The sequence below is a fragment of the Cloacibacterium rupense genome, assembly GCF_014645495.1.
GTDB lineage: Bacteria > Bacteroidota > Bacteroidia > Flavobacteriales > Weeksellaceae > Cloacibacterium > Cloacibacterium rupense.
In genome coordinates this window covers 349,667-580,352 of record NZ_BMLV01000001.1, presented here as the reverse complement: position 1 = coordinate 580,352, position 230,686 = coordinate 349,667, and the positions used below count along the sequence as shown (strand labels likewise).

General features: G+C 32.5%; 188 protein-coding genes (1 of these 188 only partly in view). 112 read left to right on the top strand and 76 right to left on the bottom strand.

Going from position 1 to position 230,686, the window contains the following annotated elements:
* The 5 genes from kdpB to IEW40_RS02500 all read left to right on the top strand — a co-directional run.
* Nucleotides 1-1,631 carry the 3' portion of a potassium-transporting ATPase subunit KdpB gene (gene kdpB / locus IEW40_RS02520; RefSeq protein WP_188616506.1) on the top strand. 412 nt of this gene lie to the left of the window's left edge, so 1,631 of the gene's 2,043 nt are visible here — the last part of the coding sequence; the start codon falls outside the window, past its left edge; the stop codon is at nucleotides 1,629-1,631.
* 137 nt (nucleotides 1,632-1,768) lie between these two features.
* Nucleotides 1,769-2,329, top strand: a complete 561-nt coding sequence (locus tag IEW40_RS02515; protein ID WP_188616505.1) for a K(+)-transporting ATPase subunit C — start codon at nucleotides 1,769-1,771, stop codon at nucleotides 2,327-2,329.
* 29 nt (nucleotides 2,330-2,358) lie between these two features.
* Nucleotides 2,359-3,450 (top strand): porin, encoded by a 1,092-nt coding sequence (locus IEW40_RS02510; RefSeq protein WP_188616504.1) that lies wholly within the window; start codon nucleotides 2,359-2,361, stop codon nucleotides 3,448-3,450.
* Between the two features lie 98 nt (nucleotides 3,451-3,548).
* The gene (locus IEW40_RS02505) at nucleotides 3,549-4,661 is read left to right on the top strand and encodes a sensor protein KdpD (RefSeq protein ID WP_188616503.1); all 1,113 of its coding nucleotides are present in this window, start codon (nucleotides 3,549-3,551) and stop codon (nucleotides 4,659-4,661) included.
* Nucleotides 4,662-4,779: 118 nt separating this feature from the next.
* On the top strand, nucleotides 4,780-6,507 hold the full coding sequence (locus tag IEW40_RS02500) for a HAMP domain-containing sensor histidine kinase (protein ID WP_188616502.1): 1,728 nt from the start codon (nucleotides 4,780-4,782) through the stop codon (nucleotides 6,505-6,507).
* A gap of 119 nt (nucleotides 6,508-6,626) precedes the next feature.
* Here IEW40_RS02500 and IEW40_RS02495 read toward each other — a convergent pair whose 3' ends face one another.
* The 3 genes from IEW40_RS02495 to IEW40_RS02485 all read right to left on the bottom strand — a co-directional run bounded on the left by IEW40_RS02495 (nucleotide 6,627) and on the right by IEW40_RS02485 (nucleotide 9,611).
* Complete coding sequence (locus tag IEW40_RS02495) at nucleotides 6,627-7,256, bottom strand: hypothetical protein (RefSeq protein ID WP_188616501.1); 630 nt, start codon at nucleotides 7,254-7,256, stop codon at nucleotides 6,627-6,629.
* A gap of 168 nt (nucleotides 7,257-7,424) precedes the next feature.
* Nucleotides 7,425-9,173, bottom strand: a complete 1,749-nt coding sequence (locus IEW40_RS02490; RefSeq protein ID WP_188616500.1) for an amidohydrolase — start codon at nucleotides 9,171-9,173, stop codon at nucleotides 7,425-7,427.
* Between the two features lie 210 nt (nucleotides 9,174-9,383).
* The gene (locus IEW40_RS02485; protein WP_188616499.1) at nucleotides 9,384-9,611 is read right to left on the bottom strand and encodes a hypothetical protein; all 228 of its coding nucleotides are present in this window, start codon (nucleotides 9,609-9,611) and stop codon (nucleotides 9,384-9,386) included.
* Between the two features lie 613 nt (nucleotides 9,612-10,224).
* Between IEW40_RS02485 and IEW40_RS02480 the strand changes: the two genes are divergently transcribed.
* The 16 genes from IEW40_RS02480 to IEW40_RS02405 all read left to right on the top strand — a co-directional run bounded on the left by IEW40_RS02480 (nucleotide 10,225) and on the right by IEW40_RS02405 (nucleotide 32,153).
* A complete protein-coding gene (locus tag IEW40_RS02480; protein WP_188616498.1) occupies nucleotides 10,225-10,542 on the top strand; it encodes a GIY-YIG nuclease family protein in 318 nt (105 codons plus the stop codon).
* A 498-nt stretch (nucleotides 10,543-11,040) separates the two neighbouring features.
* Nucleotides 11,041-11,298, top strand: a complete 258-nt coding sequence (locus IEW40_RS02475; RefSeq protein ID WP_188616497.1) for a helix-turn-helix domain-containing protein — start codon at nucleotides 11,041-11,043, stop codon at nucleotides 11,296-11,298.
* Between the two features lie 689 nt (nucleotides 11,299-11,987).
* On the top strand, nucleotides 11,988-12,629 hold the full coding sequence (locus IEW40_RS02470) for a DUF6266 family protein (RefSeq protein ID WP_188616496.1): 642 nt from the start codon (nucleotides 11,988-11,990) through the stop codon (nucleotides 12,627-12,629).
* 364 nt (nucleotides 12,630-12,993) lie between these two features.
* Complete coding sequence (locus IEW40_RS02465) at nucleotides 12,994-13,299, top strand: GIY-YIG nuclease family protein (RefSeq protein WP_188616495.1); 306 nt, start codon at nucleotides 12,994-12,996, stop codon at nucleotides 13,297-13,299.
* Between the two features lie 281 nt (nucleotides 13,300-13,580).
* Nucleotides 13,581-16,724: a type III restriction-modification system endonuclease gene (locus tag IEW40_RS02460; protein ID WP_188616494.1), complete on the top strand. Its 3,144-nt coding sequence runs from the start codon at nucleotides 13,581-13,583 to the stop codon at nucleotides 16,722-16,724.
* Nucleotides 16,725-16,731: 7 nt separating this feature from the next.
* Nucleotides 16,732-18,690 (top strand): site-specific DNA-methyltransferase, encoded by a 1,959-nt coding sequence (locus IEW40_RS02455; RefSeq protein WP_188616493.1) that lies wholly within the window; start codon nucleotides 16,732-16,734, stop codon nucleotides 18,688-18,690.
* 19 nt (nucleotides 18,691-18,709) lie between these two features.
* Nucleotides 18,710-19,486, top strand: coding sequence for a hypothetical protein (locus tag IEW40_RS02450; protein ID WP_188616492.1), 777 nt, complete (start codon nucleotides 18,710-18,712; stop codon nucleotides 19,484-19,486).
* A gap of 11 nt (nucleotides 19,487-19,497) precedes the next feature.
* Nucleotides 19,498-20,697, top strand: coding sequence for a DGQHR domain-containing protein (locus IEW40_RS02445; protein WP_188616491.1), 1,200 nt, complete (start codon nucleotides 19,498-19,500; stop codon nucleotides 20,695-20,697).
* Nucleotides 20,698-20,809: 112 nt separating this feature from the next.
* The gene (locus IEW40_RS02440) at nucleotides 20,810-21,391 is read left to right on the top strand and encodes a GIY-YIG nuclease family protein (protein ID WP_188616490.1); all 582 of its coding nucleotides are present in this window, start codon (nucleotides 20,810-20,812) and stop codon (nucleotides 21,389-21,391) included.
* Nucleotides 21,392-21,404: 13 nt separating this feature from the next.
* Nucleotides 21,405-24,554 (top strand): sacsin N-terminal ATP-binding-like domain-containing protein, encoded by a 3,150-nt coding sequence (locus IEW40_RS02435; RefSeq protein WP_188616489.1) that lies wholly within the window; start codon nucleotides 21,405-21,407, stop codon nucleotides 24,552-24,554.
* Nucleotides 24,554-27,784 (top strand): helicase-related protein, encoded by a 3,231-nt coding sequence (locus IEW40_RS02430; RefSeq protein WP_188616488.1) that lies wholly within the window; start codon nucleotides 24,554-24,556, stop codon nucleotides 27,782-27,784. The genes IEW40_RS02435 and IEW40_RS02430 overlap by 1 nt, the downstream gene beginning before the upstream one ends.
* A gap of 11 nt (nucleotides 27,785-27,795) precedes the next feature.
* A complete protein-coding gene (locus IEW40_RS02425; RefSeq protein WP_188616487.1) occupies nucleotides 27,796-28,443 on the top strand; it encodes a DUF4391 domain-containing protein in 648 nt (215 codons plus the stop codon).
* 144 nt (nucleotides 28,444-28,587) lie between these two features.
* Nucleotides 28,588-30,333, top strand: a complete 1,746-nt coding sequence (locus IEW40_RS02420) for a GmrSD restriction endonuclease domain-containing protein (RefSeq protein ID WP_188616486.1) — start codon at nucleotides 28,588-28,590, stop codon at nucleotides 30,331-30,333.
* 111 nt (nucleotides 30,334-30,444) lie between these two features.
* Nucleotides 30,445-31,215, top strand: a complete 771-nt coding sequence (locus tag IEW40_RS02415) for a hypothetical protein (protein WP_188616485.1) — start codon at nucleotides 30,445-30,447, stop codon at nucleotides 31,213-31,215.
* A 44-nt stretch (nucleotides 31,216-31,259) separates the two neighbouring features.
* The gene (locus IEW40_RS02410; RefSeq protein ID WP_188616484.1) at nucleotides 31,260-31,469 is read left to right on the top strand and encodes a hypothetical protein; all 210 of its coding nucleotides are present in this window, start codon (nucleotides 31,260-31,262) and stop codon (nucleotides 31,467-31,469) included.
* Between the two features lie 48 nt (nucleotides 31,470-31,517).
* Complete coding sequence (locus tag IEW40_RS02405; protein WP_188616483.1) at nucleotides 31,518-32,153, top strand: transposase; 636 nt, start codon at nucleotides 31,518-31,520, stop codon at nucleotides 32,151-32,153.
* A gap of 158 nt (nucleotides 32,154-32,311) precedes the next feature.
* Here IEW40_RS02405 and IEW40_RS02400 read toward each other — a convergent pair whose 3' ends face one another.
* Nucleotides 32,312-33,364 (bottom strand): virginiamycin B lyase family protein, encoded by a 1,053-nt coding sequence (locus IEW40_RS02400; RefSeq protein ID WP_188616482.1) that lies wholly within the window; start codon nucleotides 33,362-33,364, stop codon nucleotides 32,312-32,314.
* A 592-nt stretch (nucleotides 33,365-33,956) separates the two neighbouring features.
* Here IEW40_RS02400 and IEW40_RS02395 point away from each other — a divergent pair.
* Both IEW40_RS02395 and IEW40_RS02390 read left to right on the top strand, forming a co-directional pair.
* Complete coding sequence (locus tag IEW40_RS02395) at nucleotides 33,957-36,137, top strand: alpha-N-acetylglucosaminidase (RefSeq protein ID WP_188616481.1); 2,181 nt, start codon at nucleotides 33,957-33,959, stop codon at nucleotides 36,135-36,137.
* 639 nt (nucleotides 36,138-36,776) lie between these two features.
* On the top strand, nucleotides 36,777-37,886 hold the full coding sequence (locus IEW40_RS02390; RefSeq protein WP_188616480.1) for an acyltransferase family protein: 1,110 nt from the start codon (nucleotides 36,777-36,779) through the stop codon (nucleotides 37,884-37,886).
* 293 nt (nucleotides 37,887-38,179) lie between these two features.
* Here the strand turns inward: IEW40_RS02390 and IEW40_RS02385 are convergent, their stop codons facing one another.
* The 3 genes from IEW40_RS02385 to IEW40_RS02375 are packed head-to-tail and all read right to left on the bottom strand — an operon-like array spanning nucleotide 38,180 to nucleotide 42,581.
* Entirely contained in the window at nucleotides 38,180-39,994 is a 1,815-nt protein-coding gene (locus IEW40_RS02385) for a cadherin-like domain-containing protein (protein ID WP_188616479.1), read from the bottom strand.
* 12 nt (nucleotides 39,995-40,006) lie between these two features.
* Complete coding sequence (locus tag IEW40_RS02380; RefSeq protein ID WP_188616478.1) at nucleotides 40,007-40,549, bottom strand: hypothetical protein; 543 nt, start codon at nucleotides 40,547-40,549, stop codon at nucleotides 40,007-40,009.
* Nucleotides 40,550-40,562: 13 nt separating this feature from the next.
* Entirely contained in the window at nucleotides 40,563-42,581 is a 2,019-nt protein-coding gene (locus IEW40_RS02375; protein ID WP_188616477.1) for an SdrD B-like domain-containing protein, read from the bottom strand.
* 147 nt (nucleotides 42,582-42,728) lie between these two features.
* Between IEW40_RS02375 and mnmE the strand changes: the two genes are divergently transcribed.
* Nucleotides 42,729-44,117 carry a tRNA uridine-5-carboxymethylaminomethyl(34) synthesis GTPase MnmE gene (gene mnmE, locus IEW40_RS02370; protein WP_188616476.1) on the top strand — a complete coding sequence of 463 codons (1,389 nt, stop codon included), beginning with the start codon at nucleotides 42,729-42,731 and terminating at the stop codon, nucleotides 44,115-44,117.
* An 89-nt stretch (nucleotides 44,118-44,206) separates the two neighbouring features.
* On the opposite strand, the gene IEW40_RS02365 is transcribed toward mnmE, so the two are convergent.
* Entirely contained in the window at nucleotides 44,207-45,538 is a 1,332-nt protein-coding gene (locus tag IEW40_RS02365) for a metal-dependent hydrolase family protein (RefSeq protein WP_188616475.1), read from the bottom strand.
* 590 nt (nucleotides 45,539-46,128) lie between these two features.
* On the opposite strand from IEW40_RS02365, the gene IEW40_RS02360 reads away from it, so the two are divergent.
* The 5 genes from IEW40_RS02360 to IEW40_RS02340 all read left to right on the top strand — a co-directional run bounded on the left by IEW40_RS02360 (nucleotide 46,129) and on the right by IEW40_RS02340 (nucleotide 55,667).
* On the top strand, nucleotides 46,129-49,257 hold the full coding sequence (locus tag IEW40_RS02360; RefSeq protein WP_188616474.1) for a glycoside hydrolase family 2 TIM barrel-domain containing protein: 3,129 nt from the start codon (nucleotides 46,129-46,131) through the stop codon (nucleotides 49,255-49,257).
* Between the two features lie 11 nt (nucleotides 49,258-49,268).
* Nucleotides 49,269-51,152 carry an immunoglobulin-like domain-containing protein gene (locus tag IEW40_RS02355; protein ID WP_188616473.1) on the top strand — a complete coding sequence of 628 codons (1,884 nt, stop codon included), beginning with the start codon at nucleotides 49,269-49,271 and terminating at the stop codon, nucleotides 51,150-51,152.
* Nucleotides 51,153-51,178: 26 nt separating this feature from the next.
* On the top strand, nucleotides 51,179-52,024 hold the full coding sequence (locus IEW40_RS02350; RefSeq protein WP_188616472.1) for a glycoside hydrolase family 16 protein: 846 nt from the start codon (nucleotides 51,179-51,181) through the stop codon (nucleotides 52,022-52,024).
* Nucleotides 52,025-52,053: 29 nt separating this feature from the next.
* Complete coding sequence (locus IEW40_RS02345) at nucleotides 52,054-52,890, top strand: T9SS type A sorting domain-containing protein (protein ID WP_188616471.1); 837 nt, start codon at nucleotides 52,054-52,056, stop codon at nucleotides 52,888-52,890.
* A gap of 83 nt (nucleotides 52,891-52,973) precedes the next feature.
* Nucleotides 52,974-55,667: a helix-turn-helix and ligand-binding sensor domain-containing protein gene (locus IEW40_RS02340; RefSeq protein WP_188616470.1), complete on the top strand. Its 2,694-nt coding sequence runs from the start codon at nucleotides 52,974-52,976 to the stop codon at nucleotides 55,665-55,667.
* Between the two features lie 54 nt (nucleotides 55,668-55,721).
* Here IEW40_RS02340 and bglX read toward each other — a convergent pair whose 3' ends face one another.
* From bglX to IEW40_RS02290, 10 genes are all read right to left on the bottom strand, one after another.
* On the bottom strand, nucleotides 55,722-57,992 hold the full coding sequence (gene bglX, locus IEW40_RS02335; RefSeq protein WP_188616469.1) for a beta-glucosidase BglX: 2,271 nt from the start codon (nucleotides 57,990-57,992) through the stop codon (nucleotides 55,722-55,724).
* 21 nt (nucleotides 57,993-58,013) lie between these two features.
* On the bottom strand, nucleotides 58,014-59,390 hold the full coding sequence (locus IEW40_RS02330) for a sialate O-acetylesterase (protein ID WP_188616468.1): 1,377 nt from the start codon (nucleotides 59,388-59,390) through the stop codon (nucleotides 58,014-58,016).
* 9 nt (nucleotides 59,391-59,399) lie between these two features.
* Entirely contained in the window at nucleotides 59,400-60,497 is a 1,098-nt protein-coding gene (locus tag IEW40_RS02325) for an SGNH/GDSL hydrolase family protein (protein WP_188616467.1), read from the bottom strand.
* Nucleotides 60,494-61,774, bottom strand: a complete 1,281-nt coding sequence (locus IEW40_RS02320) for a glycoside hydrolase 5 family protein (protein ID WP_188616466.1) — start codon at nucleotides 61,772-61,774, stop codon at nucleotides 60,494-60,496. The genes IEW40_RS02325 and IEW40_RS02320 overlap by 4 nt, the downstream gene beginning before the upstream one ends.
* A 9-nt stretch (nucleotides 61,775-61,783) precedes the next feature.
* On the bottom strand, nucleotides 61,784-62,995 hold the full coding sequence (locus IEW40_RS02315) for a glycoside hydrolase family 26 protein (RefSeq protein WP_188616465.1): 1,212 nt from the start codon (nucleotides 62,993-62,995) through the stop codon (nucleotides 61,784-61,786).
* A 3-nt stretch (nucleotides 62,996-62,998) separates the two neighbouring features.
* A complete protein-coding gene (locus IEW40_RS02310) occupies nucleotides 62,999-64,030 on the bottom strand; it encodes a carbohydrate binding domain-containing protein (protein WP_188616464.1) in 1,032 nt (343 codons plus the stop codon).
* A gap of 4 nt (nucleotides 64,031-64,034) precedes the next feature.
* Nucleotides 64,035-65,225 carry an AGE family epimerase/isomerase gene (locus IEW40_RS02305; protein WP_188616463.1) on the bottom strand — a complete coding sequence of 397 codons (1,191 nt, stop codon included), beginning with the start codon at nucleotides 65,223-65,225 and terminating at the stop codon, nucleotides 64,035-64,037.
* Between the two features lie 63 nt (nucleotides 65,226-65,288).
* A complete protein-coding gene (locus tag IEW40_RS02300; RefSeq protein WP_373283761.1) occupies nucleotides 65,289-66,476 on the bottom strand; it encodes a glycoside hydrolase family 130 protein in 1,188 nt (395 codons plus the stop codon).
* 27 nt (nucleotides 66,477-66,503) lie between these two features.
* Nucleotides 66,504-67,931, bottom strand: a complete 1,428-nt coding sequence (locus tag IEW40_RS02295; protein WP_188616461.1) for an MFS transporter — start codon at nucleotides 67,929-67,931, stop codon at nucleotides 66,504-66,506.
* Entirely contained in the window at nucleotides 67,931-69,076 is a 1,146-nt protein-coding gene (locus IEW40_RS02290; RefSeq protein WP_188616460.1) for a glycoside hydrolase family 26 protein, read from the bottom strand. Before IEW40_RS02290 ends, IEW40_RS02295 begins: the two co-directional genes overlap by 1 nt.
* A 210-nt stretch (nucleotides 69,077-69,286) precedes the next feature.
* Between IEW40_RS02290 and IEW40_RS02285 the strand changes: the two genes are divergently transcribed.
* The 6 genes from IEW40_RS02285 (at nucleotide 69,287) to IEW40_RS02260 (ending at nucleotide 78,267) form a co-directional block, all read left to right on the top strand.
* Nucleotides 69,287-70,165 (top strand): helix-turn-helix domain-containing protein, encoded by an 879-nt coding sequence (locus IEW40_RS02285; RefSeq protein ID WP_188616459.1) that lies wholly within the window; start codon nucleotides 69,287-69,289, stop codon nucleotides 70,163-70,165.
* 232 nt (nucleotides 70,166-70,397) lie between these two features.
* Nucleotides 70,398-73,361 (top strand): SusC/RagA family TonB-linked outer membrane protein, encoded by a 2,964-nt coding sequence (locus IEW40_RS02280; protein ID WP_188616458.1) that lies wholly within the window; start codon nucleotides 70,398-70,400, stop codon nucleotides 73,359-73,361.
* A 4-nt stretch (nucleotides 73,362-73,365) separates the two neighbouring features.
* Nucleotides 73,366-74,958 carry a RagB/SusD family nutrient uptake outer membrane protein gene (locus IEW40_RS02275; RefSeq protein WP_188616457.1) on the top strand — a complete coding sequence of 531 codons (1,593 nt, stop codon included), beginning with the start codon at nucleotides 73,366-73,368 and terminating at the stop codon, nucleotides 74,956-74,958.
* Between the two features lie 7 nt (nucleotides 74,959-74,965).
* Nucleotides 74,966-76,006, top strand: a complete 1,041-nt coding sequence (locus tag IEW40_RS02270) for an IPT/TIG domain-containing protein (RefSeq protein ID WP_188616456.1) — start codon at nucleotides 74,966-74,968, stop codon at nucleotides 76,004-76,006.
* Between the two features lie 84 nt (nucleotides 76,007-76,090).
* A complete protein-coding gene (locus IEW40_RS02265; RefSeq protein ID WP_188616455.1) occupies nucleotides 76,091-77,308 on the top strand; it encodes a glycoside hydrolase family 27 protein in 1,218 nt (405 codons plus the stop codon).
* Nucleotides 77,308-78,267: a glycoside hydrolase family 5 protein gene (locus IEW40_RS02260; RefSeq protein WP_188616454.1), complete on the top strand. Its 960-nt coding sequence runs from the start codon at nucleotides 77,308-77,310 to the stop codon at nucleotides 78,265-78,267. The genes IEW40_RS02265 and IEW40_RS02260 overlap by 1 nt, the downstream gene beginning before the upstream one ends.
* A gap of 34 nt (nucleotides 78,268-78,301) precedes the next feature.
* Here the strand turns inward: IEW40_RS02260 and IEW40_RS02255 are convergent, their stop codons facing one another.
* Nucleotides 78,302-78,646, bottom strand: coding sequence for a phosphomannose isomerase type II C-terminal cupin domain (locus IEW40_RS02255; RefSeq protein WP_188616453.1), 345 nt, complete (start codon nucleotides 78,644-78,646; stop codon nucleotides 78,302-78,304).
* Nucleotides 78,647-78,864: 218 nt separating this feature from the next.
* Between IEW40_RS02255 and IEW40_RS02250 the strand changes: the two genes are divergently transcribed.
* Nucleotides 78,865-80,355, top strand: a complete 1,491-nt coding sequence (locus tag IEW40_RS02250; protein ID WP_188616452.1) for a glycoside hydrolase family 28 protein — start codon at nucleotides 78,865-78,867, stop codon at nucleotides 80,353-80,355.
* Between the two features lie 74 nt (nucleotides 80,356-80,429).
* Here IEW40_RS02250 and IEW40_RS02245 read toward each other — a convergent pair whose 3' ends face one another.
* From IEW40_RS02245 to IEW40_RS02225, 5 genes are read right to left on the bottom strand one after another with little or no spacing between them, the layout of a single operon-like run.
* Complete coding sequence (locus IEW40_RS02245; protein WP_188616451.1) at nucleotides 80,430-81,203, bottom strand: rhamnogalacturonan acetylesterase; 774 nt, start codon at nucleotides 81,201-81,203, stop codon at nucleotides 80,430-80,432.
* On the bottom strand, nucleotides 81,190-82,149 hold the full coding sequence (locus IEW40_RS02240) for a pectinesterase family protein (RefSeq protein ID WP_188616450.1): 960 nt from the start codon (nucleotides 82,147-82,149) through the stop codon (nucleotides 81,190-81,192). The genes IEW40_RS02245 and IEW40_RS02240 overlap by 14 nt, the downstream gene beginning before the upstream one ends.
* Nucleotides 82,149-83,357 (bottom strand): glycoside hydrolase family 88/105 protein, encoded by a 1,209-nt coding sequence (locus IEW40_RS02235; protein WP_188616449.1) that lies wholly within the window; start codon nucleotides 83,355-83,357, stop codon nucleotides 82,149-82,151. Before IEW40_RS02235 ends, IEW40_RS02240 begins: the two co-directional genes overlap by 1 nt.
* Before the next feature lie 36 nt (nucleotides 83,358-83,393).
* Nucleotides 83,394-84,356: a DUF4861 family protein gene (locus IEW40_RS02230; protein ID WP_188616448.1), complete on the bottom strand. Its 963-nt coding sequence runs from the start codon at nucleotides 84,354-84,356 to the stop codon at nucleotides 83,394-83,396.
* Nucleotides 84,357-84,361: 5 nt separating this feature from the next.
* Complete coding sequence (locus IEW40_RS02225; protein ID WP_188616447.1) at nucleotides 84,362-85,258, bottom strand: alpha/beta hydrolase; 897 nt, start codon at nucleotides 85,256-85,258, stop codon at nucleotides 84,362-84,364.
* A gap of 306 nt (nucleotides 85,259-85,564) precedes the next feature.
* Here IEW40_RS02225 and IEW40_RS02220 point away from each other — a divergent pair, with 306 nt between their 5' ends.
* The gene (locus IEW40_RS02220) at nucleotides 85,565-88,051 is read left to right on the top strand and encodes a pectate lyase family protein (RefSeq protein ID WP_188616446.1); all 2,487 of its coding nucleotides are present in this window, start codon (nucleotides 85,565-85,567) and stop codon (nucleotides 88,049-88,051) included.
* A gap of 502 nt (nucleotides 88,052-88,553) precedes the next feature.
* Here the strand turns inward: IEW40_RS02220 and IEW40_RS02215 are convergent.
* From IEW40_RS02215 to IEW40_RS02180, 8 genes are all read right to left on the bottom strand, one after another.
* The gene (locus IEW40_RS02215; protein ID WP_188616445.1) at nucleotides 88,554-89,354 is read right to left on the bottom strand and encodes a T9SS type A sorting domain-containing protein; all 801 of its coding nucleotides are present in this window, start codon (nucleotides 89,352-89,354) and stop codon (nucleotides 88,554-88,556) included.
* A gap of 131 nt (nucleotides 89,355-89,485) precedes the next feature.
* On the bottom strand, nucleotides 89,486-90,811 hold the full coding sequence (locus IEW40_RS02210; protein ID WP_188616444.1) for a T9SS type A sorting domain-containing protein: 1,326 nt from the start codon (nucleotides 90,809-90,811) through the stop codon (nucleotides 89,486-89,488).
* Nucleotides 90,812-90,821: 10 nt separating this feature from the next.
* The gene (locus IEW40_RS02205) at nucleotides 90,822-94,049 is read right to left on the bottom strand and encodes a pectinesterase family protein (RefSeq protein ID WP_188616443.1); all 3,228 of its coding nucleotides are present in this window, start codon (nucleotides 94,047-94,049) and stop codon (nucleotides 90,822-90,824) included.
* 20 nt (nucleotides 94,050-94,069) lie between these two features.
* Nucleotides 94,070-95,155 carry a pectate lyase gene (pelA, locus tag IEW40_RS02200; RefSeq protein ID WP_188616442.1) on the bottom strand — a complete coding sequence of 362 codons (1,086 nt, stop codon included), beginning with the start codon at nucleotides 95,153-95,155 and terminating at the stop codon, nucleotides 94,070-94,072.
* A complete protein-coding gene (locus tag IEW40_RS02195) occupies nucleotides 95,152-96,768 on the bottom strand; it encodes a glycoside hydrolase family 43 protein (protein ID WP_188616441.1) in 1,617 nt (538 codons plus the stop codon). Before IEW40_RS02195 ends, pelA begins: the two co-directional genes overlap by 4 nt.
* Nucleotides 96,769-96,856: 88 nt before the next feature.
* The gene (locus tag IEW40_RS02190; RefSeq protein ID WP_188616440.1) at nucleotides 96,857-98,644 is read right to left on the bottom strand and encodes a RagB/SusD family nutrient uptake outer membrane protein; all 1,788 of its coding nucleotides are present in this window, start codon (nucleotides 98,642-98,644) and stop codon (nucleotides 96,857-96,859) included.
* 43 nt (nucleotides 98,645-98,687) lie between these two features.
* Entirely contained in the window at nucleotides 98,688-101,699 is a 3,012-nt protein-coding gene (locus IEW40_RS02185) for a SusC/RagA family TonB-linked outer membrane protein (protein ID WP_188616439.1), read from the bottom strand.
* A gap of 12 nt (nucleotides 101,700-101,711) precedes the next feature.
* Nucleotides 101,712-103,154, bottom strand: coding sequence for a glycoside hydrolase family 28 protein (locus IEW40_RS02180; RefSeq protein WP_188616438.1), 1,443 nt, complete (start codon nucleotides 103,152-103,154; stop codon nucleotides 101,712-101,714).
* A 563-nt stretch (nucleotides 103,155-103,717) separates the two neighbouring features.
* On the opposite strand from IEW40_RS02180, the gene IEW40_RS02175 reads away from it, so the two are divergent.
* The 12 genes from IEW40_RS02175 to IEW40_RS02120 all read left to right on the top strand — a co-directional run bounded on the left by IEW40_RS02175 (nucleotide 103,718) and on the right by IEW40_RS02120 (nucleotide 116,161).
* Nucleotides 103,718-104,737, top strand: a complete 1,020-nt coding sequence (locus IEW40_RS02175) for a LacI family DNA-binding transcriptional regulator (protein ID WP_188616437.1) — start codon at nucleotides 103,718-103,720, stop codon at nucleotides 104,735-104,737.
* A gap of 183 nt (nucleotides 104,738-104,920) precedes the next feature.
* The gene (kduI, locus tag IEW40_RS02170; protein ID WP_188616436.1) at nucleotides 104,921-105,757 is read left to right on the top strand and encodes a 5-dehydro-4-deoxy-D-glucuronate isomerase; all 837 of its coding nucleotides are present in this window, start codon (nucleotides 104,921-104,923) and stop codon (nucleotides 105,755-105,757) included.
* Between the two features lies 1 nt (nucleotide 105,758).
* Nucleotides 105,759-106,547: a gluconate 5-dehydrogenase gene (locus tag IEW40_RS02165; protein ID WP_188616435.1), complete on the top strand. Its 789-nt coding sequence runs from the start codon at nucleotides 105,759-105,761 to the stop codon at nucleotides 106,545-106,547.
* 3 nt (nucleotides 106,548-106,550) lie between these two features.
* Nucleotides 106,551-107,951, top strand: coding sequence for a glucuronate isomerase (gene uxaC, locus IEW40_RS02160; RefSeq protein WP_188616434.1), 1,401 nt, complete (start codon nucleotides 106,551-106,553; stop codon nucleotides 107,949-107,951).
* Between the two features lie 17 nt (nucleotides 107,952-107,968).
* Nucleotides 107,969-108,292 carry a cupin domain-containing protein gene (locus IEW40_RS02155; protein WP_188616433.1) on the top strand — a complete coding sequence of 108 codons (324 nt, stop codon included), beginning with the start codon at nucleotides 107,969-107,971 and terminating at the stop codon, nucleotides 108,290-108,292.
* 5 nt (nucleotides 108,293-108,297) lie between these two features.
* Nucleotides 108,298-109,302 carry a sugar kinase gene (locus IEW40_RS02150; protein WP_188616432.1) on the top strand — a complete coding sequence of 335 codons (1,005 nt, stop codon included), beginning with the start codon at nucleotides 108,298-108,300 and terminating at the stop codon, nucleotides 109,300-109,302.
* A gap of 51 nt (nucleotides 109,303-109,353) precedes the next feature.
* Nucleotides 109,354-110,397: a sugar kinase gene (locus IEW40_RS02145; RefSeq protein WP_188616431.1), complete on the top strand. Its 1,044-nt coding sequence runs from the start codon at nucleotides 109,354-109,356 to the stop codon at nucleotides 110,395-110,397.
* Nucleotides 110,398-110,406: 9 nt separating this feature from the next.
* A complete protein-coding gene (locus IEW40_RS02140) occupies nucleotides 110,407-110,856 on the top strand; it encodes a NanQ anomerase/TabA/YiaL family protein (protein ID WP_188616430.1) in 450 nt (149 codons plus the stop codon).
* 6 nt (nucleotides 110,857-110,862) lie between these two features.
* Complete coding sequence (locus IEW40_RS02135) at nucleotides 110,863-111,528, top strand: bifunctional 4-hydroxy-2-oxoglutarate aldolase/2-dehydro-3-deoxy-phosphogluconate aldolase (RefSeq protein ID WP_188616429.1); 666 nt, start codon at nucleotides 110,863-110,865, stop codon at nucleotides 111,526-111,528.
* Nucleotides 111,529-111,538: 10 nt separating this feature from the next.
* Entirely contained in the window at nucleotides 111,539-113,062 is a 1,524-nt protein-coding gene (locus IEW40_RS02130; RefSeq protein ID WP_188616428.1) for an MFS transporter, read from the top strand.
* An 8-nt stretch (nucleotides 113,063-113,070) separates the two neighbouring features.
* Nucleotides 113,071-114,534: a tagaturonate reductase gene (locus IEW40_RS02125; protein WP_188616427.1), complete on the top strand. Its 1,464-nt coding sequence runs from the start codon at nucleotides 113,071-113,073 to the stop codon at nucleotides 114,532-114,534.
* 13 nt (nucleotides 114,535-114,547) lie between these two features.
* Nucleotides 114,548-116,161, top strand: a complete 1,614-nt coding sequence (locus IEW40_RS02120; RefSeq protein ID WP_188616426.1) for a UxaA family hydrolase — start codon at nucleotides 114,548-114,550, stop codon at nucleotides 116,159-116,161.
* 92 nt (nucleotides 116,162-116,253) lie between these two features.
* On the opposite strand, the gene IEW40_RS02115 is transcribed toward IEW40_RS02120, so the two are convergent.
* The gene (locus IEW40_RS02115; protein WP_188616425.1) at nucleotides 116,254-117,435 is read right to left on the bottom strand and encodes an acetate/propionate family kinase; all 1,182 of its coding nucleotides are present in this window, start codon (nucleotides 117,433-117,435) and stop codon (nucleotides 116,254-116,256) included.
* A gap of 12 nt (nucleotides 117,436-117,447) precedes the next feature.
* Complete coding sequence (gene pta, locus IEW40_RS02110) at nucleotides 117,448-119,541, bottom strand: phosphate acetyltransferase (RefSeq protein ID WP_188616424.1); 2,094 nt, start codon at nucleotides 119,539-119,541, stop codon at nucleotides 117,448-117,450.
* 582 nt (nucleotides 119,542-120,123) lie between these two features.
* On the opposite strand from pta, the gene IEW40_RS02105 reads away from it, so the two are divergent.
* Nucleotides 120,124-120,591, top strand: coding sequence for a hypothetical protein (locus tag IEW40_RS02105; RefSeq protein ID WP_188616423.1), 468 nt, complete (start codon nucleotides 120,124-120,126; stop codon nucleotides 120,589-120,591).
* A 6-nt stretch (nucleotides 120,592-120,597) separates the two neighbouring features.
* Nucleotides 120,598-120,990: a hypothetical protein gene (locus IEW40_RS02100; RefSeq protein WP_188616422.1), complete on the top strand. Its 393-nt coding sequence runs from the start codon at nucleotides 120,598-120,600 to the stop codon at nucleotides 120,988-120,990.
* Here IEW40_RS02100 and IEW40_RS02095 read toward each other — a convergent pair.
* The gene (locus IEW40_RS02095; protein ID WP_188616421.1) at nucleotides 120,980-121,420 is read right to left on the bottom strand and encodes a methyltransferase family protein; all 441 of its coding nucleotides are present in this window, start codon (nucleotides 121,418-121,420) and stop codon (nucleotides 120,980-120,982) included. The two genes, IEW40_RS02100 and IEW40_RS02095, sit on opposite strands and share 11 nt — an antisense overlap.
* A 40-nt stretch (nucleotides 121,421-121,460) precedes the next feature.
* Between IEW40_RS02095 and IEW40_RS02090 the strand changes: the two genes are divergently transcribed.
* Nucleotides 121,461-121,808: a phage holin family protein gene (locus tag IEW40_RS02090; RefSeq protein ID WP_188616420.1), complete on the top strand. Its 348-nt coding sequence runs from the start codon at nucleotides 121,461-121,463 to the stop codon at nucleotides 121,806-121,808.
* Nucleotides 121,809-121,889: 81 nt separating this feature from the next.
* Here the strand turns inward: IEW40_RS02090 and IEW40_RS02085 are convergent, their stop codons facing one another.
* Together IEW40_RS02085 and IEW40_RS02080 are read right to left on the bottom strand one after the other, a co-directional pair.
* A complete protein-coding gene (locus tag IEW40_RS02085) occupies nucleotides 121,890-125,273 on the bottom strand; it encodes a starch-binding protein (protein ID WP_188616419.1) in 3,384 nt (1,127 codons plus the stop codon).
* Nucleotides 125,274-125,372: 99 nt separating this feature from the next.
* A complete protein-coding gene (locus tag IEW40_RS02080; RefSeq protein WP_188616418.1) occupies nucleotides 125,373-127,142 on the bottom strand; it encodes an AMP-dependent synthetase/ligase in 1,770 nt (589 codons plus the stop codon).
* Between the two features lie 123 nt (nucleotides 127,143-127,265).
* Here IEW40_RS02080 and IEW40_RS02075 point away from each other — a divergent pair, with 123 nt between their 5' ends.
* The 4 genes from IEW40_RS02075 to IEW40_RS02060 all read left to right on the top strand — a co-directional run bounded on the left by IEW40_RS02075 (nucleotide 127,266) and on the right by IEW40_RS02060 (nucleotide 131,196).
* Nucleotides 127,266-128,408, top strand: coding sequence for an acyl-CoA dehydrogenase (locus IEW40_RS02075; protein WP_188616417.1), 1,143 nt, complete (start codon nucleotides 127,266-127,268; stop codon nucleotides 128,406-128,408).
* Nucleotides 128,409-128,607: 199 nt separating this feature from the next.
* Entirely contained in the window at nucleotides 128,608-129,213 is a 606-nt protein-coding gene (gene pncA, locus IEW40_RS02070; RefSeq protein WP_188616416.1) for a bifunctional nicotinamidase/pyrazinamidase, read from the top strand.
* 84 nt (nucleotides 129,214-129,297) lie between these two features.
* Entirely contained in the window at nucleotides 129,298-130,362 is a 1,065-nt protein-coding gene (locus IEW40_RS02065; RefSeq protein WP_188616415.1) for a DUF2891 domain-containing protein, read from the top strand.
* Between the two features lie 147 nt (nucleotides 130,363-130,509).
* Nucleotides 130,510-131,196: an energy transducer TonB gene (locus IEW40_RS02060; RefSeq protein WP_188616414.1), complete on the top strand. Its 687-nt coding sequence runs from the start codon at nucleotides 130,510-130,512 to the stop codon at nucleotides 131,194-131,196.
* Between the two features lie 74 nt (nucleotides 131,197-131,270).
* Here the strand turns inward: IEW40_RS02060 and IEW40_RS02055 are convergent, their stop codons facing one another.
* From IEW40_RS02055 to IEW40_RS02040, 4 genes are all read right to left on the bottom strand, one after another.
* Nucleotides 131,271-132,449 carry a DUF4349 domain-containing protein gene (locus tag IEW40_RS02055; RefSeq protein WP_188616413.1) on the bottom strand — a complete coding sequence of 393 codons (1,179 nt, stop codon included), beginning with the start codon at nucleotides 132,447-132,449 and terminating at the stop codon, nucleotides 131,271-131,273.
* 175 nt (nucleotides 132,450-132,624) lie between these two features.
* Nucleotides 132,625-133,131, bottom strand: a complete 507-nt coding sequence (locus IEW40_RS02050) for a hypothetical protein (RefSeq protein ID WP_188616412.1) — start codon at nucleotides 133,129-133,131, stop codon at nucleotides 132,625-132,627.
* A gap of 71 nt (nucleotides 133,132-133,202) precedes the next feature.
* Nucleotides 133,203-134,090 carry a DUF4349 domain-containing protein gene (locus tag IEW40_RS02045; protein WP_188616411.1) on the bottom strand — a complete coding sequence of 296 codons (888 nt, stop codon included), beginning with the start codon at nucleotides 134,088-134,090 and terminating at the stop codon, nucleotides 133,203-133,205.
* 234 nt (nucleotides 134,091-134,324) lie between these two features.
* Complete coding sequence (locus IEW40_RS02040) at nucleotides 134,325-135,923, bottom strand: peptide chain release factor 3 (RefSeq protein ID WP_188616410.1); 1,599 nt, start codon at nucleotides 135,921-135,923, stop codon at nucleotides 134,325-134,327.
* Between the two features lie 262 nt (nucleotides 135,924-136,185).
* On the opposite strand from IEW40_RS02040, the gene IEW40_RS02035 reads away from it, so the two are divergent.
* From IEW40_RS02035 to IEW40_RS02020, 4 genes are all read left to right on the top strand, one after another.
* A complete protein-coding gene (locus tag IEW40_RS02035) occupies nucleotides 136,186-137,016 on the top strand; it encodes a CPBP family intramembrane glutamic endopeptidase (RefSeq protein ID WP_188616409.1) in 831 nt (276 codons plus the stop codon).
* Between the two features lie 240 nt (nucleotides 137,017-137,256).
* Complete coding sequence (gene rdgB, locus IEW40_RS02030) at nucleotides 137,257-137,826, top strand: RdgB/HAM1 family non-canonical purine NTP pyrophosphatase (protein ID WP_188616408.1); 570 nt, start codon at nucleotides 137,257-137,259, stop codon at nucleotides 137,824-137,826.
* Nucleotides 137,827-137,927: 101 nt separating this feature from the next.
* Nucleotides 137,928-138,842: a ribonuclease Z gene (locus tag IEW40_RS02025; protein ID WP_188616407.1), complete on the top strand. Its 915-nt coding sequence runs from the start codon at nucleotides 137,928-137,930 to the stop codon at nucleotides 138,840-138,842.
* A gap of 85 nt (nucleotides 138,843-138,927) precedes the next feature.
* Nucleotides 138,928-139,698, top strand: coding sequence for a TIGR02757 family protein (locus tag IEW40_RS02020; protein ID WP_188616406.1), 771 nt, complete (start codon nucleotides 138,928-138,930; stop codon nucleotides 139,696-139,698).
* A 107-nt stretch (nucleotides 139,699-139,805) separates the two neighbouring features.
* Here the strand turns inward: IEW40_RS02020 and IEW40_RS02015 are convergent, their stop codons facing one another.
* Complete coding sequence (locus IEW40_RS02015; protein ID WP_188616405.1) at nucleotides 139,806-140,735, bottom strand: magnesium transporter CorA family protein; 930 nt, start codon at nucleotides 140,733-140,735, stop codon at nucleotides 139,806-139,808.
* A gap of 219 nt (nucleotides 140,736-140,954) precedes the next feature.
* On the opposite strand from IEW40_RS02015, the gene IEW40_RS02010 reads away from it, so the two are divergent.
* Nucleotides 140,955-141,515: a DUF1003 domain-containing protein gene (locus IEW40_RS02010; RefSeq protein ID WP_188616404.1), complete on the top strand. Its 561-nt coding sequence runs from the start codon at nucleotides 140,955-140,957 to the stop codon at nucleotides 141,513-141,515.
* Here IEW40_RS02010 and rsmA read toward each other — a convergent pair.
* Nucleotides 141,512-142,282, bottom strand: coding sequence for a 16S rRNA (adenine(1518)-N(6)/adenine(1519)-N(6))-dimethyltransferase RsmA (gene rsmA, locus IEW40_RS02005; protein ID WP_188616403.1), 771 nt, complete (start codon nucleotides 142,280-142,282; stop codon nucleotides 141,512-141,514). The genes IEW40_RS02010 and rsmA overlap by 4 nt on opposite strands.
* Before the next feature lie 88 nt (nucleotides 142,283-142,370).
* On the opposite strand from rsmA, the gene IEW40_RS02000 reads away from it, so the two are divergent.
* The 6 genes from IEW40_RS02000 (at nucleotide 142,371) to rluF (ending at nucleotide 146,381) form a co-directional block, all read left to right on the top strand.
* Nucleotides 142,371-143,270 (top strand): cell division protein FtsX, encoded by a 900-nt coding sequence (locus tag IEW40_RS02000; RefSeq protein WP_188616402.1) that lies wholly within the window; start codon nucleotides 142,371-142,373, stop codon nucleotides 143,268-143,270.
* A gap of 11 nt (nucleotides 143,271-143,281) precedes the next feature.
* Nucleotides 143,282-143,560, top strand: a complete 279-nt coding sequence (locus IEW40_RS01995; protein ID WP_188616401.1) for a DUF3098 domain-containing protein — start codon at nucleotides 143,282-143,284, stop codon at nucleotides 143,558-143,560.
* Between the two features lie 129 nt (nucleotides 143,561-143,689).
* The gene (locus IEW40_RS01990) at nucleotides 143,690-144,502 is read left to right on the top strand and encodes an undecaprenyl-diphosphate phosphatase (RefSeq protein ID WP_188616400.1); all 813 of its coding nucleotides are present in this window, start codon (nucleotides 143,690-143,692) and stop codon (nucleotides 144,500-144,502) included.
* The gene (locus IEW40_RS01985) at nucleotides 144,503-144,937 is read left to right on the top strand and encodes a hypothetical protein (protein WP_188616399.1); all 435 of its coding nucleotides are present in this window, start codon (nucleotides 144,503-144,505) and stop codon (nucleotides 144,935-144,937) included.
* A gap of 3 nt (nucleotides 144,938-144,940) precedes the next feature.
* The gene (truB, locus tag IEW40_RS01980) at nucleotides 144,941-145,648 is read left to right on the top strand and encodes a tRNA pseudouridine(55) synthase TruB (RefSeq protein WP_188616398.1); all 708 of its coding nucleotides are present in this window, start codon (nucleotides 144,941-144,943) and stop codon (nucleotides 145,646-145,648) included.
* A 13-nt stretch (nucleotides 145,649-145,661) separates the two neighbouring features.
* The gene (gene rluF / locus IEW40_RS01975) at nucleotides 145,662-146,381 is read left to right on the top strand and encodes a 23S rRNA pseudouridine(2604) synthase RluF (RefSeq protein ID WP_188616397.1); all 720 of its coding nucleotides are present in this window, start codon (nucleotides 145,662-145,664) and stop codon (nucleotides 146,379-146,381) included.
* Here rluF and IEW40_RS01970 read toward each other — a convergent pair.
* From IEW40_RS01970 to IEW40_RS01945, 6 genes are all read right to left on the bottom strand, one after another.
* The gene (locus IEW40_RS01970) at nucleotides 146,362-146,871 is read right to left on the bottom strand and encodes a hypothetical protein (RefSeq protein ID WP_188616396.1); all 510 of its coding nucleotides are present in this window, start codon (nucleotides 146,869-146,871) and stop codon (nucleotides 146,362-146,364) included. The two genes, rluF and IEW40_RS01970, sit on opposite strands and share 20 nt — an antisense overlap.
* Nucleotide 146,872: 1 nt before the next feature.
* The gene (locus IEW40_RS01965; RefSeq protein WP_188616395.1) at nucleotides 146,873-148,936 is read right to left on the bottom strand and encodes a M48 family metallopeptidase; all 2,064 of its coding nucleotides are present in this window, start codon (nucleotides 148,934-148,936) and stop codon (nucleotides 146,873-146,875) included.
* A 6-nt stretch (nucleotides 148,937-148,942) separates the two neighbouring features.
* A complete protein-coding gene (locus IEW40_RS01960; RefSeq protein ID WP_188616394.1) occupies nucleotides 148,943-149,386 on the bottom strand; it encodes a phosphohydrolase in 444 nt (147 codons plus the stop codon).
* Nucleotides 149,379-149,666, bottom strand: a complete 288-nt coding sequence (locus IEW40_RS01955) for a hypothetical protein (protein WP_188616393.1) — start codon at nucleotides 149,664-149,666, stop codon at nucleotides 149,379-149,381. Before IEW40_RS01955 ends, IEW40_RS01960 begins: the two co-directional genes overlap by 8 nt.
* 1,542 nt (nucleotides 149,667-151,208) lie before the next feature.
* Nucleotides 151,209-151,583, bottom strand: coding sequence for a DUF779 domain-containing protein (locus IEW40_RS01950; RefSeq protein ID WP_188616392.1), 375 nt, complete (start codon nucleotides 151,581-151,583; stop codon nucleotides 151,209-151,211).
* A 77-nt stretch (nucleotides 151,584-151,660) separates the two neighbouring features.
* Entirely contained in the window at nucleotides 151,661-153,166 is a 1,506-nt protein-coding gene (locus IEW40_RS01945) for an aldehyde dehydrogenase family protein (RefSeq protein WP_188616391.1), read from the bottom strand.
* 200 nt (nucleotides 153,167-153,366) lie between these two features.
* Between IEW40_RS01945 and IEW40_RS01940 the strand changes: the two genes are divergently transcribed.
* Nucleotides 153,367-154,308: an AraC family transcriptional regulator gene (locus IEW40_RS01940; protein ID WP_188616390.1), complete on the top strand. Its 942-nt coding sequence runs from the start codon at nucleotides 153,367-153,369 to the stop codon at nucleotides 154,306-154,308.
* Between the two features lie 59 nt (nucleotides 154,309-154,367).
* On the opposite strand, the gene IEW40_RS01935 is transcribed toward IEW40_RS01940, so the two are convergent.
* The 7 genes from IEW40_RS01935 to IEW40_RS01905 form a co-directional block, all read right to left on the bottom strand.
* A complete protein-coding gene (locus tag IEW40_RS01935; protein WP_188616389.1) occupies nucleotides 154,368-156,143 on the bottom strand; it encodes an acyl-CoA dehydrogenase FadE in 1,776 nt (591 codons plus the stop codon).
* Between the two features lie 22 nt (nucleotides 156,144-156,165).
* Nucleotides 156,166-157,347: a thiolase family protein gene (locus IEW40_RS01930; protein WP_188616388.1), complete on the bottom strand. Its 1,182-nt coding sequence runs from the start codon at nucleotides 157,345-157,347 to the stop codon at nucleotides 156,166-156,168.
* A gap of 20 nt (nucleotides 157,348-157,367) precedes the next feature.
* A complete protein-coding gene (locus tag IEW40_RS01925; protein ID WP_188616387.1) occupies nucleotides 157,368-159,761 on the bottom strand; it encodes a 3-hydroxyacyl-CoA dehydrogenase/enoyl-CoA hydratase family protein in 2,394 nt (797 codons plus the stop codon).
* 14 nt (nucleotides 159,762-159,775) lie between these two features.
* Entirely contained in the window at nucleotides 159,776-160,228 is a 453-nt protein-coding gene (locus IEW40_RS01920) for a MarR family winged helix-turn-helix transcriptional regulator (protein ID WP_188616386.1), read from the bottom strand.
* A 163-nt stretch (nucleotides 160,229-160,391) separates the two neighbouring features.
* On the bottom strand, nucleotides 160,392-161,315 hold the full coding sequence (locus IEW40_RS01915; RefSeq protein WP_188616385.1) for an ABC transporter ATP-binding protein: 924 nt from the start codon (nucleotides 161,313-161,315) through the stop codon (nucleotides 160,392-160,394).
* A gap of 2 nt (nucleotides 161,316-161,317) precedes the next feature.
* Entirely contained in the window at nucleotides 161,318-162,289 is a 972-nt protein-coding gene (locus IEW40_RS01910; RefSeq protein ID WP_188616384.1) for a FecCD family ABC transporter permease, read from the bottom strand.
* Nucleotides 162,290-162,477: 188 nt separating this feature from the next.
* Entirely contained in the window at nucleotides 162,478-163,047 is a 570-nt protein-coding gene (locus IEW40_RS01905) for a TlpA family protein disulfide reductase (RefSeq protein ID WP_188616383.1), read from the bottom strand.
* Nucleotides 163,048-163,238: 191 nt separating this feature from the next.
* On the opposite strand from IEW40_RS01905, the gene IEW40_RS01900 reads away from it, so the two are divergent.
* The 20 genes from IEW40_RS01900 (at nucleotide 163,239) to IEW40_RS01805 (ending at nucleotide 182,966) form a co-directional block, all read left to right on the top strand.
* Nucleotides 163,239-163,793 carry a SanA/YdcF family protein gene (locus tag IEW40_RS01900; protein WP_188616789.1) on the top strand — a complete coding sequence of 185 codons (555 nt, stop codon included), beginning with the start codon at nucleotides 163,239-163,241 and terminating at the stop codon, nucleotides 163,791-163,793.
* Nucleotides 163,794-163,877: 84 nt separating this feature from the next.
* Nucleotides 163,878-164,495: a uridine kinase gene (gene udk, locus IEW40_RS01895; protein ID WP_188616382.1), complete on the top strand. Its 618-nt coding sequence runs from the start codon at nucleotides 163,878-163,880 to the stop codon at nucleotides 164,493-164,495.
* Nucleotides 164,495-164,854 carry an FtsB family cell division protein gene (locus IEW40_RS01890; protein WP_188616381.1) on the top strand — a complete coding sequence of 120 codons (360 nt, stop codon included), beginning with the start codon at nucleotides 164,495-164,497 and terminating at the stop codon, nucleotides 164,852-164,854. Before udk ends, IEW40_RS01890 begins: the two co-directional genes overlap by 1 nt.
* 36 nt (nucleotides 164,855-164,890) lie before the next feature.
* Nucleotides 164,891-166,048: a methylmalonyl-CoA mutase family protein gene (locus tag IEW40_RS01885; RefSeq protein WP_188616380.1), complete on the top strand. Its 1,158-nt coding sequence runs from the start codon at nucleotides 164,891-164,893 to the stop codon at nucleotides 166,046-166,048.
* A 141-nt stretch (nucleotides 166,049-166,189) separates the two neighbouring features.
* Nucleotides 166,190-166,630, top strand: a complete 441-nt coding sequence (locus IEW40_RS01880; RefSeq protein ID WP_188616379.1) for a hypothetical protein — start codon at nucleotides 166,190-166,192, stop codon at nucleotides 166,628-166,630.
* Between the two features lie 12 nt (nucleotides 166,631-166,642).
* A complete protein-coding gene (locus IEW40_RS01875; RefSeq protein ID WP_373283760.1) occupies nucleotides 166,643-167,779 on the top strand; it encodes a THUMP-like domain-containing protein in 1,137 nt (378 codons plus the stop codon).
* 103 nt (nucleotides 167,780-167,882) lie between these two features.
* Complete coding sequence (locus IEW40_RS01870) at nucleotides 167,883-168,101, top strand: hypothetical protein (protein ID WP_188616377.1); 219 nt, start codon at nucleotides 167,883-167,885, stop codon at nucleotides 168,099-168,101.
* 74 nt (nucleotides 168,102-168,175) lie between these two features.
* Entirely contained in the window at nucleotides 168,176-169,555 is a 1,380-nt protein-coding gene (locus IEW40_RS01865; protein WP_188616376.1) for a dipeptidase, read from the top strand.
* 293 nt (nucleotides 169,556-169,848) lie between these two features.
* Nucleotides 169,849-170,595: an electron transfer flavoprotein subunit beta/FixA family protein gene (locus tag IEW40_RS01860; protein ID WP_188616375.1), complete on the top strand. Its 747-nt coding sequence runs from the start codon at nucleotides 169,849-169,851 to the stop codon at nucleotides 170,593-170,595.
* 85 nt (nucleotides 170,596-170,680) lie between these two features.
* The gene (locus IEW40_RS01855) at nucleotides 170,681-171,628 is read left to right on the top strand and encodes an electron transfer flavoprotein subunit alpha/FixB family protein (protein WP_188616374.1); all 948 of its coding nucleotides are present in this window, start codon (nucleotides 170,681-170,683) and stop codon (nucleotides 171,626-171,628) included.
* Between the two features lie 213 nt (nucleotides 171,629-171,841).
* Nucleotides 171,842-172,444 (top strand): bifunctional nuclease family protein, encoded by a 603-nt coding sequence (locus tag IEW40_RS01850; RefSeq protein ID WP_188616373.1) that lies wholly within the window; start codon nucleotides 171,842-171,844, stop codon nucleotides 172,442-172,444.
* Between the two features lie 37 nt (nucleotides 172,445-172,481).
* Complete coding sequence (locus IEW40_RS01845) at nucleotides 172,482-173,858, top strand: nucleoside permease (protein ID WP_188616372.1); 1,377 nt, start codon at nucleotides 172,482-172,484, stop codon at nucleotides 173,856-173,858.
* 125 nt (nucleotides 173,859-173,983) lie between these two features.
* Nucleotides 173,984-175,162 (top strand): acetyl-CoA C-acyltransferase, encoded by a 1,179-nt coding sequence (locus IEW40_RS01840; protein WP_188616371.1) that lies wholly within the window; start codon nucleotides 173,984-173,986, stop codon nucleotides 175,160-175,162.
* A gap of 107 nt (nucleotides 175,163-175,269) precedes the next feature.
* Nucleotides 175,270-176,781, top strand: coding sequence for an MFS transporter (locus IEW40_RS01835; RefSeq protein ID WP_188616370.1), 1,512 nt, complete (start codon nucleotides 175,270-175,272; stop codon nucleotides 176,779-176,781).
* Between the two features lie 143 nt (nucleotides 176,782-176,924).
* Complete coding sequence (uvrA, locus tag IEW40_RS01830; protein WP_188616369.1) at nucleotides 176,925-179,756, top strand: excinuclease ABC subunit UvrA; 2,832 nt, start codon at nucleotides 176,925-176,927, stop codon at nucleotides 179,754-179,756.
* A 28-nt stretch (nucleotides 179,757-179,784) separates the two neighbouring features.
* Nucleotides 179,785-180,867 carry a rhomboid family intramembrane serine protease gene (locus IEW40_RS01825; protein ID WP_188616368.1) on the top strand — a complete coding sequence of 361 codons (1,083 nt, stop codon included), beginning with the start codon at nucleotides 179,785-179,787 and terminating at the stop codon, nucleotides 180,865-180,867.
* Nucleotides 180,868-180,872: 5 nt separating this feature from the next.
* The gene (locus IEW40_RS01820; RefSeq protein ID WP_188616367.1) at nucleotides 180,873-181,205 is read left to right on the top strand and encodes a gamma-glutamylcyclotransferase family protein; all 333 of its coding nucleotides are present in this window, start codon (nucleotides 180,873-180,875) and stop codon (nucleotides 181,203-181,205) included.
* 6 nt (nucleotides 181,206-181,211) lie between these two features.
* Nucleotides 181,212-181,724, top strand: coding sequence for a DUF421 domain-containing protein (locus IEW40_RS01815; RefSeq protein ID WP_188616366.1), 513 nt, complete (start codon nucleotides 181,212-181,214; stop codon nucleotides 181,722-181,724).
* A gap of 31 nt (nucleotides 181,725-181,755) precedes the next feature.
* Nucleotides 181,756-182,247, top strand: a complete 492-nt coding sequence (locus IEW40_RS01810) for a GNAT family N-acetyltransferase (RefSeq protein ID WP_188616365.1) — start codon at nucleotides 181,756-181,758, stop codon at nucleotides 182,245-182,247.
* A 56-nt stretch (nucleotides 182,248-182,303) separates the two neighbouring features.
* Nucleotides 182,304-182,966 carry an HAD family hydrolase gene (locus IEW40_RS01805; RefSeq protein ID WP_188616364.1) on the top strand — a complete coding sequence of 221 codons (663 nt, stop codon included), beginning with the start codon at nucleotides 182,304-182,306 and terminating at the stop codon, nucleotides 182,964-182,966.
* A gap of 27 nt (nucleotides 182,967-182,993) precedes the next feature.
* Here IEW40_RS01805 and IEW40_RS01800 read toward each other — a convergent pair whose 3' ends face one another.
* The 3 genes from IEW40_RS01800 to IEW40_RS01790 form a co-directional block, all read right to left on the bottom strand.
* Complete coding sequence (locus IEW40_RS01800; RefSeq protein ID WP_229663368.1) at nucleotides 182,994-183,374, bottom strand: methylglyoxal synthase; 381 nt, start codon at nucleotides 183,372-183,374, stop codon at nucleotides 182,994-182,996.
* A 151-nt stretch (nucleotides 183,375-183,525) separates the two neighbouring features.
* Complete coding sequence (locus IEW40_RS01795) at nucleotides 183,526-184,158, bottom strand: peroxiredoxin (protein ID WP_188616363.1); 633 nt, start codon at nucleotides 184,156-184,158, stop codon at nucleotides 183,526-183,528.
* A 145-nt stretch (nucleotides 184,159-184,303) separates the two neighbouring features.
* Nucleotides 184,304-185,497, bottom strand: coding sequence for a pyridoxal phosphate-dependent aminotransferase (locus tag IEW40_RS01790; RefSeq protein WP_188616362.1), 1,194 nt, complete (start codon nucleotides 185,495-185,497; stop codon nucleotides 184,304-184,306).
* Between the two features lie 94 nt (nucleotides 185,498-185,591).
* Between IEW40_RS01790 and rsmG the strand changes: the two genes are divergently transcribed.
* The 4 genes from rsmG to IEW40_RS01770 all read left to right on the top strand — a co-directional run bounded on the left by rsmG (nucleotide 185,592) and on the right by IEW40_RS01770 (nucleotide 189,924).
* The gene (gene rsmG, locus IEW40_RS01785) at nucleotides 185,592-186,227 is read left to right on the top strand and encodes a 16S rRNA (guanine(527)-N(7))-methyltransferase RsmG (RefSeq protein ID WP_188616361.1); all 636 of its coding nucleotides are present in this window, start codon (nucleotides 185,592-185,594) and stop codon (nucleotides 186,225-186,227) included.
* Between the two features lie 10 nt (nucleotides 186,228-186,237).
* Nucleotides 186,238-186,660, top strand: a complete 423-nt coding sequence (locus tag IEW40_RS01780) for a hypothetical protein (protein WP_188616360.1) — start codon at nucleotides 186,238-186,240, stop codon at nucleotides 186,658-186,660.
* 120 nt (nucleotides 186,661-186,780) lie between these two features.
* Complete coding sequence (locus IEW40_RS01775) at nucleotides 186,781-187,197, top strand: DUF922 domain-containing protein (RefSeq protein WP_188616359.1); 417 nt, start codon at nucleotides 186,781-186,783, stop codon at nucleotides 187,195-187,197.
* A 3-nt stretch (nucleotides 187,198-187,200) separates the two neighbouring features.
* A complete protein-coding gene (locus IEW40_RS01770) occupies nucleotides 187,201-189,924 on the top strand; it encodes a PD-(D/E)XK nuclease family protein (RefSeq protein WP_188616358.1) in 2,724 nt (907 codons plus the stop codon).
* 114 nt (nucleotides 189,925-190,038) lie between these two features.
* Here IEW40_RS01770 and IEW40_RS01765 read toward each other — a convergent pair whose 3' ends face one another.
* The 6 genes from IEW40_RS01765 to era form a co-directional block, all read right to left on the bottom strand.
* Nucleotides 190,039-191,220, bottom strand: a complete 1,182-nt coding sequence (locus IEW40_RS01765) for an acyl-CoA dehydrogenase family protein (RefSeq protein WP_188616357.1) — start codon at nucleotides 191,218-191,220, stop codon at nucleotides 190,039-190,041.
* A 154-nt stretch (nucleotides 191,221-191,374) separates the two neighbouring features.
* On the bottom strand, nucleotides 191,375-191,956 hold the full coding sequence (locus IEW40_RS01760) for an alpha-ketoglutarate-dependent dioxygenase AlkB family protein (RefSeq protein WP_188616356.1): 582 nt from the start codon (nucleotides 191,954-191,956) through the stop codon (nucleotides 191,375-191,377).
* 12 nt (nucleotides 191,957-191,968) lie between these two features.
* A complete protein-coding gene (locus tag IEW40_RS01755; protein ID WP_188616355.1) occupies nucleotides 191,969-193,075 on the bottom strand; it encodes a pyridoxal phosphate-dependent aminotransferase in 1,107 nt (368 codons plus the stop codon).
* Between the two features lie 124 nt (nucleotides 193,076-193,199).
* The gene (locus tag IEW40_RS01750; protein ID WP_188616354.1) at nucleotides 193,200-195,602 is read right to left on the bottom strand and encodes an alpha/beta hydrolase family protein; all 2,403 of its coding nucleotides are present in this window, start codon (nucleotides 195,600-195,602) and stop codon (nucleotides 193,200-193,202) included.
* A 255-nt stretch (nucleotides 195,603-195,857) separates the two neighbouring features.
* Nucleotides 195,858-196,268, bottom strand: coding sequence for a DoxX family protein (locus IEW40_RS01745; protein ID WP_188616353.1), 411 nt, complete (start codon nucleotides 196,266-196,268; stop codon nucleotides 195,858-195,860).
* Nucleotides 196,269-196,427: 159 nt separating this feature from the next.
* A complete protein-coding gene (gene era, locus IEW40_RS01740; RefSeq protein ID WP_188616352.1) occupies nucleotides 196,428-197,303 on the bottom strand; it encodes a GTPase Era in 876 nt (291 codons plus the stop codon).
* A 192-nt stretch (nucleotides 197,304-197,495) separates the two neighbouring features.
* Between era and IEW40_RS01735 the strand changes: the two genes are divergently transcribed.
* The 3 genes from IEW40_RS01735 to IEW40_RS01725 are packed head-to-tail and all read left to right on the top strand — an operon-like array spanning nucleotide 197,496 to nucleotide 200,399.
* Nucleotides 197,496-198,194: an SDR family NAD(P)-dependent oxidoreductase gene (locus tag IEW40_RS01735; protein WP_188616351.1), complete on the top strand. Its 699-nt coding sequence runs from the start codon at nucleotides 197,496-197,498 to the stop codon at nucleotides 198,192-198,194.
* Nucleotides 198,195-198,214: 20 nt separating this feature from the next.
* Complete coding sequence (locus IEW40_RS01730; RefSeq protein WP_188616350.1) at nucleotides 198,215-198,622, top strand: 6-pyruvoyl trahydropterin synthase family protein; 408 nt, start codon at nucleotides 198,215-198,217, stop codon at nucleotides 198,620-198,622.
* A gap of 16 nt (nucleotides 198,623-198,638) precedes the next feature.
* The gene (locus tag IEW40_RS01725) at nucleotides 198,639-200,399 is read left to right on the top strand and encodes an aromatic amino acid hydroxylase (RefSeq protein ID WP_188616349.1); all 1,761 of its coding nucleotides are present in this window, start codon (nucleotides 198,639-198,641) and stop codon (nucleotides 200,397-200,399) included.
* A gap of 29 nt (nucleotides 200,400-200,428) precedes the next feature.
* Here IEW40_RS01725 and IEW40_RS01720 read toward each other — a convergent pair whose 3' ends face one another.
* The 11 genes from IEW40_RS01720 to gpmI form a co-directional block, all read right to left on the bottom strand.
* Complete coding sequence (locus tag IEW40_RS01720) at nucleotides 200,429-201,193, bottom strand: class I SAM-dependent methyltransferase (protein WP_188616348.1); 765 nt, start codon at nucleotides 201,191-201,193, stop codon at nucleotides 200,429-200,431.
* 75 nt (nucleotides 201,194-201,268) lie between these two features.
* Complete coding sequence (gene map, locus IEW40_RS01715) at nucleotides 201,269-202,078, bottom strand: type I methionyl aminopeptidase (protein ID WP_188616347.1); 810 nt, start codon at nucleotides 202,076-202,078, stop codon at nucleotides 201,269-201,271.
* 90 nt (nucleotides 202,079-202,168) lie between these two features.
* The gene (locus IEW40_RS01710) at nucleotides 202,169-202,600 is read right to left on the bottom strand and encodes a BT0820 family HAD-type phosphatase (protein WP_188616346.1); all 432 of its coding nucleotides are present in this window, start codon (nucleotides 202,598-202,600) and stop codon (nucleotides 202,169-202,171) included.
* Between the two features lie 86 nt (nucleotides 202,601-202,686).
* On the bottom strand, nucleotides 202,687-203,169 hold the full coding sequence (locus IEW40_RS01705) for a YbjN domain-containing protein (RefSeq protein WP_188616345.1): 483 nt from the start codon (nucleotides 203,167-203,169) through the stop codon (nucleotides 202,687-202,689).
* Nucleotides 203,170-203,182: 13 nt separating this feature from the next.
* A complete protein-coding gene (locus tag IEW40_RS01700; protein WP_188616344.1) occupies nucleotides 203,183-203,338 on the bottom strand; it encodes a hypothetical protein in 156 nt (51 codons plus the stop codon).
* Nucleotides 203,339-203,349: 11 nt separating this feature from the next.
* Complete coding sequence (locus IEW40_RS01695; protein ID WP_188616343.1) at nucleotides 203,350-203,502, bottom strand: hypothetical protein; 153 nt, start codon at nucleotides 203,500-203,502, stop codon at nucleotides 203,350-203,352.
* Nucleotides 203,465-203,662 (bottom strand): hypothetical protein, encoded by a 198-nt coding sequence (locus IEW40_RS01690; protein WP_188616342.1) that lies wholly within the window; start codon nucleotides 203,660-203,662, stop codon nucleotides 203,465-203,467. The genes IEW40_RS01695 and IEW40_RS01690 overlap by 38 nt, the downstream gene beginning before the upstream one ends.
* Before the next feature lie 251 nt (nucleotides 203,663-203,913).
* A complete protein-coding gene (locus IEW40_RS01685) occupies nucleotides 203,914-205,518 on the bottom strand; it encodes a hypothetical protein (protein WP_188616341.1) in 1,605 nt (534 codons plus the stop codon).
* A gap of 120 nt (nucleotides 205,519-205,638) precedes the next feature.
* A complete protein-coding gene (locus IEW40_RS01680) occupies nucleotides 205,639-206,304 on the bottom strand; it encodes a response regulator transcription factor (protein ID WP_188616340.1) in 666 nt (221 codons plus the stop codon).
* A gap of 69 nt (nucleotides 206,305-206,373) precedes the next feature.
* Entirely contained in the window at nucleotides 206,374-209,058 is a 2,685-nt protein-coding gene (locus IEW40_RS01675) for a sensor histidine kinase (RefSeq protein WP_188616339.1), read from the bottom strand.
* A gap of 85 nt (nucleotides 209,059-209,143) precedes the next feature.
* A complete protein-coding gene (gene gpmI / locus IEW40_RS01670; RefSeq protein ID WP_188616338.1) occupies nucleotides 209,144-210,673 on the bottom strand; it encodes a 2,3-bisphosphoglycerate-independent phosphoglycerate mutase in 1,530 nt (509 codons plus the stop codon).
* Nucleotides 210,674-211,592: 919 nt separating this feature from the next.
* Between gpmI and IEW40_RS01665 the strand changes: the two genes are divergently transcribed.
* The 17 genes from IEW40_RS01665 to IEW40_RS01585 all read left to right on the top strand — a co-directional run bounded on the left by IEW40_RS01665 (nucleotide 211,593) and on the right by IEW40_RS01585 (nucleotide 230,653).
* On the top strand, nucleotides 211,593-212,987 hold the full coding sequence (locus tag IEW40_RS01665; RefSeq protein WP_188616337.1) for an undecaprenyl-phosphate glucose phosphotransferase: 1,395 nt from the start codon (nucleotides 211,593-211,595) through the stop codon (nucleotides 212,985-212,987).
* Nucleotides 212,988-212,991: 4 nt separating this feature from the next.
* Nucleotides 212,992-215,364: a GumC family protein gene (locus IEW40_RS01660; RefSeq protein ID WP_188616336.1), complete on the top strand. Its 2,373-nt coding sequence runs from the start codon at nucleotides 212,992-212,994 to the stop codon at nucleotides 215,362-215,364.
* A gap of 204 nt (nucleotides 215,365-215,568) precedes the next feature.
* Nucleotides 215,569-216,522: a GDP-L-fucose synthase family protein gene (locus tag IEW40_RS01655; protein ID WP_188616335.1), complete on the top strand. Its 954-nt coding sequence runs from the start codon at nucleotides 215,569-215,571 to the stop codon at nucleotides 216,520-216,522.
* A 362-nt stretch (nucleotides 216,523-216,884) separates the two neighbouring features.
* On the top strand, nucleotides 216,885-217,997 hold the full coding sequence (gene gmd, locus IEW40_RS01650; RefSeq protein ID WP_188616334.1) for a GDP-mannose 4,6-dehydratase: 1,113 nt from the start codon (nucleotides 216,885-216,887) through the stop codon (nucleotides 217,995-217,997).
* Between the two features lie 76 nt (nucleotides 217,998-218,073).
* A complete protein-coding gene (locus IEW40_RS01645) occupies nucleotides 218,074-219,615 on the top strand; it encodes a lipopolysaccharide biosynthesis protein (protein WP_229663350.1) in 1,542 nt (513 codons plus the stop codon).
* A complete protein-coding gene (locus IEW40_RS01640) occupies nucleotides 219,616-220,434 on the top strand; it encodes an alpha-1,2-fucosyltransferase (RefSeq protein WP_188616333.1) in 819 nt (272 codons plus the stop codon).
* A gap of 7 nt (nucleotides 220,435-220,441) precedes the next feature.
* Entirely contained in the window at nucleotides 220,442-221,683 is a 1,242-nt protein-coding gene (locus tag IEW40_RS01635) for a hypothetical protein (RefSeq protein ID WP_188616332.1), read from the top strand.
* Between the two features lie 4 nt (nucleotides 221,684-221,687).
* Nucleotides 221,688-222,920 carry a glycosyltransferase family 4 protein gene (locus tag IEW40_RS01630; RefSeq protein WP_188616331.1) on the top strand — a complete coding sequence of 411 codons (1,233 nt, stop codon included), beginning with the start codon at nucleotides 221,688-221,690 and terminating at the stop codon, nucleotides 222,918-222,920.
* Nucleotides 222,913-223,521 (top strand): acyltransferase, encoded by a 609-nt coding sequence (locus IEW40_RS01625; protein WP_188616330.1) that lies wholly within the window; start codon nucleotides 222,913-222,915, stop codon nucleotides 223,519-223,521. The genes IEW40_RS01630 and IEW40_RS01625 overlap by 8 nt, the downstream gene beginning before the upstream one ends.
* Nucleotides 223,522-224,349 carry a glycosyltransferase family 2 protein gene (locus IEW40_RS01620; protein WP_188616329.1) on the top strand — a complete coding sequence of 276 codons (828 nt, stop codon included), beginning with the start codon at nucleotides 223,522-223,524 and terminating at the stop codon, nucleotides 224,347-224,349.
* Nucleotides 224,350-224,352: 3 nt separating this feature from the next.
* On the top strand, nucleotides 224,353-225,252 hold the full coding sequence (locus IEW40_RS01615; RefSeq protein WP_188616328.1) for a glycosyltransferase family protein: 900 nt from the start codon (nucleotides 224,353-224,355) through the stop codon (nucleotides 225,250-225,252).
* Nucleotides 225,253-225,318: 66 nt separating this feature from the next.
* Nucleotides 225,319-226,353 carry a glycosyltransferase family 4 protein gene (locus tag IEW40_RS01610; protein ID WP_229663349.1) on the top strand — a complete coding sequence of 345 codons (1,035 nt, stop codon included), beginning with the start codon at nucleotides 225,319-225,321 and terminating at the stop codon, nucleotides 226,351-226,353.
* A gap of 21 nt (nucleotides 226,354-226,374) precedes the next feature.
* Nucleotides 226,375-227,529 carry a hypothetical protein gene (locus tag IEW40_RS01605; RefSeq protein WP_188616326.1) on the top strand — a complete coding sequence of 385 codons (1,155 nt, stop codon included), beginning with the start codon at nucleotides 226,375-226,377 and terminating at the stop codon, nucleotides 227,527-227,529.
* A 25-nt stretch (nucleotides 227,530-227,554) separates the two neighbouring features.
* The gene (locus IEW40_RS01600) at nucleotides 227,555-228,301 is read left to right on the top strand and encodes a WecB/TagA/CpsF family glycosyltransferase (RefSeq protein WP_188616325.1); all 747 of its coding nucleotides are present in this window, start codon (nucleotides 227,555-227,557) and stop codon (nucleotides 228,299-228,301) included.
* A gap of 144 nt (nucleotides 228,302-228,445) precedes the next feature.
* A complete protein-coding gene (locus IEW40_RS01595; protein WP_229663347.1) occupies nucleotides 228,446-229,162 on the top strand; it encodes a polysaccharide biosynthesis/export family protein in 717 nt (238 codons plus the stop codon).
* A 15-nt stretch (nucleotides 229,163-229,177) separates the two neighbouring features.
* The gene (locus tag IEW40_RS01590; RefSeq protein WP_188616323.1) at nucleotides 229,178-229,501 is read left to right on the top strand and encodes a translation initiation factor; all 324 of its coding nucleotides are present in this window, start codon (nucleotides 229,178-229,180) and stop codon (nucleotides 229,499-229,501) included.
* 297 nt (nucleotides 229,502-229,798) lie between these two features.
* Nucleotides 229,799-230,653: a nucleoside phosphorylase gene (locus IEW40_RS01585; RefSeq protein WP_188616322.1), complete on the top strand. Its 855-nt coding sequence runs from the start codon at nucleotides 229,799-229,801 to the stop codon at nucleotides 230,651-230,653.
* Nucleotides 230,654-230,686: the final 33 nt, after the last annotated feature.

Sequence of the window (230,686 nt, the reverse complement as noted above, 5' to 3'; positions counted from 1 at the left end):
GCGAACCAGGAGACATCATCCCAACAGACGGCGAAATTATAGAAGGTTTGGCAACTATTGACGAAAGTGCCATCACCGGAGAAAGTGCGCCTGTAATCCGTGAAGCTGGTGGAGATAAAAGCAGCGTAACTGGCGGAACCAAAGTCTTGTCAGATTTTATCAAAGTAAAAGTAACTACAGAACCTGGCGAAAGTTTCTTAGATAAAATGATTGCTTTGGTAGAAGGCGCTTCCAGACAAAAAACACCCAATGAAATTGCACTGACTATACTTTTGGCAGGATTTACCTTGGTATTTATCATTGTGACAATCACCCTGAAACCTTTCGGAGATTACGCTCAAACCCCCATTACCATTGCAGCATTTATTTCGCTTTTTGTTTGTTTGATTCCTACTACCATTGGTGGACTTTTATCTGCCATCGGAATTGCTGGTATGGATAGAGCTTTGCGCGCCAACGTGATTACCAAAAGTGGTAAAGCCGTAGAAACAGCTGGTGACGTAGATGTACTTTTACTAGACAAAACAGGTACCATTACCATCGGGAACAGAAAAGCAACCCATTTTCATTTGGCCAACGGAGTAGAAGAACGCCATTTTATAAAATCTGTGGTACTGAGCTCCATGGCTGACGAAACACCTGAAGGTAAATCTATTATAGAATTAGCAGCTGTAAATCCATTGAATTATGATGTCAATAATGCTGAATACATCAACTTCACCGCAGAAACCAGATGCTCTGGAATTAATGTAGATAATACCAGAATTAGAAAGGGAGCTTCAGATGCCATCAAAAAAATTGTTGAAAGAGCAGGGAATCATTTTCCTGTTGAAATAGATGATGTTGTAAAATCTATTTCTAGTAATGGTGGAACTCCTTTGGTGGTTTCAGAAAACGAAAAAGTTCTTGGAGTGGTAGAATTACAAGACATCATCAAAACAGGCATTCAGGAGCGTTTTGAACGTTTGAGAAAAATGGGAATTAAAACCGTGATGGTGACGGGTGATAATCCATTGACCGCAAAATATATTGCAGAAAAAGCCGGAGTAGATGATTTCATCGCAGAAGCCAAACCAGAAGATAAGATGAACTACATCAAAAAAGAACAATCTGAAGGCCGATTGGTAGCCATGATGGGTGACGGAACCAATGATGCACCTGCTTTGGCTCAGGCAGATGTAGGCGTAGCCATGAACAGCGGTACACAAGCGGCCAAAGAAGCGGGCAATATGGTGGACTTAGACAATGACCCAACCAAATTAATTGAAGTGGTGGAAATCGGTAAGCAATTGCTAATGACCAGAGGTACCTTAACCACATTCAGTATAGCCAATGACGTAGCGAAATATTTTGCCATTGTTCCAGCGCTTTTTATTACCTCTATTCCAGCGTTACAAGGTTTGAATATCATGAAATTACATTCGCCAGAAACTGCCATTCTTTCAGCGGTAATTTTTAATGCCATTATCATCCCTATGTTGATACCATTGGCCTTGAAAGGGGTAGCGTACAAACCTATTGGTGCCAGCGCTTTGCTCAGAAGAAACCTTTTAATTTACGGTTTAGGTGGTGTTTTAATTCCATTCATCGGTATCAAAATAATAGACTTAATCGTAGCCATTTTTATGTAGTGAAAAGATAGAAGATAGAAATCAGAAAGCAGAAATAAAAAGTAAAAGAAAAAATGTAAATGTTTTTTTTGCCTTCCAACTTCCAACTTCCATCTTCCATCTTCCATCTTCTAACCTTAACCTCAACCTCAAAAATTATGAAACAAAATATTTTACCCGCCATCAGACTCACAGCAGTCAGTGTGCTTATATTCTCTGGGTTTTATACCTTGATGATTTTCGGAATTGCACAATTTTCTCCTAATCATGGAAAAGGAGAAGTCATTACCGAAAACAACCATAAATACTATGAAAATATCGGTCAAAAATTTGACCAAGACCAATATTTCTGGTCAAGACCATCTGCAGTAGATTACAATTCAGCAGGTGCAGCTGGGAGCAACAAAGGTCCATCAAATCCAGATTATCTGAAAACAGTGGAAGAAAGAATCAATCATTTCTTAAAACACAATCCAGAAGTTAAAAAATCTGAAATTCCTTCAGATTTAGTTACCGCCAGCGGAAGCGGATTAGACCCTAATATATCAGTGAAAGCTGCCTCTATTCAAATAAAAAGAATTGCCAAAATCAGAAATATCAATGAGAGTAAAATTCAACAAATCATTGTTGAAAATACAGAAAAACCGCTTTTTGGATTTTTCGGAACTGAAAAAATCAATGTTTTGAAACTCAATCTTGCGCTTCAACAATTAAAATAATATATTTATCATATTTATCAATAAAATTAATGAAAACCTTAAAAAACAAATCATTACTAGCTCTTATTGCTTTAGGAACTGCACCCTTTTTTTTCTCACAAGAAAAAGAAAATAATCCTCTGAAAATATCAGGATATGCTGAGGTGTACTATCAATATGATTTCAATAACCCAGTAAATAATACAAGACCTGGATTGGTTTACAGTCACAACAGAAATAACGAGGTCAACCTTAATCTAGGACTCATCAAAGCCAATTACGAAACCGAAAGGCTAAGAGCTAATCTTGCTTTGGCAGCAGGCACGTACATGAATGCCAATTACGCAGCAGAACCTGGCGTATTAAAAAACATCTACGAAGCTAATGTAGGAGTCAAAATCTCTTCTTCTAAAAACCTTTGGGTAGATGCCGGAGTTTTACCCTCTCATATTGGTTTCGAAAGTGCCATCAGCAAAGATTGTTTTACCTTAACAAGAAGCATGCTGGCAGACAATTCTCCATATTATGAAGCTGGTGCTAAGATTTCTTACACCAGCGACAGCGGAAAATGGTTTGTGAGTGGACTGGTTCTTAACGGTTGGCAGAGAATACAAAGAGTAGAGGGCAATTCTACCCTAGGTTTTGGGCATCAATTAACTTATAAACCGAATGATAAAATTACCTTGAATAGCAGTTCTTTCATAGGAAATGATAAACCAGATGCACAAAAACAAATGAGGTATTTTCATAATTTGTATGGCGTTTTTCAGTTGAATCCTAAGTGGTCTTTGATAGCAGGTTTTGATATAGGGGCAGAACAAAAAGCCAAAGGTAGCGAACAATACAATGTGTGGTATTCACCTGTAGTTATCGCAAAATACAGCCCAATAGAAAAGTTGTCTTTTGCAGCAAGAGGAGAGTATTACCAAGACAAAAATGGGGTCATTGTAGCCACAGGTACTCCTAATGGTTTTCAAACTTTTGGTTATTCTCTGAATGCTGATTATCAGATTTTACCCAATCTGGTTTGGCGAACAGAAGTGAAAAACCTCAACAGCAAAGATGCCATTTTCTTGAATAGAGAGATGAATGCCCAACAAAACAATTTTTCGGCACTTACATCTTTAGCCGTTAGTTTTTAAGAAGTCGGAAGTCGGAAGTCGGACATAAAAATTAAACTTCCATCTTCCATCTTCCATCTTCCATCAATCATCAATCATCAATCATCAATCACCCACCTATGACAACCAGCCAAGACTTCTTACAATTGATTAAAAAATCAAGGCGCGGAAAATTTAAAATCTACATCGGAATGAGCGCAGGTGTAGGCAAAACCTACCGTATGTTGCAAGAGGCACATGCGCTTCTAGAAAGCGGCATAGATGTAAAAATAGGTTATATAGAAACGCACAATCGCAAAGAAACTCAGGCGTTGATAGAAGGTTTGCCTTTAATCCCTAGAAGAAAACTCTTTTATAAAGGCAAAGAATTAGAAGAATTAGATGTACAAGCGGTCATCAACCTTCGTCCAGAAGTGGTGATTGTAGATGAATTGGCACATACCAATATCGAAGGCAGCAAGAACCAAAAACGTTGGCAAGATGTGATAGATATTTTAGAGGCTGGCATTAATGTGATAAGTGCAGTAAACATTCAACATATCGAAAGTTTAAACGAAGAAGTAAAAGAAATTACCAATATCGAGGTTAAAGAGCGCATTCCAGATAGTGTATTGGCACAAGCTGATGAGGTGGTGAATATCGACCTTACCGCAGACGAACTCATCAAAAGATTAAAAGATGGTAAAATCTATGATGCAGCCAAAATAAATGCAGCGCTCAATAATTTCTTTAAAAATGATAATATTCTTCAACTCAGAGAGTTGGCGCTGAAAGAGGTAGCGTCTCAAGTGCAAAGAAAAGTAGAAACCGAAGTTTCGCAGATAAAAAACATCAGAAAAGAAAGGTTTTTAGCCTGCATCAGTTCCAATGAAGCGGTAGCCAGAAAAGTGATTAGAAAGACCGCACGTTTGGCCAATTATTACAGCAGTCAGTGGTATCTTTTGTATGTGCAACTCCCTAGGGAAAGTCCAGACAAAATTCCACTCGATAAACAGAGGCACCTTATCAATAATTTTAAATTGGCCACAGAATTGGGGGCAGAAATTATTAAAATAGAAGGAGATAATGTTACCAAAGCCATTATGGAGCAATGCGAAGAGCGAAAAATTAGCACCGTTTGCATCGGGAAACCTCATCTCAACCTTTGGAAAATTATTCTGGCTACAGATACCTTCAATTCACTGCTCAATAGATTGTCTAAAGAAAATATAGATTTGGTGATTTTAAGTTAGAGGGAAGTTAGAAGTGGGAAGTCAAATGTTTGCTGAAAAATAGTTAAATTTACTTTTTAGAATTCATCTCTTATTTATTAATTACCACTTCTTACTGCGTACTCCAAAATCCTTTGATATGAAAATAAAAACAAAACTTAATGCAGGAGTAGGATTGCTCTTTTTAATGATTATTCTCTTGTCTGTTCTAGGCGGTTGGTACATCAATAAACTAAAAAAAGATACCAATAATATTTTGGTGGCCAACTACAATACCCTAGAGTATTCTAGAAGTATGTTGCTCTCGCTAGAAGATGTTCCTTCGCAAGCTAACTCTTTTTTGGCTTTTGAAAAACACCTCCTCAATCAACAAAAAAATATCACAGAACCTGGCGAAAAAGAGATTACAGACAGCATCTCAGCCCATTTCAATAACTTAAAGGCTAATCCTACAGACCATCTTTTGCAATCCAAAATCAGAAAAGACATCACCGAATTGATGGAACTGAATATGAATGCCATAGAGCACAAAAGCAAGGTGGCCAACGCAACCGCAGACAATGCCATTGTCGTAATTTCTGCAGCGGGTATGTTGTGTTTTCTCATTGCATTTATTTTGTTGGTTAATCTGCCTTCTAACATTGCAGACCCCATCAAGATTTTAACAGACAGCATCAGACAAATTGCCAATCAGAATTACAAAGAAAGAGTGCATTTTGAAAGCCATAGCGAATTTGGTGACTTGGCGCAATCTTTTAACGTGATGGCAGAAAAACTACAAGAATATTCCGAAAGCAAACTCGATAAAATCTTACAAGGCAAAAAAAGAATAGAAACCTTGATTGATAAAATGAACAATCCCGTAGTAGGAATAGACGAAGAAAACAGAGTTCTTTTTGTAAATGATGAAGCCATTAAAATTATTGGAATAAAAAAAGAAATTCTCATTGGTAAGTTAATTCAAGACATCGCAGTAACCAATGATTTGGTAAGAGAAATCATCAGAGATATGATTCAGCCTGAACTCAAAAAAGAGCATTCTGAACCTATGAAAATCTATTCTGATGGCAAAGAATCTTATTTCGAAAAAGAAATTGTAGACATCAACATCATCCCAACGGGCGAGAGAAATCCTCAGTTCATTGGCAAGGTGATTATTCTTAAAAACATTACCCCTTTCAAAGAGTTAGACATCGCAAAAACCAATTTCATGGGTACCGTTTCTCATGAGTTCAAAACGCCTATTTCTTCCATCAAAATGGGCTTGCATTTGTTAGAAAATCCACAAATTGGAACATTAAATGACGAACAAAAGCATTTGATAGAAGGTATCAGAGAAGATGCCAATAGATTGCTCAATATTACAGGAGAACTACTTAATATGACCCAACTAGAAAGCGGAATTATGCAACTCCAAATAAAACCTGCGGATGTAGATGCCATCATTCACAATGCCATAGATGCCAATAAATCTGCGGCAGAACAAAAACAAATTACCATTAAAGTAAATAAAGATATAGCAGTGGATAAAGTATTGGCAGACAGTGAAAAAACAACTTGGGTACTTAATAATCTTTTGTCTAATGCCATTAGATATTCTTATGAAAATGCAGCAGTACACATCAGTGTAGAACAGGCAGAACAAGGCATTAAATTCTCTGTGCAAGATTTTGGGAAGGGTATAGAAGAACAATATCACGAAAAAATATTTGAACGCTATTTCAGAATTCCGGGCTCAAAAAAAGAAGGCACGGGCTTAGGTCTCAGCATCGGCAAAGAACTTATAGAAGCCCAAGGTGGTCTACTCACCATCGAGAGTGAATTGGGCAAGGGAAGTACCTTTTCTTTTGTTTTAAAAAAGGCATAAGCTTTTTTTAATATTCTATTTCAAGACCATTATGCTAAGAGATAAAAAACCAAAAAGGCACTTATGATTTTCATAAGCGCCTTTTGTATTAAATTGAAAATAGAATACCGATAACGGCCTTATTTTATCTTTTGTTGAGAAACCAAATAGTTGACCAAATTTTTGGCATAGCTTCTAGCGCCAGAGGCTACAGAGCTGGGGTTGGTTATTTCTGACTGACCTTTCCAGACCATTGCTTCTTCTGGGTTATTGCCTTCTTTTGCGTCAAATAGATTAGACTCTAGTACAAAGTTTTGGTTGGTAGAATAATACCCAGGGGTATTGATGACCTCATAACTTCTATACACATACCTTCCGTATCTGAAATATCTAGGGATGTAGGTGGGCTCGCTCATATTATATTCGCTAGACTCATAGTTGTTGATGATACAACTGGTTAATACCGCAGTAGGATGATATGATTTTACTTTTTCCTCTATCTGGGCTTCACTCATTTTTGATAAATCGATATTCGGTGGAAAGATGGTAAGTCCTGTTACATAACTTTTGTTAGGGAGTTTTTCCTTCAGTGCAGCCACTATTTCGTTTTCTAGTGATTGCCTTACCTGTAGATTGTTGCTGATGGCCATTACCAAAATCTTATCTTGTACAGGAGCGGTGTAATTGGGCTTATCCCAAGTGCTCATCATCTGTGGAGCGCAAGACACCATCAGAATGACAAAAATGCTGAGTTGTATGAGTCTTTTCATGACATATAATGGTTTGTATTTTTATTTTACTGCTTTTCTTATAGTTCTGGCCAGCATCATTTTGCTTTTGTTAATAGGTCTATGGGTACTTGGGCTATTTATATTTGGTTTTTAATCATTGATAAATATTAGATGCTGGTTTTATAGAATACAGTGGGTGGGTTATGTTTATAGTTTTCTATTGAAGACAGTCTTACCTTCTTTGATGGTTTGTAACACTAAAATGTCTTTCAAGGTCATAGGGTCTACTTTTAAAGGGTTTTTGTCTAGAATCACCAAGTCGCCTAGTTTGCCTACTTTCAATGAGCCTTTTTTGTTTTCTTCAAATAATTGATATGCTCCCCAAATGGTGATTGATTTTAATGCTTGATATGGGGTTAGTCTTTCCTCAGCACCAATTACAGCTCCGCTTCTTGATACTCGGTTCACGGTGGTATGCATTATCATCATCAGGTTAGGCAATGCTACTGGTGCATCGGTATGGCTGGTTACGTGTACGCCTTTGTCTATACAAGTTTTAATAGGGCTAATGTGCATCGCTGCTTCCTCACCAATGATTTTTTTGTACCAATCTCCCCAGTAGAAGGTATGCATTGGGAATAAAGAGGCAATGAGGTCGTATTTTTTCAAGCTATCTATCTGGTTCATTCTTATTAACTGACCATGAATTAGCACGTTACGTCTGTCTTTGTTGCCATATTTTTTTACAGCTGGGGCTAAGGCTTTCAGCCATTGGTCTAAAGCAGCATCTCCATTACAGTGTGCTTCCATTTGCCAATTATTTTTAAATGCCATATCTACTATTCTTGCAACCTCTTTATCATCAGGAATGGCAGGGTAGCCTCTATAATCTTTTGGCTGTCCATCTGGTGGTAGAATATAAGGTATGGTTCTCCATGCGGTTCTTCCTTGTGGTGAACCATCCAAGGTTAATTTAATACCAGCAATACGGTAATGGTTTTTGTAATCTTTGCTATACCATTCACTAGAAAAAAACTGAGGATACGTATAATCTATATAAGAATTGACATCTATTGGCATTTTACCACGTTTGGCATAGTCTGCCAGTTGCAAATGATTGTCCATGGCACGCCCTTCTTGTGCTGTAGTATAGCCATAGCTCGTTGCCAATTCAAAACCTTTTTCTAGGTAGTAATCTGCCATTTCTGTAGTACTAGGAGTAAGGGTTTTCAGCATGTAAGGTATACTTGCCAGTTCTTCTAATACTCCGTTAGGTTCTTGGCTGCCAGCCACTCTTCGGATTAAACCACCTTTAGGGTCTTTGGTGTCTTTGGTGATTTTTAGCAATTCAAGCCCCTTGGAGTTCACCACACTAAAATGCCCAGAAATATGCACTATCATCACTGGAACATCTTTAGAAACTTGGTCTAAGTCATCCTTGGTAGGAAAGCGGTTTTCTTTTAGCGCAGCATCATCAAAGCCCATTCCAACAATCCAACCATTGGTCTTATCAACTCCATTTTTGGTGTGCCAATCTTTTAATTCAGCAATTAACTCAGGAATAGAGTTGCATTTTCCGTCTGGCGAAGCCAATAAATTTCCGGTAACTGCTTGTGAACCAAAACTACTAAAATGGGCATGCCCATCTACAAAGCCTGGTACTAAGGTTTTGCCTTCTAGGTCAATTTTTGTGGCATCAGCAAACTGCTTCTCGGCGTCTGATTTTGCACCTACAAATGCTATTTTACCATCTTTTATCACCACGGCTTCTGCATAGCTTGGCTCATCGCCTTCTACGGTGATGATGTCGCCCCCATAATATAGCGTGGTAGATTTACCATCTGCTGTGGCTATAGGGGTGTTGCTTCCTTCAGTACTGCTTTTTGAGTTTTTGTTGCAACTTATGATACTTGCTGCAATAATCAATGTTGCAACAATTAATTTTAATTTTTTCATTAGTTCATTTGTTTATTTGTTTTTTTTTTCAGTAAAATTACAAAAGCTAATATAGGCAAACTATTGACAGCTATGCCTGCCCATCTCCAAAATTCATTGGGCCAATTGCTTGTATCTTTGGTTAAACCTCCATAAATGGCAATAACTCCTAATAAAACACACAGGATTATAAAAATGAGATATATTGTTTTGGGTATTTTATAGTAAAAACTAGCAATAATCAAAATTAAAACTAAAAGACGGAATGACCAGCCATTTGGTATTTCCATCTATTTTTCCTTCTGAGACATGCGTGTGTCCTAGTCCGAAGGTAAATCTAGTGCTGCCTTTCATGCCATGCATTTGCTCTGTAGCAGAAGCATCATGGGGTGATGGTTCTTGTTGCGAGTAGCCTAAAGAAAAAACCAAGGCCGTTAAGAGGATAAATGTTTTTTTCATAATCATATCTTGTAATTTGGCGTTTTCAACCAGAGATATAATTCTTCGATAGAAAAAACCTGTGTTTTTAGAATCAAGATAAAACTTTGTTGGTGATGTAATGTGTTGAAACAAAGTTAGTAATTTTTTATTATCGTTATTATTTTTTTATATTTATTTATATTTTTTTTCATATTTTTCAGCAATACGTCTTTTTGGTTGATTTTTTTACTTTCAAAACCTACCTTCATCTACGATTTACATTCTAGCTTGTAGCATATAGCATATAGCTTCTAGCATATAGCATATAGCTTCTACTTCTAGCTTCTAGCTTCTAGCTTATAGCCTATCATCCATCATCCATCGTCCATCATTCATCATCCATCAATCATCAATCATCCAGCATCAATCATCAATCATCCATCATCCATCGTCCAGCATCAATCATCCATCATCCATCATCCATCATTCATCATCCATCATCCATCTTCCATCTTCCAATTCCCCAACTCTCCAACACTCCAACTCTCCAACTCCCCAACTCTCCAACTCCCAACTCCCCAACTCCCAACTCTCCAACTCCCCAATCCCTATCTCCCCATTTTTCCCTATCTTCGTATCACAAATTCTAACAATGGAACTTCACAAAGGATACGTTTATCTATTGCAATGCGCAGATGGCACTTACTACACCAGCAGTACCATAGATTTGGCATTGAGCTTACAGAAGCACCAATCTGGTGAAGGCGCAGGATATACCCAAGGCAGACGCCCTGTACAACTCCTGTATTTCGAGGAATACCTGAATTTGGATATTGCCAAATACCGTGAACAAGAAATAAAAACTTGGAACAAAACCCAAAAACAAACCCTTGTCAGTTCTGCTTCAGAGCAAATAAAAAAAGCGGTGGAAAGCATCAATCAATGGGTGGTAGAGCAGGGTGAGGTTTAGTGTTTGTTTCATTTTTTTTCTAATTTAATTCTCTTATTTTCTTATTTATTGTTTTGCAGATTTTTACTATTTAGTCTAAGTCTGTAATATTCATTTTTCTGTTGTTTTCAAAAGACGAAGTATTGATTATTTTGCTGGAGCAGGAGGTTTGTCTATTCTGTATGTGCTTCATTAAAATTGTTGGTTTTTGTTGTGTTTTGTAATTGTGATAAATTAAATAAATAATTATTTACATTAAAAATAATGCAATTTGATTGTTTTTGTAACGTTTTGTAACGTTTTGTAACGTTTTTGTGATTTTTAATTTATTTGTTTTTATTTTATGTGCACGTATATGTATTAAAAATTTACTACAAATTAATATGGGTGTCAGGAGCATATGTGAGTTAAGTAGTCTTAAATCGAATAAAAAGTGGTTCTTTGTTGAAAAGTATTTTTGAATTGTTATTGTGTTAAAAAGATATTTTTTTTAATATTGTATAAAATTTATAAAAATTAATGGCCAAAAGGAATCATAGACCAAAAAAACAATCCGAAATCGTTCACGAGCTGGTCAGTCAGCAAGTGAAAGAGCAAGTGTACATCAACCCTGAAGAAAAGTTGTTTTATGACAATGCAGATTTGAAACACATGTTCAATGTCTCTGATAAAACATTGCAGAGATGGAGAAAAAGCAATCTTGTTCCCTATTTCACTCTTGGGGGGAAGATTTTTTATCCCGTTGCCCATTTCAAAGAAAAAGCCAAAGTCTTATAGCTCTGAGTTCCGAGTTTCGTGTTCGTTTTCCATCTTCCTCCTTCCATCTTCCTCCTTCCTCCTTCCATCTTCTATCTTCCATCTTCCAACTCCCATCTTCCATCTTCCATCTCCAAACTCCCATCTTCCATCTCCCAACTCCTTTTTCAGTGTATTTTTCAGAATATCTCTAGATATTCCTTTGAGAAACTCAAAAACATAAAGCCTCTCAAAAGAGCTCTCTGTGAGCTTTGTGTTTAAAACTTTTCCACAACGAGTTCCAAGCTCCGATAATAATTTTCCACCCTTCAGGGCTGGGGCAAAGAAAATTATTTACGATTTTTGATTTACATCAATCATCAATCATCAATCATCAATCATCTTCCACCTCCCCACTTTTCTCCCACTTTTCTTTTGGTCTTCTTCGGAAAAACGTCTCTTTTTCCGAAGGACACCCGAAGAAGTCTCGAAGAAGACTCGAAGGATTCTAAAAGAGGGGTGGACAAAACTGGACATTAGTGGACAATTGCGGACAAAGGTGGACAAAACTGGACAAAGGTGGACATTAGCGGACATTTCTGGACAAAACAGGACATTCTAAGACAAAGGTGGTCAAAAATGGTCAAATGTGGACACGTAAGTTATTGATTAGCAGTTATTTAAAATTTAGTATTTACCTTTGACCTGTATAACAAATAAATATTTTTATCATGGCAGAAATTAAGAAAGGAATCCTCGGCGGGTTCTCAGGAAAAGTGGGGCCAGTAGTTGGTGCCAATTGGCGCGGAAAAGACATTATCCGCAGTACCCCAAAATCGTCTTCGAAACCGAAGACAGACAAACAACTGATGCAACAGTTGAAGTTCAAAACCACCATTGCGTTTTTGAATCCTTTGCGAAACATTCAAAATCGTTTTTTTGGAACAGATGCTGGCGTAAAGTCTAGGGTGAACCTAGCGGCATCTTATTTCATTAACAATGCTTTGGAAATGGTAGATGGTTTGCCAACGGTGATTTACAACAAAGTGCTCATCACCAAAGGTGACCTCACCGGTTTTCAAAATGCAGAAGCCCAAGCGGCAACAGGTGGCGTAATTAACCTTACTTGGGAAGACAATGGCTTGCAAGGCAACGCCCTAGCAACCGACAAAGTGAGTGTGGTCTGCTATTTCGAGGCGCTCTCTACCTTTGAGATTTTCGAAGGTGTAGCGTTCCGCAGTGAGGCACAAACCAGCATCACCCTGCACAGTTCCTATGCAGGCATGGAAGCGCAGGTCTATGCTTTTATTGCCAATGAAACCGAAACGCAGGTCTGCAACAGTATGTACCTGGGGGCAATTACCCTAGTGTAATCAAAATCCACTCGAAAGGGTGGATTTTTTTATAAATGTCATTGTGGATAACGCTTGAATTGATAATTAGGTGACTTCGACTCCGCTCAGTCACCAATGAATAGCAAAGCTAACAACAAAAAAACTCGGTGGTTGAGCGGAGTCGAAACAACAGTAATGGTGATTTCTGCTCCGCTCAGTCACCAATGAATAGCAAAGCTAACAACAAAAAAACTCGGTGGTTGAGCGGAGTCGAAACAACAGTAATGGTGACTTCGACTCCGCTCAGTCACCAATGAATAGCAAAGCTAATAACAAAAAACTCGGTGGTTGAGCGGAGTCGAAACCACCTTTGCAAATATTTTGTTATTTTTAGAAAAAAAATATGAAAGGGTGGATGTATATTTTGGAATGTAGCGATGGTAGCTACTACACAGGAAGTACTAATAATCTTGAACTCCGTTTGCAACAACATCATAATGGAGAAGGTGCAAATCATACGAAGAAAAGATTGCCAATCAAACTTATTTATTTTGAAGAATTTAGTCGTATTGATGAGGCTTTTTATCGAGAAAAGCAAGTTCAAGGTTGGAGTCGAAAGAAAAAAGAGGCCTTAATCGACAATAGGACAGATGAACTGAAAAAACTTGCAGAATGTATAAATGAAACGCATTGCAAGAATAAAAGTTGATAATTAGGTGGTTGAGCGGAGTCGAAACAACAGTAATGGTGACTTCGACTCCGCTCAGTCACCAATGAATAGCAACGACAATAAAAAAAATTCGGTGGTTGAGCGGAGCCGAAACCACAACCAATTAAAAAAACATTCATTTTTTAACATAAAAAAGTAAATCCACTCGAAAGGGTGGATTTTTTTTGAATATTATGGGTTTTTATGGATATTTTCAGGGTTCCCGTATTGGTGTTAAGGAAGGTTTTTGTAAATTTAGCACTTTATTATCAAAATTAATAATGAGATTACAGTTTAAGGAACAAGATTTTCAGTTGCAAGCAGTGGATGCAGTTGTGAAATGTTTTGAAGGGCAAGCACTTAAAACCAATCGATTTACTTTAGAAAGAAGTAAAGACATTATTAAACGTGCTAAAGAAATTGAAGCGGTAAATGCTTATCAATCTTCTGTTTTTGATCATGATATTTTAGAAGATATAGGCTATAGGAATAGTGCTATTCAAATTACAGACCGTCAATTTTTAGAAAATCTCAAATCTGTTCAAAGAGAACAAAATCTTATCGAAAATCAGACTATAGATACCCTACTAGGTGTAAACATAGGGTATAATCTTACTATAGAGATGGAAACCGGTACAGGTAAAACCTATACCTACATTCGTACGATGTATGAATTGCATAAAAAATATGGATGGAGTAAATTTATTATCATTGTTCCTAGCATTGCGATAAGAGAAGGCGTTTACAAGACTTTTGAGATTACGCAAGAACATTTTCAGGAAATTTATGGGCACAAAATTAGCCCTTTCATCTATAATTCTTCACGTCCACAGGATATAGAAACCTTTGCTTCGGATAGTAGAATAAGTGTAATGATTATTAATACACAAGCTTTTGCAGCAAAAGGTGCAGATGCAAGAAGAATACACCAAGAACTTGATCAGTTTGGTTCTAGAAAGCCTATTGAGATATTGTCTCAAACCAATCCTATTCTAATCATTGACGAACCTCAATCTGTAGGGAAAAAAGGTTCTGTTACCTTGCAAAGTATGGAAGATTTTCGCCCACTTTTTACTTTGCGATATTCTGCAACACATGCCGAAGAGTATAATAAAGTTTATAGGTTAGATGCACTAGATGCTTACAATAAAAAGCTGGTAAAAAAAATTCAGGTAAAAGGAATTAATTTGAAAGGCTCTACAGGAACATCTGGCTATCTCTACCTAGAGCATATCGCTTTAAGTGTAAACAAACCGCCCATTGCAATTTTGGAGTATGAAAAAAGAAATGGCAACGGAGTAAAAAGAGTTCGTGAAAAATTAGAACAAGGCGTAGATTTATACGAAATTTCAGGTGGATTACCTGCTTATAAGAATTGCTTAATAACAGAGATTAATGGCTATCAAAATAAAATTGTAGTCAACGGGCAAGACATTTATCCTGGTGATGTACTGAATGATAAAGATGAATTAGCTTTCAGAAGAATACAAATTAGGGAAACAATACTTTCTCACCTACAAAAAGAAAAAGCATTATTTGATAAAGGAATTAAAGTACTGTCCTTATTTTTTATTGATTCTGTTGAAAAATACAGAGTCTATAATGAATTAGGAGAAGCAGAATTAGGAGAGTATGCCAAAATTTTTGAAGAAGAATATCAAAAGGTAGTCAATGAATTCATAGACTTATTCCAACAAGAATATACCGATTTTGTAGTAGAAACTGATGCCAGAAAAATACACAAAGCTTATGCACCAGGCAATTATTTGGAGTATCTGAAAAGAGATGATGCAGATAGAGTGCATAATGGTTATTTCTCTATTGATAAAAAAGGGAAACCCGTAGATCCTACCATTAAGAGAGGAAGCGAAGATTCTGATGATGTATCAGCTTACGATCTCATTATGAAGGACAAAGAAAAACTTTTAAGTTTTGAGGAACCTACGCGTTTTATTTTCTCGCATTCTGCGCTGAAGGAAGGTTGGGACAATCCGAATGTCTTCCAAATTTGTGCCCTCAAAAATATTGATAGTGGTAGCCAAACCAGAAGAAGACAAGAAGTTGGGCGAGGAATGAGGCTTTGTGTTGATCATCGTGGGACAAGACAAGATTTTGAATTGGTAGGAGAACAAGTACAGGAAATTAATAAATTAACGGTAATAGCCTCTGAAAGTTATGAAGCCTTTGCCAAAGGTTTGCAAACAGAAATTGCCAATTCTCTGAAAGATCGCCCAGTAAAAGCAGATGCTAAGTTTTTCCTTGGTAAATTATTAACCAATGAAAAAGATGAAACCATAAGACTTACCGATGAAGACGCTAAAAAGCTTAATAAATTTCTCTACAAACATGACATTCTGGATGAAGATGACAAAATAACGGCAGAAGGTAAAGAGCGTATTGAAAAAAACGAAGTTCCTTTACCCGAAAATTTATTGCCTTATGCAGCAGCCGTTCATAAGTTACTGCAATCTGTTTATAATGGCGAAGCGCCAAAACCAGTAGATGAAAGACAAACCATAACTTTACAAACCAATCAGAACTTTGCAAAAAAAGAGTTTCAGGAACTTTGGAAAAAAATAAGTCTGAAAACCATCTATGAAGTGAAATTTGATACGCTGAAACTCATTGAAGAAAGCAGAAACAGAATTAATGCAGATTTACACGTCTCTAGCAGAAGTTATGAAATAAAAACTGGCGAACTGCAAGAAGCCTCCAAAGAAGATTTGAAAGAAGGCACTGCCATTACTGTAACCAAAACAGAACAGCAGAAAATAAAAGCAGATTTATACGCCCAAGTCTCTTATGATATTGTAGGAGAAATAGAAGCTATTACCAATCTTAAAAGAAGCACATTGGTAGAAATTCTGAAATCTATAAAATCTGACAAGTTCTACATGCTCAGACAAAACCCCGAAGAATTTATTGCCAAAACCGCAAAACTAATTAACGAAGCCAAGGCAAGCCTTATCATTAACAATATTGCGTATCATAAAACCGAAGAATCTTATGATGCCAAAACAGTTTTTACCAATGATAAGAGTATTATAAGAACCAATGAGGTACTCCAAAAACATATTTATGATTTTCTAAATACAGATTCTAGCATAGAAAAACAATTTGCCGAAAACCTAGAGCAAGCTACAGAAGTAATAGTATATGCCAAATTGCCAAAAAGTTTTTACATTTCTACACCTGTTGCCCATTACAGCCCAGATTGGGCCATAGTGCTAGATAAAGAGAAAGTAAGGCACATCTATTTTGTAGCAGAAACCAAAGGCTCTGATGAGCTAAACCAACTGAGAGAAATAGAACAACTAAAAATACATTGCGCACAAGAACACTTCCGTACGATAAGCGGTAGCGAAGTAAAATTTGATGTAATTACCAATTACAGCAAATTATTAGATATTGCACAATTAAAATAAAATCAAAATGAACGATAAACTAGACCTAAAATCTACCGATATTACCAGCCTTAATATCGAAAAAATAGCGGCTCTTTTCCCGAACTGCGTTACCGAAACTGCAGAAGGAAAACGCATAGATTTTGATTTGCTAAAGCAAGAACTCTCTACCGAAATTGTAGAAGGCAACAAAGAACGCTACCGACTAGAATGGCCAGGGAAAAGAGAAGCCATTGTTACCGCCAATTTGCCTACCACCAAAACTTTGCGACCAGTGCGTGAAGATTCTGTTGACTTTGATACCACCGAAAACCTCTACATAGAAGGAGACAACCTAGAAGTGCTAAAAATTTTGCAAGAAAGTTATCTAGGCAAAATAAAAATGATTTACATAGACCCGCCTTACAACACGGGGAAAGATTTTGTGTATAAAGACAATTTTGCCAAAGCTGGAAACGAAGAACTCTTGGAAAGCGGACAAAAAGACGAGTACAACCAAAAGCTGGTAGTCAACCCAGAAACCAGCGGACGCTACCACAGCGATTGGCTAAGCATGATGTACCCAAGATTAAAACTGGCAAGAAATCTTTTAACGGAAGACGGTGTTATTTTTATTTCTATCGATGATAATGAAGTGCATAATCTGAGAAAGATTTGTGATGAGATTTTTGGAGAAGGGAATTTTGTTGCGAACATTGTTTGGCAAAAAAAGTATGGTCCTGCGAATGATGCTCAAGGAATGTCAGATACTCACGAACATATTATTTTGTATGCAAAAAACATAAGTTTCTGGAATCCAATTTTATTAAAGCGAGATGAAAAGCAATTAGCTGCATATAAAAATCCAGATAATGATCCAAGAGGAGTATGGAGAGCAAGTGATTTGTCGGTTCGAACTTTTTCTGAAAACTGTTATTTCCCAATTACAGGACCAAATGGTCAAATCCATTGGCCACCAGAATCAACATCTTGGAGGATATCAGAGACAAAATTTAATGAATTATTGAATGATAATAGGATTACTTTCGGAGTTGCAGGTACAGCAAGACCAATGCAGAAAAAATTCTTAACTGAAGTTAAAGATGGTATAACTCCGCAAACTTGGTGGCATCGAGAATTTGCTGCAGATACGAAAATTGCTAGATATGAAATGAAAGATTTGATTCCTGAAAATGTTTTTGATACTCCTAAACCGTCCTTGTTAATAAAAAGATGTATTGAGATTTCATCAAGAGAAGGTTTGATACTCGACTTCTTTTCTGGTTCTGCCACAACAGCACATGCCGTAATGCAACTCAATGCAGAAGATGGCGGCAATAGAAAATATATTATGGTACAAGTTCCCGAGTTAACAACTGAAAAAAGTCAAGCAAACAAGGTTGGTTACAAAAACATCTGCGAAATAGGCAAAGAAAGAATACGCCGTGCAGCACAAAAAATAAAAGAAAGTCTGAACCAGGATTCTCAGGATGGAAAAGGTCTGAACCAGGATTCTCAGGATTTATTTAATCTTGGTAATCAGGAAAATCAAGCAAATCCTGGTTCGGACAATGTTCAAGCAAATCCTGGTTCAAACATCGACTTAGGTTTCCGTGTCTATCGTTTAGATTCTAGCAATATGCAAGAGGTGTACTATAAACCGCAAGAATATAACCAAGCTACGCTAGATCTTTTTGCTGATAATGTAAAGCCAGATCGTACCGCAGAAGATTTGCTTACCCAGATTATGCTAGATTGGGGGTTGCCACTTTCTCTAAAAATAGAGCGTAAAACCATTGCCGGCAAAGAAGTATTTTCTGTAGCAGGAGATTCTCTCTACGCATGTTTTGATCATGAACTAGACGAAGCTTTTGCCAAAGAAATTGCCAAAGAAAAACCATTGCGTATTGTGTTTAGAGATAATGGTTTTAAAGATGATACCGCAAAAGAAAACGTAAGACAACTCCTAAAACAGCTTTCCCCACAAACAGAGATGAGGGTGGTGTAAAAACTAAAAATTAATAACTATGGATGATAAAGAAAAAAAGTCAATTTCACAATTAATAATTGGAGGTGAATGGACTGCCTTAATTGTTGTAGGATTAGCAGTTTGTTTGTTATTAATGTTGATCTTTAAATTAATAACTAAAGATCCTGAAAAATTAGCTTCTAAGCCTTTAGAAATAAAATATCAAATTACTATTTCTAACAATACCAATAAAAATTTTAAAGATTCTATTTCGATTGTTTCGATTGAGGAAAACAATAAGAAACTTCTTGAAGAAATTAATAATTCTGTGAAAACTCAACACGAAAGAATGGAATCTATTCTTTCTGTTCAAGAAGATAGAAGTAAATTGTTTACCTACGGAGCAGGTTTTCTTTCAATACTTGTTGCATTGGCTACTTTTTTTGGTTTTAAATCTATTAATGAAATAAAAAAAAGTACAGTTGAGACAGCAGAGTTTGAAGCAAAGAAAATTGCTGAAATTGAAGCTAAGGCTGAAGTTCAACAAAATTTAGAAGAAATTAAGAAGGATATTAGAAATCAAATTAATTTTGAATTTAAAGAAAAGTTTGAAAATAAAGAACTACAAGTAAGTGATGATTTTACTAATAAATTAAATGAAAGCATAAATACTAGAATTTCTAGTTTAGAAGAGCAAATTGAAAAATGCTGCGATAAAAGATCAATTGAAAGAAATTCTAAAGTTGAAGAGAAGAAAGCTGGTGATAATTTAGAGACTGAAACCACAAAAGAAAAAATTGGAGATTTATTTTCAGATGAATATTTATCTATTTAAAAATTAAGTATATGAAAGCCATTGAATTATATAAAAATAATGATCATATTATTTTAATCACATCTATTGAGTTTAGTAAACTTAATAATATTGTTAAATTTTCCAAGAGAGAAGCATCTAATTGGTCTATTGAAGAAAATTTTGATATTGAATCTGATAAATTTTATCAAAGATCAACTAATGAAAAAAGAGTAAAAGATATTAAAAAATATATTGAAGATAATCTAATCAATAATCTGGATAATTCAAATGTTCTTTTTCCTTCTTCATTAATTTTAAGTACTGATTTTGAATTTGAAAATCTAAAATTTGATAATGGAATAGTTGATTTTGAATTTCCAATTGAAAAAGAAAGCTGCCTAATCGTAGATGGTCAACATAGAATGAAGGCAATGGAAAGTCTTTATAATGATTACATGAATGCCAACAAATCTGTTGAAAAAATAAATAATTATAAATTTAATTGTACTTTATTAATTAATTATGATTTATGGGAACAAGCAAGGATTTTTGCAGATGTAAACTTCAACCAGAAACCTGTTGATAGATCATTATACTATGATATATTTGGTGAAATACCTAGAGAAAATAAAGATTATAAATTAAGTAATCTCTATGTGGCTCATGAATTGGGTAAATATCTCAATAAGTCAGAAAAATCTCCTTTAAAAGGTTTTGTTAAAGATTTTGATAGAAAAACAGGATTTGTTTCACAATCCTTTTTAATGCAAGCCATACTTCCTAACTTTAGCCCTAAAGGAACTTGGAATTACATTACTGATGATTTTAAAAAGGATGGTGATGCATATAAGAAACTTCCAAAAGTTTTTGTAGCTTATTTTGATGTAATTAAAGACATTTTTAAAGCCTATTGGCCAGTTACAGTTGATAAATCTAGTGCTACTATTTTAACAAAAACTAATGCTTTAGGCGCTTTGATAAAGTTATTAGGTTGGATAGATAAAAATTTAAAATTAGGATTATATAAAAAATCTGAAAAAGTTGAATTATTAGATTTAAGTCTAAATGATTTAGAAAAATTATTTAGAAAAATGTTTCTTGCTTTTGAAAATAATAATGAACTAATTGAAAAATATTTTGGTGCTAAAAGTAAATACTCTGGTAGTGGTTCAGCTGGATTACAAAATCAATTGTTTAAAGAATTAGCTGAAGAAATAGGGATTCCAACATCAAAGAAAAATGTTAATTAAGATATTAATTTATTATCTATTTTAAAAATGTTACCTCAATAGAAAACGTAAGACAATTCCTAAAACAACTTTCCCCACAAACAGAGATGAGGGTGATGTAATATTAACTAATATGTTAGATGAAATAGTACAATCTATAAAAGCCAATGCTAAAGGTTTCAATGAGCACATAACTTACCCGGATTGTCCTGGTATTTATGCTTTTTTTCTTAATGAAAGCTCATATTTAAAAGAATTTGGGAAACCCAATCAGACGCTTTATGTTGGAATTGCAAAGAATAGTTTGAAGGATAGAGATTTCGGAAATCACTTCAATAGTAAAAGTACGGGTAGCTCTACTTTACGTCGCTCTATTGGTGCTATTTTAAAAGAAGAATTTAGCTTAATAGCATTTTCTCGAAATGGAACAAATAGCAAAAGAGAATTACTTAATTACAAGTTCAATGAAGAAGGAGAAAGACTTTTGACAGATTGGATGACTGCAAATCTTATCATTGGTTATTGGGAAGATGAGAATTCAATTTCTTACTCTGAGTTGAGAGATTGGGAGAAGAAAGTGATAAAATTTTTGAAACCAACTTTAGATTTAGATAAAAGGACAAGGAACTATAATATTTTTGCAGATAAACTTGACGGATTGAGACAGATTTGTAGAGCAGAAGCTGAAAGCATATTAAAATTAAAAAATGACTAATAACTTGGAGAAAATGACAGAAGCTCAAAAAGAAAGAGAATTGCAGAGAAGCGAAAGTGAAGCAAGAGATATTATTCACGATATAGATAGGTTAAATACATTTCCGGAAAATAAAAAAACAAGATGGGTATGGGAATTATTACAAAACGCTAAAGATGTAGCTACAGAAGAAGGTGTTAACATTACTTATGAATTAAAAAATGATGAAATTATATTTTCACATAACGGTTCTGCTTTTGAAACCAAACATTTGCTTGCACTATTATACAAAACATCTACAAAATCATTAAGTGGAGTTGACGGAACAACTGGAAAATATGGGACAGGATTTATTACAACACATATTTTGAGTAGAAAACTTACCATTAATGGAATTCATCAAAGAAAAGAAGATGCAACTTTAAGAAAATTTATATTAGAAATAGATAGAACTGCAGCAACTTTGGAGGAAACAAAGGCCTTAGAACAAATGAAACAATCTTTATTAAATGCTTTTCAGCAAATTGATGAAATCGTTGATAATCCTGCAGAAAACATAGACGTTTTGCTTCATTCATTTACATATCCTTTGTCTGTTACTTCAAAAAAATACGCAATTAGTGGGTTGGAAGAATTGGAAAATAATATTCCATTTGTACTTCTAATAAATAAAAAAGAAAAAAAGCATATCAACTCTGTAACAATTATTAGAGATGGAGTAAAGAAATTTTTTCAAATTAATCCTGTTCCAAGCTCAATAGATGGGTTGGATTATATAGAAGTAGAAAATAATTCTGGAATCTTATATAAGGAAACAGAATCAATAATTTTTGGACTTCCAGTTATAAATAATGATGGAATTTATAGTATAGAAAGTATTGAGGGTAAATCAGTATTATATAAAGAATTTCCATTGATAGGTTCTGAAAATTTCCATTTACCCGTTTTTGTACAGCATAAAAACTTTAAGCCGACAGAGGAGCGGGATGGAATTAGAACAAAAAAAGAAGATGATAATATGCAAGATGCTACGGCTGATAATAATCGCTTTTATCTCAAAGAATTTATTGAAGAATATTTGAAGTTTATTTCTACGTTAATAGATTCCAATTGTGATAATTTACATCACTTAGCGCTTTCTGGTTTACCTGAATTTGTAGAGAAATATCATAATGAAGAATGGTATTTGGAGAATATACAAAAACCTATTAGAACCTTAATATCTGAGAAAGCTATTGTTAAAAATGCAAATGGAAATCTCAGTCTAATTAAGGAAGCCAGATTTCCAATAATTGACTTGGCGACTGACTTAGAATTTTTTGAATTATTAAAGGATTTAATACCCAATCAGGTTCCATCTTCTGAAAGCTTAAAAGACTGGAATAAAATTATCAATCAAGAATATCATAGTTGGAATACCGAAGTTACAATTTCTTTGGAACAATTACTGGCTGGCTTACCTAATTTTGTCGATTTTACAAAGCCGGAAACGTATCAAAAGCTAAAGAAAGTTTATGATTTTTTAGAAGTAAAAAATTCGAAGTTAGGAGAATCATATCCAATTTATCTCAATGAGAAAAATGAATTTAAAACTAGATTGGAAGTTTCTCAGTATCCTGACATTGATGATGAAATGAAATATGTTTCCAGAAAACTCGGAAGGGATTTAGATACTGAGTTTTTAAATAAATTCTTAGGCAAAGTCAATGATATTAAAGAATTTAATTTACATGAATTTTACAAATCACTCAATTCGGATCTTATAAGTCAACTTAAGATTGAAGAAGCAACAGATGAACAGATTAACTCAATTTTACACATAAACACATTGTTTAGAAGTGATAGAGCACCGAGGAGAGAACAATGGTTAGATATTATAAAGGAACTACTTCCTGAAAAAGTTAGTGAAAGAAAAATAATTTCAATAGATTATGAGAACTTTAGTTATCCTGCGGAATTGTGGACTGCAAAATATTTGTGTTGGTTAATTCAAAAAGAGCAAAATTTTAATTCATTTGCTCAAACTTATTTTGACAGTAATGAAGAGTCAGCGTACACTTGGTTAAGTTCATTTATTAATTATATAAATAGTTCGAGAGAAGATATTAAAGGTTTTATTGCCAAATACAAAGTAATACCAATGCAAAATGGGGATTTTGCTTATGATTCGGAATCTATATTTCAAGAAGAGGATACAAAATATTTCGATGAAAACTTGAAAGATATTGTTAAAGATTATTGTAAGTATAATGTAAGATCTTTTTTGGTATCAAATAAATTAAATATTTCAAATTTTAGAACAGCTTCTATACCAATAATCACAGAAAAAATTGATAATTTATTCCTTGATCCTAATATTCAGACTAAAGTTTCAAAAGATGGTGAACTCCATCAGGTTTTTTTAGAAATTAATAGTTGGTATGAAAAACATTCAGATGCTTCAGCATATCTAAAAACTTTTGCTTCAAAAAGAGATATGTTATATGTGATTTCTTTAGGAGATGGATTCAGTAAGCAAATAATGGCATTAAAGCAATCAGGCAAATCAATGGAAGATATTGCTGAATTAGCAAAAATCAAATTATCTACCGCTGAAATGAAGGAACTAGAGAGAGTTGCAAATGAATTAGGGACTGAAGAACTATTGGAAAAGGCTGATGAAATGATTAATCTTAGAGTACAAAGAGAAAAATGGAAACAAATTGGAAAAACAGCTGAAGATGCGTTCAAAAAAGTTTTTTCAAATCTCAATCTTCAAATTGAGATTAGAAATCCAGATGTAGGTAAAGATTTTGAACTGGTTCTTAAATCTGATAAATTTTCTGTTGAGATTAAAAATGTTATTGAAGATAAGCCAAATGTACGTATGTCGATTTTGCAAGGACGTACTGCCGTTAAAGAAAAAGATAATTATGCTTTATGTGTTGTAACAAGACCTGATGATATTACCGAAATCACTGAAGAATATTTTATCAAAAATGCGAAATTTGTAAAAGACATTGGTTATCAAATTGGAGACAAGATAATTAACTGGGATAATGGACTCGATAATCTTTCTAAAAGTGAGAATATTAATGTTGTTTTAGATAAAAAAATAGAATCTGTATATATAAATAAACCAATTTGGACTAATGGGAAAAATTTCTACGAATTTGTTGACTATTTAAAAACATTTGATTTGTAATGAAACTAATTGACAATATCAACACCCGCTTAATAGACGATTTAAAAGAAAGCATTGGTAAAAAAAGTAAACTATCTATTGCAGCTTCTTCGTTTTCTATCTATGCTTTTGAAGCATTGAGAAAAGAACTTAAAAATATAGAAGAACTGCGTTTTGTTTTTACATCGCCCACTTTTATTCAAGATAACCTTAAGAAAGAAGTTCCTAAATTCTTTATTCCACATCTCTACAAAGAAGCAGAACTCTGTGGTGGAGATTTTGAGTTGCGGTTAAGAAATCAGCTTAATCAGCGCGCAATAGCACAAGAATGCAGTAAATGGGTGAAAGAAAAAGTAACATTCAAATCTAATAAACAAACAGGTTTTCCAATTCCTGGAATTATCCATTCACAAAACTCAGAAAATGAAGAGTTTGCATGGAATAATTTGCAAAGTTTTACTACGTCAGATTTAGGCGTGACTCCTAAAAAGGGTTTTCCTACTTTAATTCAAAAAACAGATTATCCCAATAGTAAAGCTTATTTAGACTGGTTTAACCAGATATGGGAAAACGAAGAAGATTTAGAAGAAGTAACAGAACAAGTTCAGCAGTATTTTGAAAAAGCGTTTAAAGAAAACAGTCCAGAGTTTATTTATTTCATAACGATTTATAATATCTTCAATGATTTTTTAGATGACTTAAGTCTAGATCATTTACCAGATGATAGAGTAGGATTTAAAGATACTGTCATTTGGAATAAACTATTTAATTTTCAGAAAGATGCAGTAATAGGGGCTATTAATAAACTAGAAAAATATAAGGGTTGCATTTTGGCAGACAGTGTGGGTTTGGGTAAAACATTCTCGGCTTTAGGGATTATCAAATATTATGAAATGCGAAACAAAGATGTATTGGTTCTTTGTCCGAAAAAACTGGAAGCCAACTGGAATACTTATCGTCATAATGATAAAAACAATATTTTAGCTCAAGATAGATTGCGTTATGATGTGCTCTTCCATACCGATTTATCAAGAGAAAACGGGATGAGTAATGGTAGAAACTTAGCCAATGTAAACTGGGGGAATTATGGATTGGTAGTCATTGATGAATCTCATAATTTTAGAAACGCTGGTCTTACGTATTCCGAAAAAGAAAACCGTTATCAAAAATTATTGAGAAAAGTAATGCGCGATGGTATAGAGACCAAGGTTTTAATGCTTTCTGCTACCCCAGTAAATAATCGTTTTAGTGATCTTAAAAATCAATTAGCACTAGCTTACGAAGGTGATTCTACAATAATAGATGACAAATTAGATACACACAACGGCATTGATAAAATTTTTAAAAGAGCACAAACTGCTTTTAATGAATGGTCTAAAATGGATATTTCTGAAAGAACTACCGAAAAACTTTTAGAAATGCTTGATTTTGATTTTTTTGAAATTCTGGATTCGTTAACCATTGCCCGCTCTAGAAAACATATTACCACTTATTATGATACCGCAGATATTGGAAAATTTCCCAAAAGAAATAAACCTTTATCCTTAGAATGTTCTTTAACAGAAGATCATAGTTTGACCTATGTAGAAATTGCTGATTTTTTAAGTAGATTAAATCTTTCGGTATATTCTCCACTAAAATATATTCTGCCAAGCCAATTACCCAAATATGCAGATAAATATGATAAAAAAACGAAAGGTGGAAAACTTACTCAACTTGATAGAGAAAAGAGTTTGAAAATTCTAATGCGCATTAATCTTTTGAAGCGAATAGAAAGTTCTATAGACTCTTTTAGAATTACAACGAAAGGTATATTAATTCAAATAGAAAATACTTTAAAGGCATTGAATAAAGACGGTTTAGAATCGCTAACAAGTAGTCACTTCGATACTGAAAATGAAAATTTTGATTGGGATTCTAATTGGGGAGACGAGGAAAATTTATTTGGCAATAAAGTAAAAGTTCACTTAGCAGATATTGATCGCAGACAATGGAAGGAAGATCTAGAAGAAGATTTAGAAATTCTTAATGAATTAATGAAAAAAGTAAATAAAATTACCCCAAAATTTGATTATAAACTCCAAACACTTATCAAAAATATTGAAGCTAAAATCAATAATCCTTTTAACGGTAATAATAAAAAAGTAATCATCTTCACTGCATTTGCAGATACCGCAGACTACTTATATGAGAATGTTAGTCGGGTTTTTAAAGATAAATATCATATAAACAGTACTCTTATTTCAGGTTCTAGAAGAGTGGCCACAACTAAAAATATTCCTACAGAACTTAATGCTTTATTAAGCAGTTTTTCTCCGCTATCAAAAGACAAAGCTTTGGTTTACCCTAAAATTGATGAAGAAATAGATATTTTAATTGCCACAGATTGTATTTCAGAAGGACAGAATCTTCAGGACTGTGATTATTTGATTAATTATGATATTCATTGGAATCCAGTTCGAATCATTCAGAGATTTGGTAGAATAGACAGGATAGGTTCTAAAAATGAATCTATTACTCTGGTGAATTTTTGGCCAGATATTACTTTAGATAACTACATTAATTTGAAACAAAGGGTAGAAGATAGAATGCTTATTTCAGACTTATCTGGTACTGCTGATGATAATTTACTTAAAGAAAACCAAAAAGATTTAGAATACAGAAAAATCCAATTAAAAAAACTTCAAGAAGAAGTAACAGATTTAGAGGATTTAAGAGAAGGAATAGACATTACAGACTTGGGACTTAATGACTTTAGAATAGATTTATCAAACTTTATCAAAGAATATGGCGAAATGATTGATATACCAGAAGGCATTCATGCAGTAGTAGAATCTACAGATATTTTGAGACCAGGTGTTATTTTTGTTTTAAAAAACATCAATGAAAATATTAATATTAACAGACTCAATCGCCTTCATCCTTTTTATTTGGTTTATATAAGTAATGAAGGCAGATTAATTCTTAATCATATTGATTCTAAGAAAACATTAGATGCAATTAGAAAACTTTGCAAAGGAATAAAAGAGCCAATCATTTCTCTCTGTGAAAAGGTAAGTGAAGAAACAGATGAATATCATAATATGTCTCATTATTCTGAATTGCTTAAAAATGCTATAGGCTCCATCTTAGAAACGGAAGAGGAAAAAGAGATTCTAAGCTTATTTAGAGCGGGAGGAACTACAATAATGAAAGATAGGTTCAAAGGAATAGAGGATTTTAAATTAATTTCTTTTCTGATTGTAAAATAGTAACAGTATTAATGAAATTTGATATGTTTAATCTACCTACATCCACTGAAGTAAAAAAAGTAATTCCCAAAAATTCCTTTGATTCTTATATAACAAATAAACAAAAAAAGGACTTTTCTATTTATATTTCTAAAATCACTTGGGTAAATAAATTATCATTTGAGACCATTAATTTGCAAGGCAAGGAGATTGAAGAGATACAAATATTTACTATTGAATTAAAAGAAAAAAGTAATATTAAAAAATTATTGGAAGTAATTGACAAAACAATTCCATATACCATTATTTTCATAATTATTTTTAAGGATGAATTTTACGTTTCTACTTCTCCCAAACATAGCAATCCAAATAATCCAGATCATGCAGTTATAGATTATACTTTTACCACAGAATGGTCATTAAAATCAGACTTTAACTTGATAATTAACCTTAAAAACTCCTTAGATTGGTTGTATAAAGATTTTTGTGAACAATTCAAGCTAAACTTAGTTGATTCAAAAACTATTCAACATTTAGTAGAATCACAAAAAGAATTGGATATAATAAAGAGAGATATTAATAAGCTAAAACTCGCAATAACTAACAGTAAGCAATTCAATAAAAAAGTGGCGTTAAATTTAAAACTAAAAGAATTAGAAAAATTATTAAATGATAAATGACGAATTATTATTAATTGATAAAAATCTAAGATATTTGTTATTAAATAAAATACGCTATTTTGGAAAAGTTTACAAAAATGATTAAGGCAATATAATAAGACTAATTCATCACCCAAATTAAAAACAAAAAATTAAAGCAAAACCATGGCAACACTTTTTAAAGATGTAAAATACAATCTCAATTCACTCATTCAAAATATAGATTTAGGAACTATTGGCTTACCAGACATTCAAAGACCTTTTGTATGGAAAGATACCAAAGTGCGTGACCTTTTTGATAGTTTGTACAAAGGTTATCCTGTTGGTTATTTTCTTTTTTGGGAAAATGCCAATATAGATGGGGTAAAAGGAATTGGTACAGATATCAAACAAAAGTTTGCCAATCTTTTAATTGTAGATGGTCAGCAAAGATTAACATCATTGTATGCGGTGCTAAAAGGACAAGAAGTCATTCGAGAAAACTACGAAAAGACAAAAATTATAATTGCTTTCAATCCTTTAGAAAATAAATTTGAAGTTCCAGATGCCGCTATAAAAAGGAATCCTAGATATTATCAAAACATTTCAGATTTATGGCAACCCAACATCAATATTTTTAAAGTCATCATGGATTTTGTGGCTAACTTGAAAAATCATATTGTGGTTTCAGATGAATTAGAGATGAAAATTCAAGAAGCATTTATGCGACTGAAGAATTTAGAAAACTATCCATTTTCTGTTTTAGAACTTTCACAAGAAATAGACGAAGAACAAGTTGCAGATGTTTTTGTAAGAATCAATTCCGAAGGAAAAACCCTCAACCAAGCAGATTTCATTTTAACCTTAATGAGTGTATTTTGGGATGAAGGAAGAACCAATTTAGAAAACTTCTGTCGTGATGCTAGATTACCTTCTACTACTTACGCAACTCCATTTAATTACCTCATAGTGCCAAAACCAGAACAAATGTTAAGAGCAAGTGTTGGTTTGGCATTTAGAAGAGCGAGATTACAATACATTTACAGTATCTTGAGAGGAAAAGATCTAGAGACAGGATTGTTTAGTGAAGAAAGAAGAGAACAACAGTTTGAAAAATTGAAAGTAGCACAAGCGCACACTTTGGATATTCAGAATTGGCATGAGTTCATCAAAGCATTAAAACAAGCAGGGTATAATAACGAAAGTTTCATTTCTTCTAATAACAATATTTTATACTCTTATGTCTTCTTTTTGATTGGCAGAATAGATTATAAAGTAGATTTATATGAATTAAAAAAACTAATAGCCAAATGGTTTTTTATGTGTTCTATTACCGGAAGGTACACAGGGTCTCCTGAAACTGCTATGGAAATGGATTTAGCAAAATTCCGTTCTGTAGAAAATGCTGATGATTTTGTAAAAGAACTCAACTCAATTGTTGATTCTCAATTGACATCAGATTTTTGGGAGGTTACACTTCCTATGGATTTGGCAACTTCATCATTCCGTTCGCCATCTTTATTTGCTTATTATGCATCTTTAAACATACATAATGCACTTGGTCTTTTTTCAAAACTGCAAGTCAAAGAACTTTTGGAATCTGGTTTAAGAGCAAATAAATCTGCTTTAGAAAGACATCATTTATTTCCAAAAGCTTGGTTAATGCGAAACGGTGTTACCGAACAAAGAGATTACAATCAGATTGCCAATTTTGCATTAGTAGAATGGAGTGATAATATTGCTATAAGTGATAAAGAACCTAAGATATATTTACCATATTATAGAAGTAGATTTGATAATGATGTATGGCAAAGAATGTACTATTGGCATGCTTTACCAGAAAATTGGGAGGAAATGAACTATCAAGATTTTCTTTTGGAAAGAAGAAAAAGAATTGCAAAAGTTGTTCAAAAAGCTTTTGAAAAATTATAAATTAATTAATATTAATAATGGGATTTAGAGCATATAAATATAAGATTTTGAATAACTAGCTATTCTATTAGCCAAAATTATCATTATAATACCCATCAAAAACCAATAACCATGCGAACCTTATTCTCTCTCTTGTTGATTATTTTTGTCTCTTTTCAGGGCAAGGCACAGAATATATACACCACACTGCACATAAATGATGCCTATGAAATCGGTAAAAAGAAGCCTATAAAAAAAATAGAATCTAAAACCGTTTTTTATAATGTAAACAATACCGAAAAAAGAAAAGAAATCACCTATCTAAACGCTCATTTTAGATTAACCCAAGAAGAAAGGTATAATGAAGATGATGAATTAATCTTTAAAATGGTCAATGAATATGAAGCGGATACCTTAAAAGTTAAAAGTACCACCACGCGTAAGATTCCTCTTTTTGGAAATGAAATAACGTCTACACACTATATCTATGACGACCATCATTTTTTGATAAGATATGAAAAGTACAATGCCAAAAACCAATTGATAGAAGTGGTGAGTATAGAAAATGATGAAAGAGGAAATCCGGTCTTTCAGGTTATTAACAATGGAGAGTTGGGATACGAAAAAGCAACTTATGATTATGCGAATAATACGTATGCTGCGTATATCTACAAACCGAAAGATGAATTGGTAAGTTCTAGTTTGTACAACACTTTGAACTACGAAAAACCGACTGATGACAATGTATTTAATGAATATGGAGATTTGGTTTCTTCCCTCATGTTTTCTTTTGAGTATAAGTACGACCCCTACGGAAACTGGACAAAAGAAATCCGATACAAAAAAGCAGGGGACAAAAAAATACGCAATGCAGAGTTTACCCGAAAGATTTATTATGAATAATTTTTTTTGTACTTTTATAAAACCATCAAAAAAACAATAACCCAATGAAACCCATAAAAGTACTTCGCAAACCTATAAAATGTCAAAAGTGTGGCAAAAAGACCGTGGTGAAAATCCTCTACGGAATGCCATCACCAGAATCGTGGGAACGCTACGAAAACGGAAAGTTAATCATCGGCGGTTGTTGCATCACCCAAGACAGTCCAGAATGGGGGTGTACCCATTGCCAAACAGAATACAAAAAGAAGAAATAGTTAGATTAATAACCAATCAATAGAACCCTAAGGTTCAAAATAAAACTAATGTACCATTACCGTAAAGAAGGCTACCAGCGCCGTTCTATCCGACTGCAAGGTTATGATTACAGCCAAGAAGGATGGTATTTTATCACCATTTGTTGTCAAGACAGAGCCCATTTATTTGGGGAAATCATCAATGGTGAAATGATATTGAATGAAGCTGGCCAAATGATAGAATCAGAATGGTTGAAATTGAAAATACGTTTCCCCAATATTCATTGCCATGAATATGTAATTATGCCCGACCATTTCCATGCCATTTTAGAAATCATCGTCGGAACAACGACGATAAAAAATACAGAAAAATTGGATAACGAAACCGTAGGGTCGACCCTCGTGGTCGACCATATTGACGGGCAACCACAAGGGGTTGCCCCGACAACGACGACGACGACGACAACGACGAAAACGGTGACGGTTGGTGATATAATAGGCGCGTTCAAATCCATAACCACCGTAGAATACATTCGGGGCGTAAAATCATTGGGATGGCCACCGTTTAATAAGAGATTATGGCAACGCAATTATTATGAACATATCATAAGAAACGACCTCGCCTTTTGGAGAATAACAGAATACATTAAAAATAACCCAAAAAGTTGGGAGGAGCATCAGATTTCTAAAAAAAGAAAGAAATGAACCAAAGAGTATGGAGGTATGGTTATTTGTTATATAATTAAGCAATAGCTTCTAATTTTCATAGCTGAGTTTGTATAAGCTATTGCTTAAAAAATTAATATCAATTCGAGTATTTGCATTTCTAAAACTTAGGAATGCATATGTCATTAAATCATAAATTATTTAGAAATAATTAATTTTGAGGTTTGTTCATTGGCCTTCACCAAGTAAACTCCATTTTTAAAAGAAGACGTGTCTAGGGTGTAAGTATTGCCTTTCACTTGGGTATTATAAATTAGTTTTCCTGTGAGGTCATAAATTTTGATTTCAGTATTTTGATTGAGGCGAGTAAAGGTTACCTGGTCTTTGGCAGGGTTGGGTGAGAGGGTAAATAAAGGTTTTTCAAGATTGTTGGTTTTTAGGTTGTTGATTGTTATTTTTTTTAAGGTATTATCACCAATATTAGAAACATAGGTTACACCATTGGCATCTGTGTCTATTCCAAAAGGAAAGTTCATTCCTGTAGCTAAGGTGGTTATATTACCTCCGTTGATGTCCATTTTTTTAATTTCATTTGATTTTGCTTCTGTAAAATAGATATTGTTATTGTTATCTAAGTTAATTCCCACTGGACCATTAAGGTTAGTGGCTAAAACCGTTAAATTATTACCGTCTACATCTATTTTACTAATTTTGTCAGTTGTGAATTCTGTAAAATAGAGATGTCCATTATTATCTGTTACAATAGAAATAGGCTCTATGTTACCGCTTCCTAATATAGTTGCATTAGTGCCATCTAAATCCATTTTTATGATAGATTTATTTAGAGGGTCCGCCACATATAGCTTATTGTTAGAGTCTATACAAAGACCATAATTCTCTCCAATAATATCAGCTATTGTTTGTAGACCAGTACCATCAGCATTCAGTTTTTTTACATGCATCATATTATCACTAGGTTGGTTAACACAAGTAAAATACATATTATCATTGCTGTCAAGAGCTAACCCTACAGGTTTATAAGAATTATCGCTATAACTAGTAATTAATTGACCATTAGTATCTAATTTCAATATTCTTAGATTTTCAAAATCGGTAACAATAATGTTTTGATTGCTATCAACTAAAACATTATATGGAGATGCGAAGCCTGATCCAATATTAACAACAGACTGGGAAAATAAAGCATTACTCAATAGCAAAGCTGTAAAGAAGGTAAAGAATTTTTTCATAGTTCATTTAATTTTTAGAATAATTAATTTATAAATTTATAGATTATGTTAAATAAAATGTTTATAAAAAATATTAGAATTAACATAAAATGATAAAAATCATGACAGCTTTTATTTCGGAAAAGAAGATTGTATTATTTTGTGATATGATATAAAAGCCAACTGTTTATTTGATTAGTTTTTTGAATCGCTCTTATTTTTGAGCTTTATTAAATTAATTGCAATTCAGCTCAACACTAATAACTTAAACTCTAGTGCATTATATAAAAAATTAAACGCAAAGGGAGCAAAAAGTTTGTTATCAAATGATTTTTACTTAACAACAAATTCAATGAAAATTTTAATTGCGCTCTTTGTGTATTTTACTGTTAATGAACAATCTGAATGAATTATGATAATGCATTATGGGTAAATTATTTATGGATTTATACCAACGACCGGATATCATCTACCAAAAGACCTTTTAAAGTATCAAATTGAGACTATAATTTCTTATCTTTATCCCTCTAAAAATAGGAAATATGAAATCGCTACTGCAAAGAGAGGTACAAGAAGAGAAAGCGTTTCTATTTGACCTTTAAAAAATCGACAAATGAAAAAGTGGTTTTCTTCTTTATTGCTATTCATCGTCTTAGGACTTTTTGCGAAGAACAAAGATGTAGCTGCTGCAGAAGCATTGGTACAAAGAATAGCCCCCGCGTTTTCTTCGCGAGTGGTTTTCCATCAGGAATCTAACTCAGAACAAAAAGATAGGTATCAACTTCAATTCAAAGACGGTAAGTTGCATATCACCGCTAACTCTGCCAATGCTATGGCGGTAGGATTTCATTATTATCTTAAAAACTATTGTCATACTTCGGTGTCTTGGTTTGCTGACAATCAGATTGTCTTGCCTAAAGAAATGCCCACGTTTACAGAAACCATTAGCAATGAAGCTAGGGTGCAGCATCGTTTTTTCTTGAATTACTGCACTTTTGGCTACACCATGCCTTGGTGGAAATGGAGAGACTGGGAACGCTTCATCGATTGGATGGCACTCAACGGGGTGAACCTTCCTTTGGCAATTACCGGACAAGAAAAAGTATGGTTGAATGTATGGAAAAAATTTGGGTTAACAGACGAAGAAATCAGAGGGTTCTTTACAGGGCCAGCTTATCTGCCTTGGCATAGAATGGCGAATATAGACCATTGGGAAGGTCCTCTACCGATGTCTTGGATAGATGGACAAGCAGACCTTCAAAAGAAAATTCTAGAAAGGGCCAGAGCACTGAATATGAAGCCCGTATTGCCAGCGTTTGCTGGGCACGTGCCAAAAGCTCTTAAAAATAAATTTCCGAATGCTAAAATCACTTCGCTAGGAGAATGGGGCAATTTCAGTTCGCCATACCAGAGTTATTTTTTAGATTCTTTCGACCCTTTGTTCAATCAAATTCAAGAAGCATTTCTGAAAGAACAAACCAAAGAATTTGGTACCGACCATATCTACGGTACAGACCCTTTCAATGAGGTAACACCGCCAAGTTGGGAACCTCAGTATTTGGCAGATGTCTCTAAACATATTTATGAATCTCTAACTAAGGTAGATGCTAAGGCAGAATGGTTGCAGATGGGTTGGATTTTCTATTTTATGCAAGATAAATGGACGAATGAGCGCATAAAAGCTTATTTGCAAGCGGTACCGCAAGGAAAGATGATTTTACTGGATTATTTCTGTGACAATACAGAAGTCTGGAAACGTACCGAATCTTTCTTTGGTCAACCCTACATTTGGAGTTATCTAGGGAATTTTGGGGGTAATACTACATTGCATGGTAATCTGAAAGATGCAGATGAAAAAATAGAAAATACCTATCTAAACGGAGGTAAGAATTTTTGGGGATTGGGAGCTACCTTAGAAGGTTTTGGGAATAATCCCGTGATGTACGAATTTGTATTGGATAAGGCATGGACCAAAGGCAGCAGTATGAAACCTTTTGTAGAAACCTATGCCAAAACCAGATTAGGAAAATCTGACGAGAATGCTGCAGCAGCGTGGAAGTTGATTTCTGAAAAGATTTATGTAGACTATTCTGATGTAGGGAAGGGAGATTTAACGAATTCTAAACCATCATTGCGAGGATATTTCAACTGGACGGTAAATCCGGGTATTAAGTATAAAAATAGTGATTTGGCGAAAGCTTGGAGGTTACTCATCTTGGCCAAAGGAAACACAGATACCTACAATGACGACCTTACGGTAGTAGGTAAGCAAGTGCTAGGGAATATTTTCGTGAAATACAGAGATGAATTTACCCAAGCTTATGATGCCAAAGATGTGGTAAAAATGAAGGTTCAGGGTCAAAAAATGCTAGAACTGATTCATGATATTGATGAACTTCTAGGAAGTAATAAAAACTATTTGTTAGGCACGTGGATAGAAGAGGCCAAAGCCATGACCACCATTCCTTCGGAAAAGCACTATTACGAAAAAGACGCTCGAAAAATCATTACTGTTTGGGGAGAAAAAGGCAGAGATTTGAATGATTACGCCAATCGTTCCATTGCAGGACTGATGAAGGATTTCTATGGTGAACGTTGGAAGATATTCATCAATGATGCCATCAATGCCGTAGAACAAGGCAAGACCTTAGACGAAAAGGAAATGATTAATAAAGTCAATGAATTTGCATGGAGTTGGTCTGAAGCTCAGAATCCTTATCCTACAAAACCAAAAGGCAATACCCTAGAATTGAGTATGAAATTGTATGATAAGTATTTTGGGAAATGGCAGTAGAAGTAGGAAGTTAGAAGATGGAAGATGGGAGATGGAAGTTGGAAGATGGAAGTTGGAATTTATAAGTCAGAAGTCAGAAGTTAAATCGTAAATCAAAAATCGTAAATCGTAGATAGAGAGCTTTTAAACACAAAGTTCACAGAGCGTTTTTGATAGGCTTTATGTTTTTGAGTTTCTCAAAGGAATATCTAGAGATATTCTGAAAAGTACGCGGAGATGGGAGACGGGAGATGGAAGTTGGAAGATGGAGAGCTTTTAAACACAAAGTTCACAGAGAGTTTTTGATAGGCCTTATGTTTTTGAGTTTCTCAAAGGAATATCTAGAGATATTCTGAAAAGTACTCGGAGATGGGAGATGGAAGATGGAAGATGGAAGATGGAAGTTGGTGAGCTTTTAAACACAAAGTTCACAGAGAGTTTTTGATAGGCTTTATGTTTTTGAGTTTCTCAAAGGAATATCTAGAGATATTCTGAAAAGTACGCGGAGATGGGAGATGGATGCAAAAAGCTATTAGCCATAAGCCATAAGCTGGAGGATGATTGATGCATTTGATTAGCTAGTATTTCAAACAACCTCAAACAACCTCAAACAATTTCAAACCATATCAAACAATATTAAACTATAAACAAAAGATATATATGCAACTAAGTAATCGTTCATTAGCTTTAGATGTTTTCCGTGGGATGACGGTTTGTTTTATGATCATTGTGAATACTCCTGGGAGTTGGGGCACCACTTATGCACCGTTGTTGCACGCCCAATGGAATGGTTTTACGCCAACAGATTTGGTGTTTCCGGCTTTTCTTTTTGCGGTGGGCAATTCTATGAGTTTTGTAATGGATAAATGGAGAAAAATGCCCGCTTCTAAGGTATTGACCAAAATCTTTAAGAGAACATTTATCATCTTTCTTTTGGGATATTTAATGTATTGGTTTCCGTTTTTTAATGTAGATGAACAATTCAATATCAAATCATTTCCTTTTGAGCAGACCCGAGTTTTTGGGGTGTTACAAAGAATAGCCTTGTGTTATGGGATGGCTTCTTTGTTGCTGTATTATTTTAAGCCCAAAGTATCGCTATACATCAGTGCCTTTATTTTGGTAGTTTATGCGTTGATATACCATTTCTATGGGCCTTATGATATGAGAGTAAATCCTGTAATTGATTTGGATATGAAACTACTAAGCGAAGGGCATATCTATCATGGTGAGGGTTTTGCCTTTGACCCAGAAGGTTTTCTGAGTACTTTTCCTGCGTTGGTGAATGTAATAGCAGGGTATTTTGTGGGGAAACTGATTCAAGAAAAAGGGAAGACGTATGAAGGTTTGGCAAAAATCTTTATGCTCGGTTTTGTATTGATAGCTGTTGGTTTTTTGTGGGGTTATGGTTTTGAAATCAATAAAAAATTATGGACCAGTTCTTATGTTTTGCTTACCGTAGGTTTGTCTGCTTCAGTTTTGGGATTGGTGGTTTATTACAGTGATTTTTTACGTTTATCTCAAGGGGTATATTTCTTTGAGGTGTTTGGTAAAAATACTTTGGCCATTTATCTTTTATCAGAACTACTGGTTCCTATTATGTGGAGAATTCCTATTGCTGGCAAAGCCTCTTACCTTTGGATTTATGAGAACCTGTTTCAACCTTTTGGAGATTATCTGGGTTCGTTTTTATTCTCTATAGTTTTTATGTTGATTTGTTGGTTGGTAGGGTATGTTCTGGATAAGAAGAAGATTTATATTAAGATTTAGGTTGGAAGTTGGAAGATGGAAGATAGGAGATGGAAGATAGAAGATAGAAGATAGAAGATAGAAGATAGAAGATGGAGAGCTTTTAAACACAAAGTTCACAGAGAGTTTTTGATAGGCTTTATGTTTTTGAGTTTCTCAAAGGAATATCTAGAGATATTCTGAAAAGTACGCGGAGATGGGAGATGGAAGTTATAAGTTATAAGGTTATAGGGTAAGTAATTGGAAGTGTTCATTATCAATTATCAGTAATCAATTATCAATTATCAATTATCACTTATCACTTATCAATTATATTAATTCACTGTTGGGCAGGTTTGAGTACTGAAGCATTGCCATGAAGTGCCGTTATAGATGCTAAGGCATTTATTGGTGGTATCATAGACCATCATTCCTTTGACCCTGTTAGCGGCTGGAATGGCAGCAATCTGGGCGCTGCTTAATCTATTGATTACAAATCCTTTGGTTTTTGCTTCTAGGGCAGTCCAAGCACCTTTTCTTACCATAGGCCAATCATTGGCGGTATTGCCGTCACCATCATTGCCAGCTCTTCCTAAAGCGGTCATTCCTATTTCAGTAGGTAATCCTCCAGTAGTAGAAGGAGGAGTTTTAAAGCAATAAGGAAATACCGTAATATTGATATTGGCTGCATTACTGGTGAGTCCTGCATTGTCTTTTACGGTGTAAGTTATGGTAGTGGTATTTCCGCTGAAGCCAGTAGTAGGAGTAAAGGTAAGAATGCCAGAGGCATTGACTAACCAAGTGCCTTGAGCAGCAAGTGTAAACCCTTTTACATTACCAGTGCCGTCTGTTACTATTGCAGTAGCACCAGGAGGGGTACTAAGGTTAACAGATGATGCAATAATAGTTCCCGAATTAGGGTCAGCGTCATTGGATAAAATATTAAAATTAACAGGTGTATTGAATGTGGTGGTAATATTGTCATTATTGGTAACAGGAGGTTGGTTGATACCAAAATTACGAAGTGTAGCACCCGCAGTTAGTGATATATTGGCAGAGAGGGTATTGTTGGTATTTCCTTCTGCATTGCCAACCACAAAAAAACCACTGGGAACTACCAGCCTCACAGTATAATTACCAGGAGGAATGTTGGGGAAAACATAAGCTCCAATAGCATTGGTTACAGTAGTATCTACAATATTATTGCTAGCATCTAAAAGTTCAACAGTGGCATTTCCGTATCCGTTTCCATTAGGTACACCACCATCATTATCATTGAATACTGAGCCAGATATAGATTGATACACCGTCATAGAACTTTGGTTGTAGGCGGTAAAAGCAGAATCACTACCTCCAGAAAAGACTTGAATGAAACGGGCCACTTGGGTGTAGTTGGTAGCGTTTAATCCGAAATCACTCCAGTCAAATCCAAGAATTCTAAGTTCTCTTTCTCCAGTTAAGCTAGACACAAAAGTAGGAGGGGTGACATTGGCTTGATAGAACTTCCAGCTTTGTCTACCAACAACACTAACCGTATTAAAATTTACAGTAATAGGATTCCCCACAGGATTATTGTTGATATCGACCAATCTAAAAGTATCATTAGCCCCAGCGGGTTGGCCGGTTTGGGTAATGATAAAATCTGGAGCATCATCACCAATTCTAGCGGGATTGATACTGGTAATCACAAAGCTAATTTCGGATGAAGCAGGTAGATTAAAAACAGCAGTTCCTAGATTTAGACCATTAGTTCCGTCAACAAGGTATCTGCCTAAGTTATTGTTGACAGGAGGTACAGGAACGGTGGCATTACCTGGGCCTCCGAACTGAAAGCCCACCCCTATGTAGGTAGAGCTATTAGCAAGAGGGATGGTATTGACAGGCAAAGCATTAAATACTCTGGGAGTGAATGAAACCCCATTGCTGGTTAATATAGCGTCATTTACACCTGTAGAAACAATATTTCCTTTCCATTTAATCGCCAAAAGATTATGATTGTTATTGGGTCTAATTGGGCTATTGGCAGTGGTACTGCTGCTCCAAAATCCATTAAAATCGGTATAAACTTCTGTTACTTCATTCGCTGATTGCGAAAAAAGATAGCTTGGAATGATAAGCAATAGACTGATTAAAAGGAGAAGTTTTTTCATAGAGATGTGTGGTTATGGTTTCCAAAAGCTCCAAACCGTACCATTGAATAGACAGAGCATATCATTACTAAGGTCATAAACCATAAGTCCGGGAGAAGGATTGACTACTGAAGAGTATTTATCTACCAATGGCAAAATCATGGCTTTGTTGTTATCTTCTAAGACCAGAATACCGGGAGTAGAACTAGGAGTGCCTATCGATACTTTAGCTTCAGTTTTTTCGTCTAAGGCACTTTGTAGTGAGGTGTCTACCACCCCTGTAGTATCTACTGTAAGGTCAAACCAAATAGGAGTAGTATTGGTGTCTTTATAATATTTCACTTTCTTGTCATTGGTGTCAAATATAAGGGTTCCTGTTACTACACCAGCGGTTTGCACTGCATTGGCAGAGTTGACCCAAGGTAGGAGAATTCCTTTTTGTTTATTGGCATCACCGGCCACGTTTCCAAATTCTAGAGAAACGGAAGTATTGGTCACAGAATTTTTACCGATGGCCACTTGAGCAAATGAAAGAGAACAAAAAAGAGTAGTAGTTATCAAAAATGTTTTATTCATATTTCTTTTGTAATTAATTAACAACAGGGCAACTTTGTGAGGAGAAACATTTCCAGGTAGTTCCTGTATAGATTTTTAGACATTGGTTGGTAGTATCATAAATCATCATTCCTTTGACGGGGTTCGGAATGGATGGGACTTGGCCATCATCTAAGGGTGCTTCAAAATTGGCAGCCACTCTGTTGATTACAAAGCCTTTGGTCTTGGCCTCAAGAGCAGTCCATGCTGCTTTTCGTACCATAGGCCAGTCATTAGCAGTATTGCCATCGCCATCATTGCCTGCTCTAGATAATGCTGTAATTCCATTTTGGGTAGGTAATCCGCCAGAAGTAGTAGGTGACGTTTTGAAACATTTATCAAAATATAGTCCAAAATTAATAGCAGTTCTATTAGCACTGGTAATAGTTACTGCTGTAATGCCGTCTGTAGGAGTAGAATCTGTAGAAGATACATGTTGATAGCTAGGTGTTGTAGGCAATACTACTCTTATGCTGTAGTTGCCATTAGGTAATCCTGAAAAGATATAAGCTCCGTTGTAATTGGTAGTTGTAGTACTGATGACAGTACCCGTAGAATTAAGAAGTTGAACAGTAATATTGTCTATTGGAATACCATCTGGGACCCCGGAATTATTGTCTTGAAATACGGTACCCAAAATGCTGTATAAGTTGTTTACGATGTTAATGAAATGGTCTTCTACTTCACCATCAGGAGCAAAACCTGTAGGGCCTAAGTTGGCTCTACTGCTGTATCTTATTCTAGCATAATAATTAGTGCCAGTAGGAATAGATAGTGAAGTAATATCAAATATGGCAATTCCTGTTTTATTAGGAGGAATGGTATTGCTTACTTTTTCGTTAGCATCGAAAGTGCCATTTCTATTTTTATCAATCCATAAAGAAAGATATGAAGTGAGAGGGGATATATTAACATAATTAATACCAAAATAGCCATTCAAATTGGCAGTTGTAGCAGGGAGTGCATCTTCATCATCTTGGCCATTTAGGTCATCTACATTGGGGTTAGCACCAGCAGCAGGAAGAGTAGGTATGTCTTCTGAGTCTATATCTGCTCCCAATCTAAGGGTAGGGTCGCTTATTTTAGCCAATTGTCCTGTGGGAGAGATAAAGTCTGCAGAATTAGAAGCGATGTTAAGATTGGTGTTGCCATCACTAAAAAGCCCCCCTGAGAATTTATTTTCAAAAACGTGAAAAGCTCTACCATAAGAGGCAGGAGCATCTGAATAATCTAATTCTTCTAGAAAACCTAAGGCAATACTTTGTCCGCCACCACCTTTTAGTTCACAATCGATATAGGGTACATCTTCTGCAAATAAAATAACATCGCCTCTGCTATCTCCACCTAAATGGTTGGTTGCCTTTACGGTTTTTCCAGCATTAGAAACTTGTAATTGTACTGCGAAGTTGGCCCAAGCATCATTTCTAATATATTTATCAATCAATCTTATTCTGCCTGTCGGTGTAGAGATGGTATACCACTCATTGGTACCTGCTAGGGATTCTGAACCACCAATAACTAATCCGGTGGCATTGCCAGATACACCAAAAGGGTCTACAGCAGTTACTGTAAGCCTAAAGGTGACTCTGTTTCCATCTCCAGCTCCATTGGTTTCATTTTTTTGGTTGATGGCAATGATATCATCTGTAGGAAATCCTGCATATGCTGTTGGCATATTGTTACCACTCCAACTCGTAGTTTTGGAAGAATTGAGAACTCTATTGGTTCCTGAGGTAATTTCAGTTCCTGCGCTGTTGTATACTCTAACATTGGTAATTGAAATGCTGTAGGTAAATCCTGCAGGGGATACAAAAGTAGTGTTTACACCACCAGAATTAATGAGATTATCCCAAGACAATTTGTCATTATTCACATCCCAATTGATCCACCATATTTTATTTTTATGGAGCCCTACACCAGTAGTGGCTTTCATAGCTTGAGGAACACCAGTAGAAATTATTTGGCTGTATATGAATGACGTAAAAAATAAGGTGAAAAATAGTATTTTTCTCATGTATCAAATGTGTTTTCTTTGAAATTCAATTCATAACCCTTGCCAAAAGTAAATAAAAAAATATTAAGTATCAAACTATCAGTGTGTTTTGTTTCATCAATCATATAGATTTTAACAATTACGAGATGTTTTTTATACCTTTGCCCTATGAAACAAGATACCATTTGTGCATTAGCAACGGCTAATGGGATAGGAGCGATAGGAATTATTAGGATTTCTGGTGATGATGCATTGCCTATTGTTCAGCAATGTTTTAAAGGAAAAGATTTATCACATCAGAAATCTCATACCGTACATTATGGTTATTTTGTAGATGGAGATGAAGTAATAGACGAGATTATGTTGTCTATATTTCTAGCACCTAAATCATTCACCACTGAAAATTCTGTTGAAATCTCATTTCACGGTTCGCCACATATTGGGAAGAAAATTTTAGAAACTCTTATAAAAAACGGAGCTAGAATGGCCAAAGCAGGTGAATTTACCATGCGTGCTTTTATGAATGGTAGAATAGACCTGTCACAAGCTGAGGCGATTGCAGATATCATTGCTGCAGAAAATGAAGCCAGCCGAAAGGTGGCCATGTCACAGTTAAAAGGGGGGATTTCTAATGAGATTTCTATTCTTAGAAATGATTTGTTGAATTTTGTTTCGTTGGTAGAGTTAGAACTCGACTTTGCAGAAGAAGATGTAGAATTTGCCGATAGAACTGCGCTGACACAACTTTTGAATAAAATAGAATTTAAACTGAAATCATTAATTGATAGTTTCCAATACGGTAATGCCATAAAAAGCGGAGTAGCAGTAGCCATCATAGGGAAGCCCAATGCAGGGAAATCTACCTTGCTGAATGCTCTTTTAAAAGAAGAAAGAGCTATTGTTTCTGAAATTGCTGGAACTACTAGAGATACTATAGAAGAAATTTTGCATATTAAAGGAAATGCTTTTAGACTAATAGACACCGCAGGTTTACGCGAAACAGAAGACACCATAGAAGCTATTGGGGTGGTAAAAGCTAAAGAAAAAGTAGCGCAAGCAGATATTTTAGTGTATCTTATAGATGCCCATACAAATGACTTATCTGAGGATGTATCTATGCTGAATGAACTGATGAGAACTGATTTAAAGTCCATAATTTGTATTACAAAATCTGAGTTGACCCAAAATAATTCTATACTTAAAGAAGATATTTTAAAAAATTTTCAACAGTCAATTTCAGATATTCAGATTTTAGAAATATCTGCCAAAGAGAATATTCATCTTCAGGAATTAAAAGATGAACTTTCTCATTATGTAGAAAATCTAAAAACTACTGAAAGCAATGTGGTTATCACCAATCAACGCCACTATGAAGCATTGCAAAAATCTATAGAAGCCGTGTACAAGGTAAAAGAAGCCATTACTCATCAAATATCAACAGAATTGTTGGCTTATGAACTTAGAAATTCTCTAGAGCATCTCGGTGAAATATCTGGTGAGTTTACCAATGATGAAGTCCTTGGGAATATATTTTCTAAGTTCTGTATCGGGAAGTAAGTCCAACACAAAACGATCAAATAAAAATCGACTATAAAACCTATGAAAAGCCCTTTTTTAAGGGTTTTTTATTGATTTAAAGTTATAATTTATTTTGTGATATTTTTATAAATTTCGCCGTCTTTTACAATAACTAAGAAATTCTGAGCAGGATTAGCAACTAAAGATAAATTTTCTAATGGATTGCCATCTACTAACAAAATATCTGCCAAAGCACCTTCTTCTATTACCCCAATGTTACCAGTATAAGGACTTCTTAGTCCAGATAATTTTAATAGCTGTGCATTATCATGCGTCACCATTTTAAGAATTTCAGCATTAGTAAACCAATCTTGTAATTTTAAAATATAGCTATTTTGTTCTTTATTGGTATTGGGTTCAAAAAGAAAATCGGTTCCCCAAGCAAGTTTGACCCCTAGTTTTTTAGCTAAAGGCCATAATTTTTTTTGTCCCTCTATCACGTCTTTTCTTTTTTCTTTTCTAAGTTCAGTCATTTCAGGTGATGATTCTAGCAGGTTCTGAGTACTAAGCCAAGTTCCATTTGCTGCCATAAGTTTAAGCGTTTCTTCATCTAATAATTGCCCATGTTCAATGCATTTTACGCCAGCTTCCATGGCTCTTTTAATAGCTCTTGGAGTATATGCATGTACCATAACATAAGTTCCCCAATCTTCTGCAGCGTCTACAGCCGCTTTCATTTCTTCTAGTGTATATTGAGTAACATCTATCGGGTCGTAAGCAGATGATGTACCTCCACCTGCCATTAGCTTAATCTGGCTTGCTCCAAATCTAAGATTTTCTCTTGTGGCTGTTAATACTTCGTCTCTGCCATCTGCAATAAAAGTTGCACCAAACTCTTCAGCTCTAGACGGTTTACCAAAAAATCTTCTTGATTTTTCATCAGGCGTTCTGAAATCACCATGACCGGATGTTTGGCTAATCACTGCTCCAGAAGGCCAAACTCTTGGCCCCTTGATTTGTTTTTTATCTATCGCTGATTTTATAGGAAAAATAGGACCTCCTGCATCTCTAATACTTGTGAAGCCTCTCAATAAAGTTTCTTCTGCTGATTTACCTACTTTCGCCATTGCATTATTGAAATTAAAATCTTTTGACATCATTTCCTCCATGGTTAATGCTCCAAAGGTTAGGTGAACATGTACGTCTATTAATCCTGGCATTAAGGTTTTTCCTTTTCCATTTATCTTAACCACATCTCCTTTTATATCGATAGGCTGTGCATCAATTTTTTCAATTTTATTTGATTTGATGTAAACGTTTAAAGGTTTAGAAAGTTGACTTGACTTACCATCAAATATTCTTACATTATAAAAAATAATTTGTTTTTCTTGGTTTGTCTGAGCTTTCAAAAACTGAATGCAAAATATTAGTCCAATGCTTAATAGAGAATAAAATTTCATAATGTAAAATTTAAACACAAACAAATATAAACTTTTTTTATACTTATAATTTGTAAAAATGATTACAGTTGAAGATAACTTACATTGATGTTATTAATAACATTTCTTAGTTTAGATTTTTTAATGATATTGAATTTTTCCCTAAAATGAATGAAGATTTATAGTCTCTATTTTGCCACTCATAAATTAACGGTGATATTTTTTCAATAAAAATTATTTTAATGATAAAACATTTATATCAATTAAAAATGATTAAAAGAATAATTAAAATGAAAAAGCAATCTCTCTATTTCTACGTTAAGGGTGATAAATTGTGATTTTTTTTGTGATTTTTTATTGATATTAACCTCTCTTTTTTGAATTGATTATTAAGGTTTTAGCGATATACAGATAAGCTTTTTTTCCTTGATTTGTTCCATGAATATTGCTTTTAAATACTGTAAATCAAATAGTTGTGTATATTTTTATGTTTGTATATCAAATGTATATATAAAATATATTAATAGGTGTGCATTATAAGATTAAATTTATGAAGCTAAATCTACTCTAGATTTTATTTGTAAAAATTATTTTATGATAACCTATTTACTATGAAAAAATATGCAATAATTTTTATTTGTTTAATTACCAATTTATTTTTTGCACAGACAGAAAACGTAAGAATTGAAAACAATTCGAGCGGACAAAAACTTTTGGTTGATGGTAAGCCATTTATCATTAACGGAATGAATTGGGATTATTATCCTATTGGTACCAATTATAATTACTCTTTATGGAATCAAAAAGATGATTTCATAAAATCTGCATTAGACAGTCAGATGTCATTGCTCAAAAATATGGGCGTAAATGCCATAAGGGTTTACACAGGTATTCCGGCTAAATGGATAACTTACATTTATCAGAATTATGGTATATACACCATGCTCAATCATTCTTTTGGTAGATATGGTTTAACCATTAAAGGAACTTGGATTCCTAATACAGATTATGCCAATGCAGATACCAGAGCACACCTCTTAAACGAAGTAAAGCAACTTACACAGCAATACAAAAATACCCCAGGATTATTAATGTATCTTCTAGGTAATGAGAATAACTATGGATTGTTTTGGGATGGAGCAGAGACTGAAAATATACCCGTAGAAGAAAGAAAATCTACGCATAGAGCTGAGGCCATGTACCAATTATTCAATGAGGCTGCACTAGAGATGAAATCTATAGATCAAAACCATCCTATTGCCATGTGTAATGGAGATTTATTGTTTCTAGACATCATTGCCAAAGAATGTAAAGATATAGACATCTATGGAACCAATATGTACAGAGGAGTATCCTTTGGTGATGCTTTTTTGCGTGTGAAAAATGAATATGGAAAACCGTTGATGTTTACAGAATTTGGTGCTGATGCTTTCAATGAAATTACAGGCAAAGAAGACCAAGATGCACAAACCTATTACTTACTCGGAAATTGGCAAGAAATCTATGAAAATGCAGCAGGAATGGGTAAAGCCAATAATTCTATCGGTGGATTTACCTTCCAGTTTAGTGATGGCTGGTGGAAGTACAAACAAAACGAAAATCTAGACGTGCATGATGCAAATGCTTCTTGGAGCAACGGAGGCTACATTAAAGATTATGAAAAAGGAGAGAATAACATGAACGAAGAATGGTTTGGGATTTGTGCTAAAGGCGCGCCTGATGCCAATGGTTTGTATCAAGAATACCCACGATCTGCTTACTATGCTTTGAAACAAGTTCACCAATTCAATCCTTATGATTCTTCTAAATTAATTACGCCTAATACTGTTAAAAACTATTTTAATGATATCAATGTTGCAGATGCACAACTGAGAGCTAGAGGAGATAAAGCTGCTCTAAAAGGAGAAAGCAACGATAAATTAAAAATTAGCAATCTAAGGGCAGAATTCTATACTTTCAATACAGGAGGCAGCCTTATTACCACTCCAAAAGATAAAACAGATGGGTATACTTCTTACCCTACCAAACAAGGTTTTGACCATACTCAGTCTTATTACATTGGTGTAGAAGCCAATCCTACTTCTAATATGAGAGCCAATGTCAATGTAAACATTTTAGGAAATGTGGCAGAAAATCCTATAGACCAAATTTTCTATGAAAACAGAGGAAGACCAATAGAGGTAATGAATGCAGACGGTACAACTACCAAATTGCAAGACATCAATAGAGTTCAAATTTACAGTGCGAGCTACCAGTGGAATGAAAAGTGGTTTGATTTGAATGGATTCTACAGAACTGGCCATTACCATTGGGGATATGAAGGAGATATTTTCGGATTGTATCCAGAAGCCAATTATGGACCAAACATCGACATTTATAATGGTGAAGCGCCTTTTGGTTTTGAATTCGCTGGTAAGAAAGCCATCAATGGACTAAAAGTAGCATTCGGACCAGAACTATGGTGGGGAGCTAACCCAGCAGTATTGGTTAAGTATTCTAAAAAAGTAGGGAAATTCGATGTTACAGGAGTTTATCACGAAGACTTAGACCAAAGAGGAACTACCCAAAGTTCATTTGCTATCCCTCAACCACAAACCCGAAGAGTAACTTTAGCCATACAGAGAAAACTAGGCAAATTTGCATTTGATTTAGGTGGAATTTGGGCTGGTCAGCCACTCAACGGAAGAGATTTCCAACTGTACAGAGATGGCAATGTATATCAAGACCAAATTAATAATAAAGACAATTGGGGAGGTAAAGTGAAATTTACCTACGCAGGCGGAAAATTCAATTGGTATGCACAAGGTGCTGCTATGGGATTGGTGGCCAACGGTGGCGCAGATAATACCCAGACTTTTACAGGATGGAGACTAAAAGACAGCGGAAGTGGCAACCAGTATAATTTCTTGACAGGTTTCACCTACAACATCGGCAATTTACAAATTGCACCTAATTTCTTATGGCAAAAACCTATTGAAGGGCCAGTTCCTTTTGGAGCACCGGCACCAGGAAGACCTAGAAATATTTTAGAAGACCCATTTGTAGTAAGAGCTAATAGAGAACAAACCGCCGGGGAAATATTATTTACTTATGACCCAACACCCGCTACATGGATGTACAGTTGGGACAGTGATAAAACCGAAGATGCCAAATTTGCCATCAGTGCAGGATTTGTGTACAGACATTTGCCTACTACGCAAGATGCAGCCATAGGTATTTTGCCAGATGGTAGAACTACTTTTGCTTTCCCTGGAGCTGCACCTGCAAAAGACCTATGGGAAGTAAATACCAGAATTGTTTCTAAAATAAGTAATGATTTCGGAGTGATTGCCAATATGTATGGTGGTACTGCGCAAGCGAACGGTAGTGATGCCAGAACGATAGAAAGATTCGGTCTAGATGTAAGAACCATCTATAAAAAAATGAAATTTATTTCGAGTATTAAATTTAATGATTGGGGGCCATATGATTATCATAGAGATTACAATTTGACTTTCCCAATGCAATTGATAGGGGATTTATCTTTCGAAATAGGGAAACCAGAATGGTGGATTTTGCCAGGAACAAGAATAGGAATTAGAGGTACCTATAGAACCTTAGACCAATACTCGCCTAGGTATGCACCAACCTATACCATAGATGCAGCAGGAAATTGGGTGCCAGACCCAACTGCAATTGGGTTCCCAAATGGAAATGAGTGGGAAATAAGAACTTATATTCAAATTAACATTGGTAAATAATTTTAAGAGAGATGAAAAACACAATTCAACATATATTTATAAAGCCATTATTAGCACTTTCATTACTAATGGTGTTTGGCTGCCAAAGAGACATCAGTGAGCTAGAACAAGCTACTTATTCTAAAAATCCTGAGGTTTTTATAGACACTTTCAGCTCTGGCCTTAATTATGCCGCATTTGGTGGCTCAGATGTGAAAGCATTTGATGTAGATACCCAAGTAAAATATTCTGGAACAACTTCTATGAAAATTGCTGTTCCAGATTATGGCAGTCCAGAAGGAGCCTATGCTGGTGGAACTTTCTTTACCACTGTAGGAAGAGATTTATCTGATTATAATGCTTTAACGTTTTGGATAAAAGCTACTCAATCTGCTAACATTGATGTTTTAGGTTTTGGAAATGATTTGGGTGAAAATAAATATCAAGTATCCCTTTCAGGAGTTGCAGTAAATACCAATTGGAAAAAAGTGATTATTCCGATTCCTGATGCTTCTAAACTTACCATGGAAAGAGGAATGTTTTTCTATTCTGAAGGGCCAGAAAATAATAAAGGATATACATTTTGGATAGACGAAGTAAAATTCGAAAAACTAGGAACAATTTCTAATGAGTCTTCAACCATACAAAATGGGGCAAATAAAACCATAACTTCTTTTGTGGGGGTAAATAATGTAGTAGATGGTTTAACGGCTAGCTTTAGTATGCCGAATGGTACTTCACAAGCTGTAAATCTCACTCCATATTACTTTAATTTTTCTAGCTCTAATTCATCAGTAGCTACTGTAGATGCAGTGGGTAATGTAAGCACCATAGGTGCTGGAACTTCTACCATTACAGCAACTTTAGGAAATAACAGTGCAAAAGGAAGTCTCATTATCAACTCTAATGGCACCTATACTCATGCACCTACCCCTACACAGCCAGCAGATAAGGTGATTTCATTATTTAGCGATCAATATACCAATGTACCTGTAGACTATTATAATGGGTATTGGGCACCATACCAAACCACTCAATCGGCAGATTTTCAAGTAGATGGTGACCATGTTTTGAATTATACCAATTTTAATTTTGTAGGAATACAAATGAGTTCACCAACCATTAATGTATCTTCAATGTCTCATTTACACTTAGATATCTATTTGCCTAATGCATTGCCTGCAGGAGCTAATTTTAAAATTCAAGTTGTAGATTTTGGTGCCAATGGTGCATTTGGCGGAGGTGATGATAAAACAGGTGAAACTACCATAACAGCGCCTACATTGCAAGGCCAAAAATGGGTAAGTCTTAATTTACCAATTACTGCTTTTACAGGTTTAACCACCAAAGCACACATAGGGCAAGTTATTTTTGTAGGAACTAATATTACTAACTTCTATGCTGATAATATTTATTTCTACAATGATGGTAGTATTATTTCTGCTACACCTACTACAGCAGCCCCAACTCCTACCCATGCTGCCAATAGTGTATTGTCTATTTTTAGTGATTCTTACACTAATCTTTCTGGGACTAATTTTAATCCTAATTGGGGACAAGCAACACAAGTTTCGCAATTGGCCATTTCAGGAAATAATACCTTGAAATATGCTGGGTTAAATTACCAAGGAACTCAGTTGGCAAGTAATATCAACGTATCTTCTTATGGTTTTCTACATATCGATTATTATTCTGCTAATTCTACTGCTTTGAATTTCTATTTAATTAGTCCAGGACCAGTAGAAAAAGCATATACTCTTTCTGTACCTACAGGATTAGGAACTAATAACAACGGTTGGAAAAGTGTAGATATTCCGTTGTCTGCATTTTCTCCAGTAGCACTTGCTAATGTTTTCCAATTTAAAGTAGATGGCAATGGAGATGTCTTCTTTGATAATATTTATTTCCATAATTAATCAATATTTAATACAAATTACAGATTATGAAAATTTTAGATAAAAAATATATTCAAAAAATAAAATGGATAGCAGGTTTCGGTGTTTTGCTTTTTTCGGTGTATGGATGTGATGAAGAAGCAGTACAAACTTTGCCTGAAAGAAACTGGGAATTAGTCTGGGGTGATGAGTTTGATGGCAGCGCAGGGACTTTACCAGATGCTACCAAATGGACTTATGACATAGGAACAGGTACCAATGGTTGGGGGAATCAAGAATTACAATATTATACCAAAAGAACAGAGAATGTAAAACTAGATGGTAATGGAAATCTGGTAATTACAGCCAAAAGAGAGAGTTATTCTGGCTCTGCTTTTACTTCGGCAAGAATTAAAACCAAAGGATTGTTTTCTCATGCCTATGGTAAAATAGAAGCAAGAATAAAAACGCCATATGGGCCGGGCATTTGGCCAGCTTTTTGGATGTTGGGCGATAATATAGACGCCGTAAATTGGCCTAATTGTGGTGAAATTGACATCATGGAGCTAAAGGGGCATATTCCTAATGTGGTTTACGGTACTTTGCACGGACCAGGCTATTCTGGAGGAAGTGCAAAAACAAAATCTTATGGTTTACAAAATTCTAGATTCGACCAAGATTTTCATGTTTTTGCGGTTGAATGGAAGGAAAATCAAATAGATTTTTTTGTGGATGGTTTCTTGTATCATAGAGTTACCCCGAAAGATGTATCAGGTGAATGGGTTTACAATCATCCATTTTTTCTCATCTTAAATGTTGCAGTTGGAGGGAATTTCGTTGGCTTTCCTACAGATGGTACATCATTCCCTCAAAATATGTACATAGACTATGTAAGAGTTTATAACGCTAAATAATTGATTATTAACAACTAAATTTTATTATTATGAAACGTTTTTATTTTTTAATTACCATTTTTATGAGTGTTTTTGCTTTTTCACAAAACACCATTAATTCAGATGCAAGCCTTAATTGGGTTGGTTATATGAATGTTTTTGATACATCTAATAATTATATGTTTGGTAGTGGTTGGGGAGTAGCAGACTTAAAAACAGAGATTAATACTTCTGCCAATACCATTACCTTAAAACCCAATTACAATACATATAATGCATCAGATTCTTATTGGTCTGATGGAGCAGGCAACGGAAATAAAATAATGGAGGCTTCTACTTATTATGAGCCAGGTGCTACATACAACGGTCAGAATCTTACATTTACAGGTAATGTTTCTTCTAATACGCTTAGCAATCAGTATACAGCTGTAGCTTTTATCAAAGCATTAGACCCTGCAAATGGTTATGCTACTGTTTACAACAATTTTATTACCATACCAGCTAGTGGTACATTTACCATTAATGCACCTGCATCTAGTTTAGCAACAGGTCTTCTAATTCAAGTGGGATTTACTGTAAGAGGTATTAATGCTAATCCTACTACTGAAGCAGCAAAGGGAAGTATTGTAATTGCTCCTGCCAACTTATCTGTAGCATCTTTTAGCAAAAAATCATTGGGCATTTATCCAAACCTGGTGACTGCGGGAGAAGAAATCTACATCAAATCAAAAGTGAAAACGGTAGAAGTTTATAATGTATCTGGTCAAAAAGTAAAATCAGTATCTGCACAAAGTATCAATTCACAAGGTTTGGCCAAAGGAGTTTATATCATAAAAGCAGAAACAGAAAACGGCGAAGTACAATCTTCTAAGTTTATTGTCAAATAAAGTGTATTTTTCTTATGGTTTTTTTTAACGTCCGTATTTTACGGGCGTTTTTTTTTGATAAAAATTGTATATTTGGATTTCTCATGAATTCTAAATTTTATTTTTACTTTTTACTGTTTATTTTCTCTTTCTCTGAGGCTCAAGAAATTCCAGAGAAGGGAATTCCTTTTGTTAGAAATTATTTACCAGAAGAATATGGCAATCACGGTAAAATTTGGGACATAAGTGCTGCCAAAAACGGTTTGATTTATATGGCTTCAGAAAATGGTTTGTTGGAATTTGATGGTAAAAAATGGAATAAATATAGAGATTACAAAGGCTTTACCAGATCTCTTTTTATTAAAAATGATTCTACCATTTATGTAGGCGCTGATATGGATTTTGGCGTATGGAAGAGAAATAAATATAGAAAATTTGATTATCAATCTTTTTATCCTTTTAAAACCAAAATAGGAGGGGTAAACGAAGAATTCTGGGGGACCTATCTTTTTAAGAACCAAGTCGTTTTTGTTTCACATCAAAATCTCTATAGATTCGTGAATCAAAAAATCACCAAAATAGCTGCACCAGTAAGGTTTTTTGATAGTTTTCAGGTGGGTAAAAGACTTTTTTTGGCAGATGAAAAGAATGGGTTATATGAATATAATGGGCAAAATCTTCACTTGCTTTTTTCTTATCCTTATGGTGCACCTCTAGAAATTTCTGGGATTTATGAAGATGGAGGTTATCTCCGTATTGTTTCTAGAAATAGAGGAATTTTTACATTGATTGATGGAAAACTAACTCCACTTCAATCTGAAATTTCTAAAGAAATCATTAAGAATAAGGTCTTCAGCTTTACCTCTTTTAATCATCGATATTTAGCTTTTGGAACCATTCTCAATGGAATTTATATTACAGATTATCAAGGTAATATAATACAGCACCTCAACAAGAATAAAGGTCTTCCAAACAATACAATTCTAAGTTTATACTATCAAAATAATGGTAAAATTTGGATGGGTTTAGATTATGGAATCGCTTTTTCTGATATTAAAAATAACATCACTTATTTCAAAAATTCTAACAGTGATTTTGGGACGGGATATACTGCAATTCTTAAGAATGATTTTTTCTATTTAGGAACCAACCAAGGCTTGTATTCCGCCAATTGGAATGAACTAAATAGCAGCAAGGACCAAAATCCATTTTCCTTAATCAATGGTGCTGAAGGACAGGTTTGGACGCTACAGAAAATAGATGACAAAGTCATCTGTGGTCATGACCGTGGTTTGTTTGAAGTAGATGGCCGAAATATTCGCAAGATTCACAGTGAACCTGGTGTGATGAGCCTTTTAGAGTATGATAATAATACCCTTTTTACAGGAAATTATAATGGAATTTCTATCTTAAAAAAAGAGAATGATTCTTGGCGTTTTCAAAGAAAAATGGAAGTGATTTTAGGGGCCATTAATCAAATTGTAGAAGAAAAAAAGAACATTCTTTGGGTAAATATTCCTAATTATGGAGTGATACGATTTGAAATAGACCAAAATTATAAACCCATTAAAAAAACTATTTTTAGTACAAAAAAATTTAAAGGCTATTTTCCTTATATTTTTAAAGACCAAAAAGGAGTTCACATCATTACAAGTACTCATCAATATGTGTATCTGCCTGAAAATAATGATTTTATGGCGGAAAATCTTATTCCTTTGGTTAATGTGAAGAATAAGTTGACTGGATTTTATTTTCCGATTTCTTTAAATTCAGAGTATGCTTTTTATGCTGTGAGCAATGGTTTTGCCCTAGAAAAGATAGACAAATCATCTAATCAATCATTAACTTCAGAATTAATTTTTAGAAAAGTACAAGCATTTAATAATGAAGAAAGCATAGAATTATCTACACCTGCCAAAATTCCTTACCAATTTAACAACATCAGATTTTCTTTTGTTTTGCCCAATGAGTCAGACGTACAATATCGGTATTACTTAGAAGGCTTTTCTGACCGGTGGAGTGGTTTTTCTTCAAAAAATGAAATTGAATTTTTAGGCTTAAGAGAAGGAAATTATGTACTAAATATCGTAGCTAAAAAAGGTGATAAAATAACTGCAAACCAGAAATTTGCAATCCGTATAGAAGCACCTTGGTACAGAAGTTTTTGGAGTTATTTGGTTTATATGATTTTGATTTTTGCTTTGATTCATTTGTTGAGACAAATTCATGAAAGAAGACTTAAAAATCAAAAAAAACATTTGTTAGAAAAAGAAAGAAAATCTCTAAAAAAGCAAGCCGAGAAACACGAACAGGAGCTTCTTTTAGAAAAGCAAAAGCAACTAGAGCTAGAACAGAATATTCTAAAAGAAGAAATAAAAAATAAAACCAAAGAATTGGCTACAAAAGCTAAAAATGATGATGACAAAATAAGATTATTACAAACCATTAATGATAAAATTCTAGAAGCAGAAAGCAATCCTAATATTTCTAAATTGAAATTAGGAGAAATAAGAAGAATGCTAAAATCTTATTTAGAAATAGAAGACCATACGTTTGAAATTCAGATGGATGAACTGCACCAAGAGTTTTTTAAGGTAATGAAGAAAAAATTTCCGAACTTGTCTATTTATGATTTAAGGATGTGTGCCTATCTTAAAATAGGTCTTAATTCTAAAGAAATTGCAGATATATTTCAGGTATTGCCTTCTAGTATTAATGTAAGCAGGTCTAGATTGAGGAAAAAATTAAATCTTTCTCCTGATGAAGATTTGTATGAATTCTTAAATTCTTTGGAATAAAAAATCGCGGACTTACAGAAAATCCGCGATGATGATAAAATGTATTTTAATATTTTATTTGATGTCGAATTGGGAGGTAAGACCAGCATCTGAACTGCCTCCAACCATTATTTTGAAAGTTCCAGGTTCTACTACAAACTCATGTTGATTGTTGTAAAAGCCTAGTTCTGCGTCTGTTAGTGTGAAAGTGATGGTTTTGGTTTCACCAGCTTTTAGTTCTACCATTTCAAAACCTTTCAGTTCTTTTACAGGTCTTACAACAGAAGCAAACTCATCATGTAGGTATAATTGTGCAACTTCTTTTCCTGTTAACTTTCCTGTATTTTTCACATTTACAGTTACTTCTACTTTTTCGCCTTTGGCAAAAGAATTTTTATTGATTTTCAGGTTAGAATATTCAAAAGTAGTATAACTTAAACCGTAACCAAAAGGGTAGAGTGGCGTTTTATCTACATCTGAATAATGACTCCAAAATACATTATTGTCTTTGTTGGTGAATCTTCCGGTACTGTAATGATTGTATGAAATAGGCACTTGACCTAGATTTCTAGGGAAACTCATCGGTAATTTACCACTAGGGTTGTAATCTCCGTAAAGCACCTGTGCTACGGCATTTCCTGTTTCTGTGCCCAATTGCCAAGCTTCTACAATGGCAGGTATTTTTTCTGCTGCCCAGGAAATCGTTAACGGACGACCATTATTTAGAACCAAAACAATATTTGGGTTCACTTTATAAATTTCTTCTAAAAACTCTTGTTGAAGGCCTGGTAAATCTAGATTGGTTCTGGTTCTGGCTTCACCAGAAGAAAATCCGTGTTCGCCTAAGACCATTATCACCACATCAGCTTCTTTTGCGGCTTTTTTGGCTGCTTCGAAACCAGATTTGTCGGTTGTATTATATTCTACTTCGGTTAAAAAAGTAGGTTCTGTTTTGGTGAGTTCTAGACCTTTTACATAGTTTAGGGCATTGCCTTTGTATTGTTGTAATCCTTCTAAGACAGAAACGGCTGTGTTGTTATCAGAAGCAATTCTCCAACTTCCTAACGGCGAGTTTTTGCTTTCTGCTAAAGAACCTAAAAGAGCTATTTTTTGTCCTGATTTTTTGAGGGGCAAAATATTTTGGTCATTTTTAAGAAGCACAATCGATTTTTTTGCCATATCTAGAACTGTTTCTCTGTTGGTTTTGCTGCCAATAATTTCTTTTTCTCTTTTTTCATCAAGAAAACGATAAGGGTCATCAAATAATCCTAATTCATATTTTACCCTAAGAATTCTACGCACTGCATCGTCTACAAATTCTTGTTTTACTTTTCCTTGGTTTACTAAATCAATTAAGTAAGGAACATAAATTCCGCCTTCCATATCCATATCAGTACCAGCTTCTACGGCAGATTTAGCGGCTGCATTTTCGTCTTTAGAATATCCCCAAGGAATCATTTCTCTGATAGAAGCCCAATCTGAAATCACAAAGCCATTGAATCCCCATTTATTTTTAAGTACATCTCTTAGTAGATATTTGTCTCCCGAAGCCGGAATTCCATTAACGGTGTTAAATGAAGTCATTACACTTCTAAGGCCTGCATCTACAGCAGATTTGAAGGGTGGTAAAACTTGATTATATAGAGTATTGGTGCCTATTTCTGCGGCGTTATATTCTAAAGCACTTCCTACAAAACCGTAAGCTGCAAAATGCTTAGCAGTTGCTGCAATTCTGAGAGGAGATGCAAAAGTGTTGTCTCCTTGAAAGCCTCTTACTCTGGCAACAGCTATTTTTCCACCGAGATATGGGTCTTCTCCAGCTCCTTCCATCACGCGACCCCATCTGGCGTCTCTAGAAATATCCATCATAGGTCCGAAAGTCCAGTTGATGCCAGATGCAGCTGCTTCAGATGCGGCTACTTCTGCTGATTTTTCTATGGCTTTTAAATCCCAACTGGCTGCTTCGGCAAGTGGAATAGGGCTTAGAGTTTTGTATCCGTGAATGACATCAAAACCTATGATTAAAGGAATGCCTAATCTGGTTTGTTCTACGGCGATTTTTTGTACTGCTTTTACTTCTTTCACCCCACGAACAGTGAGCATAGAGCCTACCAACCCTTTTTTGATATTTTCATATTTTTGTTCGGCAGTTCCGCCTACTGGAGCAGGCCCAGTAACATCCCAAAAACCATTGTATTGATTCATTTGACCTACTTTTTCTTCTATGGTCATTTTAGACATCAAAACGTCTATTTTCTTTTCTATTTCGGGATTTAATTTTTGTTGAGCGTATATGTTTGTCATTGCACTTATCATGGTAAAGGTCAATAATAGTTTGATTTTCATAATTTTAAAATTTAAAGCAGATTATTTTTCATTGCTATAAACAGAAGCTGGTAAGTTAGCTTTGTTGTATAAATCTGGTAAAGCTTCGTTGCCCCAATTGTATCTCACGAAAACAGGTGTTTTCACTTCTTTTGCTTCTATAATAATTTGATTTTCTTTAATTACGGCTTTTGCTTTTACAAATTTTTTGTCTGCACCAGCCATTTCAAATTGGTCTGATGTTTTGTTTTTAAAGTGTAAACCTTCTGCAAAGTCTAATGTTAAAATAGCTTTATTCCCTTTAAATTCTACAGATTTCCAAATAGGGAATTTACTTGTAGTATTTTTTTGATAAACATCTGTCAATGCTAAATTAGCCAATCTAATGCCTACAGGTTTTTTATCTTTTGGGTGAATGTCATCAAGCATAGAGTAGTCAGATATCACCACCAAACCAGATTGAGGTACAGATTGAGCTACTTTTCTCTGAATATTTTTAATTTGAGCAGTAGCATCTCCCCAACCTTTATATGAAGCCAATTGAATGATGTAAAACGGAAATTCATAGCCTTTTTCTTTTCTCCAGGCTGTAATCATTGAACTTAATAGAGATTCGTAAGAACTTGCATTTCCAGTATTAGTTTCACCTTGATACCAAGCTGCGCCTGCAATTTTATAATCGTTGATAGGAGCAATCATGGCGTTATAAGCAACAGATGTCTTAGTAGGATAGTATTCATTTTCATTAGATTGAAGATTTTTGAAACCTTCTTTAAGTTCTGGTTTTTTATCAAAAACATATTGAGGAGTCCAGAGTTCCGCAGCACTGCCACCCCAAGCTGAAGTGATGATACCGATAGGAACATTTCCTAATTCTTGGTGTAATCTTTGAGCGAAAAAATAACCTACTGCGCTGAAATATTTAGCATTTTCAGGTGTACAAATTGCCCAATTTCCGATGATATCTTTTTGTGGAAATTCTGCTGCACTTTTTCCTGCGGTAAAAAATCGGATGTTAGGGTAATTGGCTTTAGCCATTTCTACATCTCCATCTTTAATTCCCCAAGCTGCACTCATTTCCATATTAGATTGTCCAGACATTAGCCAAACTTCGCCTAGCATTACGTTTTTTAAACTTACTTCGTTATAACCTTTCAGAGAAATGGTGTATGGACCACCTTCTTTTGGGGTTTTGAAAGTTATTTTAAAAGTAGCATTGTTTGCCGTTTTTACCTTGTATTCTTTGTCAAGAAAATCAGCTTTTAGGGTAATTTCTTCTCTAGGGTCTGCATTTCCCCAGATGGTCACTTCTGCATTTCTTTGCAAGACCATTCCATCTGCAAAAATAGCAGGAAGATGTATGTTTGCCATTGCAAAACTAGAGATAAAGATTGATAAAATATTAATGATAGATTTCATTGTTACATTTTATTGATTAAGTAATTTTTTATAAAAAGGAAGAAGTAATTCTGCCATTTTTTTGTCGTCCTCAATGCTTGGGTGGTAGCCACAACCTTTTGGTTTCATTTCTGGAAATTCAAAAATTTCTATTGGCAAATGTTTAGTATCGTTATTAAAGAAATTTTTCACTTCTTTTAGGCATTCTACTAAGATTTTATTTCTATCACCATTAACCATTGGGCTATTTAACAAAGCAATTCTTGTGTTTGGATATTTTTTATAAATTTTTTGAATTAATTCTATATAATTTCCAATGTATTTGTATTTGTTAAAAGGCAAACGCAGTTTTTTCCCATCGCCGTCAGACAAATCGTTTGTTCCTAAGCAAATGCTTACCAAATCTGGTTGATAATCGTTTCCAAATTGTTCTGGTTGATTTCTTCTTAAATACAAATAATCATAAACATCTGGTAAAATATCTTCTTCCCATTTTTCAGAATTCCAATTTCTGTACATTCCGTATCCTGAGACAGAACTTAAGAGAAAATCTGCATCTAATGCTCTTGAAACTATGGGGCCATAGGCCCAATAAGCGTTATGTTGGTCGAACCATTGTCCTTGTCCGCAAGGAAGTCCAGATTCATCATTTCCAAAACCACAAGTGATAGAGTCTCCTATAAATTCTATTTTCTTCTTATCAGTTGGCAAAAAAGGTATGGCATTTATTTCTGAAGTATCTATCACAACTTCGCCCATTGCAGCTTCTGTAGCTTTAAAAATTTTGATGGTGTGTATTTTTTTAGATTTATTTTTAGCCTCAAAAGTGAATGTTTTAAAATCGTTATTATCAACTTTATATCTTCCTAAATATTCTCCATCAACTATTACCGAAATGTAATTATAATAGCCTTGATAAGGGTTATTTTTTAATTTTAAATTAATGGAATTTCCAGTAAAATTGAATTCAATTGAAGACGCGGGTCCTGAAAGTTTTGGATTTTGAGCACTGCTAATATCGACTCTTCCTGAGTATATAAAGTTTACTTTTTCTGATTTTGAAGAAGTCTGTCCGAAACTGAAAAAGCTCCAAATCAATAAGAAAATTAACAATCTATTGGTTTTCATTTTAATTTTTTGATTTTTTTGTTATATTTTTTAATTAACTGTAGAGTAGTTTTATCAGTAGAAAAAACAGAATTGAGACCTTGTGGTTCTTGTGGTGGGTCTGTGGTATAATCATCACCAAGATTCCATTTGCCATTTTTAGGATTGTTTTTTCCTAAACCGCCATATCCCCAAAAGTTAAGTGCGGTAAAAGGTAGGCCTGCTTTGATGGAGTTTTTCATTTTCTCGAAAATAAATTCGTAGTAATGATTTCTATTTTCTACAGACGAGTTTTTATCAAGGCTTTCTTTTTCACGAGGAAACCCGAATTCTTCTAAAACCAAAGGTTTTTTAAGATTTTGAGCTACTTTAATATGTTCATCAATATACTCATCTGTTTTTTTGATGGCAACTTCAGTAGAGTTTTTCTCGTCGTTGATATTGTACCAAGTCCAGTTTTTGGGCCAAATGTGCATGGTTAAATAATCGATATTCGGATTGTTATGAGTTCTTTCAAAAGCGGTAATATCATCATTAGAGCCAGCTCTGCCTTCAGAACCTGTGGTTAAAAGGTGGTTTTTATCGATACTTTTGATGGTAGCAGCTACTTCGTTTAACCAATCAGTAAAAGCTTTTTCGTTTTCTACATTCCAGATTCTAGGTTCGTTGGCCAATTCCCAAGCCATGATGGTTTTGTCTTTTGTGTAAGGTATTCCGTTTACAGTATTTTTTCTGTTGAGCATCACTTTTACATGGTCTAGAAACTGTTTTTTGCAAGGTTCGCATTGATGAAACTGTGCGGTATAACTCATAAATTGAGGCCATGTGTAATCACCAATATTTGGGTTGGGAACTTTGCCATAGCCATTCCATTCTAGATATTTGGCCATTCCGCCGCTCCATTCCCAGTTGTTGGTAAGGTACAATATGGCATCCATATCTCTTTTTCTAAGTTCGTTTAAGAAAAAATCTAAACCTTCTAATAAATCTTGATTATACTTTCCCGGAGTAGGTTGTGTAGCTGGAATTACGGTATAATCTTGGTCACCACCTTCTGCACTAGCCATTACTCTCAGGTTGGTAATTCCTAGAGATTTCAGTTCATCTAATTCTTTTTTAAGTCTTTCTCGGTTTCCACTTTTTGTTCCTAGCATTCCTCCGTACCAATAATTGGTGCCAATGAAATAGTAAGGTTTGTTATTTTTAACAAAGTGATTGTCTTTTATTGTAATATAATTTTGTGCCGAAAAAAAAGCTAAGAAACAAGTAATTGAAGCTAGCAACAAGATTTTTTTCATAATTCTATTTTAAGGAAAAACATATAATTTAGGCAAGTTATTTTGAAGGATAATTTTTGATTTTACTGCAAAATTCTGAAAATCTACAACATTAGAAGTTCCTGGTGTAGGCACATAATATCCGTTGCTGGTATTGCTCCAAAACATAACATAAGCTATTTGTACATTATTATTGTTAATGGCATCGTAAAGATACGTAGAAAACCAATTGCTAATAGCAGGATTGGTAGAATTTACTCTATAACCTGTTTCTGTAAGTGCTGCTATTTTATTCTTAGCATTGGCTAAATCTGAGATATATTTCAGTTTAGCATTGGCAGTTGTAGCTCCAGCAGCGCCTTTATTGTCAAAATCTCCATAATTATCCATTCCTAAAATGTCAACATAATCATCACCAGGATATCTGCTGAGATATAAAGTAGCATTTCCGTAGGAGTTGTCTGGAGAAAAAGCGTACAAAATATTGTGTACGTTTTTGGTGTCTCTTAAGTAATTTACTGTGTATCTGTATACTGCAATATAATCTTCGGCGGTAGAGTAGCTTGCTCCCCACCAAAACCAATTGCCATCAAACTCATGAAAAGGTCGGAAGATGATAGGGATAAATTTTCCATTGCTGTCTTTCAAATTAGTAATCACAGAAGCTACTTTGTCTAGCTTTTTTTGGTACCAATCATTAAATTTACCTCCTGGTAAAAGGTTTTTAAAAGCGTCTGCTTTCTGCTCAGTAGTCATATCGCTTGCATAGAAACTTTTTTCATTGTAAGGTTCTCTGAGGTGCCAACAAAAAGTATTAATCATTCCTTTGGCATAAGCATCTTTGGTGTCTTGTATGATTTTGTTTTCTTGTTGCACATACCAATTGTTACTAGGATTGTCTTTGTCTGTAATAAACATAAAATCTGAGCCTAAAATACCTGGGTCATTTCCAGTTGTTTTTTTGATGTCAGAGCTTCCACTGTTTTGATAAAAAGAATTGAAAGCATCATGCTGACCGATTATTGTTTTCGTTTTTCCTAAATTTCTAAGGTTGTAAAATAATGCCGCCGTTTCTGTGCTTGCATTTTTATCTACCATGTAATTTTTCACATTTTGTGGAGTGACCACGTCTGTAACAGTTGGTGGTTTAGGAGTGGGGTTTACAGGAATAGGTTCACTTCTATCACAAGAAATAATCAAGAGTAAGAATAAAATAGGAAATAGTACTCGTTTTTTTTTCATTGTTTAAGGATTAAATTTTACCTGAATATCATCTGCATACAGCGTTCCTGTTGCAAAACCAAGGGCAATCATCAACCTAAGTTTTTGAGTATCTTTTGGAAGGTTAAATGTTTTAGAATATTGTTGCCAGTCTTTAGTACCAGTTACAAAGGTGATGCTTTCATCATTTGCTGTTTTGTTTTTTCCATCAGTAGAGAATTCTACGTTGAGAAGTCCGTTATTCCATGGGTTTTCTCCCTGAACAATATTTTCAGATTTCAGCCATCCAGTAATGGTCACAGATTTTGCCTCTTTCTGTACATTAAAGATTTGGTCTACACCTACCCAATCTTTGGAAGCAGAAGTTAAAACTAAAGCTGCGTTTCCTTCTTTTTTAATCGTATTTGAGAGATTTACAGCACCACGCCAAGAAAAAGTTCCGTTTTCAAAGTTTCCATTGGTAAATTCTTCAGTATTAGGGTTAGAAGAAGGATTTTGAGAAGTTTGAAGAGAAATGGCTTCTTTTTTTTTGATGTCTTCGTCAACTATTTTAGCATAATCATCTTTTGAAATTGGAGTAACTTTGATGTCATCAAAAAGGAAAGATCCTGTACATTCAGACAAAGCCAACATCAATCTTCCAGAACGGTTATTTTCTGTTGGAATAATTTTTTTCACCAATTGCCAAGGTGTAGTGCCTTCTAAATCTGCAATATTTTGAGTTTTTCCTCCTATTTCTAAGACTATAACTGCTTTATTCCAATTGTTTTTTCCTTTTTCTACCGCATCAGTTTTTACCCAAGCAGAAATTTCTAAAGCTGCAGTATTTTTAGGAATTATAAATTCTTGGTCTATACCTTTCCAACTAGGAGAAGTATATTCATAAATATTTCCTCCTTTATCACCCGATCTTTTGAGGTAAGGATTGATGGTTAAAATGTTTTCGCCACGCCAAGAATCAGCCTCTAACTCAAAACTACCGTTTTTAATTAAATTTTTTTGGGCAAAAAGTGGGGCAATGTTTAAAATAGCAAAAGAAATTAATAATTTTTTCATGGTGCTAAAGACGTTTTATAAGTTCTATACATGCTCTGGAATTATGATATGGGCATTTCCAGAATCCTGCTTTATCTTTTAGAATAGGAGAGTAGTCTGCATAAACACCCCAAATCCATTCTCCTTTTTTAAGGTCTATGATGTATTTTTCTACAAATTCGAAGTTTTTTTCTGTAATGTCTAAAAATTCTTCGTTCTGAGTTAATTGCCAAGCATTAATCATCCCAATCCAAAGTTCAGCTTGTGGCCACCAATGTTTTTCGGCAATTAATTCTTGTTTTTTTGGTTCGTATTCGTACCATAAACCTCCATCTTTATCTATTCCTTCTTTGGTAGATTTTGCAAATTCTACAGCAAATTTTTGGTAACTTTTTACCAAGTCTACATCTTCTATGGTTTCTGCACACCATTGCAAGAGCCAAGCAGCTTCTATATCGTGTCCATAAGAAATGACATCTTCTTTTTCTTTCCAATTTTCATCAAAAAAGAGTTTTAAATGCCAAGAATTTTTGTCTATAAAGTAAATAGCGATTACTTCTAAAATTTCTTTGATGGCATCTTTCAATTTTTGGTTTGGCCAGATGGTATATAAGTTGGCATAAGCTTCTACAATATGAAGATGCGTATTCATGGTCTTCTTTTCGTTGGCATCTTTTTCACTCAATCTTAGGTCTTCTATTTCTTGCCAATCTCTGGTGAAAGCTTCTAGATAGCCTTTATTTTTATAATCTTTGCTATAAAGTTCAATTTTATAAAAAAGGCTTTGCGCGAGTTCTAAGGCATCTTCGTTTTTGAAAACTTTATAAAATTCTGACAATCCATAGATTACGAATGCGATAGCGTAGATTTGGTTTTTGGTATCTTTAGGACTTCCATCTGCGTTTAAACTCCAGAAAATCCCTCCAAATTCTTTGTCAAAAAAATAATCTTTGATGTATTGAAAAGCTCTTTTAGCTGTGCTAAGATATTCAGGATTTTTTTCTACAGCATAGGCAGCGGAGAATGACCATAGAATTCTAGCATTGAGTACAGCACCTTTTTCAGAATTGTTATTGATTACATTTTGATGATTAATTTCGCCCACAAATCCTCCATTTTCTTCATCAATGGTATTTTCTAGCCAATATTTTAAAATACTGGTAAGTTCTGCTTTGGCTTTATCTTTAAGTAATTGTTTTTTCTGTTCCACTTTCATTTTTTTAGGTAAAAAACCCCACGATAAATTGGTGAGGTTTTTTGAGATAATAAAGAAACTAGTTTATAAAAACTTTTTGTTATGTTCTATGAGGTTAATAATAGTCTGCACAGATGCAGCAGTTGTGTATTGGTCTTCTGGTGATTTCATTACATAATCTGCCAAACGTTCTACATCTGAAACCGCCACATGCATTCTGGTGTCTGAAGAGGCATAATAAATGTAAACTTTGCCGTCATCATCTGCAATCCATCCGTTTGAGAATAAAACATTAGAAACATCGCCAACACGTTCTTGATTTTCTGGTGCCATAAAATGACCTGCTGGTGTATGAATTACTTTAGAAATATCGTTTAAGTCTGTCATGAACATGTAAAGAGTATAGCGCAAACCTGCGGCAGTATTTCTTACGCCATGCGCTAGATGTAACCAGCCTTTAGATGTTTTAATTGGTGCAGGACCTAATCCGTTTTTAAGTTCATAAATGGTATGATACACTTTTCCGAAAATAATTTTTTCGTCTTTAACAATTGGGTTGGTCATATCATCTACAAATCCTAGTCCAATTCCACCGCCATTTCCTACATCGATAAAACCATCTTGTGGACGCGTGTAAAGTGCATATTTACCATTAATGAATTCTGGGTGTAGCACCACATTTCTTTGTTGGCCTGTATTAGAAATTAAGTCGGGTAGTCTTTCAAAGTTGATTAAATCTTTAGTTCTTACGATACCTGCATTAGCAATGGCAGAACTGGTGTCGCCAGCGGGAGCGTTAGGGTCTTTTCTTTCGGTACAAAAAATTCCGTAAATCCAACCGTCTTCGTGTTGTACCAATCTCATATCATAAGCATTGGTATCTGGGTTTCCTTCAATCTGAGGAATTACACATGGTTTATCCCAGAATTTGAAGTGGTCTATTCCGTTATCACTTTCAGCAATTGCAAAGAAAGATTTTCTATCATTACCTTCTACTCTTGCACAAAGTAGGTATTTACCATTAAATTTTATTGCTCCAGCGTTAAAAGCAGCATTAAAACCAATTCTTTCTAAGAAATATGGATTACTTTCAGGATTAAAATCAAATTTCCATTCTAATGGGATATGTTGATTGGTAAGTACAGGATTTTGATATCTGGTGTAGATGCCATTGTTAAATTCTTTAACAGGCACATTAGGTTTTTCAACTAAAGATTTATATTCTTCTTCAAGTTCATTTTTTCTTTTCAAAAAAATGTCAGTTGCATTCATTAAGTTCATAACTTTTAGTATAAATGATTAAATATTATTTTGTCTTCTGGAATTTAATTCTTCAGAAATTTCTTTTACTTTTTTGTCTGATAAGGGATAAAAAACCATTCCTACGAGTGCTAAAACACAGCAAGCAGCAGGTAATAGGCTTATCATTAATTTTTCTCCGAAAATGGTATCAGCACTTTGTGTTACCGCATCTGGTACATAATGGAACCAAGCTAAAATCCAACCGCTAAGTGCTGCTCCTAGTGCCCAACCTAATTTTTGAGACATAGAAGAAGACGAAAAAATAAGTCCTGTAGCTCTTCTTCCGGTTAGTAATTCTTGATGGTCTACAATGTCAGCAAACATAGACCAAAGAAGTGGTAATACATATCCTGCAAATATGGAAATCAAGAATTGTAAAGTTAAAATCCATACAATATTATTCGGGATGAAATAAAAGACAATGCTTAGTAAACCAGCCAATAAAATGGCAATCATATAAGTTTTTTTCTTACCATATTTTGCAGAAATTGAAGGGGCCGCCATTACTCCGATAAGGTTGGCAGCTTGACCAACTAAGAAATAAATAGTGGTAATGTCCCAGCCTGTGCCTGCCATTTTGTAATTGAATTTCACATAATCTCTGAAATAATAAATGGCTACACTATCTCTTACGGCATTAAAAAGGAGTGCTGCTAAACCAGTAGCAACCAAAATCCACCACGGGGCATTGTGAAAAAGATTTTTAAGGTCTGTTTTTATGGAAACATTTTCTTCGCTTTCTATTTGTTGCACTCTTTCTTTAGTCCAACTGAAACATAATAAGAATAGAATGACGCAGATGATCCCAATAACACCTACACCCATTACCCAACCTATAACCGAAGTACTTACAGAAGCTTCGGCAGTTTTTGCAGCTTGTGTCACGCTATCAGCATCAAAAGTTTTTGAAAAAAAATCAATTAAAGGCTGTAGTAGCATAAATGTAACAAAACTACCGATGAATGCAAATGACATTCTGTATGAAGACAGTTGGTTTCTTTCTTCTGGGTCTGCAGAAATAGCACCCAAAAGTGAAGCGTAAGGCACATTGATCAATGAGTAAACAATCATCATTAATGAATAGGTGATGTATGCGTAAACTAATTTTCCTGTGTTGCTTAAATCTGGAGCATAAAATGTGAAAACGCCCATTACTGCAAATGGAATGGCAAACCAAAGAAGATAAGGACGATATTTTCCCCACTTGGTTTTAGTACGGTCAGCAGCAATTCCTACAAAGACATCAAAGAAAGAATCCCAAAGCCTTGCAATGAGGAACATAGTTCCTGCAGCAGCAGCGGTAATCCCGAAAACATCTGTGTAGAAGAATAAGGAGTACATCCCAAAAATCTTCCAAAACATAGAGGAGGCTGCATCTCCGAAACCGTATGCTATTTTTTCCTTTAATTTTATTTTTTCAGCCATTATTTGTATAAGTTTAGTTTGGTTGCATCTTTTTGAAAGAAAGTATTGGGCATGTTATAGTAATCTATGAAATCATTTTCGCTGATTTGCCCTTTATATGGTGCGTAGTAGTGCATTTTCTTTTCATTTTCTTGCCAGCCGTGGTTTCTCCACACCAAAACGAAAGAGATTTTGTAATTTCCTATTGCATCGGTAAGTGTTTTGGTCCACCAATTAGCATATGGGATTTGTTCGTAGCCAGTTTCTGCAATAGCCATAGGTTTATGATGCTCTAGAGAAACTTCATTCATTATTTTTAATTGATTTTGAGTGTCTGCAATGAATGAATTATCTTTAGTAGGGTCATTGTATTGATATTTATCAAAACTAATCATATCTACCACATCATCTCCTGGATAATATTCTAAAAAATCTTCTTTAGATTTGAAATCGGCAGTATTATATACAATAATTAAATTGTGTAGTTTTTTGGTTTCTCTTAAATAATTGATGGTAAATTTCCAAACTTCTTTAAATTCTTGTGGATTAGCATTGTTTTTACACCACCAAAACCAGTTTCCAGTTAATTCATGAAAAGGTCTATAAAGAATAGGTATCTTTTTTCCGTCTGATCCTTTCAATGAGCCTAAGAATTTGGCTGCTTTGTCTAACCAAGATTTGTAAAGTTCGTGTTTTGATCCATTTGGGAGTATAGATTTAAAAGAATTAGGAGTGGTGTCCCAAGAGTCTTTTAGAGTTAAAGGATTATCCATATGCCAGCTTATGGTAGTAATGCCACCTCTGTCATAAATCTCTTTTATCCATTTTTTCATATTATTAAATGGAACTCCGTCTAGATTATTTGGTTTTTTATGTTCGATTCTCCCTAAATCCCAGCCATAAACTGCTGGATAGTCATTGGTTACATCTTTTATGTCGCTTCTTCCTTCTTCATATCTCCATTTTACACCATAAGCAAGGTCATCTTGATGGCCAAAAAAGTATCCTTTCTCCTGGTTTTTTATAAGGTTTTTATAAAGGTTTATAGTTTCTTTAGTTGCTTTAGAATCAGACAGAATATTCAAATTATGATTGTTTTGGGCATGATATGTAAGAGATGATGCGCCTAAAGTAATGAGAATAATTTTCTTTAAATAACTTGTCATGATGAAAAAGTGTAATTTATTAACCAATTTATGAATTTTCAACTATATTTTAAAATGTTTAAAAATATTTTAAAATGTATGATAAAAATTATATTAATGGAATGTTAACAATTGCTATTTTTGTTAAGACAAATTTAGTAGATGTTTTTTTTAAATGAGTAATACTATTTTGTCATTATGATATTATATAATTGCAATAAAAATAAAGCGATGAAAAATGAGAAAAATTTTTTTAGAGAAATTCCTCCATTAACCAGCAGTGACAGCTTTTTAGTGTTTGATAGAGTGAAAGACAAGTTTGATTTTCCTATTCATTTCCACCCAGAATTTGAAGTTAATTTTATACAAAATGGTAAAGGTGTGAGGAGGATAGTAGGCGATCATATAGAGGAAATAGATGATATAGAGTTGGTTTTAGTAGGTCCGAATTTATATCATGCATGGGAAACATATAAATGTAAAGAGAAGAATATTCATGAGATTACCATACAATTTGATGAAAAATTATTTGATGATAATCTTTTGTCAAGAAGGATTATGAGGCCTATACGAGATATGTTTAATAGGTCATCTCATGGGATTTTGTTTTCGTATTCTACTGCAGATTATCTTTCTAAGCGTATTTGTAATCTTTCTAGACTAGATGGAATGGATTATTTTTTAGAAATATTGTCCATTTTGCATGATATGGCAACTTCTAGAAATCAAAGGATACTATCCACATTTACAGTAGATTATGACAAATTTGAAGATGATGATAAAATGAAAGTAGTGTATGATTATATCCAAAAGAATTTTTCTAATAAGCTGACTTTAGAGGAAGTTTCTAAAGTTGCATTAATGAGTCCTGTCTCATTTAATAGATTTATAAAGAAAAGAACTAATAAGACTTTTGTGAATTATGTAAATGATGTGAGGATAGGCTATGCAGCAAGAAACCTTGTGGAAAAGGATTTGAGTATTTCAGAGATTGCATTTAAATGTGGGTTTAATAATATTGCTAATTTCAATAGGATATTCAAAAGCATAAAAGGAGTTACGCCTAGTGTGTATAGAGAAGAGTTTAATGGTATCAAGAGAATTCTTTAAATAAATATATTTGTATTATTTTGTCAATTTAATGATAAATACTGATGTATTTTTGTATGAAAAATGTCATTAGCGAAAATAATAGTAATAATTGATAAAATAATATTAACAATTCCTTCACATTCAGTTATAAATTTGTTTTGCTAAAATAAATTAAAAATCATTGATAATTTGAAAATCTACAAATTGTCAATAAGGAAGGAAAATAATCAAATTAACAACCAATTTTATTATGAAGAGTTTTCTTTATTATCTAAATCCAAGCAGCAGAGGTAAAACTAATATCGCCGTTCTGTTTCTTCTTGGAGCTATCACCACTGTAGATGCTCAGCAAAAATCTTCACGAGACACTCTTAAAACGAAACAAATAGAGGAAGTCGTGATGATTGGGTATGGGACTCAGAAAAAAAGTGATGTAAATTCTTCGGTATCTTCTATTAAAACAAAAGATATCCAAGACATTAAACAAGTTTCTTTAGATCAAATGATTCAAGGTAAACTTGCAGGGGTATCTGTTACCAATAGTAATGGACAACCGGGGGCAGCAGCTTCAGTAAGGGTGAGAGGGGTAACCTCTATCAATGGAACCAATGAGCCACTTTATGTTGTAGATGGGATTCCTATTTCTGGTGATGCTACTGGTAGATCTACTAGTGGAAGACCAATTGCAGGAAGCGATTTCTCTTCTACTGGAGGCGGAGGTAACAATGCTGTTTCTCCTATTTCATTTTTGAATCCAAATGATATTGAAAGTATAGATGTGTTAAAAGATGCATCTGCTACCGCTATATATGGTTCTAGAGGGGCTAATGGTGTAATCATTATCACTACAAAATCTGGAAAAAAAGGAACGGGTAAAATCTCTTATGAAGGCTATTCTTCTGTTTCATCTATCTACAAAACATTAGATGTGATGAATTTACAACAATATGCCTTGCATCAAAATCAATTAGCAGCACTATTTAATGCTCAACCAAGACCAGAATTTGCACATCCAGAATTACTAGGATATGGTACAGATTGGCAAAAAGAAATTTACCAAACTGCTATTGCACAGAGTCATCAATTGGCTTTCTCAGGAGGTAAAGATGGGGTATCGTACTACATGTCTGGTAATTTTCTAGATCAACCAGGCAATATTATTGGTACTGGACTTAAAAGATACACGGTAAGATTAAACCTAGATGCAAAAGTAAAAGATTGGTTGAAAGTAGGAGGTAATTTTAGTACAGGTATTAATAATGAGAAATTTACAGTCAATCAAAGTTTTACGGGATTAATTTCTAATACATTATTGCAAGCTCCAGATATGCCAATTAGAAATTTAGATGGCTCATATGCTGCGCCACCTGCAGGACAAAATGTAAATTATTTCAATCCTGTAGCTGAAGCACTTACAAGAGAAAATAAACTGATTAGAAAAAATTTCTTGGGTGGTATATTTGGTGAAGTTAATTTATTGAAAGGTTTAAAATATAGAGCCGAATTAGCTGCTAATACTGAGTTTTCAGAATCTACAGATTTTCAACCTTCTTATGACAGAGGTTCTCAAGTTAATTTAACAGCTGACTTGTTCGAACGAAGACAAAATTGGTATTCTATCAACGTTAAGAATTTATTGACTTATGATTTTGCTTTAGGAAATCATAAATTTACCGTTTTGGCTGGTCAAGAAGCTTTAGATAGTCATTGGGAAGGTATTTTAGGAGAAGGACACGGCTTTAAAACCAATGATATATACGGTCTCAATCTTTCTGATGCTGATAACAGAAAAGTAACCAGTTACAAAGGAAGTGCATCTATTGCATCTTTATTTGCACGTCTTATTTATGATTTTAATAACACCTATAGTTTCTCAGCTTCTATCAGAAGAGACGTTTCTTCTAAATTTGACCCTACGGCAGGTGATAATCAGGTAGGTTATTTCCCTGCGGTTGCCGTTTCTTGGAAAGTTTCTAATGAAAAATTTATGGAACCTTTGAAACCTTATATTGATAACCTTAAATTTAGAGTAGGTTACGGAGAAACTGGTAATCAACAGATACCAAACAACAGATATTCTGCTTTATTGACAGATTATTTCTTACCATCAAATATTCCAAATCCAGACCTTACTTGGGAATCAATGAAACAAACCAATTATGGTGTAGATTTCACATTGTTTAGAAACTTTAATGTCAATTTTGACTACTATATCAAAGAATCTAAAGGTTTCTTATTTCAGTACCCATTACCTGATTATTTAACTGGAGGCTTATCTCAGTATGGTGGTATGGATGCTCCATATTCTAACTTAGGTAAAGTTGAAAATAAAGGGATTGACTTAACCTTAGGATATAATACAAATGGAGAAATTTTTAATTGGTCATCTTCATTGGTGATTTCTCATTATAAGAATAGATTGCTAGACATCGTAAATGGTGTTACCCTTACAGAACAAGCCAATATGAACGGATATCAACCATATGTGGTTACCAATTCTATTGTAGGACAGTCTATTGGATCTTTTTGGGGATATAAAACCAATGGAATTTTTAGAACATTAGAAGAGCTACAAAATGCACCAATACAGTTTGGTCAATCAATAGGTACAGCTCCAGGGCAAACTTATTTAGGTGATGTAAGATATGTAGATGTAAATGGTGACGGTGTAGTAGATGCTAAAGATAAGACCATCATAGGTGACCCTAACCCAGATTTTACTTTTGGTTTTACCAATACATTTAAGTATAAAAATATAGATTTATCAATATTTTTACAAGGTTCTATAGGAAATGATGTAATGAATCTTACCAGAAGAAATGGTATTCAAAATGCTATGCTTTACCAAAATCAATTAGTAGAAGCGATGGATTTTTGGTCACCTCAAAATCCTAATGCTAGTTTACCTAGACCTATAGGAAGCACCAGTAATCCTAACATTGATATTTCTGATAGATTTGTTGAGAAAGGTGATTATGCCAGAATTCAAAATGTGACCTTGGGCTACACTATGCCAGCTAATTTCCTTTCTACACTTAAGATGAGTAGAGTAAGATTCTATGTAAGTGCGCAGAACTTATATACTTTTACAAACTATTCAGGATACGATCCAGAGATTGGTTCTTTTAATCAAAATGTTTTATTAACAGGTATAGACAATGGTAGATACCCTTCGCCTAGAACATTTACATTTGGTGTTAACTTAGAATTTTAAGACAATGAAAATAAATAAATTATTTAAGATAGGAAGTACATTACTCGTTGCTATGTCGCTTTCATTAATCAATTCTTGCTCTAGAGAATTTACTGATAGACCTTCAGAAGATTCACTTGGACTAGATACTTATTACAAAACAGATGAACAAGTTTCTACTGCTACCAATGCGATGTATTTTAGAACTTGGTTTCAATTTAACAATAAGTTTTTCTATGCAATTTCAGAAGTAGGATCTGGTAATATGTATACCAATTCTTCAGACGTAAACGCGATGAGAAATTTTTCAATAACAGGTGCAGACCCAGAATTAAATAATGGTTGGCAGTCTCTTTGGGCTAATGTAGCTCAGGCTAATAATATTATTAATTTTTTATCATCTAGAGTAGGCCCATCTGTAAACAAAAAAATTGTAGATAATGCAATAGGAGAAGCTTATTTTATGAGAGCTACCGCCTATTTTTATTTGGTAAGATTATGGGGGCCAGTTCCTATCATAGAGAATAACCTAGACCATGCCAGTTCACCTCAGCTAAATACCAATAGAGTAGAAGATATCTATACTCTTATTGTTAAAGATTATAAAAAAGCAGCAGATTTACTAGATAGTAAAGTAAGAGGTAGTAACTACTCTGCCAATGCCAAAGTTTCTAAAGGCTCAGCAAAAGCCATGCTTGCAAAAGTTTATCTATACCAAAAAGATTATGCCAATGCAAAAGCGATGGCTGAAGAAGTAATCAATAGCGGAGAATTTAAACTTTTAGGAGGACCACAACTTCCAGGAAAATCATTTGGTGATTTGTTTACCTATGCAGGCAATAATAATGAAGAATCTATTTTTGCATTACAATGGAAAGTAGATGCTAACTATGGTTCTGGTAATAATTGTAATACCCAATTCGGAATTAGTAATGGTACAGTATCTACTTCTAATGCTACTTACGGTGGGGTTTTTGGTCCTTCTCAAGATATTTTAACGCTTTATTCATCAAGTGATAAAAGAAAACATGAAACCATTATGTTCCCGGGAGATACTTATCCAAATATTAAAGCTAAAGTCGGTTCATCATTCGGAGCATTGGTAGTACCTCCAGCAGACCAAATAGGTGGGCAAGGTGCAGGTGCAGCCATTAAGAAATACTGTATTGGTATAGAAAACGGAGACACTACAGGTCCTATAGATGCTTGGGCTATGATGAATAATAATACTTATATCATGAGATATGCAGAATTATTACTCATTCATGCAGAATCTATTTTGGGAAATGCATCTAGTACATCAGATGCATCAGCTCTAAAATCATTAAACGAAGTGAGAAATAGAGCAGGATTGCCAAGTGTATCTTCTTTTACTTTTGACGATTTGTTTACCGAAAGAAGAAAAGAATTAGCTTTTGAAGGAGATTATTGGTTCGATTTAGGCAGATTGCCTAGAGCTAAAGCAAAAGCTATTATTTCTGCACAAAATAGAGGTAATATGTGGATAGCAGAGAGTTTTACACCAGACGATAGTGATTTTATTTTGCCATATCCAGCAAATGATGTAGCAAAAAATCCGAAATTATTAGAAGCACCAGTTCCATATACATTCAAATAAGATCGCCATGAAATATTTAATTAAAAACTACAGTTTGATATTTTCATTATTAATATCACTGTTATCTATTACAGCCTGTGAGGATGATTCTGATAGAATTAGCTTCTCTCCTGAGATTACACTCGTAAGTGCCACTGTAGATAAGAACGGTCAAGCTGTTCCTATTACACCTACTACACAAGGTTATGCAGGTAATACCTATATTATTCAAGGTAAAGGTTTTTCTACTCTTCAACATATCTATTTCAATGATACTGAGTCTACCTTTAACCCTAACTTTGTTACAGATAACAATATTATAGTAACAATTAACCAAAATACACCATATGCAAATGCAAGTAATAAAATGAAACTTGTAACCAAATATGGTACTTTGGAATACGATTTTGTAGTTGCACCGCCAGCACCTGTTTTTACAAGTTATACCCCAATTAATGCAAAATCAGGTGAAACCATTACACTCTACGGAAATTTTTTCCTAAATCCAGTTGTTAAAGTGGGAACTGCAACCGCAAATATAATTTCAAGTTCTCTTACAGAAATAAAGGCAGTTTTACCTGCAAATTCTGATGATAAGCTAGTCTCTGTTACCACTATTTCTGGTACTACTACTGCTTCACAACCTGTAGGCTCTGCATTGTATGATGATATTTTACAAGGAGATACTGGTCACTGGTCTTGGAGTGGTACCCCAATCATTACAGATTATACTGCGGACAAATTTCAAGGTGAGAAATCTATGAAAATTGCTTTCGGAGGTTGGGATGGTGCTGATTTTAAATTTGCTTCTAGAGATGTTTCTAAGTATAAAGCATTTAGAATTAGACTTAAAAGTACCATTGATAATTCTGACGCAAGCTTAAAATTAGTATTCGGAGGTTGGGCTTTCCAGATTATCAAAAAAATTGGTACAGACTGGACCTATATAGAAATTCCTTTTTCTGATATAGGAAATCCTACAACTTTTGATCAAATTACTTTCCAAGAATCTGGTAATTTCGGTGGAAATACAATTTTGATTGATGATATGGGATTTGTATTAAAATAAAAGTGTTTTTCAGATATAAATAATTCTAGGATTAATTATTTAGTTAAGAACCCTCATTTGTAGGGTTCTTTTTTTAAAAAAGTTATGAAAAAAATAATAAAACTTATAGCATTCATCTCATTTCCTTTATGCTTTGCTCAGAAATTTGAAAATGTGGCCCAAACTCCTCCTATGGGATGGAATTCTTGGAATACTTTTGAAGTAAATATCAATGAAGATTTAGTAAAGAAAACAGCTGATATCATTGTTTCTTCTGGGATGAAAGATGCTGGTTATGAATATATTGTACTAGATGACGGCTGGATGGTTAAAGACCATAGAGATAAAAACGGTGACCTAATTCCAGACCCTGTAAAATTCCCAAACGGAATGAAAGCACTTATTGATTATGTACACTCTAAAGGTTTAAAATTCGGATTATACAATTGTGCAGGCACTCAAACTTGCGCTGGTTATCCTGGCACCAGAGGTTATGAATATCAAGATGCTAGATTTTACGCAAATTTAGGAATAGATTTTCTAAAATATGATTGGTGTAATACAGCAGGTATTAATGCTACAGAAGCCTATACCACCATGAGCAAAGCCTTGAAGGCTGCAGGTAAACCTATCGTTTTTTCTATTTGCGAATGGGGAGATAATCAACCTTGGAATTGGGCTACACCCATTGGTAATTTGTGGAGAATTTCTGGGGATATTTACCCATGTTTTGATTGTGAATACAAACATGAGGAAGGAAATTGGTCTTCTTGGGGAGTTCTTAGAATTCTAGAGATGAGAAAAGATATTCGTAAATTTTCTGGACCTGACCATTGGAATGACTTTGATATGATGGAAGTAGGCAATGGAATGACCAATACCGAAGATAAATCTCACTTTACCCTGTGGTCATTGATGGCTTCGCCACTTTTTGCAGGAAATGATTTGAGAATAATGAAACCAGAAACACTGAAAATCTTGACCAATAAAGAGATGATTGCCATTAATCAAGATAAATTAGGAATTCAAGGTTTCAAGTACCAATCCGAAAATGGAGTAGAGATTTGGGTAAAACCTCTTTCTGATGATAATTGGGCTATTGTTTTCCTAAATAGAAGTGATAAAACTCAAAAAATAAACTTTGACTGGAAAAAGCATATTATAGAAGACAAAGACTTTAAATTTACATTAGATTTAAATAATCAAATATATAATCTAAGAGACCTTTGGGAACACAAAGATTTAGGTAAAACCAATAAAGTTTTTAGTAAAGAATTGGCATCACATGATGTAGTAGCTCTTAAATTATCAAAAATTAAATAATGAAAAAGTTATTCACAATCAGTTTATTATCATTGCTTATTTCTTGTGGTACTTCATTTGTTGCAAAACATGGTCAGTTATCTGTAAAAGGCACACAATTGGTAGATAAAAATCAAAATCATCTCATGTTGAGAGGCATGAGTTTTGGTTGGCATAGCATGTGGCCTAGATTTTACAATGAATCTGCAGTTTCTTGGCTTAAAAAAGATTTTAAAGTAAACGTAGTTCGTGCTGCATTAGGCGTAGAACACGGAGAATTTGGCAACTATAAGGCAGATAAAAATTTTGCAAAACAAAAGGTTTTTAATGTAATAGATGGAGCTATCAAAAATAAAATATACGTAATTGTAGATTGGCACAGTCACAATATTAATTTGAATGAAGCCAAAGAATTTTTTGATGAAGTTTCTAAAAAATATGGCGATTATCCCAATGTAATTTACGAAATTTTTAATGAACCAGATTACGAAACTTGGGCAGAAGTAAAATCTTATTCTGAAGAAATTATAAAAGTCATCAGAAAAAATGACCCGGATAATATCATTCTGATAGGTTCACCTTCTTGGGATCAAGATGTGCATTTGCCTGCAAAAAATCCTATTACGATTGACAAAAATCTAATGTACACCATGCATTTTTATGCAGCTACACATAAAAAATGGCTACGAGACAGAACAGATGAAGCTATTAAAAGTGGACTGCCTATTTTTGTTTCAGAAAGTGCAGGGATGGAAGCTACTGGAGATGGAAAAATGGATTATCAATCTTGGCAAGAATACATCGATTGGATGGAGCAAAGAGGTATAAGTTGGGTGGTATGGTCTGTTTCTGATAAAGACGAGACTTGTTCTATTCTTAAAAAATCTGCAAAATCAGATGGCCGTTGGAAAAATGAAGACCTAAAAGAATCTGGCATAAAAACTAGAGAATATCTAAGGTATTATAATTCAAAAAAGTAAATAAAAAATCCCGATTGATTCGGGATTTTCTATTTTAATTTCTATCGAAATCATCTTCTATTCTTACGATGTCATCTTCGCCAAAATAAGTGCCGGTCTGTACTTCTATAAAGATTAGCATTTCTTTACCTATATTTTCTACGCGGTGTTTTGCAGTAAGTGGGATTAGCGCAGTCTCACCATAATTGTATATTTTGTCTACATCGTCTAGCGTTATTTTTGCAGTTCCTTGAATGATTGTCCAAGCTTCTTGCCGATGATGATGGTACTGGTAAGATAATCTTTGCCCAGGTTTTACTTCAATTCTTTTTAATTTAAAATTGGGTTCATCAAATATTACAAAATACTTTCCCCACGGTCTTTCTCCGATTTCTTTCATATGATTTTTTATGTAAAGATAGCGGTAATATTAAAGGTTTAATGCTATTATTTTTTCAAAATTTAGTAGAAATTTGTACTCCTGGATAAAAACATCACGTAGAGAATTTCATATTAATATGATGAAAATTATCTTTTATTTATTATGTGCAAACGATTGCATAAATAAAATTATTTAGTAAATTTGTTTCATTATTTAATTTTTTTAAACAATTAAAAATGAAGAAATTTCTGTTAGGAAGTGCAATTTTTCTTTTTTCGATATTTAATGCACAGAAAAATGAGATTAATTACTATATCAAAAATGCACCGTTTAAATTTGGTGAAATGGTTTTACCGACCATTCCAGAGAAAGCATATAATATAAAAGACTTTGGCGGAATAGGAAATGGCAAATTTCTGAATACGAAAGCATTTGAAACGGCTATTTCTACAATCAATCAAAACGGTGGCGGAAAATTAATTGTTCCGGCTGGTGTTTGGCTTACTGGTCCTATAGAACTGAAAAGCAATATTAATTTTCATGTAGAAGAAGGTGCTATTGTTCAATTTAGTGATGATATTAACCAATTTCCATTAAGAGAAACTTCGCCTGGTAAAATAGATGTTACCCCGCCAATTTGGGGAGACAATTTACATGATGTAGCCTTCACTGGTAAAGGAATTTTTGATGGAGCTGGCGATGCATGGCGTCCTGTAAAAAAATATAAAGTAGATGATTTTGCTTGGAAAAATTTATTGGCTAAAAAAGGAAGTGTTCTAAGTGATGATGGCAAAGTTTGGTGGCCTAGTCTTGATGCCAAAGAAGGTGAAAAACTTTCTAAAAGCATAACAAAGAAAAAAGATGCTACCATAGAAGATTATAAAAAACTTCATCATTTCCTCAGACCAATGATGTTTACGCTTTCAAAAGTTAAAAATCTTTTGATTGACGGACCTACTTTTAGAAATTCGCCGAAGTTTATTCTTAATCCTAGACAAATAACCAATCTGGTAATTAGAAATACCAATGTTTATAACCCAAGTTGGGCGCAAAATGGAGATGGTATAGACATCAGTGCTTCTAAAAATGTAATTATTTATAATACTTTCGTAAATGCAGGTGATGATGGTATCTGCATGAAATCTAGCGGAGAATCTAAAGATGGTGAAGCTAAACTTCAGAATGTAATTATTGCAGAATGTACTGTAAATGATGCACATGGCGGTTTTGTAATTGGCAGTAATACAGATGGTGGAATGAAAAATATCTATGTTACCAATTGTACTTTTGATGGTTCTGATAACGGAATTAGGGTGAAAAGTAACTCTGGTAGAGGTGGAGAAGTAAGCGAAATTTATATTGACAATATTACCCTTAAAAACATTAAAGAAAATGCTTTTATCTTTGATACTTCATATGCAGATGCACCTGTAGGAAGCACAAAAGAAAGTGAAGATGCACAGAAAACAGGAGATAAAATTCCGTTTTTTCACCAATTTTACATCAGCAATGTCAATTGTAGTGAAACAGAAAATGCATTTATGTTTCTGGGTTTAAAAGAAAAACTAATTCAAGATTTATTTTTTAAGAACATCAATATTGTAAAAAGTAATACAGATTTAAAAGGAGATTTTTTCCAAAATATTGTTTTTGAAAATGTAAAAGTAAACGGACAAAAAGACATTAAAATTCCAGGAAAATTAAAAACAGCAATACAGATAAAATAAATTTAAGTTTGATTTAAATCTAATTTCAACAAAAAAGCAACAAATAAATTTAGTTGCTTTTTTAATCTGAAAGATTATTTTTTGATGTATTTTTCTAATGGAAGCTTTTGTTTTTTTACTTCTTTTATAAAAATTTTTGCTATTTCTGTTGCACCAATTAAAGAGAGATGTGTATCATCTTTTTTACCTTCTGGATAATAAGGAATTTCATTAGGTAGATAATGTAAATGCAATTTTTTAGAACCTTCTACGCCATATTTTACTTCTAAATTTTCTGTTAAATATTGCATATCTATGAAGGGAACTTTCAGTTCTTGTGCTACTAATCTTGTAATTAGGGTATAGTTTCCGTGTGCGTCTAGAAGAGTACCTTGTTCGTTAAATTTTCTTCGTGCAATAGACGATAACAAGATTGGAATAGCACCTTTAGCACGAGCTTCTTCTACATATTGAATTAGATTATAGCGATATGCAGTTTGAGGATTGGTGTATCTAGCTGGATCGGTTTCTTTACCATCATTATGACCAAATTGAATCAGAAGATAATCTCCTTTTTTCAAAGAATCTAAAACAGGTTTCCAAAGTCCAGTTTCTTTAAAACTTTTAGTGCTTCTACCATTTACAGCATGGTTTTTTATGATTACATTTTCGTTAAAAAACTGCCCTAAAACTTGTACCCAGCCTCTTTCTGGGTTTTTATCTGGCTCTGGTTTATTTGCCATTGTAGAATCTCCTATGCTGTAAATCGTAATTTTATGATTTTTATTAGAATTGTCTAGACTGTTACAATTTATAACAAATAAAGAAAGCAACAGAAAGACTGCTTTATAATTTTTAAAAAAATTCATACCAATTTGTTTTTTTTGAATCTTTAAGAATATCTTTTTTGTCAAATTTTTTCACCTCTTTTTTAGAGATAAGATGAGACCATTTTACTCTTTGTTTAGTATCAGCGCCTTTTCCATAATTTTGAAATTCTGCAAAATAAGTAGTTTTTTCGGCATCAAATTTGTCCCAATTGTGCCAACCTTCGGGTAAAATATGCGCTCCCAATTCACAATTGATAAAAGCTGTTTTGGCATATATTCTCCAAGGTCTTCCCAAATAAACCTTCTTTACATTTTGGTCTGCTTTAATCTTACATTGATAAAAAACAAAACCAAAATCTGTGTTTTCTGGTGTAGATGCAGCCGAAATATAAGAATCTTTTTTGCTTTTTATTTCGCAATTTTCAAAAAATGCAGTGGCACTCCCAAAAATAAAATCTGTAGTTCCTTCGATGTAGCAATTTTTTAGAAATTGTTTTCCTTCACCACTTAGATATAAAGTATCTTGATTCCCCAGAATCTTACAATTGATTACAGAAACACGATTGGCTGTAATGCTTAGAGCAATAGCTTGACCTACTTCACCTGAAGAATTTTCGATGGTTAGATTTTTTAGAACGGTATCATTGGCTTCTAAAGAAAGAGAAGGAGTAAAAAAAGTACTATTTCTGCCTAAATTAATTTTGTTAAAATTATCATCAAAAGTGATGATGGTTTTATCTTTATTTTCGCCAATGATGGCCAAATTGGTATTCCATTCGTGAATTTTTACTTTCTCTTTGTAAATTCCGTTTTTTATGAATATTACCAATCTTTTGTAAGGAAAAGATTTGGTCTGATTGATGGCTTCTTGAATGTTGCTGAAATCTCCTTTACTATCTTTTGAAACGATAATCGTGTCTTTATCTGCCGAGAAAAAGCTCTGCGAAATGAAGAAATGAAATAAAAGTAAAATTTTTTGAAACATTATCTATTAAGTTCTAAAGCTGCTAGTATAAAAGGACCCGTAGCTTTCGGGTCGTTGTCTTTTTTTCTTTCGTTCACGTAATATTCAAATGAACCGTCTCTGTAAGGATTTCCTCCTAAACCAGCTACAGCACAAGCTTGTGTAATGGTTACGTAGCCTTCTGGTGAAACTTTTACCAAATTATTTATCAATCCATCAAATGCCTTATTGGCTAGATTTTTATATTTTTTTGGTAAATATCCTTTATTTGCACCTTTAGCAAAAGTGTAAGCAAACATAGAAGAACCAGATGCTTCTAAATAATTTCCACCGCGGTTTCCTTGGTCTGTAACTTGATACCAAAGACCTGTAGAATCTTGATATTTAGCTAATGAATCACACAAATTATTAAGATATCCTATTAATTCTGCTCTTTTCGAATGATTTTCTGGCATATAATCTAAAACATCTACCAGAGCCATAGCATACCAACCAAGAGAACGTGACCAAAAATTAGGTGAGGTTCCTGTTTCTTTATTTGCCCAATCCATTTTTTTGCTTTCGTCCCAGCCGTGATAGAGAAGTCCGGTTTTTTTGTCGAGTAAATGCTTTTGGATAAGTTCAAATTGTAAAGCAATGTCGTCAAAATTTTTACCGTTTTCAAAAGTAGATGTGTATTTTGCATAGAAAGTTTCGCCCATATATAAACCATCTAACCACATTTGGAAAGGATAAATTTTCTTATGCCAAAATCCTCCTTCCGAAGTTCTAGGGTGCATTTCTAATTGGTTTCTTAGTTTTTGTAATGCTGTTAAATACCTTTTGTCATTGGTTTTTTGGTAAAGATAAAATAAATGATTACCTGCAATTAGCATATCAATATTGTAATTCTCTAATTTATAAGAAGGTATATTTCCATTGGCATCTATGGTAGCGTCTGAATAACTTTTCAGGTAATTATAATACTCTTGCTTGCTTGTTTTTTTATATAATTCTTCGAAACTTGTCATTACCAAACCGTGTACGTAATCCCATTTAGGTTGTTTGGCATCATCTAACTGGTAGGCTTCGGGATATTTTTTCATTAAAGTCAAAGCCATTCTTTCTGACCATTTCAGATGTATAGGGATTTCTGTTTTTGAATTTTCTTTTACTGATTTACAGCTCAAAAAACTCAATAATAGTAACGAGAATACAATTTTTAAGAAAAATTTGAGATTATTTTGCATTCGATTTTTAATTAAAATTAGTAAGAAATTTTGGAATTACATTTTATTATTTGCATTTAATACACTTAATTTTTCGTTAAGGTATTTTACAAATTCTTCTTTGGTTTTTATTCCGTTAGGTTCGTTTACCCAGGCTGCCAAGAAATAGTAATGTATAGGTTGGGTAGTAGGTTTAAAAACAATAAGATGGTCAAAAGGTCCGTCAGCAAGATTCTCTACCGATGAAGTTTGATAAAAAACTGCCATTCCTAAATTGTCTTGAAACATAGATTGGTCGCCATAAGTGGCGATGTAAGCCCATTTTTGGTTGGTGCTGGTTTTCTTTAGAAGTTCTAATTCTTTTACCTTTACAATTCCTGTGCAAATTCCAGAAATTGCTTTAGATGGAGTAACGGTTGCTTTGGTGAATCTCTCGTTAGGGAAAATCTCTAATTTTGTGGTGAGGTCTATTTTATCATTTAATGTTTCCCAACCTTTGTAATTTATATTGACAACAGATTTTTTTGCAGAATTTTCTACATTAACTGAAGTTTTTTCTACTTTTTTGAAATAGAGCATTTCATTATTTTGGTATCTGAGAATAGACCCAATTCCTTGTCCTTTTCCTACTTTTAAGATATCAGAACCCCAATCTTGTTTCATATGATAAGACTCAAAACCGTCTAGTCCTACTATTGGCAGAATCATTTTGTCTGTTGTTTTTCCGAAGATATCTATGGCGTTTCTCCAATCTAAATAAAGACGATAGGCAATTTTATTGCTTTCCCAGCCTGGTCCTTCAAATCGGATGTCAAAAGAATGGTCTGTGTGTCTAGGATCTAGCTCTAGACTTTGAACATTTTTGAATGTTCCTCCTTCATATTTTCTTTCGTTCCATTTGCCGCCTTCTTTCACAGAAATTTCTGCATTGGTTTTAGAATTTTGAATGTTTTTTTGAGCCGTACAACTTAGAATTCCTAAGAATAAACTAAAGATAAGGGTGAATTTTATGATTTTCATATTTATTATTTTTTGAAAACTTTATTTAAAAATGAGGTCGTATATTCTATTGTTGGCAAAAACCAAGGGTCAAACAACCAAAAAGTATGCGGACTATTTTCTATTTTCTTGATTTCAGAATATATGCCGTAATTATTAAGCTCAGCAATCATATCATCTCTACCTGCGTGAAATCTATCAAACTGACTGTTAATAAATAAAATAGGAGGGGAGTTTTTGGTGATGTGAGTAATAGGAGAGGCATCTTCCCAAGTTTTTGGAATTTGATTATAATTTCCTCCTAGCCATAATTCGGCATATTTGCCTTCTTGTGATTCTGGATGATGAAAAGCCAAAATACCGTCAATATTTATAATTGCTTTAATTTTTTTGTGGAGTTTTAAGCCAATTAAAGTAGCCATTTGCGCACCAGATGAACACCCAAGAATAGCAATTTTAGAAGAATCTACATTGTATTTTTTTGCATTGTTTAGGATAAAATCTATTGCATTTTCCACATCTTCTATAGCTGCAGGATATTTAGCTTCATCAGAAAGTCTATATTCTATGGCGAAAGCTTGATAGCCATTTTTTGCTAATTCTAGAGCCATTGTTGTTTGCATTTCTTTGTTGCCAGATTTCCAACCACCTCCGTGCAGAATGATTATTGCGGGCATTTTTTTCTTTGAACTCAACGTAAAAGCATCTAGTTTTAAGGCTCTATTGTCTATTTTATGATATGGAATATCTAAATTTCTTTTGATATTTTCTGAGTTGATGCTTGTAGGAACTTTGATGTTAGGATATTTTTTTATGTTTTTTTGATACTCTGTATTTATGGTAAATGTAGTATCCTTTGTAATCTGAGCATTACAAATAGAGATAAAAATGCAGAATAGAGGTGTGTATAACAATCTAAACATCAAATTCTAAAGGTTTCAAATATAATGAATTCAATTTATTGAAATCGATTACACAAATCTACAAAATTTATTGATTTAGACAAAATTATCATTAATTAAGTATAAAATCTATTAATTATTTGCAGTTTATTAATCAGCATAAATTTTATTATTTTTTAATTAAACTTTTGAAAATGTGATTATTAAGTTAATATTGTTTTTTACATTTTAATAGTGTTGACGTAAAGCTTCAAAAAAATTTGGTAGCTTAATTTATTTAATATAAATTTGTGTAATCCATTGCATTAATGTTTTATTATCTAAATTATGAAAAAATTTACTTTTTTGTTTCTGTTTTTAATCTCGATTTTTACAGTTAAAGCGCAATCTGTTTCTATTACTCAAGAAGTAGGTTGGTTAGAATCTGCCTATGTAAAATGGTCAACCGTTTCAGGTGTTGATAGCTATAACGTTTATTATTCAGGTATGGGCATTACTGACAGAAAGATAGACACCCAATTAATAAGAAACTATGGTGGTGAATATAGAGCTGATATTTTAGGATTAGCTGCTGGTACTTATACCATAAAAGTTGTTCCTGTCGTTGGTGGAATAGAAGGAACTCCTAGTGTTTCTAATCCCATTACTGTTTTATCACACGATAGAAATGGTTTTGCATTTAATGGTGGTAGAGTGCCTGGTGCTTATAAAGCTGATGGGACACTTAAAGACAATGCGGTAGTTATCTACATTACACAAAACACCAAAAATACAGTTTCACTAAATGTTACAGGAGCTACTACTAATCCTTGTATTGGTTTACAAACGATTTTAGATGGCTTTAAAAAGGGTAAAGATAACAGACCTTTAGCTGTAAGATTAATTGGTAACATAACGGATCTTAGCTATATGCTAGGTGGTGATATTGTGATAGAAAATAATAACAATGCTTCTAGTTATATAACTTTTGAAGGAGTAGGTTCTGATGCTTATGCCAAAGGTTGGGGATTAAGAATTAAAAATGCATCAAACATAGAAGTAAGAAATCTTGGTTTTATGCTTACTGATGCAGCAGAAGGAGACAATGTAGGATTGCAGCAAAATAATGATTATGTTTGGGTACACAACAATGATTTATTTTATGGTTCTGCTGGTGGAGATGCAGATCAAATAAAAGGAGACGGTGCTATGGATTCAAAAAAATCTAATTACGTTACAATGTCTTATAATCACTTTTGGGATACTGGTAAATCTAATCTTTTGGGACTAAGTGAAGGCGCAAACCCAGGGTATGTTACTTATCACCACAATTGGTATGACCATTCAGATTCTAGACATCCGCGTGTAAGATATTATTCTGCTCATATTTACAATAATTATTTTGATGGGATTTCCAAGTATGGCTCTGGTTCTACACTAGGTTCATCTTTATTTTTAGAAGGTAATTTTTTTAGAAATTGTAAATATCCTATGCTTACTTCTATGCAAGGTACAGATGTTTATGGTGGTGCAGTAGGAACTTTTTCTGGTGAAGACGGTGGTTTTATTAAAGCATTTAATAATGTGATGAGCGGACAAACAAGATTTGTAGCTTATGATGCTGTAAATTATCCTGTAGAATTTGATGCTTATGTTGCAACAACCAGAAGCGAAGTAATACCTAGTACAATAAAATCAAAAAAAGGGGCTAATGTGTATAATAATTTTGATACCAATGCTTCATTGTATGTAAATTCATTAACGATTGATGATCCTACGGTAGCCAGAGATAAAGTAATGCAATATGCGGGTAGGGTTTCTAAAGGTGATATCTCTTGGACATTTAATAACTCTGTAGACGATACTTCTTCGTCTGTAAATGTAGGTCTTAAAACACTTCTTACAGGTTATGTTTCTTCTTTGGTATTTGTACAAGGCGAAAATTCTACTGCAGTAAGTACACAAACTTTAAGCATTCCATCTAATAATGATCAAACTGTAGCAACAGGAACGCCAATAAATGATATGGTTTTTACTTGGGGAGGTAGTGCAACAGATGCTACAGTAAGTGGTTTGCCTTCATCTGGAATTAATTTTGTTAAAAATACAACCGCAAAAACAATTACAATTTCTGGAACTCCAACTGCTGATGTAAGTTTCACTGTTACAACATCAGGCGCAAGCGGAATACCAGTATCTGGTACAGGAAATATTACTGTTTCTTCTGATCCGGTTACACCAGCAGGAAATCAAATTCATAATTTTACTACTTCAGGGGTGAATAGTTCATTTTATACAATTTCAGGAAATTTGTCAACAACTAAAGGTACAGTAACCTATGAAGGGCTTACTTTAACTCAATGTTTAAAAATAGAAACTTCAACTAATATTACATATACTACTACACAGGCAAGTACACTCACCTTAGTATTTGTAGAAACTGCACCAACGATAAAAGTAGATGGTGTTTCTTACACTGGTTCAGGTGGTATTATTGAAATAGCTGTTTCTGCTGGTACCCATACAATTACTAAACAAAATACAGCTAATTTATTTTACATGAAAACTGTATTTACAACTCTTGGAACAAATGAGATTAAAGGAAGTAGTGACATCCTAATCTATCCAAATCCTATTGAAAAGGAAATTTATTTTAGAAAAAATAATGGTATAATAATCCAAAAAATAAATGTAATCAATGTGAACGGACAAGTTCTAAAAACGGAATCAGGTGATTATGAATCTATTGATTTAAGTAATTTAAAAAGTGGGTTATATTTCATAAACGTAATAACCAATAAAGGATCTAGAGTTCATAAAATTATTAAAAAGTAGTTTTTCATATATAAGTCTTTTTATTATCAAGAGGATGGCACAATTGCCATCCTTTTTTATTTGACTTGGATAAAATTTATGAGATATTTTTTGTGAATTTGTAATCAAAATTTTGAACTGTTAAAAATTATTTTAAAGCAAAAAAATAGAATTCAACGCTAAAATATTTCGCAATATACTCGCAAAGCAACTTCGTTTAGCAATTAAAATATTAGTAAAAATTATACTGCCTTATGAAGTCTTAGCGTTCTTAAAAATTTAACGTAATGAATTGTTAATGATATAATCTTGCGTTCATTGTGATTAAAATTATCTAAATGCACAGCAAGTTTTATATAATTTGAAATTATCGAGCGGTATGCATGAAATATCGTAATGAAAAGGTATTAATAATTTTGCTTTTTACTTTATGGATAAACTTAAAAATTATTTTAACCAAAAAAAGACTGCTAAAAATAGCAGCCTCTTCACTGAATAACTGAGATTATAAAAAAAATTATGATTATTTGATTATTACCTTTTGTGATGAATTACCTTTACTTGAACTTGTGTTGATAATATAAACACCAGGAGATAAAGAATAATTGGTGTCAGAGTTTGTATTTACAGATTTTAAAAGATTACCATTTGTATTATAAATCTCTACTTTTGTTGATGATTTAATGTTTTTTATGTAAACTTGATTTCTATCAGAAAAAATAATTGATCCGTTTTTTAGTTTATTAAAATCATTAGTGGCTAATGTTAAAGAATTTGTTGTAACATTAGCTCCAGTAATTTCCATTTTATAAAAATTACAAGCACTATCACAATAAACATAAATTCTTCCTGCAGCAGTAATGTTTACTGTTCCAATTACATTATCCGCTGTTGTTGCAATAGTACAAGCAACAGTTCCTAATAATGCAGTACCGTTGGTAACAAAAATATTTCTTGCTGATGAATTACTTCCACTTTTTGCCCAAATTTTTAAGGTACATGGACCATCAACATCAATAAAAAAATATCTCTGTGTTGGCATATAAGTTGGAGCTGTAACACCACCACCTCCGTTTACTTGAAAACGATTAACGCTAACAAAACCATCAGGAAATGTAGTTACGTTTGCGTTTACAGCACCAAAATTGGTGTTTGTCGTAATGGGATATAATCCTAATTTATCAACAATTATTGGATTAGTACCAATTCCAGCAGATGTTGGCCATGTTGCAGTATCGCTAAAATTCCATGTTTTGGTTTGTGCATTTAGAGTTATAGAAAAAAGCGAAATCGTAAAAATTAAAAAAAGTACTGTTCTTTTCATAATAATATGGTTTAATAAGTTATTGATTTATATTGTTTTATTTTTATTCAATCGATTACACAAATTTATGATTTTTTTTGATATAAATTTATTTTTACAGATAAATTTCTATATTTTTTTGGATAAGATAATTACTGTTTTATGAACTTTCCTCTAGTAAAATAATCTTTGTTTTTTATTTGGTACAGATAGACCCCATTTTTTAGATTTTCAATGTTTACTATAATTGTTTTCTCTGATGATGAAGTTTTATTAAGAGATATTAATTTTTGTCCGTTAATAGAATAAATTTCAATATTCACATCTTCAAATAGTTTATTTTTAAAATAGAAGGTAAGATTATTTTTAACTAGAGTAGGATAGACATTCACCACATTATTGGTAACTTCATTTGTACTTAGATTGGTACAAGTCCCTTGAGTTACAATGCCAGAAGTGTTTACTTGTAGTGTAGCACCAGCTCCGCAAGTAGCATCAGATACTCTAGATGCAACTTCAGAAACAGGCATTGTAGAATAGGTATAGGATGGTGCATTTACTGTTCCTACATTTGAAGGGACGCTTCCCAAGCAATTGTCAAAATTAATGCTAACAGTACCTCCATCAGTAGAATTATAGTTTTTATAAGCAGTGCCTATTTGAGCAAAATGTGTATTTTGTACATAGCAAGTAGTATTTTGAGCACCACCTCCAAGACCTATTGCTAAAGAACTAGTGACACCAGTTTTGTAATAACAATTTACAATATGTAATTCTGCATTTCTAGCTCTCGGCATCCTTTCTTTGCATCCATCTGCCCAGTAGCAACTCTGAAAAGTAATGCTGTAATGTCCGTCTGATGGATAATCATTAGAATTAGAGCCCAGAAGATCAGAATATCTGTGATCGCTTGAACCACCGGAACCGCCTGCTTTAGCCGGTTTTAGGTAAGTGAATTTACACCAAGAAACCGTAACATTGTCCGAAAGTCCTTTGATGTCAAAATTACCGTCTTGCCCATCTTGAAATTCACAGTGATCTACCCAAAGATTTGTGCATCCATCAGAAGTTAGATTGTCTTGTCCATTAATATCATAAGCGCCAGGGCCTACAAAAATAAGATTTCTAATGATGATATTATTAGAACCTGATTTTAAATAAATAATTCCAGCACCCGGATTGCTTTGGTTTTCATTAATGAGTTTAGCGCCTGGTAAGCCAATGATAGTTTTGTTTTTTATAACTGCGCTAATCGGTTGACCAGATGGTATTAAGATTTCTCCAGAAACTAAAATAACCTTAGCATCAGTATTTGTCATATTACTTTTTAAATCAATATAGTTGGTTACAATAACAGGTGTAGCATTGCCACCACCAGTCGTAGCTGAACCAAAACCTTCGGGAGAGTTAAAAAAATAACTCTGCCCAAAGGTTAAAATGTTAAAAAAAAATATGACTACAAAAAAAATATTTTTCATTTACTACTTTTTATTTGATTAATACTTTTGTTGAAGAGAGACCTTCTATAGATTGAGCTGTTACTATCCAAATACCTTTTGGCAGTGTCAATTTTGTTTCTTTATTTACATTCAGAGTTTTTTGTAAACTTCCAGAGATGTTGTAAATATTTATTTTGGTATTGTTTTTAATGTTCGAGATTAATAAATCATTGCCAATACTATAAATTTTTGTGGAAGGTTTTTCTATGGTATTATTTGTATTTAAAGTACCATTGTTATCCAAGATTGATATTGGGTCCCAATTGTCATTTCCTTTTGTGAAGTTAAATGCTGTAATTGGTGTACCATCATTCAAAATAGGATTAGTAAGGTATGTAGCCCAAGTTGCACGATTAGATGAATTATCAACACCTGATTGCTCTGTAGTTCCATATTCATACATTCCAGATGATGTTCCCCCTAAAGAATTATTCCAGCCGATTGGTACAATTAATGATTTTGTAGCAGTGGTTCTAGCAGAATTAGGATTGTTAGATGTTTCGATAGTTGTATTATAAAAAACTACTTCACTTGTATTTGCTTGCCAAGGTCTGCCAAAATATCCAGGATTTGCTCTATAGTTAGAATTGGTATCTACACCAGCAGTGGTAGAAGTTATTGTACATGCGTACATTAAATATCCGCGACCAGAACTTTGCTGTGCTGCAGTAATATATGCCAAATCATTGGTAGCATCAGTAACATTCATTATTAGTTTTGTTTTGTAGAAAACTGCTGTCATTCCTCCGAAAATGTAATCTACTGCACCTAATATCTCACCTTTATAAACTACAACTCTAGCACCTACACCTCCGAAGAATGTATCTTGTCTTCCTATTACTTTACAATTATTGAGTATCGCTTTATCTGTATTATTGGCAAATGCAATTGCAGCAGCTCTTTCTACGTAGCTTCTTTGTTGTACTGCTACATCACCGAAAGTAGTAGGTCTAGCTCCTGGTGTACCAGATGACCAAGGAACTACTACGTCTTGCGATTCTTTAAGAGAAATATATTGATTAAAAGAATTTTCAAAAATTATATTTTCTGCTTGGAAACCATTGGCATTTACAACTACCGTAGCATTCCAATAAGAACCGTTGGTAGTACCTGCGCCTGTATTAGAATAAGAATAATTACCGTTTTGCAAATTGACATTTAATGTATTTTGATTCCATTTTTGGTTGTTTGCCATGCTATAGTAATTGTATCCATGGCCATAGTAAGATGTGATTCTAACGGCATTAGGGTCTATGTTTACTCCTTTATTTAAGACATTGGTATTAGGTGAAGAAGATGCATTTTTTAAGGTAATGTTAGGCTGAGTAATTACCAACATTTCTTCATAATTTCCCGGATCAATTTCTATGGTTACTCTTTCGTTGTTAGGTCTTACCATATTTGTTATTGCATCTAGTGCAGCATTAATGGTTTGGTATTGTTTGTTATTTCCTACAGTGATGGTAGGAGTATAGGTAACATTTGGAACTACTTTTATTTCAGTAAAATAACTGGTTCCAGTACCGCCTACAGAAATTGTTACAAAACCATCTGTAGAACCATTGTATATGTATTGTGTATTTTCTATGTTAGAAGTACTACCAGAAGTTGTACTGATGGTATTACCACCGTCAATTGAAAAATTAGCTGCATAATAAAAGTATACCAAAACTTTTTGTCCAGCTGTAATAGGAACTAAAATTGTTGCACCAGAGTTAGCCGTTAAATCACCTTGGGATTGTCTTCCAGAAACAGTTCCGTTCAATTGCATTCCTTTGTAATATACTGTGGTATTGCTACTAAAACCTTTGTCATCAAAAGACCATTTGGTAACTGGTTGAAAAGTTATTGTTTTAGAAGCTGCACCATTATTTACTACTAGATTAGAAGTAAGTGCTAATTCTACAGGATAGTTATCTAATCCTAAAGCTTCAATTTTATAAGTTCCATTTCTTAAACTAATATTATTGATATCAGAAAATGTGTAAACATAACCTGCTTCGTTAATATTTGTAAATTTTAATTGAAGACTCGCTTGTTGAGCAGTTGTAAGTCCAGAAGCATTGATAGTAATCGGGAAAACAGGTTTTGCAGTAAACGATAAATCTGAAATTGTATTGGCAGATATATTAACAGAAGATGGCGAAATCTGATAATCATTTACTCCCGTTGTCGTGATGGTGTAAGGTATATTTTGGTCTAAATTAACGGAATATGTACTATTAGCTGTATTTATAATAGGAGTAGGAACATAGACACTACCGCTTGCAGGGGCAGGTGTAAAGGTTAATCCTAAATTGGAAATAGAAGTTCCTAAACCAGTAATATTTCCAGAGAGATTTTCTAATGTAACCTTAGTAATAGCGATATTGTTTGATAGAGTAGAAGAAGCTCCGGTGGTATTTACAGAAGCTCCTGAAGTAATTATATAACCATTAGCTCCTACTAGACTTAGACTATAAGTATATCCTATAGGAAGACTAGCGCTGTAATTATTAGAATTTATTGGTACAGTCCAAGTTTTTCCAGCGGTATTGGTAAATACCAGTGAATAACTGCTAGGGATACCAACTGCATTACTAGTGTCAATATTTCCAGATACAGAAGTATAAGTTGCTTGTTTTCTGTAAATTCTAAAGAAACTTTCTTTTTGTGAAGAATCAGCAATTCTGTACGTTCCAGATGTTTTTGCTACAAAAACTGCTGTAGTTACTGCTCCAGCTGTAGAAGTTGTATTTACCACATCTGATTGTGCAGAAGGATTAGACTCATTTACAAACGTAAGAGTTCCTGTTCCTGTGTCACATCTTGCAATTACAGTTAATTCATCATCTTCGTTAAGATTCATTTTAATATATCTAGTTGAAGGTAGACCACCGCTAAAAGTTATTGTTCCATTTGCATAAACCCTACCAGTGTATGCAGTTACGCTTGCTGTATTGGTGTCGTATCTTGTGAGATTGGTGTTGGAGGTTCTTAATCTATCACTTGTAGGATTTCCCACCCAAGATAAAATGCCTGATGTGAAATTTGGCAATGTCTTACCTGATGTTCCTGGTGTTACACCACTATACCATGCATTAATTGCATTTTCATCTAGCATATTGTTGTAAGTGCTATTGTCTAATTGAACAGCGCCAAAATCCCAAACATCTATGAGTTGGGCATTGCTTAATGAGAACATTAAGAAAGAAAAAAGTAAAATAATTTTTTTCATAATAATTAGTATTTGTGCATTTAGTATGTTTTATTTAATGTTTCCAACCACGTTTTATATTTTTTTAGGACATCATTTGGTTTATTGGTGTACCAATTGTATCCGTTTCTTCTTTCATAGCTAATTTCGTTTAGTGCGTATTTTTTCATCCCAGTTCTATCACAGAAGAAAGGTCTATTGTCTTCTAAATTCATAAATCTTGCCCAGAGTGGTTCTGTGTTTTCACTTTTTACAACCATTTTGTCTGTTTTACCATTTTCTATTTCTATGGTTTCAATTTTTATGTTTGAAATTTTGGTTTTTTCAAACCATTTTACAGCACTATTCACCGCATTAATTACATCTTCTGAAGGATGTTTAATCGACATTAACAATAAAACTATTTTCGCCGATTCTTGTCCGCTTAGTGAAGGTAGTTCAAAAGCTCTTGCTTTAGATGGTAGCAATGTGTTTTCATCGTGCTGGGCGCACCAAGATGTTAAAATTCCATTTTGTTTATATTGAGTTTTTATAATGCAATCGATTCCAATTTTAAAGCTAAAAAATACTTTTTTCTTAATTCTATTGGGGATAGGGATTGGATAAGATTCTTGTTGATCTATAATTTCTTTGAAAAGAAACAATACATTGGTAATAGCATCATCATTATAAGTAATATTGGTATAATACCCTTTTTTTAAAGGATAAAATTGGGGCCAACCTCCGTTTTTGTATTGTGCATTCAATAAGTATTTTAATCCTTTAATGAAAGCCTTTTTGTATTTTTTGTCTGGATGATTTTTATAAATTTTTGATAGAAAAATCATTTCTTGCGTGGTAGCACCATTGTCTATTGTACATTCTGTTAAATTGTTTTTTTTGCTTTTTAAATCTTCAATTTCAGAAATGGTCAGTTTATTTTGCATTTCAATATTTTTGGGCCAGCCACCATTATTTTTTTGATACAACAGTACATTATCTGCAATTTCCTTTGCTTGAAGAGAGTTATACCAAGCATCACTCTCATTAAATATGATATTTTTCCAAGACTTAGAATGGACTTGAGCTTTTAATGATAAACCAATTAGAATTAGGAGAATCGTGAATATAATTTTAATGATTTTCATATTTTTTCGAATCTAATCCAATCTATTTTAATATATCCTGAGTCATTTATAAAACCTTCTCTTTGGGCTATATATCCTATTTTTGCGCCAATCCATTTTCCTTGTTTTATAGAGAAAACATTACCAATAGTTTTATAGTTTGATTGGTCTTCACTATAAGAAAATATACCTTTGCCATCTTCAGTTATTTTAACTCGTAAATAGATTTCTTCGCTTTTAATTTCTGTGGTATTTATTTCTTGTTCTTCAGTTTTCTTGTCTGCGTTTTGGCAGATAATTTGAGAAATAAATAATTTACCATTTATTTTCTTTACTCTAAGATAAGAATAGTCTATTCCCATTAATACCAAACCAAATTCTTCTTCATTTTTAATGAAATTAGAAATTTTGGTAGTAGCAATAAAATTGGGTGAAGAGATTTTTTGTAAAAATAAATTAGGTGCATCAAACAAATTTTTATAATTAGATGTTTTGGGAATACAGTTGAGAAGATAGTACCCTAAACTGCTGGGTAAGCCCCAATTGATTTTTGAATTTGCATGCCATTGCCATTGTAAACCAAATTTTGGTACATTAAATTCATCAGAAGTAGGTGGTGAAATTCTAGGGTAATTTTTTCCTACGTTTGGTTTTTTATATGTTAATAAAGGTTCTCCTATGCCGTCATTATCAGTGTCATTACCAATAATTGGCCAATCATTTTTCCATTTCATTGGTTGTAGATGAACAATTCTCCCTAAAGCACCTTTGTCTTGAAAGTGTATGAACCAATCTTCACCGCTTGGAGTTTGAACCCAAGCTCCTTGGTGAGGTCCATTAATATTGGTTTTCCCTTGTTGTAGAACTTTCTTTTTTTCGTAAGGACCAAAAATATTTTTGGAACGTAGCACTGTTTGCCATCCTGTAGAAACACCACCAGCAGGTGCAAAAATGTAATAAAAATTATCTTTTTTGTATAGTTTAGGACCTTCAATTGTTGGTTCGTCTTGGTGCCCATCTATGATTAAAACATCATCATTATTTGCCTTTGTTCCTTCTGTATTCATGGTGCAAATTGCGAGAATACTTTTAATGCCAGCTCTACTTCCTGCAAATGCAAATGCTAGATATGTTTTGCCATCATTATCCCAAAGTGGAGTAGGGTCAATTAATCCCTTTCCTGCTTTTACTAAAATAGGTTCAGACCAAGATTCTTTTGGTTTTTTAGATTTAATCATATAAATACCATAATCAGGATCTGGATAATAGATGTAAAAATAATTATCATGAAACCTTATACAAGGTGCCCAAACTCCGTTTCCGTGTTGCGGATTAGAGTATTTTTCTACAGGGATATTGTTGTTTAATGCGTACCCTATGATTTGCCAATTAACCAAATCATAAGATTCTAGAATTGGCAATCCTGGCACACAATTAAAAGATGAAGCCGTCATATAATATTTGTCACCAACTAAAATTACATCAGGGTCAGAATAATCACTGTATAAAATAGGATTGGTATATGTTCCGTTATCATTATCTGCATTGTAGAGAATAGGGTTGTTTTTATCTAAATTTTGACCATTTAAATAAGAAATTATCAATGCAAAAAATAAGAGTTGAAACTTATACATTTTGAGAGTAAAATAAAAAACTTGTCAATTAATTTAAAAAGTATCACTTAAAAAATTAATGACAAGTTTAGTTTAAAAATAATTAATCCTAATATCCGTAATCGTTTTTAAGTTGACCATTACTAGAGTCTATAAAAACTTGCCAAATTGGCCAATATTGTCTTGTATTTGGGTCTCTTCTGTAAAGAGAGTTAATTTTAGAATCTGTAATAGAACTCCAATCAAATGAAGTCCATCCGGTTCCAGGATTGGTAACCTCTCCTCTGTTTAGACCATAAATAATAAGTGAAATATTATCTGTATTATACTTGAAATATAGAGTAGAAGGTACATCAGCATATAGTCCTGCGCGGTTTTTGAGGTCTGTTAATTTATTTTTTGCTTCTAGCATTTTATCACCTAAAAGATTCCATCTAATTAGAGCCTGCTTACGTTCCATCTCACCTGTAAATTCGAATTTGTGCTCATCTACAATAGCGTTAAACATTGCTTGTTTTGAAGTAAGACCGTTAACATAATTTTCTACTTTTATAGGTCTATCTGCTACTGCAAAAGCTCTATTTCTGAGTTGTTTAAGGTATGGAGCTGCACTTGTAGGACCTTCTAATTCGTTAGCTGTTTCTGCAGCCATTAATAAAATTTCGGCATATCTCATGTAAATTTTGTTTACACCATCATCGTTAGTAGAAGTAACAAGACGTGTCATCCATTCATATCTATATTTCCCAAAATACCATCTGTTTAGTGCGCCCAATTGTTGTTTTGCAATACCATTAACAGCAGCACCCCATTTGTAAGGAACACAAGTTACATTTCTTCTGGTGTCTTTTTCGTCATAATCATAAAAAACTGTAGGTAATGGACCTCCTTGTCCGCCTCTGTTACTTCCATTTTGATGAAATTGATCATTGGAAGTGTGATTAACTGCAAAGGTAAACAACATACGACCTCTACCAGGAGAGAAAGGTATTTCCCAAAGAGATTCATTGCCTGCAGTTAAAACTTCTTGGTTATATTTTTTCCAGAATGTTTCGAAAGAAGTTTCTAGTTTTGCACTACCACTACTGATTACATCTCTACATTCTTTAAGAGCTAAAGCATACATTTTATCTACTGATAAATCTGGGTCTGTACTTCTCCTGATAGCATCAGGATACTGTTGGTATCCACTTGCTGCCAGTGCTAATCTAGCTCTTAAACCTTTTACAAAAGCTTTATTTATTCTCTCAACAGAAGAAGTTGCAGTAGATGAATTAGGCCAAGGAACTAATTCTGCTGCTTCTCCTAAGTCTTTTATAAGTTGTTTGTAAATTACATCTCTATTGGTTTTAGGAAGATATAAAGTTTCTGTATTTATTGGTTCAAAACGAGCTGGAACATCGCCCCAAGTTTTAAGTAAATCTGCGTAATAAATGGCTCTGAGCGTTAGTGATTCTCCTAACAAATAGCCAAGTTCTGAACCTGGTGTAGGATTACCATAGTTTCTAAGACCTCTAATGCAAATATTAGCTCTCTCTATACCCTGATACATCATAGCCCAAGCGTTATTAGCGGTATTCATTTGACTGTTGGTGGGTTTTGTATCATAAACGCATAAGTCTGCATTATCATTAGAAGTAGATTCAGATGAATTATACCACTCAACATCTGTATTCATACCATACCATGACAATAATCTTCCTCTGTAAGAGTTGGTTTCACCAAAAGGAATTTTAATGCCATCTACAGCACCTTGTGCTAAGCCTGCATTAGAAAAAATTACAGATTCATCAAGAGCAGACTTTGATTCTGACGTTAGTGTTTCATCAGCAAAATCTTTACAAGAGGAAAGTGATAGCAATATTGCAATTCCAGTGTATTTTATAATTGATTTCATTTTTTAATTTTTTTAATTAATTTTAAATATTAATCTGTAAGTTTTAGAAATTAAGATTCAATCCGAATACATATTGTCTACTCTTAGGGTATGGTGAATAGTCCACACCTGGTGTAAGAGGTGTATTTCTTCGTGTATTTACCTCTGGGTCTAATCCAGAATACTTGGTAATTATAAATACATTATTTGCAGTTGCATAAAATCTTATTTTGCTAAGTTTTAGTTTAGAAACTAATGATTTTGGTAAACTATATCCCACAGTAAGCGTATTAAGTCTTATAAAGGAACCATCTTCTACTGCCCAATCTGTTAGTACATATCTTGACATATATGGAGACCACATTGTTGTGTTGGCATTAAGTGCTGTAAGTGCTGCAGGATCTGTAACTAGTGATCCAGTGTTAGGGTCAATATTAGTCCATCTACTTCCATCAGCCATTACATCACTTAAATTTCTAAATTGGCCATTAGGAGAAGATACGGTTGAAGTTGTAAATTCTATTTTATTTGCGTTATAGACATCGTTTCCATAACTCCAGTTAAATGCTGCAGAAATATCAAAGTCTTTTATCGTTGAATTAATTACAAAACCTCCCGTGTGTTTTGGATTGGTGTTTCCTATAATGGTTCTATCATTAGCATCAATAATTCCATCATTATTGATGTCTTTAAGCTTCATAGTGCCTGGTTTTACAGTACCTACAACGGTAGAAGAGTTTGCAATTCCAGATTTTAAAGTATAAACACCACCATTATAGTCAAAATCTGAGACTTCGTATCTGCCATCATTTCTGTAGCCATATATTTGTCCTATTGGTTTACCAACTTCTACTAAAAAGTCATTTCCAATAGCTGTAGAAGCCCAGTTGGTAGATTCTCCGAAGTTATTCATTATCCCTAATGATTTTACTTCATTTTTATTAATACCAATATTGAATGAGAAATTAAGATTATAGTCTGAATTTCTGATGGCATCTAAATTTAATGATGCTTCTATACCTGTGTTTTGTGTTTCTCCCATATTTCTGTATTGGTAATCATAGCCAGTACCTGGAATTGGGAATCTAATTAATAAGTCTTCAGCGTTATTCTTGTATGCTTCTACTGAACCACTTAGTCTACCATTAAATAGTTCATAGTCTAAACCAACATTTTGTGTGACTGTGGTTTCCCATTTTAAATCTGGGTTGGCTAAAATTTTGGATGCAGACCAATAGTTTAAAACATTATTAATCCAAGAGTTTGCAGAAGATTGGAATAGTTGAATGGTCTGTCCTGTAGGGATATTATTATTACCTGCTTCCCCGTAACTTAGTCTTAATTTTAATAATTTAATCCAAGAAACATCATTTAAGAAATTTTCTTCATTCATTTTCCAAGCTAGAGCAACAGATGGGAAATAACCCCAACGGTTGTTGCCTAAAAATTTACTAGAACCATCTGCACGGAATGTTGCCGTTAATAAATATCTATTTTTAAAATCATAATTTAATCTACCAAAGAATGACAATAACTTATCATCTGGAAAATAAAAATTATCAACAGACTGTGGCTTTCCTTGAGATGATAGATTTAATGCATCTTGAAATGAGAAAAATTTTGGAAAACCGTGAACGGTATTGGTTAGAGTATTAGATTGATAATCAATATATTCTTGACCTACCAATAATTTTATTTTGTGATTTTCACCTAATACGTCCTTTAAATCATAATTTAATGTATTTGCAATTCTAAATCTCTTGTCTTCTCTAGAACCAAAAATCAATGCAGGCATTCCTTGATTTTCTACCGCAGGGATATTGTCTACATAATAGGTAGATCTTCCATAAAAACGAGAATCTAAATATCTGTAAAAATCCATACCAACATCTGATTTAAATTGTAAATCTTTGGTGATTTTCCAGCCAATACCTCCTAGTACATTGAAATTTCGCCTCTCTTGACTTCTGTCATTATCAGAAACGGCTAAAAATGGATTTACTAAATATCCGTCTAATGCATCATCTGTATCATCAGTAGTAAGTGCAGGAATGGCAATAGGGGAGTATCCTACACTATGTCTTAGCCTAGCATCTGCTGATGAAATTTCCTTTTGCTCATTTGCTCCACTGCCATTTATTTTTGTGTTTGAATATCTAAAAGTAAAAGAAAGATCAAGTTTATCTGTTGGTTTGTTTTTTAAATTAAATGAGATATTATCTCTTAAAAATTTAGAACCAATCATAATACCTTTTTCATCATATCTTGTGAAATTTAAGCTATAACTGGTTTTTTCACTACCTCCTCTAATCCCTAAATCATAATTTTGGATAGTACCTGTATTTCCATAGATTTCTCTTTGCCAATTGGTACCATTGTAGTTCTTAAAATCATTAATTTTATCCCAAGTTCCAAAATAATTTTCATATGAAGGAATATCTCCTTTAAGAGATGCAAATTCATACTGCCATTTTGCGTAATCATATGGTGATAATACATCTATTTGTCTTGCAAGAAGTTTGAAACCGGTAAATAAATTAAAATTTACATTGAGTTTACTGCCTTCTTTTCCACTTTTTGTAGTAACTAAAATTACACCATTAGAACCTCTAGAACCGTAGATTGCAGTAGAAGAAGCATCTTTTAGAATGCTAATGTTTTCTATGTCTGATGAGGATATATCATTTAAACTATTTACTGGGAATCCATCTACAATGATAAGAGGTGAGCTATCTTGAGTGATAGAGCCTCCTCCACGTACTCTTAAAGTAATATCTGCATCTGGAGAGCCTTCTGTAGAAGAAACTCTAACACCAGCAATTTTACCAGTTAATGCTTCTGCAACATTAGAAATAGGAACTTTTTTAAGGTCAGTTCCAGAAACTGTAGCTACAGAACCTGTAAGGTCACTCTTTTTTGTAGAACCATATCCAATCATTACAACTTCTTGGATTGTTTTCTCTTTTAGACTATCTCTCTTTGGTTTAGTCTGAGCTTGTAATTCTGGAAATGAAAATAATGCAAGAACTGCAACACTATATTTCAAGCTAGGGGTAAGTAAATTTTTGTATTTCATAATTTACATAATTTAATTTTGAGGCATGATGAGTTTTCTTTCTTTTACATAAGAGTTTATAATTCTAAGATTTTCCACATTGTTTATCTTAAAATCTTTTTCAACCTTATCTACATTAATATTTTTTAGGGTAATATTTTCTATTTTAGAATTTTCTAAACCATCTGCAAAGATTACATACTTACCAGCATTTTTTGCGGTAATGTTTTCTAGATAAATGTTTTTAATCTTAGGGATGAAATTTCCGTCTTGGTTTCCATAAACACTATATTTCATAGTAATATGCAATAATGCTTCTTTAACCTGACCTACTGTTATGTTTTTTGCATAAACACCATCTACAAATCCTCCTCTTTTAGTGTTTGTTTTAAGTCTTATTACTCTGTCTAGATTGGGGCTATCCATATAACAGTTATATGCAAATACATTTCTTACACCTGCTGACATTTCACTTCCAATAACTACGCCGCCATGTCCGTCAATCATTTTACAATCTCTAACTATAATATTTTCTGTGGTAATACCTATTCTTCTTCCTTCAGCATCTCTACCTGCTTTTATCGCTATACAATCATCACCCGTATTAAATATTGAATTTTTGATGAGTACATTTTTAGAATATTCAGGGTCACAACCATCATTGTTAGGACCATGACTCTCTATATGCACACCATCTATAATTACATTTTTGCTTTTCATAGGATGGATGATCCAAAACGGAGCATTAATAATTTTTACATCTTTTATCAGTACATTTTCACAACCAAAAGGTTCTATAAAATTAGGTCTTAGATAATGCCCATTCCCAAAAACTCTGTTTTCTACAGGAACATTTTTTTCTGATAATTCCATAAGTCTTGGTAGGTTTTCCTTGTCTAGTTGAGAAGGATTACCATTTGCATATCCATAAGAATTTCCTTCAGATGTAGCCCCTTTCCAAGGCCACCAATTTTCATTATTTCCTTGTCCATTTAATATCCCTTTACCGGTAATAGCTATATTTTTCTTATTATATGCATAGATTAGTGGAGAATAATTCATCAGCTCAATTCCTTCAAATGAAGTTTGTACAATGGGGTAATCATTAGGATTGGTACTGAAAATAATTTCTGCACCATCTTCTAAATGTAGGTTTACATTATCTAATAAATGTATGGCACCAGTTAGAAACTTACCATTAGGCACAATTACTTTGCCTCCTCCATTTTTACTACATTCTTGAATTGCTTTTTTAAAACTTTCTGTAGAAATCGTTTTCCCATCAGCCTTAGCACCGTAATTCAGAATATTGTATTGATTGTTTTTGAATTTAGGTTCTACAATTGATTTTTCAATTTTTTTCATTTCCTCTATTGGGAAATAATTAATATGATCAATATTGTTATTTTGAGCAGAACAAGAGTAAATGATATAAACAGACAAATAGTATAGAATATGTGTAATTCTTTTTTTCATTTTGGTTATTTCTGACTTGTTTTTATAATTTTCTAATATTATTAATGCAATCGATTACAAATATAAACATTTCAATGACATTTGCAAATTATTTTGTAATTACACATCAGACATTAGATAAAATTCTAATTTTCAATGCTTTAAAATTGATTATTTCTTTATTAGTTAATTTATTTAAGAGATTTTAGTATGATTTTGCTAAACATTAATTCCCATTTTTAGTTGCAAAGTTTTATAATTAGACAGATTATACAATTTACGGATAAAAATTCAGAAAAGTAAATTGTCTTTTTTCAATACTAAAATAAACTATATTATTAAATAATGCAATCCATTGAATTATGATTAGTATGTTAATTTTTTTTTGATGTAAATCAAAACAAATATGCATCAAATCACAATTATATTAAAAGTTTATTATCTCAAAAAAAGCAATATTTTTTTCATGAAAATATTCTATCATCATTTTTTTTTAATAAAAAGTTGTAATATGACTTTTAATTGCTAGATTTGTAACTTGTTGCATTCTTAATTCTTTTAAGATTATTAAAACAAATAATCAGATGTCAAAAAAAGTCACCATTTACGATATTGCTAAAAAGCTAAACGTAACAGCTGCTACCGTTTCTAGGGCACTAAATGATAACCCAAAAATTAGTGATTCAACTAAAAAGTTGGTACTAGAGACTGCTGAAAAAATGAATTATAGACAAAATAGGTTGGCTATAGCTTTGAAAAGTGGAAGATCCAACAATATTGGTGTCATAGTCCCTAGAATTAATACTAATTTCTTTGGTTCTGTGATTCGAGGAATAGAAGAAGAACTTAATGCAAGTGGTTATCAGGTTATTATTTGCCAAACTCATAATGATGAAGAAAAAGAGGCGGAAAATGTAGAAACGCTTTTAAATTCTCAGGTTGATGCTATTTTTATGTCAACATCTAGTAGAAATACCATCACTTTTGAGAAAATTTTAAAGAAAAAAATTCCCTTAATTTTCTTTGATAGAAAGAAAACAATGGATAATGTAAGCTCTGTAACGATAGACGATTTTGCTGGTGGATATATTGCAACAAAACATCTAATTGATCAAGGTTGTAAAAAAATTGCGCATATTTCTACAGGTGATTTAAATATCGAAATCTTTAGAGAGCGTTTTGCTGGCTATAAACAAGCCTTGTATGATAATGATTTACCTTTTTCTGAGGACTATGTGCTTTTTACAAAAAGTAATATAGAAGATGGAAGAGAAGCTGTAAAGAAATTGTTTAGTTTAAAAAATAAACCAGATGCTATTTTTTCTGCGAGTGATTTTGTTGCATTAGGTGCAATACAAGAGTTACAAGCAATGAAACTAAAAGTTCCGCAAGATGTAGCGGTGATTGGCTTTAGTAATGAGCCTTTTACTAATTTTCTAGAACTTTCTATAAGTACAATTGATCAGTTTCCGCTTGAAATGGGTAGAATGACAGCTAAAGTTTTTTTAGAACAAATAGACTCTTCTGAAGTAGAAAAAATTCAAAAAAAGGTAGTACTAGAGCCTAAACTAATTATTAGAAAATCATCTAATAGAGGAAAATAGTTTCTTTGTAATGGATTGTATTCAAAAAATACCTATTTTTGTTCTGTTAAAAGCATCATAATATATTATTTATTTGTTTCTGAAAAGAATCTTATGAAATTTATTTAAAAAAGTATAAATAATTTGCTTAGAATTAGAATAATTGTTTTAATTTTGTGCAATCGATTGCAATACTTTTTAATTATGACTAAATATTCTTTCAGATATGCATCGCATCCAGACGATGCTAAAAATTACGATACAAAGCGAATTCGAGAAGAATTTTTACTTGAAAATCTTTTCATTGAAAATGAAATCAATCTAGTATATTCTATGTATGATCGCTTGATTGTAGGTGGAGTAAAACCTTCGGATTCTCCTCTAAAATTAGAAACAATTCCTTATCTGAAATCAGAAAATTTTCTTGATAGAAGAGAATTGGGAGTAGTAAACGTTGGCGAAAAAGGAATAGTGTCAGTAGATGGAGAAGTATTTGAACTTAATAAAAAAGAAGCGTTATATATTGGTATGGGTGCAAAAGAAGTTTTGTTTTCTAATGCAGAAAATAGTCAAGCACTTTTTTACATTAATTCCGCTCCTGCTCATCAGAGATTTCCTAACAAAAAAATTTCTAAAGAAAACGCCATTATAATAGAACTTGGTGAAGAAATGACTGCCAACAAAAGAATTCTTAATAAACTTATTGTAAACGAAATTGTGCAGACTTGTCAATTACAAATGGGGCTTACAGAACTTTTACCAGGTAATATTTGGAACACTATGCCTTCTCATACTCACGAAAGAAGAATGGAAGCCTATTTTTATTTCGATTTAGAAGAAGGGCAAACTGTAGCACATTTTATGGGGCAACCTCACGAAACAAGACATCTTTTTGTACAAAATAATCAAGCCATTTTATCACCAGAATGGTCTATTCATTCAGGTGCAGGCACATCTAATTACTCATTTATTTGGGGAATGGCAGGAGAAAATCTAGATTATGGAGATATGGATATTTGTTCGCCAAATCAATTGAAATAAAATGATAGAGCTTTTTAATTTATCAGGAAAAAATGCCCTTATAACTGGCGGAACGCACGGTTTAGGAATGGCAATGGCAGAAGCTTTGGCGCAAGCAGGAGCATTGCTCATCATTACAGGAACTACCCCTTCTAAAATGGAGGAAGCCCTTAATTATTACCATTCTAAGGGTTATAATGCAAAAGGTTATCTTTTTGATGTTACTAATGAAGAAAATGCTGCAAGATTTGTAGAATTAATCACCCAAGAAGTTGGTAATATTCATATTCTGGTAAACAACGCTGGGATTATAAAGCGTGAACCAGCCATATCAATGCCTGTTTCTGATTTTAGAAAAGTAATAGATGTAGATTTAGTTGGTCCTTTTATTATGTCTCAATTGGTTGCTAAACAGATGATTGAGCGTAGAGAAGGTAAAATAATCAACATCTGTTCTATGATGAGCGAGCTAGGCAGAAATACAGTTTCTGCTTATGCAGCTGCTAAAGGTGGTCTTAAAATGCTAACCAAAAATCTAGCTACAGAATGGGCTAAATATAATATTCAGGTTAATGGGGTAGGACCAGGTTATTTTGCAACATCTCAAACCGAGCCTTTACGTGTAGATGGTCATCCTTTTAATGATTTTATCATCAGTAGAACTCCCGCTGGAAGATGGGGAAATCCAGAAGATTTAGGAGGAACTATTGTTTTTTTGGCTTCTAAAGCAAGTGATTTTGTAAACGGACAAATAATTTATGTAGATGGCGGAATTTTAGCGACCATCGGAAAACCTAATAATGAAGAGTAGAAAATGAGTACAAATTTTATTCACGAGAATTTTCTTTTAGAAAACAAATATGCTGAAGAATTATATCATAATTATTCTAAAAATCAGCCAATTATAGATTATCACAATCATCTTTCGCCAAAATTGATTGCTGAAGACAATGTCTTTAAAAATATTACAGATGTTTGGATTAATGGTGACCATTATAAATGGAGAGCTATGAGAACTCTCGGCATAAATGAAAAGTTCATCACAGGAAATGCATCAGACAAAGAAAAATTTCTACAATGGGGTAAAACAGTGCCTTATACACTTAGAAATCCGCTTTACCATTGGACTCATCTAGAATTAGCCAGATATTTTGACATTTATGATTTATTGAATGAAAAATCTGCCGAAGCTATTTATGAAGAAACTTCAGCAAAAATAAATTCTAAAGAATATTCTTGTCAAAATCTATTAAGAAAAGTAAATGCAAAAGTGGTTTGTACCACCGAAGATCCTACAGATTCACTAGAATACCATCAGCAAATTGCTAAAAATAATTTAGATATAAAAGTAAGTACTTCTTTCCGCCCAGATAAGGCTATTTTAATAGGAAATGAAGGGTATAATGAGTACATTGACTTACTTTCTAAGGTCTCTAATATTGAGATTAATACTTTTGATGATTTGTGTAATGCATTGCACCTAAGAATTGAATTCTTTAACGAAAACGGATGTAAAGTGTCTGACCACGGTTTAGAACAAATCTATTTTGAAGAATTTACAGAATCAGAAATTCAACATATTTTTAATAAGAAAAGAGCCAATCAAGAACTTTCTCAGGATGAGATTTTGAAATTCCAAAGTGCAGTTTTAATCTTTCTTTCCGAAACGTATCACCAATTTGGTTGGGTTCAGCAATTTCACTTAGGAGCTTTAAGAAATAATAATGCCAGAATGCACCGCATTTTAGGGCCAGATACAGGTTGGGATTCTATCGGAGATTTTCCTCAAGCCAGAAAAATATCACAATTTTTAAATGCATTAGATTCTAAAGATAAATTAGCCAAAACCATTTTATACAACCTTAATCCAGCAGATAACGAGGTAATTGCCACTATGATTGGTAATTATAATGACGGAAGTATAAAAGGTAAAGTCCAGTTCGGTTCTGGATGGTGGTTTCTAGACCAAAAAGACGGAATGATTAAGCAAATGAATGCACTATCTAATATGGGACTTATCTCTTGTTTTATAGGAATGCTTACCGATTCTAGAAGCTTTTTATCATTTCCAAGACACGAATATTTCCGTAGGATTTTATGTAATCTTTTAGGAACAGAAATAGAAAAAGGCGAATTGCCAAATGATATGGAATTAGTAGGAAAAATGGTAGCAGATATCAGTTATAATAACGCAAATGAATATTTTAATTTTTAAAAATTAATATACTTTAAATGTTTTTGGAAAGCAAAAATTATCACTGGGAAAAAATAGATGAAAATCTAGAGCGTGCTTTGGTAGGTTATGATTCTTCATTAATGCTTACAGTTGTAAAATTCAAAAAAGGAGGAATAGGTTATCTTCATAAGCATATCCATTCACAAGCGGCATTTATTGCTTCAGGAAAATTTGAAGTACAAATAGACGGCGAAAAAAGAATTTTATCTAGCGGAGATTCTTTCTTTGTTCCAACAGAATTATTACACGGTGTAGTGTGTCTAGAAGAAGGAATGTTGGTAGAGTCTTTCAGCCCGATGAGAGAAGATTTTATAAAATAGTAACAATGAGCAAAATAGTAACATTTGGTGAAATACTACTTCGGTTGTCGCCGCCTAGTCATCTTAGACTTACGCAGGCAACTTCGTTTGACCTATATTATGGTTGTGCCGAAGCCAATGTTGCTGCTTCGTTAGCTAAATTTGGATTTCCTGTAAAATTTATTACTTCGGTTCCTGCAAATGAACTGGGAGAATCTGCTCTTAGTATGTTGCGTTCTTTCGGTGTAGAGCCAGTTGCAAAAATTCAAGGAAAACGTTTAGGAATATATTATTTCGAACAAGGCGCTTCAGAAAGACCAGGAAAAGTAGTATATGACCGGGAAGATTCTTCTTTTTCTATGCTCAGAAAAGGAATGATAGATTGGGAAAAAGCCTTTGAAGGAGCAGATTGGTTTCATTGGTCTGGCATTACACCTTCTCTTTCTTTAGAATTAGCAGAATTATGCGAAGAAGCACTAGAAATAGCTTCTAAAATGGGTCTTACGATTTCGGCAGACCTAAATTACAGACCTACTTTATGGAATTATGGTAAAAAAGCCAATGAAATAATGCCCAATTTAATTAAATACTGTGATTTACTTCTTGGTGGTATTAATGAATCTGAAATTGTTTTAGGGATTTCAAAACAAGAGAATGAGTCTGTAGAATCGGTTTTTTCTAATTGGATGAAAGCATTTCCGAAACTCAAAACAATAGTCACTACCAAAAGATTAAGAGCTAATGCTTCTTCTAATGGAGTGAGTGCAGAATTTTACAATGGCAAAGAGTTTTTGAAATCAAAAGAATATAACATATCTCATATTATCGATAGAATAGGTGCAGGAGATGCGTTTATGGCAGGAATTATCTACGGATTAATTAATTGGCCAAATGACCATCAGTCTGCTTTAGAATTTGCTGTAGCAGCAACTTGTCTTAAACATTCTATATCGGGAGATATTAATTTATCTACTGCCGAAGAAATAAAGGCGCTAATGTCTGGTCACGGCGGCGGAAGAGTATCAAGATAAAAGTAAATTTAAAATAAACACTTTTAAGAATATAAAAATTAAGATTTAACAATGGCAAAAAGAGTAGTAACATTTGGTGAAATTATGTTAAGATTAGCACCACAAGGTTTTTTAAGATTTTCTCAGGCAGACAATTTTGATGTAGTCTATGGAGGAGGAGAGTCTAACGTAGCAGTATCATTGGCTAATTTTGGGATTCCAGTAGATTTTGTAACTCGTTTACCAAAAAATGATATCGGAGAATGCGCAATGATGGAAATGAGAAAAAGAGGAGTAGGTGTAGAAAATATAGTTTGGGGAGGAGATCGTCTTGGGATTTATTTCTTAGAAACTGGCGCAGTAAGCAGAGGAAGTAAGGTAGTGTATGATAGAGCTCACTCTGCAATGTCCGAAATAAAACCAGGAATGGTAGATTGGGAAAAAGTTTTTGAAGGAGTAGAATGGTTCCACTGGACAGGGATTACACCAGCTATTTCTCAGAGTTCAGCAGATGCTTGTTTAGAAGCTGTAAAAGTAGCAAGCAGATTAGGAGTTACCATTTCTACAGATTTGAATTACCGTGCAAAACTTTGGAAATATGGTGGTGATAGAGAAGCTATTATGACAGAACTTACCTCATATTGCGATGTAATTTTAGGAAACGAAGAAGATGCAGAAATGCACTTTGGGATTAAACCAGATGGTGCAGCAGTACAAACTCACGGTCACGATGTAAAAGCGGAAGCATTTTTATCAGTTTGTCAGCAAATGATGAAAAAATTCCCAAGAGCTAAAAAAGTAATTACTACGCTTAGAGGTTCTATTTCTGCGTCTCATAATACTTGGGCAGGCGTTTTATATGATGGCAAAGAAATGCTACAAACCCGTCAGTATCAAATTACAGATATTGTAGATAGAGTAGGTGGTGGAGATTCATTTATGGGAGGTTTAATCTACGGACTTTTAACCTATCCAAATGATGACCAAAGAGCGTTAGATTTTGCTGTAGCAGCATCTTGTCTTAAACATACCATAAAAGGTGATGCAAATCTTGTATCAGTAGATGAAGTAACTAAATTAATGGGCGGAGACGCTTCTGGTAGAGTAGTTAGATAATTAGAAATTATGATTATAGATTCCCTAAAAAACGCCACTCTATATACCAATTTACACCCGTTGTTTGCAAGAGCTTTTGATTATCTTAAAAATGAAGATCTTAACGCCCTCGAAGACGGAACTACAGACTTGGGAGGTGGTTTAAAAGTTATTGTAAGCAGTAAAAAAGGCAAAACTCCAGAAGAAAGTCTATCAAAATTTGAATGCCACGACCAAAATATAGACATTCAATTTTGTGTGAAAGGAGTAGAAAATATCGGCTGGAAACCAAGAGAAAAATGCACCCTTCCTAATGGAGATTATAACCCTGAAAAAGATGTTCGTTTTTACAAAGATTCACCAGATATGTACTTTCAATTAACAGATAATCAGTTTGTAATTTTTTATCCTAATGATGTGCACGCACCTATGATTGGTAATGATATCATCAAAAAAATAGTTTTTAAAGTAAAAATATAATTTAAAATGAATAATTCGCAAAAAGTTTCAGAAGCTATTGTAAATCAAGGGATTCTTCCATTGTATTTCAATGCAGACGAAACAGTTACTATAGAAATTTTAAAATCTGTATATAAAGCAGGAATCCGCGCTATAGAATACACCAATCGTGGTGAAGCTGCTCTTAAGAATTTTACCAAAATGGTAGAAATCAGAAATGCCGAAATGCCAGACTTGCTTTTAGGTGTAGGAACCATCAAAACTTTAGAACAAGCCAAAGATTTTGAAAAAGCAGGAGCAGATTTCTACATCAGTCCAGGATTTGTACCAGAAGTAGCTTCTTATTTAGTGGCTAAAGATTTGTTTTATAGTCCAGGTTGTATGACGCCTACAGAAATTATAACTACTGAAAATGCAGGTATCAAATTCATAAAATTATTCCCAGGAAATATGCTAGGTCCAGAATTTTTAAGCGGAATAAAAGATATTTTCCCTCATCTAAAATTTATGCCAACAGGTGGAGTAGATACCACCAAAGAAAGCATAGAAAGTTGGTACAAAGCAGGCGTTTCTGCGGTAGGAATGGGTAGTAAGCTGATTAGTAAAAAACTAATGGCAGACCAAGATTATGCTACCATAGAAGAAGAAACCAAAAAAGTTTTGGAAGTTATAAAATCCATTAAAAATTCATAAAAATAAAATTATGGAACAAGCATCAACCCAAAAGTCGACCCATTTTAGATGGACTATTGTTGGCTTGCTATTTTTCGCTACTACCGTGAATTATCTAGACAGGCAAGTACTATCTCTCACTTGGAAAGATTTTATAGAACCCGAATTTCATTGGACAAACAATGATTATGGTAATATAACTGCACTTTTTTCTATATTCTATGCTATAAGTATGCTTTTTGCAGGCAAATTTGTAGATTGGATGGATACCAAAAAGGGTTTTCTTTGGGCAATAGGAATTTGGTCTATTGGTGCTGTGTTACATGCTTTTTGTGGAATTGCTACATCTGGAATTATTACAGGTAATTGGTTGGTAAGCTTCGCTGAAGCTAAAGATTTAATTGCCAAAGTAGATAATATCTCATTGATTGTAAATACCAGTGTGGCACTTTTTATTTTTGCTAGACTTATCTTAGCTATTGGTGAAGCAGGTAATTTTCCGGCAGCTATTAAAACAACTGCAGAATACTTTCCTAAAAAAGATAGAGCTCTTGCGACTAGTATTTTTAATGCTGGTGCTACTGTAGGTGCTTTAGCTGCTCCACTCACGATTCCGTTCATTGCAAAAGCTTTAGGTTGGGAAATGGCATTTATTATTATAGGTGCTTTAGGTTTTTTATGGATGGGATTATGGATTTTTTATTACAAAAAACCGCATGTACACCCAAAAGTAAACCATGTAGAACTTGCCTATATACAACAGGATCAGGATGATGTAAAAGATTCTAACGAAGAAGATACTACAAAATTTACTCTAAAACAATGCTTTACCTATAGACAGACTTTGGCATTTGCTTTTGGCAAATTTATGACAGATGGAGTGTGGTGGTTTTATCTATTTTGGACACCAGCTTATCTAAGTTCAGTTTATAAAATGGACAGTACGCAAAGTGCTTTTCCTCTGTTTGTTTTATATATGATTACGCTCTTGTCTATTATTGGAGGTTGGTTGCCAAAATATTTTGTAGATAAGTTAAAACTAAATCCTTATAGTGGTAGAATGAAGGCAATGCTCATTTTTGCATTTTTCCCTTTATTGGCACTTTTTGCGCAACCAGGCGGAGAAATTACTTATTGGATTCCGGTAACTATTATTGGCATTGCAGGTGCAGCACACCAAGCTTGGTCTGCCAATATTTTTTCTACCGTTGGAGATATGTTTCCTAAAAAAGCAATTGCTACTGTAACAGGAATTGGTGGTATGGCAGGTGGAATTGGGTCTTTCATCATCAATAAAGGTTCTGGAGTGCTTTTTGATTATGCTCACAAAACTTGGACTACAGTAGATGGAATCCCTCTATTACAGAAATTTCCAAAATTTGCTACAGAGAGAATTCCTGATCATTTTTTTGAAGATTTACAAAAATCAGGTGCAGTAATTTCAGATGGTATAAATAAAGGATATATGATTATTTTCTCTATTTGTGCAGTTGCATACCTAATCGCTTGGTTTGTGATGAAATCTCTAGTACCTAAATATCAAGTTATTAAATAAAAATCGGTATGGAAACTAAAACTAAACAACTTTTAAATAGAAATTTTATAGGAAAAGAACAACAATATCCTATAAAAGTTCTTCAGTTCGGAGAAGGTAATTTCTTGAGAGCTTTCGTAGATTATGCCTTTTATAGACTTAATAATGAACTGTCTTTTAATGCAGGAATTGCCGTAGTGCAACCATTAGAAGGAGGTATGGTAGATTTAATCGAAAAACAAGATGGTCTGTACACTCTTTTTCTTAACGGAATCAAAAACAAACAACCCATACAAGATATTTATTTAATAGATAATATCGTAAAATGTGTAAATCCTTATAAAAATTTTCAGGATTATCTAGAGATTGCAAAAGCAGATTCTTTAGAATTTGTAATTTCTAATACCACAGAAGCTGGTATAGAATTTATAGATTCTGACATTCCTGATATGAAACCTCCGAAATCTTTCCCTGCAAAACTAGCCGTTTTTCTATACGAAAGATATTGTTTTTTCAAGGGAGATATTTCTAAAGGTTTAGCGATAATTCCTTGTGAATTAATTAATTACAATGCAGATACGCTCAAGAAAGTATTGCTTCAATATTGTGACCTTTGGAATCTAGAAGCAGATTTTAGAAATTGGCTGAATGAAGCTTGTACATTTCATAATACGTTGGTTGACAGGATTGTACCAGGGTATCCTAGAAACGAAATAGAGGAATACAATAGCAAAATAGATTATCAAGATAATATCTTAGTTACTGCAGAACCATTTTTCCTTTGGGTGATTGAAGGAGATGATAAACTAAAAGAAAAAATACCATTTCACAAAATTGATTTAGATGTAAAAATTGTGAAAGATATGCAGCCTTACAGAACCAGAAAAGTAAGAATTCTGAACGGTGCGCATACTGCAATGGTTCCTTTTTCTATAATGTATGGTAACGAAACCGTAAGAGAAACTTTAGATGATACATTTACAGGAGATTTCGTTTCAAATGTAATTTTTAATGAAATTAATCCAGTTTTGGAGCTTGACAGCGAAGAAAAAAAGCAATTTGCAGAGGAGGTTTTAGACCGTTTCAGAAATCCATTCATCAAGCATCTTTTGTCTGATATTGCTCTTAATTCTATTTCTAAGTTTAAAGTTCGCGTATTGCCAACCGTTTTAGAATACATTAAAATCAACCAAAAATTACCAACATATCTTACTTTTTCATTGGCTTGTCTTATTCGTTTTTACAAAAAAGAATGGAACGGAAGTCAGCTTCCTGTAAAAGATACTCAAGATATTGTAGATTTCTTTGACCAAACTTGGAAATCAGGAAATGTGAATGAAGTTGTCTCAAAAACACTCGGAAATACTGAGTTTTGGGAACAAGACCTTAATCAAATTGAAGGCTTAACCGAAGCAATAGAATTTGCACTCCAACAAATCGAAACCAACGGAATTACAGAAGGTTTCACCAATTACAAAGCAAAATATTTGTAAAAAATTCTGAATTATGCAGAAAAAATTATTAAAAGTAAATCCTTCGGATAATGTAATTGTTGCGTTAACAGATCTTTCGCAAGGCGAAAATCTTAATTTTGAAGGAAATGAAATAACCACATTAACTTCTGTAAAAGCGAAGCACAAAATTGCTGAAAAAGATTTTGCAGTAGGAGATAGCATCGTGATGTACGGCGTTTTGGTTGGTAAAGCATTTTTTCCCATTAAAAAAGGGGAAGTAATTACTACAGAAAATGTAAAACATCAAAGCGAAAAAGTAACAGAAAAACAAACTACACTTTCTTGGTCACCTCCCAATGTTGAAAAATGGAAAGATAAAACCTTTCTTGGTTATCACCGCGAAGACGGACAAGTTGGTACTTCTAATGTTTGGTTGTTTTTCCCATTGGTTTTCTGCGAAAATAAAAATATAGAGAAACTAAAAGATATTTTTGAAAGAGAACTTTTACCTAAAAAAGAAGATCCTTATCAATTATTTCTTCGTTCTTTAATTAATGATAAAAGCGAAAATCCTAAACCAGAAACTGTTGAAGAAAACAATACTTTAAATAATATTGAAGTTAAATTCATTACTCATCAAGGTGGTTGTGGTGGCATAAGACAAGATGCCGAAGGTTTGGCGAGACTGTTGGCAGGTTATGTAAATAATCCTAATGTAGCAGGAGCTACTGTTTTGAGTTTGGGTTGCCAGAATTTACAAGTAGAAATTTTCAAAAGAGTTTTAAATGAAATAAATCCTAATTTCAACAAAGAAATTCTAATTTACGAACAACAACAAATAGGTACGGTAGATAAGATGTTGCCTATGGTAATCAAAGATTCTTATGAAGCCATTAAAAGAGCCAACCAAATCGAAAGAAAACCCGCGCCTTTATCAAAATTGACTATTGGTCTGGAATGTGGTGGTTCTGATGGTTTTTCAGGGATTTCTGCAAATCCTTCATTAGGGGTAGTTTCGGATATTATGGTGGCGCTTGGTGCGAAAACAATATTGGCAGAGTTCCCAGAATTGTGTGGAGTAGAGCAAGAATTGATGGATAGATGTGTAGATGAAACCAAAGCTAATAAATTTTTGTCTTTGATGAAGGCTTTTGAAAAATCTGTGGTAGATGCTGGTTCTGGTTTTGATATGAATCCATCTCCTGGAAATATAAAAGATGGTCTAATTACAGATGCTATGAAATCTGCAGGTGCTGCCAAAAAAGGTGGAACTGCTCCCATTGTAGATGTTCTAGATTACGGAGAATATATTTCTGAAAGTGGTCTGAATTTACTAAATACACCAGGTAATGATGCAGAGTGTACTACAGCTCTGGTAGGTTCTGGTGCCACTGTTGTGCTTTTTACCACAGGTCTAGGAACAGGTATGGGAAATCCTATTGCACCAGTTCTTAAGATTTCATCTAATACACAATTAGCAGAAAAAATGAATGATATTATCGATGTAAATGCAGGAGAAATTATCAGTGGAACCAAATCCATTAATGATGTAGCAGAAGATATTATCAATTACATAATAGAAGTTGCAAGCGGAAGAATTGTTTCTAAAGCAGATCAACAGAGACAAGATGTTTTCATTCCTTGGAAACGTGGGGTTTCTTTGTAAAATTTATATTATAATTCGGTTAATCATTTTATAAAAAAAGCAGCCAAGATATAAATTCTAGCTGCTTTTAATTTTATATAATCTGAGTCTTATTAATTCAACAAACCAAAAACTTGTTTTGCTATTTCTAATTCTTCATTGGTAGGAATAACTAGAATTTTAGCTTTAGAAGTATCTTTATTAATGGCTCTTATCTCTTTAGATCTAGGCGCATTCTTTTCTGCATCAATCTCTAAACCAAAAAATTCCATGTTTTTACATACTAAATTTCTAAGAAATGGAGAATTTTCTCCAACCCCAGCAGTAAAAACGATAGCATCTAGCCCACCCATTACTGCAGTATACGCTCCGATAAATTTTTTAATTCTATAAGCATTCATTTCTAGAGCTAAAATACAATCTCTATCGCCTTCTTCTGCACGGGATTCTATATCTCTTAAGTCACTGAAACCTGTTAAGCCTAGCATACCACTTTTCTTTTGTAGAAGGTCATTTATTTCATCTAAAGAATATCCTAATCCATTGAGATAAAATATGATAGAATGGTCTATATCTCCACTTCTAGTTCCCATAATCAAGCCATTAGCTGGCCCAAAGCCCATAGAGTGGTCTACACTTTTGCCATCTTTAACAGCGGTAATACTACATCCATTTCCTAGATGAATGGTAATGATTTTAGATTCTTTAGTATTTAAAAATTCTTGAGCTCTCTCTGAAACGAATTTGTGACTGGTACCATGGAAACCATATTGTCTGATTCCATATTTTTTTGAAATTTCATTCGGAATGGCAAATTTGTGAGCTACTTCAGGAATTGTTTGAAAAAATGCAGTATCGAAAATACCAACTTGAGTAGCATTGTCAAAAATTTCTTCAGCTACATTGATTCCTTGTAGATTGGCGGGATTATGTAAAGGAGCTAAAGAAAATAGGCTTTTCACTTTTTCTTTCACTTCTTCATTGATGATGACAGGGTCTGAGAATTGGTCTCCACCATGTACCACTCTGTGACCTACTGCAGTAATTTCTGAAGTGTCTTTAATAACTCCTACGGTTGAATCTACTAATAATTCTGCAATTTTTTTGAGTCCAGCTTTATGGTTTTCTATCGATAAGACCTCTTGGATTTTAGTTCTAGAATTGTCATAAATTAAGTTAGAATCTCCTAATCCTATTCTGTCTATCAAGCCAGAACAAATTACTTTTTGATCAGGCATTGCAATCATTTGGAATTTAATAGAAGAACTTCCTGTATTGATGATGATAATATTCATTATTTATTTTTTTTAGATACTTTGTGCTTGTATTGCGGTAATAATTACGGTATTGATGATGTCATCTATGGTACAACCTCTGCTTAAGTCGTTTACAGGTTTATTGAGGCCTTGTAACATAGGGCCAATTGCTAGAGCACCTGTTTCTCTTTGTACAGCTTTGTAAGTGTTGTTTCCTGTATTTAAATCAGGGAAAATTAATACACTAGCTTGTCCTGCAACTTCAGAGTTTGGCAATTTACTTTTTCCAACAGTCATATCTACCGCTGCGTCATATTGAATTGGTCCTTCAATTTTTAAATCTGGACGTTTTAGACGAACAATTTCAGTTGCATTTCTTACTTTGTCTACATCATCTCCTTTACCAGATGTTCCTGAAGAGTAGGATAGCATCGCAATTTTTGGTTCTATACCAAAAGCTATACTAGATTCTGCAGAAGAAATAGCAATTTCAGCCAATTGTTCTGCAGTAGGATTAGGATTGATGGCACAGTCACCAAAAACAGATACTCTATTTTCTAAACACATAAAGAATACTGAGGAAACAATTTTGCAATCAGGTTTGGTTTTCACAAATTGAAGTGCTGGTAAAATCGTATGTTGTGTAGTGTGTGCTGCACCAGAAACCATACCATCTGCATGTCCTTTATAAACCATCATGGTTCCGTAATAAGATACGTCTTCCATTAAATCCTGAGCCATAGCAAGGGTAACATTTTTCTCTTTTCTTAGTTCATAATAGGTTTCGCTATAGTTTTCATAATCCAAAGATTCATTAGGTAAAACAATATTCAGTTTAGAATAATCAAGATTTATTTTGAGCTCAGCAGCTCTTTTTTCTATTTCTTTTCTTGAACCAATTACAGTGAGGTCTACAACATCCATTTCTTGAAGTCTTGCGATAGCTACTAAAATTCTATCATCATTTCCTTCAGGTAAAACAATATGTTTTCTTTGTTTTCTGGCTTGTTTCAATAAATTGTATTGGAACATACGTGGTGTAATGCCATCTACTTCGAAAGTAACTAATTTTTCTGAAAGTTCTTCTAGATTCACATGTTTTTGGAAAACCTGAATAGAGGTTTCTATTTTCTTAATATTATCTGCGTAGATTTTTGATTTGATAGCTCCTATCTTATTGGCAATGAGGTAAGTGCCATCTTCTACTGAAGCAATAGGTACAATATCTGAAAGACCTTCAATCAATTTCATAATTGTATCTTCAGGGATAATTCCTCCGGTGAGAATAATTCCAGAAATTGACGGGTAATTGATAGATTGGTTTGCTTGTAATGCTCCTAAAATTATGTCTGCACGGTCACCAGGTGTAATGACAAGTCCTTTTTCTGTGATATGTTGCAGATAGTTTCTCAATTGCATAGCACCTACACTGAAACTTTCGACTTGGTTATTGATGTTTTTTTCACCAAATAACAATTTACCGTCTAGTTCTTTCACTATTTCCTTAAAAGTAGGGCTGTCTAAACTTTTTACAACAGGTATGTCGTAAGTGAGGGTGGTTTCAGGGAAATTATTTTTTAATTTAACTTTAATTATTTCTCTATCATCAGCATTTACTTTGTTGGCAATAATGGCCAAAACATCTACATCTTTATCATTAAAGGTATTGTAAGTAAGACTTAGGGTGTCTATTAATTCTTCATGGGTCTTATTCTCTCCTGAGCCAACTATTGTTACGGGTATACCTAAATTTTTAGCAATCAAAACATTGATATCTAATTCTATTGCAGTACCTTCCCCAGAAAAACTAGTACCTTCTACCAAGACAAAATCAAATTGATCTTCCAGTTTTTTGTATTTTTCTATAATAAGGTCTATTACAGAATCTATATTTCCATTATTTTTTTCTTTAATCAATCTGCTTTTAGTAATTGCATAAGCGTCATCATAGGGAATTTCTAATTTAAAATAATCAATCACGGTTTGTATATGACTGTCTATTTTATCATCTTCGGTATCTTCTATAATTGGTCTAAAATAACCAACTTTAGTAGCCTTGCCAATGAGCATACTCATCATGCCAAGTGTAATGGCAGATTTCCCACTATGAGGCTCATTGGTAGTGATGTAAATTGCTTTATTCATAAGATTTTATTTACTTTAAAGAATTATTATTTCGGAATGATGGAAAATTAGTTTGTATAGAGATATTACTCCTTAAAAACCATTGCAAAATTACGAATATTAAAAATAATAATCTATTGAGAAATATCAGAATTTAAAAGAATTTTCACGATTTGAAAATGTCAATTACACAATAGATGTAGCCCTATAGGCTTATTTGATGAATATTAAACAATTGATTAAGGTTAATTATTGATACATATTCATCAATAATAATAAAACTTTAAATATCTTGCATTTTTTCAAAATCATAATCTATATATTGTTAAATGAGATAAATCATAATAATTTTGTGTTTTGTTCATTATTAATTTGAAAGAAATAATCAAAAAACAATATAAAATGTTAAAAAACGTTAAATAATTTAGTTATTTCACAAAAAAGCCTCACCAAATATTGATGAGGCATGCAGTATAAAAGTTAATGTTTCACCCTTAAAATTTATACACTACAAATCTAATAAAATTGTTTTGCTTTATCCAAATAATTATTATCAATAAATGAAGATTGAATTAGAATATAATTTGTAATTTTAAAATAAAAATGAAAACAAATTTTATTCTTTTTTTAGCTTTTTTCATATTTATATCTTGTGAAAATAAATCGTCTCTAAAAAATAATTTAGAGGTGTCTAAAACCGATACTATCTTGCAGAAAGATGGTAAAATTCTTACCTACAATGTGTTTCCTAAGAAATTACTAAAAATAAAAAGAGACAAAACCACATACAGTTTAGTTTATCATAAGAGAATAGAAAAAATAGTAGAATACTATCTTGATAAAAGTACACTTCATCATGTAAAATTTCAAATAAAAAATCCGAATGCCAAACTTGGTTACTCTACAGAAGAGACCGATTGGGAAGGGGTGAAATATACTCAGATAGGGATTTTCAATAGACCTGAGAAAAACATTACTACATTTCAGTGGTTATTTTACGAACCAAAATCACAACAAATCTATGAGTTTGACGTTCCTAAAAACAAACCAATATTGTTTATTTATAAATAAATCTTAATGAAAATAAAAGAACTACAAAACATTTTAAACACTCAACCTTCTGTTTCAGGAAATACTTTTTTCATCTTTTTGATTTGGGGACTTTCTTGGCTTTTTGCAATCACTTTTCTTGTTTTGGGAATCGGACTTTTGCTAGAGAGTGCTTTGCATTACAAAATATTTTTAGATTTTGTTTCGAGACAAATAAATCTGGTTTTAGACCAAGAACAACGCTGGAAAATATCTACCAGCTTTGGGATTATTTCTTTGGTTTTAGCATTTATTTTCGTTGGGATGATTTTTATTTCAAAAATGGTTTTAGTGAGAAATCATTTTATCATTCAGATTGAAGATTGGCTGCTATCTGAATTTAAAGATGTAAAAGTTAAAACCCGAAAAACTAGAAAATAAATGGAATTATTTTTTTAGTTTTTTGCTGATAAAATCTATAATTTTCAAATTTTTCCGTTAATAGTTTTTCTTCCCAATGTAGCTTGATAAGCAAATTTAATGATAGAATAGTATAAGTGAGTATATTGATGAAATCTGTTTTTTGGATTACATATCCCAAGCAAAGCATTAATACTGCCAAATACATAGGATGTCTTATGAAACCATAAGGCCCATTATTTACTAATTCTGCTTTCTTCCTAGGAATTGGACTAATCGTAAATTTACTTTTACTCATGCTATAAAGTGCCCAAAAACCAATAGCAACACTTAAGAAAACAAGAGCGTTTCCAAAATTAAAAGTTGCTTCTAGATTGGTTCTATAGATTATAATACCAATAGCGCTAAACTGTACTACAATAAGAAGTGTAGCAAAAATCTGTTTTTTCAAAAAATTATATCTAAATTGCAGTATAAAAATACAAAATATTATGAAAACCATTATTAAACTTCTTATTACGGCTCTTGTAGCTTTTTTGTTGTCTAGAATTCTAAACGGTGTACATGTTGCAGATTTTACTTCTGCAGTTATCTTTGCTATTGTTTTGGGTTTATTAAATCTAATTGTAAGGCCAATTCTGTCATTGTTTTCTCTACCAATTACGATACTTACATTGGGTCTTTTTTCTTTGGTTATCAATGCAGTTATTGTACTATTAGCAGCACATTTTACAACGGGTATTAAAGTAGATGGCTTTTGGTGGGCATTTATTTTTAGTATAGCCTTATCTATTATTACATCAATTTTAGAAAGTTTATTGTTTAGTAATAAAAATTAAAATTATTTAAAATAAATACTTTAGCATTATAAATCATTTATTTTATATAAAAAAGGCCTCAGATAACTGAGGCCTTTTTTGTTATTCTTTTATAAATTGTTCTATTACAATTTTTCCATCGGTCTGTAATAGTTTTAAATAATACATTCCTGTGATTAATCTAGAAACTAAAATTTGATTATTTTGTAAATCTTTTTGTTCTACCAAATTTCCTGAACCATCATAGATTGCATATTTCAGGAATTTTTTATCTGCTTTAATGCTTAATTTGTTTTTAGCAGGGTTTGGATAAAGTATTATTTTTTCTTTATTCTTAAGTTCATCTGTTGCTAAAACCACACCGTTATTCCAATCATACCAATAATCTGCTGTTATACCAGTTAAATCAGCTGTTTGATTAGTGCCAACACCTCCGTTACCATTATTGAAGATTACATTTAGTGAAGTAGCGCTTGGAAAACTATATTTGTACCAACCATTGCTATCCGCAATCATGTTTACACCTGGCCAAGTAGCTGCTGGAATATTGCCACCTACAACATTCCAATAATATACTTTTGGAGTTACACCAGACCATCCTGGTTTTGTAGTGTCAGGTTTAAAATGTACAGTAATACCTGCATTTGTAAAGCTGTAGTTTTCTGATTTTGTTGTTGAAAAAACGCCAGACGCATTTTTTGCAATAGCTTTTAGCGTGGTATTAGAGGTGATATTTAAAGTGCCATTAGATACAAATGATAAAGATGATACATTTGGCGTACTTCCATCTGTTGTATAGTAAATTATAGGATTAGCATCTGTAGTATCTGTAGCTTTCAGATTCACAGCAACGGTAGTTCCAGAGCTAAATGTACCTCCAGCTGGAGAAATGGTAAGACAAGGATTAGAAATAGTAGGTGGAGTAGTAAGCCAAGAATTGGTTGTCCCATCATAATAAGATGTTTCGCTAGCAGATAAGTCTGCTGTTTGGTTACCAGTTCCGCCAGTTCCATTGTTAAAGATTAATTTTGTAGAAGAAACTCCTGTAAATGTATATTGATACCAACCATCACAACTAGCAATCATAGCATTTCCTGGCCATGTTGTTGATGCAACCGAACCTGTAGGAACTGCATCCCAGTGGTGAATTTTTGGTGCAGTTGTCCAAGAAGTTGGAGGCTTAAAATATACGGTAAAGCTAGGAACAGCGCCAATATAATATGTTTTTGAAGAAATTTCAGAAACGTTTCCATCAGCATCCTTGGCAAATACTTTTACTGTAGTTGTTTGTGTTATGTTAATAGTAACAGTCTTTACTGCTGAAGCAGAACTTTCTGTAGGTTTAGAGCCATCAATAGTATAGTACAACGTAGGATTAGCATCATTAGAATCTGTAGCTGAAATGGTAACATCTAAAGCTGTTGCAGAATAATTGTTTTCTGGTGTGAATGATACTTTAGGAGCTACGTCTAGATTTTTACCTACCCAAACATGTTGAATTTTTGTTTTGATAACGTTTCCTTTTGTATCTGTAACTTCTATGTAGTAATCTAAAAGTTTTTCAGAAATTCCATTAATTTCTGCCCAATATAAATCAGCAATATAATCTGGAAGCATAAAAAAAGATACTTCAGGGTTATTGGTGATGTTATCTTTAGGCATGATTCTTTTGTTCATATTTGTAGAAATCCATGTTCCTACTTCACTTCCACCTGCGTATGTTTCGTTTTGATTAGAATTTAAAGGGTTTTTACCATCACCATCAATTCTATATTTAAGAACAGCAGATTGAATACCAGAAACATCAAAAGCAAGAGTCCAAACAGCAAAATCAGCTTTATTTAGTTTTTGTTGATAGCCATAATTCGGACCAAAACCTATTTCCCCTGGGTTATAAGGATATCTCTGTGGGATAAGTACAGATGGTTTTGTATTGTCTGTATTTGGGTGAGCATTAATTGTTTTTTTAGCATATTCTATAGCTCTATTTGCAGCAAGTGTTGCTTTAATTTCTAAATCTAAAGCTAAACCGTAATAGGCATTTCCGCTGTCATAACCTGGTAATAAAAAATGCCAAGCTTTTGCAGCATCTGGTGATGAAGAAGTAGGAGAAACTACATCTGCAATATTAACTCCACCATTTAATTCTTCTGCCATTTTACAATAATTATCACCTGCAAAGAGTACGGCTTGATTTCTTACATCTTCAGTCCAACCATTTGGGTCAAATTTAGATTTGTCTGTTTGGTCATATAAAGGCCAAAACCAATTGATATATTGTGGAGAACCCCAATCATTGGCTGCATTAAACCAAGAGCCATCTTCTACTTTTACAACATCATTTTCTGGAACGGGATGGTCTGCTAGATATTGGTCTATTGTAGTGGGAACATATCCTTTACTAGCTGCTTCGTTAGAAAATCCAGATACAGCTTCGCCGTAATAACTAGCACCACCTCCCCAAGCATTGTCTCCATCGTGTGCTAATAAGACCAATTGAGGTCTTCCGTCTGCATTTGGATAAGGGTTGATATTGGTATCTATATTACCTGTTCCTTGTTGCGAAAAACCATCTCTATAGCTATCTAAATCAGCCATAGGTACGACATTAATTTTATGTTCTGAGCCAGTTTCAGGATCTACGTATTTCGCTTTATGAGGAGTAAAACAATAGGGTGCTGCAAATTGACCACCTCGTCCATCAATTTGTCCGTTATGCCAATTTACTCCTAGTGTTTCTACTTTATCTGCTTTGTTTGGAGGGTCTATATTGCAACCATTGGTTCCAAACACTAATGGATAATCTGCTAGTGTTCTGGCAAGATGCGAATTAGCTACAACAGTCCAATTAAAACCTTCTTCTTTTAAAACTTTGATAATATTTTCAGAAAAGGATGCCTCTGCTGGCCAATAACCATTAGAGAAATATCCAAATTGTTGAGTTTGATAATATTTGTGTGCTTGTATTTCTTTCTTTAAAACTTCATCAGAAGCAAGTGGAGAAAGGGTGTGGTGCATAGTAAAACCCATTAAGTCTAATCTAGGTTTACCACCAGAAGTGAGCCAAGAGTGTGCTTCGTTTACACCATTTTTCCATCCAGTAGAGTATCCCCATTGATTAAAAATCCCCAGAGAATTAATGTTTTCCATTAATGAACCGCCATAAGTAATTTGTGCACCAGCTTTTGGTAGATGCTTAATACTATTTACGGCATTTCTAGGTTGGTACTGATAAGCATTTACTCTGTCTGATAAACCAAAAATTTCTTCTAAATTGTTGGTAGGGTGTGCAATACCGTCAGAATAGGTGTTTTGTCCTGACATTTTAAGGTCTTGAGACTCTTTTACCATTTGGTAACGGTTAGGGTCTGCTTTGCTTTTTTCTCCCCAATAAGTTGGTTGGTGCATATGCCACAGATAGGTGGTATGTACCTGAGCGCCTAATATTCCTGAGAGGAATAATAGGGAATGTAGAATTTTCTTCATATAAAACTGATACTTTTAATTTTATTCAAAAATATAAATTGTAATTTTAAAAAAAAATCTAATTCAATAAGAATTAGATTTTTAAGATAAATATCATTATTAATTTCTATCATACAATTTTTCGTAGAGATTAAAGAACGCTTCTTTTACAACCTTCCTTTTTAATTTCATAGTAGGAGTAAGCAAACCTTCTTCTATAGTCCAGACTCTAGGGGTAAGTTCTATTTTTTTAATTTGTTCCCATTTTCCTAGTGTATTATTTAGATAAGCTATATCTTTTTCTATTCTAGCTTTTAGTTCTGGCGAATTGGCTATTTCTTCTGGTGTAGTACCTATTTTTATGTGTTTTCTATGTGCCCATAATTGTGCAAAAGCAAAATCTGGCTGTATTAAAGCACATGGCATTTTTTCGCCATCTCCAACTACCATAATTTGTTCTATAAATTTAGAAGCTTTAGCAAGGTTTTCAATAACTTGTGGTGCTACATATTTTCCTCCAGAAGTTTTAAACATTTCTTTTTTACGGTCAGTAATGTGTAAAAATCCTTCACTGTCTATATGTCCTATATCTCCAGTCTTGAAATATCCATCTTCTGTAAATGCTTCTCTGGTTTTCTCATCGTCTTTATAGTAACCTTGGGTAATAGAAGGTCCTTTTACAGTTATTTCTCCATCTTCTTGAATTTTTACATCTAAATTGCTCAGAACATGTCCTACGGTTCCTATTTTCATTTCTTTGAAACTATTTACAGAGATAACGGGGGAGGTTTCTGTAAGCCCATAACCTTCTAATATAGGAATTCCTGCACCTTGAAAGATTCTATTTAACCTTTGAGATAGTGCTGCAGAACCAGAAACTAGTGCAGATATATTACCTCCTAAACCTTCTCTCCATTTTTTGAAAACAATTTTATCTGCTATAATATGTTTTAGTGATTTAGGCTTTTTAGGATCATAATTTTCAACCAAAGAAAGTGCCCAGAAGAAAATTTTAGATTTTAAACCACCTGCTTCTGCTCCTTTATCTACAATTTTATCATATACTTTTTCAATTAAACGAGGTACCACTGTCATAATCTGTGGTTTCACCTCTTTTACGTTTTCTCCAACTTTTTCTATACTTTCAGCAAAATAAATAGAGAAACCATTGCTTACATAGAGATAATAAAGCATTCTTTCAAAAATATGACAAATAGGTAAAAAACTTAAACTTTTTAGTTCATCTAGCCCTTTAGTAACATCTGTGATAATTGGTGCACAAGCATTAACATTAGAAACAATGTTTTTGTGGGTTAGCATTACTCCTTTTGGTCTTCCAGTAGTTCCAGATGTATATATTAGAGTGGCTAAATCTTCAGGATTTATTGTTTTAGCAATATCTTCCACTTCTTGTTGATTGTCATCATCTTCGCCTAAGTCTAAAATCTCTTGCCAATTAGGAGCGCCAGAAATTTCATCAAAAGTAAAAATTCCTTTTAGCGTTTCCACATTTGGTTTTACTTGTACCAATTTATCATATAAATCATTGTCTGATACAAAGCAATATTTGATTTCTGCATTATTAAAAATATAAATGTAGTCATCTACCGAAATGGTAGGGTATACAGGAACGTTAATAGCACCAATCTGAGAAATTCCCAAATCCATAATATACCACTCTGTACGGTTATTGGTAGAGATAAGTGCAATTTTGTCACCAGGGTTAATTCCTAATCTTAATAATCCCCTAGAGATCTTGTTACCTTTATTTAAAAACTCTTTTGTAGAAGTTTTGTTCCAAATTCCATTTTGTTTAGTAACCAATAAATCATCCTTTGGATGCTTATTTGCAGCTAGATGCGCAAAATCAAACAGTCTTGTTGCAGTCATATTTTTATAATTTCAACTTTTTGTAAAAATAGCATTTTTTTAGAATTAACAAATAGTTTACAAACAATTTTAGAGAAATACCTAAAAAATGTATATTTACGGGCAAAATAATTTTAAAGTAAAATGGATTTTAATTTAACAGAAGAACAATTGATGATTCAGCAAGCAGCAAGAGATTTTGCGCAAACTGAACTTTTACCTGGAGTTATAGAAAGAGATAACGAACAGAAATTCCCGTATGAACAAGTTAAAAAAATGGGTGAACTAGGTTTCTTGGGAATGATGGTCGATCCTAAATATGGTGGTGCAGGTATGGATAGTGTTTCTTATGTATTGGCAATGGAAGAAATTGCTAAAGTAGATGCTTCGGCCGCAGTAGTAATGTCGGTAAATAATTCTCTAGTTTGTGCAGGATTAGAAAAATATGCTTCTGAAGAACAAAAACAAAAATATTTAGTCCCATTAGCAAAAGGAGAGGTTATAGGTGCTTTTTGCCTTTCTGAGCCAGAAGCTGGTTCTGATGCTACTTCGCAAAAAACTACGGCAATTGATATGGGTGACCATTATCTTCTAAATGGTACCAAAAACTGGATTACCAACGGTGGAAATGCACAATATTACATTGTAATAGCTCAAACTGATGTGGAGAAAAAACACAAAGGAATCAACGCTTTTATCGTAGAAAAAGGTTGGGATGGTTTTGTAGTTGGAAAAAAAGAAGATAAATTAGGAATTAGAGGTTCTGATACGCACTCTCTTATGTTCACAGACGTTAAAGTTCCTAAAGAAAATAGAATAGGAGAAGACGGTTTCGGGTTTAATTTTGCAATGGCTGTTTTGAACGGCGGTAGAATTGGTATTGCTTCTCAAGCGCTAGGAATTGCTTCTGGTGCTTATGAATTGTCACTTAAATATGCTAAAGAAAGAAAAGCGTTCCGTACAGAGATTATTAATCATCAAGCAATTGCATTTAAATTGGCAGATATGCACGTGAATATAACTGCAGCAAGAATGCTATGCTATAAAGCAGCAGCTGAAAAAGATGCTGGTTTAGATATTTCAGAATCAGGAGCAATGGCAAAATTATACGCATCTCAAGTAGCAATGGATACTACCATAGAAGCTGTACAAATACACGGTGGTTATGGTTATGTAAAAGAATACCACGTAGAACGTATGATGAGAGATGCTAAAATAACGCAGATTTATGAGGGTACTTCAGAAATTCAAAAAATTGTAATTTCTAGAAGTATTGCTAAAAAATAATTCTATTTTTAATTTATGAATTTATAAATAGAATTCCAAAATTTAATCAAATGAACTTTAAAAGCTCAGGTTTTTCTGAGCTTTTTCATTTTAAGACATCTTAAATCAAAAATCTTAAATCTTAAATCGAGAACTTTTGTCACAATTTTTACTTTGGATAGATTTTTGTCTTTACTTTTGAAATTCAAATCTAAATATTATGAAAAAAGCACTGATAGTTGTAGATGTACAAAATGATTTTTGTGAAGGAGGAGCATTGGCTGTTCCTAATGCTAATGAAATTATTCCTTACATCAATCTTTTGATGGAAGACTCTACATATGACGAAATTATCCTTACCCAAGATTGGCATCCTGCAAATCATAAAAGTTTTGCTAGTAACAATGGCAAAAAAGTAGGAGAAAGTATAGAAATTAACGGTTATTCTCAATTTATGTGGCCAGACCATTGTGTACAAGGAAGCTACGGAGCAGAATTTCATAAAGATTTGTACCTAGAAAAAGTAACACACATTGTTCAAAAAGGTCAAAATCCTGAGGTGGATAGTTATAGCGGATTTCAAGATAACAACCAATTGGTGAAAACAGATTTAGAAGATTATCTAAAATTTAAAGACATTGAAATTGTAGAAATTGTAGGTTTAGCCTTAGATTATTGCGTTAAATTCACTTGTTTAGACTCAGCTAAAGCCGGTTTTATCACCTGTCTTCATTACAAAGGTACCAAAGCCGTTAATGTAAAACCTGGAAACTACAAAGATGCTATTATAGAGCTTTTAGAAAATAATGTGACGATTTTGTCATAGAAAATATAAACACCACAATCATTTTTATACTTCCTGCCCAATTTTTTGGGTAGGAATTTTTTATATTTATGAAAAATTTAAATAATGAAGAAATTTTCTGTGTTTTTGACTTTTATTTCGATAGGATTATCTGCCCAAATACCAACTCTTACAGACGAAATAGCTGTCAGTTTATCCGAAAAACCCTTGCACTGCATCAATCAAGAATATCCTAATAAAACGGCACACGTTATCAATAATGAGATTGATGTAAAACTCACGCCTAAAGAATTGCACCCAAGTTTTTATGGTTGTTTTGATTGGCATTCTTCGGTACACGGACATTGGATGCTCATTAAATTATTGAAAAACAAACCTTTCCTTAAAAATAAAGAAGAAATTATTAATATTTTAGAAGGCTCTTTTCAACCCGAAAAAATAAAAACAGAAGCAGAATATTTCAGCAAATATCAAGTTGCCAAAGGTTTTGAGAGAACTTATGGTTGGGCTTGGTTGTTGCAATTAGATGCAGAATTGGCAACTTGGGACCATCCAAAAGCGAAAATTTGGCACAAAAATTTAAAACCTTTAACGGATGAAATTCTTACTCTTTGGAAGGAATATTTACCAAAACAAACCTATCCTAATAGAACTGGCGTTCATCCAAATACAGCATTTGCATTAAGTTTTGCTATAGATTGGGCGAGAGCAACTGGCGAAAAAGATTTTGAAAATCAATTGATAGAAAAAGCAAAATATTTCTACCTAAAAGACGAAAAAACGCCAGCTTATTTAGAACCAGATGGTAGTGATTTCTTTTCGCCAAGTTTAGAAATTGCAGATTTAATGACTAGAATTTTGCATCAAAAAGAATATGTAAAATGGTTTAATATATTTTATGAAAAAAGAAGCTTAGAAAATATTTCTCAACTACCAATTATTTCAGATATTAATGATTATCAAACGGTTCACTTGGTTGGTTTAAGTTTTACTAGAAGTTGGTGTATGAAAAATATTGCTAAGATTTTACCAAAAAATCATCGATATAAAAAACATTTAGAAGAAACTTCTGCCAAATTTTTAGAAAATGCTTTGCCTTTGGTTTTCAAAGGCAATTATGGTGGCGATCATTGGTTAGCTAGTTTTGCGGTGTATGCTTTGAGTAAGTAATATGACTTTTATGAAAATAAATTGAAATTTATTTGAAATTTTCTAAATTTATGAAATGTATTTTTTAATCAAAACCAACAATGAATATAAGAATTTTATCATTAATAATTATTTTATTTTCCGGATTATTAACAGCGCAAATTTTAGATGAATTTCCAAAAAAAACAAGAGTTTTATAAAGGAGGAGTTACTGAATTGTATAAAGATATTCATCAAATAAGTCTTGATAAAAAACTTTCGACTTGTAAAACAAAGGAAATTTATCATGCAAAATTATTATTAACTAAGGATTCTAAAATAAAATTTATAACAGATTTTGATTCGGTTAATATAAACAAAAATAAATGTGCTTATGATTTTACTTTAGAAATTTTAAAAGAACTTAAAAATTCTGATAAATGGATTTCAGCCAAAGTAGGTGAAAAGCATTTTGATTCTATAATAAGATTGTTTTTTGTTCCTAATCATTTGCTAGAAAATTATACAGAAAACTACAATCCATATAAATTTTATATTCCAGTTACATATATAGGTGGAGTTGGCAAGATGAATAAAGATATTCACGATCAATTTATGGCAATATTTAGTGATTATCACGTAAACGGTAAACTCTTTCTAGATTTTGTAGTTGATGAGAAAGGTGAAATTGTGAATCCTATTATAACTCCAAAAGTTGACAATGAATCTTTTAATCAAGATATTTTTCGTGCTCTCAATAGAACAAAAGGTCAGTGGATTTCTGCTAAATTAGATGGTATTTCAATAAAATCTAGAATGACTATCCCATTAAACTTCTCTGTAAATTTTTATGATTTCGAAGACCCTAAAAATTAAATATGTAAATTTATTAAATTAAAATCCTCCAGAAAATTCTGAAGGATTTTATTATTTAATTCTTTAATTTTTAATTATTCTTTCGGCATATATTTAGAAATATCGTCATCATCTTTTGGCACATCTGCAGTTGTTTGTTCTGCATTTTGTGGTGTTTCTTGCGCTGTAGATTTTGCGGCTTCTGCTGCTTTTATTTTTTCTCTTTCTATTGCCAATTGTCTTTGGAATTCCTCTTCGCGTTTTTTCTTATTTCTTTTCGCTACAAAATACCAAATAATTCCACCGATTAAAAAGATTGGCCAAAACGGGATTAAAGCTAGAAACAAACTTCCTAAAACACTGAACCCTTTCATGAAAGCATTTTCAGATTGATCACCAAAAGTTTCATCTTTCTTTTCGTCTCCGTTGATGATGTTTAAGTCTTCTGATGGAGTAGAAGTAACACTAGAAATGGAATGATCTACCAACGTAATTTCTACATCACACATCTGATTGGCATCATAATCTTGACCTGTAGATTGCGTAGTTTTGGTTTGTACAGCTCCTAAATTTGCCAGATTATTTACCAAATTATTGAAATTATACAAAGGAACTTTCGCAGTAATATATTCTTTTGCAATGCCTTCGTTTTCAGAATAATTTTCTGTTACTAAATCTCCATTGGTATTTCTAAGTTCTTGTTGAAGCATTGCTTTAGCTGATGCAATATCTTCTACTGAAATATTGAGTCTTGCGGTTTTTACAATCGGGATAATTTCTGTTTTTTGAGTAGAAATTTTAACATCATTTGGAGAAACTTTCGGAGCAGAAGGCTGTGGATTTTCTTTTACTTTATTCAGAATTTTATTGGCAGATTCTATAATGTCTTTTACTTTTACATTTTCTGTTTTAGAATCTTTAATCACAGCAGACACAGAATCTATAGTTTTTCTTATCTCCTCATTTTGTTGAGTTTTTGCTTTAATTTTATCAAATTGTCGCTGTACAGAATCTATACTAATGTTTCCTTTTTTTACGGCATCTTCTATTATTTCTTTGTGCTTTTCAATTTCTGGAATAATCACTTTGCCTACTGTACTAGAAGAATCATTTATTACTTTCGAGATAGAATCTAATGTATTATAGCTTTGCTTGGCTTCATTGAATAAGCTATCGGCATTTTTTATAGAATCGGAAGCTTGTTGCAAATCTGTTTTATTACAAGCTACCAATACGATAGAAGCGGTAAAAATGCTAAAAATTAATTTCTTCATAATTTTAGTTTTGTTAATGCCAAATTTAATACAAAAAATGTTCCTTAAATATAGGTAAAATATCGTATCTGTAATTAAGTTGTTTTTAATCAGTCAATTGTAAAATATTTTACGAAATTTTTACAAAAAAAATCCTCAGATTGGACTGAGGATTTATAATTTCATTGATTGTTAATTAATTGCTTTCTTGCACTGTAGCTTTACCATTATATTCACCATTTACTGTTTTTCCTGCTGCAGTTTTAAATGAAAAGCTAACCGTAAAATTGTCAGTCGAGTTTCTTTTAATCGTACAAGTTCCTTGCGTTAAATCATTATAATTTTGCATAGAAGAACCATTAATCTCAGCATAACTAGTTAACCAATCATCTAATCTTCTAGAAGTACTAGTGATGGTATAGGTCCCATCAATGCTTTGGTTGTAAGGAAAATAAAAAGCTAATGAAACTGTTTTGGAAGATGTTCCAGAAGCATTAACTAAAGAAATAGAATAAAAATTTTCTTCTGAAGCATCAGATGCTTTGAATCCCATTACAGCAGCATTAGAAACAGTTAATTTACTGCCATTATCTACTTGGATGTAATTGGAATCAGAAGATACACCATCTTCATCTCTACCACAAGATACAAACACTAGGGAAAGTGCTAGCAATAGCACAAAACTGGAAATTAGTTTTTTCATAAATATTGATTTTGATTAATTGTACAAAAATAATTATTTTTCTTTAGATTAAAAATGATTTTTAACAGATTTTAATGATTTACTTCTTCTTTTGTTTTCTTCTTTTTAAAGTAGAAATAACCAAAAGCAATCAATAAAATTAAAGGCCAAAATGGTAAAAAGAATAATAATATATTTCCTATAACTTCCCAGCCTGTTTTTACTGCATTTATGGCTTTTTCTCCGAAAGTTTTAGGTTCGTTTTCACTTTTTGTGAAAGTTGTATTTTTGCTATATAGCGTAATTTCTACATCACAGAGCTGGTTTGGTTGATAATCATCACCTTTTATTTCTAGTGTTTTATCATTCAAAGTTCCTAGATTATTCATTAAATCTTCTATCAAATAATCATATTCTTTCAGAGGAATTTTTGCAATGATATAATTGGTGTTATTTTCATTATTTGAGGTTAAATTTTCAGATTTTATTTTGCCGTCATACTTTTTTACCAAATATCGAACTTCTGAAATAGCTGCTTCATTATCATCAACAGAAAAAGTCAAATTACCATATTTTTTTATAGGATTTAGAGTAGAAGGTTTTATAGAAGGTTTTTCTTTGTAAATAATTTTTGTTTCTTTAATAATTTGTGGTTTTGGAGGTGTATTCACAACTTTTTTCTCTTCAACTTCTGGAGGTGTTTCGTCTATAACTTCTGGTATTATTTGAGAAGTTTTAGCCAAAGAATCTATCGATTTATTGGTTTCATTTATCACTTTTTCGTGAATTTTTTGGGCCACTTCTTGGCCTATTTTTACATTCTCATTTACAGATATAGAAGCGGAATCTGTGTTAGTGATTTTTTCTTCGGCTATTTCAGAAGCATTATTTGTTTCTGATGAGTTTTGATTTGCCATTTCAGATTTGTTGCACGCCACTATAGAAAGTGTGATGGCAGCTAGAGCAATTGTTTTTTTCATAACTATTATTTTTTTGATATGATAAAATTATCTAGCAGTTTTCTGAAATTTTTGTAAAAGTAAAGTTTTCTTTTTGTAATATTTATTATTCTGAAATTCAAGTGTTTATAATTGTTTTACAAAGCGAAATACAAAATTCTATTTAAATTTATGTGAGACAAGTAAAATTTGTAAACAAAAAATCTCCAAGTTGCCTCAGAGATTTCTTAACATTAGTGTTTTATCTAGTATCAATTATTTAGCATTATTCCATTCACTTATAAAATGCAGTTTTACATTCGGAAACTTTTCTTGTGTCATATGGATGGTAAAAGCAGAATCTGCCAAGAAAACCATTTGTCCATGGTTGTCTCTAGCCATAAAACGCTGTTTCAATCTTGCAAATTCTTTGAATTCTTCAGATTTTTCGTCAGCTTCTATCCAACAAGCTTTGTGAATTCCAATTGGCTCATAAGTACATTTAGCACCATATTCGTGTTCTAATCTATATTGTATCACTTCGTATTGAAGTGCGCCAACAGTTCCAATAATTTTTCTTCCATTCATTTCTAGTGTAAACAATTGTGCAACACCTTCGTCCATCAACTGGTCTATTCCTTTTGCTAATTGCTTTGCTTTCAAAGGATCATCATTATTGATATAACGGAAATGTTCTGGCGAAAAACTAGGAATTCCTTTAAATTGTATTTTTTCTCCTGCGGTTAAAGTGTCGCCAATTCTGAAACTTCCCGTATCATGAAGCCCCACAATATCACCTGGGAAACTTTCGTCAACAACCTCCTTTTTATCAGCAAAGAAAGCGTTGGGCGAAGAAAACTTCATTTTTTTACCTTCTCTCACCAAGAGATAATTTTCGTTTCTTTTGAAAGTTCCTGAAACAATTTTCACAAAAGCCAATCTATCACGATGCTTTGGGTCCATATTGGCGTGAATTTTAAACACAAATCCTGTGAAATTATTCTCTTCAGGCTTTACTAATCTTGTGTCAGATTCTTTCGGTTGAGGCATTGGTGCTATTTCTACAAAAGCATCTAGCAACTCTCTTACTCCAAAATTATTAAGAGCAGAACCAAAAAATACAGGTTGTTGCTCGCCAGAAAGGTATTGTTCTCTATCAAATTGAGGATAAACAGATTCTATCAATTCCATTTCATCTCTAAGATTGGCAGCAGCTTTTTCACCAATAATTTCATCTACAGAACTGTCATTAATGTCATTAATCACAATGCTTTCGCCCACTTTTTGTTTTTTTTCTTCGAGGAAAAGTTGAATGTTTTTCTCCCAAATATTATAAATTCCTTGGAAATCACTTCCCATACCAATCGGAAGCGAAAGCGGAACAACTTTTAAGCCTAATTTTTGCTCAACTTCATCTAACAAATCAAACGCATCTTTCCCTTCTCTATCGAGTTTGTTGATAAAAACCAACATAGGAATTTTGCGCATTCTACAAACTTCTACCAATTTTTCGGTTTGTTCTTCCACACCTTTTGCAACGTCTATTACTACAATTACAGAATCTACTGCCGTTAAAGTTCTGTAAGTATCTTCCGCGAAATCTTTGTGACCAGGTGTGTCTAATATATTGATTTTCTTACCTTTATATTCAAAAGCCAAAACCGAAGTTGCTACAGAAATTCCTCTCTGTCTTTCAATTTCCATAAAATCGGAAGTGGCTCCTTTTTTAATTTTGTTGGATTTTACAGCACCTGCTTCCTGAATTGCCCCTCCGAAAAGTAGCAATTTCTCCGTCAATGTAGTTTTACCAGCATCGGGATGCGAGATAATCCCAAAAGTTTTTCTTTTTGATATTTCTTGTAAAATATTGCTCATAAATAATTTTCAATTTGCAAAAATCGTGATTTTTTACGACAAATGAAAATTTAAAAAGCCTCATTTTTTGAAGCAATGGTAACAAGCAATCTTCAAAAAAACTTATGCTATATAAGCTCTATTTTTCAACTTAAAATTTTATCTTTGATTAAAATTTTTTAAGATTTTGAAATGCATTTAATCATTTATTTTATGTTTTAAAAAATAAATTAGTGTAAAAAAAACATCAAATCAATTCAAAAGGCAAAAATTTATACTTATCATGATTTTAGATAATTCAAAATATAGAAACTACATTTTAGATGGTTTCGGAGTTATAGTAATGGTTATCGCTATGCTACTGTCATCAGCATTATTAGGCTTGGCTTTAATACTCATGAAAGATTACTATCAGAAAGATTTTTCAAATTCTGGTGCTTTTAATGTAATCGGATATTTATTGACCTTTTTACCTGTAATTTGGGCTTTTGACTATTTTGTCATGCGAAGAAAGGGCAAAGTTCTTAATTTCAACATGCAAACCAGACCAGTTCATGTTTATACATTAATTTTCCCAATGATGTTTGGCATGATGCTCATCGCAGAATATACCACTTCATTAGTTCCTATTTCTGGTCCATTTTTTGGTGAATTTTATCATTTTTTTTCAGAACAAATGAGCAATATCTCCGAGGAACCTTTCTTGATGTTTCTTTTGGTCAGTTTTTTTGCTCCAATCATAGAAGAAATTCTTTTCCGAGGAATTATCCAAAAAGGAATGATTAACAATGGCGTAAAACCCAAAACAGCTATTCTAATTTCTGCATTTGTTTTTGGTTTCATTCATTTCAATCCATGGCAATTTGTGGGTGCTTTTCTTTTGGGCATTGTTTTAGGAGTCGTTTATTTCAAAACAAAATCTCTTTTAATGTCAATATTATTGCATAGTTTCAACAACACCATTGCTGCAATTATGATGAAATATTACGACACCGAAAGTTTTTCAGATTTATTACATATACCAGAGTATGCGGTTTTATTGATCGGAATTGTTATTTTTGCTGTTTTTTATTACCTATTTATGTACAAAAATAGGGTATATTATAGAGAGTAATTTTTAAAATTTATTTATTTGGGCAGCTATTTCCGCTCCACTTCGTGGGAAATCTTCGACAAAAGTGTTACTTTTATCTCGTTTGTGTTCCCGCTTTTTTTGGTAACTTCGGCAAGCTCAGTTACCAAAAAAGAGTTCCACTCAGGTCGGGCTGCAAAAAAGAACAGATTTTAATTATTAAGACCTTATAAAATTGCAATTTTCAATCAATTATCATATGTCAACCATCAATTATATAAAATGGAAATCCTAATCGCTACCCACAACCTTCACAAAAAAGAAGAAATAGCACAAATTCTTGGCACAAAATATAAAATCACTTCTCTTACAGATTACAACATTCATGATGAAATCGTAGAAGACGGAGATTCCTTCCACGCCAATGCATTGATAAAAGCCAAATTCTGCTTTGAGAAAACAGGCAAACCTAGTCTTGGTGACGATTCTGGTTTGGTAGTTCCCGCACTAGACGGCAGACCGGGTATTTTTTCTGCACGTTACGCAGGAAACCACGATTTTGATAAAAACATTGCTAAAGTTTTGGAAGAAATGCAAGACAATGACAATAGAGAAGCTTATTTTATTACGGTTTTATGCCTTTACAACGAAAATGGAGCAGAATATTTCGAAGGTAGAGTCTATGGAAATTTAAGCCGAGAAAAAAGCGGAAAAAAAGGCTTCGGTTACGACCCAATTTTCATCCCAAAAGGTTATGAAATTTCTTTTGCAGACATGCCCTCAGAAGAAAAAAATGCTATTAGTCACAGAAAAAATGCTTTAGATAAATTTTTAGAATTTTTAGAAAAATAAATTAGCCACAAATGCACGAATTTATTTTCTAAAACATTTTTTAATATTCGTGAATTCGTGGCAAAAATCATAAATTTGCAAAACATCAATCATCATAAATTTTGAGCACTTATTTAACCATTCTCGGCTTTAATTCTGCAATTCCTACAGTGAAATCTGCGCCTACAGCACAATTTCTAGAAATGGAAGAACGTTGCTTCCTCATAGATTGCGGAGAGGGTACTCAGGTTCAGCTTAGAAAAGCTAAAGCTAAATTCTCAAAAATTAATCATATTTTCATTTCGCATCTTCATGGCGATCACGTTTTTGGTTTACCAGGTTTAATTTCTAGTTTCAGACTTTTAGGCAGAGAAACTCCGCTTAATGTTTATGGACCAAAAGGAATTAAAGCAATGATGGAAGCTATTTTTAAATACACCGAAACGTACCAAGGTTTTGAGGTAATCTTCCACGAACTTTCTTCTAAAAATTCCGAGAAAATTTTCGAGGATAATAGAGTAGAAGTGTACACCATTCCATTAGATCATAGAATCTATTGCAACGGTTATCTTTTCAAGGAAAAACCAAAAGAAAGACACTTGAATATGAAGGAAATTTCTAAATATCCTGAAATAGAAATTTGTGATTATCACAATCTAAAACGCGGCAAAGATTTTATTCTAAAAGATGGTTATGTGCTTAAAAACGAAGTGCTAACTACCGCAGCAGAACCGCCGGTTTCTTACGCTTTTTGCAGTGATACCAGATATTTAGAAAGCATAGTTCCTATCATCAAAAATGTAGATTTATTGTACCACGAAGCTACTTTTTTGCACGATTTAAAAGAAATGGCAGAATATACTGGACATACAACTGCGCTAGAAGCTGCCAAAATCGCCAGAAAAGCCAAAGCCAAAAAACTGATTTTAGGACATTTTTCTAACAGATACGCAGATTATCAAGTTTTCTTGAACGAAGCTTGCGAAATTTTCCCAGAAACCTATCTTCCTCAGCAATTAGAACCTGTTAAGATTTAGGATTTACGATTTTTGATTTACAATTTATAAGTTTATTTATATTGATTAAAATCAAATATCATCCATCAATTATCAATTATAATCAATGAACGAACAAGAAATCTTCGATTTTTTGAACCAAAAAGCAGAACAATACAATCACACAGATTTTATTGAATTAGATCCTATTTCAATTCCACATCTGTTTTCTTTGAAGCAAGACATAGAAATTTCGGCGTTTTTTGCAGCGACTATAGCTTGGGGAAATAGAAAATCTATCATTACTTCGGCTCAAAAAATCATCAATTTTATGGGGAATTCTCCTTTTGATTTTGTGATGAATGCTTCTGAAAAAGATTTCAAAAAACTAGAAAATAAAGCCGTTCACAGAACTTTTTCTGGTGAAGATTTTAAACAATTTGTTTTTAATTTAAAGAGTGTTTATACAGAATTTGAAAGTTTAGAACAATTGTTTCTTTTAAAGGAAAATGAAGAAAATTATTATCATTCCATCGAAAGATTTAGAAATCGTTTTCTTGGTGAAACGCTTCACCGAAGTCATAAACACGTAAGTTCGCCTTATAAAAATTCGGCTTCAAAAAGGTTGGTTATGTTTTTGCGATGGATGGTTCGTGATGATAAAAAAGATGTAGATTTTGGCATTTGGAAAAACCTTCCTCAGAAATTTTTATCCATTCCATTAGATGTTCATACTGCTAATATTTCTAGAAAATTAGGCATTCTCAACCGTAATCAAAACGATTGGAAAGCAGTAGAAGAACTCGATAAAATTATCAGAAAATACAATCCACAAGATCCTGCAATCTATGATTATGCGCTTTTCGGAATTGGGGTTTCTAAAGAATTAGGGTTTTAGAACACAGAAAACACAGATTATTCAGATATTCACAGATAAATAATTGAAAATCTGTAATAATCAGTTTAATCAGTGTTCTAAAAATTTTAAATATTATAGATGACTGATTAAATCCATTTTTTCTTTAAAAATAACCAAGCCCCTAAAACTGATAAAATGATAGAGCCAAAAAGTATTAGATAAATTCCATTTGGGTTTTTTTCTAAATGATTGGTGACATTCATTCCATAGATGCTTGCAATCAAAGTAGGAATCATCAAGATGATGGAAATAGAAGTAAGACGCTTCATGATGACGTTCAGGTTATTAGAAATTACAGACGCATAGGCATCCATCATTCCACTTAAAATATCACTGAATATGTGTGATGTTTCAATGGCTTGTTTTAACTCAATTTCTACATCTTCTAAGAGTTCTTCTTCTAAAATGTTTTTGATTTTTCTTTGACTTTTGAATCTGTAAAGCAAAATTTCGTTGCTACGAAGCGAAGTACTGAAATAAACCAATGATTTTTCTAAATTAAAAAGCGTTTGTAAGTCTTCATTTTTGATAGAACGTTCCAAATCATTTTCTGCATTTTTAATTTGAATATTGATTTGTTTTAGATATTTTAAAAACCAAACACTTGCACTTAAGTGAAACCTTAAAATAAGATTTAACTTGTCTGTTTCTTCAATGGTTTTTCTAGTAGAGTAGTAGCTTACAAAATCAGCCAATAAATCGGCCTTGTAAAAAGTAATGGTTACAAAGTAATCTTCATTATAAATTATCCCCAAAGGTATGGTGATAAATGGAGATTTTTCATTAGTCGTTTTGTGTGGTATTCTTAGCAACACAAAGGTCCAGTCATCTTCAATCTCTATTCTGGGGCGCTCGTCTATATCTTCTATATCATTGTAGAATGCCACTGGAATTTTGAGGTCATCTAATAAAAACTTTTTGTCTTCTTCAGTAGGTTCTTCTATGGAAATCCAGGTTCTAGCTGAAAGTTCATCTCTTTTTGTAATTTTTTTGTCTATATGATAAATATTTTTCATTTCTAGATTTTTAATTTAAAGATTAAACTTTATCAGGATTAGTAAAATGGATTGTTCTAACAAAAAGTTTACAAATTTACGAAAATTACAGTTCAAAATCTATTATGAATTTTTATTAATAACTTTTAAAAGAATTTTTAATTGTAAATTTGCAAAAAAGTGTATTTGTAAAATCAGAACGATTAGCTTATAACATATAAAAAACATAATTAGATAAAGATGAAATCGAAGGAGTCTAAAATACAGAAAATCCCAACAAACATAGACAAGTTATCAGAAATAGCAATGTCTTGGATTGGTTCTGTACAATCTCTTGTTGCACATACCATTTTTTTTATTGTTTCATTTGGTTTGTCAATTTTTGATTTTGTAGAATTTGATAAAATGCTATTGGTTTTAACTACCGTAGTTTCTTTAGAAGCCATTTATTTGGCCATTTTCATTCAAATGTCAGTCAATAAAAGTCATGAACATATTGAAGATTTGAAAGAAGATGTAACTGAAATTCAGGAAGATATAGAATATATTCAAGAAGATATCGAGGAAATTAGTGAAGATATCGATGAAATTCAAGAAGATATTGACGAAATTCAAGAAGATATCGATGAAATTGCAGATGATGACGACGATGACGATGATGAACACAAGGAAAAAGCCAAAAAGGTAATTCTGAAAAGCAATGTTTCAAACAATACCAATGAAATAAAATCATTGAAAAATAAAATCAATGATTTGCAGGCGCAATTACAAGAGTTATTAAATGACGATGAGGAAGATTAATTCGCTGCTTTCCATTCGATTGTAAAATTGATGAAATCTTCTACGCTTAGTTCTTCAGCACGTTTGTCCATAAAAGCATGATTTTTCAAACTTTCGGGAATGTTAAGTGGTTTCAGAGCATTACTCAATTTTTTTCTTCGTTGATTAAAACCTGTTTTTACAATTTGTTTAAAGAGAATTTCGTTTCCTTTTAAACCTTCTTTTCTGTTTCTTGTCATTTTTATGACCCCCGATTTTACTTTTGGAGGCGGATTAAAAACGTTTTCGTGAACCGTGAAAAGATATTTTACATCATAATAAGCTTGTACCAAAACAGAGAGAATTCCATAATCTTTAGTTCTAGGAATTGCCGCTGTTCTTTCTGCAACTTCTTTTTGAAACATCCCCACCATTTCAGGGATTTGTTGGTAATTATCAATAATCTTAAAAAGAATCTGAGACGAAATATTATAGGGAAAATTACCAATTACCGCTACTTGAGAGTTAAAAAATTCACTTAAATTAATTTTTAGAAAATCACCTGTAAAATGTTTATTTTCAAGTTTTTGATAATGTAATTTCAAATAATCTATAGATTCTGTATCTATTTCTGCTACAAAGGTTTCCGTAGGTTTTTCTAGTAAATATTTGGTAAGCACACCCATCCCTGGTCCTACTTCTAAAACAGAATTATAGTCTTCAAAACTAAGACCTTCTACAATTTTTTTGGCAATATTTTCATCGGTAAGAAAATGCTGACCTAGATGTTTTTTGGCTTTTACGTTCAAAATATTTAAGATTTTTTAACAAAGTTTAGTATAAATACAAGGGCAAATTTCGGAGTTTTTTTTCTATTTTAGCAGAAAATTTTTATTGATGGCAAAATTAGCAGACGATTTAAACAAAAAACGACTTCGTTCTAGTAACATTACAGTATCAATAAGTATCGCATTGGTTTTATTTTTGGTTGGTCTTTTTGGGCTTATCTTGATTAATGCACAGAGATACTCAGATTACATCAAAGAACAATTGGTAGTAGAAGCCTACTTTGATGACTACCTAGATCCTAGAGATTCTGCTAAAGCAGACCAATTGAATAAAGTTACCTATGAAAGAATAAAGCTTTTACCATTCGTGAAAAAAGCAAAATTCATTTCAGCTGATGAAGCTACTACCATTGCAAAAACACAATTAGGAATAGATTCTGAAGCTCTTTTCGAAGGTAATATTTTTCCACCTTCTGTAGAAGTTACTTTAAAACCAGAGTTTGTGGACCCTGCAAAAATAGATGCAGTGGTAAAACAAATAGGCGAAGTAGAAGGGATAAAAGAAGTAAAAAATGACAGTAAATTGACCATAGAAGTTTATAATAATTTGAATAGAATTCTCACTTGGATTCTTGGCTTTTCTGTCTTATTTTTAATTGTTGCCATGGTTCTTATCAATAATTCTATCCGTTTGAAAATTTTCTCTAAGAGATTTATTATCAAAACGATGCAGTTGGTAGGGGCAAAACGAAGATTTATCTTAAAACCATTTATAAAAGAAGCTGTAATTCTTGGGATTATAGGTGCTTTTATAGGTTTGGTAGCTTTATTTACAGGTTGGTATTTCTTTACAAGCGAAATAGGTACTCCTTTTGTACAAGACACCAATAAATATGTCTGGTTAGTGTTAATAGTTGTATCCATTGGTATTTTAATTACTGTAATTAGTACTATTTTTGCGACTTGGAGATTCTTAGCCTCTAGTGTAGATGACCTTTATTATTCATAGAAATTATTAAAATGTCTAAAAATCAAAATTCAGTACAGACTGAAAAAAAAGAACAAACTCCATTTTATTTTGGTAAAAAAAATTATCAATTGATGGTCATTGGCCTCGTATTAATTGCTTTAGGATTTATTCTAATGATGGGGCCTGATGCTAATACTGTAAATGGAAAATTAGACCCAAATGCTTGGAATGATGATGTTTTCTCCATCAGAAGAATCAGAATTGCACCACTTTTGGTGATTGCAGGATTTGTGGTAGAAGTTTTCGCCATTCTAAAGAGAAACAAATAAAACAATTTAAAAATTAAAGAATTAAAAGATTTAAATATTTATTTGAATCTTTTAATTTTTTTAGTTAAAACTTAATATCAATCATTGAATTAATTTCTTATCTATTAATTCTTAATTCTTAATTAAATAATGGATTTAATACAAGCAATTATCATTGCAATAGTAGAAGGACTTACAGAATATTTACCCGTTTCATCTACGGCACACATGATTTTTACCAGTTCTATTTTCGGAATTCAAGAAGATGAATTTGTGAAAATGTTCCAGGTTTCTATTCAGTTTGGGGCTATTTTGGCGGTTGTATTTTTGTATTGGAAAAAATTCTTTGATTTTAAAAATTTTAATTTTTATATCAAATTGGCTTTTGCGGTTTTACCAGCTTTAGTTTTAGGAAAATTATTTGATGATAAAATAGACGAAGTTCTAGGAAATCCTATTCCGATTACAGTTGTTTTGGTTTTGGGTGGAGTAGTACTCTTGTTTATTGATAAAATTTTTAAAAATCACACCATACACGACGAGAAAGAAATCACCATCAAAAAAGCGGTAATCATTGGCTTTTGGCAGTGTCTCGCGATGATGCCAGGAACAAGTAGAAGTGCAGCCTCAATTATTGGCGGAATGCAACAAAAATTGACCAGAGAAGCTGCCGCTGAATTTTCTTTCTTTTTGGCAGTTCCTACGATGTTAGCAGTTACTGTTTATTCGATATTTCTTAAGAAATTTAATTATCTAGGTATAGAACAAAAAGGCTACGAAATGCTGATGCAAGGCGATAATCTAAAATTATTTTTACTAGGAAACGTCATTGCATTTATTGTAGCCGTAATTGCAATTAAATTCTTCATTGGCGTGATTAAAAAATATGGTTTCAAACCTTGGGGTTGGTACAGAATTATTGCAGGAATTGCGCTTTTAGTTTATTTTACTTGGTTTAAATAAATGAAAAAAAGAGTTTTTAGGAATAAAATTGTCTATTGGATTTCGATAGTATATTTATTAACAATATTATATGCTATTTTTAGATATTTTACTCATTTTTACTCTTATATTGAGAAAGAACACTTAAGATTTTATATAAACGTTTTAAATTTTATTTTTGCGGTCGTAATATTAATTTTTCTAATAGATAAAAAATCCAAAACAGTTTTATTAATTAATTTATTTATCGGATTTATATTAATTTTAAGCGTTTTTAGAATTGTTAATTCTTTTTTTCAATTAGGATTTTTCAACAAGGGAATAAAAGGAGAATTATTCTTAATATTTTTAAATTTAGTCTATCTTTTTTTAATTAATTATTTTAAAATTGATATAGAAGTAATTAAAAATTCTGAAGAAATAGACCAAATAGGAAATGAAAACTTTGAATCTTAAATAATGACCGCAGAAGATTTCTTAAACGGACAAATCATTCTTCTCGACAAACCTCTGGATTGGACGAGTTTTCAGGCTGTTAATAAACTGAAATATAAACTCAAAAGAGAATTTAATCTTCCCAAAAAATTTAAAATTGGTCATGCTGGAACTTTAGATCCTAGAGCAACTGGTTTACTGATTGTTTGTACTGGTAAATTCACCAAAAAAATACCTGAAATTCAAGATGCACCAAAAGAATATTGGGCAGAAATAAAAATTGGGGTACAAACAGAATCTTACGACACCGAAAAACCAGAAATTTTACATCAAGATTTCTCGCACATCACCGAAAATTTCATCAAAAAAACTCTAGAAAAATTTGTAGGAGAAATAGACCAAAAACCACCTGTTTTTTCTGCCATCAAAATAGATGGAAACCGAGCTTATGACTTGGCAAGAGCAGGTAAAGATGTAGAAATGAAATCTAGAAAAACTACCATTCATTATATCAAAAATATAGAAATTAATTTACCTTCGGTAAGTTTTACAGTTGGCTGTAGCAAAGGAACTTACATCAGAAGTTTGGCTCACGATATCGGGCAGAGTTTGGGTGTTGGTGCTTATCTTACGAATTTAAGAAGAACTAAAATAGGAGAGTATAGTGTAGAAAATGCACATTCTAAAATCTTAGAAAACGACTTTCGGTTTGCAGATAATGATAAAATCTAAAATTTAAAATTTCTTGGAAACACGCATCAATAAATATTTATCAGAGGTTGGCTTTTGTTCTAGAAGAGAAGCAGATAGACTTTTGGAGCAAGGTAGAATTACCATTAATGGCAAAAAACCAGAATTAGGAACCAAAGTTTCTGATGCTGACGAAATTTGTGTTGATGGAAAAAACATCAAAAAAACAGAAGAAAATCACGTTTATATCGCTTTTAACAAACCTGTAGGAATTGTTTGTACTACAGATACCAAACGAGAAAAAAACAATATTGTAGATTACATTAACCATCCAAAAAGAATTTTCCCAATTGGTAGGCTAGACAAACCAAGTGAAGGCTTAATTTTATTGACTTCTGACGGTGATATTGTGAATAAAATTCTTCGTGCTAGAAACAACCACGAAAAAGAATATCTCGTAAGAGTAGATAAGCCCATTTCTCCTAAATTTTTAGAAAAAATGCGAAATGGAGTGCCTATTTTAGATACTGTCACACGAAAATGTGAAGTGGAACAAATAGATACATTACAGTTCAGAATTGTTCTTACACAAGGTCTTAACAGACAAATCCGTAGAATGTGCGAATATCTTGGTTACGAAGTGAAAAAACTAAAACGCATCAGAATTATGAATATAAAACTCGATTTACCAATCGGGAAATGGCGAGATTTAACAGATTCTGAAATGAAAGAATTAGATAAATTATTAGAAAATTCTAGTAAAACTTTTGATTAAGAGCTTTTTTAAGATTTTCAGCGTATTGATTTACTTTATTTAGTTGACTTTTATTTCCAATAATAAATTCGCCTTTTATTTCTTCATTATTTTTTAAAATTATTCTAAAATAATTTTCGTTTCCAGAGTGATATTTTGTCCCTGAATTTCTTAAAATGGCTTTATCTTTATCAAATCTATAATAATAATTAGCTTCAAAATTGGCATATTTTATTTCAGAAAATTGATATTCTTTGTTTGAAATGGTTATTGAGTTTTCATTTAATATAAGTTTTCCTATTATTTTACCATTTAAAGGTTCAAACTCAAGTGATCTATATACCATTAATGAGATAAAATATAAAGCTAAAATAATATAAATATATTGAAGATTAATTTTAGTGAAGTAAATTATGCTTAATGATAATAGTACAATAATTGTGGAATAAGTAGAAAAACTAATATTCTTCCACCAGTGCTTACTTTTTTGATAAATATCTAGTTCAATCATTTTAATTTTGTAATATTTCTTCCATCAAATTCAAAACTTCTTTTTTCATTTTGAAATATCCTGAACTTAGTACTTCTTGATATTTTCCCAATGCTGTGTTTAGTCTCTCTATTTCATTATTATTATAAGTATTATGCTCGAAATATAGATGGTCTGCATCTACATATTCATCTAGAATTTGCTTGTCTTCAATCTGCATATATTTCCCGAAATGTGAGGTTATCAATTCTTTAATTTTACCTTTAAAAATATTTTCTTTAGGAAGCAGAATGTTTCTATTTCTCATAATATCAGAAATTTCCATTCGCTGAGACATAAAATCCAAATAAGGGACAAACGCCTGAAACGCATTAAAATAATCATCAAATTCTTTATCGGCTTTTGTGAAATTTTCTACCAAATCAGAGAACTTCAATTTTTGTTCTGTAGTAGCGTTTTGATATATAAATTTAAAAATTTGGTCATCATTTTTCTTAATTTCATTATCGATAATAAACATTCTATCACTCAAAATTTTCTGAGCTTTTGACGTTTGTTTTTGAGTATATTTTACGCCATCATAATCAAAAGTTTTAAGTTTATACGTTTTTTTCTGAATCATTTCTAAAACTTTTGAGTCGCTGTCAAGTGCATTTTTTTCAAAAATCAAACTTACTTTTTCATCATCGAAAAGTTCATTTTTAGAAATATTTAATTTTTCTGAATGTAAAAGTTCTGATTTTATCTTATCAAAATCTTCACAAACAGGATTTTTAACATCATAATAAGAATTAAAAATTTTCGGGAATGATTTTTCAGCTAAAAGGTTTTTATAATTTTCTTCAAATTCTTGCTCTGTAAGGTAATTTCCAGTGTGAGTAAGCATATTATATTCAAAGAGTTTGTCTGTAAATTTTTCGGCATATTGGTCAAACTGCTTTACAATGTTTTTTGCCAATCTGCTGTCTATATTTTCAGATGGTATGTTTAATTTTTTAATCGCTGTAATTCTCTGTTGAATAGTAGGATGAGACGCCCATTGATCTTCTATTTGTAGCTTAGACTTATTGTATCTATCTAGTTCATTTTCATTGATATAAGGTAAACCATTCTTTACTTCGTGATTGTTTTCTTTGGATAAATAATGAAGCAGAGTAGTCTGATTTTGATAAATATTTTTGGTGTCGGCATTTACATTTTTATCTAAATAAAAATTCAACGAATTTCCTAGAGCAGCATCAGAAAGGTCTAATCTAAGCAGAGAAGCAGATTTTACCTCAGAACCTACCACATAGGTTGCAATAGCATCTGCGTTAAATTCCATTTGTCTGCTTAGTGACATATGTTTTAGATAGAGAAAATCATAAAATTTAGCTAAAATCCATTGAATTCCCATAATAAACCATACCGCAAATTTTGTAAAAATAGCAATAATAGCATGTGCACTGGCAAATTTATCCATATAATCGGTTAAATCTTTATTGTTGTACAGCATATCATAAATCATTTTATTGGCTTGATTTACATAACTTCCCACCTTCATACTTTTTTGAGAAAAATGCCCAAATTCGTGGGCTAAAATAGCCTTCAATTCACTTACTGTTGTAGTGTTAATTAATCCCATTCCTATGGTGAGATTTTTTTTAACAGGAAGAAACATACTCCAAAAAGTAGAATTGTAATTTACAAAAGCGTTTACATCATTAGACAAAAAAACTTTTTTAGGTTGCTCTGTTCCTACTTCGTTTACTACCTCATCTATTAATTTAAACAGTTCAGGCTCAGTATTTCTCTTGATTTCAATGTAAGCACTGGTGTCATTTTTCTGGAAATTAAAGATAAATTTAACCAAGAAAATGAGAATAAAAACGCCCATTCCAATCAATCCTCCACACACCAAAATCACTAAATAATTAAACTTGAGGTTAGAAATAATGGCATAAACCAAATAACCAATTGCTGCAACTAAAACCAGCGAAAGAAATATGAGTAATAGATAAATAAAGAAAAAAAGTATAATAAATAGAATAGAATTGGTAACTTGTTTTTTGTATTCTTTAGAAATTGGAGGAAGATTTTTGGTCATTGGTTTTTAATATTTATTAATCAAATAGTTATAAGCTTTCAGGTATTTATTTAGACGTTTTAGGTCTTTTTCGGTTAGTGCTCTGTTAATTCTTCTCAAATCCATATTGTCTCGCAAATCATTCAGTTTTACAGCAATCGCTAGAGGAGATTTTTCTGTTCTTTTGATAAATTCATCGTAATCTTCATCTGGAGGATTTTTGGTGAGGCACTCAATTGCAAAAATTTGCTCCTCAGAAAAGCCTTGTTTTCTAAGAAAATCATAAGAATATTCTGGGCAGTCTTCTATTAAATCGTGTAGAATTCCTACTATTTTTTCGTCTAGTGTTTTCCCAAAGTGCATCACTCGCATCACATGCATAATGTATGGTGCACCATATTTATCAACTTGTTTGCTATGTGCTTTTTCTGCAATTTTAATCGCTTTGTGTAACAAAATTTCTTTATTCATTTGGGGTAGCTATGGGCATTTTTTCTAGATTTTCCTTAGGCTTTACTGTTAAAATTTTATATACATCAGCATATTTAGGCTTTACAACTGGCATATTCCAAGGAGCTGGAGATATGTTAACTATAAATTTTTTAGCATCAAAAGGCACTGCTTTGATGAATAAATCTATTGTAGGAAATTCTGTTTTAGGCATATCTACCTTTGGGAATTCTAGTTTTTCAGTTTGTGAAAAAACCAATAAAGGCAAAGAAAAAGCGGCTAGGAAAATTAGTTTTTTCATCTTCAATTATTTTTAAAAAATCTCAAAAACAATCAAAAGATGATTTCTAAGACCTCGTGGTTATTGATTTTACAGTGTAAAAATAATAAATTTCTGAAAATAAAAAAAGACTGATGACTAATCTTCCTAACTTTTTCAAGTTCAGATGAAATTGTCATCAGCCTAAATTTGCCTTTACTCAGATTAAGCTTAAGTTTTCAGAAACTATTTCAATTGCATTTTCCGAAATTTTACCTTTAGGTATTCTTCAGAGGATTGCTAAGTTTCACTTAATGCATACATCATAATGAGCGCAGACTTATGTTTTGTCATCATCTTTTAGTCTGCTTTTAATTGCTATTGCAATCTAATTAAAACTAAAATTTGGTTGACATTTTTTTTGTCATCACCTAAGTTTAAAGTTTAATTTCTTAAACTTATAAACTCAAGTGTTTGACAGTTTTTTGTCTGAACTTTCTTATTAATCTCTTAAAAATTTTCATTTTCAAAAAACTAAATTTCAAGTTTTTGACTGTTTTTGTCATTGCTTTCAGTTTTGTTTCTAGGATTTTCATCTTCGAAATTGTCAACTTTCCACGTTTGACGATTTTTTTGTCTCGCTTAAAAAGAATTTAGAATAATTTTCACTATTAAAAAATCTAAGTATTAAGTCTGACATTTTTTTTGTCATCACCTAAGTTTAAAGTTAAATTTCTTAAACTTATCAACTCAAATATTTGACAGTTTTTTTGTCTGAACTTTTTTATTAGTTTCTGAAAATTTTCATTTTCAAGAATGTCTAAATTTAAAGTTTCTGACGTTTTTTTTTGTCATTGTTTTCAGTTTTGATTCTCAGATTTACATCTTCGAAATTGTCAACTTTCCACGTTTGACTTTTTTTGTCTCGCCTAGTAAAGAATCTAAAATAATTTTCATTATAATAAATTTTAAATCTAAGTTTGACGTTTTTTGTGTCTTCCTCTTAATCAAACTTTGAAAATTTTCATCTCCAAAACTTTGAAATTTAAGTTTCTGACGTTTTTTTGTCTCAACTTCTCATTCAAATTTTAGAAAAAACTAAATTCTTTCAAAACTTTGAGGTCAAAGTATTAGACAGTTTTTAAGTCTTCTTTAATTGTTGAAAAAATAGTTATTTAATCTTTATTTCGGCTTAGCAATTACGCATCTACTTCGAAACATAAAATAAATTACAACTAATTGATTTACAAATTATTAAAATTACAAATTTTAGTTTATCAACAAAAAACTTTCAATTTTAACTTTAAAGCTTGACTTGTTTGTTGATGTAAAGATAATATGATAAAAATGAATTTTGCAACTAAATGAGATTGTTTTTCTACACTCGTTTTCAAATAGTTATTCACAAAAAATAATGTGAATTTTTCCTTTATTATTAATGTATTTTTAAAATTACTAACAATCTGTTAATGTAAGGTTAATAATAGAATTCAATAAAAATCCAGAAAAATGCATTGAAATATTTTTGATGATATTTCACTAAAAACAAAAAACGCTTCAAATATTTGAAACGTTTCAATAATATTATTCCATTCTTTTTATAGGTTCTAAATCTTTTAATTCATCTTCTGTAAAAAGTCTATAATCAATTTTAAAGGTTTTTCCAAGTGGTGTTTCTAGAGAAAAACCACCTGGTCCAAAACCATCAGTTACATCTAATGTGAAATGCGAAAATTTCCAATATTCAAATAAATCTCTATCTACCCAAAATTCAAAACCGTCTATTAAACCTATCATTACATCATTGGTTCTAAGGTAAAATCCGCCTTTTTCGAAACATTGCGGTTGAGTTCCTTCGCAGCAACCACCAGCTTGGTAAAACATTAAATCGCCATGTTTTTCTTTCAAGGTTTTAATGACTTCTAAAGCTTTTTCTGTTACTTCTAATCTTTTTACCATATTTTTTAAATTTTATTAAAGATAAAAAAAGGAATGCTGATGAACAACATTCCTCTGTTTATCAATAAATTAATTACTTAAAAGAAGCCTAATTTATTTTTGTTGTAAGAAATCAACATATTTTTGGTTTGTCTATAATGATCAAGCATCATTTTATGATTTTCTCTACCAATTCCAGATTGTTTGTATCCGCCAAAAGGTGCGCCAGCAGGATAAGCGTGGTATTGATTTACCCAAACTCTACCAGCTTTTATCGCTCTAGGAACTCTGTATAATTCATGAGCATCTCTTGTCCAAACTCCAGCTCCAAGTCCGTACATTGTATCATTTGCAATTTCTATCGCTTCTTCGGTAGTTTTGAAAGTAGTAACCGCTAAAACTGGCCCAAAAATTTCTTCTTGGAAAATTCTCATCTTATTGTGACCTTTGAAAATAGTTGGCTGAATGTAATAACCGCCTTCTAAATCTCCGCCAAGATGATTTACATCTCCACCACAAAGAACTTCTGCGCCTTCTTCTTTACCTAATTTTATGTAAGAAAGAATTTTGTCTTTTTGAATCTGAGAAGCTTGAGCTCCCATCATTACTGTAGAATCTAGAGGATGACCTGTTTTTATAGCTTTTGTTCTTTCTATTACTCTTTCCAAAAATTTATCAGCAATAGATTCGTGAACCAATAATCTTGACGGACAAGTACACACTTCACCTTGATTTAACGCGAATAAAACTGCACCTTCTATTGCTTTGTCAAAGAACTCATCATCTGCATCCATTACAGATGGGAAGAAGATATTTGGTGATTTTCCGCCTAATTCTAACGTAACAGGAATAATGTTTTCTGTAGCGTATTGCATCACCATTCTACCAGTTGCAGTAGAACCAGTGAAAGCTGCTTTTGCTACTTTAGGATTGGTAACCAAAGTTCTACCCAATTCTGCACCAAAACCATTAACAATATTTATTACACCTGCAGGAAGTAAATCTTCTATTAATTCCATTAAAACCATAATAGAAATTGGGGTGCTTTCTGCTGGTTTTAGCACTACACAATTTCCTGCAGCTAGAGCAGGAGCTAGTTTCCAAACAGCCATTAGAATAGGGAAATTCCAAGGAATAATTTGTGCAATAACTCCAATTGGTTCGTGTACAATTACAGAAACGGTGTCTTTGTCTAATTCAGAAATAGAACCTTCTTCAGCTCTTATTACACTTGCAAAATATCTGAAATGATCTATTGCTAAAGGTAAATCTGCAGCCATCGTTTCGCGTACTGCTTTTCCGTTATCTACGGTTTCTACAGCAGCTAAATGTTGTAAATTAGCCTCAATTCTATCAGCAATTTTATTTAAAATAATACTGCGTTCTGTTGCAGATGTTTCGCTCCAAGTTTTGAAGGCTTCAGATGCAGCATCTACTGCCATTTCTATATCTTGCTTTGCAGAATGAGCAGCTTTTGCCATTACTTTTCCATCTAGAGGAGATAGCACTTCGAAATACTGTCCTGTAGAAGGAGCAGTCCATTTTCCATTAATGTAATTGTCGTATTTTTCTTTTAAAACAGGACGATTGATAATTGTTGACATATAAATAGTTTTAAAATTTTTATGAAGCCAAAGTATCCAGAATATGACAAATGTCATAGTATAATCGTCTAAATTGATAGTATAATAATATTTATGTAGTTTATATAGCAAAAAGATAATATAATTCTTCTTTTATTGAAAAAAAATGATATATTTAGCCACAACACCAATTTTATTAAAAAATTACCCGAAAATTAAAGATGAAAAATGGCAAGAATTTGCTTTATATGCCTGATTTGACGGCACCAGAGCAACTAAATAATATCATAGAAAATAAGACTACATTTACCTTAAATAATTGTGAATTTTCTCTGTTTGAAACCCATAAAAGGGCAGAAGATGTTAAACTAAAGTTTAATGACCTCACTTTTACGGCAATGTTAAGAGGAAAAAAACACATGAAATTGGAAGATAAGACAGATTATTTTGATTATTTTCCTGGTGAAACGGTGTTGGTTTCTCAAGGAGAAACGATGGTAATAGATTTTCCTGAAGCAGATGAAAATCCTTCGCAATGCATTGCGTTAAGTTTCAGTCCAGATTTTGTGGAAGATTCTTTAAATTACATCAATTCTAAATTCATGAAAGTAGATGAAAACAGTTCTTGGAGAATTTCTAGTGAACAGTTTTATTTATTTAATAGTTTACCTTTAGCTTCTGCTACCAACAATTTGATGAGAATTGCCATGGAAGATAATATGAATAAAGATATTATGGCAGATTTGGCATTGAAAGAATTATTGGTGAGATTGATGCAAACACAAGCCGGAAAACTCATCGAAAACGATTTTCATAAACTAAAAACCAGCAATAGATTGGCTTTCATCATTGATTATATCAAAAATAATTTACACCAAAAATTAAGTATTGAACATTTGGCAAAATTGGCTTTCGTAAGTAAATCGAATTTCTTTAAACTTTTTAAATACGAGCTCGGAACATCGCCTAATGAATATATTTTGCTTCAAAGAATTAAAAGAGCAAAAGAATTACTGAAAGAAAATTACAGCATCAAAGAAGTAGCTTTTGCAACAGGTTTTTCTGACACCAATCATTTAATAAAAACCTTCAAAACCTTTGAAGGAATGACTCCGAAAAACTATCAACGCAATTTATTTTCAGAATATAAAATTGTCTCTTAAACAAAAACCGCTTCCAAAAATAGAAGCGGTTTTTTTGAATATAATTGAATTAACAAATTTTAGTATGAATTTTTCTCTACAAAATGTTTCGCAATTTTCTCAGTTAACGCAATAACGTTTGGCTGGTTGGTATATTTTGTAAATCTTCTTAAACCAGAAAGCATCATGCGTTGTTCATCACCTTCAGCGAAAGAGATTATTCCTTCTTTAGCAGAAGTAATTACAGCTTCTACCGCTTTGTAAAGGTTTAATTGAGCCATTGCAGCTTCTACAGAATCAGGTCCGAAATGTTTTTCAACTCTTAAAATAGCAGATTCTGCCATATAAATTTGGTTCAATATTTCAGAAGCGTTGATTAACAAGTGCTGTTGTTTTTCAATCTCCATCATATATTTTTGAAGAGCAGCACCAGAAACCATTAAGAACACTTTTTTAAGATTAGCGATAATGGCTTTTTCTTCGCTCATAAATTCAGAATAGTCAGGAACTTCAAAACTTGGAATTCCTATTAATTCTTTACCAACTGCCATTGCAGGAGACATTAAATCAATTTCACCTTTGAAAGCTCTCTTAATCAACATTCCCACAGAAAGAAGTCGGTTGATTTCGTTAGTCCCTTCATAAATTCTAGAAATTCTGGCATCTCTCCAAGCTGCTTCCATTGGGGTATCTTCAGAGAATCCCATTCCTCCAAAAATTTGAATTCCTTCATCTGCAGCGTTTTGAGCAGTATCAGAAACAAAAACTTTTAGGATAGAACATTCTACCGCAAATTCTTCCACACCTTTTAGTTCAGCTTCTTGGTGATTCATTCCTCCAGCAACCAAAGTATCAATTTTATCTTGAATATCTTGCGCAGCTCTATAAGAACCAGCTTCTGAAACGAAAGTTGCAGTTGCCATTTCTGCTAATTTTTTTCTAATTGCACCGAAAGTTGCAATAGGAGTGTTGAATTGTTTTCTTTCATTAGCATAATTTACAGAAAGATTGAAAATTCTTCTTTGAGCATCAAGACAAGCTGCTGCTAATTTAATTCTACCAACGTTTAATGCATTTAAAGCGATTTTGAAACCATTGTTTCTTTCACCAAGAAGACATTCTACAGGCACTTTCATATCATTAAAGAAAACTTGGCGAGTAGAAGAAGCTCTAATTCCCAATTTGTGTTCTTCTTCACCGAAAGTTAAACTTTCAGGATTTTCTAACTCGCTTCTGTTTACTACGAAACCTGTGATGTTTTTATCATCGTCAATTTTTGCGAAGAATGTAAAAGTATCTGCAAAACCTGCGTTAGAAATCCACATTTTTTGTCCGTTAATAATGTAGTGTTTTCCGTCTTCAGAAAGTTTGGCTTTAGTTTTTCCTGAATTTGCATCAGAACCAGCATCAGGTTCAGTAAGACAATACGCTCCGAATTTAGTTCCCGCCGCTAAATCTGGTAAATATTTTTGTTTTTGAGCTTCAGTTCCGTACAATAGGATAGGAAGCGTACCAATACCTGTATGCGCTCCATAAGCAGTTGCTAATGAACCAGTTGCACCAGATAGATAATCACAAGAAATCATGGTAGAAACAAAACCAAGACCAAGACCACCGTAATTTTCAGGAACTGCGATTCCTAAGAATCCCATTTCACCGATTTGTTTCATACATTCTTCGGTGAAAGAGTAGTCTTTTTTCTCGAAACGTTCTTTGTTAGGAACAACTACTTTATCTATAAATTCTCTTGCAGAGTCGCGAAGCATTTTTTGTTCCTCAGAAAAATCTTCCATCGTGAAGATATTCTTAGCTTCTATTTCTTTTATTAGGAATTCTCCTCCTTTTAATGTGCTCATTTTATATATTAATTTTTTTATTTTACAATAGTTCAATTACAGAAGCAGCGCCTTGTCCGGTTCCTACACACATAGAAACCATTCCGTATTTTACGCCACGAAGTTTCATTTCGTCAAGAAGTTGAACCGTTAATTTTGTACCTGTACAACCAAGAGGATGACCAAGTGCAATTGCGCCACCATTGACATTCAGAATTTCAGGATTTAATCCTAATTCTTTTTTGATTGCAACTGATTGAGAAGCAAAAGCTTCGTTCAATTCAATTAAACCAATATCTTGAAGTGTAAGTCCTGCTTGTTTTAATGCTTTTGGAATGGCGTAAATTGGGCCAACTCCCATAATTCTAGGTTCTAAACCAACTGCTGCGTAAGAAACCAATCTTGCAATAGGTTCAAGGTTGAGCTCTTTTACCATTTCTTCGGACATTACTACTACGAAAGCAGCACCATCAGACATTTGAGAAGAATTCCCTGCTGTAACAGAACCTCCAGCTGCGAAAACTGGTTTCAATCTTGCTAAACCTTCTAAAGAAGTATCGGCTCTTGGGCCTTCATCAACCGAAAAATCAAATTTTTTGGTTTGAACTTTTTGATTTTCGTCCAAGAAATTATATTCTACAGGAACTGGAACGATGCTTTTTGCAAATTTTCCTTCTGCTAAAGCTTTCAAAGCTTTTTGATGAGATTCAAAAGCAAATTGGTCTTGTTCTTCTCTTGTAATTTTATATTGCTTAGCAACTTCTTCTGCAGTATAACCCATTCCCCAATAATAATCTGGGTTAGATTTTGCATAATGGCTTTCAGGAACGGGCTTATAACCTCCCATCGGAATGAAAGACATCGATTCTGCACCACCTGCAATGATACAATCTGCCATTCCTGCTTGAATTTTTGCCGAAGCAATAGCAATGGCTTCACTTCCAGATGCACAATATCTGTTTACAGTAACTCCAGGAACTTTATCAGTATTTAATCCCATCAAAGAAATGAGACGAGCCACGTTTAAGCCTTGTTCTGCTTCTGGCATTGCATTTCCTACAATTAAATCGTCGATTCTATCTTTATCTAGCTGAGGCAAATCTGCCATCAATTTTTCTATAACTTTTGCAGCCATTACATCGGGTCTAGTAAATCTTAAACTCCCTTTCGGAGCTTTACCCACCGCTGTTCTGTAACCTGCTACTATATATGCTGTTTTTGACATTTTTCTTAAATTTTTAAAAATTAGTTTCTCAACGGTTTCCCTTTTTGTAACATAAACTGAATACGTTCAAGTGTTTTTCTTTCACCACATAATTGTAAGAATACTTCTCTTTCAAGATTCAATAGATATTGTTCTGTAACAACAGTTGGTTCAGAAAGATTACCACCAACCATTACATAAGCCAATTTATCTGCTATTTTTTTATCGTGTTCAGAAATGAAATTTCCTGTTACCATTTGATCTGTTCCTACATAGAACATTCCTAATGCACCTTGCCCAAGAACTTTTACTTTTTGAGGAATTGGTTGCGTATAACCTTGTTCTGCCATTAGTTTCGCTACTTTTTTAGCTTCAGCAATTTGTCTGTTTTTGTTGACCACCACAATATCTTTATGGTTTTCTAAAATTCCCATATCGAAAGCTTCATAAGCAGAAGTTGCCACTTTTCCCATTGCAATATTCATGAAAGCATCACGCATTCTGTTGTTTTTCACATCATCAGCCGCAAATTCTTTAGAAGTTCTTAAGGCAAATTCTTTCGTTCCTCCACCACCAGGAATTACACCAACTCCCGTTTCTACCAAACCAATGTAAGTTTCAGCAGCAGCAACTACTTTATCAGCGTGCATTGTCATTTCACAACCGCCACCAAGAGTTAAACCATGTGGAGCTACCACCACAGGCACAGAAGAATAACGAACTCTCATCATCGATTTTTGGAAATAAGCAATTGCCATGTTCAGGTCATCCCAATCTTGCTCGATTGCCATCATCAAAATCATGGCTAAATTGGCTCCAACAGAGAAATTAGCGCCTTGATTTCCAATTACTAAACCATCGTATTCTTTTTCTGCTAAATCAATAGCGCGATTCAATCCGTCAAGAACTTCGCCACCCAAAGAATTCATTTTGGAACGAATTTCAAAATTGATAATTCCGTCTCCTAAATCTTGAATTGCAGAACCAGAATTGCTCCACAAAGTTTTATTTTTTCTGATATTATCAAGAATAATAAATGCTTCTTGACCAGGAATATTATTGTAATTTCCAGAGTTTTTGTCGAAGAAAATACTTTGTCCTTCATCATTTATTTTATAAAAAGAATCGACAGCTTTCACCCAATCTGAAACCGTGAAACCAGCTTCTGTAGCCAATTCTATTCCTTTTTGAACTCCAACTGCATCCCAAATTTCGAAGGGCCCGTTTTCCCAACCGAAACCTGCTTTCATCGCATCATCTACTTTGTACAGTTCGTCTGAAATTTCAGGAATTTTGTGAGAAATATAAGCGAAAAGTGCCCCTAAAGATTTTCTGTACAATTCACCAGCTTTGTCTTTTCCACCAATTAAAACTTTAAATCTATCAATTGGTTTATCAATATTTTTCGTGAGTTCTAACGTTGCAAAATTTGCTTTACCGTGTAATTCATATTGAAGAGAATCTAAATTCAAACCTTGAATTTCAGATTTTCCATCGGCCGTTTTCACTTTTTTGTAGAAACCACCGTCCGTTTTAGAACCGAGCCATTTGTTTTCCATCATAAAATTGATGTAATCTGGCAAAACAAAAGTTCCTTTAAATTGCTCATCTTCCACACCAGAAGCGTGAACTCCGTTCGCAACGTGAACCAAAGTATCTAAACCAACTACATCAGCAGTTCTGAAAGTCGCAGATTTCGGACGGCCAATTACAGGACCCGTTAATTTATCTACTTCCGTAACATTCAAACCGATAGATTTCACGTTGTGAAGTAAATTCATCATTGAGAAAACCCCAATTCTATTGGCAATAAAAGCTGGAGTATCTTTTGCTAAAACGGTAGTTTTACCTAAGAATTTAGCGCCATATTCCATATAGAATTTTACGATTTCGGCATCTGTATCTTTGGTAGGAATAATTTCTAAAAGTGGTAAATATCTTACTGGATTAAAGAAATGAGTTCCCGCGAAATAATGTTTAAAATCATCACTTCTACCTTCTACCAACATATTAATAGGAATACCAGAAGTATTAGAAGATACCAAAGTTCCAGGTTTGCGGAATTGTTCGATTTTTTCGTAAACCGATTTTTTGATGTCTAATCTTTCTACTACAACTTCTATAATCCAATCTGTATTTTTGATTTTTGGTAAATCGTCATCAAAATTTCCTACTGAAATTCTGTCGGCAAATTCTTTTTTGTACAAAAGAGCAGGGCTGGCTTTTACCAACTTCGCCAAACTTTCGGTAGCGATTCTGTTTCGTACTGCTTTGTCTTCTTTGGTAAGACCTCTTTTCTGTTCAGCTTCCGTCAATTCAAACGGAATGATATCAAGAAGGAGAACTTCAACGCCAATGTTGGCAAAATGCGCTGCAATTCCGCTTCCCATGATTCCTGAACCAAGAACGGTAACGTGTTTTATTCGTCTTTTCATTTTTATATATTGTTTTATCTTTTTAAATTCATTTCATTAGCTATTTTCAAAATATCGCTCATTACTTCTTTGAAAACAACAAATTTTTCTGGAGCTATTCTTTCTACAACTTTTTGGTTAAAATTCACAACAACTTCTTTTGATAGATTTCTGGATTTCAATCCTTTATCAGTTAGTTTTATGATAACTTCTCTTTTGTCTGTTGTAGTTTTTTCTTTGTAGATATAGCCATTGTCTTCTAATAGTTTTATAATTCTGGTCAATGAAGTAGGTTCTATTGCCATTTTAGGACCTAGATTGGTACTTCTAGTCCCTTCTTTGGGGTCAATTTTTAATAATGTTAATGCTTGTACTGCAGTAGAATTATGTAATGAAGCTTGTTCGGTGTACATCTTAGAAACAGCCAACCAAACAGATTTCAATAATAAATCTACACTCTCTACTTTTCCTTTACTTTTAGTTTCCATTTTAAAAATGTTATGCGTGCATAGCAAATATAAAAAAAATACTATGCGTGCATAATACTTTTAAGTCTAAAAAGTTAAGTTATTGAAAATGAATAATTTAATTACTATGTAGAGAATAGTAATGGAAAAATTGAAATAAAGAATTATCAATGAAAACCATTGATTATAAGTAATTTCTGATAGAATTTAGTAAATCATCGATACTTTGACATTGATTGCTGTTATTTTGATAATTTATCTCCCAAAATGTGTCGCGAAAATTGATTTTAATACTAGATAAGTCTTTTTTAAAGTTTTTTTGAAGCGCAGAATAGAGCATTTCTTTTTCTAGAAATGGAGCTTCAATTGTTGGGGAAATAAATGCATCATTTATACTAAAAAGTCGAGGATTAGTGAGCAAATCATTTTGTAAAAGAATATCTTCAGCTAGACCTTGTTGTAATTTTTGGTCATTAATATACCAAATTTTATCCGCAAATTCTTTGGCTAATCGCCAATCGTGCGAAGAAAAAAGAATAATTTTGTTGTGGTTTTTAGCCAAATCTCTGAGTAATTTTAAAATATTGATTTTATTGTCTTCATCGAGATGAGTGGTAGGTTCATCAAGAATTATTATTGGAGAATTTTGCGCTAAAGCTCGCCCAATAAAAGCTTTTTGGAGGTTTCCGTCTGATAATTTTTGAAGCGGAATATTTCTGTATTCTTCTAGTTTTAATTGAGAAATAATATTGTTAACATCTTCCAAATCATCTTTTTCAAGCTTGTAATAAAAAGGAAGATGAATGAATTTCCCGAGTGAAATTAAATCTTCAGTAGTATAATTGGCAGGAATTTGTGCCTTTGAGAAAACTACCGCAATTTGTTCGGCAATTTCTTTGTCGGAAAGTTTTTTTATATTTTTTTTATTGATTAAAATATCGCCTTGTAAAAGTGAAATTTGATGAAGAATAGATTTAATTAAAGTAGTTTTACCAACCCCATTATTACCAATCAACAAACAAACATCACCAAAATCCAATGAAGCTTTAACCTCTGAAATAAGAGGTTTCTGGTAACCGATTGTTGTATTTTTTATTTCTAAAAACATATTTATTTTCTCTTCAAAATCATCATCAAAATTACAGGTACTCCAAATAAACTCGTAATCACATTAATCGGGAATTGCGAAACTTCTGAAATAATTGAAAAAAATTCCATAATAAAAACTCCTAAAATCATATTCAAAATCCATTGTTGCCATAGTTTAGCAGGTGAATAAATCATTCTACTGAAATGCGGAACTACAATTCCTATAAATAAAATTGGGCCCAAAAACGCAGTAACTGAAGCAGAAAGTAGGGAAGAAGCAATAATTACAAAATACTTCAATTGCTCTAAATTCACCCCCAAACTTTTTGCATACTGATTTCCTAAACTGTTCCCAATTAAAGGTTTTATGCTTTTAAAGCTTAAAAATAATCCAATGAAAATGATGATGAACAAAACTAACAACTGATTACTAGTGACCTGATTATTAGCGCCAAAACTCCACAAAATGTAATTTTTAAGACTTTGATTTTCAGCGTATAATTGTAAAATAGAAACTACAGCTCCTGCCAAAGCAGAAACCAAAAATCCGAAAATTATGAGGTAAGATTTATCTTGAAATTTTCTAGAAAATATGAGCAAAACACTCATCATTAATACACTTCCGAGAATTGCGGAAATACTGATGAAACCATTTTGTAAAAATTCAGGTAGAGTAAGATCTTGAGAGAAAAAAATGTAAAAAGCTACGCTTAAACTTGCAACAGAAGTAATCCCTAAAACAGACGGCCCAGCTAAAGGATTTTGAAAATATTCTTGTAACAAAAAACCAGAAGTCGGGATAGAGATTCCCGCCAATAGCATCGCTAAAAACCGATTAATACGAAGAGAAGCAATCTGAGAATTTTCAGAATTTTGATAAAAAAAATCTTCAAAACTAAGTTTTATAAATCCTATATTGAGATTAATGACAACCGAAATGATTACCAAAATGGAGAGAATGATAAGAATAGCTTTGAAGTTTTTGCTTTCCACAGATTTTGTTTAAAAACTTCACAAATTTAATTTAAAAAAATCGATGAAAAAAAATTAACCACAAAAGCGACAAAAAAAATACCTAAAAACAAGTATTATAAAAGAAAAAAAAGTAATTTATTTCGCTTTTTTTACTTTTGAAAAGCTTATAGATAAAGAAAATATTTTGTCTCTTTTGTGGTAAAAAATTATTTAAAAGAATTTAGTTTAGCGTCTAAATCTTCTTTACTCATCATTCCTACGTTTTCTATTTCTTTGTCTCCTTTTTTAATAACGGTAAAAGGTATAGAACCGCCGTCCCAAGTTTTGGTAATTTTGGTAAAATAATCTGGTGAGATGGTAGAAGCATCAAATAGAACAATGTTTTCTTTAAGTCCGTATTCATCAGCAAAATCACTCACTTTAGAACTCCAGTCATCTCTTGCATCAACACTTACGAAGGTAAACTTCACTGGCTTTCCTTTTAATTCTTTCATTTTATCTACAAAATCAGGAATTTCTCTCATACAAGGAGGGCACCAAGTGGCAAAGAAATTAGTCACATATATTGTGTCATTCTTTTTATTAGAAATTAAATTTGATAATTCTTCTTGATTGACCACTTTCATAGATGCTACATCAGACTCTATTGTCATTGCTTGCGAAGTACTATCAATATTTTCAGTATTTGTTTGATTTTCTAGTTGATCTGCATTTTCATTTTTTTTACAAGAAAATAATACCGCAATTATAAATGTGGAAAAGATTAGTTTTTTCATAAATTTGAAATGTTTATTTTTGTTTAAGTATTCTTTAGGAGAATGATAATTTTATGTATAAATGCAAAAATATAGAATTTCATTTCTTTTAATTGATATAAATGTTACATTTAACGTAAATTATTACATTGGGTAAAGTTTTTAACATATTTAAAATAACTTTGAAGTTCGGTGAACTGGCAATATTATTGATGATATTGGCTAATTTTTGGGTATATTCCGTAACCGAAGGCAAAACATACTCTAGAATTTCTAAAATTCCACCGAGAGAAGTTGCATTAGTTCTTGGAACTTCTCCTAAAATGAAATCAGGCGTAGCCAATCCTTATTTTACCTATAGAATGGATGCCACAGCACTATTGTACCACCACGGAAAAATTAAAAAAATTATTGTAAGTGGTGAAAAAAGCAAAGGATATGACGAAACGGAAGCCATGAAAAAGTTTTTAGTTTACCAAGGCGGAATTCCTGAAGATATTATCATAAAAGACACCAAAGGTTTCAATACCAGAGAAAGCATTTTGAGATGCAAAAATGAATTTAAACAAAAAAATGTAATTATTGTTTCCCAAGGTTTTCACAATTTGCGTGCGCTTTTTTTTGCTAGAAATATTGGGATGAATGCCTTAGGTTTTGATGCTCATGATGTTACCAAAAACGAAAGTTATTACAGAAATCATTCTAGAGAATTTCTCGCAAGAGTGCAAGCTGTAATTTACTATATTTTCGAAATTTCTAATGATTAATCAAATTCAAAAAAATTATTTAAATTTACAAAAGACAAAGTGCTAATAGAAGAAATTCTATAAATTTGTAAAAAATAAAATTTGATGCTAGTAATAGGTATTGCAGGTGGTACTGGTTCTGGGAAAACCACCGTTGTAAATAACATTCTTCAGCAATTAAACGCAGAAGGTGTAAATGTACTCTCACAAGATAATTATTATCACGATAATCATCATCTTTCGCTTCAGGAGAGAGAAGCTCTCAACTATGACCACCCAAAATCGATTGATTTTGAGTTGTTAACAAAACATGTAAAAACTCTAAAAAAAGGAGAAAGCATAGAACAACCATTATACTCATTCGTAACACACTCTAGAACAGGTGATTATGTAACAGTAGAACCTAAAAATGTTTTAATTGTAGAAGGTATTTTGGTACTTACTAATCAAGAACTTTTAAAAGAATTTGATTTAAAGGTTTTTGTACATGCAGATTCTGACGAAAGATTAATTAGACGTATTAGAAGAGACACCCAAGAACGTGGCAGAGATTTGCACGAGGTTCTTCACCGTTATCAGACTACTCTGAAGCCAATGCATCAAGAATTTATAGAGCCTTCTAAAAACGAAGCAGACCTTATAGTACCAAACATGAGAAAAAATTCTGTAGCCATTGATTTTTTGTCCACAGTTATTAACAATTCGCTTAAAAAATCTTTATAATGGAAGATTTGATTAAAGAAATAAAAAAGAAAAGTCCAACTTTGAAATTGATTCAAAAATATTTTTTGAATAAATATTTCATTACCGTTTTTTTATTTTTAATCTGGATGATTTTCTTTGATCAAACGTCTTGGTTGGTTGTAAAAGAACTGAACAAGGATATTGCCAATTACGAAGAAGAATTAGCATACTATAAGTCTGAATATCAGAAAAATGACGCGTTCTACAAAAAACTAATGAACAATAAGTCTGAGAGAGAAAAATTTGCTAGAGAAAATTATTTTATGAAAAAGAAAAATGAAGAAATCTTCATCGTTGTGGTAGATAGTTCAGCAATCAAAAAACCTTTAGAAAAGTAATTACAAGCACACTAAATCATAAAATAAGATTGTAAAATGTTCACTTCTGTAACCCTTCAAGATTGGGAAAATTTAGTAAAAAAACAGTTGAAAACTGATGATATTTACGCCATTCTTTCTAAAGAAAATTTAGAAGGAATTACTGTAAAACCTTATTATGATAAATCGTCCGAAAATATAAAAAATCTACCAAGAGTAGAAGAATCTATGCATTTAGTTGCTAAGTATCAAGAAGGATTAGAAGATGATGCTTATGCTTTTTTGCTCCATAATAATGTGGAAAATCTAACAGAAAAATCACTTTTTATAGCCAATAAAGATTTAGCAGAACATATTAGATTATCTTCTGAAAACAAATATTTTTCTTTGATTGATGTTTTCGAAAACAATGAAATCAACAAACAATTAGTAGAAGAATTACTGTCTAAAAACTTTAAAAGAAACATCTGTGTTGATGCAAGTTTATATCAAAATGCAGGCGCTTCTATCACTCAGCAATTAGCTTTTGCACTAGGAAAAGCGAAAGATTTAGCAGAAGTTTTTGGAGCTGAAATTTTAGATAAATTGGTTTTTAAATTTGCAGTGGGAGCTAATTATTTCTTTGAAATAGGAAAAATCAGAGCCTTTAAACTCCTTTTTAATCAACTTTCAAAAGAATTTAATTTAGATTTAATTCCTTATATTTTCACAGAAACTTCTTTGAGAAATAAAGCTAAAAATGATGAAGAAAACAATCTTATTCGTTCTACTTTAGAAATTGCAGCTGCTATGATTGCTGGTTCTGACGCAGTTTTTGCGAATGATTTCAAAGTTCAAAACTCTACCGAACTTTCAGAAGAAATTTCTTTTAAACAGCAAGTTGTTTTGGCTTACGAAAGTATTATTAATGTTTTTGAAGACGCAGCCAACGGAAGTTATTACGTAGAAGAGATTACTCAGCAATTTGCACAAAACGCTTGGAAATTATTTTTAGAACTCGAAAATTCTGGCGGTTTTGTAGAAAATTTCAAATCTGGAAAAATCGCAGAAATGATTTACAATCAAGCGATTGCAGAACAAAATTGGGTAGAAGAAGGCAAAATAAAACTAATCGGAGTAAATCTTTATCCGAAATTAGAAAAAACAAAATCTGTAGAACAACTATACAATTCCAAAGAAATAAAAGCGGTGAGATTGGCCGAAATGTTTGAGTAAAGTCGGAAGTCAGAAGACGGAAGTCGGAAGTTTTACTTGGTTATAATTAAGACGTTTTGTGTTTTTGATTGAAATATTTTTGATTAATTTCTTATTCAAAAAATTAACCATTAAGTTTGTCATTCCGTAGGAATCTAAACAATGAAAATTTTAAAAACTTTATCAATAATTTTTTTATTAATCCTTGTTTCTTGTGGAATAAGAAATTATGATTATTATAAATTTTCAAAATTAGAAAAGAAAGGTTTCAAATTAAAAATAGACTCTAAAGATTATAGTTTATCAAATACGATTCTTGATAAAAAAAATATTTACGACATTAAAATTGATAAGAGAAATAAATTAGTAGTTATTAAAACTATTCAAAATCCAGATTTTGTATACTTGAAATCAATTACAGATTCTATAAATGATAAAGATTTGAATGTTGCAGTAATGTTTGGATTACCCTTTATGAAAGATGATTTTGACAAAGTTTTAATTGAAAAAAGTGCAATTGATTCATTGAATTTTATAAAAGTCGTTGCAGTTCCTACTTCTTGCAATAACAGCAAAGCATTAATTATAAAAATCAAACAATAATCCGTGAAATCTGTGGGAAATAAAATACAACAATACATCAATGCAAATCTAAACACTGATTTGCATTCTTTGTTATTGAAAAAATCTCCTTTTCCAGAGGTTTCTATGCAAGAATTGGTTCAGCAAATTAAAGGCAGAAAAGTAGCAGAGAAAAAGTTTCCTTTTCTGAACCAAGATAATGTAATTTTTCCTCCAAATCTTAATTTAGAACAATCTTCATCACAAGATACTGCAGAATTTAAAGCACAGTTTTTCAAAGGCAAAAAGTTTCTCGATTTAACTTGTGGTTTCGGAATTGATGCTTATTTTTTAAGTCAAAATTTTGAAGAAATAACTCTGATAGAGCAGAATACAGAACTTTTGGAAGTGGTAAAACACAATTGGGAAGTTCTTGGTAGAAAAGCGAATTTCATCAATCAAAAACTAGAAAAATTTTTAGAAATTAATTCAGAAAAATTTGATTTAATATACCTAGATCCTGCAAGAAGAGACAACAATAATAGAAAAGTTTTTCTTTTGGAAGATTTATCACCAAATATTATTGAAATTCAAAAAAAATTGAGTGAAATTTCTGATGAAATTTTAATAAAACTGTCTCCGTTGATTGATTTACAACATTTGGTTTCTTCACTCGAAAATATTTCTAAAATTTGGATTATTGCTGTGAAAAATGAAGTGAAAGAAGTTTTAATTCATATCAAAAAAACAAATGAACAAACTGAGATTTCTTGTGTGAATCTTCAAACTTCTGAATCTCAATTTAACTTTACATTAAATACTGAAAAGAATTGTAAATCAGAATTTTCAGTTCCAGAGAAATATATTTTTATTCCAAATAATTCGGTACTGAAATCTGGTGCTTTTAATTTGGTTTCAGAGAAATTTAGTTTAAAAAAATTACATCAAAATACTCATATCTATACTTCAGAAAAATTGATAGAAAATTTCCCTGGAAGGATTTTTGAGGCAGAAGAAATTAATCCTAAAGAAATAAAAAAGGGTGAAAAATTTAATATTATTACCAAGAATTACCCTTTAAAACCTGAAGAAATCAAGAAAAAATATAAAATAAAAGATGGTGGCCAATACTATCTTATTTTCTCACAATCTATCCAAAACAAGCACATTTTAAAAGCTAAATTGTTATAAATAATTAGAAGTGAGATATTTTGAGAAAAAACCTCAAAAAACTTTGTTGTAATTTGTAATATTTCCTATTTTTGAAAAAATTTAAAAACGAAAAAAATTAGATATGAAAAAATTAGTTTTTGCTATCGCTACAGTTTCAGTATTAGTTTCTTGCGGTCTGCCAGAAGGTGGTAACAAAGGTGTTGTAAAACAAACAGAAGATGTGGTAAGATATGATGATGTAAATGCAGAAGCTCCAACTTATAAAGAAAAAACTGATTCTGCTTCTTTAAAAACTGCTGCACCAGTAGAAGTTAAAAAAGACAGTACAGCTCATCAATAATAAAAAATCAACCAAATAATATGAATGTCTTGCAATTGCGAGACATTTTTTATATTTACTAAAAATTAAAGACAATGTCTGATACTCAAAATTACATTCAAGAAAACAAAGAAAGATTTTTAGAAGAATTAAAAGATTTACTAAGAATAGCTTCTATTTCTGCCGATCCGGCTTACAAAAATGAGGTATTAAATTGCGCAGAAGCCGTAGCCAAACATTTGAAAAATGCTGGAGCAGATAATGTAGAAATCTGTGAAACCAAAGGTTATCCTGTGGTTTTTGGTGAAAAATTAATTGACAAAAATTTGCCAACGGTTTTAGTTTATGGTCATTACGATGTGCAACCAGCCGACCCTTTAGAATTGTGGGAAAGTGGCCCTTTCGAACCAGTAGTGAAAACTACAGCACTTCATCCAGAAGGAGCAATTTTTGCAAGAGGCAGTGCTGATGATAAAGGACAATTCTTCATGCATGTAAAAGCATTCGAAGCAATGATGAAGACCAATTCTCTACCTTGTAATATAAAATTTATTATAGAAGGTGAAGAAGAAGTAGGCTCTGTAAGTTTGGCAGGATTTTTAGAAGAAAATAAAGAAAAATTAGCTTGTGATGTTATATTAATTTCTGATACCCACATATATTCTAATGAACAACCTACGGTTACTACAGGTCTTCGGGGTTTGAGTTATGTGGAAGTAGAAGTAGAAGGCCCAAATAGAGATTTGCATTCTGGTTTGTATGGTGGTGCTGTCCCTAATCCTATCAATGTTTTGGCAGAAATGATTGCTAAGCTTCACGATGAAGATGGAAAAATTACGATTGAAGGATTCTATGATAATGTAGAAATAGTTTCTGCGGAAGACAGAGTAGAAATGAATAAACTGAAAGACAATCCAGAAGAATTCAAAAAATCTATCGGTTTAAGTGGAGTAGAAGGCGAAACTGGCTACACAACTCTAGAAAGAACTTCGATAAGGCCGACTTTGGATTGTAACGGAATTTGGGGAGGCTACATTGGCGAAGGTGCTAAAACGGTAATTCCGAGTAAAGCTTTTGCTAAAATTTCGATGAGATTGGTTCCTTATCAAACAGATGAAGAAATCACAGAAAAATTCACAAAATATTTTGAAAAAATTGCTCCAGCTTCAGTTAAAGTAAATGTAAAACCACATCACGGTGGAATGCCTTACGTTTTACCAAGCAATACCAAAGAATTTTTGGCAGCTAAAAAAGCTATGGAAAAAGCATTCGGAAAAGAAGTTTTACCGTACAGAAGTGGCGGAAGTATCCCAATTACTTCTTTGTTTGAAAAAATACTAGGAGCAAAATCAGTTTTAATGGGATTCGGACTAGATTCTGATGCGATACATTCGCCAAATGAACACTACGGATTATTCAATTTCTACAAAGGCATAGAAAGCATCCCATATTTCTTTGAATTTTATGTAAAGTAAACATCAAAAATATCAATTTCAAAAGCTCTAATTTTTATTAGGGCTTTTGTTTTTTTAGTCTATTTTTTTGAAAATCATTTTTAACTAAAATTTTTCGTGAAAAATATCAATCAAAATATCAGATTAATCCACTCCGAAAAACCTAATATTTGTCATGTATAGATTGAAAAAGCCTTTATTTATGGACTTTATTTGTATATTTATGCATTAAATAACAATATTTTTTTAATATTATGCATGCATAGTACTTTTTTATTTATATTAGCAACCAACAGATAAAAAATCTCAATCATATGAAAATATTAGTTTGTATTAGTAGTGTACCAGATACTACTTCTAAAATTAACTTTACCGCAGATAAATCTGCTTTTGACAAAACCGGAATTCAATGGGTAATTAATCCTTTAGATGAATTTGCGCTTACAAAAGCTGTAAAATTACAAGAATCACAAGGTGCTTCAGTTACCATCGTTACGGTTGGAGATGCAGGTGCAGAAGCTGTAATGAGAAAAGCATTGGCAATTGGTGCAAATGACGCTGTAAGAATTAATACAGAACCAAAAGATAGCTTAACCGTTGCGAAAGAAATTGCAAAAGTAGCTCAAGAAGGTGGTTATGATTTAATTCTTTGCGGAAAAGAATCATTAGATTACAATGGCGGTGCTGTTCCTGCAATGTTAGCTCAACTACTTAATCAGCCTTTTATAAACGCTTCTGTAGGACTAGAAGTCAACGGTTCTGAAGCTACTGTAGTTAGAGAAATAGAAGGTGGCAAAGAGACGGTTTCAGTGAAACTTCCTGCTGTAATTGCCGGACAAAAAGGTTTGGTTGAAGAAAAAGACCTCATTATTCCTAATATGAGAGGTATTATGACAGCCAGAACAAAAACTCTTACCGTGAAAGAACCTTCTGAAACAGACGTAAAAGTAAAAGCAGTTTCTTTTGATAGTGTACCTGCAAGAGCACAAGTAAAATTGGTTTCTGCGGATAATCTAGATGAATTGGTAAGATTACTTCACGAAGAAGCAAAAGTTATTTAACAAATTATTAATCTGTTTGAAATTTGAAATTTGAATTTTTAAAAATCTCAAATCTTAAATCTCAAATCTCAAATCTTTATAAATTATGTCAATTTTTGTATATACAGAAAATATAAACGGTAGTTATAAGAAAGCTGCTTTCGAAGCGGTTTCTTATGCCAAAGCAGTTGCAGATCAATCTGGAACAGATGTAGTAGCTGTAAGCATCAATCCTGCAGATAGTGCAGAGAATTTATATAAATATGGAGCTTCTAAAGTGATTTCTCTTAAAAGTGAAGCGCTAAAAAACTTTAATGCAAAAGCTTATGCAGAAGCACTTTCTTCGGTGGTAGATGGTGTGGTTGTTTTACCACATTCTACTGAAGCAAGCTCTATTGCACCAATGCTTGCAGTGACTAAAAATGCTGCATTAATCACCAATGCAGTAGCATCTCCAGAAAGTGTTTCTCCATTTCAAGTAAAGAGAAAAGCATTCTCTGGTAAAGCTTTTATGTTAGCTGAAGCGGCAGGAAATCAAGTGATTATTACTGTTTCTCAAAACTCTTTCGGAGTTAAAGAAAATCAAATTTCAGGAACTGAAGAAACGAAAGAGGTTTCTTTTTCTGCTGATGGAATTACAGTGGTAAGCCAGGAAAAAACTTCAGGAAAATTAGATTTAAAAGAAGCCGAAATTGTAGTTTCTGCTGGTAGAGGAATGAAAGGGCCAGAAAACTGGGGAATGGTAGAAGATTTGGCCAATACTTTAGGTGCAGCTACAGCTTGTTCTAAACCAGTTTCTGATATTGGATGGAGACCTCACAGCGAACACGTAGGACAAACTGGTAAGGCTATAGCTCCTAATTTGTATGTAGCAGTGGGAATTTCTGGTGCTATTCAACATTTAGCTGGTGTTAATTCTTCTAAAACCATTGTTGTAATTAATAATGATGCAGAAGCGCCTTTCTTTAAATCAGCAGATTATGGAGTAGTAGGAGATGCTTTCCAAATTATTCCTGCATTAACGGAAAAGATTAAAGCATTAAAAGGACATTAGCAAAATGTTTTAAATAATTAAAAATCTGGGAATTTTTTCTCAGATTTTTTTGTGTGGTTTATCGTCATCGAAAAATCGTTGGTTATTAAAAAATTACATTTAAGCAAAAATTTGACATTAAAGAAAACTTTTTGTGAAATAAATCATCATTTTTAGATAAGAAAATTTCAAATTTCAAATTTCAAATATTAAATTTGATTTATATTTGTAGTCATGGATTATAAAAAATTAATCATACGCGGAATTTCTTACAGTCAGACTCAATCAGGAGCTTATGCACTGTTATTAGAACATGAAGAAACATCAGTTAAATTGCCTGTAGTTATTGGTAATTTCGAAGCACAATCTATCTCTCTAGGTTTAGAAAAAGATTTGAGACCTCCAAGACCACTTACTCACGATTTATTTTCAAAATTTGTAAATTCTACTCATTATACCTTAGAATCTGTTATTATTTACCAAATAATAGATGGTGTTTTCTTTTCTAATCTAAATTTTAAAAATAGAGATAACGGAGAAGAACTTATTTTAGATGCAAGAACATCAGACGCTGTAGCTATGGCAGTAAGGTTTGATGCGCCAATTTACACCACAGAACAGGTACTAAATGAGGCTGGAATATTACTAGATATTGACCAAAACAATGAACCTTCATCATCAGAAATTCCTGCCGACACTGATGAAGCATCGGATTTAAAAAAACTATCAATAGAAGAATTAAATTCTTTGTTAGAAGGTGCAGTAAAAGAAGAAGACTATGACCTAGCCATGCAAATTCAAGAAGAACTTAACAGAAGAAATAAAAAAATAGATTAAAAAAAATGCTATTTTTTCAATAATTAAAAAAAGAAATATGAATATTAAATTAAGATTGACAATGCTTAGTTTTTTCCAATTTTTTGTTTGGGGAGCTTGGCTTATCACCATTGCTAATTATTGGTTTGGAACTAAACATTGGGATGGAACAAAGTTTGGAGCAGTTTTTAGTACCATGGGAATAGCATCTGTATTTATGCCTACTATTACAGGAATTATAGCAGATAGATGGATGAATGCAGAAAAAATTTATGGTATTTTACATATTTTGTATGCTGGAGTTTTGTTTTACTTGCCACAAGTAACATCTCCTGAAAATTTCTTTTTGGTAATGTTAATTGCAATGATTTTCTATATGCCAACTATTGCTTTGGCAAATTCTATTTCTTATACATTATTGAAAGACCATCATTATGATGTCGTTAAAGATTTTCCACCCATTAGAGTTTGGGGAACAGTCGGGTTTATTGCAGCAATGTGGATTACCAATTTATCAGGTAACAAAGCTTCAGAATATCAGTTTTATATCGCAGGTGTAGCAGCAATTATTTTAGGTTTATATTCTTTCGGATTGCCAGCTTGTAAACCACAAAAGTTAATTTCTAAAGATGCTTCTTTAGTTGAAATTTTAGGTTTAAATGCGTTTAAACTTTTCGGAAATCATAAAATGGCATTGTTCTTTATTTTTTCGATGTTTTTAGGTGGTGCATTGCAGTTGACTAACGCTTATGGAGATGTATTTTTAAGTGAATTTGAAAATTTCCCAAAATTTGCAGACTCTTTTGTAGTTAAATATTCTACAATTATCATGTCTATATCGCAAGTTTCAGAAACTTTATTTATTCTAGCGATACCTTTCTTCCTTAGAAAATATGGCATTAAGAAAGTAATGCTAATGAGTATGTTTGCTTGGGTAATTAGATTCGGGTTTTTCTCTATTGGTAATCCAGATGGATTTGGATTAATTTTAATCATACTTTCCAATATTGTTTATGGTATGGCATTCGATTTTTTCAATATTTCTGGTTCTTTATTCGTAGAAACAAACACAAATTCTAAAATCAGATCATCTGCACAAGGCTTATTTATGATGATGACTAATGGTTTTGGTGCAATTATAGGCAGTGTTACGGCGGGTTGGGCTATTGATAAATATTTCACTCAAAAATTCACAACAGTAGATGGTTTAGCAGGATTTTTAGACACTACAACAAGCAATTCTAAACTTCTAGAATTTATTACTAAACAAGGTTCTTCAGTGCTTAATGGAAATCTTACACAAGAAATTTCAATGAAAGATTGGCCACATATTTGGTTAGCTTTTGCTGCATACGCTTTAGTTATTGCAATTTTATTCGCAATAATGTTCAAGCACAAGCACAATCCAAAAGAATTAGGAGAAGTAAGTCATTAATTCTTAAAAATCATACAAAAACACACTTTTTTCGAGTGTGTTTTTTTTGTATTTTGGCAGAACAATAAACAATAATTCAAACACACTGTTAACCTTTTGGTTATAAGTAAATAAAGTATTACCCTATGAAAGAAGTATTCATCGTTTCAGCAGTTAGAACACCAATGGGAAGTTTTTTAGGAAGTCTTTCCTCTGTTCCTGCGCCTAAATTAGGAGCAACTGCTATCAAAGGTGCGTTAGAAAAAATCAATTTAGACCCTAAATTAGTTCAAGAAGTTTACATGGGAAACGTCTTGCAAGCCGGCGAAGGACAAGCGCCAGCTCGTCAAGCTGCACTTTTTGCAGGGCTTTCTAATGAAACACCTTCTACTACTATCAATAAAGTTTGTGCTTCTGGCATGAAAGCTGTAATGATGGCGGCACAATCTATAAAATCTGGTGACCAAGAAATTATTGTAGCAGGTGGAATGGAAAACATGAGCCAAGTCCCACATTACTACAACGCTAGAAATGCCACGAAATTAGGCGATGTAAAAATGCAAGACGGTATGTTGGTAGACGGTCTTACAGACGTTTATAACAAAGTTCACATGGGAGTTTGTGCAGAAAAATGTGCTGCAGAATATCAGTTTTCTAGAGAAGACCAAGATAATTTTGCTATTCAATCTTACAAAAGAAGTGCAGATGCTTGGAAAGCAGGAAAATTCAAAGAAGAAATAGTTCCTGTAGAAATACCACAAAGAAAAGGTGAGCCAATAATCTTTGCAGAAGACGAAGAATATAAATCTGTAAATTTTGACAGAATAGGAAGTTTACCGACTGTTTTTCAAAAAGAAAACGGAACTGTAACTGCAGCTAATGCTTCTACGCTTAATGATGGAGCTTCTGCTTTGGTCTTAATGTCAAAAGAAAAAATGGAAGAATTAGGCTTAAAACCTTTAGCAAAAATAGTATCTTATGCAGATGCAGCTCACGAACCAGAATGGTTTACTACAGCACCTGCAAAAGCATTACCTATTGCACTTAAAAAAGCCAATTTAGATATTTCTGACATTGATTTTTTTGAATTCAACGAAGCATTTTCTGTAGTAGGATTGGCTAATAATAAAATCCTGGGCTTAGACGATTCTAAAGTTAATGTAAATGGTGGTGCAGTTTCCCTTGGGCATCCTCTAGGTAGTTCTGGCTCAAGAATTATTGTTACTTTAATTAACGTTCTTAAGCAAAACAATGGTAAATACGGAGCTGCAGCAATCTGTAATGGAGGTGGTGGCGCAAGTGCAATTGTGATTGAAAATCTTTAACAAATATTAAATTTTATAAATTAACCATTAAGATTTTTTTATTTTTATATTATTATCTTAATGGTTTTTTTATTTTTGTCTCTTGAATTCTAGTTTGATAAAAAAGAATGAAACCAACAACAATTAAAAATAACCCCAAAATCATGAAAGCTTGGGCTTTCTATGATTGGGCAAACTCTGTTTATTCACTGGTAATTACTTCTACCATTTTTCCTATTTACTATTCTATTATTACTACTGCTTACGAAAAAAATGAATACGTAGCAGAAACTGGTAAATGGATAAAAGTACCCGTGAGAAATGTAATTAATCTTTTTGGTAAAGAATTTCAACCTGATGCAATTTATGGATATTCTCTCACCATATCTTTTTTAATTGTGGTTTTATTGTCGCCCATTTTATCTTCTTTAGCAGATACTATTGGAAATAAAAAATCATTTTTACAGTTTTTTGCATATTTAGGAGCTACATCTTGTATGGGATTAGCGATGTTTGTAAATATGAATACTGTCTTTCTAGGACTTTTATTTAGTATTACAGCAAGTGTAGGATTCTGGGGAAGTCTCGTTTTTTATAACTCCTTCTTGCCAGATATTGCCACACCAGACAAACAAGATGCTCTTTCGGCCAAAGGTTATGTGTATGGTTACATTGGTTCTGTAATCTTAGTCATAATTTGTCTAATTCTGATTATGTTTGTAGCACAAACTCCTAAACAAGGACTTATTTTGACCAGAGTAAGTTTCCTGTTGACAGGAGCTTGGTGGTTTGGGTTTTCACAATATACATTTAGACATCTTCCAAAATTTGGCGAAGTAAAAGATCAATTACCAAAAGATCTAGTTCTTTTAAATCTCAAAAACATTTTTAAAAGTCATAAATGCAATGGAGGTTTTTTTGAAGTACTAAAAGACAATATTTTGTTTTATAAAGAAATTATTAAAGAGAGTTTTAAAGAACTTTATAAAGTTGGAAATGAATTGTTTAGAACAGATAATTTAAAGTCGTTTTTAACAAGTTTCTTTTTCTATAGTGTAGGGATGCAAACTATCTTTTTAATGGCAACACTATTCGGGAAAAGTGAAATTAATTTACCACAAGACAAGTTAATAATGACTCTTCTTCTTATACAAATAGAAGCAATTATTGGCGCAATTTTCTTCTCAAAACTTTCTAAAAAAATAGGAAATAAAAACGTAATCAGTATCGCAATTATTTTATGGATTTTTGCTTGTTTATCAGCATATTTTCTTAAAAGTGACAATCCGAATGTAGAATATCAATTTTATGGTGTAGCCGCTGTTGTAGGCCTTGTAATGGGCGGTATACAAGCAATGTCTCGTTCAACATATAGTAAATTACTTCCAAAAGATTCTATGGATAATACAACTTATTTTAGTTTTTATGACGTTTTAGAAAAATTGGCCATCATACTCGGGACTTTCATTTTTGCAGTATTAATTGATAATTATAATGACATTAGAATTTTCTTTCTCGAAGATTTTTCTATGAAATTACCAACCACTTCAGGCATGAGATTCGCTTCACTTTCTATGTCGCTTTTCTTTTTTGTAGGCCTTATTTTCATAAGATTTTTGAAAGAAGAAAAAAAAGATTAATTTCAAAAAATAGTTATAAATAACATAAAGAACTTACAACATTGTAAGTTCTTTTTTTATAATGAATTAATAATCTGATGAAGTTTTTCAAAGAATAATTCTGTATTTTTGTAAGTCTTGAATTTTTTGAAGAGATTGACATTATGAGTACAGAAAAAGAATACATCGAAATATACGGAGCCAGAGAACACAATCTGAAAAATATCAATGTAAAAATCCCTAGAAATGAATTAGTTACCATTACTGGACTTTCTGGTTCTGGGAAATCTTCTCTAGCTTTTGATACTATTTTTGCAGAAGGACAACGCCGTTATATCGAAACTTTTTCGGCTTATGCTCGTCAGTTTTTAGGCGGTTTAGAACGCCCTGATGTTGATAAAATCGAAGGGCTTTCTCCTGTAATCGCCATAGAGCAAAAAACCACCAACAAAAATCCTCGTTCTACAGTAGGAACTGTTACAGAATTATATGATTTTCTGCGTTTGCTTTTTGCCAGAGTTTCAGATGCTTATTCATTAGAAACGGGCGAAAAAATGGTAAGTTATACCGAAGAACAAATTCTAGAAACCATCAAAGAAAATTACAAAGGCGAAAAAGTGTTGCTTCTAGCTCCAGTTGTGCGTTCTAGAAAAGGACATTACCACGAACTTTTTGTACAATTGGCGAAAAAAGGATATTCTCAAGCAAGAATTGATGGAGAATTGCAAGATATTGAATATGATTTAAAGCTTGATAGATATAAAACTCACGACATAGAAGTAGTGATTGATAGATGGATAATCGGTGAAAATGCTACAGAATCTAGAATGCCAAAATCTCTGAAAACCGCTTTGCAAATGGGAGATGGAGTAGTGATGGTACAAAAATTTGGCTCGAATGATTTTCAATATTTTTCTAAAAATTTAATGGATGCCGAAACTGGAAACGCATTGCCAATTCCAGAACCGAATACTTTTTCTTTCAATTCTCCGAAAGGAAGTTGCCCTACTTGTAAAGGTTTGGGAACGATTAAGAAAATCAACGAAGAATATTTGGTAGAAAACCCTAATTTCTCTATTAATCAAGGCGCTTTATTACCTCTCGAAATTCTGAAAGGTAACAAGTGGCTTTTAACTCAAATCAAAAATATTTTAGAAATTTTCGGATTGGGATTGAATACTTCTTTTAACGAAATTCCTCGTGAAGCCATTGATTATATTTATTATGGCTGCCAAAAAGAATTTACCGCAGATTTGAAATATGCAGGGATTTCCAAGAAAATAAAAATAAATTTTGAAGGGTTAATTCCTTATTTAAGTCAATTGATTGATGACAAAGAAAACTACGATGCAGTAGTACTTGAAAGACAATTTACCACCGAAGAAACTTGCCCAGAATGTAACGGAGCAAGACTTCAAAAAAGCAGTTTAGCTTTTAAAATTGATGGAAAAAACATTGCTGAAATTAATGCATTGAGTTTATTAGATTTAAAAGATTGGCTAAAAGAAATTGCTCCGAAATTTTCAGAAAAAAATAAAATCATTGCCCACGAAATTCTGAAAGAAATTGAAACCAGATTGCAGTTTCTTTTGGATGTTGGTTTAGATTATTTGAGTTTGAGCAGAAGCTCTAAAACGCTTTCTGGTGGCGAATCACAAAGAATTCGTCTCGCTACACAAATAGGTTCTCAATTGGTAAATGTTTTGTATATTTTAGATGAACCTTCCATTGGTTTGCACCAAAGAGATAATGAAAGATTGATAAATTCTCTCAAAAATCTGCGTGATATTGGCAACTCGGTTTTGGTGGTAGAACACGACAAAGATATGATTCTGGAAGCTGATTATGTTCTAGATATCGGACCAAGAGCTGGAAAACACGGTGGCGAAATTCTTTGGCAAGGTGAACCCAAAGATTTAATAAAGGCTAATACGATTACCGCAGATTATTTAACGGGCAAAAAATCTATAGAAATCCCAAAACAAAGACGAAAAGGAAACGGAAAATTTCTAAAATTAAAAGGTGCAACTGGAAATAACCTAAAAAACGTAAACCTCGAAATTCCGCTTGGAAAATTAGTAGTAGTAACAGGTATTTCGGGAAGTGGAAAATCTTCTCTAATTAACGGAACTTTGTACCCCATTCTCAACAAACATTTTTACAGAGCAGTTCAGGAACCTTTGCCTTACAAAAAATTTGAAGGCATCGAAAATATTGACAAAATTGTAGATGTAGATCAAACGCCAATTGGTAGAACACCACGCTCTAATCCAGCAACTTACACCGGAATGTTCACCGACATTAGAAATCTTTTTGCAGAATTGCCAGAATCTAAAATCCGTGGTTACAAAGCGGGGAGATTTTCTTTCAATGTAAAAGGTGGAAGATGCGAAACGTGTCAAGGTGGCGGTTTAAAAGTCATAGAAATGAACTTTTTACCAGACGTTTATGTGCATTGCGAAACCTGCAACGGAAAACGTTTTAACCGAGAAACTCTAGAAGTTCGCTACAAAGGAAAATCTATTTCTGATGTTTTGGAAATGACGATTGACGAAGCTGTAGATTTCTTCCAACCGATTCCTAAAATTTATGCAAAAGTGAAGACTTTGCAAGACGTTGGTTTGGGTTATATTACCCTTGGTCAACAATCTACAACGCTTTCTGGAGGAGAAGCGCAACGTATAAAACTGGCAACCGAACTCGCCAAAAAACAAACAGGAAATACGCTTTATATTCTTGACGAACCAACAACAGGTTTGCATTTTGAAGATGTAAAAATCTTGATGGAAGCCATTAATCAATTGGTAGAATTGGGCAATTCTTTTATTATTATTGAACATAATTTAGATGTGATAAAATTAGCAGACCATATTATAGATATTGGTTTGGAAGGCGGAAAAAACGGTGGCGAAATCATCGCAACAGGAACTCCAGAAGAAATTATAAAATCTAAAAAATCTTTGACGGCGAAATTTTTGAAGAAGGAAATGGAATAATAAACTTTAATTAAAACTAATAACAACAATGAGCATTTGGAAAGAATTTTTGCGAGATAAAAAATTTGAAATAAAAGATGATTATGGCATCTTTTTACACGAGTTTAAAACGCCAATGTTTTTTTCTACAGAAAAAGATCTATTAACATATTTAGATGATACTGACCTAAAGGAAATTTTGTTCATAAAGTTTAAAGATGACGATAATTTTAAACTTTTTGGTTCAGAGAAAAGGCATCAAAAAATCATTAATTCTACCCAAAAGAAAAAAAATATAAAATCTATTTTATGGACTATTGTTGTATTGGTTGGTATTTTAGCTTATCAAAAATATTTCAAAAATAATGAAGATCCCAGAGATTTTAAACTTTGGATATTAATTGCTTCCATTGTACCAATAATTAATTTTGGTTTTGAATATTTCAATTACAAAAAAAATAACTTAGAAAATTTTGATAATTTTATAAATAATTCAATTTTTGTCTTTTGGCTGAATAAATCTTATAAAGCTAATTTAGCTTATATTTTACCTGTAATTCTTTCAATTTGTTTCGGATTCAAAGAAATTTTAGAATTAGGAAAATCTACAAAGTACAATTTAATTAATGATTGGGCCTTAATTAAATCTCAAGTTATTCTCGGAGAATATTATAGAATAGTTAGCAATTTATTTGTTCATTCTAATATGCTACATATAAGTGCAGTAGCAGGAGCTTTATTATTTCTTTCTAAACTTTTTTTAAGATTTTACAGTATTTATTTTTTAATAATCATATTTTTAATCACAGGAATCGTTGGGAGCTTCACAAGTATGATTTTACTTCCCGATGATATTTCTTATGGAGCTTCTAGCTCAGTTTTGGGGATTTTAGGATTTTTAATTTCATTTATATTAAAATTTAACAATATTATTCCCAAAAATTTCATCAATGAAATGTTAACTTCTAGTATTTTGTTTATTATATTTTTAGGAATTGTGGGCTTTACTTATATCGACAATGTTGCTAATTTAGGTGGCTTTGTTGCAGGATTATTATTGGGTGCTACTCTTGATAATAGAAATTCAGTGGAAGCAAAAATTAAAGAATCGTTTTTAAAAATTAAAATTTAAACCAAATGCCACTACTTTTTTCCTACGGAACATTACAATTAGAACAAGTGCAATTAGAAACTTTTGGCAGATTGCTGAAAGGCGAAAAAGATACTCTAGAAGGTTATAAATTAACGATGATAGAAATTACCGACGCTGAAGTTTTAAGAAAAAGTAACCAGCAATTTCATCCGATAATTAGTTTTTCTGGTAATGAAAATGATTATGTAGAAGGTGTACTTTTTGAAGTGACAGAAGAAGAAATCTTACAAGCTGATAAATACGAAGTAGATAATTATAAAAGAGTAGAAGTGACTTTTAAATCAGGAAAAAATGGATATATTTACATTGGAAAATAAAAATCTATGAATCCTTTTTTAGATATTACACTTCGTTCTCTTGCGGTTTACCTTTTTATGATCCTCGGATTGAGAATTTTTGGGAAAAACCAACTTTCGCAGTTGAATGCAGGAGATATTATTCTGCTTTTATTGATTTCTAATGCCGTTCAAAATGCAATGGTAGGTCAAGATACTTCTTTGCAAGGCGGTTTGGTTGCAGCGTTGGTATTATTTTTGGCTAATTTCGGATTAAAAAAATTGATGTTTAAGAATCCAAAAATCAAAGAGTTAATAGAAGCTGATCCTATTATTTTAGTAAACGACGGAATTCTAAACAAAAACGCTCTCAACAAAAGCGAAATTACAATAGATGAATTAGAGGAATCTGTGCGTGAACACGGTGTAGAAAACATTTCAGATGTGAAATTGGCGATTTTAGAAGTTGATGGAAATATAAGTGTAATTTCTTTTGATAAAAATAATCAGACTAATTTTACGAGACATAAAAAGAAAAAAAATATCCGTAGAAAACTTTAGATTTCTAGTAAAACTCTTCAACCATAAAAAAATGAACTACGAATTAAGAGAAATGCTGCCAGAAGATGGAGCTCAGGTTTTACAAATTTTCGAAGAAGGAATTGCAGGTGGTAATGCAACTTTTGACAGAGAAGTTCCTACTTGGGAATATTGGGATAAAAACCATTTTAGTACCTGTAGATTTGTAGCAGAAGATGATAATAATAATGTGGTAGCATGGGCAGCTCTGAAACCTGTGAGCAACAGAGAATGCTTCAGTGGAGTAGCAGAAGTGAGTATTTATATTACCAATTCTGCTCAAGGTAAAGGATTGGGTAAAGTTTTACTTCAAAAATTAATCATAGAAAGCGAAAAAAATGGTTTTTGGATGCTACAATCAGGAATTTTTCCAGAAAATATTGCCAGTATAAAAGTACACGAAGCTTTAGGTTTCAGAACTGTAGGTTATCGAGAAAAAATCGGCCAAATGAACGGCGTTTGGCGAGATATTATCTTAATGGAAAGAAGAAGTAAAAGCGTTTAATTTTGACCAAAAACGAATTAAATTTAATATTCGTATTTTTGCAAAAAATTTAGACTATGCCTTTAAAAGCCGTACTTTTTGATATGGATGGAGTAATTGTAGATACGGAACCTCTTCACCGAAAAGCATATTTTCAAACTTTCGAAGATTTAAATATCAGTGTTTCAGAAGAATTTTACACCTCTCTTACCGGAACTTCCACCAAAAAAGCGACGAGCATGATTAAAGAAGAGTACCAATTAGAGGTTACTTCTGAGGAAATTACAGCTCTAAAAAGAAAATATTTTAAACATTTTTTTGATACAGACCCAGATTTTAATCTACTTCCAGGTGTTAGAGAATTGATAATCAATTACTACGAAAATGGAATTAAATTAGTTTTAGCATCGTCTGCTAGTATGAATACCATCAATTGGGTTTTTGAAAAATTTGATATTGGTAAATACTTTATGGGTAAAATAAGTGGGGCAGACCTAGAGGAATCTAAACCCAATCCCGAAATCTTCATAAAAGCTGCCGAAATAGCTGATGAGCCTAGCGAAAATTGTCTTGTGATTGAAGATTCTACCAACGGAATTTTGGCGGCACAACGTGCTGGTATTTTTTGTGCAGCTTATAAAAGTGAACACTCTAAAATGCAAAAATATGATTTAGCAAAAATAATCATTGCCAACTTTTCTGAATTAGAACCTCAAAAAATCGAAAAATATTTTAAATAAAAAGCCAACAAAATACTAGATTGTGTGTTATATTCCCTTCACTACTTTTCTGTTGAGATAATTGGTATAATCTGGTACTTCTGCCTCGTATTCTGAATGCATAAAGGGAGAAGAAATAATAAAATCTGCTGTTGCAGCATCACAAGCCATTGGGATATTCCAAACGACACAAAGTCTTAAAAGCGCCTTCACGTCACTATCATGTGGCTGTGCTTCCATAGGATCCCAAAAGAAAATTACAATATCTATTTCGCCCTCTGCAATCATAGAACCCAACTGTTGGTCACCACCAAGTGGCCCACTCATTACTCTTTTTACATTGACACCTAGAAAATCTGAAATTAATTTCCCAGTAGTTCCTGTTGCTATTAATTGATGCTGAGAAAGTATATCTTTATGCTTTTTCACCCAACTCAATAATTAATCTTTTTTGTGATCGTGGGCAACCAAAGAAATGTTTTTTTTAGCTTTTAAAACTCTTGTATTCATTTTAAATTTTAACCAAATTTAATAAAAAAAGCAGAACCAAAGTTCTGCTTAATTGTAATTTATAAATAAATTAATTATTACTTAAATATGCAGCAGTACTACTTCTATCTGCATGCATAGCAGCTTTACCTTCTTGCCAATTGGCAGGGCAAACTTCTCCGTATTTTTGCACGTGAGTGTAAGCATCTATTAGTCTTAAATATTCGTCTACATTTCTTCCAAGTGGCATATCATTTACACTTTCGTGGAAAATTTTTCCTTCTTCATCAATTAGATAAGTAGCTCTATAAGTTACATTAGAACCTGTAAATGCTTCATTACCTTCATCATCATATTCAAAATCTTGATCTACAATTCCCAAGATATTTGCTAATTGTCTGTGTGTATCTGCTAAAAGGGGATAAGAAACTCCTTCTATGCCTCCTTGATTTTTAGGAGTATTTAACCAAGCAAAGTGCACTTCGTTAGTATCACAAGAAGCTCCTATTACGATAGTATTTCTTTTTTTAAATTCTTCTAATGCTGCTTGAAAAGCGTGCAATTCTGTTGGACAAACAAATGTAAAATCTTTTGGATACCAAAATAAAAGAACTTTGGTTTGATTGTTAATTGCTTCGTCTAAAATATTGATTCTTAAGTTTTCTCCTGATTTTGAGATTGCGTCTACTGTTACGTTTGGGAATTTTTTTCCTACCAATGCCATATTACTTACTTTAAAATTTAACCGGTGCAAAATTACAAAAAATATAAATTTTTGAAAGAAATATGCGATATATTATATCTATTAATAATAAAAAGAACCCTCAGCATTGCTAAAGGTTCTTTTTTATCATTCTAAAATTCAATAATTATTGAAATTTTTCTAATAATTCTTTAATTCTTCTCATTGCTTCTCTTAGTTCAGCTTCTGAGGCTGCATAAGAAAATCTAATACAGTTTTTATCTCCGAAACTCACACCTCCTACAGATGCTACATGAGCTTTTTCTAATAAAAACATTGCAAAATCATCAGAATCTTTAATTTCTACTCCATCCATTGTTTTTCCTAAGTAATAAGAAATGTCTGGGAAGAAATAGAAAGCGGCTTTTGGTAAATTTACTTTGAAACCTGGTACTTCTTTTAATAATTCATAGACTAAATTTCTACGTTTTTCGAAACTTTCTACCATATAATAATAATCTTTCGGGTCAGTTTCTAATCCTACAATAGAAGCTCTTTGAGCAACTGTATTGGCACCACTGGTAACCTGACCTTGCAACTTATCACATGCATCTGCCAACCATTGTGGGCAAGCTGAATAACCAATTCTCCAACCAGTCATCGCGAAAGCTTTTGACATTCCATTTATTACAGCAGTTTGATTAAAAACTTGAGGAAATTCTGCAATTGAAACGTGCTCACCATCATAATTAATAAATTCATAGATTTCATCAGAAATAATTACCACATCTGGATATTTTGCCATCACATTTGCAATTTTTTCTAACTCTTCTCTAGTATAATAACTACCTGATGGATTACAAGGCGAACTATACAATACCGCCTTTGTTTTCGGGGTGATGGCAGCTTCTAATTGCTCTGCTGTCATCTTAAATTCAGTATCAATATTGGTTTCGATAAAAACAGAAACACCACCATTGATTTTTACCATTTCATCATAAGAAACCCAATATGGAGCTGGCAAAATCACTTCGTCTCCTTCATTTACCAATGCAGCCAAAACATTGAATATATTTTGTTTAGCACCATTTGCTACACAAATTTGAGTAGGCTTGTACTCTAGATTATTATCACGTTTAAGTTTATTTACAATAGCTTTTCTTAATTCTAAAAAACCTGGAACAGGAGAATAATGGCTATAATTTTCATTAATTGCATCAAACGCTGCCTTTTTTATATTGTCTGGTACATCAAAATCTGGTTCTCCTAGTGTAAGTGAAATTACATCTATTCCTGCGGCTTTCATATCTCTCGCTTTGTTACTCATTACAAAGGTCTGAGAATAACTCAATCTGTTTAATCTGTCTGAAACTCTACTCATATTCATTGTTTAATTGGCACAAATATACGTAATTTAACTAAATTTTCTAAAGAAAACTATCTGAAAATCCTTAATTTTGCAGAAAATTTATAAAATGTCAATTCAATTAATAAATAAATATTTCCCTAATTTATCAGAAGAGCAAGAAACTCAATTTAAACAACTTGAAAGTCTATACAAAGAATGGAATGAAAAGATCAATGTGATTTCTAGAAAAGATATTGATGAATTTTACGAAAGACACGTACTGCATTCTTTAGGAATTGCAAAAATTATGGATTTTGCAGACGGAACCAAAGTGCTAGATATAGGCACTGGAGGCGGTTTTCCGGGAATTCCTTTGGCTATTTTGTTTCCTAATGTAGAATTCACGTTGGTAGATTCTATTGGCAAAAAAATTACAGTAGTAAAAGGTGTAGCCGAAAGCTTAGGCCTTAAAAATGTTAAAGCATACCACGAAAGAGCCGAAAAAATCAAAGATAAATTCCATTTTGTAGTGAGTAGGGCTGTTACACAAATGCCTGTTTTTTTGCTTTGGTTAAAAGGAAAATTCGAAAAAGAACAATTTAACCCAAAACACAATGGTGTTTTATACTTAAAAGGTGGTGATTTGGGAGAAGAATTAGCTGGAATAAAATGTGAAATTTTCAACCTTAAAAATCACTTCGAAGAAGAATTTTTTGACACCAAAAAAGTTGTATATTTATCAAAAGGTAACTTTAATAATTAATGCGTTGAATATGAAGAATTTAATCAAAATCAGTTTATTTGTTTTACCCATTTTTCTAGGAATCTACTCTTGTGATAGCAGAGATGATTACGATGAAATAGAAAGTATTTCTGCTTTTAAAATTGACAGTGTGAAAATTGCACAAACAGAAATGGACGTCTTTACAGTACAAACCATCAAAACATATTCTACTTATCCTGACGGTTGCACAGGCTTTTATGATTATGATTATGAAAGAGATAACTTTGATAGATACGTTACTACGTACGCTTATAAACTAAAAAATGCAACTTGCACCCAAGCAACTAGAGTAGAAGCAAACGGATTTAATTTCAGACCAGAGGCTAGAGGAACTTACACTTTTAAATTTTGGAACGGAAAAGACGCCAACAACAATAATGTTTGGATAGAAAAAACCATTGTTGTTAAATAGATGAGGAAGCTAATTACCATTGTCTTCATTTTTCAAATCTCAATAGTTTTTTCTCAAAAAATTGTTTGGTCTGAAAATTTTAAATTAAATTGGAGTCATTTCAAATCTTCTCAAAATTCGATGAAAGCTGACACTACAGTTGTTAGTTATTCGTCTTGTGGTTTGAAATATACAGCCTATAAAGACAAAACATACAATAGACTTTTAATAAAAATAGATGCTACTTTTGACCCAAGTAAATCTTGGAAACATCCTTTTAAAACTAAAAATTTAAAAATCAATCACGAACAAGGGCATTTTGATATAGCTGAATTATACGCAAGAAAACTAAGAAAAGAATTCAAAGAAAATGTAAAAACAGAGAAAGATTATCAGTTCAAATTCAAATTGATTTATCAAATGCTTTATGGTGAATTTTTAGATTATCAAGATTATTATGACAAAATTACAAAACGTGGAACAGATGCTGCAAAACAAAATGAATTAGAAGTCGAAATTAAAAGCCAACTCAAAAAACTAGAAGCCTTCAAAAACTAAACCTTGAGACAAAAATTTTTACAAAAAGTAATTAGAGAAACACTCGAAAAATCAAATGATTTATCGGGATTTTCATTTGTAATTCCTGGGAAAAGACCCGTGATCTTTATCAAAGAAATTCTAAAAGAAAAAAATTACAACGGTATTTTACCCGAATTCTTTACCATAGACGAATATCTTAAAATTATTGCAGACAAGCAAGAAATTAAAGGAATTGCGCTTTGGTTAATTGCCTACCAAACTTACTCAGAAATTTATAATGACGAAGATTTGTCTGGATTTCTAAAGTGGTTTCCAACGGTGCAAAAAGATTGGGACGATATGAAAAAATTCCACGGGAATGACAAAGAAATTCTAGAATGGATGTTGGCTGAAGAACGCATCAAAAATTGGGGAGAAAATCTAGGCGACGAAGATGGAGCAAGACGAAAAAACCTCAATTTTTGGCGAAAAATGAATGTTTTCCTCCCGAAATTAGAAGAAAAATTAAACGAACAAAATCTGGCAACTGCAGGAATGCTTCACGAAATTGCAGAAAAAAATCTTGAAAAATTTTGTAAAAACTCTAAAAATAGAGTAGTATTCGTTGGTTTTAATGCCTTCACTCCAGTAGAAGAAAAATTAGTTAAAACCTTTTTGCAATGGGATAAAGCGGACGTTTATTTTCAAGGAGATGAATATTATTTTAAAGATGAAAGGCAAGAAGCTGGCAAATTTCTGAGAGAATACAAAACTTGGAAAGAATTTAATGAATCTAGAAGTTTTAATTGGATTGAAAACGAGTTTTCTGAACCTAAAAATATTAAAGTTTACGAAGTTTCGGGAAATATAGCTCAAACGAAAGTTCTACCAGAAATTTTAAAAGAAATTAATTCTGAAAACCAACAAGCTGACGCGATTAATCGCGTCTCTACAGAAGAAACTGCGGTAGTTTTACTTGACGAAAACCTGCTTCCCGCCACTTTAGACTCACTTTCTTCTACAGATAAGTTGAATATTACGATGGGATTTCCGTTGAAAAACCTAGCATTTTCTAATGCGATGAAGAAGCTTTTTAACCTTCAAAAACAATTAGAAAAAAATTCTTCGTCTTATTATTACAATGATGTTTTGCCGATTTTAGAAGAATTACCCAAAAATCAAGAAGACGAAAAATTGCTCAAAAATTTTGTTTCTGCATTAGAAGAAAGAAATATGGTTTATCTTTCTAAGAAGCAATTAGATGAACTTTTGGGCGGAATTTCTTTTTATAATTTATTCAAAAAACAAAATTCAAAAGATTTATTAGATACTTTAATTAAATTCTGCAAAGAACTAAAATACAGAGAAATAGATGATGTGCAATACGAAAACATCTCTCATTTCGAAAAGAACTTTATCATTCTCAAAAACCAATTAGAACCACATCATTACGATGTAAAAATAGAGACTTTAGAGGTTCTCATCAATCAACTCATTAATTCTGAAACTATAGATTTTGTAGGAGAACCTTTGGAAGGTTTACAATTAATGGGACTTTTAGAAACCCGACTTTTGAATTTCAAAAACGTTATTTTGCTTTCTGCCAACGAAGGAAAACTGCCTCTTGGAAATTCGCAAAATACCTATCTTCCGTTTGATGTAAGGAAACAATTTAATCTGCATACTTTTTTAGAAAATGACGGAATTTATGCGTATCATTTTTACCGATTTCTACAAAATGCAGAAAACATCTATTTGCTTTACAACGCTTTAGGTTCTGGCGTAAACACTGGTGAAAAAACAAGATTCATTACTCAAATTGAAATGGAATCTCACCATAACATTGAGCATATTATTATAGAAAATACTTCAGAACCCATCAATCAGGAACCAATAACCATTAAAAAAACAACTGCTGTTTTAGAAAAATTAGAAGAATGGAAAGAGAGAGTTTCGGCTTCTCATTTGGTCTCTTATCTCTATAATCCTATAGATTTTTACTTAGAAAAAGTTTTGGCAGCCAAAGAATCTGTAGAAATTGAAGAAGAACTTTCTCAGAGAAATTACGGAACTTTAGTACATTATGCTTTAGAATATTTATACGGAAAAATAATTGGTAAAAAACTAATAAGCAGTGATTTAGAAAATTTAATTCAACAAATAGACGAAGCTATTAATTACTCCATAGAAAAGCTAAAACATCAACCAGAATTCTACCAAAAAGGAATGAATTTCGTGCACAAACAAATTGCAAAAAGGGTAGTGGAAAGTGTTCTAGAATATGATTTGAATTTATTAAAACAAGGCAATTCTCTAGAAATTATTGGCTTAGAAAGAAAAATTGAGGATATAAAATTCTACCTTAATGAAGAAAAAACGGACTTTGTTACTTTTTACGGTTTTATAGATAGAGTAGATTTGCTCAACGGAAATCTTAGAATTATAGATTACAAAACAGCAAAAGCTAAAGATTTAAGAATCAGTGTAAAAGAAGACCGAAAAGAAACTCTTTTCTTTAATGATAAATATAAGCAAGCGCTTCAACTGTGCATTTATCAATATTGTGTAGAAAATATGTCAGAATTTAAAGAGTTCGATATAGAAACTGGAATTTGGAGTTTTGCAGAAGTGAAAAATGGCGTGCAAAACGTAGAAATAAAAGACGGAAATCTAGAAGATGCGCTACAATCTATCCGAAATTTAATTTTAGAAATTCTGAATCCTGAAATTCCTTTTACGGAGAAGATTCACGAAAAATGGAATTAAATTCAAAACTACTAATCAAGTAAACATTCATTTGTCATTCCAAAGGAATCACGATATCATATTTATAGTTTAGAGATTCTTTCAGAATGACAAAATTGAAGTTTTTTTCATATATCAACCAAACGCATTAATTCCTGTAATATCCATACCTGTAATCAGAAGATGTACATCATGAGTTCCTTCGTAAGTAATTACAGATTCTAGATTGGCAGCATGTCTCATCATCGGGAAATCTCCTACAATGCCCATACCGCCGAGAATTTGTCTAGATTCTCTCGCAATATCAATTGCCATTTTTACATTATTTCTTTTCGCCATCGAAATCTGGGCAGGAGTAGCTTTATGGTCGTTTTTTAGAACGCCTAATTTCCAAGAAAGGAGTTGAGCTTTTGTAATTTCGGTTAAAAATTCTGCTAATTTCTTCTGTTGAAGTTGGAAACTTGCAATAGGTTTCCCAAATTGAATTCTCTCCTTAGAATACTGAACAGCAGTGCAATAACAATCAATAGCAGCACCAATAACTCCCCAAGAAATGCCGTATCTGGCAGAATTTAAGCAGGAGAGTGGTCCTTTCAAACCTTCTACATTAGGTAAAAGATTTTCTTTAGGAACTTTTACATTATTAAAAACCAATTCACCAGTTTTAGAAGCACGTAGAGACCATTTATTATGCGTTTCAGGAGTTGTAAAACCTTCAAAACTGCGTTCTACAATCATACCTCTTACTTTTCCGTCTTCGCCTTTAGCCCAAACTACAGCAATATCACAAAGTGGGGCATTGGTAATCCACATTTTTGCACCATTTAATAAAAGATAATCTCCCATATCTTTGTAATTGGTTTCCATTCCGGCAGGATTAGAACCGTGATTTGGTTCTGTTAAACCAAATGCACCAATCATTTCGCCGGAAGCTAATTTTGGTAAAAATTTACGTTTTTGCTCTTCAGAACCGTATTCAAAAATAGGAAACATTACCAAAGAACTTTGTACAGAAGCGGCAGAACGAACCGCAGAATCACCACGTTCTAGTTCTTGCATAATCAAACCATACGAAATTTGATCAAGACCAGCTCCGCCATATTCTTCGGGAATATAGGGTCCAAGTGCACCAATTGAACCTAATTCTTTCATTAAATTAGGGATATCTTCGTGATTTTGAGCAGCTTCATCTATTTGAGGCATAATAAAACTTTGAACCCAATCTCTCACAGATTGACGAATTAGTTGATGTTCTTCGGTAAGTAAATCATCAATTCCAAAATAATCTGGAATGCTTTGTAATGGATAATAAGACATATTGAATTATTTGTTTTAAAAATAAGAATAATTTGGATTGTGGCAAATTTAATTTTAGAGAAGTAGAAGAAAAAGATATATTGTAATTGAAAGTCATCCGAAATAAATACAATTTAACATAATATAAATTATAGGAATTTTGTTATTTTAGAATTTATCTCATACTTATTGTTCTAAATGTCAGATTAATCCTTGGTTCTTTGATTTTGGTTGATGTATATAGCTTGTGTTTCCAAAATTTCTGAATTTCATCTTTCATAATTAAAACTGAGCCATTCTCAAGCATTAAAGAAATTTCTTCTTTTGTAGAATTGTGCCTGAAACCAAATTTTCTTTCAGCTCCAAAACTTACTGAGGCAATCGCAGAATTTTCTAAAATTTCTTTTTCGTTGTCAGAATGCCAACTCATTGCTTCTGAACCATTATGATATAAATTCAATAAACAAGAATTAAATGTACATCCCGAGATTTCTTCAACCGTAGATTTTATAGAAACTAAAAAATCTAGCCAATTCTCAGCGATTTTGGTTTTGCCAGAATATTTGTACTGAAAAGCTTCATCACCATACCAAGCCACTTTTCTTTTGGTGACGATTTCTTTTCCGAAAATTTTTACAATATCGTTTTGCCAATTGATTTCGTTTATCAATTTAACATAATATATGAAACTTTGTTCTTCTGTAAAAATTTTCCCTAAATATTCTACCGTTCCGTCTTTTGGTAAAAGATTAATCATTTGAAGTTGAATTTATCCAAAAACTGCTTTAGTATATTTCTGCATTTGTTCTAAAGTGCCTATGCTTATTCTGGTCCATTTTCCTTCATCTTCATAAGTTTTTCCTCCAAGAATTTTAGCAGATTTCAAACGATTAAAATAATCTTCTTTGTAATTTTCTAATGAAAAATAAACGAAATTAGTTTCAGAAGAAATCACTTTAATTCCTTTCTTATTCAATTCTTTTATCGTAAATTCTTTAGCTAATTGATTGTTTTTAAGAACTTTATTAGTAAAATCCGTATCTTCTAATGCTGCAATTCCTCCTGCCATTGTTACGATACTGATCTCTCCTCCACTCCAACTTTGTAATTTTTCTAAATTTTTAAGAAATTCAGGGTGTGCAATAGCATAGCCTAATCTGGCTCCTGCAAAACCATAAAGTTTTGAAAATGTTCTGGTTACAATTATATTTTTATATTGATTAACTAAATCAGAAAGCGAAGGCTGATTGGTAAATTCTATATAAGCTTCATCAATTAAAATAGTTACATTTTTTGGAACTTTTTGAATAAAATTCTCCATTTTTTCTCTACTCAAAAGATGACCTGTAGGATTATTTGGATTACAAATATAAACCAATTTGGTATCAGATTTTATAGATTTTAGCATAGATTCTAAGTCTATTTCTTTATTAGAATTTAATGGAACTACAGTTTTTGACATTCCCAGAAACTCTGTAATAGGCGCAAAAATGGTAAAAGAAGGTTCAGGAATTACAATATGACCTTTATCTATAGAAACATACTTTGCAATAAGTTCTAGCAGAAAAGACGAACCAGCAGAAACCAAAAAATTTTCTTTATTCAACTGATTTTTTTCTTCCAATTTACTTTTTAAAACATCCGCATATTTAAAATCATATTTAGAAGCATCTGTCATACTTTTTTGCATGGCTTCTATGGCTTTTGGAGAAACTCCAAAAGGATTTTCATTAAAACAAAGTCTTATAGTATCTTCATCATTTTTTAAAAGTGAATAATTAGGAGTTTGCTTTGCTAAAATCTCTAAAGGAGAAAAAGCCAATGCTGCACCACCTAAAAAAGCTGTCTTTAACCAATCTCTTCTGTTAATTTTCATATTAATTCTAAATTTTGTCTAAAAATAATGAAATCTTTCTAATTTTATTAAATTAGTTTGAAGTCAAGTATTCTATTTTTCAATATTTTCATCAAAAAAAAGACGCGATAAATCGCGTCTCAACTTATTTTTTTAAACATTTTTCTAAGAATTGGTCTTGTTCCCAAAGCAAGTGTAAAATGTTTTCTTTGGCAACATAACCGTGAGCTTCTTTAGGCAAAATTACCATTCTGGCAGGTGCTCCCAAATTTTTCAATGCTTGGAAATAGCGCTCTGTTTGAAGTGTAAATGTACCAGGATTATTATCTGCTTCACCGTGAACCAAAAGAATTGGTTTTTTCATTTTATTGGCATTCATAAAAGGTGACATTCCGTTGTAAATTTCTGGAACATCCCAATAATTACGCTGTTCACTTTGGAAACCGAAAGGCGTTAAAGTTCTGTTATAAGCGCCACTTCTAGCAATTCCACACGCAAAATCATCAGAATGAGTTAATAAATTAGCAGTCATAAATGCACCATAGGAATGTCCACCAACAGCTACTCTATTTCTATCAATATAACCTAATTGATCGACTGCATCAATTGCCGCTTTTCCGTTCGCTACCAATTGTGGAATAAAAGTATCATTCGGTTCCGTAGTGCCTTCACCAATAATTGGGAAACTGGCATCATCTAAAACTGCATAACCTTTGGTTACCCAATAAATAAATGAACCGTAACTTGGGAAAGTAAATTCATTCGGGTTTGCAGTGTTTTGTCCAGCTGTTGCTTTATCTTTAAATTCTTCTGGATAAGCCCAAACCAAAAGTGGCAATTTTGGTTTCTTTTTGAAATCATAATTTGCTGGTAGATAAAGCGTTCCTTTTAGCTCTACTCCATCATTTCTCTTATATTTAATCACTTCTTTATGAATAGTAGAAATACTTGCAAAAGGATTAGCAAACTGTGTTACTGCTTCTGCTTTATTATTCTTAATATTTCTTACAAAGTAATTAGGATATTGATTTTTAGACTGTTGCGTTACCAAAACCGTTCCTTTATTCGCATCAATAATATCGATAATATCTTCTTTTACATTGGGTGTTTTAGAAGTATATAATCTTTTGGTTTGAAATGTTTTAAAGTCAAATTCATCAATAAATGGAAACTGACCGTCCTTTGTAAAACCATCTCCTATTAAGTGTGCTTTTCCGTTTTTTATGGAAATAACGTATTGTCCGAATTCATTTTTATCGGTTTGAAAATTCCCTGGATCTGCATAAACATCTTGCGAGTTTCTATCGGCGATTTCTTTAGATTCTCCAGTTTTTGGATTCAGGAAATAAGTTTTTTGTGAACGTGTGTCATACCAAGAATCATACGCAATTGCATTCTCTTCGTTCCCGAACTGAATTCCTGCAAAACGTTGTTTGGTTTTCATTAAGGATTTTGGAGTTTCAGTAAATGGCGCATCCCAAGTAAAAACTTCGTCTCTATAATTTTCTTTTTTGCTTTGGTCACCACCATCTAGAGCTTCCACAAAATACAAACTTGCAGGTTTATCTGCACGCCAAGACATATTTCTTTTGCCCGTTCTTACCGAGGAAAAACCTTTTGGCATAATCTCATTAAGCGGAACGTCATTTACGGTTTTTACTATATTTCCTTTAGAGTCTAAAATATCTGTAACCATAGGAAATCTAGAAAGTGGAACAATGTATGAAAACGGTCTTTTTATTGTAGTTACCATCAAGTAATTACCATCTGGTGAAAACTGAATTCCTGTGTAAATATCAGCAGATTTAAATGGCGTTTCAGCTCCGCTGATGTTTATTTTACCTAATTCAGACTTGGTTAAAGTCTCGAAATTAGCTTCATCCATAGGATTTTTTAGCAAATCTTGATAGGTTCTGTTTTGAGAAACTTTTCCTTCAGCATTCGAAACAATTGGTCCATTTGGAAGGTTTTTCTTATCATTTAGAAGCGCTGGTCTGTTGGCAGGTAATTTTCTAATTAACAAATCTTGAGAATTTCTAAACCAAACATAAGGTGAACCTAAATTAGCATTAAGGTTGTCTGAAGTTAATTTTTTGGCTGTTCTAGATTCTACATCTAAAATCCATAATTCTACTCCTTTTTCTGTAGTATGTGTAAATGCCACTTTTTTCTCATCTGGAGACCAAGAAATATTAGAAATCTTAGGATTTTGAGGCAATCCAATCACTTGCGTTTCTTGCTTTTCGTTGAATTTTCTAATTTTCAGATTATTAATGTACGTAACAGTGCTAGAAATATTGGTTACTGGATTTACACGTAATCCTGCCAATTTCATTTCTTCTTGGTTAAGGTCTTCTAATGATTTATAAGTTGGTCTGTAAGAAAAAAGCATCCAATCTTTTTTGCTGTCCATAGAAACAGAAGGTGTTCTTTGGAAATCAGCCAATTGAAGGATTTCTGCAGAAGGTTTTTGGTAAGTTAAATTTTCTTGCGAAAACCCAAAAATAGATAATGCTAGGAAAAAAACAGAAATTTTGATGGTTCTCATATTTTTTTAAATTATAGATTATGGATTAAAAATGTAGGTTATAAATCTAATTGATTAGTGGCAAGATAGATGTGAAAGTTACAATTTTTTCTGTATTTTATTTATCGTTCTACACTTGCGCTAACGATGGAAGCGGCATCCTTTTTCTCTAGCATTGGGAGTAGCTTTGGAGAGAAAAAGATATAGCGGACAGCGTGTTAAAGCGCCATAAAATTAATGAAAAACTAAAAAAGACGCCAAAAAGCGTCTTTCAATTTATTTTCTTGTAATCATTCTATCGATGGATATACTGCCAGGCCCTGCTACAAAAATTATTAGGTAATGAAAAAGATAAAGTAATGCCATTTCTTGCTTAGAAAAAGATTGGTTAGCATGAACGATAAATACAGCCACCAGCATAGTAATAATTAAAGGAATGACAGTAAACCTAGTAAACAAGCCCATTAAAATAAATAATGAACATAAAACTTCTGCAAAAACGGCAAGAATTAATGAAGTTTTTTGACCGATACCGAAGAAATTGATAAATTCTATTTTACCAGTAAGCAACATCATTAGTTTTGGAAAACCGTGGGTTAGCATTCCTAAACCTACAAAAATACGGAGAGCTAGCAAAGCCCAATCTAACAGCGTTTTGTTGTAACCTGTTGAGTTAAGATTTCTCATTTCAAATTTTTAGACATTCAAAATTAATATTTTTAATCAATAACAAAAAAAAATATGCAAAAATTTATTGCCCCATCTAAAATAACACTAAAATGAAGTTTTTTTATTAAAAAAATAAACCTACCTATATAAAAAAAGCTCCTTTTGTAAAGGAGCCCATTATCTGTAACCAAAATTTTTGAGGTCTCTTTCGTTTTTTCGCCAGTCTTTTTTCACCTTAACAAAAAGATTGAGGTGAATTTTCTTTGAAAAGAATTTTTCTAAGTCTATTCTGGCTTCGGTTCCTACTTTTTTGATGGCATCACCTTTGTTGCCAATAATAATTCCTTTTTGAGTATCACGCTCTACATAAATAATAGAGTCTATGAAAATAATGCCTTCTTTTTCTTTGAAAATTTCTGTGACTACTTCTACAGAATACGGTATTTCTTTGTCATAATTCAACAATATTTTTTCTCTGATGGTTTCATTTACAAAGAAACGTTCAGATTTATCTGTGAACTGGTCTTTGTCGTAATATGGCGGATTTTCAGGCAAAAGAGTTTTAAGTTTCGGTAGAATAATATCTGTGTTAAAACCTTCTAAAGCTGAAATAGGTAAAATCTCTGCTTTTGGAATCAGATTGTGCCAAAATTCTACTTTTTCTATGAGTGCTTCCTGATTAGAAGCATCCATTTTATTGAGCAATAATAGTACAGGAACAGGGATTTTATTGAGTTTTTCTACCAAAAATTCATTAGGTGCATCCTTATCTGTAACATCTACTATAAAAAGAAAAACGTCTGCATCTTGTAAAGAATCTTTTACAAAATCCATCATTTTTTCTTGCAAACCGTATTTAGGGTCTAGAACTCCAGGTGTGTCAGAAAATACAATTTGTACATCTTCTTCGTTATAAATCCCGAAAATTCTATGTCTGGTGGTTTGTGCTTTTTGGGTAACTATGGCCAACTTCTCACCCATTAATTGATTGAGAAGTGTAGATTTTCCTGCATTTGGTTTCCCTACGATATTTACAAATCCTGCTTTGTGCATTATTGAATAAAAATTAAGTTTAATGTTTTGCAAAGGTACACAAAAAAATATCGGTAGAATTAAGTTTGATAGTTCAGTTATCAATATCTACTCATTAAAAACATAAATTGAATAGATTTACGATTGCTATTAAAAATTAAATTTTCAATTCATAAAAAAAATATATATTTAGCCAATTATATATTTCTTAAAATGAATATTATTGTAACTGGCGCTAGCAAAGGTATTGGTCGAGAAATTGTAAAGTATCTCAACCGAAATTCTATGCATCATATCTTTGCTGTTTCTAGAGATAAAAAACAATTAGAATCATTAAAAAGTGAATGCACTAATCCAGAAAATGTAGAAATTTTTGATGGTGACCTTACCCAAAATCTAGAATCTGCAGATTTTTATAAAGCCATTCAGAAAGCTGATTGCATAGACATTCTCATCAATAATGCTGGAATGCTCATCAATAAGCCTTTTATGGATATGTCCGAAGAAGATTTCAAATCTGTTTTTGAAGTCAATCTTTTTTCAATTGTAAAATTGATAAAATTAACTGTTCCTAGTCTTAGAAAAAGTAAAAATCCACATATTGTAAACATCGGAAGCATGGGCGGCATAGAGCGGTCTTCTAAATTTGCAGGACTTTCTGCTTATTCTTCTAGCAAAGCAGCTATAGCCAACCTTACAGAATGTTTGGCAGAAGAACTGAAAGAAGACAACATTCACTGCAATTGTTTAAGTCTTGGTGCTGTAAATACCGAAATGCTTCAACAGGCTTTCCCTGACTACAAAGCAACTATAAATCCCGAAGAAATAGCCGTTTTTATAGGGGATTTCGCCACTAAATATGGAAGATTAATGAATGGTAAAATTTTTAGCATTTCTGCAAGTACACCTTAATGCAAACTCTGAAAAAATCTATGAAAGTAACAGTTACCAGAAGAGAAACCTTCAACGCTGCACACCGATTATTTAATAAAAATTGGTCTAATGAAAAAAACGTAGAAGTTTTCGGAAAATGTAGCAATCCTAACTTCCACGGACATAATTATGTTTTGTTTGTCTCTATTTCGGGGGAAATCTCCGAAGAAACAGGTTATGTAATTGACTTGAATATTTTAAAACAAATTATCAGAACAGAAATTATAGAATTGCTAGACCATAAAAATTTGAATTTAGATATTGATGCTTTTAAAGAATTAAATCCTACGGTAGAAAACATTGCGTTATTTATCTTTAAAACTATAAAAAACAAATTACCAAACGAATATCAACTTTCTGTAAAACTCTATGAAACAGAAAATAACATCGCCGAAATTCAAGATTAAATTTAAATAAAATCTGATGAAAACATCATTCGAAAGTAATCCACATATTGATCGATTGCCAGAACATTTGAAGCAATTTATCATCCCTCAGAACTATGAAGATTATACGCCCATCAATCAAGCAGTTTGGCGATATGTAATGCGCAAAAATGTAGATTATCTGTCTAAAGTAGCTCATGATTCTTATTTGGAAGGCCTAAAAAAAACAGGAATTAGCATAGAATCTATCCCAAATATGTACGGAATGAATAGAATTTTGCAAGAAATTGGTTGGGCTGCAGTAGCGGTAGATGGTTTTATTCCGCCCAATGCTTTTATGGAATTTCAGGCGTATAATGTATTGGTGATTGCTTGTGACATCAGACAATTAGAGCATATAGAATACACTCCAGCGCCAGATATTATTCACGAAGGTGCTGGCCACGCTCCTATTATTGCCAATCCGGAATATGCTGAATATCTGAGACGTTTCGGGGAAATTGGTTGCAAAGCCATTTCGTCTGCCAGAGATTATGAATTGTACGAAGCCATCAGGTTACTTTCTATTTTAAAAGAAGCCGAAGATACACCTCAAGAAAAAATAATAGAAGCCGAAAAACAGGTAGAATTTTTACAAAATAATATGGGAACTCCATCTGAAATGGCATTGATTAGAAATCTACATTGGTGGACGGTAGAATACGGATTAATAGGAACGGTTGAAAATCCTAAAATTTATGGAGCAGGACTACTCTCTTCCATCGGAGAAAGTGAATGGTGCATGACCAATGAAGTGAAGAAAATTCCTTATGATATCAATACCATTCATCAAAGTTTTGACATTACTAAACCACAACCACAATTGTTTGTAACTCCAGATTTTGCGCATCTCAGTATGGTTTTAGAAGAATTTGCCAATACAATGGCATTGAGAGTTGGCGGACTTTCTGGTGCTAAAAAATTAGTAGAATCTAAAGCTCTTGGTACAATAGAACTCTCTACAGGATTGCAAATTTCTGGTGTTTTCACCAATGTTTTAGAGCACGAAAACAAACCAATTTATATACAAACTAGTGGCAAAACAGCGCTTGCCTATAGAGAAAAAGAATTAATTGGTCACGGTACAAATATTCATTCTGAAGGATTTGGTTCACCTGTTGGAAAGCTGAAAGGAATCAATATTTCCATAGAAGATATGAGCCCGAAAGACCTGAAAGCCTATGATATTTACGAAGGCAAAACCACCACTTTAGAATTTGAAGGAGGAATAAAAGTAACCGGTGAAATCATAACTGGAACCAGAAATATTCAGGGAAAAATTCTATTAATTAAATTTAAAAACTGTACAGTAACCCACGGCGAAACGGTACTTTTCTCTCCAGAATGGGGCGTTTATGATATGGCAGTAGGAAAAGAAGTAGTTTCTGCGTTTTCTGGACCAGCAGATGTTCTTAGTTTTGATAGAATAAATCACGTTCCTTCTACTAAAACCATCAAGCAGAAAAAATCTGACGAAAGAGATAGTTTAGAAAAATTATACCAAAAAGTAAGAAATATCAGAGAAAACAATTATTCAATAGAAAGTTTGTCTGAAATTTTTGATGAAATTAAACAAAATCACCCAAACGATTGGTTGCTATCTGTAGAAATTCTAGAATTGGCAGTGCTTCACAATGATTATATGCTTATAAATTCGGTGAAAGATTATCAAAAAAAATTAAAAGAAAAACGACCAGAAATTGCGCATTTAATCAAAAATGGTGTAGAATTAATAGAAATAAAAAGCAGCCCTTATTAGAGCTGCTTTTGTAGTTATATTTAGAAAAATTATTTTCTTACCACTGGTAAAATTTCATTTCTATTGAGACCAAATCTTTTAATGTCAACTTCGCTATATTTTTGAGAGTAAAAATTAGCTTCCGCATCGAAACCTACAGATTTTAATCTATTAAAATAATCCATACCGTACCAACGAACATGGTCATATTGCCCGAAATGTTTTTGGCGTTCTTTTGGGTTGGTAATGGTGAAATCTTCGTATGAATTTTCTAGTGAATTTTTCATTGGAACTTGCAAAATTCCCCAACCTCCCTTTTTCATCACTCTATAGAGTTCACTCATTGCTTTTCTGTCGTCTTCTATATGTTCTAGAACGTGATTACAAATCACCACATCAAAGCTTTCATCACCGAAAGGTAAATCTAGAATGTCTGCTTTTACATCTACAATTGGCGAAAATAAATCGGCAGAAGTATAGTCTAGATTTTTCATTTTTTTGAATTTCCTCAAAAATTCTTGTTCAGGAGCAATATGCAGAACTTTATAATTTTTAGTGAAAAAATCGGTTTCATTTTGTAAATAAAGCCACATCTGACGGTGACGTTCTAAACTTAAAGTTCCTGGCGAAAGTGCATTTTCACGCTGCTTTCCGTAACCGTAAGGAAGAAATTTTCTGTAAGATTTTCCATCAATTGGGTCTGTGAATTTATTTCCTTTAAAAAATAAATAAATGAGCGGACGAAGAAAAATGCTTAGGTTAATAAGCATTGGTCTTGGAATTTTATTGAGTAAAAAAGAGGCAAGTTTCTTCATTAAATGATTCTAAAAATGAACAGATTTTTATACCACGAATACAAGATAATTATATTAAAATTTGCGGCAAAAAATCTAGAAATCCATTGTAAAAGGTTCTTCTTCGTTGCTAGTAATTCCCAAAGCATCGTAAATATATTTGAAGGTAGATAGCAAAACAGGTTTTCCGTTGATAATAGTTACGTCGTGCTCGAAATGTGCAGAAGGTTTGTTGTCTAACGTAGTTACCGTCCAACCATCTTTATGGAATTTTACTTTTTCGGTCCCCAAATTAATCATAGGTTCTATGGCGAGAACGATACCGTCTTTTAGGACTTTTCCGCTGCCTTTTCTCCCATAATTAGGAACTTGCGGATCTTCGTGCATGGTTCTTCCTAGACCGTGCCCTACTAATTCTCTTACTACACCATAACCTTCTTTTTCACAATAATTTTGGATAGCGAAAGAAATATCTCCTACTCTTTTCCCACGTACACATTGTTCGATACCTTTGTAAAGAGATTCTTTGGTGATTTTCAGTAATTTTTTGGTTTCTGGAGCTACTTCTCCTACTTCGAATGAATAGGCGTGGTCTCCGTAGAAATCATTCATATAAACGCCGCAATCTACCGAGAGTACATCACCTTCTTTCAGAGGTTTATCATTCGGTATACCGTGTACTACTTCTTCGTTGGGAGAAATACAAAGAGAATTCGGGAAACCATACATTCCTAAAAATGCAGGATAACCACCATGATCTTTTATAAAATCGTGGGCTAGTTTGTCTAAATGTAAAGTGGTAACTCCTGGTTTTATTTCTTTGGCAAGCATGCCCAAAGTTTTAGAAACCAACTGAGCGCTTTCTCTCATTAAACGGAGTTCTTCGATTGTTTTTAAAATTATCATTCTACAAATTTGAAATCTGAAGTTTGAAATTTGAAATTTTAGTCAATATAAATTAACTTCAGCTCACAAATATCAAATATCAAATATATTTTACCAAAATAAACCTTTCTTTTTTTCTTTTTTCATTTTAGAATAGGCCAAAACTTCGCCACCTTCTACTCTGAATTCAATTCTTTGATTGATAATATTATAGATTTCTCCCCAGCCTGGGAAACCACCTAAATTTCTATCATCTATAAATAAATCTGCATCAATTTTTCTAGATTGAGTTTCAGAATCAAAAATTTCACCTTCGAAACTAGAATTTACAGAATAGAATTCTACCCCGTTATTTCTACAAAACTCTACGGCTTCTTCTAGAGATTTGCCATGTCTGTAGGTCCAAAGTATCAATCTATAACCTTCGGACTGTAATTTTTTTAAAGTATCAAAAGCGAAGGTTTTTGGTTTACCAATAGATGGATATGCATCTTCTACTATTGTTCCGTCAAAATCTATTGCTAATTTTTTATTACTAATCATTGATGAATATTAATTTTTTGCAAATATAGTGAAATAAAAAAAGTGACTGTACCTTTACAATCACTTTGTCATAATTTTGATTAAAATTATTTTATTAACTTTTCTGTGTCTTTATCTAAAGAAAAACTAAATGCATCTTTATAAATATCAAGCGCACTGATTAATGATTGATCAGAAAACCCATCTTTAATCCAAAAATAGTATCGATATTCTATGGTATTTTCTTTTTGATGATATCTTGCAGAAATAAAAACTACCTCTGAATTAATCTTATTTACGAGTTCTAATGCTTTTGCAGGTGTTGCTTTGTCTGATAATGAATAATTATTATTAAAAATGATGTATTCATTTTTCTCATCAATGTCTAAATACATATCTATTCCATTATTAATTTTAATAAAATTATCTTTCATTTCTGAAACAGTAATTCCGTTTGTAGCACAAAAAATTTTAAGATAAGCAGGAGTAACTTCTGAAGCTTTTATTAATTGTTGGGCAACAATTTTGTTTGATAAGAAAAGCGAAACAATAAGTACGATTGTCAACTTTATTTTCTTTAAATTTTTCATAATATGTTATATTTTAGTTGTTTTCAGGTAATTTTACGTAGACTCTTTTTAAACCTTGGTAACCTTCTACTCCATTATCTATAATGGTAAGAAGCATTGCTCTATCACTCAATATTTCTACTTTTGCTTTAGCAATAACACCAGGATTATACGGAAAAACTTCTATCAAAGTGCTTCCTTCTAAAGTATAGCTAGAATCATATTCATCAACAAATCAGGATGCGGAATTCCGTTCATTGCAGCGATGGCTTCTTTTTTAGTAGCACCCATTTTCCCGAGAATAAACCCTGCAAATTCATCTGCTTCTAGTTCTTCTTTTCGGGTTTTCTTCATTGTTTCCGAAGCTTAAAGTATGTCCATTGAGATGATGCCCAATTTCGTGTGCCAAAATCATGGTATTGCTCCAATTGGTTTTTACGTTTTTAGAAATTTCGTCTAAAAAAGGCTTGTCATAAACAATATACCTTAAATTATCATTATAGATTAAAGCCATTGCATTTTTAATTTCAGGACAAGGAATGAGGATAAAATTAAACTTCAAACCAATCTGTAAAGTAATTTTATTGATGAGATTTTCGATTCCGTCATCTGTTCTGAAACCATTGAACTGAACATTTGGGCAAATTTCGTTTGCTGTTTAGTTAGAAATGTTCAATTTTTTTTGAGCCAAAATTTGAGTAAAAGAAAACAGAAAAATTCCTGTTAAAAATAATTGTAAGATTTTATTTTTCATATTTAAGATATTTAAAAATAATGACTATCTACCGCTCCTTCTTCAAAATAACCAGACCATTCTTCGCAGTAAATTCTATATAAATTGGTTTCGGGATTTACTACAATTTGAAAAGTTAATGTATTAGTAATCATATATTTACCTTCAAAATATTCATGAGAAAATTTTGCTCTTTCTACTTTCAAAGTAAATTTGTCTTCAGAAATAAATTTCCCAGAAACTTCATAAATTGCATCATACCAGTGATAATGATCCATTCCTGAAGGTGAAAATCTGTAGTTGAAATCTCCTGAAATATTTCCGTAACTATCTGTTTTTAAACTAATTCCCATTCCGTAATGGTTATTATCTTTATCAATAATAGCGTACCAATTTCTAGCAACGGCTTCTTCTTTGGTACTTGTTCTCAATTCTTCGGTTTTCTGAGCTTTTGCAGCATCATTTTTTTGTTTTGCAATGGTTTGTTCGCTCAAGAAATTTTCTACCAAATTGGCATTATCTCTTAACATGGTTAATTTTTGAGAATCAATATAAGCCACCTTAAAACCATCATCTCCTTTCATGTTACAAGCAATGACAAATTCTTTCCCAGTGCGCGAAACGGCAGTTCGTAGAAATTTGATGTCTAAAACATTAATTGCAAAATGCAAAACATCTTCTATTTTAGCTTTTGTATCAAAATCTAGTGAGGTAAAATTTATCCCGCCATCTTTAGAAAAATCGTAATTTCTTACGAGAAGTTTTCCGTCTCTTTCGCCACAAATTTCGGGATAAGCGTATTCTGAAAATTGAGTTCTAATATCGAGATTATCTAGAATTTTCCCGTCAGATTTTCTGATAACATACACAAAATCATCTAAATGCAAAATAATGAAATGTGGTGTTTCTGTACTTTTTTTCAGCTTTTCGATTCTGGAAGCACTGTAAGAATCATCACCAATATAGACTTCTATTCCTTTGGCTAAAATTTTTGCTTTTTTGGTATCTAAATTAATTTCGGTAACAATTCCTTCTCCGTTTTTAGAGTTTTTCGGGGAAGTTCTGAAAGATAAAAGATAGTAAATATTGTTATCGCCTTTCAAAACATGAAAATTCATGTTTGATTTGTCATAACTGTTATAACCATCTATTTTTGAGGCAAATAAAGGTTTTCTCTCACCTACATTTTCTACAGAAATATAAGGAATTTGACTTGCTTCACTACGAATACAAAGCAAAATATCTGAAGTTAAAAAATAAGTAGGAGGAAAATCAAAAGTGTACCCTTGATATTTTCCGCCGTTTAAAGAACCAAGTGTGGTTTTAGATTTTCCATCGGGATTTATTTTATAAATTTCGTCTCCTAAAACAGTTTGATGAAAGAAAAACGAATTATCGTCTTGTAAATATGCCCAAGAATTATTGTTGGAGGTAGTTTCTTTGTAGAAATTTGGAGTTACATTAATGCAATCCTTGGTTTGTAAATTCCAAATTTTAGAATCATTTGGTGAACTGACTACCAAGTATTTATTGTCTCTGGTAAATTGCATATCATAAGGATTCCAAAGGGAATTTTGACTTTCTTGTGCTGAAATATTTAGAAAAAACAAAAGAAAATAAATAAAACTTGTTTTCATAAAATGAATTGATATTTTATGTAAATCTGGTGATTTTTCTTGAATTTATTTATACGAAAAAAATCGTATTTATTGTAATACGATTTTATATAATTTTTTGAAAATGAAATAATTAAAACATTAAATCCACTTATTTTTGTATGCCAAATTCATAATTTGACTTCTGGAATTGAGGTGAAGTTTTTTATAAATATTATTAACGTGTGTTCTTACGGTATTAGGACTTATAAATAGTTTTTCTGCTATTTCGTGGTGATTATAACCTTTTACCACTTCTTTTAGTATCTCCATTTCTCTGTCACTTAATTGATGGTCAACTGCAAGGTTCTGAAGACTTGCAGCAGGTTTAGGAGCTTCTTTAAGTAAATCCATTGCTCTTCTCGCAATTGCAGGACTCATTGGAATTCCATCAAATTCTACAACGTTAGAAATGGCTTCTACGATATTTACAGCTCTATCTTCTTTGAGTAAATAACCGCTAGCACCAGCTTTTATAGCTTCGAAAATTTTATCATCATCTGCATAAATGGTCAATACGATATATTTTATCTCTGGATATTTAATAGAACCTGAGGATATAGCAGCTATACCATCTAAAACTGGCATTTCAATGTCCATTAAAACGACTTGGGGAAAATTTCCTTTTTTAAGGAATTTAAGTTTTTCAAAAAACTCTTCACCGTTTGTGGCTTCGAAAACTAGGTTGATGTCTTCATAAGGAGAAAGTTTATCTTTAATGGTCTTTCTATTGATTTGATTATCATCTACAATGGCTACACTAATCATATTACTTTTTATATATTTTATAAAATTAGTTTTTTAAAAGATACCTATCAATACATCAAACTACGTATTTTAGATTTCAAGCAGTTCAATAGTGGTGCCTGTATTATCTGAATAGATATTGAATTTGAAACCTATTTCCATGGCTCTTTCTTTCATATTTTTCAGTCCATATCCTGTTTTTAACTCATTTTGATTAAAACCTTTGCCATTGTCTTTTATAAAAATCACCATTTTTTGTTTAGACACTACATTTATTTCTACTTTTGTTGCGCCGGCATGTTTGTGAATGTTCTGGAGAGCTTCTTGCATTATTCTAAAAATACCACTACTGGTAGTTGGGTCTAATTTCTTATTATTTTCTATATTTTCTTCAAAAATAATTCTAATATTATCCGTTTGCAGAAACTTAAGGGCGTATGCCTTGAAGTTATCATAAAGCGCAATAATGTTGGTTTCCTTATTTCCTAAGACATAAATTGTTTGTCTCAATAGGGCGAGTATATGTTCTGCGTCTAATCTTACATCATTATAACTTACTTCTGATGAGTTATTTGATGGGACTGCTTTTAATGAATCTATCTTAGAAATTAGACTTGTTACGTATGCACCAATATTGTCATGTAAGTCTCTGCTAATTCTTTTTCTTTCGTTTTCTATCTGATGTTTTACTCTAAGGTCATTAAGCCTTTTTACATATTTTCTTTTGTTTCTCTCGTTTACATAATTATAAATTAAAAAACTGGCAATTACTCCAGATAACAAAATAAACCACCATCTGATGTAGAAAGGACCAATAACTTTAAACTTAATAGGTTTTTGTAAATAATTTTCATACCCATCATCATTGATTGATTTGATCTGAAGTGTATAATATCCTCTTTCTAAATGATAGAACTTAAGAGACCTAGGTTGTGTAAATGGCTTCCAAGGATCTTTGTTAATTTTGTAAAACAATCTAGATTTTGAAAAAATTTCTTTGTCTACCGATTTGAAGATGAAATAGATATTTTTATCACTATCAGTAAATTTAATGTTATTTCTAGGATTAATGATATTACCTTCTAAAATTATTTTTTCTAAAATTACTGGATATGAGTTTTTATTAGGAATTACTTTATCTAAATTAAATATTGAAAATTTACTTTTAGTAATTATTAATAGTTCATTTTCATTGGGAGAGTATACGCCATCAAGAACTCTATCTTTGGTATCATCTGTTAATCTTAAAGAACCAAGAGGTTGGTATGAATTTTTATATTTTCTATAAAGATATTTATCTGTTAAAATCCAGATTTTATTTTTTTTATCTCGAAAAATATATCTCACTATATTACCTCCAAAATCTTTGTTAGAACTGAATTTATAAATAGTAGCATCTTTGTAGAATACTGTAACTCCTTTTTTTGTGCCAATGTAAGTAGAGTCTGCATCATTATAGGCATAGGTTACAAAATTACTTTCTAGTCCTTTTTCTTTATTTAAATAATTTAGAACTTTGAAATTTTTATCTAATAAGCAGGCTCCATATTCATAAGATGTTATAATATACCCTTTAGGGCTTTCAAACATATTTTCTATGTTGTTAAAATACTTGTTAAGATATGTTTTTAATTTATTATTTTCTAAAACTTTAATCCCATTTCCGTAGGTAGAAAAAATAATTTTATTGTCTTTTTTTATAATTTTTGAGATACCTGTTGTAATAGGATATGTTCTAAGTAAACGGAGTTCAGGCTCTAGAGAATAAAAATGTAACCCTTCAAAACTTCCTATTATCAATTCGTTTCCTGAAATAAAAAAACTAAGGGCATCCTTTCTAAGAAAATGTTTTTTCTCTATTTTGTTATCTTTTAAAATGTACAAATAACCATCCGAAAGTATGTATTTCTTTTTATCGACATAAAAAGCATCTCTTACGCTTATGGTTTTATTTAGAAAAGAAATCTTAGGATTGTTTTTCTTAAGAATAGAAATACCCCCTCCTAATGTGGTTATAAAAATATCTCCATTGTTTCTTTTTATAATGTCACTAATGTAATTACTTGCCAAGCCATTTTCTTCGGAAAGCGTATCAATGGCTATATTATTTTTTTTTCTGATTACCCCAAATGTGTTTTGTTCATAAAGATAATCTTGAAAAACTAATTTATTTTTTGGTTGAAAAATATTCAAATCTGAGATTACTAAGCCGTTCTCTAATGCTAATGAATTTTGATTATTATTGTATATTAATTTTGTTAAATTATAGATTTTGTTTCTATCAAATGCATAGTACTTACTCTTGTTATCATTTGGTGTAACTGTTTTAACTATTATGAAATTATGATTCTTATTAGCTTGTTTGATATCTACAAATCTTTCATTATCAATTTCATTATACCTTTTCATTAAAGTTTTGGTATCAGTATTGAAATAGTAGAGACCTAATTCTGAGATATGTAAAAGCAGTCCTTTTTTATTATCAGCAATCATCTTATTGATATAATTACCAGGCATACCTGTATCTACATCTAGTGCAAACCATTTACCATCTTGGTATGTGATAAGACCTTTGTCTGTACCTAACCACAATGTAGAATTTTGGTCTTCGGCTGCACAAAATATGTAGTTACTCGGTAATCCTTCACTTTCTGTAACATTTTCAAATAATGATGCTTTTTGGGAGAAATAAGTATTAAAAAAAAATAAAAGGGAAATGCTGACTAGTATTTTTAGCCTATTGTTTTTGAAGAGATAAATAAAAATAGCCAACATAATGAACATTAGTTGGCTAAAATTAAATAAATTTTATGTAAAATCCTAAAAATTAATAAACTTCAAAAAAAAGATAATTTAATTTTTAAGAAACAAGAACTTCTCCTGTCATAATTTCAGGGATTTCTACGCCCATTACTTTTAAAATAGAAGGCGCTACATCTCCTAATTTACCTGGTTTTAAATTCCATGTGTGGTCTTTATCCATCACAACCAAAGGAACTAAGTTTGTAGAGTGTTGAGTATTAGGGCTTCCGTCTGGATTAATCATATAATCAGAATTACCGTGGTCTGCTAAGATAAATACAGCGTATCCGTGTTCGTAGGCTGTGGTTGCTACCGCTTCTATACATTGGTCTACTGCTTCACAAGCTTTAACCGCCGCTTCGAAAACACCAGTGTGTCCTACCATATCAGCATTAGCAAAATTAAGACAAATAAAATCTGCTGATTCTTTTTCTAATTCTGGAACAATAGCATCTCTGATGTCAAAAGCAGACATTTCTGGTTTTAAATCATAAGTTGGTACATCTTTCGGACTTGGGCAAAGTAATCTTCTTTCACCAACAAATTCTTTTTCTCTTCCGCCTGAGAAGAAAAAAGTAACGTGAGGATATTTCTCTGTTTCAGCTATTCTTATTTGACTTCTGCCTGCAGATTCTAGCACTTCTCCCATAGTCTGAGAAAGTACTTCTTCATCAAAAATTACATTTACATTTTTGAAAGTTTCATCATAATTGGTAAGAGTAACATAGTATAGGTCAAGCTTTTGCATTCCAAAATCAGGGAAATCTTGTTGAGAAAGAACTTCTGTAATTTCTCTACCTCTGTCTGTACGGAAATTAAAACAAAAGACGACATCACCATTTTCTATTTTGGCAGTAGGTAAATGATTGTTTTCTGAAACGATAATTGGTTTTAAGAATTCGTCTGTAACACCTTCTGCATAAGATTTTGCAATAGCTTCTACAGGATTTTTGGTAATTTCACCTACTCCATTTACCATTGCGTCATACGCTAGTTTTACTCTCTCCCATCTTTTGTCTCTATCCATGGCAAAATATCTACCCACCACAGAAGCTAATTTACCTGTACTAGATTTCATATGGTCAATTAATTCTTCTATGAAACCTTTGCCAGACATTGGGTCGCAATCTCTACCGTCTGTAAATGCATGTACAAATACGTTTTCTTCTAATCCATTTTCTTTGGCTGCGGTAAGTAAACCTTTTAGGTGATTGATATGAGAGTGTACTCCACCATTAGACACCAAACCTATAAAATGAACTTTTTTATGATTTTCTTTGGCATAGTTAAATGCAGCTATTATTCCTTTTTCTTTTCCGAGACTGCCATTATCTACAGCCATATTTAGTTTTACTAAATTTTGGTAAACTACTCTACCTGCGCCCAAATTCATGTGTCCTACTTCTGAATTCCCCATTTGTCCGTCTGGAAGACCTACTGCCAAACCAGAAGCTTCTAAGGTAGTTGTAGGAAATTTTTCCATACAAGCATCCATAAAAGGAGTATTAGCTTGATAAATTGCAGATACATTGTTATTGGTTCCCAAACCCCATCCGTCTAGAATTGCTAGAATTGCTTTTTTAGCCATTGTATTCAATTTTTTTGTGATGCAAATTTACAAAATTTATATGCTATCCATTTTTAAATACTAAAGATTTTTATCATATCTATAAATAGAACACCAAATTTATTTCATTTAGGATTGATTAAAGATGATTTTTATAGGAGTTATCTCTCCTTTTTATATGAGTTATTTAAATATTTACTATACTACAACTATACTACAACCATACTTTAACCTACTATTATCATAGCTTTAAATCGTAGGGTAAATGAGGATGCTATGATGTGAAAAATAAGGAGTGTTTTTAAAAAAGGGAATTAAGAGCCTGTTTAAATTTTATCGAAAAAAAAGTTTATAACTCTTAAAAATTATCTTTACATTATTTTTTTGCTCTTTTAAGCCTATTTTTCACTTTTTATTTTTGATTTATCCCGATAAATCTGCAATTAAAAAGCAAAAAACCCTTCTTAAAATAGTTATAAAAATAATTGTAATAAAATTTAAACAGGCTCTAAAATTAATTTTTGAAATAGACATTTTATCGCAATGTGTACGACTATTATTCCACCCCCTTACGTTCCAATAGAACGTTTAAATTACTTTGAAAAAAAAAAGAAGCAATTTCTTAACACCTCCTTTTACTAGGTGAAACTAATCGAAATTATGGCAATCCTATTTTTATAAAAATCTGGGTGAAAAAACTGACTTAAAATTTAAAAACTAAAAAAAGTGCAAAAAAAATATTTCAAAAAAAACAAGAAAATAAAAAAATTATGTTAAGTCCTCTAAAATTTGATGAATTTTTTTTAAAAAAAAATTAGTTAGTAAAATCTTATTATTCAGAATAGAAGAATAATTAAAATGCAAACCATAAGTATGTAAATGTTTAATTTCTTGTCTATTTCTCTAAATAACGATATATTTGTAAAAATAAAAATTATTAATGCCAACCATTTTCATAAAGAAGATTAATATTTTATTTCTAATTGCAGATTACTTTATTATCAACATACTATGCGTCTATCTTAGTTTTCATTACTTTGAAAATGAGATAGGTTCATTGAGAAAGATTCATTATTTCTATTCTATATTGATGATTAATGCCTTATGGTTTTTGTCATCAGGGTATAGTTCGATTTATAAAGGATTAATGGAAAGAGATTCTACTGCGCATTTTAGGAATATAACCATAGCCATAGTATTATTTGGTCTATCTAGTTTTATTTTTTATAGGGCCTTCTTTTTTAATTTTCATCATTTGAAAATATTCTTCAAATTTTTCTTGACATTTATTTTATCGGTATCTATTTATTTTTATCTGGTAAGGATATTGATGTTTACCCTAAGAAAAAGATTAAGAAAACGCATTAGTAAGTCTATCAATACCGTATTGATAGGCAAAAACAATTTCACTGATTTTATTTTGTCAAATCCTGAAATTAGTGAAAGTATGGGCATCAAAGGATATTATACCATTGATGAAAGCGAAGATGAGCATTATTATATTGGCAATCTCGATTTACTTTTTGACGATTTGATTTCCAAGAAAATAGACAATATTGTATTGTGTGATGATGGTATAGACGAAAAAACGTGTAATGAAATCCTACTCATTGCGAATAAGAAAATGATAAGAACATATTTGATTCCTGATTTTAAGCATTTGTCTTATAACGTGAATTCGCTCAACATGCAGCATGGGATTCCTATTATCAAATCCATGCCTGAGCCATTGGATAATTATGAAAATCAATTGATTAAGAGAACATTTGATATTTTATTTTCTAGTTTTGTCATCATATTTATCTTATCATGGCTAACCCCTATCATTGCATTATTGATTAAATTAGAGAGTAGAGGGCCTGTGTTTTTCACACAAGAACGTTCTGGGCTAAAAAACCAAACCTTTCATTGTCTAAAATTTAGGAGTATGCGTTTGAATAGAGAAGCCCACCGAAAAATGGCTACTAAAAATGATGAAAGAGTCACCAAAATAGGTTCTTTTCTGAGAAAAACCAGTCTAGATGAACTTCCACAATTTATTAATGTTTTTATTGGTAATATGTCTGTGGTAGGCCCTAGGCCACATATGGTAGAGCAAACCAAGAAATATTCTAAAATACTTGATCAATACATGGTGCGCCATTTTATAAAACCTGGAATTACTGGATGGGCACAAGTAATGGGAGCTAGAGGAGAAATCTATACCGATGAAGATATGCATAATAGGATAGAAAAAGACATTTGGTATATCCAAAATTGGTCATTGTTTTTAGATTTTAAAATTATATTTTTAACGGTAGTTAATGTAATAAAGGGAGATAAACAAGCATACTAAGATTATGAGTAGAAGCAAAAATAGCACATACAAAGAAGAATTAGAATGGTTAGAAGATTCTGATTCTATTGATTTTGTGAAAATTTTATTGACTATAAAGAGGCTATTGCCTTGGATTATATTATGTTCTTTGATTGGATTGGCAGGTTCGTATTTCTATTTAAAATTCACTAAACCAGTCTACCAAGTAAAAGCCAAGTTGCTCATCAAGGAAAATGATTCTAAAATGGGAGGTATAGGCCAAGGAACTGATATGCTTCAAAGCTTGGGTTTGATGTCTGGTTCAAATTCTGTGGATAATGAGTTGGAAATTATCACCACCTACTCTATTGTAGATAAAGTGGTGAATGACTTGAAGTTAAATATTTCCTACACCAAAGATGATGTGATTGGTTCAGAGACCAAGAGTGTAATGGAAATGCCTTGGGATACAGAAATTATCACTTTAAACAACGATTCATTTAAAACCAAGCATGAGTATAAGTTTAACTCCTCATTAACCCATCCAAGTTTGCAAGTAGATGAAAGTGTAATCCCATTTCAATGGAATCATGTGGTAAAAGTACCTTTTGGAGAGGTAGTTTTCAGACCAAGAGTTGTTTCTAAGATTAAAAATGAGGAATGGGTGCTGAACGTCGTAAAACCTTCTGTTACGACAGAGTCTTATATTAAAGCCATCAGTGCAGAATTGCCCAAAAAGCAAACAAGTATTATCAATCTGTCGATGGATACCAAAAATCCAGAGCTTGGAAAACAGGTTATCGATAAACTTATCAACACGTATATTTCTGAAAACCTAAAAGATAATAATAGCATCAATGACAGCACGATGATGTTTATTAAGGATAGATTGGCAGAGGTTACCACAGAATTGAATGATGTAGAAAGGGCGGTACAAAATTTTAAGCAAAAAAACAATGTTACAGATATTTCGGAACAGGCCAAAGTTTTACTCGAGTCAACAAAGGAAAACAATCAAAATCTCATTCAATCTGAGATTCAGTTGAGCGTAGTGACTTCATTGGAGAATTATCTTAAAAATAACAAAGCTCATATTATCCCAAGTAGTTTATTGACTCAAGATATTTCGCTGTCTAATCTCATTAATACTTATAATGGACTGATTGTACAAAAGGATAAGCTCTCTCAGAATGCTACTTCAGAAAACCCCATTATTATTAATCTCAATAATCAGATTTCATCGGTTAAAAATGAATTGCTGAATAGCATTCGAAATACTAAAAATTCTTATGCTATTGTGGCAAGTAATCTGAGGAATGAAGCCAATCAAAATATGGGATTGATTAAAAAAATCCCAGAGCAAGAAAGGCAATTTTTAGATATTAGCAGACAGCAGGCCATCAAACAAGAGTTGTATCTATTTTTATTGAAAAAGAGAGAAGAAACCGCCATCGGAAGGTCTTCTACTCTATCTAATATAAGGGTGGTGGATTATGCAAGGGTTTTGGATGAGCCCATTGCTCCTAAGAAAAAACTTATTCTTCTTGTGGGTTTATTGCTAGGAATTGTAGTTCCTCTTATGGTTTATTACATCAAACAAATTTTCAATATTAAAATAGAAACCAAAAATGACATTTTGGAAAGAACCCAAATGCCTATTATTGGAGAGATTATCCATCAAGAATCGCCTAGTAATTTTGAAGTTAAGGATAATCCTAGAAGTCCACTTGCTGAACAATTTAGGATTTTAAGAACCAATCTTCATTTTTATCAGCATAAGAATGAAGCCTTTACGGTGATGGTAACCTCTTCTATCCCTGGTGAAGGAAAAACCTTTACCTCTATGAATCTTGCTGCGTCTATGGCCGCCAATATAGGTAGTAAAATTTTGATTATCGGTTTAGATTTAAGGAAGCCACAGCTCTCGAAAGAATTGGGAATGCAAAGAAAGAAAGGATTTTCTGAATGTATTATTGGAGATATCAGTGTAGATGAAGCCATTCATTCCGTAGAAGGCTTCAGCAACCTTTGGGTTTTACCGGGGGGAAGTATCCCTCCAAATCCATCAGAGTTATTGATGACCAAGGAAACTGAACAATTATTTGACGAGGTCAAGAAAAAATTTGACATCATCATAGTGGATTGTCCACCAGTGATTGTTACCGATGCCAATATTATCGGTAAATATGTGGATATGACCTTGTTTGTTACAAGGATAAGTTATACAGAGAAGAGACAGATAGAATTATTGAATGAGATGTACCAGCAGGAGAAAATGCCAAAAATGAATTTGATTGTCAATGATTTTAAACCTGAGAAATACGATCATTATAACAGCAATTACTATAGTCAGTATGGTTATTATGATAAAGTAGATGAGAAAAAATCTATTTGGAAGAAATGGTTTGGGGTGTAGATGATTTTTAAACGCTATGAGCGCAATGTTTTTTTTCTATTCTTTGTGTAGAATTTTTAAGAACGCAAAGGTGATTTGCTTAGCCAACTCAAAATTAAACAGTTATTAAAGTACAAAAATTTAGTATAAAGAATTTAAAGACAATTTTTAAGTCAATCAAATTAATTATAAAATAAATATTTTATTAAAAATACCAACAAATCAATGAAGAAATCGGTTAAAATATATATTGCAGGTCATAAAGGAATGGTAGGGTCTGCTATATGGAGACAATTAGAAGCTGCGGGTTATGACAATCTTGTCGGAAGAAGCAGTAAAGAACTCGATTTAAAAGACCAAGCCTCTGTCAATGAATTTTTTGAAACTGAGAAACCTGAGGTCGTGATAGATGCCGCTGCCCGTGTAGGAGGGATTTTGGCCAACAATAGTTATCCTTATCAGTTTTTGATGGATAATATGATGATACAAAATAACCTGATTGATGCATCTTTGCGAGGCGGTGTAGAAAAATTTATTTTTTTAGGTTCTTCGTGTATCTATCCTAAGATCGCCCCGCAACCACTAAAGGAGGATTATTTATTGACCGGACCGTTGGAACCTACCAATGAATGGTATGCAGTAGCCAAAATCACAGGAATCAAAGCTTGTGAATCTATTAGAAAGCAGTATGGAAAAGATTATGTAAGCTTGATGCCTACCAATTTATATGGGACTCACGACAATTTTGATTTGACTACATCGCATGTTCTTCCTGCGATGATTAGAAAATTTCATGAAGCTAAGGAGCAAGGGCAAACGGCCGTAACCCTATGGGGAAGTGGCACTCCTATGCGAGAATTTTTGTTTGTAGATGATATGGCTAGGTCGGTTATATTTGCGTTAGAAAACGTATTGCCAGAGCATTTATATAATGTAGGAACCGGAGAAGATTTAACGATAAAAGAATTGGCAGAAACGATACAAAAGGTGGTAGGACATACTGGAGAAATTATATGGGATCGTAGTAAGCCCGATGGTACCCCAAGAAAATTGATGGATATTTCAAAAATGCATGCTTTGGGATGGAAACATCAAGTACAACTGGAAGAAGGAATTCAAAAAACCTATGGATGGTTTTTAGACAATATTGAAAATTTTAAAGAGGTTAAGATTGGATAGGTAATAGAATTATCTCGCTGATTTTGCAGATTTTTTGGGATAAATTTTAAACTAATCAGGAGCATTAGTTTTCATTAAAAATTTATTAGAAAAAAATTATCAAATATCGATGATTTAAAGAGTTTAAAATTGGATAGGTAATAGAATTATCTCACTGATTTTGCTGATTTTGCTGATTTTTTTGGGATAAATTTTAAACTAATCAGGAGCATTAGCATTCATTAAAAATTTATTAGAAAAATATTTTTAAAAATTAGATTAATAGAGCGTAGCCTATTTTATTTTGTAAAAATCAAATAGGCTCTAAAAATATTTTAGGAGTATTTTTATCATAATTATATTATAAAAAATAAAATAACACTATGAAAGTAGCATTAATTACGGGAATTACAGGTCAGGATGGGTCTTATTTGGCAGAGCTATTGTTAGAAAAGGGATATTTGGTACACGGTATCAAAAGAAGAGCATCCTCATTTAATACCCAAAGAATAGACCATCTCTATATAGACCAACATGAGAAGCATGTTCATTTTAAATTGCACTATGGAGATTTGACTGATTCTACCAATTTGATTCGAATTATTCAAGAGGTGCAGCCTGATGAAATCTATAATCTTGGGGCTATGTCACATGTAAAAGTATCTTTCGATTCTCCAGAATATGTAGGGAATGTAGATGGTCTAGGAACATTGAGAATTCTAGAAGCGGTAAGAATTTTAGGATTAGAGAAAAAAACAAGAATTTACCAAGCTTCAACTTCGGAGTTGTATGGAGGATTAGAAGAAAACAAAAATGCAGCTGGTTTTTATGATGAGAACTCCCCTTTTTATCCTCGTTCGCCTTATGGAGTAGCTAAAATCTATGGTTTTTGGATTACTAAAAATTATAGAGAAGCCTATAATATGTATGCTTGTAATGGCATTTTATTTAACCATGAATCCCCTAGACGAGGAGAAACTTTTGTAACTAGAAAAATTACGATGGCAACTGCAGCCATAGCTCTGGGGAAACAAGAATGTTTGTATTTAGGAAACCTTAATGCTTTGAGAGATTGGGGGCATGCTAAAGATTATGTAGAGGCTATGTGGAGAATTTTGCAACAAGATGTCGCTGAGGATTATGTAATTGCTACAGGTGTGACCACCTCTATCCGAGATTTTGTGAGAATGTCATTTGCAGAAGTGGGAATAGAACTCTCTTTTGAAGGAGAAGCAGAAAACGAAGTTGCAAAAGTTGTTGCATGTAATAATCCTTTATATCAACTAGAAATAGGAAAAGTAATCGTACGAGTAGACCCTAAATACTACCGCCCTACTGAGGTAGATTTACTGATTGGTGACCCTACCAAATCCAAAACAAAATTAGGTTGGGAGCCTCAATATGATGTCGCTGCCTTGTGTTCTGAAATGGTACAATCTGATTTAGCACTTGTAAAGAACAATTATAATGGACAATTGGAGCATATCGTAGGATAATCTCATTCGACTGTCAAAAAACTTATTCTTCTTCTTAAAAAAGAAGAATAAGTTATCTATTTAAATACAACAATAAGTGTCTACATCTAAAAGAATTATAAAAAATACTGGCTTTTTGTATGCGAAGATGGGGATAACAATGTTTATCTCTTTGTATACCACCCGTCTTATACTGAATAGTTTAGGAGCCTCAGATTTTGGAATTTTTAACCTAGTTGGGGGTGCTATTGCTATGCTGGGTTTTCTAAATGCCGCCATGGCAGGTGCTACCCAAAGGTTTATGTCATATAGTAAAGGTGAAGGCGATGAGGAAAAGCTAAAAAAAATTTTTAATATTAGTTTTTTATTACATCTGGGCATAAGTTTTTTATTAGGCATTGCTTTAGTTATTGTTGGCTATTTTTTCTTTAATGGTATACTAAATATTGCGCCTGAAAGGATATATGCTGCAAAAGTGGTCTATGGGAGTTTAATAGTTTCTACTATGTTTACCGTAATGAGTGTGCCCTATGACGCCGTACTGAATGCTAGAGAAAATATGCTCTACTACTCTATTGTAGGTATTATAGAATCTTTATTAAAACTAGGTGTTGCCATTTTCATTATCTATTATGCAGGAGACAAATTGGTTTTGTATGGAATCTTGATGGCGTGTATCCCATTGATTACCCTAAGTATTATGAGAATTTATACCCATCGGAATTATGAGGAATGTGTCATCTCGCCTAAGAAATATTGGGATAAGGCTCTAATGAAAGAAATGACAGGATTTGCGGGATGGAATTTATTAGGTTCTAGCACCAGTATGGCCTCACAATATGGACAAGGTATCGTAATGAACTATTTTTTTGGAACCATCGTAAATGCTTCACAAGGAATTGCGAATCAAATTTCTGGTCAACTTGGGGTTTTTTCGGCTGTTCTAATGAAAGCATTGAGCCCTGTTATTACTAAGCAAGAGGGAGCCGGTAATAATGAAATGATGAAATTGGCTGTCTTTACAGGCAGTAAATTCATTTTTTATTTGCGCCTAGTTCTTTATGTTCCTTTTTTTATTTTAATGGAAGAAATATTTGCATTATGGCTCACCAATGTTCCCTTATATGCAGTGATATTTGGAAGGTTATTGCTTATTAGAGATTTAATAGAACATCCTTTTTCTCCTTTTAATACAGCAATATACGCAAAAGGAAATATTAGAAAATTCCAAATTTATACTAGCTTTTTTAATTTAATGCCTCTTGGATTGGGTTTTTTATTATTTACATTAAAATTTGGACCTGAATATATTTATGTTGCATTTATTTTTTCAATGTTTTTGAAAACATTAATAACACTGCTATTTTATAAAGAAAAATGTGATAGTAATTTTGATGAAATTTTTAAAAATGTCTTAAAACCAATTTCAATCGTAGGAGTAATATCTTTTCTCTTCCCATTATTAGTTTATTTAAACATTGAAGAGAAATTGCTTAAAATCATAATGACCATATTTGTTTCTATTATTTCGTATATTTTTTCAGTTTATCTGTATGGATTACGAATTGAAGAACGTAAAAAAATTAAAGACCTGATCAATAATTTTATTTATCGATTAAAAAATAAATTGACAATATAGATGGCTAAAAAAATTATACATGCAACTGGGCAGATGTGCAATCAATTTTGGATTATTTCAAATTATTTGGCTGATTGCATAGAGAATAATGAACGATTTTCATTTTGGCTACCTGATTTTAATTTAAATGAATTTAATCGATTGTACTCATCAAAGTATGTGTCATTTCCACTTTATCCAAAATTTTTAGTTAATCTTTTTGGTTATGAAAATTACTCTAAAATTGTAAATACAATATTTAAAAATAAAATATCTCTTAAGATTGCAAGTTTATTATTGAATATTTTACCAGGAATTCAATATATTATTTCTGATGTAGCATGTGAAAAAAGTAAATTTAAATTTAAACATTTAAATACTATTTTGGAGATTATTTCACCTAATACCTCATATAATAAAGAAGTGATTGGTCAATTTGAGAATCAAATTAAAGATGAATTATTAATTGGTATTCATATAAGACGAGGAGATTATCGTACTTTTGAAAACGGAAAATATTTTTATTCGTTAGAGCAATACAATGATTTTATGACTAAAATTAGAAAAGCATTTTCTGATAAAAATGTGAAATTTTTTATCGCTTCAAATGAAAAAATAGATTATCGTATTTTTGAAAAACATGAAATTGTCAAATTAACTAATTCAGATGCTTTAAGAGATTTAATTGGATTGAGTAGATGCGATTATATATGTGGCCCACAGTCTACATACTCTGCATGGGCTTCATTATACTATAATAGGCCATTATATTTTATCAAAGATATTGAAAAAGAAGTTTTTGAGGATTCTTTTATTGATATCAAAACTATCTGGTTTTAAATACAATATGAAATTAACAATTAAATTTATTTTACCATTTTTAATATTACTCAATAGTTTATTTTCTATTGATTATTGGAGTACTATCCCCTTAGGCAACACTACTCTGAAATGGATTATAAATTTTTCTATTATCATTATTATTTTAATTTTTAAAAATAAATTCTTTAGACCAAGCAACAAGAAAGACTACATTATTATAAGTATCTATTTCATTTGGTTAATTATTGGTATTATTAGAGGAATGTTTATTGCTGAAAATTATTGGGAATGGAAACAACTTATAGATGGCAGCTTTATATTATCTCTTCCTGTTTTTGTTTATATTTTTAATCAACCTAAAGTTTTACAATTGGTTTTAAAGTTTTGGTTTAGGTATGCCTTACTATTATTTATTATTTGGATATTTTGGACAATCAGTGAGGATGCCTATCATTTTTATCTTGGGCCAGTACTAGCAATCGCATGTTTTTTCCCAATTTTGGATAAAAAGTGGAAAATCATTTTTATGGTTCTAATAATTTTAATGATAATTTCAGATTTTGGGGCTAGAAGCCAAATTATAAAAGCTGTTGTAGCTATTTTGATGAGTTTAGCTTACTTTTTTGGGAAGTATCTAAGTGTTAAAATATTAAAAATCACCCACTGGTTTTTGTATCTATTGCCGATAGTATTAATTGGTCTTGGGCTAAGTGGTGTATTTAATATTTTTGAAGATTTTTCTGCAATTGCAGAACAAAGTATATCTAGTAAAAAACTATCTGAGAAAAAATCTTTGGAAGTTTCCACGGACACTAGAACATTTATTTATGTTGAAGTCATTGAATCTGCTATAAAAAACAATTATGTGGTCTTTGGAAGAACCCCAGCTAGAGGAAATGACTCCGTTTATTTTGGTGAAGCCATAGCCGAAGATTTAAAAATAAACAAATTTGAAAGGCATAATAATGAAGTTTGTTTTCCTAATGTATTTACTTGGTTAGGTATTATCGGTATGCTTTTGTATTGTTTTATTTATTTAAAGAGTTCTTATCTTGCACTCTATCAATCAAATAGTATATTTCTTAAGTTGATTGGTGTTTTTATATCTTTTCACTTTTTATATGGATGGATTGAAGATATCAACCGATTTGACATTGCCAATATTTCTTTATGGATGTTTATTGCTATGGGATTTTCAGAGCAATTTAGAAAAATGAATAATCAAGAATTTATTGGATGGATAAAATCCTCTTTACCAAAAATATAACAAGATGAAAGTACTTTGGATTTCTAACATTATTTTTCCTGATGCATGTAGAGCATTGAATCTTCCTATCCCATTTGTTGGGGGGTGGATGCAAGCAGGCGCAAAAAATCTAATTGCACATAGCGAACATGATATTGAACTTGCGGTTGCTGCAATTTATTCTGGTAAAGATTTAAAAGAATTAACTGTTAATAATATTAAATATTATTTAATACCAAATAAAGAAGAAACACTAAATCATTATTTTAAAATTATAAAAGATGATTTTTCACCAGACTTGACTCATATCCACGGTAGTGAATATCCACATTCACTATCTTATGTGAATGCATGTGGAAATAATAATGTGGTCGTTTCCATACAAGGTTTGGTAAGTGTCTACTCAAAATATTATTATGGGGGTATTTCAAAAAGAAACTTGATGCCGACTTTAAGAGATTTACTTAGAAATGATAGTCTCTATTTCCAAAAAAAAAGAATGTTTGCCCGTGGAAAAAAAGAGGTAGAACTACTTTCAAAAATTAAATATGTTATAGGACGAACCAATTGGGATGCTTCTCATGTTTGGGCAATCAATCCTGATTCTAAATACTATTTTTGTAATGAAACATTGAGAGATTCTTTTTATGATGAAACTTGGAATATTAAAAATTGTGAAAAACACACCTTATTTTTAAGTCAAGCACATTATCCTATTAAAGGATTACAGCAAATTCTTGAAGCATTACCTTTGGTGAAAAGAAAATACCCTAATGTAAAAATATATATTGCTGGTAATAATTTTTTAAATGTTTCAAAATTAAAAAGAAATGGTTTTGCACGTTATGTTCAAAAAAAAATTAGCCAATTAAATTTAGAAGAAAACGTTATTTTTGTTGGAATGCTTGACGAAAAACAGATGGTTAAGCAATATTTAAAAGCCCATGTTTTTGTCTGCCCATCTGCAATTGAAAATAGTCCAAATTCTGTTGGTGAGGCCCAATTATTGGGTGTGCCGACTGTAGCTTCTTATGTAGGAGGTAGTATGGATATGATTTCTGATGGTGAAACTGGCTTTTTGTATCGATTTGAAGAAACAGAATTATTGGCTTATAGAATTTGTCAAATTTTTGATAATGAAGAAATTAGTCAAACTCTTTCAATCCAAGCAAAAGCAGCAGCAGAGAAAAGACATGACAAAAAAAATAATGCAAAAGAATTATACTCTATTTATAAAGATATTTTAAGAAATGATTAATTTTTATCTATATAAAGGTTTTCAAAAAATCTCTAGATTTTTTCTATATTATATTGACTATTTAATTACTTTAATTGTATTAAAAGGCAATAGGGTAAAGTATCAAGATTTTAAAACTACTGGACATCCTTATATTATGGTTGCCAGAGGAGGAAATATGGTTATTGGGAATCATTTTTCTATGAATAATGGCATCAAAGGAAATCCTATAGGTTGTTATGATCAATGTACTTTTTTTGTGGATAGAAATGCTGAACTTACTATAGGAAATCACGTAGGAATATCTCAAGCGGCAATTATTTGTCATGAAAAAATAAGCATAGGAAATCATGTGAAAATAGGTGGAGGTGTAAAAATATATGACACTGATTTTCATTCATTAGATTCAAAAATACGTAGCAGTGATGAAGATGTAAAGCATAAAATTAAAGCTCCGGTTATTATAAAAGATTATGTTTTTATTGGCGCATATAGTATTATTTTAAAAGGAGTAACCATTGGAGAGAATTCTATCATTGGAGCTGGGTCTGTGGTTGCAAAATCTATACCTGCCAATGAAATATGGGCTGGTAATCCTGCTAAATTTATAAGAAAAATATAAATGAAAACAATCGCTGTATTACTCACTGTACATAATAGAAAAGACAAAACAATGCATTGTCTTTCAAAATTATATGAACAGATATTGCCGGAAGGATATGGATTTGAGGTTTATTTGACGGATGATGGGTCTATAGATGGCACAGCAGAAGCAATAAGAGAACAATACCCTGATGTCAAAATCATACAAGGAGATGGAAGTTTGTATTGGAATCGAGGCATGCATAAAGCTTGGAAAGCTGCCTTATCCAACCGAAATTATGATTATTATCTTTGGCTGAATGATGATACCACGTTAAGAGAAAATGCATTATCAGTTCTACTCTATTCTTCTGAATTAAAAAATAATCAATCTATTGTTGTAGGAACGACAGTTTCTACCCATAATAATCAAATAATTACTTACGGAGGAAGAACAAAAAATGCAGGTTTATTAACTCCTTCAAAAGAACTTTTATTTTGTGAATATTTCAATGGAAATATTGTATTAATTCCTCATGAAGTTTATAAGGTTGTTGGAACCAATGATTATGTATTTCGACATGCTTTGGGTGATTTTGATTATGGTCTAAGGGCTGGTCAACTTGGAGTTAGTAGTTACATTGCACCTGATATTTTAGGAAAATGTGATTTGCACGAAAGCCTTTCAACATGGTGCAATCCCAAACAAACTTTTTTAAAAAGATGGAAAGCGTTTAGAACCCCTACAGGACACAATCCAGAAGAATTTTTTATTTTTGAAAAAAGACATAAAGGCTTGTTAGTAGCCCTATTTCATTATTTCACCAATCATTTAAGAGTAATCTTTCCATTAATTTGGAACAAATAAATTATGAATTTAGCCCCTATCGTATTATTTACATACAACAGACTAGAAGCCACAAAAAAAACGATTGAAGCTCTACAACTCAATTTTTTAGCAAAGAAGAGCCATCTGATTATTTTTTCTGATGGCTATAAAAATGAGTCTGACTATTTAAAAGTAACAGAATTGAGACAATATTTGAAAAATATTGACGGGTTTGCTTCTATAGAAATCAAGGAATCAATTCACAATAAAGGCTTGGCAGATTCTATAATTTCTGGAGTTACTGAAATCATCAATAAACACGGAAAAGTAATAGTTCTTGAAGATGATCTAGTTACAACCCCTAATTTTTTGAATTATATGAATCAGTGTTTAGATTTTTATGAAGAAGAAAAGCAAATCATCTCAATATGTGGATTTGGTCTTAAAATAAAAAAAGATAAAAATGAGCTACATGATGTCTATGCCCACGGTCGTTCTTCATCATGGGGATGGGCTACTTGGAAAGATCGATGGGAAACTATAGATTGGGAAGTAAAAGATTGGGAAAATATTAAGAATAATAAAAAGATACAAAGAGCTTTTAATGTAAATGGAAGCGATTTATACAGCATGCTTCGTTCTGTAAAAGAAGGAAAAGGGAAGTCTTGGGCTATTCGGTTTTGTTATTCACAATTTAAACAAAAAAAAAATTCAATATTTCCTTATGATTCATTGGTTCAAAACATAGGTTTCAATGCAGATGGTAGTAATACTAAACATCAATATTCACGTTTTAAAACTATTTTAGATGATGGAATAAGAACTGATTTTAATTTAAAAAAACCAATTACTAATACTGCTGAAATTGACAAAATGTGTTATTATTATCACAGTATCCCCATTAGAATTTACTCACGTTTTCGATATTTTATCGGCTTTTAAAACTATAATAACATGAAAAGGGTATTGTTTTTGCTACACTTGCCTCCCCCAGTTCACGGTTCTTCTATGGTAGGACAATGGATTAAGGAAAGTAAAATTATCAATAATAATTTCAATGCTAGATACCTGAATTTACTTGCGTCAAAATCAGTAGATGAATCTGGTAAAATTTCTGTTGGCAAATTGTTAGGCATGATTGGTCTAATTTTGAACTTGATCAAAGAAATCATAATTCATCGTCCCCAACAAGTTTATTTTGCACTCACTACCACAGGATTTGCATTTTATAGAGATTGTGTTTTGGTGTTTTTAATCAAATTATTTCGTATTAATATCATCTATCATCTGCATAATAAAGGGGTAAAGAAAGCATCAGAAAGCCCAATTAATCATTGGCTTTATCAAAAGGTTTTTAGAAACACTAAAGTCATTTTGCTTTCTCAGTATCTATATGATGATATAGAAAATTTTGTATCACAAGAGCAGATAAGAATTTGTCCGAATGGTGTGCCAGAAATCAAAGAATTAAAAAGTGAAGATTTAGAAAGAAAAAATGAAATTCCTCAAATATTATTTTTATCTAATTTAATAGAAAGTAAGGGAGTATATATATTGCTATCTGCCTTAGAAATTTTAAAAAATAGAGATTTAAAATTTGAAGCAATTTTTGTAGGAGGAGAAGGAGATATCAGCAAAGAAGAATTTGAAAAAAAAGTTACAGCATTAAATCTTTCTAAACATGTAAAGTATTTAGGAAAAAAATATGGAAAAGAAAAGGAATATATTTATAAGAATGCTAACTTGTTTATATTTCCTACTTATCAAGATTGTTTTCCATTGGTATTATTGGAAGCCATGCAATTCTCATTGCCCATAATATCATCTTCTGAAGGTGGTATTCCTGATATTGTATATGATGGAGAAAATGGAATCATTGTACCCCAAAAAGATTTTTTAGAATTATCCTTAGCAATTGAAAAATTAATTTTAAATCCAAAAACATCCATGGAAATGGGAAAAAAAGGAAGAATAAAATTCTTAAATAAATATATTTTAGATAAATTTGAAATCAATTTAATGAATATTATTCAAAAAACATAGAATAACGAAACACAATGAAATATGAAAAAAGTAATACTTTTTATTATCCTTACAATATTTTTTACTCAATGTAGTAGTTATAGAGAAGACAATGATAATAATATACCTATTATTGATAACGGCACAGAATTTTCATCATTTGATAATCAATTAAACATAAAATTAACATTAGTAAAATCTAATGTTGAATTTAATACAACCGCTATAGGAAGAAGTAGCTCTAATAATTTAGATGATGCTAAAAGAGTTCCTATTATCAATTCTGGTATTGCTCACCCATCAATAGTATATATTCCCACTGGTTTTAATGGCTATAAATATTGGATGTCTATGACTCCATATTTTGGAAAAATAGATTTAGAAAAAAATCCTTCGCAATACGAAAATCCTCATATTTTTGGCTCAAATGATGGAATTGATTGGAAAGACATTACAAGCGGTCCAATAGATAGACCATCATGTAATGCAATAAACTCATATTGGAGTGATGTTAATTTACTATTTCAAAATAATCAGTTAATACTTTATTATAGAGGCAATTTTTTTGAGAAAAATTATTTGAACGATAATAAGACTTATACTCGTTTTGTGGTTTCTAGAACATCTTCTGATGGATTGCATTGGACAGATAAAAATTTAGTTTATTCCTCGAATTCAAACGGAGCAAATGAAAATTCTCAAATTTTATCTCCTTCATTTCTAAATGTGAATAATAAATGGTTGGTATATGATGTTATTTCTTCAACCAATGCATGCAAGATAGAGGAAGGCTACGGAAATCAAACAAAAAGATTTGTCTCATTGAGAAAGAGTGATAGTTTTGATAGAGATTATGAAAGTTACAGTAAAGAAAATATTTGTAATTTTAAAAATAGACCCTGGGGTAATAATAGAGATCCCTGGCATCTAGAAGTAATATATTCTTCTAGTAACTATTACCTTATGCTTTTAAATATTGGAAATTCTGATGTAAATTATGGTGACACCCTATACCTTGCATATTCTAATGATGGAAAAAATTTTGATGTTATAGAAAAACCTATAATTAATGATTCTTATAAATCTACTTTTTTTATTAAAGAGCAAAACAGTAAAATCTTGAAGTTTTGGATGTATCAAAGTAAACCTTCTGATGGATCTATTAATCTCTATGAAATGATGATCTCAAAAAAATAATTTTAATTAATTGAAATATAATGGTATGGAATATAAAAGGATTTTATCTCTAAACATAACAGTAAAAAATTATGATAATATGTTAGAGAATATCATCTATTTAAGTAAGCATAACATATCATCCTATATTTGTGTCGCCAATGTACATATGTGTATAGAGGCCTACGACAACCCCGAATTTCGAGATATTGTGAATTCAGCAGATATGGTTACTCCAGATGGTATGCCGCTGGCAAAAGGAATCAAATGGCTCTATGGCATAGAACAAGACAGAGTAGCTGGCATGGATTTGTTACCCGATTTGTTAGCTGCCAGTGAGCAACAAGGATTAAAAGTCTATTTCTATGGAGGTTCTGAAGCCACCCAACGCGCTACAGAAGCTTATGTAAAAAAGGAATATCCACAATTGGATGCTGTAGGTTTTTATAGTCCCCCCTTTAGAGCTCTAACCGAGGAAGAGGAACTACAAATTATCTCTGACATCCATAGAACTGGCGCACAAATTGTATTTGTAGCCTTGGGCTGTCCGAAACAAGAAAAGTGGATGTCTTCTATGAAAGGCAAGATTAACGCTTGTATGATTGGAATAGGTGGCGCGCTTCCTGTGTTAATAGGAGAACAAAAAAGAGCTCCAAAATGGATGCAAGAATTGAGTTTAGAGTGGTTTTATCGATTTATACAAGAGCCTAAGCGATTATTCAAACGATATGCGTATACCAACAGTAAATTTATTTATCTACTTTTGAAACAAAAATTCGGTATAAAAGCATAAATTCTTAAATTTACCAAGTAAAACAATCTTTATAACAAAAAAACAAAAATTTTTCAAATGAAAAATCTATTTTCAACCTTATTCTTTCTTTTTGTCTCATTGCTAATTCTCGATTCATGTGCTCCCAAACAAGAGCTGAATTACATGAAAAATATAGATGAGTTGGCTACGGAAGCTTCCATTAAAAGTGCTGCTTCTACCCTACAACCAGGCGATCAATTGAGCATAATGATTTCTGCAGACGATATGGAAGTGGTAGCCCCTTTTAATCAAAACATCAGCAATTCTGATAGTCCGAATTATAATATGATAAATGGTTCACAGAACATCAATAGAGTTAATGTTTCGCAAAATCCTACTTATGTGGTAAAAGAAGACGGAACCATTAATTTCCCTATCCTAGGATTATTGGATACCACTAACAAAACTAAAGAAGAGTTTGCCCAATATCTACAAAATCGAATGAAGAAATATGTAGTAAACCCTATTGTCAATATCAATATCATCAATTTTAAGGTGACTGTACTCGGACAAGTGAATCGACCTGCTACGTATACCGTTCCCGATGGGCAAGCTACCCTATTGACCGCACTGGGATTGGCAGGAGATTTGACTAAATATGGTGAAAGAGATAATGTATTGGTGGTAAGAAATGAAAATGGACAAATTACTAAAACCAGAATCGACTTGACAAAAGCAGATTTTATCAACTCTCCTTTTTATCAAATTAAGCAAAACGATGTCATTTTTGTAAGTGGAAACCCTACGGTAACTAAAACCTCTAGACTAGACCCTAACGCAGGTATCTATATCTCTGTGGCTTCTATTGTTGTTACCATTTTGGCTTTGGTATTCAAATAATATATTTATTTTTCAATGGACTTAAGAGACCAATTAAAAAACCTTTTCCCGGACCACGAAGAACAAGACTTCGAAATGCCAGAAGAACAATCTGAGCAAAAATCTCCTCTTATTTGTAAGTTTGAGAAGAAAGGAAGAAATGGCAAACCCGTAACGTTAATAGAAGGCTTTGAAGGTAGCGAAGAAGAACTTAAAAACATTTCTAAAAAGATAAAGACTACTCTAGGCATTGGAGGCAGCGAAAAAGATGGAATTATCATCATACAAGGAGATAATCGTGATAAGATTATGAAAATTCTTCAGGAAATGGGTTTTAGGACTAAGAGAGTTGGGGGTTAGGTGATGGATGATAGATGATAGATGATAGATGATAGATGATGGATGGGTGATGATTTATAAATGGTGAAGCGTGAATGATGGGTGATGGAAGATGGGAGAAAAATAGGAAGATTTTATTTGCCTCGGTCCTAAAGGAAGTAAAATCTTCCTTTTTTTGGAGTGGGTTGTTGAGATGATGGATGATTGATGGGTGATGGAAGATGAGATTGGGATAAAATGAATTTTATTTTAAGAAATAGTTTCTTTATTCGGAAAAAGTCAGTAAATTTACTACCCTTTTTTAAAAAAATAAAAGTTATGCTCAATCAACTTGCTGCTTCGGAATTGGTATTGAACCAAGATGGGAGCGTTTATCACCTGAATCTAAAACCTGAAGATATTGCTGAGAAAATTTTACTCGTAGGTGACCCAGACAGAGTACCGAAAGTATCTCAATATTTTGATAAGATAGAAGTCAAAAAAAACAAAAGAGAATTCTATACTCACACCGGTATGCTACGAGGTGAAAGAATTACCGTAATGTCTACTGGAATTGGTACAGAGAATATAGATATTGTCATGAATGAGCTGGATGCTCTGGTGAATATCGATTTAGCAAAAAAAGAATTTAAAACAGAACATACCGCTTTACAACTGTTCAGACTAGGAACTTGCGGTAGTGTAAATCCTGATGTTGAGGTAGATAATATGTTGGTTTCTGAGAATGTGGTAGGATTAGATGGACTCTTGCATTTTTATGTAGACTATGAATTTGAGAATGAATTTTCTAGAAATTTCTTAGAAAAATTTCCTTACGAAAAGATAAAACCTCTACTCTATTTTTCTGAATGGACTGCCTCGCAATACGAATACTTTAAAGATGCCAAATATGTGGGCAATACGGCAACCTTCCCAGGGTTTTATGCGCCACAAGGCCGACAATTGCGTTTAAAATCAACAGATGAGCAATTTTTAGAAGTTTTGAATGATTTGGGAGTTACCAACTTCGAAATGGAAACTTCTGCCATTTATGGCCTGTCTAAACTTCTTGGGCATAAAGCCATTACCATCAACAATGTCATTGCCAATAGAAGACGTGGAGAATTTGCGGCTGACCACCACGCTTCTGAAAAGAAAATGATTGAATGGGTGTTGGAAAGGGTGATTCAATAAGATTTTACACACGTTGTGTTCTTAGGTTAAGTC

Bases quoted from the DNA above. Each gene is read 5' to 3' on its own strand.
- IEW40_RS01880 (WP_188616379.1), top strand. From the start codon at position 166,190: ATGAAAATTTTAAAAACTTTATCAATAATTTTTTTATTAATCCTTGTT.
- IEW40_RS01855 (WP_188616374.1), top strand. From the start codon at position 170,681: ATGTCAATTTTTGTATATACAGAAAATATAAACGGTAGTTATAAGAAA.
- IEW40_RS02415 (WP_188616485.1), top strand. From the start codon at position 30,445: ATGCGAACCTTATTCTCTCTCTTGTTGATTATTTTTGTCTCTTTTCAG.
- IEW40_RS01790 (WP_188616362.1), bottom strand. From the start codon at position 185,497: ATGAGTAGAGTTTCAGACAGATTAAACAGATTGAGTTATTCTCAGACC.
- IEW40_RS02020 (WP_188616406.1), top strand. From the start codon at position 138,928: ATGAACGAACAAGAAATCTTCGATTTTTTGAACCAAAAAGCAGAACAA.
- IEW40_RS02055 (WP_188616413.1), bottom strand. From the start codon at position 132,449: ATGAAGAAATTAATTTTTAGCATTTTTACCGCTTCTATCGTATTGGTA.
- gpmI (WP_188616338.1), bottom strand. From the start codon at position 210,673: ATGGCTAAAAAAGCAATTCTAGCAATTCTAGACGGATGGGGTTTGGGA.
- IEW40_RS01930 (WP_188616388.1), bottom strand. From the start codon at position 157,347: ATGTCAAAAACAGCATATATAGTAGCAGGTTACAGAACAGCGGTGGGT.
- IEW40_RS02435 (WP_188616489.1), top strand. From the start codon at position 21,405: ATGACAGAAGCTCAAAAAGAAAGAGAATTGCAGAGAAGCGAAAGTGAA.
- IEW40_RS01660 (WP_188616336.1), top strand. From the start codon at position 212,992: ATGAGTAGAAGCAAAAATAGCACATACAAAGAAGAATTAGAATGGTTA.
- IEW40_RS02500 (WP_188616502.1), top strand. From the start codon at position 4,780: ATGAAAATAAAAACAAAACTTAATGCAGGAGTAGGATTGCTCTTTTTA.
- IEW40_RS01775 (WP_188616359.1), top strand. From the start codon at position 186,781: ATGAAAGCTGACACTACAGTTGTTAGTTATTCGTCTTGTGGTTTGAAA.
- IEW40_RS02240 (WP_188616450.1), bottom strand. From the start codon at position 82,149: ATGTTTCAAAAAATTTTACTTTTATTTCATTTCTTCATTTCGCAGAGC.
- IEW40_RS02305 (WP_188616463.1), bottom strand. From the start codon at position 65,225: ATGAAAGTGGAACAGAAAAAACAATTACTTAAAGATAAAGCCAAAGCA.
- IEW40_RS02075 (WP_188616417.1), top strand. From the start codon at position 127,266: ATGGATTTTAATTTAACAGAAGAACAATTGATGATTCAGCAAGCAGCA.
- IEW40_RS01735 (WP_188616351.1), top strand. From the start codon at position 197,496: ATGAATATTATTGTAACTGGCGCTAGCAAAGGTATTGGTCGAGAAATT.
- IEW40_RS01810 (WP_188616365.1), top strand. From the start codon at position 181,756: ATGAACTACGAATTAAGAGAAATGCTGCCAGAAGATGGAGCTCAGGTT.
- IEW40_RS01820 (WP_188616367.1), top strand. From the start codon at position 180,873: ATGCCACTACTTTTTTCCTACGGAACATTACAATTAGAACAAGTGCAA.
- IEW40_RS02290 (WP_188616460.1), bottom strand. From the start codon at position 69,076: ATGACAAGTTATTTAAAGAAAATTATTCTCATTACTTTAGGCGCATCA.
- IEW40_RS01885 (WP_188616380.1), top strand. From the start codon at position 164,891: ATGTTCACTTCTGTAACCCTTCAAGATTGGGAAAATTTAGTAAAAAAA.
- IEW40_RS02035 (WP_188616409.1), top strand. From the start codon at position 136,186: ATGATTTTAGATAATTCAAAATATAGAAACTACATTTTAGATGGTTTC.
- mnmE (WP_188616476.1), top strand. From the start codon at position 42,729: ATGAAACAAGATACCATTTGTGCATTAGCAACGGCTAATGGGATAGGA.
- IEW40_RS01620 (WP_188616329.1), top strand. From the start codon at position 223,522: ATGAAAACAATCGCTGTATTACTCACTGTACATAATAGAAAAGACAAA.
- IEW40_RS02080 (WP_188616418.1), bottom strand. From the start codon at position 127,142: ATGACTGCAACAAGACTGTTTGATTTTGCGCATCTAGCTGCAAATAAG.
- IEW40_RS01940 (WP_188616390.1), top strand. From the start codon at position 153,367: ATGAAAAATGGCAAGAATTTGCTTTATATGCCTGATTTGACGGCACCA.
- truB (WP_188616398.1), top strand. From the start codon at position 144,941: ATGACCGCAGAAGATTTCTTAAACGGACAAATCATTCTTCTCGACAAA.
- gmd (WP_188616334.1), top strand. From the start codon at position 216,885: ATGAAAGTAGCATTAATTACGGGAATTACAGGTCAGGATGGGTCTTAT.
- IEW40_RS01825 (WP_188616368.1), top strand. From the start codon at position 179,785: ATGAGCATTTGGAAAGAATTTTTGCGAGATAAAAAATTTGAAATAAAA.
- IEW40_RS02100 (WP_188616422.1), top strand. From the start codon at position 120,598: ATGAAAATAAAAGAACTACAAAACATTTTAAACACTCAACCTTCTGTT.
- IEW40_RS02215 (WP_188616445.1), bottom strand. From the start codon at position 89,354: ATGAAAAGAACAGTACTTTTTTTAATTTTTACGATTTCGCTTTTTTCT.
- IEW40_RS01710 (WP_188616346.1), bottom strand. From the start codon at position 202,600: ATGATTAGTAATAAAAAATTAGCAATAGATTTTGACGGAACAATAGTA.
- IEW40_RS01990 (WP_188616400.1), top strand. From the start codon at position 143,690: ATGGATTTAATACAAGCAATTATCATTGCAATAGTAGAAGGACTTACA.
- kduI (WP_188616436.1), top strand. From the start codon at position 104,921: ATGACTAAATATTCTTTCAGATATGCATCGCATCCAGACGATGCTAAA.
- IEW40_RS02455 (WP_188616493.1), top strand. From the start codon at position 16,732: ATGAACGATAAACTAGACCTAAAATCTACCGATATTACCAGCCTTAAT.
- IEW40_RS01845 (WP_188616372.1), top strand. From the start codon at position 172,482: ATGAATATTAAATTAAGATTGACAATGCTTAGTTTTTTCCAATTTTTT.
- IEW40_RS02190 (WP_188616440.1), bottom strand. From the start codon at position 98,644: ATGAAATCAATTATAAAATACACTGGAATTGCAATATTGCTATCACTT.
- IEW40_RS01815 (WP_188616366.1), top strand. From the start codon at position 181,212: ATGAATCCTTTTTTAGATATTACACTTCGTTCTCTTGCGGTTTACCTT.
- IEW40_RS01970 (WP_188616396.1), bottom strand. From the start codon at position 146,871: ATGATTGAACTAGATATTTATCAAAAAAGTAAGCACTGGTGGAAGAAT.
- IEW40_RS02185 (WP_188616439.1), bottom strand. From the start codon at position 101,699: ATGAAATACAAAAATTTACTTACCCCTAGCTTGAAATATAGTGTTGCA.
- IEW40_RS01635 (WP_188616332.1), top strand. From the start codon at position 220,442: ATGAAATTAACAATTAAATTTATTTTACCATTTTTAATATTACTCAAT.
- IEW40_RS02115 (WP_188616425.1), bottom strand. From the start codon at position 117,435: ATGAATATTATCATCATCAATACAGGAAGTTCTTCTATTAAATTCCAA.
- IEW40_RS02135 (WP_188616429.1), top strand. From the start codon at position 110,863: ATGAATAATTCGCAAAAAGTTTCAGAAGCTATTGTAAATCAAGGGATT.
- IEW40_RS01665 (WP_188616337.1), top strand. From the start codon at position 211,593: ATGCCAACCATTTTCATAAAGAAGATTAATATTTTATTTCTAATTGCA.
- IEW40_RS02385 (WP_188616479.1), bottom strand. From the start codon at position 39,994: ATGAAAAAACTTCTCCTTTTAATCAGTCTATTGCTTATCATTCCAAGC.
- IEW40_RS02175 (WP_188616437.1), top strand. From the start codon at position 103,718: ATGTCAAAAAAAGTCACCATTTACGATATTGCTAAAAAGCTAAACGTA.
- IEW40_RS02180 (WP_188616438.1), bottom strand. From the start codon at position 103,154: ATGAAAAAAAGAATTACACATATTCTATACTATTTGTCTGTTTATATC.
- IEW40_RS02445 (WP_188616491.1), top strand. From the start codon at position 19,498: ATGAAAGCCATTGAATTATATAAAAATAATGATCATATTATTTTAATC.
- IEW40_RS02045 (WP_188616411.1), bottom strand. From the start codon at position 134,090: ATGAAAAAAACAATTGCTCTAGCTGCCATCACACTTTCTATAGTGGCG.
- IEW40_RS02295 (WP_188616461.1), bottom strand. From the start codon at position 67,931: ATGGCTGAAAAAATAAAATTAAAGGAAAAAATAGCATACGGTTTCGGA.
- IEW40_RS02505 (WP_188616503.1), top strand. From the start codon at position 3,549: ATGACAACCAGCCAAGACTTCTTACAATTGATTAAAAAATCAAGGCGC.
- IEW40_RS01755 (WP_188616355.1), bottom strand. From the start codon at position 193,075: ATGAAAATTAACAGAAGAGATTGGTTAAAGACAGCTTTTTTAGGTGGT.
- IEW40_RS01865 (WP_188616376.1), top strand. From the start codon at position 168,176: ATGTCTGATACTCAAAATTACATTCAAGAAAACAAAGAAAGATTTTTA.
- IEW40_RS02400 (WP_188616482.1), bottom strand. From the start codon at position 33,364: ATGAAAAAATTCTTTACCTTCTTTACAGCTTTGCTATTGAGTAATGCT.
- rsmG (WP_188616361.1), top strand. From the start codon at position 185,592: ATGTCAATTCAATTAATAAATAAATATTTCCCTAATTTATCAGAAGAG.
- IEW40_RS01795 (WP_188616363.1), bottom strand. From the start codon at position 184,158: ATGGCATTGGTAGGAAAAAAATTCCCAAACGTAACAGTAGACGCAATC.
- pelA (WP_188616442.1), bottom strand. From the start codon at position 95,155: ATGAAAATCATTAAAATTATATTCACGATTCTCCTAATTCTAATTGGT.
- IEW40_RS01985 (WP_188616399.1), top strand. From the start codon at position 144,503: ATGAAAAAAAGAGTTTTTAGGAATAAAATTGTCTATTGGATTTCGATA.
- IEW40_RS01995 (WP_188616401.1), top strand. From the start codon at position 143,282: ATGTCTAAAAATCAAAATTCAGTACAGACTGAAAAAAAAGAACAAACT.
- IEW40_RS02365 (WP_188616475.1), bottom strand. From the start codon at position 45,538: ATGAAATTTTATTCTCTATTAAGCATTGGACTAATATTTTGCATTCAG.
- IEW40_RS01585 (WP_188616322.1), top strand. From the start codon at position 229,799: ATGCTCAATCAACTTGCTGCTTCGGAATTGGTATTGAACCAAGATGGG.
- IEW40_RS01920 (WP_188616386.1), bottom strand. From the start codon at position 160,228: ATGGAAACTAAAAGTAAAGGAAAAGTAGAGAGTGTAGATTTATTATTG.
- IEW40_RS02155 (WP_188616433.1), top strand. From the start codon at position 107,969: ATGTTTTTGGAAAGCAAAAATTATCACTGGGAAAAAATAGATGAAAAT.
- IEW40_RS02450 (WP_188616492.1), top strand. From the start codon at position 18,710: ATGGATGATAAAGAAAAAAAGTCAATTTCACAATTAATAATTGGAGGT.
- IEW40_RS02040 (WP_188616410.1), bottom strand. From the start codon at position 135,923: ATGAGCAATATTTTACAAGAAATATCAAAAAGAAAAACTTTTGGGATT.
- IEW40_RS02510 (WP_188616504.1), top strand. From the start codon at position 2,359: ATGAAAACCTTAAAAAACAAATCATTACTAGCTCTTATTGCTTTAGGA.
- IEW40_RS02260 (WP_188616454.1), top strand. From the start codon at position 77,308: ATGAAAAAGTTATTCACAATCAGTTTATTATCATTGCTTATTTCTTGT.
- IEW40_RS01610 (WP_229663349.1), top strand. From the start codon at position 225,319: ATGGTAGGACAATGGATTAAGGAAAGTAAAATTATCAATAATAATTTC.
- IEW40_RS02350 (WP_188616472.1), top strand. From the start codon at position 51,179: ATGAAAATTTTAGATAAAAAATATATTCAAAAAATAAAATGGATAGCA.
- IEW40_RS01950 (WP_188616392.1), bottom strand. From the start codon at position 151,583: ATGGTAAAAAGATTAGAAGTAACAGAAAAAGCTTTAGAAGTCATTAAA.
- IEW40_RS01840 (WP_188616371.1), top strand. From the start codon at position 173,984: ATGAAAGAAGTATTCATCGTTTCAGCAGTTAGAACACCAATGGGAAGT.
- IEW40_RS02105 (WP_188616423.1), top strand. From the start codon at position 120,124: ATGAAAACAAATTTTATTCTTTTTTTAGCTTTTTTCATATTTATATCT.
- IEW40_RS02465 (WP_188616495.1), top strand. From the start codon at position 12,994: ATGAAAGGGTGGATGTATATTTTGGAATGTAGCGATGGTAGCTACTAC.
- IEW40_RS01805 (WP_188616364.1), top strand. From the start codon at position 182,304: ATGCCTTTAAAAGCCGTACTTTTTGATATGGATGGAGTAATTGTAGAT.
- IEW40_RS02085 (WP_188616419.1), bottom strand. From the start codon at position 125,273: ATGAAGAAAATTCTACATTCCCTATTATTCCTCTCAGGAATATTAGGC.
- IEW40_RS02245 (WP_188616451.1), bottom strand. From the start codon at position 81,203: ATGAATTTTTTTAAAAATTATAAAGCAGTCTTTCTGTTGCTTTCTTTA.
- IEW40_RS01965 (WP_188616395.1), bottom strand. From the start codon at position 148,936: ATGACCAAAAATCTTCCTCCAATTTCTAAAGAATACAAAAAACAAGTT.
- IEW40_RS02235 (WP_188616449.1), bottom strand. From the start codon at position 83,357: ATGCAAAATAATCTCAAATTTTTCTTAAAAATTGTATTCTCGTTACTA.
- IEW40_RS01615 (WP_188616328.1), top strand. From the start codon at position 224,353: ATGAATTTAGCCCCTATCGTATTATTTACATACAACAGACTAGAAGCC.
- IEW40_RS02065 (WP_188616415.1), top strand. From the start codon at position 129,298: ATGAAGAAATTTTCTGTGTTTTTGACTTTTATTTCGATAGGATTATCT.
- pta (WP_188616424.1), bottom strand. From the start codon at position 119,541: ATGAATAAAGCAATTTACATCACTACCAATGAGCCTCATAGTGGGAAA.
- IEW40_RS02145 (WP_188616431.1), top strand. From the start codon at position 109,354: ATGGCAAAAAGAGTAGTAACATTTGGTGAAATTATGTTAAGATTAGCA.
- IEW40_RS02460 (WP_188616494.1), top strand. From the start codon at position 13,581: ATGAGATTACAGTTTAAGGAACAAGATTTTCAGTTGCAAGCAGTGGAT.
- IEW40_RS02300 (WP_373283761.1), bottom strand. From the start codon at position 66,476: ATGAATGCAACTGACATTTTTTTGAAAAGAAAAAATGAACTTGAAGAA.
- IEW40_RS01925 (WP_188616387.1), bottom strand. From the start codon at position 159,761: ATGAAAAGACGAATAAAACACGTTACCGTTCTTGGTTCAGGAATCATG.
- IEW40_RS02140 (WP_188616430.1), top strand. From the start codon at position 110,407: ATGATTATAGATTCCCTAAAAAACGCCACTCTATATACCAATTTACAC.
- IEW40_RS02380 (WP_188616478.1), bottom strand. From the start codon at position 40,549: ATGAATAAAACATTTTTGATAACTACTACTCTTTTTTGTTCTCTTTCA.
- IEW40_RS01605 (WP_188616326.1), top strand. From the start codon at position 226,375: ATGAAAAAAGTAATACTTTTTATTATCCTTACAATATTTTTTACTCAA.
- IEW40_RS01730 (WP_188616350.1), top strand. From the start codon at position 198,215: ATGAAAGTAACAGTTACCAGAAGAGAAACCTTCAACGCTGCACACCGA.
- IEW40_RS02230 (WP_188616448.1), bottom strand. From the start codon at position 84,356: ATGAAAATCATAAAATTCACCCTTATCTTTAGTTTATTCTTAGGAATT.
- IEW40_RS01655 (WP_188616335.1), top strand. From the start codon at position 215,569: ATGAAGAAATCGGTTAAAATATATATTGCAGGTCATAAAGGAATGGTA.
- IEW40_RS01955 (WP_188616393.1), bottom strand. From the start codon at position 149,666: ATGAAAAAACTAATTTTCCTAGCCGCTTTTTCTTTGCCTTTATTGGTT.
- IEW40_RS02165 (WP_188616435.1), top strand. From the start codon at position 105,759: ATGATAGAGCTTTTTAATTTATCAGGAAAAAATGCCCTTATAACTGGC.
- IEW40_RS01595 (WP_229663347.1), top strand. From the start codon at position 228,446: ATGAAAAATATAGATGAGTTGGCTACGGAAGCTTCCATTAAAAGTGCT.
- IEW40_RS02275 (WP_188616457.1), top strand. From the start codon at position 73,366: ATGAAAATAAATAAATTATTTAAGATAGGAAGTACATTACTCGTTGCT.
- rdgB (WP_188616408.1), top strand. From the start codon at position 137,257: ATGGAAATCCTAATCGCTACCCACAACCTTCACAAAAAAGAAGAAATA.
- IEW40_RS02210 (WP_188616444.1), bottom strand. From the start codon at position 90,811: ATGAAAAATATTTTTTTTGTAGTCATATTTTTTTTTAACATTTTAACC.
- map (WP_188616347.1), bottom strand. From the start codon at position 202,078: ATGATAATTTTAAAAACAATCGAAGAACTCCGTTTAATGAGAGAAAGC.
- IEW40_RS02475 (WP_188616497.1), top strand. From the start codon at position 11,041: ATGGCCAAAAGGAATCATAGACCAAAAAAACAATCCGAAATCGTTCAC.
- IEW40_RS02310 (WP_188616464.1), bottom strand. From the start codon at position 64,030: ATGAAAAAATTATTAATTTCTTTTGCTATTTTAAACATTGCCCCACTT.
- IEW40_RS01675 (WP_188616339.1), bottom strand. From the start codon at position 209,058: ATGTTGGCTATTTTTATTTATCTCTTCAAAAACAATAGGCTAAAAATA.
- IEW40_RS01720 (WP_188616348.1), bottom strand. From the start codon at position 201,193: ATGAAGAAACTTGCCTCTTTTTTACTCAATAAAATTCCAAGACCAATG.
- IEW40_RS01760 (WP_188616356.1), bottom strand. From the start codon at position 191,956: ATGATTAATCTTTTACCAAAAGACGGAACGGTAGAATATTTAGGGAAA.
- IEW40_RS02470 (WP_188616496.1), top strand. From the start codon at position 11,988: ATGGCAGAAATTAAGAAAGGAATCCTCGGCGGGTTCTCAGGAAAAGTG.
- IEW40_RS02440 (WP_188616490.1), top strand. From the start codon at position 20,810: ATGTTAGATGAAATAGTACAATCTATAAAAGCCAATGCTAAAGGTTTC.
- IEW40_RS02205 (WP_188616443.1), bottom strand. From the start codon at position 94,049: ATGAAAAAAATTATTTTACTTTTTTCTTTCTTAATGTTCTCATTAAGC.
- IEW40_RS02220 (WP_188616446.1), top strand. From the start codon at position 85,565: ATGAAAAAATTTACTTTTTTGTTTCTGTTTTTAATCTCGATTTTTACA.
- uxaC (WP_188616434.1), top strand. From the start codon at position 106,551: ATGAGTACAAATTTTATTCACGAGAATTTTCTTTTAGAAAACAAATAT.
- IEW40_RS02515 (WP_188616505.1), top strand. From the start codon at position 1,769: ATGAAACAAAATATTTTACCCGCCATCAGACTCACAGCAGTCAGTGTG.
- IEW40_RS01695 (WP_188616343.1), bottom strand. From the start codon at position 203,502: ATGAAGAAAACCCGAAAAGAAGAACTAGAAGCAGATGAATTTGCAGGG.
- IEW40_RS01905 (WP_188616383.1), bottom strand. From the start codon at position 163,047: ATGAAAAAACTAATCTTTTCCACATTTATAATTGCGGTATTATTTTCT.
- IEW40_RS02280 (WP_188616458.1), top strand. From the start codon at position 70,398: ATGAAGAGTTTTCTTTATTATCTAAATCCAAGCAGCAGAGGTAAAACT.
- IEW40_RS02340 (WP_188616470.1), top strand. From the start codon at position 52,974: ATGAATTCTAAATTTTATTTTTACTTTTTACTGTTTATTTTCTCTTTC.
- IEW40_RS01945 (WP_188616391.1), bottom strand. From the start codon at position 153,166: ATGTCAACAATTATCAATCGTCCTGTTTTAAAAGAAAAATACGACAAT.
- IEW40_RS02265 (WP_188616455.1), top strand. From the start codon at position 76,091: ATGAAAAAAATAATAAAACTTATAGCATTCATCTCATTTCCTTTATGC.
- IEW40_RS01915 (WP_188616385.1), bottom strand. From the start codon at position 161,315: ATGTTTTTAGAAATAAAAAATACAACAATCGGTTACCAGAAACCTCTT.
- era (WP_188616352.1), bottom strand. From the start codon at position 197,303: ATGCACAAAGCAGGATTTGTAAATATCGTAGGGAAACCAAATGCAGGA.
- IEW40_RS02480 (WP_188616498.1), top strand. From the start codon at position 10,225: ATGGAACTTCACAAAGGATACGTTTATCTATTGCAATGCGCAGATGGC.
- IEW40_RS01900 (WP_188616789.1), top strand. From the start codon at position 163,239: ATGATATTGGCTAATTTTTGGGTATATTCCGTAACCGAAGGCAAAACA.
- IEW40_RS01725 (WP_188616349.1), top strand. From the start codon at position 198,639: ATGAAAACATCATTCGAAAGTAATCCACATATTGATCGATTGCCAGAA.
- IEW40_RS02130 (WP_188616428.1), top strand. From the start codon at position 111,539: ATGGAACAAGCATCAACCCAAAAGTCGACCCATTTTAGATGGACTATT.
- IEW40_RS01680 (WP_188616340.1), bottom strand. From the start codon at position 206,304: ATGATTAGTGTAGCCATTGTAGATGATAATCAAATCAATAGAAAGACC.
- udk (WP_188616382.1), top strand. From the start codon at position 163,878: ATGCTAGTAATAGGTATTGCAGGTGGTACTGGTTCTGGGAAAACCACC.
- IEW40_RS02425 (WP_188616487.1), top strand. From the start codon at position 27,796: ATGAAATTTGATATGTTTAATCTACCTACATCCACTGAAGTAAAAAAA.
- IEW40_RS02285 (WP_188616459.1), top strand. From the start codon at position 69,287: ATGAAAAATGAGAAAAATTTTTTTAGAGAAATTCCTCCATTAACCAGC.
- IEW40_RS02485 (WP_188616499.1), bottom strand. From the start codon at position 9,611: ATGAAAAAAACATTTATCCTCTTAACGGCCTTGGTTTTTTCTTTAGGC.
- IEW40_RS01765 (WP_188616357.1), bottom strand. From the start codon at position 191,220: ATGTCTTATTATCCATTACAAAGCATTCCAGATTATTTTGGAATTGAT.
- IEW40_RS02430 (WP_188616488.1), top strand. From the start codon at position 24,554: ATGAAACTAATTGACAATATCAACACCCGCTTAATAGACGATTTAAAA.
- IEW40_RS01850 (WP_188616373.1), top strand. From the start codon at position 171,842: ATGGATTATAAAAAATTAATCATACGCGGAATTTCTTACAGTCAGACT.
- IEW40_RS01750 (WP_188616354.1), bottom strand. From the start codon at position 195,602: ATGAGAACCATCAAAATTTCTGTTTTTTTCCTAGCATTATCTATTTTT.
- IEW40_RS02490 (WP_188616500.1), bottom strand. From the start codon at position 9,173: ATGAAAAAATTAAAATTAATTGTTGCAACATTGATTATTGCAGCAAGT.
- IEW40_RS01890 (WP_188616381.1), top strand. From the start codon at position 164,495: ATGGAAGATTTGATTAAAGAAATAAAAAAGAAAAGTCCAACTTTGAAA.
- IEW40_RS02060 (WP_188616414.1), top strand. From the start codon at position 130,510: ATGAATTTCCAAAAAAAACAAGAGTTTTATAAAGGAGGAGTTACTGAA.
- IEW40_RS01935 (WP_188616389.1), bottom strand. From the start codon at position 156,143: ATGAGCACATTAAAAGGAGGAGAATTCCTAATAAAAGAAATAGAAGCT.
- IEW40_RS01685 (WP_188616341.1), bottom strand. From the start codon at position 205,518: ATGAAAACAAGTTTTATTTATTTTCTTTTGTTTTTTCTAAATATTTCA.
- IEW40_RS02050 (WP_188616412.1), bottom strand. From the start codon at position 133,131: ATGAAAAAACTAATTTCCAGTTTTGTGCTATTGCTAGCACTTTCCCTA.
- IEW40_RS02390 (WP_188616480.1), top strand. From the start codon at position 36,777: ATGCAACTAAGTAATCGTTCATTAGCTTTAGATGTTTTCCGTGGGATG.
- IEW40_RS02255 (WP_188616453.1), bottom strand. From the start codon at position 78,646: ATGAAAGAAATCGGAGAAAGACCGTGGGGAAAGTATTTTGTAATATTT.
- IEW40_RS02015 (WP_188616405.1), bottom strand. From the start codon at position 140,735: ATGAAAAATATTTATCATATAGACAAAAAAATTACAAAAAGAGATGAA.
- IEW40_RS01640 (WP_188616333.1), top strand. From the start codon at position 219,616: ATGGCTAAAAAAATTATACATGCAACTGGGCAGATGTGCAATCAATTT.
- bglX (WP_188616469.1), bottom strand. From the start codon at position 57,992: ATGAAAATCAAACTATTATTGACCTTTACCATGATAAGTGCAATGACA.
- uvrA (WP_188616369.1), top strand. From the start codon at position 176,925: ATGAGTACAGAAAAAGAATACATCGAAATATACGGAGCCAGAGAACAC.
- IEW40_RS02360 (WP_188616474.1), top strand. From the start codon at position 46,129: ATGAAAAAATATGCAATAATTTTTATTTGTTTAATTACCAATTTATTT.
- IEW40_RS01600 (WP_188616325.1), top strand. From the start codon at position 227,555: ATGGAATATAAAAGGATTTTATCTCTAAACATAACAGTAAAAAATTAT.
- IEW40_RS02405 (WP_188616483.1), top strand. From the start codon at position 31,518: ATGTACCATTACCGTAAAGAAGGCTACCAGCGCCGTTCTATCCGACTG.
- IEW40_RS02315 (WP_188616465.1), bottom strand. From the start codon at position 62,995: ATGAAAAAAAAACGAGTACTATTTCCTATTTTATTCTTACTCTTGATT.
- IEW40_RS02010 (WP_188616404.1), top strand. From the start codon at position 140,955: ATGAAATCGAAGGAGTCTAAAATACAGAAAATCCCAACAAACATAGAC.
- IEW40_RS02330 (WP_188616468.1), bottom strand. From the start codon at position 59,390: ATGAAATCTATCATTAATATTTTATCAATCTTTATCTCTAGTTTTGCA.
- IEW40_RS01630 (WP_188616331.1), top strand. From the start codon at position 221,688: ATGAAAGTACTTTGGATTTCTAACATTATTTTTCCTGATGCATGTAGA.
- IEW40_RS02495 (WP_188616501.1), bottom strand. From the start codon at position 7,256: ATGAAAAGACTCATACAACTCAGCATTTTTGTCATTCTGATGGTGTCT.
- IEW40_RS02320 (WP_188616466.1), bottom strand. From the start codon at position 61,774: ATGAAAAAAATCTTGTTGCTAGCTTCAATTACTTGTTTCTTAGCTTTT.
- IEW40_RS02120 (WP_188616426.1), top strand. From the start codon at position 114,548: ATGCAGAAAAAATTATTAAAAGTAAATCCTTCGGATAATGTAATTGTT.
- IEW40_RS02270 (WP_188616456.1), top strand. From the start codon at position 74,966: ATGAAATATTTAATTAAAAACTACAGTTTGATATTTTCATTATTAATA.
- IEW40_RS02345 (WP_188616471.1), top strand. From the start codon at position 52,054: ATGAAACGTTTTTATTTTTTAATTACCATTTTTATGAGTGTTTTTGCT.
- IEW40_RS02355 (WP_188616473.1), top strand. From the start codon at position 49,269: ATGAAAAACACAATTCAACATATATTTATAAAGCCATTATTAGCACTT.
- IEW40_RS02125 (WP_188616427.1), top strand. From the start codon at position 113,071: ATGGAAACTAAAACTAAACAACTTTTAAATAGAAATTTTATAGGAAAA.
- IEW40_RS01590 (WP_188616323.1), top strand. From the start codon at position 229,178: ATGGACTTAAGAGACCAATTAAAAAACCTTTTCCCGGACCACGAAGAA.
- IEW40_RS01780 (WP_188616360.1), top strand. From the start codon at position 186,238: ATGAAGAATTTAATCAAAATCAGTTTATTTGTTTTACCCATTTTTCTA.
- IEW40_RS02150 (WP_188616432.1), top strand. From the start codon at position 108,298: ATGAGCAAAATAGTAACATTTGGTGAAATACTACTTCGGTTGTCGCCG.
- IEW40_RS01690 (WP_188616342.1), bottom strand. From the start codon at position 203,662: ATGGCTTTAATCTATAATGATAATTTAAGGTATATTGTTTATGACAAG.
- IEW40_RS02225 (WP_188616447.1), bottom strand. From the start codon at position 85,258: ATGTTTAGATTGTTATACACACCTCTATTCTGCATTTTTATCTCTATT.
- IEW40_RS02375 (WP_188616477.1), bottom strand. From the start codon at position 42,581: ATGAGAAAAATACTATTTTTCACCTTATTTTTTACGTCATTCATATAC.
- IEW40_RS02195 (WP_188616441.1), bottom strand. From the start codon at position 96,768: ATGTATAAGTTTCAACTCTTATTTTTTGCATTGATAATTTCTTATTTA.
- IEW40_RS02420 (WP_188616486.1), top strand. From the start codon at position 28,588: ATGGCAACACTTTTTAAAGATGTAAAATACAATCTCAATTCACTCATT.
- IEW40_RS01705 (WP_188616345.1), bottom strand. From the start codon at position 203,169: ATGAAAAATTTAAAGAAAATAAAGTTGACAATCGTACTTATTGTTTCG.
- IEW40_RS02000 (WP_188616402.1), top strand. From the start codon at position 142,371: ATGGCAAAATTAGCAGACGATTTAAACAAAAAACGACTTCGTTCTAGT.
- IEW40_RS02250 (WP_188616452.1), top strand. From the start codon at position 78,865: ATGAAGAAATTTCTGTTAGGAAGTGCAATTTTTCTTTTTTCGATATTT.
- IEW40_RS01835 (WP_188616370.1), top strand. From the start codon at position 175,270: ATGAAACCAACAACAATTAAAAATAACCCCAAAATCATGAAAGCTTGG.
- IEW40_RS01625 (WP_188616330.1), top strand. From the start codon at position 222,913: ATGATTAATTTTTATCTATATAAAGGTTTTCAAAAAATCTCTAGATTT.
- IEW40_RS01960 (WP_188616394.1), bottom strand. From the start codon at position 149,386: ATGAATAAAGAAATTTTGTTACACAAAGCGATTAAAATTGCAGAAAAA.
- IEW40_RS01860 (WP_188616375.1), top strand. From the start codon at position 169,849: ATGAAAATATTAGTTTGTATTAGTAGTGTACCAGATACTACTTCTAAA.
- IEW40_RS02090 (WP_188616420.1), top strand. From the start codon at position 121,461: ATGAAAACCATTATTAAACTTCTTATTACGGCTCTTGTAGCTTTTTTG.
- IEW40_RS01745 (WP_188616353.1), bottom strand. From the start codon at position 196,268: ATGAGAAATCTTAACTCAACAGGTTACAACAAAACGCTGTTAGATTGG.
- IEW40_RS01870 (WP_188616377.1), top strand. From the start codon at position 167,883: ATGAAAAAATTAGTTTTTGCTATCGCTACAGTTTCAGTATTAGTTTCT.
- pncA (WP_188616416.1), top strand. From the start codon at position 128,608: ATGAAAAAAGCACTGATAGTTGTAGATGTACAAAATGATTTTTGTGAA.
- IEW40_RS02395 (WP_188616481.1), top strand. From the start codon at position 33,957: ATGAAAAAGTGGTTTTCTTCTTTATTGCTATTCATCGTCTTAGGACTT.
- IEW40_RS02325 (WP_188616467.1), bottom strand. From the start codon at position 60,497: ATGAAAACCAATAGATTGTTAATTTTCTTATTGATTTGGAGCTTTTTC.
- IEW40_RS02410 (WP_188616484.1), top strand. From the start codon at position 31,260: ATGAAACCCATAAAAGTACTTCGCAAACCTATAAAATGTCAAAAGTGT.